This is a genomic window from Lentzea xinjiangensis, from assembly GCF_900110955.1.
In the GTDB taxonomy this organism is placed as follows: domain Bacteria; phylum Actinomycetota; class Actinomycetes; order Mycobacteriales; family Pseudonocardiaceae; genus Lentzea; species Lentzea xinjiangensis.
In genome coordinates, this window is the sequence record NZ_FOFR01000002.1 from 226184 (window position 1) to 452626 (window position 226443).

The window sequence follows — 226443 nt, forward strand, 5'->3', positions numbered from 1 at the left end:
CGACCACGACGCGGGCGGCGCACAGCTCCCGGCACCGCCGGGCGAGCAGCGCCGAGCGCTTGTCCAGCACCCGCAACGCCATTCCGCGCCCGACCGTGATGTCCGCGAACCGGCCGACCACGCCTCCGACGGTCGTCCAGCTCACGCGGTCGACCACCATCGTCCCGGCGCCGGTCGCCACGAGGTCCGTGTGCAGCTCGAGGAAGTCCCCGGCGGCCGACACCCCGGACAGGTCGGCGCGGGTGACCGCGAGCCGCACGCCGAACGGCCCGGTGAGAACGCTGCCCAGGCGCAGCAGCGGCCCCTGCACCGCCACCCCGAAGCCCGTGATCAGCGAGGTGTCCAGCAGGGCTCCGGCGACAACGGCGAGGGGCGCGTCGACCAGCGCCGACGTTCGCAACTCTGGCACAGGAGGTGACTACCAGGACGGCCAGCGGATCTCCAAACGGGCACCGCCGGCGGGCGACTCCGCTGCCAGCACCGACCCGCCCCGCCGCCGCACGAGGTGCGCCACGAGCGCGAGTCCGAGCCCGAACCCGCCCGAGCGCCGCCCGCGGTCCTCGTCGACGCGGTAGAACCGGTCGAACACCTTCGTCCGGTGCTCCACGGGAATCCCGTGCCCGTCGTCGTCCACGAGCAACCGCACGTCCCGCGCCACCGGCACCAGGGTGAGCGTGATCGTCGAGAACGCGTACCGGGCCGCGTTGCGCAGCAGGTTGTCGAGCACCAGCTCGACCTCGGACCGGGTGGCCGACACGAGGCAGGCCGACGGCGGGGCGTTCAGCCGCACCAGCAGCTCCGTGTCCAGCCGGGAGATCGCCGCCTCCGCCTCCAGCACGAGGTCGACCGCCTCCGCCCCGGGCGGCTTGCCCGTGTCGGCGCGGGCCAGGATGAGCAGCGAGTCCACCAGCGCGCTGAGCCTGATCGACTCCTCGACGACCGACTCCAGCACCTCGATCGAGAAGTCCGGGTCCGGGTGCGCGACGGCGACCTCGGCCTGCGCCCGCACCGACGCCACCGGCGACCGCAGCTCGTGCGCGGCGTCCCCGGTGAACCGCCGCAGCCGGTCCGACGCCTCGTCCCGCCTGGCCAGCAACGCGTTCAGCGCCTCCGCCAGTGCCTGGAGCTCGTCCCGCGACGGCGGCACCGGCAACCGCTCGCCGTGCGGCAGCTCCCCGGCGGCGACCCTCATCCGTTCGACGGGCCGCAACGACGAGCGCACCGACAGCCAGGTGGCGATGCCCACGAGCCCCGCCACCAGCACCGCCGCGACGGCCAGCCACCGCGTCCCCAGCGTGTTGGCCCTGTCGTACCCGAGCAGGTCCGCCGCGTGCACCTCCAGCCGCGGAGACCCGTCCGCGGTGAACACCACCCGCCCCCGGAACCGGTGGGCGGAGGCCCCCTCCCGCCTGAGCACCGGTTGCCCCGACTTCAACGTCCGGATGTCCTGCGCCGTCAGCGGCAGCGGCGGCTTGCCGTCCACCGGCACCCCGGACACGTCGAGCACCCTGGCCGGCGACTTCTCGATCTCCTGGTCCACCGCGGAGATCTGGACGAGCCCGATCAGCGCGGGCGCCAGCCCGGTGAAGGCCAGCAGGCACAGCAGCGCCACCCCCGTGGCCACCACGGTGATGCGGAACCGCAGCGTCCGCCGGAACCACCAGCGGCGAGGACTCACCTGTTGCCCAGGGCGCTGTCGAGGTCCGGAGTCGACGCGATGTACCCGTGCCCCCGGATCGTCCGCACGACCTCCCCCGCCCCCACCGCCTCCAGCTTGCGCCGCAGGTACCCCACGTACACCTCGACGGCGTTGCGGGTGGCGGCCTGCTCGTCGCCCCACACGGTCCGCAGCAGCTCGTCCTTGGTCACCACCGACCCGGCGCGGGAGGCCAGCACGTCGAGCACCGCGTACTCCCGCGGGCTCAGCGACACGTCCTGCCCCGCCCAGCTGACCTCGCGCAGCCCCCGGTCGATCACGAGGTTGCCCAGCGTGAGCTTGCGCCGCGCCCCGCCCCCGCGCCGCAGCAGAGCCCGGACCTGGGCGACCAGCACCACGAAGCTGAAGGGCTTGACCAGGTACCCGTCGGCGCCGAGGTCGAGCCCGTCCGCCTGGTCGACCTCCCCGTCCTTGGCGGACACCATCAGCACGGGGGTGCGCACCCCGTCGGCCCGCATCCGCTGCAACACCCGGTACCCGGACAGCCCCGGCAGCATGATGTCGAGCAGCACCACGTCGAAGGCCCCGGTCAGCGCCACCCGCAACGCCGTGGGCCCGTCAGCGGCCGTGACGACCTCCATGCCCTCGGCCGAGAGGCCACGCTCCAACGCCCGGCGCACACCGGCTTCGTCGTCCACGACCAGCACTCGAGGCTTCACACGCCACAGCATGCCGCGCCCGGCTCCCGGCCGCCCGCAAGATCTCAGCCGACTCTCAGCCGACGTCGGCCACACCGTGCTGCGGCGGGCCGAAACACCAGGTAGAACGGGTCTCAGCACCATCTCAGCAACCCGCCACCAAGCTGTGGGTACCAGCCCTTGGAGGAGGGGACCGAAAGATGAACAAGCGAAAGGTGACCCTGGCCGCGGCAGCGGCCGGTGTGCTCACCGGTGCGACAGGCCTGAGCCTGCTCGCCATGCCGGCAGGCGCAGGCCAGCCACCATCCCTGCCGCCCGTCGCCCCGGAGACACTGGTCGAGCAGGTCCTGACCAGCGAGCCGGGTGCGTTCGGCGGCACCATCGAGGTCGACAACAAGCTCGGCCTCCCCGCCATCGCGGAGATCCCGCAGCTCGCCGACGGCAAGCACAGCGGTCGCGTCTGGACCGACGGCAACGGCAAGATGCGGCTCGCCCTGCCCAACGGGCAGTCGGAGCAGACCATCGTCGACGACGGCACCACGACGTGGGTCTGGAACTCGGCGGACAACGAGGTCACGAAGTCCGAGCGCCGGGCCGACAAGCCGGACGCCGAGCCGGACGCCAAGGCGGCCGACCCGGCCACCGCGGCCAAGGAGATCGTCGGCCTGACCAAGGAGTTCAGCGACATCAGCGTCGACGGCACCGCGCGGGTCGCGAACCGTGCCGCCTACGAGCTCGTGCTGACCCCCAAGGCCAGCGAGAAGACCCTGGTCCGCGAGGTGCGGATCGCGGTCGACGCCGAGCTCAAGATGCCGCTGCGGGTCGCCGTCCTGACCAACGGCACGGCGGAACCGGCCGGCACGGTCGGCTTCACCGAGATCAACGTCGGTCCGCAGGACGCGAAGCTGTTCGAGTTCACCCCGCCGGCCAACGCCGAGGTGACCACGCCGGAGGCCAAGGAGCGCGAGGGCCGCGAGAAGAGGCCGGAGGCGGGCGTCGAGCAGGCTCTGCGGGGCGAGGACCCGCAGGTCTTCGGCACCGGCTGGGACACCGTGCTGGGCGCGCGGATCCCCACCGAGGCCATGACGCAGGTCCCCGCCGAGGCGCAGGGCCTCGTCGACCGGTTCACGAAGGAGGTGAGCGGTTCCTGGGGCAGCGGCAAGCTGTTCACGACCAAGGTCGCCACGGTGCTGATCGCCGATGACGGCCGGGTCGTCGCGGGCGCCGTGCCCGAGCAGGTGCTGTTCGACACGATCGGACAGGTGAAGTGACCACCTCGGCCAGCGCGCCGGCGGCAGCACCGAGCACCACCGCTGTCGCCGCGCGGACCAAGGGTCTGCGCAAGGAGTACGGGAGCACGGTCGCCGTGGACCGCGTCGACCTGGAGCTGCCGGAAGGTGCCGTGCTCGGCATGCTCGGCCCCAACGGGTCGGGCAAGACGACCACCATCCGGATGCTGCTCGGGTTGGTCCGCCCCACGCAGGGGGAGATCGAGCTGCTCGGCACACCGTTGCCGGACGGCGCCGAGCAGGCGCTGCCGCACGTGGGCGCGCTGGTCGAGGGTCCGGGGTTCCACCCGTTCCTGAGCGGGCGGGAGAACCTCGTCCGCTGTGCCGCGTTCGAGCCGCTGCTGCCGAAGAAGCAGATCAAGCAGGCGGTGGAGGACGCGCTGGAACGCGTCGGGCTCGCCCAGGCGGCCCACCGCAGGTTCCGGGGGTACTCGCTCGGCATGAAGCAACGCCTCGGCCTCGCCGCGGCGTTGCTCGTGCCGCGCAAGCTGGTGGTGCTGGACGAGCCGACCAACGGCCTCGACCCGGCCGGCACCAGGGAGATCCGCAAGATCATCGCGGAGCTGCACGAGCAGGGCAGCACCGTCCTCGTCTCCAGCCACCTGCTGAGCGAGGTCGAGGCGACCTGCACGCACGTCGCGGTCCTGCACCGCGGGACCGTGGTGGCGCAGGGCGAGCTGACCGAGCTGCTGCAGGCGGGCGGCTCGGCGCTGCACGTGATCACCCCGGACGTCGAGACGGCGCTGAGCGCGCTGCGGCAGGCGAAGATCTCCGCCCGGCCGCTGGGCGACGGCCTGCGGGTCGAGCTCGCCGGCACGAGCGCGCCGCAGGTGATCGAGACGCTCGTCAAGGCGGGCGCCGGGGTCTACGAGGCGACGCGGTGGAAGACCGGTCTGGAGGAGCTGTTCGCCCGGCTCACCGAGGCCGAGGAGGCCGAGCGCGGGATGTCCGCCGTGGACACGCTGGACGGGGGTGCCCGATGATCACGCGTCAGCTCGGTTCCGAGGTGCGCTGGATGCTGCGCAGGCCGCGCACCCTCATCGGGTTGTTCGGCCTGGTCCTCGTGCCGATCGTGATCAGCTTCGGCATCTGGACCGCGGACGGCGACGGCGGTGGCCCGGGGATCGCCGCGATCCTGCGGGGCAACGGCATGGTCGTGCCGATCTTCACGTTGTTCCTGTCGCTCAACCTGCTGCTACCGCTGGTGGCGTCGATCTGGGCGGCGGACGGGCTCGCGGGCGAGGCGCAGCACGGCACGTTGCGCGGCCTGCTGGTGGCGCCGGTGTCCCGCGTGCGGCTGCTGTTCGTGAAGCTGTTCGGGCTCACCGCGATGTCGCTCTTCGCCGTCACGCTGATGGCGGTGGTCGGCATCATCGCCGGCACCGCGTTCCTCGGCAACGACGGCATGATGACGCTCTCCGGCACCACCCTCACGACGGCGGAAGGCCTGCTGCGCATCGCTTTCTTCGTCGTGCTGGTGACGTTCCAGATGGTGGCGGTCGGCGCGGTCGCCCTCGCCGTCTCGGCGACCACCGAGCACCCGCTGGTGGTGCAGGCGGCGACGATGACGTCGATCATCGTGTTCCAGGTGCTGGGGCAGTTCTCGTCGCTCGACTGGCTGCACCCGTTCCTGATCACCACGGGCTTCCCCGGCCTGGTGGACGTGATGCGGGACCCGATCCCGTTCGACCAGATCTCAGACAGCACGCTGCTCGCCGGCTGCTACCTGCTGATCGGCACCGGTCTCGCGGCGATCCGCCTGGTGACCAAGGACAGCTAGCGCCGGAAGCCGCCCTCGCTGTCGATCACCTGACCGGTGATCCACTCGGCGTCGTCGGTGCAGAGCCAGGAGATCAGCCGGGCGGCGTCGTCCGGCTGACCCCAGCGCTTCAACGGCATCCGCTCGGTCACGAAGTCCGCGAGCTCCGGTCCGGCCCACCCCGTGTCGGTCGGACCGGGGTTCACGGCGTTGACGGTGATGCCCCGCTCCGCGAGCTGGTGCGACAACGTCGCCACGATCGCGGACAGAGCGCCCTTCGACGCCGCGTACGCCACCTCGCCGGGCATCGGCCCGAGGTTCTGCCCGGACGTCAGGAACACGATCCGGCCGCCGCGACTGCCCTCCCACCGCCGGGCAAACGCTTGCGCCAGCAGGATGGACGACCGCGCGTTCACCGCGTAGTGCGCGTCGAGCATCGCCGCGTCCAGCTCGCCGAGAGCGCCGTCGAACCCGCTGCGCGCGTGGTTGCAGACCAGGGCGTCGATCCGCCCGTACGTCTCGACGACCGCGTCGACCAGCGCGTCCGGCGCGCCGGGGTCGGCGAGGTCGGCCCCGGCGTGCTCGACCCGTGGCCCGAGGCCCGCGATCACCTCGTCGATCGAGTCGGCGCCCCAGTCCTGCGCGGCGTCGTGCGGAACGTGGTGCTGCACGAACAGCCCGGCTCCCAGCCCCGCCAGCCGCGACGCGATGGCGTATCCGATGCCCCGCCGCCTGCTCACACCCGTGACCAGTGCGACCCGTCCCGCCAGTGGTTCCACGGAGATCATTCTCCGCCGACGCGCGCCACCCCGTCCAGGTCGACCGCGAGGCGCACCCGGTCGCCGACGGACACCGGCCCGACGGCCTCGTACTCCTCGCCGTCGATGTCCACGAGCAGCCGCACGTGGTCGCGCCGGTGCACCCGCTCCAGCACGGTGCCCTCCAGCGGGCCGGCCGGGTCGACGCGCAACGCCGTGGCGCGCAGGCCGACCCGGCCCACGGGCAGCCCCACGAACGAGCCGGGCACGAACTTGTTGCACCCCAGGAACTTCGCCGTCTCCACGTCGACCGGCGACGACCACACCTCCGCCGGCGGCCCGACCTGCACGACCCGGCCGCGGGACATGATCGCGACCCGGTCGGCCAGCGTGAACGCCTCGTCGTGGTCGTGCGTCACGACCAGCGCGGTCGTCGACGCCTCCCGCAGCAACCGCGCGAGGTCCACCGCGAGCTGCTCGCGCAACGCCCGGTCCAGCGCCGACAGCGGCTCGTCCAGCAGCAGCAACCGCGGCGACGGCGCGAGTGCCCGTGCCAGCGCCACCCGCTGCTGCTCGCCACCGGAGAGCTGGGTCACCCGCCGCTGGGCGTAGCCCTCCAGCCCGACGAGCTCCAGCAGCGCCAGCACCCGCTTGTCCCGCTCCTCGCGGTCCACCCGGCGCATCCGCAGCCCGAACGCCACGTTCCCCGCGACCGACCGGTGCGGGAAGAGCTGGCCGTCCTGGAAGACCAGGCCGAACTCGCGCCGGTGCACCGGCACCCCGGCCAGGTCCGACGAGTCCCAGGCGACCGACCCCGACGACGGCTGCTCCAGTCCCGCGATCGTGCGCAGCAACGTCGACTTCCCGCACCCCGACGGCCCGAGCAGCGCCACGACCTCGCCGTCCGCCACCGTGAGCGACACGTCCGACACCGCGGCGGTCCGCCCGTACCGGACGGTGACCGAGTCCAGCTCCAGCGCCATCAGAACTCCCCGCTGCTCGGCACGCGCAACCGCTCGATCAGCAGCACGCACCCGACCGTGACGACCATGAGCAGCGCGCACGCCGCGTAGGCCATCTGGCTGTTCAACTCACCAGGCCGCGACATCAGCCGCGCGATCACCACCGGCAGCGTCGGCGCGTCCGGCCGCGCGAGGAAGCTCGTCGCCCCGAACTCCCCCAGCGCCACCACGTACCCGAACCCGGCCGCCGCCACCAGCGACCGCCCGGTCAGCGGCAGGTCGACCTCGCGCCACACGCGCCACGGCGAGGCGCCCAGCGTCGCCGCCGCCTGCCGCAGGCGTTCGTCGACCGCCCGCAGCACCGGCAGCACCATCCGCACGATCAACGGTGTCACCACCAGGGCCTGCGCCAGCGGCACGAGCAGCGGCGACGTGCGGAAGTCGCCGGGCAACGCGTCCATCGTGATCAGGTAGCCGAACCCCACGGTCACCGCGGAGACCCCGAGCGGCAGCATCAGCGCGGTGTCGAGCACCTCGGCGATCCGTGCGCCGGAGCGCCGCAACCCGACCAGCACCACCGCCGAGAACACCCCGACGACCAGCGCCACGAGGGTGGCGTCGAACGCCGTCCGCAGCGAGTTCACCGCGGCGTCGATCCCGGTCACCGCGAGCGTCCCGCGCTCTCCCCTGGTCGCCAGCGCCGCGTACCCGGCGAAGCTCCACCCGTCCCGGGTCGACAGCGACCGCGTGACCAGCCCGACGACCGGCGTCAGCAGCGCCACCACGACGAGGCCGGCCGCGGCGACGACGACCCGCTCACCGCCGGACGGCCGGCGCGCCAGCTCCTCCCTGCCGCGCAACGACAACGCGGTCTCCCGGCGGCGCCGGGCCAGTGCCCCCAGCACCAGGACCGCCAGCACGGCGAGGAACTGCAGCAGCGACAGCGCCGCCGCCCCGGACAGGTCGAACAGCTCGACCGTCCGCAGGTAGATCTCGGTCTCCAGGGTCCGGTACCGCGACCCGCCCAGCACCAGCACGACACCGAAGCTCGTGGCGCAGAACAGGAACACCACCGCCGCGGCCGACCCGACCGCCGGTGCCAGCGCGGGCAGCACCACCGACAGGAACGCCCGCGGCCGGGACGCGCCCAGGGCACGGGCCGCGTCCTCGGCCCGCCGGTCCGTGTGCGCCCACAGCCCGCCCACGGTCCGCGCGACCACGGCGACGTTGAAGAACGCGTTGGCGAGCACGATCGGCAGCACCCCGCCGTCCGGCCAGAACGTCCGGAACGCGAGGCCCACCACCACGGTCGGCAGCACGAACGGCACCATCACCGCGGCCCTGACCAGACCGAGCCCGCGGATCCGGCACCGGGCCAGCACGAACGCGACCGGCAGACCGGCGACGACCGCCACGACCGTCGACGCCGCCGCCTGCCCCAGCGTGAACCCGACCAGTTCCCAGGTGTCCCCGGCGACCAGCGCGCCGGCCACGCCGCCCTCGCGCAGCCCGAGCGACACGATCGCCAGGACGGGCCAGGCGAAGAACAACCCCAGGAAGGCCAGCGGCAGCAGTGCCGCAGCCGACCACCCGGTGCGGGACCTCAGCCCTGCACGAGCTTGCGCCACTGCTCAACCCAGGCTTCGCGGTTGTCCTTGACCTTGTCCGCGGGCAGGGTCTGGGGGTTCGGCGGCAGCGGCGCGTCCTTGGCCCACGACTCGGGCAGCGCGACGCCCTCCCGCGACGGGTAGACGTACATCTGCTCGGCCACCTGGGCCTGGAACTGCTCGCCCAGCAGGAAGTCCAGCACCTTCCTCGCGTCCTCGGGGTTCTTGGCCCCCGACAGCACACCCGCGTACTCGACCTGGCGGTAGCAGGTGTCGAGCACCGCCTTGGTCTTGCCGCCCTCGGCGGACGGCGACGACGCGTACGAGACGACGATCGGCCGGTCGCCCTTCGTGGCGGAGAACTCCTGGTTGTAGGCCTCTTCCCAGCCGCTCACGACCTTGACGCCGTTGGCCTTGAGCTTGGTCCAGTAGTCCTGCCAGCCGTTCTCGCCGAACTTCGCGATCGTGCCGAGCAGGAACGCGAGCCCCGGCGAGGAGGTGGCCGGGTTCTCGACGACCAGCTTGTCCTTGAACCTCGGGTCGGTGAGGTCCTCGTACGAGGCCGGCTCGACACCGCCGAGCTTGGCCGGGTCGATGTTGAGGCACACGTCACCGACGTCGACGGCGTGCAGCCGGCCCGTGGCGTCGACCTGGTACCGCTGGGCGCCCTTGGCGGCCTCCGGCGAGGCGTACTCGGCGAACACGCCCTCCGACAGCGCCCGGGAGGCGAACGTCGAGTCGACGCCGAACGCCACGTCGCCAATCGGGTTGGCCTTGGTCAGCACCAGCTTGTTCGTCAGCTCGCCCGCGTCACCGCTCGCGATCTGCTTGACGGTGATCCCGGAGGACTTCCGGAACTCCTCCAGCACCTCGGGCTTCACCGCGAACGAGTCGTGCGTCACCAGCGCGACCTCGCGCGACTGCGGCGCGGTCGAGGTGCCGGCCGAACACCCCGCCAGCACCAGAGCAGCGCAAACAGCGAAAATCCTTCTCACGTCAAACCTCTCCCTACGCCGGTATGACCCGGATCAGGTGGACGGTCGAGGGCTTGCGAGCCCTCCTCTCAGCCCGGCGCTTCACCGGACTCCCGTGGCGAACGCGCAGCCTACGTGACGTGGTGGGACCATCAGGACATGGCCGAGCTGTTGAGCGACGATCAGTTGGACCACGTGCTGCCGACCCTCCCCGGCTGGTGCCCCCAGGACGCGGCACTGGTGAAGACGGTGGAGCTGGCGAGCTTCTCGAAGGCGATCGCGGTGGTGAACCGGGTCGCGGAGATCGCGGAGAACGACAACCACCACCCGGACATCGACATCCGGTACAAGACACTGACGTTCCGCCTGAGCACGCACTACAAGGGAGGGATCACCGCGCTCGACGTGTCGCTCGCCGAGGAGATCGACGGGGTCCTGGACGCGATGCGCTGATCCGGCCTCAGCCGGCGACCCGGCTGGGCCTGCCGTCGGCGGCGCCCTCGTCGCCCACCGGTGGACCGCCCGCCGCGCGCCTGGTCGCGAGCCCGATCGCGACGAGCGTGAGCGCGCCCGCGGCCGGATAGCCCCAGCCGAGCACCACGAAGTACCAGGGGCGCGGGAAGTCCCAGATGTTCGGCTGGGCGAGCAGCAGGAACGAGATCAGGTAGCCGCCGGTCAGCACCACCCACAGCCCGGCGGTGATCTTGCACAGCAGGTGTCCGCCCTCGTGGACGAGCCACAGCAGGGCGGGCACCATCCACACCCAGTGGTGGCTCCACGAGATCGGCGAGACCAGCAGGCCGAGCATCTGCACGCTGATGATCAGCGCCAGCGCGTCCCTGGTCCTGCTGACCGCGAACCACGTCAGCGCGGCCGCGACGAGCACGGCGACGATGTAGATCGGCCCGGTCTTCACGTCGAAGCCGACCGTGCGGCTCAACGCCCCGCGCAGGGACTGGTTGATCGCACTGCCGACCGGCCCGACCCGGCTCGCGTCACCGAGCAGCTCGAACCAGAACTTGTCGGACTGCGACGGCGAGATCGCCCAGCCGATGCCGTACACGGCCACAAAGGCGACGAACGACCACACCGCGGCCATCCACCGCCGCTGGAGCAGGAAGTACAGCCCGGAGATCGCGGGCGTGAGCTTGATGCCCGCGGTGAAACCGACGCCGGCGCCACCGGCCCAGTCGCGCGCACTGGCGAGCGTGCCGATCAGGATCGCCGCCAGCACCAGGTTGATCTGGCCGTAGTTGAGCGTCGTGCGCACCGGCTCGATCCAGAGCACCAGCGCGGTCCACATCATCGCGCGGCGCGGGTCGGGCAGCTTGAGCAACTTCAGGCTGGTGCGCACGATGTAGTACAAACAGCCCAGGCAGATGAGCTGCCAGACCCAGCGCGACGCCTCCCACGGGATCCAGCTCATCGGCGTGAAGATCGCGGCGGCGAACGGCGGGTAGGTGAACGGCAGCGGGAACACGTCCGCGTACTGGTCGAGCCGCCACTCGTAGAGGTCGCCGGAGAACAGGTGCGGCGATCCGTTGCGGTAGACCAGCAGGTCGATCATGGTCATCTTCGTCTGGAAGGCGACCATGAACAGGTGCCCGACGACCGACAGAGCGAGCAGCCACGGCGCTACGGAGAGCACACGCGCTTCCACAGCACGGAGTTTCACCCCGAAAACGTTACCCGAGGCAACTTTTGGGGGTACCCGAGCGTCATCCACTCGGGAGATCGCGTCAAAGGAGAGCTTTTCCAGTCATGTCTGCTGATGTCATCGTTGCCGTTGTCGCTGCTCTGGCCATGCTGGGTGTCGCGTTCGGCGTGTTCGCCGCCGCCGCCCGCGCCAAGAACAGCTTGTGAGCGTTGAGGCGCAAGCAAAGGGGGGAGCCTCCACTGTGGAGGCTCCCCCCTTCGGCGTTGTCACCGAGGTGGCGCTGGATCAGAAGTAGTGCGCGCGCCCACCGACCGGCTTGCCCACGGCACCCAGGACGGCGAGGATCGCGCCGATCACCAGGAGCACCACGCCCAGCGTCGTCAGGATGCTGATACCAGCCAGCCAACCGACGACGAGCAGAATCAGACCGAGGACGATCATTCCAACCTCCAGGTGGGGAATCCTGGACTCTGGATACCCGACATACGTCGGTACAAACCTGATCCCTCAGGAATCTGATCGGCGACAAGCATTGGGGGCCAATGATTATCGCGTCTTCGGCACCTGTCGCGCGGAGTGCTTCCGCGAGCGCGGGGAGTGACCGGGCCCTCCCCGCCGCGCGGTGCTCAGACGTTGAAGCGGAACTCCACCACGTCGCCGTCGGCCATGACGTAGTCCTTGCCCTCCATGCGGACCTTGCCCGCGGCCTTCGCGTCGGCCTTCGAGCCCGCCGCGACCAGGTCGTCGAACGACACGACCTCGGCCTTGATGAAGCCCTTCTCGAAGTCCGTGTGGATCACGCCGGCGGCCTGCGGGGCGGTGGCGCCCTGCGGGATCGTCCAGGCTCGCGCTTCCTTCGGGCCCGCGGTCAGGTACGTCTGCAGGCCGAGGGTGTGGAAGCCCGCCCTGGCGAGCGAGTGCAGGCCGGGCTCGTGCTGGCCGATGGACTCGAGCAGCTCGCGGGCCGACTCCTCGTCGAGCTCGAGCAGCTCGGACTCGACCTTGGCGTCGAGGAACACGGCGTCGGCCGGGGCGACCAGCTCGCGCAGCTCCTTCATGCGGGCCTCGTCGCCCAGGACGCCCTCGTCGGCGTTGAAGACGTAGAGGAACGGCTTGGTCGTGAGCAGCGACAGCTCGCGCAGCAGCTCACCGTCCACTTCGGACTGAGCGGAGAACAGCGTGCGGCCGGAGTCGAGGACGTCCTTGGCCTTCTTGGCGTTCTCGAGCGCGGCGCGGCGGTCCTTCTGCATCCGCGCCTCCTTCTCGATCCTCGGGATGGCCTTCTCGAGGGTCTGCAGGTCGGCGAGGATCAGCTCGGTGTTGATCGTCTCGATGTCGCTCGACGGGTCGACGCGGCCGTCGACGTGCACGACGTCCGGGTCGTCGAAGACGCGGATGACCTGGCAGATCGCGTTGGCCTCGCGGATGTTCGCGAGGAACTTGTTGCCGAGCCCCTCACCTTCCGACGCGCCCTTCACGATGCCCGCGATGTCGACGAACGACACGACGGCGGGCACCTCGCGCTCGGACCCGAAGATCTCGGCGAGCTTGGTGAGGCGCGCGTCCGGCAACGGCACGACGCCCACGTTCGGCTCGATGGTCGCGAACGGGTAGTTCGCGGCGAGCACGTCGTTGCGGGTCAGTGCGTTGAACAGGGTGGACTTGCCGACGTTGGGCAGGCCGACGATACCGAGGGTCAAACTCACGAGCGACGAGTCTACGGCAGCCGACGGTGGTGTCCGATTTCCGCGAGCCATTGCCCGTTGCCGCTGGCAGGATCGTTGGCATGGTCATCGACGAAGAACACGCGTATCGGGTGTGCTCCGCACGTGACGCCCGTTTCGACGGGTGCTTCATCCACGCGGTCCGCACGACCGGGATCTACTGCCGGCCGTCGTGCCCCGCGGTGACCCCGAAGCGCCGCAACAGCCTGTTCTTCCTGACGGCCGCCGCCGCGCAGTCCGCCGGTTTCCGCGCCTGCCGCCGCTGCCTGCCGGACGCCGTGCCCGGCTCGCCGGAGTGGAACCTGCGGGCGGACCTGGCGGGCCGGGCGATGCGCCTGATCAGCGACGGAGTCGTGGAACGCGACGGCGTGAGCGGCCTGGCGAGCAAGCTCGGCTACTCCGAACGCCACCTCACGCGGGTGCTGACCGCCGAACTGGGCGCCGGGCCCCTCGCGCTCGCCAGGGCCCATCGCGCGCACGCGGCGCGGTTGCTGATCGAGACGACGGAGCTGCCGTTCGCGGACATCGCGTTCGCCGCCGGGTTCGCGTCGGTCCGGCAGTTCAACGACACCATCCGCATGGTGTTCGCCTCGACGCCGTCCGACATGCGCGGCCGCGGCAAGGCGCCGGTCGGCACGCCGGGCCGCATCGTGCTGCGGCTGCCGTACCGCGCGCCGTTCGACGCCACGGGATTGCTCGCGCACTTCCGCGCCACCGCCTTGCCCGGCGTCGAGGAGGTGACCGGCGACTCCTACGCGCGGACGCTGTCCCTGCCGCACGGCGAAGCGACGGTCCGGCTGACGTTCCCGGCGGACCACGTCCTGTGCTCGCTGCGCCTCACCGACGTGCGCGACCTGGGCGCGGCGGTCTCCCGCGTGCGCCGGCTGCTCGACCTCGACGCCGACCCGGTGGCCGTGGACTCGTTCCTCGGCGCGGACCCGGTGATCGGCCCGCTGGTGCGCGAGGTGCCCGGCATCCGCGTCGCGGGCAGCGTCGACGGCGCCGAGACCCTCCTGCGGCTGGTGGCGCCGTTCGCCGGCGTGCCGCTGCGGGTCCCGGACGGCGCCCTGACCCACCTCTACTCGGCGGGGGACCACCCTCTCGCCGAGGCGCTGGCGAACGGCAGACTCGTCGTGGACGTCGGCCGCTCGATCGAGGACCTGACCGAGGAGCTCACGCCCCTCGTCGGCGCGCGGGTCGCCGACGAGGTGGGCATGCGGGTGCTGGGCGCGCCGGACGTGCTGGTGCTGCCCGAGGGGTCACGACACCTGGCTTCCCACGCCGCCGACTGGCGGCCGTGGCGCTCCTACGCCGGAGCACACCTGACCAGAAAGGCAGCAACATCATGAGCGTCGCGCACACGTCCACCGTGGACACCCCTGCGGGGCCGTTCACCGCGATCGTCGCGTCGGACGGAGCGGTGCTGGCGAGCGGCTGGACCGGCGACATCGCCCTGCTGACGCCCCAGATCCACCCGTCCCTGATGCCGTCGGAGATCACGCACAGGAACGACCTCGGCGACGTCACCAAGGCAGTGGTCGCCTACCACGAGGGCGACCTGACCGCGATCGACCCGGTGGAGGTCCGCCAGAGGTCCGGCCCGTTCCTGCAGCACGCGTGGGACGTCCTGCGCACCGTCCGCGCCGGCGAGCCCGTCACCTACAGCCAGTACGCGACGATGTCCGGCCGCCCGGCCGCCATCCGCGCCGCGGCCTCGGCCTGCGCGCGCAACTCGGTGGCCCTGTTCGTGCCGTGCCACCGCGTGATCCGGATCGGCGGCAACCTCGGCGGCTTCCGCTGGGGCCTCGACGTCAAGCGCTGGCTGCTCGCCCACGAGCGCTGACCGGCCAGCGATCTCCGGTGCGGGCCCGGCCGCCGGTTCCGTCCCGCACCGCGGGCACGAGGTGGTGGCCGGGCCCGCGCCGGAGGTCAGGGCGCCCTCGACCCAGCCAGTCGTCGGCGCCGCGGTCGCGGCAGGTGCGGCAGCCGACGCGGTGGTTCACCCGTGCCCACGGCTTCGCGGTCAGCTCGGAAGCCTGGATCCCGGTTCCGCCACATCGGTGAACGGCGCCCAGCAACTGCACGATCCGGCCGACGCGCAGGCACACGAGGCAGTCGTGAGCGAGGTCGAGCCGGTTCGACCGCACGAAGTGGGCGGCCGGGGCGAGCACGACGCGCGCGGTGGTTTCCAGGTGGGACAGCACGCGCCGAGGTCAGGCCCGGATCAGGCCAGCGACATCTCCAGCGTGGAGCCGGTGCGGGCCTTGCGCACCCGCAGCCGCGTCGGGATCCGCTGGCGCAGCTCCTCGACGTGGGACACCAGCCCGACGACCCGGCCTCCGGCGCGCAGCTCGTCGAGCGTGTTCATGACGATGTCGAGCGTGTCCGAGTCGAGCGTGCCGAAGCCCTCGTCCACGAACAGCGTGTCGAGCAGCGCCCCGCCGGTCTCGTTGGCCACCACGTCGGCCAGCCCGAGGGCCAGCGACAACGACGCCAGGAACGACTCCCCGCCGGACAACGTCTTCGCGGGCCGCGACCGGCCCGAGTAGTCGTCGAGCACGTCGAGGCTCAGGCCGCCGCGGGTGCCGCGCGCCCCGGCCGAGTCGGAGTGCACGAAGCTGTAGCGCCCCTGGCTCATGCGGTGCAGCCGGGCCGAGGCCGCGACCGCGACCTCCTCCAGACGCGCGGCCAGCACGTACGACCGCAAGGTCATCTTCTTCGAGTTCTGCCCCCGGCCGTTGATGACGTCGGTCAGCGCGTCCAGCTCGGCGTAGCTCGCTTCGAGCGGCTCCAGCGACTTCCACTCGGCGCGCAGGCGGGCGGCCAGCTCGCTCACGCGGTCCAGGGCCGCGCGGGCACGGGCGAGGCGCGTGGCGGCCTGCGAGGCCGCGGCGCGGGCGGAGGAGGCCTGGGCGGTCACCTCGGCCAGGTCGACGCCGTCGGCGGGGTCGACACCGGCCAGCTCCTCCAGGGTGGCGAGGGCAGAGGCGCGGGCGCGTTCCCAGGCGGCGATGCGCTCGTCCAGCGCCTGGAGCTTGATCGCCGGACGGTGGGCGGCCAGCGCCGCGGCCACGTCGGGGAACCCCGCCTCGGCCGCCAGCGCCGCCACGGACGCCTCCTGCTCCCGGACGCGGGCGAGGGCGTTGTCGCGGGCGTTGCGGCGCTCGTCCAGCTCCACCAGGGCCTTCGCCAGGCGCAGCAGGTGGTCGCGGCGCGTGAGGACGTCCTCGTGCTCGCCGCGAGCCTTCTCGAGCCGGGCGCCGCGTTCCTCCACGACCGCCACCAGCGACGTGTGCTCGGTGCGCAGCCCGACCAGGTCCTGCTCGACCTTCGCCTTCTCCGTCGCGAGCTGCTTGGCCTTGGCCTCGAGACCCACGAACTCGTTCTGGCGCTGCGAGCGGGTGTGGGCCAGGTCGAGCGCCGCGCGGTACTCCGCCAGCACGGCGGCGGGCTCGTCGGAGCCGAGCGCCTCCCAGCACGCCTGGATGCGCAGCTCGGCGGTGTGGGCGGCGCGTTCGGCCTCGGTGCGGCGCTGGAGGGCGGACTGCTCGTCGCGGGCCGCCTCCTCCTCACCGGCCGCGTCGACCCCGCCGAGCATCGGCTGGGCCGGCGCGGGGTGGCTCGGGGAGCCGCAGACGGCGCACGGCTTGCCGCGCTTCAGGGCGGCGGCCAGCTCGATGGCCATGTTCTCCAGGCGCTGCTGGCGGACCTGCTGGAGGACGTCCTTGGCCTTCTGGTGGACGTCGATCGCCTGGTGCAGCTCGTTCTTGGTGCGGTCGACGGCCTCGGCCGCGGCCGGCAGCGCCTCGGCCGCGTCGGCACGGGCCTTCAGCGACTCCAGGCGGCCGGACGCCTCCACGGCGGCGTCGAGCTGGGCGCGGCACCGGGCCAGGAGGTCGGGGAGCACCTCCAGCTCGGCGCTCACCGCCAGCAGCCGGCGCTCGACCTGGTGGGAGGAGTTCTTCAGCACGGAGAGCTTGCGCACGTCGGCCTGCTGGCGTTCGGCCTCGGCGGCCAGTTCGCTCAGGCCACCCGCCTCCTCGCGGCAGCGCTCGGCGTCCTCGCGCAACGAGGAGCCCTCGTAGCCCAGGCTGGCCAGGGCTTCCGCGGCGCGGGCCTCGTCGCGCACCGCGAACTCGTAGGACTGCCGGAGCTTCTCGATCTCGGCGTGGGCCGGCACGACGGGGGCCGCGCGGCGGGCGGCGTCGCGTTCGGCGAACCACGCCGCCGAGTCCGCGGCCTGCACCCGCTCCAGCAGCTCCCGCGCCTCACGCACGCGGCGGATCTGCTCGGCCTGCACGCGGGCCTGGGCCAGCAGCGCGTCCGCGCCGTCGGCCACGCCGGCCGTCTCCTCGGCGGCCGCGGCGGCCTCCCGCACGGCCTGGGCGAGCCGCTCCAGCACCGCCTCCAGCCAGCCGGGCTCGAACGAGGGCTCCTCCCCCGCGGCCTCCGCCACGCGGTGCACCAGCTCGGAGGCGCCCTTGCGGCGTTCCTCCAGCACGCGGCCCGCGGCCACGCGCTTGTCGCGGAACCACTTCTCGACGTCGAGGAACCGCTCGGTGCCGAAGAGCTTCTCCAGCAGCACCTCGCGCTCGGCCGTGTCCGAGCGCAGGAACCGCGCGAATTCGCCCTGCGGCAGCAGCACGACCTGGAAGAACTGCTCGTAGGACATGCCCAGCAGGTCCTCGACCGCCCGCGCCACGTCGTCGATGCGGGTGATGCCCTCGCCGTCCCAGCCCTCGAGCCACGTGAGCGAGCACTTCGCCGGCTGCGTGGTGACACCGCCGCCGCGCTTCTTCGGGCGGTCGAACTCCGGCGAGCGCACGATCCGGAAGCGGCGGCTCTGCACCGTGAGCTCCAGCTTCACCTCCGTCGGCACCTCGGGGTCGGCGTACTCGCACCGCAGCTTCTTCACGTCACCCCGCGCGCCCGGCACCCGGCCGAACAGCGCGAACGCCACCGCGTCGAGCAACGTCGTCTTGCCTGCGCCCGTGTCGCCGTGCAGCAGGAACAACCCGTCCGCGCCCAGCTCGTCGAAGTCGACGGTCTCCGGCTTCGGGTAGGGGCCGAACGCGGTCAGCTCCAGGCGGTGCAGCCTCATTGCTCCTGCTCCCTCGCCACCGACGCGAACGCCTCGCGCAGCAACGCCATCTCCGCCTCGGACGGCTCGGAGCCGCGGGCGTCCGACACGAAGCAGCAGGCCACTTCCTCGTCGGTCCGGCCGCGCACCCGTTCCGCGTACGTCATGGCGTGCTGCTGGCCCTGCTCCGGCCGCCACTCGACGTGCACGGCGTGCTCGAACCGCTTCTGCAGCCGCCGCAACGCGTCCATCGGCCGCACCTGGTCGGTCAGCACCACGGACAGGAAGTGGTCCTCCAGCGGCTCGTGCGCCGGGTCCTCCAGCACGTCGGTGAGCGTGCCCGTCACCGTCGCGAGCCGCCGCGGCACCGGCAGGTCGCGCCGCTCCACCCCGACGAGGCCGCCCGCGTCCAGCTCGACCAGCCACACCGACTTGCGGTGCCGCGCCTCGGAGAACGAGTACGCGAGCGGGCTGCCCGAGTAGCGCAGGTTCTCCGCCAGGGTCTGCGGCCCGTGCAGGTGCCCCAGCGCCACGTAGTCGACGCCCGCGAACACCTGCATCGACACGTCCTGCACGCCGCCGACCGCGATGGTGCGCTCGGACTCCGACGGCGCGCCGCCCGTCACGAACGCGTGCGCCAGCACCACCGACCGCGCCTCGCGACCGGCCAGGTCGGCCCGGATCCGCCGCATCGCCTCCGCGAGCACCGGCGCGTGGCCCTTCTCCGCCACCCCGAGCGCGTGCCGCGCGGGCTCCGGCTCCAGGAACGGGATCCCGTACACGGCGACCGGCCCGTGCTCGTCCGCCAGCTCGACCGGCTTGTCCAGCACCGAGATCTGCGTGCGCAGGTGCAGCCCGCCGGCCGCGGCGAACTCGCCGAACACGCCGATCCGCGCCGCCGAGTCGTGGTTGCCCGGCGTGATCACGATCCGCGCCCCGGCCGCCCTGATCCTCATCAGCACCCGCGCGCACAGCGCCACCGCGTCCGCCGACGGCACCGCCCGGTCGTAGAGGTCGCCGGAGATCACCACGACGTCGACGGCCTCCGAGGACACCAGGTCGGCGAGGCCGCTCAGCACCGACTCCTGCTCCACGAGGAGGTCCCGGCCGTGGAAGGTGCGCCCCACGTGCCAGTCGGAGGTGTGCAGGATCCGCATGGCGCCAACCGTAGAGACGGGGTCCGACAAATCTCCGGGAGGGTTCCCGGCGTGTCACCCGATCGAGTTGGACGACGGTGGGGGAGCATCATCGGTGCCGTGACCGCAGTGATCATCACCGCCTCCATCGTCCTCGCGCTCGTGAGCGCCGGGGCGCTGGTCTTCGTCTGGCGCCTGTACCAGGACAGCGTCCGGCGGACCGACGAGGCGCTCAACGCCATCAGCGCCGAACGCGCCCGCTACGACGCGCAGCAACAAGCCTTGCAACGCTACGAAGTGGCGTTCTCCAGCGTGAGCGGCCGCGGCGAGCTCGGCGAGCAGGTGCTGGTCGAGACGGCGCGCGCACTCGGCTTGAGGGAAAACCTCCACTACACGCTGCAGACCGACGTCGCGGGCGGTGGAGCGGTGCGCCCGGACATGGTGCTCAACGTCGGCGGCGGCCGCCAGGTCCCGGTCGACTCGAAGATGTCCATGGCCTGCTGGGCGGAGGCGGTCGAGACCGACGACCCGCAGGAACGCCAGGACGCGCTGCGGGTGCACGTCCGCAACATCCGCTCCCGCGCCGCCGAACTGGCCGGCAAGGGCTACCAGCGCTGGGCCGACGCCATCTACGGCACGATCATGTTCGTGCCCAACGACGGCGCGGTCGTCGCCGCCCTGGACACCGATCCGGAGCTGCTGCGGTGGCTGCTGGACCGCCGCGTGTTCCTGTGCGGCCCGACCGGCTTCGCCGTGATCGCGTCGTCGGCGATGTTCGCCGTCACGGAACGGGCGCTGGCCGAGGACGTCGAGCAGGTGAGGCTCCAGGCGGGCCGCGCGAACCGGGCCGCCGACACCGCCATCGAGGCGGTCAACCTCTCCACGACCCACCTGCAGCGCTTCCTCTCCGCGCGCCGCCGCGAGCTCGACGCCCTGGAGGGCTTCCGGGCGAGCGTCGAGCCGCTGACGGAGGCCTCCGCCACCCCGACCCCCCTCCCGCTCGTCCGAAGGGCGGACGAGCAGTCCGCTTAGAACGCACGGAGAGTGTCCGCGGGTTGCATCTGGGTGAGAAACGAACGGACTGACGAACACCGAATGGCCGAACGGCTACCGTGTGCGGTGTGAGCGAGTTGCGCGAGCGTTCAGCAGCCTTCGATGACGACGTCGAAGACTACGACGCGGTTCCGTGGAACTACCGGGCCATCTTCGGCGAGTTCAAGGGCATCCCCTGGTGGGCAGCCATCCTGTGCGCCCTGGTCCCGGCCTTCATCGGCGCGTTCATCGACATCAACTCCAGCAAGACCGTCGGCTGGACGTTCAACGTGGTGTTCTTCGCCGGTGCCCTGGCCGCGATCCTGCTGGTGCAGCGCCGCAGCCTGTTCGCGCCGATGGTGCAGCCCCCGCTCGTCCTCGCCGCGACGGTGCCCACGCTCGTGCTGCTGACCGGCGGCGTGCAGAAGGGCGGCCTGTCGGCCATGGCCCTGGGCCTGGGCAAGCCGCTGATCGACAGCTTCCCGGTCATGGCCATCACCACCGCCGTCACGGTCGCGCTGGGCATCCTGCGGATCGCCACGCAGAAGGACCCGAACCGGCCGACCAGGGACGAGGTCCGCGAGGCCAAGGCGGAGATCAAGCAGCGCGGCAAGCCCGCCCGCAAGCCCCGCGAGGAGGCCCCCACCCCCGCCCCCGCCGCCGACGAGGACCGCCCGCGCCGCCCCCGCCAGGAACGCGCGGAAGGCGCCCCGGCGCGCAGGCCTCGGCCCGAGGGCGCGCCCGCGCGCCGCCCGCGCCCGGACGGTGCGCGCGGCGAACGTCCCGCGGGGGGACGCAAGCCCCGGCCGCGCGAGGACCGCTAGAGCCCGTCCCGCACGGCTCGTCCGCGACGGTCGCGGGCGAGGGCTTGGGAGACGGCATCGGCACCTGGGTGCGCCCGGTGAGGGCGTTGCGGCACACGCACACACCCGGCGTGAAGGCGTCGCGGCAGCACCCGGACACACCGGCCTGAAGGTCCCGCAGCAGCACGCGGACACCCGGCGTGAAGGCGTCGCGGCGGCACTCGGACACGCCCGGTGAGGGCGTTGCGGCGGCGGCCGGGCACGCCCGTCTGAAGGCCCCCGCGGCAGCACCGGACATCCGATCTGAAGGCCCCCGCGGCAGCACCGGACACCCGGCCTGAAGGCCCCGCAACAGCACGCGGACACCCCCAGCACGAAGGCCCCGCAGCGCCCCTCCTCCGCAACTCCCGACCGCGACTCCCGACCACAGGTCCCAACCGCGGCCCTCGTCGAACCGGACCCACCCCGCCGCGCGCTGATCGGTTGTCCGCGGTCGGCCCCGCGAACGTCGTACAACGGATCCCGGACAACAACCCCCTGACCAGCACGCACTCTGCCAGCATGAGTTCGATGCCTAGGGGAGAACGTCCACTGGACGAGGGCGACAGTCCGCTGCTGCTGTTCGCCGCAGACTTGAGACGACTGCGCGCCGACGCGGGGAGGCCGAGCTACCGGGAGCTGTCCCGGCGCGCGCACTTCTCGGCCAGCACGCTGTCCGACGCGGCGGGCGGCCGGAAGCTGCCGGGCCTGGACGTCACGCTCGCGTACGTCCGCGCGTGCCACGGCGACGAGGCCGCGTGGGAGAGGCGGTGGCACGACCTCGCCGTGGCGATGGCGCAGAGCCGCACGCACGACGGGCCGTCCCCGTACGCGGGGCTGAACCCGTTCACGATCGAGGACGCCGACCGCTTCTTCGGCCGTGAGGCGCTGACGCACACGTTGCTCGACCGGCTCGGCAGGCAGCCCTTCCTGGCGGTGTTCGGCGCGTCGGGTGAGGGCAAGTCGTCGTTGCTGAGGGCGGGTATCGCGGCGAAGTTCCCGAACGCGGTGGTGTGCACGCCCGGCGCCGACCCGGACGCCGCCCTCGCCGACGCGCTGGCACGCGATCCGGACCTGCTGGTCGTCGACCAGTTCGAGGAGCTCTTCACGCTCTGCGAGGACGAGGTGCGGCGCGCGGCCTTCCTCGACGGGCTGCTCGCCGCCCGCTGCCGCCGCGTGATCGCCGTCCGGTCCGACTTCTACCCGCGCTGCGCCGAGCACCCCGGGCTCGCGGAGGCGCTGACCGACGCCCAGGTGCTCCTCGGCACCATGACACCGGACGAGCTGCGGCGCGCGATCACCCAGCCCGCGGCCGCGGTCGGCTGCACGGTCGAGACGGCCCTGCTGACCACGCTCGTGGCCGAGGCGGCCGGCCGCAGCGGCGTGCTCCCCCTCGTCTCGCACGCCCTGCTCGAGACGTGGCACCGCCGGCGCGGCAACACGCTCACGCTCGCCGGCTACCAGGCCGCGGGCGGCATCCAGGGCGCGCTCGCGCAGAGCGCCGAGGCCGCGTTCGCCACCCTCGACGGCGACCAGCAACGCCTCGCCAAGCACCTCCTGCTCCGCCTCGGCGCCGACGGCGCCAAACGCCCGATCCCGCGCCAGGAGGTCGTCGGCGAGGAGGTCCTCGACGTCCTCGCCGGCACCCGGCTCATCACCGTCGGCGGGCACACCGTCGAGATCACCCACGAGGCGCTGTTCCAGGCGTGGCCCCGGCTGCGGGCCTGGCTCGACGAGGACCGCGAGGGCCTGCGGACGCACCGCAGGCTCACCGACGCCGCCCGCACGTGGCAGGAGCTGGGCCGCGACACCGGCTCGCTCTACCGCTCCACCAGGCTCGCCGAGACGACCGAGTGGGTCGCCCGCGCCGAGCCGGAGCTGACCGGTGCGGAACGCGAGTTCCTCGGCGCCTCCCGCACCCTCGAACGCCGCCGCTCCCGCCGCCAGCGCTGGGTCGCGGCCGGGCTGTCGGCCCTGCTGCTCGCCACCACGGCGACCGCGGTGGTGGCCGTGCAGCAACGGCGCGAGGTCGACCGGCTCGAACTCGTGCGCAGGTCCCAGCAGCTCGCCGAGACGTCCGAGGCGCTTTCGGTCAGCGATCCCGACCGTGCCGCGCAGACGGCCGTGGAGGCGTACCGGACGTATCCGACGGTCGAGGCACGCGGGCGGGTGCTCAGCGCGGCGGCCGGGGAGTCCCGCGGCCGCGAGATCAGCCCGGAGGCCGCCGGGATCAGCCGCACGCTGCGGCACAACGGCGCATGGAGCATGCGGTTCACGAACGGCACCATCGCGCTGATGGGGTCCCACAACCTGGACGTGTACGACGCCACGACCTTCGAGCAGGTCAAGTCGGTGCCGGTGGTGGACGAGTCCAGGTACGTCTTCGCCTGGTCCATGTCCGACGACGGCAAGCTGGCCGTGTCCGACAACCACGGGGCGGTCACCGTGCGGGCCTCGCTCGACGCCCGGCCCGCGCGGCTGGACAGGCAGGGCCCGGCCGCCGGCGTCTTCTTCACCGGGGACGGCCGCACCCTGCTGGTCGGCGGCGACTACGTCGACCTCACCACCCGCCGGGTTCGCGACCACCTGCCGGTCGGGCGGATCGACGGACCGTTCAGCGTCGAGGACGACCGGACCCTGGCCCTCGTCACCGGCAACTCGGTCACGACGTGGGACCTGGTCACGCGGCACCGGACCGGCGGGTTCTCGGTCGGCTCCGGCGTGATCCACCGGCTGTCCCTCCTGGCCGGCGGCGAGCACGCGGCGGTGAGCACCGACGAAGGCCTCGTCCAGGTGCGGGACACCGCGACCGGCGCGATCATCACGACGTTCCCGGCGCACACCGGCCCGGTCACGGCGCTCGCCGTCAGCCCCGACGAGTCCGTTCTCGTCACGGCGGGCCCGGACGGCAGGGTGCACCTGTGGGACCTGGCCCGCGGCGCGGAGCTCGCCACGCTCGCCGGCGGCGAACCGGTGCGCGCCTTGACGTTCGCCCCGGACGGCTCGCTCGGCGTCCTCACGGACACCACGCTCGGGTTCTGGCCCGCCGCCACCATGCCGAAGCCGTCCGGGAAGCCGGTGCGCGCGCTGGCGGTCGACGCCGACGGCTCGGTGCTGACCGTCGACGAGGCGGGCGTGATCGAACACCGCGACAGCGAACTGCGCACCGTGCGCCGGGTGGAGACCGGGTCGGCCCAGAACTGGATGTGCCGGTTCAGCCCGGACCGCGAGCTCGTCGCGACGGGGTCACCGCTCTCGGTGCGCGAGGTGGCGACGGGCAAACCCGTCGCGAACCTGTCCACGCTCGGGTTCTCCAGCGACGCGCACCAGCCGGTCGCGGTGGAGTTCAGCGGCACCTCGCTGCTCACCGTCGGCGGTGAGGTCCCGGACGGCGTGTGGCCCGTCGCCGACGGCGCGCGGCCGACGCTCATCGGCGGGCTGGCGTGGGGCACCCGCACCTCGGCCGTCTTCGGCAGGTCCGACCACGAGATCGTGATCGGGCGTGAGGACGGCGGTGTCAGCGTGCGCGACATCAGGACGTGGGTGGAGAAAGGGCTGCAAAGCCCGCATCGTCGGCCTGTGCGCGCGTTGGCGATCTCACCGGACCACAGGACGCTCGCGACAGGGGACGACAACGGTCTGATCGCGCTGTGGGACACCACGACGTGGGAGCAGACGGGCGAGCTGCGCGGGCACGCGCAGGCGGTGACGGCGCTGCAGTTCAGCCCGGACTCGTCCCGGCTCGCCAGTGGCGGCCGGGACCGGGACGTCGTCGTGTGGGACCCTGCCACCCGCTCGGCCTGGGCGACGCTGCGCGGGCACAGCCAGCCGGTCACCCACCTCGCGTGGCGGCCGGACGGCACCTCGCTGGTGTCCGCGGGCACCGACCGGGTGGCCGTGTGGGGCCTGGCCGTGGACCAGGCCCTCGACTCGATCGACTAGCGGACGAGGTCCTTGCGGAGCTCGCGCGGCAACGCGAAGGCGATCTTCTCGTTCGCCGTGGTGATCTCCTCGACCTCGCCGTAGCCGTGTCCCTCGAGGAACTTCAGCAGCTCCATCACCAGGATGTCCGGCACCGACGCGCCCGACGTGACGCCGATCGTCTCGACGCCCTCGAGCCACGCCAGGTCGACCTCCTTGGCGTAGTCGATCAGGTACGAGGCCTTGGCGCCGTGCTGCAGCGCGACCTCGACCAGCCGGACCGAGTTGGAGGAGTTCTTCGAGCCCACGACCAGCACCAGGTCGCACGAGGGCGCCATCGTCTTCACCGCGGTCTGGCGGTTAGAGGTGGCGTAGCAGATGTCGTCGGACGGCGGGTCCTGCAGCTCCGGGAAGCGGTCCTTGAGCTGCCGGACGCGCACCATGGTCTCGTCGACCGAGAGCGTCGTCTGCGACAGCCAGACCACCTTGGACGGGTCGCGCACCTCGACCTTCGCCGCGTCCTCCGCGGTGTCGACGAGCCGCACGTGGTCGGGGGCCTCACCGGCGGTGCCCTCGACCTCCTCGTGGCCCTCGTGGCCGATCAGCAGGATGTCGTAGTCCTCGCGGGCGAAGCGCACGGCTTCCTTGTGCACCTTCGTCACCAGGGGGCACGTCGCGTCGATGGTGCGCAACGAGCGTTGCTCCGCCTCCGCGTGGACAGCGGGCGACACGCCGTGCGCTGAGAACACCACGAGTGCGCCCTCAGGAACTTCGTCCGTCTCGTTGACGAAGATGGCACCGCGGTCGGACAGGGTCTCCACGACGTACTTGTTGTGGACGATCTCCTTGCGCACGTAGACGGGTGCGCCGTATTGCTCGAGAGCGCGCTCGACCGTCTCCACGGCACGATCAACGCCCGCGCAGTAACCACGCGGCTTCGCCAACAGGACTCGCTTGGGCATGCCTCCAGGGTACCCAGTGCTCATTCCTAGGCATTAGACGCGCGGGTGCGGCAGGCTAGACGGCATGAAGCCACTGCCATTGGGTGTCCGGGTCGCCGCCGGCCTCGCGGTGACCGCCCTCGAACAGGCGCGCAAGCTGCCCCGGCAGCTCGCCGGACTCCCCCTCACGGTGGTCAGCGAGGCGATGCAGCTGTCCATGCGCGTCCAGCAGCATGTGACCGAACTCGCCATCAAGGGCGACGACGTCCTCTCCGGACTGCGGCCCGCCGAGGAAGAGCCGGAATGGGCGACGTTCGACGAGGACGAGACCTCCGTCACCACGGCCCCGGTGACCGTGGAGGCGCCCGCTGACGACCCGTGGGAGGAAGAGGAGCGGGCGATCGCCGAGATGCCCGAGTTCCTGCCGTCCTACGACGAGCTGTCGATCGCCCAGTTGCGCGCCCGGCTGCGCAACCTCGGCGTGGCGCAGCTCGAGGAGCTGTTGCGCTACGAGCAGGCGCACGAGTCGAGGCCGGAGTTCGTCGGCATGCTGAACCGGCGGATCGCGACGGTCAAAGCCCAATCGTGACTGGGGAGAAATCCACTCCGGAGAACCCGTGGCCGGTGCGGACGGTCGCCCGCAAGCTCCTCGACTGGATCAACCGCCTCGGCGACGTCTGGGTGGAGGGCCAGGTCACGCAGCTCAACGCGCGCAGCTCCACGGCGTTCCTGACGCTGCGCGACCCGAGCGTCGACATGTCCATGTCGATCACCTGCAACGCCGGGATGATCCGCGAGCTGCAGCTCACCGAGGGCAGCAGGGTGATCGCGCACGGGAAGATCAGCTTCTACCCGAACCGCGGCACGCTGTCCCTGCGCGCCGACGAGATCCGCGCCGTGGGCATCGGCGAGCTGCTCGCGCGCATCGAGCGGTTGCGCAAGCTGCTGCACGCCGAGGGGCTGTTCGACCCGCGCCGCAAGCGCCGGCCGCCGTTCCTGCCGAACAAGATCGGGCTCATCACCGGCCGCGCGTCGGCGGCGGAGCGCGACGTGCTCACGAACGCGCGGAACCGTTGGCCCGGCGCGCACTTCCGCGTCATCAACGTCGCCGTGCAGGGCCCGACTGCGGTGCCGCAGGTGATGACCGCACTGTCCACTTTGGAACGCGACCCCGAGTGCGATGTGATCATCATCGCCCGCGGCGGCGGCAGCGTGGAGGACCTGCTGCCGTTCTCCGACGAGGCGCTGTGCCGCGCGGTCGCCACGTGCCGCACGCCGGTGCTGTCGGCGATCGGGCACGAACCGGACACCCCGCTGCTCGACCACGTCGCTGACGTGCGTTGTTCGACGCCCACCGACGCGGGCAAACGGGTGGTTCCCGATGTCGCCGAGGAGGGTGAACGCGTTCGGCAGATGCGCGACCGCGGCCGCCGGGCGCTGCACGGCTGGGTGGACCGGGAACGGAAACTGCTCGACGCCCTGCGCTCCCGACCAGTACTTTCCGATCCGCACGGCCCGCTGGAGCGCCGTGCCGAGGAAGTGAAGCGCTTTCGGGACCAGGGACGCCGAGCCGTCACGCAACGTCTCGATCGGGAGGACGTCCACCTCTCCGGGACCAAAGCCCGCTTGACGACCCTCGGACCAGCCGCCACGCTGGCCCGCGGATACGCCGTTGTGCAACTCGTCACACCCGACGGCCCCGACGGCGTGCTGCGGTCCGTCGCGGACGCGCCGAGCGGAACACAACTGCGGGTGCGCGTCGTTGACGGAGCAGTGCGGGCGGTGGTCACCAGCCCGGATTCGGACACGGAAGGGGGAGGTACCGATGATGCGTGATGCCGTGTTCCTGCCCCTCACCATGGAGGCGGCCGGCTCGTGCGGCTCGGGCCTGCGCACCAAGGCGGAGGCGGCGAACCGGGCCGCGGCGGAGTGCTGGACGGCGATGGTGGGCGACTGCGACACCACCGGCCGCCGCACGCTGATCCTCACGCTGCACGACCTGAGCGAGGCCACCGCGGGCACGGTGCAGTACCGGCGCGTCGCGGAGGCCGAGGCGCTCATCGACGAGGCGGTGCGAGAAGGTGACGGCGAGGAGTTCGCGGAGGCGCTGGTCGGGTACGACCTGGCCGTCGCGACCGTGCTGAGCCGCCTGAGGAGCCAATCCGCGTGAGTTCGGAGACACTGGGTTACGAAGCCGCCCGCGACGAGCTGGTCGAGGTGGTCCGCAAGCTGGAGGCCGGTGGCCTCTCGCTCGAGGACTCGCTCGCGCTGTGGGAACGCGGGGAGGCGCTCGCCAAGACGTGTGAGCAGCATCTCGCCGGTGCGCGGGAGCGAATCGATGCAGCTCTCGCCGTGGTCGAGGAGGACGTTTCGGACGCGTGATCCCGTGCGAGGATTCAGTTGCCGATCACAACTTCCGGCACGCTGAGTAGTCGCATGGAGGCGCGCAATGGTGAACACCCCCGCGGAACGACGTCGCGAAGCCCCTGACCGGAACCTGGCACTGGAGCTCGTGCGCGTCACCGAGGCAGCGGCGATGGCCGCCGGCCGGTGGGTGGGACGCGGCGACAAGAACGGCGGTGACGGCGCCGCGGTCGACGCGATGCGCAAGCTGATCCACACCGTCTCGATGCGCGGTGTCGTCGTGATCGGCGAGGGCGAGAAGGACGAGGCGCCCATGCTGTTCAACGGCGAGGAGGTCGGCAACGGCGAGGGCCCCGAGTGCGACGTCGCGGTCGACCCGATCGACGGCACCACGCTGATGTCCAAGGGCATGCCGAACGCGCTGGCCGTGCTGGCCGTGGCCGAGCGCGGCGCGATGTTCGACCCCTCCGCCGTGTTCTACATGGAGAAGCTCGCCGTGGGCCCGGAGGCGGCCGACGTCATCGACATCACCGCGCCGCTCGCGGAGAACATCCGCCGCGTCGCGAAGGCCAAGCACAGCGACGTCTCCGACGTGAACGTGTGCATCCTCGACCGGCCGCGCCACGAGCGGATCGTGCGCGAGGTGCGCGAGGCGGGTGCCCGCATCCACTTCATCTCCGACGGCGACGTCGCGGGCGCCATCTCGGCCGCGCGCCCCACGTCGGGTGTCGACATGCTCGTGGGCATCGGCGGCACGCCGGAGGGCATCATCGCGGCGGCGGCGCTCAAGTGCGTCGGCGGCGCGATCCAGGGCCGGTTGTGGCCCAAGGACGACGAGGAGCGCGAGAAGGCGATGGGCGCGGGCCACGACCTGTCCCGCGTGCTCACCACGAACGACCTCGTCGGCGGGGACAACGTCTTCTTCTGCGCCACCGGCGTCACCGACGGCGACCTGCTGCGCGGTGTGCACTACCGGGCGGGCGGCTGCACGACCCAGTCGATCGTGATGCGGTCCAAGTCCGGCACCGTGCGCATGATCGACGGCTTCCACAGCCTGCACAAGCTGCGCGAATACGCCTCGGTCGACTTCGACCTGCCGGAGAACGTGCAGCAGCCGCTGCCGTGAGCCCGCGGGAAGCTGTGAACCGTTAACGGGCGGTCATCCTCCGAGTGACCCTGGTGACGGGTCGCTTTCGTCCCTAGTTTCCTGTCCTGACCCCGGCAACCCTGCGCCGGGTTCGGGAAAGGAACTCAACGATGAGGGCACGTTCGTTGTTCTCCGCGGTCGTCGTGGCCGCCGGCGCCCTGCTCGCCTCGGCCGCCGCGGCCACCGCGGCTCCGGCTCCCACCGCGGACGGCGAGGTCTCGCCGATGATCGTCGGCGGCACCAACGCCACGCAGGTCTACTCCTGGATGGTGTCCCTGCAGAGCACCTCCGGCAGCCACTTCTGCGGCGGCACGCTGATCAAGGCGAACTGGGTCGTCACGGCGAAGCACTGCGTCCAGGGCTCGTCCGCCGCGTCGATCCGCACCCGGATCGGCACGACCAACCGCACCAGCGGTGGCACGACGACCGGCGCGTCCCGGATCGTCACGCACCCGTCCGCGGACCTCGCGCTGGTGCAGCTCAACACCTCGGTCAGCCAGGCCCCCGCCGCCGTGTCGGCCACGTCCGGCCCGGTCGGCACCGCCACCCGCATCATCGGCTGGGGCCAGACCTGCCCGACCCGCGGCTGCGGCTCCGCTCCGATCACCCTGCAGGAGCTCAACACCTCGATCGTGACGGACAGCCGGTGCGCCGGCATCAGCGCCGCCTCGGAGATCTGCACCAACAACACCGGTGGCAACAAGGGCGCCTGCTACGGCGACTCGGGTGGCCCGCAGGTGAAGTCGGTGAACGGCCGCTGGGAGCTGATCGGCGCGACCAGCCGTTCCGGTGGCGGCGCGACCTGCGCGACCGCTCCGTCGATCTACGTGGACGTCCCGTACTTCCGCTCGTGGATCAGCCAGTACGCCGGGACCGTGTGACCGGTCCGATCAAGAGTTGAACGCAGCAGGAAGGCCCGTCTCCCAACCGTTATGGGGGCGGGCCTTCCGCGTTGCAACCCCGCTGGTGCTCCTGCCGTCTACTTCGGCAAAGGATGAACCACCAAGGGGGGTGCGAGATGCGGATGCTGCTCGCGGCAGTCGCGTTGACGTTCGTGGCGGGATGCGCGCAAGGAGCCGTGCGGGCCGAGACTCCGGCCGCGCCACCACCTCCGCCGTCGTCCTCGGCGGCACCGGCGTCCTCCGCACCGCCTCCCCCGCCACCGCCGCCGGTCGTGAAGCCGACGCCGTGCGCCATCAGCGACGGCGCCTGCATCCAGCTCTCCACGAACCAGACCTGGGTCGTGCGCGGTGACAAGATCGTCTACGGACCGGTGCCGATCACGCACGGGCGCAAGGGCTTCGAGACGCCCCTCGGTGACTTCCCGGTGCTGCGCAAGGTGAAGGACGAGTGGAGCAGGCCCTACAACGGGCCGATGCCGTGGTCGACGTACTTCACCGAGAGCGGCATCGCGTTCCACGAGGGCTCGCTCACCGAGCCGTCGCACGGCTGCATCCACCTCGACCCGGCGTCGGCGCGGTACTACTTCCAGAACCTCTCGATCGGCGAGACCGTCCAGGTCGTCGCCTGAGTCCGTCCACAGCGCGATCGGACACTTCCATAAAACGATGATTTAGCTCACCCCGCAGTGGTTACTCCACTACCGAGGGGTGATGAGAGATGCGAGTTCTGATCGCGACGGTGCTCCTGATCCTCGGTTTCGCGGTACCCGCGCAGGCTCAGGCGGGATGCACCGTCCACAACGGAGCGTGCCTGGAGAAGCACTCCAACCGGGCGTGGCTGGTCCACAACGGCAAGACGAGCTACGGCCCGGTGCCGATCAGCCACGGCAAGCCGGGGTACGAGACCCCGGTGGGCACGTTCTCGGTGCTGCGCAAGGTGAAGAACGACTGGAGCGTCCCCTACAACGGCCCGATGCCGAACGCGGTGTACTTCACCACGACCGGCATCGCGTTCCACCAGGGTGACACGAACGTCCAGTCGCACGGCTGCATCCGGCTGTCCGCGGAGGCCTCGCAGGTCTTCTACGACAACCTCATGATCGGCGAGCAGGTCCAGGTGCTGCCATAAGTTGTCCCACCGATGGCTGCCCACCGGCTCCCGTCGTAGCGTCCCCTCGTGGAGACGCGCCGACGAGGCCGGTGGGCAGCCAGCCGGTGCGCCGTCCCGCCCGCGGTCGTGCCGCCACGGCCGGGCACGCTCAGCTGCCGTCGCTCGAGTGCCCGGGGAAGAGGTGCGCGGCCGGGTTGAGCAGGACCGCGATGTTGTTGACGGCGGTGGCCGCCTCGCCGAACCCGGTGGCGATGAGCTTGACCTTGCCGGGGTACTGCGCGACGTCACCCGCCGCGTAGACGCGGTCCAGCTTGGTCTTCATCGTGGTGTCGACGACGACCGCGCGGTGGTCGAGCTCGAGTCCCCACGACTCGATCGGCCCGAGGTCGGCCGTGAACCCGAGCGCCGCGACGACCGTCTGCGCGGGCAGCGTCTTCGGGTCCTGACCCTTGACCTGGACGTCCACTTCGGACAGCGGTTCGCCGCGCAGCGCCAGGACCTGGGCGTCGGTGATGATCTCGACGCCGAGTTCCCGCACCTGGCGGACGGTGGCGGCGTGCGCCCGGAAGTTGGCGCGGCGGTGCACGATCGTGACGCTGGCGGCGATCGGGTGCAACGCCAGCGCCCAGTCGAACGCCGAGTCGCCACCGCCCACGATCACGACGTGCTGCCCGGCGTGCTCGGCCAGCACCGGCACGAAGTGCACCATGCCGCGCCCCAGCCAGCCGTCGCCCGCCGGCAGCGGACGCGGGTTGAACTCCCCCATGCCCGCCGTGATCAGCACCGCCTTCGTGTTGATCACCGAGCCGTCCGCGAGCCCGATCCGCAGACCGTCCTCAATGGACTCCAGCGTGCGCGCCTGGCGGCCGAGCAGGTACGTCGGCTTGAACTGCCCCGCCTGCTCCACCAGACCGCTGACGAGGTCGCGCCCGCGGACCGCGGGGAACCCGGCCACGTCGAAAATCATCTTCTCCGGATACATCGCCGTGACCTGGCCGCCCGGTTCCGGGAGGGCGTCGACCACGGCGACGTTCATTTCCCGGAAGCCCGCGTAGTACGCGGCGAACAGCCCCGTGGGACCAGCGCCCACGATGAGGAGGTCGACGTCATGCTCCATGAGTGGCGCCCTTCTGCCAGTGGTGGGTGGCAGTGCTGTGATCGACGATAGAGACTCGGGGTATGTCTGAACAGGAGTACCGCGTCGAGCACGACACGATGGGTGAAGTCCGCGTGCCGGTCGACGCATTGTGGCGCGCCCAAACACAACGCGCGGTCGAGAACTTCCCGATTTCCGGTCGAGGCCTGGAACGGGCCCAGATCAGGGCCCTGGGCCTGCTCAAGGGCGCCGCGGCCAGGGTGAACGCCCAGCTCGGCGTCCTGCCCGACGACGTGGCGGCGGCCATCGCCTCCGCCGCCGACGAGGTCGCCGCCGGCCGGTGGGACGCGCACTTCCCGGTCGACGTCTTCCAGACGGGTTCGGGCACCTCCTCGAACATGAACGCCAACGAGGTCATCGCCACCCTGGCGACCCGTTCGCTGGGCCGCGACGTCCACCCGAACGACCACGTGAACGCCTCGCAGTCGTCCAACGACACGTTCCCGACGACCCTGCGGGTCGCCGCCACCGAAGCCGTGGTGACCGACGTGATCCCGGCGCTGGAGCACCTGCTGGGCGTGCTGGAGGCCCGCGCCGCGGAGTGGGCCGACCTGGTCAAGTCCGGCAGGACCCACCTCATGGACGCCGTGCCGGTGACGCTGGGCCAGGAAGCCGGCGCCTGGGCCTCCCAGGTCCGCTACTCCGCGGAACGGCTCTCGTCGTCCGTCCCGCGCCTGGCGGAGCTCCCGATCGGCGGCACGGCGGTCGGCTCCGGCCTGAACGCACCCGACGGCTTCGGCGCCCGCGTCGCCGCGGAGCTCGCCTCGGCGACCGGCCTGCCGCTGGTCGAGGCCCGCGACCACTTCGAGGCGCAGGCGACGCAGGACGGCGTGGTGGAGATCTCCGGCCAGCTCCGAGCGTGCGCCGTCGCGTTGTTCAAGATCGCCAACGACCTCCGCTGGCTGGGCTCCGGCCCCCGCACGGGCCTCGGCGAGCTGGCCCTGCCCGACCTGCAGCCGGGTTCGTCGATCATGCCGGGCAAGGTCAACCCGGTGATCTCCGAAGCCACGATGATGGTCGTGGCCCAGGTCATCGGCAACGACGCGACCGTCGCGTTCGCCGGTTCGCAGGGCAACTTCCAGCTCAACGTGATGCTCCCGGTCATCGCCCGCAACGTCCTGGAGTCGTCCCGCCTGCTGGCCGCGGTGGCCCGCCTGCTGGCCGACAAGGTCCTCGCCGGCGCCGAGCCCGCCGTCGACCGGATGCGCGAGTACGCCGAGTCGTCACCGTCGATCGTCACCCCGCTCAACCGCTACATCGGCTACGAGGAGGCGGCGTCGATCGCCAAGCAGTCGCTGAAGGAGCGCAAGACGATCCGCGAGGTGGTGCTGGAACGCGGCCACGTGCCGTCGAAGCTCACCGAGGAGCAGCTCGACGCCGCCCTGGACGTGCTGCACATGGCGCGCGGGGGTCGTTGAGGTTTCCCGCGGCCGGTCGCCGGGGTCAGGCCTCGGCGACCGGTTCCTCCGCACCCCGGGACGGATCTCTCCGGCCGCTCACCACCGTCACCTCGTCATCGGTGGCGCCGTCCACGAGCTGGTGGAGCGTCACCCGGAACTCGTCGAAGCCGTCCGCGGTCGCCACGCCCCACGGCCGCGCGGTGGACACCGTGACCGACTCACCGTCGACCCGCACGACCTCGCAGGCGACCTCGACGTCGACCGGGAGCACGACCTCGGGTGTCAGCGACGGGTCGATGAAGACCGGGGCCTTGTCCACCAGGCTCCACACGGTCCCGTGCGCGTCGGTGAGCCGAACCTCGAGCGTGCCGGGGAACTCGTCGTCCAACCACCGGACGGCCTGGCACACAACGCGGAGCATGGCGGCCAACGCCGGGTCAGGAGTACATCGCGAGCCAGATGGCGATGTAGTGGCAGAGAGCCGCCACCACGGTCGCGGCGTGGAAGAACTCGTGGTAGCCGAAGACCTGCGGCCACGGATTGGGCCACCGGGTCGCGTAGAAGACCGCCCCGACGGTGTAGAGAGCCCCGCCCACCAGCAGCAGCACCAGGGCCGCGACCCCGGCGTGGTGCAGCAGCTCGGGCAGCACGAACACCGCGACCCACCCCAGCGCGATGTAGATCGGCACCCCGAGCCACCGGGGCGCGTGCGGCCACGCCAGCTTCAGCGTCACGCCCAGCACGGCGCCGACCCACACCACGGTGAGCACGACGCGTCCGGTTCCCGGGTTCATCGCCAGCAGCGCGAACGGGGTGTAGGTGCCGGCGATGAACACGAAGATCATCGAGTGGTCGAGGCGCTTCATCCACGTGCGGACGCGCTCGGACGTCCACGTCACGCGGTGGTACAGCGCCGAGACGCCGAAGAGGCCGAGGACCGTCAGGCCGTAGACCGAGGTGGCCAGGGCGGCGCGTGCGGACACCGTGGACGCCGCGAGGGCGATCAGCGTCGCGCCGGTCGCCACCGAGGCGACGAAGGACCAGAGGTGCAGCCACCCACGCAAGCGCGGCCGCAGTCCGGGCTGGGGAGGAAGGCTCGTCGTCACAGGACACCAGGTTACGCGACCGTAGGTTTCCGACCACGGCTCAGTGATGAAGCTTGCACGGCGTACGCTGTTCGGACGTGGCACTCCGCACTCGTGTGAAAGACGTCGCTATCCACTTCTACGAGTGGATTCTCCGGCGCGAGCTGAGCGGGACGTCCCAGGTGCCCAAGCACGTGGGCGTGGTCCTCGACGGCAACCGCAGGTGGGCCAGGGAGGCCGGCTTCACGGACGTCGCCGACGGCCACCGGGCCGGCGCGCGGAAGATCCTCGAACTCCTCGACTGGTGCGGTGACGCCCAGGTCGAGGTCGTCACGCTCTGGATGCTGAGCACCGACAACCTCAACAGGGACGCCGACGAGCTCGCGCCGTTGCTCGACATCATCGCGGACATCACCGACGAGCTGGCCGGGGACGGCAAGCCGTGGCGCGTCCGGCACGTCGGCGCCATCGACATGCTGCCCGCCGAGCACGCCGAACGGCTCACGAGCGCCGCGGCGCGCACCAAGGACCGCAGCGGCATCCAGGTCAACGTCGCCGTGGCGTACGGCGGGCGGCAGGAGATCGCCGACGCCGTCCGCAAGCTCCTGCAGTCGCACGCCGAGCGCGGTGGCACCATCGAGGAGCTGGCCGAGGTCCTCGACGTCGACCACATCGCGGAGCACCTCTACACGTCCGGGCAGCCGGATCCCGACCTGATCATCCGCACGTCCGGCGAGCAGCGGCTCTCCGGGTTCATGCTCTGGCAGTCGGCGCACTCGGAGTTCTGGTTCTGCGAGGCCTACTGGCCCGGCTTCCGGCGCACCGACTTCCTGCGGGCCCTGCGCGAGTACGCCAAGCGCCACCGCAGGTACGGCAGCTGAGACGACGAAGGGGCGCCCACCGCGAGGTGAGCGCCCCTTCGAGCGAAGGCGACCGGTGTCAGTCGTCGTGGCCCCAGTGGCCGAAGTCGTCGCCGTCCTCGATGTAGCTGGCGGCGCAGGTCTCGGTGATGGACGGGGAGTTGATCGGCACCGCCGCGCCCAGCACGCCGACGTTGTTGCCGCACACGCCGGCGGTCACGTTCACGTTGTTGGCGTTGCCGACGACGAGCAGCGGCTCGTTGTTCCAGTGGTAACCCGGGTCCGCCATCGCGGGCGAACCGACGGCAAGGAATGCGGCGGCCACGGCGAGAGCGGCACCAGCCTGCTTCAGCATGATTTTCTCCTCATGAAGGTGTAAATCGGCTTGAATGGACCTGGGGGCGCCATGAATGACGCCCCCAGACGCAGAACAAAAGAGGGGAATCAGCCCTCGTCGACGATGCCGCCCGCGGCGCAGGTCTCGGTGATCTGCGGCGAGTTGATCGGCACGGCGGCACCCAGGACACCGACGTTGTTGCCGCAGGCACCGACGGTGCCGTTGACGTTGTTGCCGTTCAGGAGAACCAGCAGCGAGCCGTTCGTCCAGTGGTGACCACCGTGACCGCCGTGCCCGTCGTGACCCTCGCCGGCCATGGCGGCCGGTGCGAACGCGAGCGACAGTGCGGCTGCGGCAGCGACCGCGGCACAAGCCTTCTTCACGTGATTCTCCTTCATGTCGAGTTATCCACGTCAATTCCGGAGTCTTCGGGGATCTCCGGAGGACGGGGTCTCCATGCGGGAACGCTATCTGCGTTGCTGTCAATCCGCTGCCCGTGTGACCCCATCGAGTGACAGCAAGATCAACAACAATCCCCGATCAGGTGATCACCCATTCGCTGATCGGTGGCGGGCAAGACGTAGTGGTAGACGCTCTACTCTCTTCGAACCATGGACGCCGACGAGCTGGTGCGCGGATACCTGGTGCTCGGGCTGCGGCTCGGGCGCCTGGTGCCGGGCTTCGTCGACTCGTTCACCGGCGATCCCGCGCTGCGCCGGGCCGTCGGCAACGAACCGCGCCTGCACCCCGGGGCACTCGGCGGGCACGCGCGGAGCTTGCGCGCGGAGGTTCCCGGCAGCGACCTCACCGACCAGCGCAAACAGTTCCTCGACGCGCACCTGCGGGCGTTGGAGTGCACCGCCCGCAAGCTCGCCGGCGAGCGCATCGCGTTCGTCGACGAGGTCCAGCGGTACTTCCAGGTGCGCATCCGGCCCGGCGACGAGGACGCCTACGCGCAGGCCCACCGCGATCTCGGCGTCGTCCTCGGCGGACAGGGCCCGCTGCGCGACCGCCTCCACGCGTTCCGCACGACCGACGAGGTGCCCGCGCGGCGGCTCCAGGGCGCCGTGCAGGCCCTCTCCAGCGCGCTGCGGGACCGCGTGCGGCAGAAGTACGCGCTGCCCGAGCAGGAGATCGTCGAGTACCAGGTCGTCACGAACAAGCCGTGGAGCGGCTTCAACTACTACCTCGGCGGCTACCGCAGCAGGGTCGCGATCAACGCCGACCTGGGCCACCGCATGTCGAACCTGCCGCACCTGGTCGCGCACGAGTCCTACCCCGGTCACCACACCGAGCACTGCCGCAAGGACGCGGGCCTGGTCGCGAAGCGCGGCCACGCCGAGCAGTCGATCTTCCTGATCAACACGCCGCAGTGCCTGATGGCCGAGGGCATGGCGGAACTGGGCCTGCACGCCGCGGTGGGGCCGGGCTGGGGCGTCTGGGCGGAGCGGGTCCTCGGCGACCTGGGGTTGCGAATGGACGGCGATCTGTCCGAAAAGGTCGAAACGGCGGCGTCCGGGCTGCTCACCGTGCGACAGGACGCCGCCCTGCTGCTCCACGACCGTGGCGCTGACCAGGATGACGTCGTTGCCTATCTGTGCAGGTGGTTGCTTGTCCCAGAACCTCGGGCCCGGCAGATGGTCCGCTTTCTGGCAGATCCGCTGTGGCGCGCGTACACCACGACGTACGTCGAAGGAGTGCGTCTCGTGCGGACCTGGCTGGACATCCGCACGCCCGGCGAGTCGCTCGACTCCCGCTACCTGAGACTCCTCGACGAGCCGCTCGTCCCGGAATCAGTGGAAAACCAGGTGCGGGACGAACTGTCGTGGCTCGCTCGCGACACCCACGAGAACAGCACCTGACCAGCGACAACACGGCTGCGGTCACGTTTCGGGTTGTTTTCCGGCAGATGACAACTCGGGATTCACCTGTGTGGCTTCGTGCCGTTGGGGCACTTCCACAGGTAACTTCGAAACCGGCGGGACGCGACCACTGCGGACCGCGCAGGGAGGCTCTGATCGTGGCAACGAACGTCGCGAGGGGGCCGGCACCCGGCCCTCGTGGTCGACCTGCCTGACGCCACACGGCGGAAGGCGAGACGACCGATCAGGGTGGTGCCTGGCCCAGCGAGGAGCGGACGCGGGTGCCGCGTTCGTGAGGGAGTTGCCGTGAACGCACGACGTCCCGCGAGCCGTTCCTCAGGCTCATCGCGCAGTTCTTCCTCCCGGCGCAAGTCCGCCGCTCCAGCCATCACGACCTATGTGCTGGACACGTCGGTACTGCTGTCCGACCCGCTCGCCGCCACCAGGTTCGCGGAGCACGAGGTCGTGCTCCCGCTCGTGGTGATCAGCGAGCTGGAGGGCAAGCGCCACCACCCCGAACTCGGCTGGTTCGCGAGGGAGGCCCTGCGCCTGCTCGACGACCTGCGCTTGCGGCATGGTCGCCTCGATTCGCCGATCCCCATCGGGGATCTGGGAGGCACCTTGCACGTCGAGCTCAACCACTCCGACCCGGAGGTGTTGCCATCAGGTTTCCGAACCGACTCCAACGACGCCCGGATCCTCGCGTGCTCCCTCAACCTCGCTGCTGAGGGGCGCAACGTCACCCTGGTGACCAAGGACATGCCGCTGCGGGTCAAGGCCGGATCGGTCGGCCTGCCGGCGGAGGAGTACCGGGCGCACGACGTCACCTTGTCCGGCTGGACGGGGATGTCCGATCTGGACGTTCCCCAGTCCCTGGTGGACAGCCTGTTCAAGGAGAACGTCGTCGACCCCACCCAGTACGAGGACCTGGGGCACATCGCCGAGCTGCCCTGCCACACCGGACTGCGGTTGCTGGCGGGCACGTCGAGCGCTCTGGGCCGGGTGACCGCGGACAAGCAGATCAGGCTGGTGCGCGGGGATCGGGAGGCGTTCGGACTGCACGGGAGGTCCGCCGAGCAGCGGATCGCCCTGGACCTGCTGCTCGACTCGGAGGTCGGCATCGTCTCGCTGGGCGGACGTGCGGGCACCGGCAAGTCGGCGCTGGCGCTGTGCGCCGGCCTCGAAGCGGTGATGGAACGAAGGCAGCACCGCAAGGTCGTGGTCTTCCGGCCGTTGTACGCGGTCGGTGGCCAGGAGCTCGGCTACCTGCCGGGCACCGAGAACGAGAAGATGGGGCCGTGGGCGCAGGCGGTGTTCGACACCCTCGGCGCGCTGGTGAGCCAGGCGGTCGTGGAAGAGGTGATGGACCGCGGGATGCTCGAGGTCCTGCCCCTCACCCACATCCGCGGCCGCTCGCTGCACGACTCCTTCGTGATCGTCGACGAGGCGCAGTCGTTGGAGCGCAACGTGTTGCTGACCGTGCTGTCCCGCCTGGGCAGCAACTCGCGGGTGGTGCTGACGCACGACGTGGCGCAGCGCGACAACCTGCGGGTGGGCCGGCACGACGGTGTGGCGGCGGTGATCGAGAAGCTGAAGGGCCACCCGCTCTTCGCCCACGTCACCCTGACCCGCTCGGAGCGCTCGCCGATCGCGGCTCTCGTCACGGAGATGCTGGAGGACTACGCCTCCTAGCGATGTCCTGAGTGGAACGGCCCCGCGCACCTCGCGGGGCCGTTCTCCCGCTCAGTCGAGCGCGCGCTTCATGAAGCCGCGCAGGCCGAGCCCGCCGAACCCGGCGATCGCCACGACGAGCACGGCCAGCACGACCGGCAACGGGATGTGCGGCACGGCGGGCACCAGCTCCGCCCGCATGCCCTCGCTCACGTACGTCAGCGGGTTGAGCGCGCAGACCACCTTGAACCACAGCAGGTCGTCGCTCAGCGACCGCCACGGGAACTGCGCGGACCCGGTGAACAGCAACGGCGTCAGGATCACCGCGAACATCACGTTGACCCGGCGCGCGGGCACCGACGTGCCGATGACCATGCCGACCGAGCCGCCGGCCAGGCAGCCGAGGACGATCACCAGCAACGCTCCGGGAATCCCCTCCCACGCCCAGGAGACGTCGAGCATCACGAACCCGACCGGCACCATCAGCACGGCCGCGACGAACCCCCGGATCGCGCCGAACACGATCTTCTCCACCGCGACGAGCGGGATGGAGATCGGCGCGAGCAGCCTGTCCTCGATCTCCCGCGTCCACGAGAAGTCGAGCACCAGCGGCAGCGTCGTGTTCTGCAACGCGCCCAGGAACCCGTTCATCGCGATGATGCCGGGCAGCAGCACCTGCGCGAAGTCGTCCTGGACGTAGCCGATGTCCCCCAGCACCTTCGCGAAGATGAAGAGGATGAAGAACGGCTGGATGATCACCTGCGCGAGGAAGCTCGGCAGCTCGCGGCCCGTGACGAAGACGTCGCGCCACAGGATCGCGTTGAACGTGCGGAGCTGGGTCACTCCAGGTCGGCTCACCGCAGCTCCCTGCCGGTCAGGTGGATGAAGACGTCTTCCAGGCTGGGCTTGCCGATCGCGACGTCGCTCACGACGACGTCCAGGTCCCGCAGCACGTTCAGCACCGCGGGCAGCGTGACCGCGGTGTCGGAGTCGGTGTAGACGCGGTACATCCCACCAACCTCCTCCACCCGCTGCGCGCCGTCCACTTCGGACAGGGCTTGGGTGGTCTTCGCCGGCTCGTGGCCGTTCGGGCTCACCGTGACGCTGACCGTGTTGCTGCCGGGCAGGTTCTTGGTGAGCTCGACCGGCGTGTCCAGCGTGAGCAGCTTGCCGTGGTCGACGATGCCGACGCGGTCGCACAGCTTGGCGGCCTCGTCCATGTCGTGCGTGGTGAGCACGACCGTGACGCCCTCCGCGTGCAGAGCGGCGACGCGTTCGTGGACGAAGAGCCTGGCCTGCGGGTCGAGACCCGTGCTCGGCTCGTCGAGGAACAGCACCTTCGGGCGGTGCATGAGCGCGCGGGCGATCATCAGCCGTTGTGCCTGACCGCCCGACAACGTGTCCACGAGCGCGTTCTGGTGGTCCTTCAACCCCATCCGCTCGATGATGTCGTCGGCGAGCTTCTTGCGCTCCACCGGCCCGATGCCGTGGTAGGCCGCGTGGAACAGCAGGTTCTGCCGCGCGTTGAGCGAGCGGTCGAGGTTGTTGCGCTGCGGCACGACGGCGAGGAGCTGCCGGGCGCGCCGGGAGTCCGCGACCACGTCGACGCCCTCCACGAACGCCTGCCCCGAGGTGGGGCGGACGCGCGTGGTCAGCACGCCGACCGTGGTCGTCTTGCCGGCGCCGTTCGGCCCGAGCAAACCGAAGACCTCACCGCGGCGGACGGTGAAGCTCAACCCGTCCACCGCCGGTTTCTGCCCCGTCTTGTAGACCTTGCGGAGCTCTCTGACCTCGACCGCCGCGTCCATCCTCACCATCCCCCCGGCAAGGGCCTGCCCTCCGCGAACCCAGCCGCCGACTGGATGCCGAGAACAGCCCTGGCGTGGAACTCCTCCAACGAGGTCGCGCCGGCGTACGTGCAGGCCGAGCGAACGCCGGAGGTTATCGCATCGAGCAGGTCCTCCACGCTCGGCCGGACGGGGTCGAGGCGCATCCTCGAGGTGGAGATGCCCTCTTCGAACAGCCCCTTCTTGGCCCGGTCGAACGCGTTGTCGCTGCGCGTGCGCGCCGTCACGGCCCGCTTCGAGGCCATGCCGAAGGATTCCTTGTAGAGGTTGCCGCGCTCGTCGTGCTGGAGGTCGCCGGGCGACTCGTAGGTGCCCGCGAACCAGCTCCCCACCATGACGCTGGCGGCCCCCGCCGCGAGGGCCAGCGCGACGTCGCGCGGGTGCCGCACGCCGCCGTCGGCCCACACGTGCTTGCCGAGCCTGCGCGCCTCGGCCGAGCACTCGGCGACGGCGGAGAACTGCGGGCGGCCGACGCCGGTCATCATCCGCGTGGTGCACATCGCGCCCGGCCCGACGCCGACCTTGATGATGTCCGCACCGGCCTCGACCAGGTCCCGCACGCCCTCGGCGGTGACGACGTTGCCCGCCGCGATCGGCACGTGCGGGTTCGCCTCCCTGACCGCCCTGAGCGCGGTGATCATCTTCTCCTGGTGCCCGTGCGCGGTGTCCACGACCAGCACGTCGACGCCCGCCTTGAGCAACGCCTCGGCCTTGGCCCTGACGTCCCCGTTGACCCCGACCGCGGCCGCGATCCGCAGCTTGCCCGCGTCGTCGGTGGCGGGCCGGTAGACCTCCGCCCGCAACGCCGTCAGCTCGGTCAGCACCCCGCTGAGCCGCTGCTGGGCGTCGACGCCCAGCGCGATCCGGTGGGTGCTGTGGTGCAGCCGGTCGAACACGTCCTGCGGCTTCGTGCCGAGGGGGAGCTGGAGGACGTCGGTGTTCATCACGTCGCCGAGGCGCGCGAACCGGTCGACGCCCGTGAGCGCGGCCTCGTCGACCACGCCCAGCGGCCGGCCGCCGCCGTCCACCACGACAACCGCGCCGTGCGCCCTCTTGTGCAGCAGGTTCCACGCGTCGGCCACCGCGTCGCCCGTGGTGAGCGTGAGCGGGGTGTCCCAGACGGGGTGCCGCTCCTTGACCCAGGAGATGATCTCCGCCACGGCCTCGGTCGGCACGTCCTGCGGGATCACGACGAGCCCGCCGCGCCGCGCGATGGTCTCCGCCATCCGCCGTCCGGCCACCGCCGTCATGTTGGCGACGACGATCGGGATCGTGGCCCCGGTGCCGTCCGAAGTGGAGAGGTCGACGCCGAACCGCGACTCCACGGCACTGCGGCCGGGGACGAGGAACACGTCGTCGTAGGTCAGGTCGTAAGAGGGCCGATGCCCTTCGATGAACCGCACGTGCTTCCACGATACCCGCAGCACGTCACCGGGGCCGCCACACGAACCCCGTGGTCGTGGTGACGGGCACGAACCCGAGGCGCTCCAGGATCGGCCGGCTGTCCTCGCTCGCGTCGACCTGCAGGTACTTCCGGCCACGGGCGAGCGCCACCCGCGCCCGGTGCGCGACGAGGGCCCGGTAGATGCCCCGGCCACGCCATTCCCGCAGCGTGGAGCCACCCCACAGCCCGCAGAAGTCCGTCTCCGGAACGATCTCCAGCCGCGCGGACGACACGATCCGCCCCTCGGCCTCGGCGACGACGATGACGGTGTCCGGATCGTCCTTCTTGGCGATCAGGTAGTCGATGAGGAAGCTCACGTCCTTGCCGAACGCCTCGGACGACGCGGCCACGAGCCGCTGGATGTCCGCCCAGTGCCGCGTCTCCCGCAGGACGATCCCGTCGAGGGGCACCGGCGCGACCATGTCCTCGGCCAGTCCGATGACGACGGTCTCGGTGTCCTCCGGGGTGAACCCGGCCGCGACGAGCCGGTCCGGCAGGTCCGCGGGCCGGTCGTGGCTCCACGTCTTCCACTCGGCGGACTGGCGGCGCGCGGTGAAGAAGTCGCGTTGCCGGGCGATGAGCTCGTCCAGCGCATCGCCCTCGACGCCGAGGTCGGGCGGCCCGGCCACGAAACCCCGCCGGTTCGGCCAGGACACCCGGAACAGCGGACCGTCCCGGTCGACCGTGGCGTCCCCCTCGGGGAACTCCCACTCGGCGGGACGGGCCTGGGCGTCGAACGCGCTGAGCAGCGCGGCAGCGTCGGTCACCGGGCGACGCTAGTGGCGGGCGCCGGGGCGTCGCACCCGATTTTCCCCGCTGGAGCGGGCGGTGGATCGTCGGCGCGGAACCACCTCCCGGGGGAGGCGGGGGCGGTGCCGGGTCGGCCGCCGGGCCTCGTTGCGCAGGTCCGCAAGCCGCGGTCACCGAGAACACCGCACCGGCGGCGTCAGGCCTCGCATGCGGTCGCACGGCAGCTCACCGACGCGGAACCACCTCCCGACACGACGCGGGACACTGCCGAACACAGGTCCTCAAGCCCCAGGCCACCGAGCACACCCCACCTGCGGCATCAAGCCTCGGGAGCCGGCCGTGCGGCGGGCAGCAACGCCCTCACCTCGTCGATCGTCGTCGCCTCCGACGGGTCCTTGTCCGGGCGGTAGCGCACGACTCGGGCGAACCGCAGCGCGACGCCGCCGGGGTAGCGCGGCGAGACCTGCACGCCGTCCAGCTCGATCTCGATCACCAGTTCGGGACGGACCTTCACCACCCAGTCGTCCTGCTCGGTGGCTATCGCCCGCAACGCCTCGGTCTGCCACTTGAGCAGCTCGTCGGTGAGGCCCTTGAAGGTCTTGCCCACCATTACCGGCGGGCCGCCGTCGGGGTCGCGGGCGCCCAGGTGCAGGTTGGACAGCCAGCCGCGGCGGCGGCCGCTGCCCCACTCGACGCCGATGACCACCAGGTCGAGCGTGTGGACCGGCTTCACCTTCTGCCACGCCCTGCCCCGCCTGCCCGCGGCGTAGGTGGACGCGAGCGACTTCACCACCACGCCCTCGTGCCCCGCGGCCAGCGATGCCGCGACGACCTCGGCTGCCTGCTCCCGCGTCGGGTCCTGCACGCCGGGGATGACGTGCCGTCCCGCCACCTGCCGCAGTGCGGCGAGGCGGTCGCGCAGCGGTTCGTCGAGCAGGTCCTTGCCGTCGAGGTGCAGGCAGTCGAAGAAGTACGGGTGCAGCAGCAGCTCGCGCTCGTCCTGCGCGCCGAAGCGGCTCATAGTCTCCTGGAACGGGCGGGGCCTGCCCTCGTCGGTCAGCGCCAGGGTCTCGCCGTCGAGCACCACGGACGTGCACGGCAGCCCGCGCACGAGCTCGACCAGCTCGGGGACGGTCTTGGTGATCTCGCGCAGGGTGCGGGTGTAGACGTGGACCTCGTCGCCCGAGCGGTGCACCTGGATGCGCGCGCCGTCGAGCTTGTGCTCCACCACGCAGCCGCCGAGCTCGTCCAGCGCCTCGTCGAGCGACTCCGCGGGCGAGGCGAGCATGGGCCGCAGCGGCCGCCCGACCTCGAGCCGGAACGCCTCCAGCTCCGCCGCGCCGCCCGCCAGCGCCGCCACCGCGGTCTCCGGCAGCCGGCCGGACAGCATGAACGCGCGCCGCACCGTCTCGCCCGGCACGTCCGCCGCCGAGGCGATCGCGTCGAGCATCACGCCCTCCAGCGCGCCCTGGCGCAGCTCGCCGGTCAGCAGCCTGCGCAGGAAGTCCTGCTCCTCCTCGGTGGCGCGGCCGAACAGGCCGAGCAGCAGGTCGACCCTCCGCTGCGCGGAGCCCTTGCCCGACGTGACCGCCACCTCGGCGAGCGCGACGTCGACCTCGGCGACGGCGAGGCCGGGCTCGGCGGCCGGCGGCACGGAGAGGTCGACCACCGTGCGCCAGCCAGCGCCGATGCGACCCTGCCGCGGCGTGCCGATGAGGAACGACACCACCGCGGCCACGACGTCGTCCGACGCCGAGCGCAGCAACGCCGCCAGCGCCTTGACCTTGGCCAGGCGCGACCGGGTCGCCGCCACGGAGGCCGACGTGCCGACTACTTCGGAGAAGAGCACGCACCCATGGTGCACCCGCGCACTGACATTTTCTCGAGACGCGACCGCGCCACCCGCTCCACCTGGGGTTTTGCCGCCCACGAGTGGGACGGCGTCCCGCTAGGCCACCGCGACGGCCGCGATCTCCTTGACGGCCTCGCGCAGGCGGTCGGGCGACAGCGACGCGTACCCCAGCGCCAAGCCGGGCCACATCGGCGCGCGCGTGTACTGCGCCAACGCCCACACGTGCACCCCGCGCTCCTCGAGCCTGCTCTTCAACGCGAGGTCGTCCGACCCGTCCGGCATCCGCAGCACGACGTGCAACCCGGCCGCCACACCGATGGGCTGCCATCTCGGCAGATGCTCCGCGACGGCCTCCAGCAACGCATCCCGCCTCTTCCGGTAGAGCGCGCGCGTACGCCGCAGATGCCGGTCGTAGCCACCCGTTCGCATCAGGTGCGCGAGCGCGGCTTGCGGGATCGTGCCGGTGCCCATGTCGTTGTACTTCTTGCGTTCCACGATGCCCTCGCGCAGACGTTCCGGCACCACGAGCCATCCGAGGCGCAACGCGGGCGAGAGCACTTTGCTCGTCGTTCCCTGGTACACCACGTGCTCGGGCGCGAGCGCCTGCAACGCCCCCAGGGCCGGTCTGTCGTACCGGTGCTCGGCGTCGTAGTCGTCCTCGATGATCAACGCGTCCCGCTCGCGCGCCCACTCCACGAGCGCGCGCCGCCGTTCCGGGTGCAGCACCACCCCGAGGGGGAACTGGTGCGCGGCGGTCACCAGCACGGCGCGGCAGTCCGTCGTGGACAGCAGGTCGACGCGGATGCCCTTGTCGTCCACCGGGATCGGCACGGTTTCCAGGCCGTTCGACCGCAGCATGTCCTCGGCGCCGACGTGGCTGGGTTGCTCGATCGCGATGCTGCCGCGCAGGACCCTGGCGGTGAGCTGCAACCCGTCCGCCGCACCGTTGGTGATCACCGCGTCCTTCGCGACGACCGCTCGCACGCGGGCCAGGTAGTCGACGATCTCCTTGCGCAGCCCCAGGAACCCCGCCGGGTCGGGGTAGGCGAGGTCGTCGTCGGGCAGCTCGGCGAGCGCCGCCCGGTGCGCGGCGACCCATTCGGCGCGCGGAAAAGCGCCCAGTGCGGGCAGGCCCGGCCGCAGGTTGTACCGCCACCGCCGCGGCGGCTCCGGCACCCCGGACGCGCCGGCCGGGCCGAGGCTCGCGACCGTCGTCCCCGACCCCCTCCTGGTGGTGAGGTAGCCCTCCGCCACGAGCTGCGTGTACGCCGACGTCACCGTTCCGCGCGCCACGCCGAGCTGGGCGGCGAGGTCGCGGCTCGACGGCAGCCGGGTGCCCGGCACGAGCCGCCCGTCCCGGATGGCCCTGCGCAGCTCCACCTCCACCCCGCGCCGCCGCTGGTGCCCCGGCAGCAGCAGCTCGCGGAAAGTGGTCCAGTTCGTGGTCATCGAAGTGGAGCTTAAACCTGGACCAGTCCGGCGCAAGGCTCTGGAGCATGAAACTCGGGGTGGCCGCGGGAGCGACAGCGGCAATGATCGTCGGCGCGTCGGTGCCGATCACGGGAATGCTGGAGGGCTACCCGGTCCTGACCGGCCAGGCCATGCGCTACGCACTGGGCGCGGCCGTGTTGCTGCTGGTGGCGCGACGTCTGCCGATGCCGTCGTGGCGTGACGTCCCGCCGCTGCTGGGGGTGGTCCTGTCGGGCATGCTCGGCTTCAACGCCCTGCTCATCGCCGCGCAGCAGTACGCGGAACCGGGCTTCGTGGCCGCCGTGATGGGCGGCGCCCCGATCGCTCTGGCGTTGCTCTCCCGCCAACGCACCGCCTCGGCCCTTGTGGGCGCCGTGGTGGTGGCGGCGGGCATCGTGCTGTTGTCCGGCGGCGGGTCATGGCACGGGCCCGGTCTCGTGCTCGCGCTGCTCACGATGGTCGGCGAAGTCTGCTTCACGCTGTTCGCCGTCGGAGTCGTGCGCCGGCTCGGCGTGCTGGGCGTGGCCACGTGGACCTGCCTCATCGCCACGGTGATCGGCGCGGTGGTCGGCACGTTCGTCGGCGGCTGGCAGGTGCCGGACGCACGGCAGACGTTCGCGCTGGTGCTGCTGGCGGTCGTGGTGACCGCTTTCGCGTTCGGGCTCTGGTACTTCGCCGTGAACCGGCTGGGTTCGGACCGCGCCGGGGTGCTCATCGGCCTGATGCCGGTGGCGGGCCTGGTGACGTCCGTGTTGCTCGGCGCACAGGACCTGACACTCGTGTCCGTCCTCGGTGTCACCACGGTCGCTCTCGGGTGCGTCATCGGGCTTCGCAAGCCTCAGCCGGCAGCGGAGCCGCCCGCCGGCGTTCTCGCCGATCGGACGGCCTCCAGCGTCACGTGAGGTCGGGCCCCTGCGAGCGCAGGTCGTCGACCTTCGACATCGCGTCCCGCAACTCGCCGAGCCACGTGTCCGCGTGCTCGCCGACCAGGCGCACGGCCCACGCCAGCGCATCCGCGCGAGACCGGGCCACACCGGCGGCCACCAGCGTGTCGAGCACCTGGCGTTCCGGCTGGCGCAGGCGCGTCATCACCGGGACGGCCAGGTGCGTGAACAGCTCGCGCGTGCCTCCCTGGACGGCACCCCAGGCCACCTTGCGGCCGTAGCGGTGCTCGGCCTGGCGCGCGATCTCCACGCGCTCGTCCCGCGTCTCCTCGCGCCAGCGGGCGATGCGGCCCGCCTCGGCCGCGGCGCGCGAGGCGTCGTCGAACTCGCCTTCGAGCGCGGGCAGCGTGCCGACGACCGTGATCTCCTCGCGGTCGACGACCACCTCCGGCGCGCCCGTGAACCAGCCGTCGGGCAGCCTGCCCGCGAACCACGCCGCCGCGTCGTCGGCGGAGGGCAGGTCACCCTGCTGCCACCCGCCTCGTCCTCGCCATCCTCGTCCCATGCCGACCACCTCTGATTACATGATTACGTCGTTACCGACGTTACGCGCGCAATCAGTCAGAGGGTGTTCGCCGTCAGCGAAGTGACCAGCGCATCCACCGATGCGACGGGCAGGTCGCAGACGTAACCGCGGCACACGTAGGCAGCGGGGGCCTCGTCCAGCAACGGACGGTCCTCCAGCAACGGCACGGACGAAGGCTCACCGGCCACGACGACACCGCCTCCCGGCACGTGCGCGACCGCTGCCGCCCACAGCGCCGCACGGCGCGGATCATCACCTGCCCCCACGACGGCCACCTGCAGCGGACCGGCGACCAAGGCCTCGGCGACGGTCAGCCAGTGGCCGGCGAACCGGGGTGCGCGCGCGGCCAGCAGTCCGGCGCGCGTCACCGCCGCCGTCGCGGCGTCCAGGTACCGCGCGGAGCGATCGGCACCCGACAGCAGTGACGCCGTCAGCAAGGCCGAGGCCAGCGACGACGCCCCGGAAGGCGACGCGTTGTCGGTCGAGTCGGCCGGGCGGCGCACCAACGTCTCGGCGTCGTCGGCGGTGTCGTAGTAGGCACCCGGCGAGTCCGGCACGGCGAACCGCGCCAGAGCGGTGTCCACCAGCCCGCACGCCAGGTCGAGCCACCGGATCGAGCCCGTGACCTGGTGCAACGCCAGCAGGCCGTCGGCGAGGCAGCCGTAGTCCTCCAGCACGCCGAACGACGGACCCGCGACGCCGTCCCGCGAGGTCCGCAGCAACCGCCCCTCGACGAGGTGCGTGGAGGCCAGCAGCGACGCCGCCTCCGAAGCCGCCACGACCCACGACGGCTCACCGAAGAAGGCGCCCGCCTCGGCCAGCGCGGCGATCGCCATGCCGTTCCAGGCCGCGATCACCTTGTCGTCGCGGCCCGGCTGCGGTCGCGCCGCGCGGATCGCGAGCAACGCGGCGCGCACCTCCTCCCCCGGTTCCGACACGAACCGCAGCGTCGACTTGCCGTCCTCGAAGTTCGGCTCCTCGGTCACGCCGAAAGCAGCGGCCGCCGGACCGAGCTCCTCGAACGACCACACGTACGTGAGCCCTTCGACGCCGTCGGTGTCCGCGTCCAGCGAGGCCGCGAAACCTCCCTCCGCCGTGCGCATGTCGCGCAGCAGGAAAGCAGCCGTGTCGCGAGCGACGCGCGAGTAGCGCTCCGAACCCGTCAGCCGCGCCAGGTGCGTGTAGAAGCGGAGGAGCAAGGCGTTGTCGTACAACATCTTCTCGAAGTGCGGCACCGTCCACGACGCGTCGACGCCGTACCGCGCGAACCCGCCGCCGAGCTGGTCGTACAGGCCGCCGTTCGCCATCGCGTCGGCCGTCGCGGTCGCCATCGAGATCGCCTCGACGGATCCGGTGCGCTCGTGGTGGCGCAGCAGGAACTCGACCACCATCGACGGCGGGAACTTCGGCGCGCCCCCGAACCCGCCGTTGCGGCGGTCGAACTCGCCCAGCAGCGACACCACCGCGCCCGCCAGCGCGTCCGAGTCCACTGTGGAGGGAGGTAGCGGCGCGGCCTGCCGGGAGATCTCGTCCACGACGGCGGAGGCCGACTCCAGGACCTCGTCGCGCCGCGTGGTCCAGGCCGCCGACACCGCCTCGACGAGCTGGGTGAACGACGGCATGCCCTGCCGCGGTGACGGCGGGTAGTAGGTGCCCGCGTGGAACGGGCGCGCGTCCGGCGTCAGGAACACCGTCATCGGCCATCCGCCGTGGCCGGTCATGGCCTGCGTGACCTCCATGTAGACGGCGTCGACGTCCGGGCGTTCCTCGCGGTCCACCTTGACCGGGACGAAGTGCGCGTTCACCAACGACGCGACCGCCTCGTCCTCGAACGACTCGTGCGCCATCACATGGCACCAGTGGCAGGCCGCGTAGCCGATGGACAGCAGCACCGGGACGTCACGCCGGCGCGCCTCCTCGAACGCCTCCGGGCACCACGGCCACCAGTCGACCGGGTTGCCGGCGTGCTGCAGCAGGTACGGGCTGGTCGCGTCCGCGAGGCGGTTCGTCATGCACCCACCCTAAATCGCCTGCGGAAACGGCGAATCTCGATCAGACTCCACCTCGTGCTGCTCACCATGACCACCACCCACCGGCCGGCGACCGACCTCGGTCACCTGCTGCACAAGCACCCGGACCGGGCTCAGTCCTTCACGACGAGCTCGGGGGTCGCGCACGTCTTCTACCCGAAGGCGACGGACGAGGAGTGCACGGTCGCCCTCCTGCTGGAGGTCGACCCCGTCGCCCTGGTGCGAGGTCCCGGCAGCACGCTCACCCAATACGTCAACGACCGCCCGTACGCGGCCGGGTCGTTGCTCACGGTCGCGCTCGGCAGCGTCTTCCGCACCGCGATGAACGGCCGCAGCGACCGCTACCCCGAGCTGGCCAGGACCGCGATCCCGCTGGTCGTCCGCGTGCCCGCGGTGCCGCACCGGCTCGCGCAGCGGCTGTTCGCGCCGCTCGGCTGGGACGTGGCGATCACCGGGCACGGCGAGTCCCGCTACGGCGACGTCACGCTGACCGGCACCCTCAAGGTCAGCGACGCGCTCCGGCACCTCTACGTGCTGCTGCCCGTGCTCGACGGCGGCAAGCACTACTGGGTCGCGGCCGACGAGGTCGACAAGCTGCTCAAGGCGGGCGACGGCTGGCTGGCGGCGCACCCGGACAAGGAGCTGATCACCACCCGGTACCTGGCGCGCAAGCGGCCGCTGGTCGTCTCGGCCCTGGAGCGCCTCGCCGACGTCGACGAGGTCGAGCCGGAGGAGCTGGACAACGCGCTGGCCGAGCCGAAGATCTCCCTTGCCGCGCAGCGCAAGGACGCTGTCATCGGGGTCCTGAAGGACGTGCGGGCCAAGCGCGTGCTCGACCTCGGCTGCGGTGGCGGCGCGCTGCTGCGCGCCCTCGTGCAGGAGCCGGAGTTCACCGAGATCTGCGGTGTCGACGTGTCCGCGAAGGCGTTGCAGGAGGCCGCGCGCAAGCTGCGGCTGGACCGCGTGCCCGACGGCGTGCGCGAGCGGATCACGTTGCGGCAGTCGGCGCTGACGTACGCCGACGCCGCTCTGGCCGGCTACGACGCGGCGGTGCTGATGGAGGTCGTCGAGCACGTCGACCCGTCGCGCCTGCCAGCGCTGGAGCACTCGGTCTTCGTGGTCGCCAAGCCGCGAACGGTGCTGGTGACCACGCCGAACGTCGAGTACAACCCGCTGTTCGACACGCTGCCGGAGGGCCAGCCGAGGCACTCCGACCACCGTTTCGAATGGACGCGGGCGGAGTTCGCGCAGTGGGCGGGCGGTGTCGCCGCGCGCCGTGGTTACGAAGTGCGCTACTTGCCCATCGGACCGGAGGACGCCGAACGCGGCGCACCGACCCAGATGGCCGTTTTCACCTCGAAGGACGTGAACTGATGGAGCTGAAGATCCCGGACCTGTGCCTGGTGGTGCTGGTCGGCGCCTCCGGTTCGGGCAAGTCCACGTTCGCGCGCAAGCACTTCCTGCCCACGCAGGTGCTGTCGAGCGACTACTTCCGCGGTCTCGTGGCCGACGACGAGAACGACCAGTCGGCGTCCGCGGCCGCGTTCGAGGTGCTGCACCACGTCGCGGCGAAGCGCCTGGAGGCGGGCCGCGTCACGGTCGTCGACGCGACCAACGTGCAGGCGGCCGACCGCGCCCAGCTCATCGAGGTCGCGAAGAGGGCGAACGTGCTGCCGGTCGCGATCGTGCTCGACACGCCCACCGAGGTGTGCTTGCGGCGCAACGCCTCCCGGCCCGACCGCGACTTCGGCGCGCACGTCGTGAAGCGGCACCGGACGGCGTTGCGGCGGTCGTTGAAGTCCCTCGGCAAGGAGGGGTTCAAGCGCGTCCACGTGCTGCGCTCGGAGTCCGAGGTGGACAGCTCGGTCATCGTCTACGAGAAGCTGCTCAACGACCTCAGGCACGAGACCGGCCCGTTCGACGTGATCGGCGACGTGCACGGCTGCCGCGCGGAGCTGGAGGAGCTGCTGACCGAGCTGGGCTACGCGATCCAGCGCGACGAGCAGGGCCGTGCGGTCGGAGCGCTGCCGCCGGGCAACCGCAAGGCCGTCTTCGTCGGCGACCTGGTGGACCGCGGGCCGGACACGCCCGGCGTGCTGCGGCTCGTGATGGGCATGGTCGCCGCCGGCCACGCCTTGAGCGTGCGCGGAAACCACGAGGAGAAGCTGGTCCGGGCGTTGCGCGGCCACAAGGTGACGGTCCGGCACGGGCTGGAGAAGTCGCTGGAGCAGCTCGCGCACGAGACCCCCGAGTTCCGCCGCGAGGCCGAGAGGTTCTGCGACGGGCTGATCGCGCACTACGTGCTCGACGGCGGCAACCTCGTCGTCGCGCACGCCGGCCTGCCCGAGCGCTACCACGGTCGCGCGTCGGCGAAGGTGCGCAGTTTCGCCCTGTACGGCGACACGACCGGCGAGACCGACGAGTACGGGTTGCCGGTGCGCCTGCCGTGGGCCAACGACTACCGCGGCGCGGCGATGGTGCTGTACGGGCACGTCCTGGTGCCCGAGGCGGAGTGGATCAACAACACCATGTGCCTGGAGACGGGTGTGGTGTTCGGCGGGAAGCTGACGGCGTTGCGCTACCCGTCGCGCGAGATCGTGTCCGTGAAGGCGCACCAGGTCTGGTACGAGTCGGACCGCCCGCTGTTCACGCCGCCGGCCGTGCGTGAGCCGGACGTGCTCGCGCTGACCGACGTCACCGGCCTGCGCCGGATCGAGACGTCGGTGATGGGGGCCGTGACGATCCGCGCGGAGCAGTCGGCGTCGGCGCTGGAGGTGATGAGCCGGTTCGCGATCGACCCGCACGACCTGCTGTACCTGCCGCCGACGATGGCGCCGACGGCGACCTCGTCGCGCGACGACGTGCTGGAGCACCCCGCCGAGGCCTTCGCCGAGTACCTCGCGGCCGGTGTCCGCGAGGTGATCTGCGAGGAGAAGCACATGGGCTCCCGCGCGGTGTTGCTGGTGCGCAAGGAAGGCGGCGCGATCTACACGCGCACCGGCCGTGCGTTCTTCGACGGCGCGCTGGGTGACGAGCTGCTGTCGCGCGTGCGTTCGGCGTGCGCCGGCCTGTTCGACGAGCTCGCCACCGACTGGCTGCTGATCGACGCCGAGCTGATGCCGTGGAACGCCAAGGCCTCCGGGCTGATCCGCGAGCAGTACGCGGCGGTCGGGGCGGCGGCGGGCGGGGCGTTGCCGGTGGCCGTCTCGGCTCTGCGGGAGGCGGCCGGCCGGGGCGTGGACGTCGCGGACCTGCTGGCCCGCACGACCGAGCGCGCCGCGAACGCCGCGGCCTACAGCGCGGCGTACGAGCGGTACTGCTGGCCGGTCGACGGGCTGGAGGGCGTGCGGATCGCGCCGTTCCAGCTGCTGGCGGCCGAAGGGCGGACGTTCCACGACCGCTCGCACCTGTGGCACCTGGAGACGCTGGGCCGGTTGGAGGGGCCGCTGTTCCAGCGGACGCGGCACCTCGTGGTCGACACCGCCGATCCCGCCGCCGGTGTGCGGTGGTGGGAGGAGCTGACCGAGGCGGGTGGCGAGGGCATGGTCGTGAAGCCGCTCGCGAACCTCGGCGGACGGGTGCAGCCGGGCCTGAAGGTGCGCGGGCGCGAGTACCTGCGGATCATCTACGGCCCGGACTACACGATGCCGGAGAACCTCTCGCGGCTGCGCAAGCGTTCCCTGGGCCGCAAGCGCGGGCTGGCCCTGCGCGAGTACGCCCTGGGCATCGAGGCCCTGGAACGCGTCGCGCGCGGCGAACCGCTGTGGCGCGTGCACGAGTGCGTTTTCGGTGTGCTGGCGTTGGAGTCGGAAGCGGTGGACCCCAGGCTGTGATCCTCGAAGCGGTGATCGGGTCGCACGCCTACGGGCTGGCGACGGAAGAGTCCGATGTGGACAGGCGAGGGGTGTTCGTCGCGCCCACCGAGGCGTTCTGGCGGTTCGAGAAGCCGCCGACGTCGGTCGAGGGCCCCTCGCCGGAGCAGCTCAGCTGGGAGGTCGAGCACTTCTGCCGGCTGGGCCTCAAGTCGAACCCGACGGTGCTCGAAACGCTGGTGAGCCCGTTGGTGGAGGTCATCACACCGCTGGGAGAGGAGCTGCGGGAGCTGCTGCCCGCGTTCCTCTCCCGGTACGCGGTGCGGGCGTTCTCGCGTGCGACCGAGATGCAACTGTCGCGCGCGGGCCGCAACCTCAAGCCGAAGCAGCTCATGCACGTCGTCCGGCTCCGGCTGGTGGGCCTGCACCTGCTGCGCACCGGCCGCTACGAGATCGCGGCGGACCGGTCGCTGCTGAAGATCCGCGACGGGTCGACGCCCTGGGACGACGCGGTCGCGTGGGCCCACCGGCTCGGCGACGAGATCGCCGCCGCGGAGGGCCCGCTGCCGGAGGAACCGGACCGGGCCCGCGTCGAGGACTGGCTGGTGTCGGTGCGCAGGAGGTCGTTGTGAGCTACGAGGTCCCGGACCTGACCGCGGTCGTGGCCGAGCAGTCCCACGACCTGCTGTTCGCCACCGTGTCGGGCGCGCACCTGTACGGCTTCCCGTCCCGCGACTCGGACGTGGACCTGCGCGGTGTGCACGTCCTGCCCCTCGCCGAGGTCCTCGGCCTCGACCACGGCCCGGAGACGGAGGAGCGGACGTGGGTGCGCGACGGGGTGGAGATCGACCTCGTCACCCACGACGTGCGCAAGTTCTGCAGGCTGCTCACCCGCCCCAACGGCTACGTGCTCGAACAACTGCTCTCACCCCTGGTCGTGCACACCACCGACGGCCACCGGAGGCTGGCCGCCCTGGCCGCCGGCTGCGTGACCTCCCGGCACGGGCACCACTACCGGGGCTTCGCGGCGACGCAGTGGCGGCTGTTCGAGCGGACCGGCGAGATCAAGCCGCTGCTCTACACGTTCCGCGCGCTGCTGACCGGGGTGCACCTGCTGCGCACCGGGGAGGTGGTCGCACACCTGCCGACGCTGCTGGAGGAGCTCGACGGCCCGGACTACCTGCCGGGCCTCGTGGAGGCCAAGGTCCTCGGCGAGCACCGGGCCCTCGCCGACGTCGGGGGACGGCCCGCTCCCGAACGGGTGGAGGCGGACCTCGCGCACTGGCGGGAGGAGCTGCGGGTCGCGCGGGAGACGAGCGACCTGCCCGAGCACCCGCCCGCGTTCGAGGAGGTGCACGAGTTCGTGGTCGCGACCCGGCTGGGTTAGTTCGTCGGCTGGGGACAGCGCGTCGGCTGAGGCAGCTCACAGGCCGGGGCAACTCACCGGCCGGGACAGCTCGTCGATCGGGCCAGCCCACCGGGCCGGGAGCAACTCATCGATGGGGCCAGCCCATCGGCCAGCCACCTCACGGACCGGACCAGCCACCGATCGGGGCAGCTCACGAGGCCGGAGGCAGTTCGCAATCGGGCCAGCTCACCGATCGAGCCAGCCCACCAGCCGGACCAGCCCACCAGCCGGACCAACCCACCTGCCGGGCTAGTCCTTCTTCTTCGGCCCCACGTCGGCGGCCTTCTCCTGCACCGGCTCGTCGAACGACGCCGGCAGCCGCTTCAGGTGCTTGTTCATCGACTTGACGAGGAAGAACACCGCGATGAAGAAGACGATCAGCAGGACGAGGCCGACCGGGGAGGACTTGCCGAAGTCCTCGCCCTGGCCGCCCTTGTCGTTGTTCGTGTTCGACGGCTGCACGGCGACGAAGGCCACCGTGCTGCCGAGGGAGAAGTCTGGGGAGAGCACCCCTAGACCTTAACTCCGGCGAACAGGTCGTTCTCCGGCAGCGTCGAGTCGACCAGGGAGCGCACGAGCTCGTACTCCTCGGTCGGCCAGATGTCTCGCTGCATGTCCATCGGGATCGCGAACCAGCGGCTCGTCGGGTCGATCTGGGTGGCGTGGGCCTTGAGGGCTTCGTCGCGGACGTCGAAGTAGTCGGCGCACTCCACCCTGGTGGTGACGCGGTCCATCACGTCCGGGCGCTGCGGGTCCCAGTTCGCGAGCCACTCGGTGTACGGCGACTCCAGGCCCCGTGCCTCCATCGCCTCGTGGAAGGCCAGCAGCTTCTTCCGCGAGAAGCCGTGCGAGTAGTAGACCTTCTGGGTCTCCCAGGGCTCGCCCAGCGACGGCTCGTAGGCCGGGTCGGCCGCGGCGTCCAGGGCCGCCATCGAGATCTCGTGCGTGCGGATGTGGTCCGGGTGCGGGTAGCCGCCGTTCTCGTCGTAGGTGACGACGACGTGCGGGCGGAACTCGCGGATGACCTCGACCAGCGAGGGCACCGACTCCTCCAGCGGCACCAGGGCGAAGCAGCCCTCGGGCAGCGGGGGCAGCGGGTCGCCCTCCGGCAGGCCGGAGTCCTTAAAACCGAGCCAGCGGTGCTGGATGCCGAGGATCTTGGCCGCGCGGGCCATCTCCTCCCGGCGGATCTCGATGATGTTCTCGAGCACGTCCGGCCTGTCCATCGCCGGGTTCAGAATGCTGCCCGCACCACCGTCGGTGCAGGTCACGACCATCACGTCGTGCCCTTCCGCGATGTAGCGGGCCATCGTGGCCGCGCCCTTGCTCGACTCGTCGTCGGGATGTGCGTGCACTGCCATAAGGCGCAGCTTGTCGGCCATGACCCCCGTGGTCCTCCTGTGTGAAAGGTCCTGCGACACTCATCAACTGAACGTCGGGCACCATTGTTCCCCAGCAAGTGAGGAGGCGCGGGAAAGTGTCACAACGCGCGCTCCCCGAGGGCCGGTACTCCAGCGCCGCGCGCAAGCCGCTCGGCAGGTGGGTGCGCTGGGTGTTACTCGCCGTAGCCGTGGCGGTAGGCGCCGTCATCGCCTTCGTCGGTTACCGAAATCTCGGCACAAAGCCGATCGAGGCGAAGCAGACCGCGTTCACCATCCTCGGCGACGACCGCGTAGAGGTCAGTTTCGAGGTTTCCCGAGATCAACCCGAACGAGCGGCGGTGTGCGTCATTCGCGCCCGGTCCAAGGACGGGGACGAAGCGGGCCGCCGTGAAGTTCTGGTGCCGCCGGGGAATTCCGTCGTCGTCGAGACAACCGTTCTCCGCACCTCGAAGCCGCCGGTCACCGGCGAGGTCTTCGGGTGCTCCTACCAGGTTCCCCCCTACTTGTCCACGAGCTAGCGGCCAAGCGGGTGATCTGCGGTTTAAGCGGCGAGATGGGGAACAAATCGCCGTCGCTGAACGTTGTCCACGTGTTACTATTGCAGCTCAAGCACGGCCCCGGCGCGGGCCGTGTTTTTCCGTTCCGGGCCCCCGGCCCGGGAACTATCTGGGGCACACGTGTGCGCCAGAGCAAGACGAGGAGTTGGTGACCGTGAGCGACACCCAGGTGACCTGGCTGACCCAGGAGGCCTACGACCGGCTCAAGGCTGAGCTGGACGAACTCATCGCGTACCGCCCGGTCATGGCTGCCGAGATCAACGCCCGTCGCGAGGAGGGCGACCTCCGCGAGAACGGCGGCTACCACGCGGCTCGCGAGGAGCAGGGCAAGCAGGAGGCGCGGATTCGCCAGCTGCACGAGCTGCTCCAGGCCGCCAAGGTCGGCGAGGCCCCCACCACCAAGGGTGTTGCGGCGCCGGGCACGGTGCTCACGATCCGTTACGAAGGTGACGACGAGACGGAGACCTTCCTGCTCGCGACCCGCGAAGAGGGCGCGCACGGCGAGATGGAGGTCTACTCCCCGTCCTCGCCGCTCGGCAAGGCTCTGAACGGCGCGAAGGACGGCGAGACCGTCGAGTACGAGCTGCCCAACGGCAAGCTCCAGAAGGTCACGCTGATCAAGGCCGTGCCCTACGCCGGGTAGTCACGCAGACGCTGCGGAGGGCCGGTCACCTCGGTGACCGGCCCTTCACGCGTTCCAGGAGCGGGCGCACCCGCGGCGGCACCGGCGTCGACAACGCGATCGAGGTCGAGAGCCTGCGCACGTGCGGCACGTCCACCACCTCGTCGACCACGCGCTGCAGGTCCGCGTTCGACCTGGCGACCATCCGCACGAAGAGATCGCCCTGACCGGTCGTCGCGTGCACCTCGCACACCTCGCTGATCGCGGCCAGGCCCTCGCACACCTCCGCCCGCCGCCCCTGCGCGATCTCCACGACCGCGAACGCCGTCAGGCCGTAGCCCATCGCGCCGAGGTCCAGCGCCGGCGGGAACCCCGTGAGCACACCCCGCTCGACCAGCCTGTCCAGCCTGGCCTGCACCGTTCCGCGGGCGACCCCCAGCCGCCGGGAGCATTCGAGGACACCGAGGCGCGGCTCGTCGGTCAAGAGCAGCAGCAGCCTGGCGTCCAGCTCGTCCACGGGCTGGTCAGAGTGCTCACCCTGTCGATCAGAAGGCATAGATCACTGTACAAAAAGTGCAGCAAAATCGCTGACTATTGCTCACCCTGTTGGGTCGAATCATGCTGTGGAGCATGACTCAGCAGCTTGACGACGTGAGCTACGACCAGCTCCGGCAGCTCGTGGGGTTGGTCGACTACGACGCGACCAAGGACCCCTTCCCCGTGCGCGCCATGGACGCCGTGGTGTTCGTCGCGGGCAACGCCACCCAGACCGCGTGGCTGTACCAGGTGGCGTTCGGCATGGAGCTCGTGGCCTACGCGGGCCCCGAGACCGGCCAGCGCACCCACAAGTCGTTCGTGCTGAAGTCGGGCTCGGCCCGCTTCGTGATCCACGGCGGTGTCTCGCCCAGCTCCGAGCTCCTCGACCACCACCGCCGCCACGGCGACGGCGTCGTGGACCTGGCGCTCGAGGTCGGCGACGTCGACCAGTGCATCGCGCACGCCCGCGAGCAGGGCGCGACCGTGCTGGAGGAGCCGCACGACGTGTCCGACGAGCACGGCACCGTGCGCCTCGCGGCGATCGCGACCTACGGCGAGACCCGCCACACGCTCGTCGACCGCTCCAAGTACACCGGTCCCTACCTGCCCGGCTACGTCGCGAAGACGTCGACGGTCAAGCGGCCGGAGGGCGCTCCGAAGCGCCTCTTCCAGGCCGTGGACCACTGCGTCGGCAACGTCGAGCTCGGCAAGATGGACTACTGGGTCGAGTGGTACAACCGCGTCATGGGCTTCGTGAACATGGCGGAGTTCATCGGCGACGACATCGCCACGGACTACTCCGCGCTGATGTCGAAGGTCGTCTCCAACGGCAACCACCGGGTCAAGTTCCCGCTGAACGAGCCGGCGATCGCGAAGAAGAAGTCGCAGATCGACGAGTACCTGGAGTTCTACGAGGGCGCGGGCGTCCAGCACATCGCGCTGGCGACCAACGACATCATCAAGACCGTCACGGCCATGCGCGACGCGGGCGTCGAGTTCCTCGAGACTCCGGACTCCTACTACGACGACCCGGAGCTGCGGGCCCGGATCGGCGAGGTCCGCGTGCCGATCGAGGTGCTCAAGGAGCACCGGATCCTGGTCGACCGCGACGAGGACGGCTACCTGCTGCAGATCTTCACCAAGCCGATCGGCGACCGCCCGACCGTCTTCTACGAGCTGATCGAGCGGCACGGCTCGCTGGGCTTCGGCAAGGGCAACTTCAAGGCGCTCTTCGAGGCGATCGAGCGCGAGCAGGAACGCCGCGGCAACCTCTGATGCCGTTCCCCCGGTAGGCTGCCTCACAGGGGACACACATCGTGGGGAGGTGGCATGGCACTCGCACGACGCGTGGCCGCGGTGGTTCCGCTGGTCGGAGCCGTGACCACGGCTGCGGCCCTGACCGGCGCGGCGTTCTTGACCGTGGCGCACGCGGGCTGTGACGAGGCCGGCCGCTTCGTCCGCACCGGCCAGTCGATCGAGTTCGTCGGAGGCTGCGTCAACGGCGCCGACCTCCCGGCGGCGCCGGCGGCCGAGGTCGAGGACGTCGACAGGTTCGGCGGCTCCAAGAAACCGTGACGTCCTGACAAAGCGAAACGCGGGGGCCCCGCGTTACCCATGAGGTAACGCAGGGCCCCCGCGTTCCCTGAAAAGCTCAGCCGAGGGCTTCGAGCAGGTCGGCTACCAGGTCGTCGCCGGACTCGATGCCCACCGACACGCGCACCAGGTCGGCCGGCACCTCCAGCATCGACCCGGCCGTGGAGGCGTGCGTCATCCTGCCGGGGTGCTCGATCAGCGACTCGACGCCGCCCAGCGACTCGGCCAGCGTGAAGAGCTTCGTGCGCGCGCAGACCTCCAGCGCCGCCTCCTCGCCACCTTCGACGAGGAACGACACCATGCCGCCGAACCGGCGCATCTGCTTGGCCGCGACGGCGTGGCCGGGGTGCGACTCCAGGCCGGGGTAGATGACCTTCTTGACGCGCGGGTGCCGCGTCAGGGCCTCCGCCACGAGCTCGGCGTTGTCGGAGTGCTTCTCCATCCGCAGCTCGAGGGTCTTGATGCCGCGCAGCGTCAGGTACGCGTCGAACGGGCCGGGCACCGCACCCGCGCCGTTCTGCAGGAACCCGAACGCCGCGTCCAGCTCCTCGTCGGAGGTGACCAGGGCACCGCCCACGACGTCGGAGTGGCCGCCGACGTACTTGGTGGTCGAGTGCAGCACCACGTCCGCACCCAGCTCCAGCGGCGTCTGCAGCGCGGGCGAGGCGAACGTGTTGTCGACGACCAGCTTCGCGCCGGCACCGTGCGCCACCTCGGCGATGGCCGCGATGTCGCCGATGTTCAGCAGCGGGTTGGTCGGGGTCTCGATCCACACCAGCTTGGTCTCCTGGCGCACCGCGGCGCGGATGGCGTCCACGTCCGAGACCGGGGCCGGCGAGTGGGTGACGCCCCACTGCGAGAAGACCTTGTCGATCAGCCGGAACGTGCCGCCGTACGCGTCGTTCGGGATGACGATGTGGTCGCCGGGCTTGAGGAACGCGCGCAGCGCCGCGTCGGTCGCACCCATGCCGGAGGAGAACGCCCGGCCGAAGCGGCCGCGTTCGAGCGACGCGAGGCACGTCTCCAGGGCGCGGCGGGTCGGGTTGCCGGTGCGCGAGTACTCGAAGCCCTCACGCAGCCCGCCGACGCCGTCCTGGGCGTACGTGGACGTCGCGTAGATGGGCACGTTCACCGCACCCGTGGTCGGGTCCGGGTCCTGACCGGCGTGGATCGCCCTGGTGGCGAAGCCGTATGGGGTGCTCATGTTCGAAGGGTACTCACCCATCTGGCCGTCGACGGCAGTAGTCCAAGCAGTGAACTCCCGGACGAGGGCACGAGCTGGACCAGCAGGAGCAGAACCGGCGGCGACACCCGGCGCGCGACCGGGCCCGGGAACGGGCCAGCCCCCGGCCACTGGGAAGTGACCGGGGGCTGGTGGTGCTGCTGGGGGTTTACCACCCCTGCTGCTGGCCGCCGTAACCCTGCTGCGGGGGCTGGCCGTAGCCGCCCGGCTGCTGCTGCGGGTAGCCGCCGGTGCCCGGCTGCTGCGGGTAGCCACCGGTGCCACCGCCGTAGGGCGAGGCGGTCTCCGGGGCGTTGACCACGATGGACTTCATGATCTTGTCGGCCCAGGTCTGCTTCTTCGGCTCCCACAGCGGGGCGAAGAAGCCCGCGTAGCACGGCAGGGCGTCGACGACGTGGCACAGCTGGCGCACGAACGTCGTACCACCGCCGAGCGGCTGGCCGGTCTCCTCGGAGATCAGCTTGATCTTCGCGACCTTCTTGCCGATCGACTGGCCGGTCTGGCCCTGCTTGATGACCGTGTTCCAGATGATGAAGGCGAAGTTGGCCACGTAGACCAGGATGCCCAGGAACATGATGCCCGGGGCGTCGGCGCCGACCGCGATCGCGACGATGATGTAGTACAGGATCACCGTGACGACGGTCGGGGCCGCGATGTCGATCAGGTAGCCGACGAAGCGCGAACCCCATTCCGCGTAGCCCGTGGGGGGCGGCGGCGCCATGCCGTAGGCGGGCTGGCCGTAGCCGGGCTGACCGTACGGCTGCTGCTGCGGCTGGCCGTACGGGCTCGACTGCGGCGCGCCGTACGGCTGCTGCGGCTGACCGTAGGGCTGCTGCTGCGGCTGGCCGTACGGGTTGGACTGCGGCGCACCGTAGGGCTGCTGCTGCGGCTGCCCGTACGGGTTCGACTGCGGAGCGCCGTACTGGGGCGGCTGGGCGGGGAACCCGCCGGAGCCGGGGCCCTGCGCCGGGAAGCCACCCGAACCGGGGGCGGCCGAGGGCGGCACCTGCCCGGGGCTGACGACCTGGGTGGCGTCCGCGTTCTGCTGCGGTGCGGCAGGAGCCTGACCAGGCGAGACGACCTGCGTCGCGTCCGGGTTCGGGTTCGCCGAGGACGGCTGCCCACCTCCCGGGACGATCTGCGTGGCGTCCGCGTTGGGCTGCTCCTGGTGCGGCTGACCGCCGAACTGGTTTCCTGGCGGCTGCGGAGCGTTCATCCGGTTTCCAACCCCCTTGGCTGGGCCGTGTACGAGTGAGACTGATGATCTGGGGCGTCACGCTATCGGACGCACGGGCTTCTACGCTCAGCGACCAGCCAAGAACCCCAGAATGTCCTGCCGGGTGACGACGCCGGCGGGCTTGCCGTCCTCCAGCACGAGGGCCGCGTCGGCGTTCGAGAGCGCGTTCATCGCGATGCCGACCGGCTCACCCGCGCCGAGCGTGGGCAGCGGCGGCGACATGTGCTTGTCCAGGCGGTCCGAGAGCTGGGCCTTGCCGGTGAACAGCGCGTCGAGCAGGTCGCGCTCGTTGACCGCGCCGGCGACCTCGGCGGCCATGACGGGCGGTTCGGCGTTGACGACCGGCATCTGCGAGACGCCGAACTCGCGCAGGATCGCGACCGCGTCACCGACGGTCTCGTTCGGGTGAGCGTGCACCAGGTCGGGCAGCATGCCGCCCTTGCGGCGCAGCACGTCGCCGACGGTCGCGCCGGTCGAGTCCGGCGGGAGGAAGCCGTAGGAGGCCATCCAGCGGTCGTTGAAGACCTTGGACAGGTAGCCGCGGCCACCGTCGGGGAGGATCACCACCACGACGGCGTCCTCCGGCAGGTCCTTCGCGACGCGCAGCGCCGCGGCGGCCGCCATGCCGCACGAGCCGCCGACGAGCAGGCCCTCCTCGCGGGCGAGGCGGCGGGTGATGTCGAACGAGTCGGCGTCGGAGACCTCGACGATCCGGTCGGCGATGGTCTTGTCGTAGGCCTCCGGCCAGAAGTCCTCGCCGACGCCCTCGACCAGGTAGGGGCGGCCGGTGCCGCCGGAGTAGACCGAGCCCTCGGGGTCCGCGCCGATGACCTGCACGGCGCCCTCCGAGACCTCCTTGAGGTAGCGGCCGGTGCCGGAGATCGTGCCGCCGGTGCCGACGCCCGCGACGAAGTGCGTGATCCGGCCCCCGGTCTGGCGCCAGATCTCGGGACCGGTCTGGTGGTAGTGGCTCGCCGGGTTCTCCGGGTTGGAGTACTGGTCGGGCTTCCACGCGCCGGGGATCTCGCGGACGAGCCGGTCCGAGACGTTGTAGTAGGAGTCCGGGTGCTCGGGCGCGACGGCGGTCGGGCACACCACGACCTCGGCGCCGTAGGCCTTCAGGACGTTGCGCTTGTCCTCGCTGACCTTGTCCGGGCAGACGAAGACGCACTTGTAGCCCTTGCGCTGGGCGACCAGCGCGAGTCCGACCCCGGTGTTGCCGGAGGTGGGTTCCACGATCGTGCCGCCGGGCCGCAGCTCACCGGAGCGCTCGGCGGCCTCGACCATCCGCAGCGCGATGCGGTCCTTCACGCTGCCGCCGGGGTTGAGGTACTCGACCTTGGCCAGCACCGTGGCCTTGATCCCCGTCGTCAGGGAGTTGAGCTTGACCAGCGGCGTGTTGCCGACCAGATCGACGACGTGCTCGACGTACTCCACCGGTATCTACTCCCTGCTCCCACTCTCCGAGATGGCGGGACGAAGCGTAGCTCTAGTGACCGCGGAGGCTGGTTCGAACGGCGAAGCCGACGATTCCGGGGGAGGGCGGTGGTGCGGATGACGGTGCTGCGGACGCTGCGGGCGGTGGCGATGACCGCCGCGACGCTCGGGGGGCTCTCGGGCGCGCTGGCCGGGCTGCTGAACGAGCAGGGCAGACGTGCCCGGACGGCCATCGGCGTGCTGGAACACCTCTGGCCCGCGCCCGACGGCGTGTACTTCGACGACGGTGGCGACCCGGTGCGGCTCGCCGTGCTCGGCGACTCGATGGCGGTGGGCGTCGGTGTGACACATCCCTCGCAGATGCCGGGCGTGTTGCTGGCCCAGGCGCTGGCCGAGGAGGCTGCCCGGCCGGTGCGGCTCTCGACGTACGCGATCAGCGGCTCGACCACGCGCGACCTGGTGCCGCAGGTCGACGCCGCCGTGCGGGACGCGCCGCAGGTGGCGCTGATCATCATCGGCGCGAACGACGTGACGTCGCGGATCGGCGTCCGCGAGTCCGCGTCGTTGCTGGGGCGGCAGGTGCGCAGGCTGCGGTCCGCCGGCTGCGGTGTCGTCGTGGGCACGTGTCCCGACCTCGGGATCGTGCGGCCGATCCCGCAGCCGCTGCGGTGGGTCGGCCGCCGCTGGAGCCTGCGGCTCGCGGCCGGCCAGACCGCGGCGGTGGAGCGCGCGGGCGGGGTGCCGGTGTCGCTGGCGAACCTGCTGGCGCCGGAGTTCACGGCCCGGCACGCCGACATGTTCAGCTCGGACCGCTTCCACCCGAGCGCCGTCGGCTACGAGGCCGCCGCCGGCGTGCTGCTGGCGCCGTTGTGCCAGGTGGCGGGGCTGTGGCCGGCGTGGGCCGCGCCCTCGTCGCCGCTGCGGTCGGCGGCGGCGCGCGCGATGCAGCGGTCCAGGACGCCCGCGTGGCTGAGAAGACGGCACGTCTGAGTTCCGGAATTCTCGTCACCAGCGCTGGCCGGGGTGAGCGGGCGTTAACTACGCTCGGCGGAGACCTTGACTCTCGACGAGGAGTTCCGTGATGCCTGAGGCCGTGATCGTCTCCGCTGCCCGCTCCCCCATCGGCCGCGCGCACAAGGGCTCGCTGAAGGACGCGCGACCCGACGACCTGGCGGCGCAGATGGTCCGAGCAGCGCTCGACAAGGTTCCGCAGCTCGACCCCGCGCAGATCGACGACCTGATGCTCGGCTGCGGCCTGCCCGGCGGTGAGCAGGGCTTCAACATGGCGCGCGTCGTCGCCGTGCTGCTCGGGCAGGACTCGCTGCCCGGCACGACCGTCACCCGGTACTGCGCTTCCTCCCTGCAGACCACGCGCATGGCCCTGCACGCCATCAAGGCGGGCGAGGGCGACGTGTTCATCTCCGCCGGCGTCGAGACCGTGTCGCGGTTCGCCAAGGGCAGCTCCGACTCGTGGCCCGACACCCACAACCCGCTGTTCGCCGACGCCGAGGAGCGCACGGTCTCGGTCGCCCAGTCGGGTGCCTCGGAGTGGGTGGACCCGCGGTCGCTCGACGTCCTGCCGGACATCTACGTCCCGATGGGCCAGACCGCCGAGAACCTGGCCCTGCTCAAGGGCGTCTCGCGGCAGGAGATGGACGAGTTCGGCGTCCGCTCGCAGAACCTCGCCGAGAAGGCCATCGCCGACGGCTTCTGGGCGCGCGAGATCACCCCCGTGACGCTGCCCGACGGCACCGTGGTCTCGTCCGACGACGGCCCGCGCGCCGGGGTCACCTACGAGGCCGTGTCCCAGCTCAAGCCGGTCTTCCGCCCGGACGGCCGCGTCAACGCCGGCAACTGCTGCCCGCTGAACGACGGCGCGGCGGCCCTGGTGGTCATGTCCGACACCAAGGCCCGCGAGCTCGGCATCACGCCGCTCGCCCGGATCGTCTCGACGGGCGTCTCCGGCCTGTCACCGGAGATCATGGGCCTCGGCCCGGTCGAGGCCTCGAAGCGCGCGCTCGCGCTGGCCGGCCTGTCCATCTCCGACATCGACCTCGTCGAGATCAACGAAGCCTTCGCCGCGCAGGTGATCCCGTCCTACCAGGACCTCGGAATCGACCTGGACCGGTTGAACGTGAACGGTGGCGCCATCGCCGTCGGCCACCCGTTCGGCATGACCGGCGCGCGCATCACCACCACTCTGATCAATTCCCTGCAGTTCCACGACAAGCAGTTCGGTCTCGAGACCATGTGCGTCGGTGGCGGTCAGGGCATGGCGATGGTGATCGAGCGCCTCAGCTGAGGTCCGCTTTCAAGATCTGCAATTTGCGGCTTGCAAGTAGCGCCGTTTCACCCGAACGGAGCTACTTGCCTGCCCCCTTTCTGCCGATGAGACAAAGCGTCGCTCAAACGCGTCATCAGGCGAGGGGAGTTCGTCCCTACCGATGAGCAAGGAGGGCCGGACATGCCGTACGTGTGGTGGCAAAGCGGATACGACCAGCAATGCCACGCTTTCTCCCGCGACCAGGCCGATGGTTCGCGGAGCTTTTACGAGGCGGTCTGCGAACACTCGGTGCCCGGCGACCGGGTGTCACGCGCCCAGGCGGGCGCTCTCTGCACCAACTGCCTGATCAAGGTGGGCACCGAGCTGCCCGACCTGCGCTGGCGGGCTTAGGGCCTGCACATCCCGATCGAGCCCGGTGCGTGATCTACGCGCACCACCCCTGCGAACGCGCGAAGGGCGCCCCGCCGAAGCGAAGCGCCCTCCTGAGCCACCCGGACGTCAGTCCGAGTTGAAGTACGACAGCAGGCGCAGGATCTCGGTGTACAGCCACACCAGGGTGACCGTGAGACCGAACGCGATCTGCCACGCGAACTTGGCCGGCACACCGGCGCGGATCGCCTGGTCGGCGGCGTCGAAGTCGATCAGGAAGCTGAACGCCGCGAGACCGATGCAGACGAGGCTGAAGATGATCGCGAGCGTGCCGCCCGAGCGGAGGCCGAGGCCGCCCTCGGTGAAGAAGCTCATGATCAGGTTGAACAGCATCAGCACGGCGACGCCGATGATGGCGCCGGTGATCCACTTGGTGAACTTCGGCGTGACGCGGATCGCGCCCGTCTTGTAGACCACGAGCATGCCGGCGAAGACGCCGATCGTGCCGATGATCGCCTGGCCGATGACCACGACGCCCTGACCGGGGTTGCCGGTCCACCGGTCGATCATGGCACCGATGATGCCGCTGAACGCGCCGAGGAAGATGCCTTCGACGGCGGCGTAGGCGATGACGAGCGGCGGGCTGGGCATGCGCTTGAACGTGATGACGAGCGCGAGCACCAAGCCGATGATCGCGGCCGGGAACAGCAGGAACCACGCCTGCATGAGGTACGTCACGACGGCCGTCGCGGCCACCACTGCCAGCGTGATGCCGGTCTTGGTGACGACGTCGTCGATCGTCATGGGCCGCTCGCTGGTCAGCGGCGGCGGAGCCTGCTGGTAGCCGGCCTGTTCGGGCTGGCCGAAACCTGCGTAGCCTCCGTACCCGCCGCCGGTCGGCAGGTTACGGAAAGCCGGGTTGCTGCTGGAGCGCACCTGGTCCTCCTGGGGCGTTGCTTTACGCCGTCACGGGGTACAACGAGCACGCTGGGTGCCATGTTCCCCGTCGGTAAAGGCGACTTTACCCCCGACGACGATCACGCGTGCGCAAATACCGCGCCAACTCCAAAGCGTGATCACACTGCGGCGTGTCGCCGCGTGTCCCGGGCAAACTCGGTAACCCGCGTCACATTTCGGTCACGTTCACACGTTTGGTAGCGGAAGACTTCCCCCTCGTGGCGGCTTGTCCCCGGTGTGGGGGACCGCCAAGCTCGCACGCGGGTTTGCCACAGGTCAGAGGGGATCAAGATCCAAAATGGGCTGGAAACGTCTTGCCGCCGTGGCGGCGGTCTCGGGGCTCGCGCTCCTGACCGCGCCCGCGACGGCGACAGCGGTAGGCGTCAAGGGCATCGGCCACAACGCGTCAGGGCTCCAGCCCAACGCCACGGCGGGTAGCGAGTGGCACGGGTCGTACGTCTGGCAGGAGAAGCACGTGTGGTGCGTGCAGTACGCACTGCCGGCGCCGGACAGCACGGTCGGCTACCAGGAGGGCGCCGAGCTGCTCACCAAGGCCGGCAAGTCCCTCACGCCGGACGTCGCGGCCAACATCTCCTACCTCCTGCTGCGCTACTCCACGACGAAGTCGCCGGACGAGGCCGCGGCACTGGCGCACCTGCTGCACAGCTGGACCTCCGTGCCGGACGGGGCGGTCCGCCTCGACACGACCGACCCCAAGTACCTCGCCTACGACGAGGCGTTCTACGCGGCACGGCTGCCGAAGCAGGTCATGGACACCGCCGCGCGCATGAAGGCCGACGCCGAGGCCAACCGCGGCCCGTGGAAGCTCAGCGCCACCGCCCCGAAGGAGCCGCTGATCATCGGCACCGAGTCCACCTGGACCGCGGCGCTGGTCAAGGCCAACGGCCAGGGCGTGCCGAAGGCGTCGATCAGCTTCACGCTGACCGACGCGAAGCTCGCCGACGGCAGCACCTCCGGCAAGGCCACCACCGGCGCCGACGGCGCCCCGGCGGCGGTCAAGGTCGTCCCGACCGGCCCGAAGCCCTCGATCGCGGTCACCGCGGACTCCCCCGCCGACCGGCCGGTCGTGCACCAGCCGATCCAGACCGAGAACATGCAGCGGATGGTCACCACCGGTGGCGAGAAGAAGCTCGACGCCGCCGCGAACGCCCAGGCCAGGACCGCGCCCGGCGCGGTGAGGATCACGAAGATCGACTCCGAGACGAAGAAGTCCATCGCGGGCGTCGCGCTGCGCGTCACGGCGAAGGACCAGACGAGCCCCGCGCTCAAGCAGGACGACTCCCTGCTCGTCGGCACGGACGGCAAGCCGCTGGTGCTGCAGACCGGCGCCGACGGCACGGTCGAGGTGCCTGGCCTGCGCACGCCGCAGGAGATCTGCCTCGTCGAGGCGGCCGCGCCGAAGGGGTACGAGGAGTTCTTCGACCCGAAGGCGCCGCCATCCGCGTGCGGCACGGTGGCCGCGGGCCAGACCCTCGCGCTCGAGCTGGTGAACAAACCGAACAAGCCCGTCGTGCCCAGCACGATCCCCGCCGGCACCGAGGGCAGGACACCGGTCGCGACCGCCTCGTTCGACACGCAGCTCCGTCCGGGCCTGATGCTCGCGGTGGGTGGACTGGTGCTGCTCGGTGCGGCGCTGGCAGGCTTCCTGGTGTGGCGCAGGCAGTGAGTTCCCGGGCTTTCCTGACCGGCGTGCTGGTGGTGGGCGTCGCCGCCACCAGCGTGCTGGTCACCTCCTCCGAGACCGAGGTCGTCGCGGGACGCGCGATCGCGGACGAGATCCCCGTGGTCGGGCCGGGACCGGTCGCCGACAGCCTCAGCACCGGCCGCGGCCCCGACCTCACCGGGCTGGCCGGCGGGGCGAACACGAACAACGCCAAGCCGCCGGCTCCCCCGGCACCGCAGCAGCAACAGCAACAGCAGCCCGCGCCGCCCAAGGCGGGCCCCGGCTCCGTGCGGCTGCCCTCCGGTGGCACGGCCACGCTGGTGCGCCGCGAGGTCGAGAACGGCGTGCTGCCCGTGCCCGACGGCATCGGCGAGGCGACCTGGTGGGGCACGGAGCTCGCCGGCACCGAGGGGGCGACGGTCCTCGCCGGGCACGTCGACTGGAAGGGTGCCAAGGGCCCGTTCGCGGAGCTGTGGCAGGCGCAGAACGGCCGCGAGGTCGTGATCGCCGACAGCGCGGGCAAGGAGTTCCGGTTCCGCATCAAGCAGATCGAGACCGTGCGCAAGGAGCAGCTACCGGCCCGCGCCGTCGAGTTCTTCGGCCCGCGCGGCCCGCGCCGGCTGGTGCTGGTGACGTGCGGCGGCACGTGGATCGGCGGGCAGCAGGGTTATGAGGCGAACAGAGTGGTGATCGCCGAACCCATCGGGTGACCAGTTGCGCGCTCCGCGCAACCCCTTCGGGTGACAAGTCGTCTCCTTTAGTGTGAAACGCTGGGGATGGCTGACCACGGGTGTGGCGCTCGCACTGGCCCTCGTGCTGGTGATGACTCTCGGTTCGCGCGGCGACCAGGAAGCCCAGACCGAAGCCGGTCCGCTGCCGATGGCGCCGCGCCTGCCCGCCCCCAAGGACACCGGCCCGACACCGACGGTGCCCGCCCCCACTCCCGAGCAGCTGCGCAAGCAGCCGTGGATGCACAAGCTCGCGCCGGGCGAGAAGGCGCCGCAGTTCGTGCTCTTCTCCTTCGACGGCGCGGTGTCGAAGCAGCACTGGGACAAGGTCCTGCCCATCGCGAGGGAGAAGGGCGCGCACGTCACCGGCCTGCTGTCGGGCGTGTACATGCTGGCCGACCAGGACAAGAACCAGTACCAGCCGCCCGCGGGGCACAAGCGCGGCGTGTCCGACATCTCGTTCGGCGGCACCCGGCAGGACATCGCGGCCAGGATCGACTACCTGAACCAGGTGATCGACGAGGGCCACGAGATCGGCACGCACTACAACGGCCACTTCTGCTCCGGCGGCACGCAGCCGTCGGTGGACAAGTGGGACAACGCGGCCTGGAACGCGGAGCTCGACCAGTTCAGGCAGATCGTGGACAGGTCGCGCGCCGCCGGGCTCAGGCTCCCCGCCGACGCCGTCCGGGGTGGGCGCACGCCGTGCCTGGAGGGCAACTGGGACCAGGCGTTCCCGGCGATGGCCGCGCACGGCCTGGTCTACGACACCAGCAAGGTGGCGCTCGGCGTGCAGTGGCCGTCCGTCCAAAACGGACTGTACGAGTTCCCGATGCCCGAGGTGAAGATCCCCGCGCTGGGCAAGCAGGTCGTGATGATGGACTTCAACCTCTGGTACTCGCTCAACGGCGCGAAGGACGAACCCCACCGCGCCGCCGAGTTCACCCAGATCGTCCTCGACACCTACAAGTCGGTGTACCGGGCCACCGCGAACAGCAACCGCGCCCCGATCGTGGTCGGCAACCACTTCAACGAGTGGAACGGATCGGCGTTCTCGGCGGCGATGGAGCAGTTCCTCGCGTACGTGTGCGACAAGCCGGAAACGGTGTGCGCCACCTACACCGAGGTGATCCAGTGGATGCAGCTGCAGGATCCGGCGGTGCTCGACCACCTCCGCCGGATGCCTGCCGCCCGCAACTAGTCTCAGCCGTCGGTGGAGATGATCCGGTCGTCCTCGGCGCCGGGCTGGCCGTTGGCGTCCTGGTTCGACGTGCCGAGCCACAACGTGCCGTCCGGCGCGGGAGCCACCGACCGCACGCGGCCGTAGCCCGTGAACACGGCCTGCGGGGTGCCGAGCGTGGTGCCGTTCACCGGGATCTTCCACACGCGCTTGCCGGTGACGGCGCCGACGTACAGCGCGCCCTTGTGGAAGCCGATGCCGGTCGGGCCCGCCTGGCTGTTGGGCCACGACACGGCCGGGTTGGTCATGCCCGGCGTGGTGCAGGCGCCCTCGCAGGTCGGCCACCCGTAGTTCCTGCCGGCCTCGATGCGGTTGACCTCGTCGGTCCTGTTGTTGCCGAACTCCGTGGCGTACGCGGTGTTGCCGACCCACGTGATGCCCTGGACGTTGCGGTGGCCGATCGAGTAGACGACGCTGCCGGCGCGCGGGTTGCCGGCGGCGGGCCTGCCCGCGGTGTCGAAGCGCAGGACCTTGCCCGCCAGCGAGCTCCAGTTCTGGGCGGTGCTGGTGTTCTGGGCGTCGCCGGTGGTGGCCCACAGGAAGCCGTCCGGTCCGAACTCCAGGCCGCCGCCGTTGTGGTAGCGGTTCTTGGGGATCCCGGTGACGATCGGCTGCGGCGTCCCGCCGAGCTGCAGCTTGGCGACGCGGTTGTCGGTCGCCGTCGAGTAGTAGATGAAGACCGAGTTGTCCGACGCGAACGACGGCGACACGGCGAGGCCCAGCAGGCCACCCTCACCGCCCGTCGACTGGGCCTCCTCGACCGTGTCCAGCTCGGTCACGGTGGTGCCCGCGAGCTTCTTGATCTTCTTCGTGTCCCGTTCGGTGAAGATGCCGCTGCCGTCGGGCAGGAACTCGATGTCCCACGGGATGTCGAGGTTCGTGGCGAGAGTCCGTTCGGCCTGCGCCGAGGGATCGTTCTGCGCCGAGGCTGGCGCGACGCAGAGGGAGGCGGCCACGGCAGTGCAGGCTGCCGCGACTGCGATTCGACGAGCACGCATGTGCTCTCCTTCGGTCCGCTCGTGATTGGTCTGCGGCGGCGGTGTTGCAGGGCGTGTTTACCCAATCACAGCTCGAATCAACCAGCAAAGGTCGTCCGATGTGTCGATTCGACGCGGCGTGATCGACGGGCCGGACGCCCGCCGATCGGACCGCTCATCCGATGATTTCAGGGAACTCCGTGTACGGTCTGGACCTCGACAGCCCGGAAGACATACCGTGTGGTTCGCCGCCGCACCCCACGGAAAGCGCTTGCGGGTCCTCCTCGGGCTCGCAGGCAGGAGACCGAGGAGTTGCGCCATGAACGTTGCCGTCCCCACCACCGAGCAGAAGCTGCCCGAGGTCAAGCGCGAGTGGGTCAAGCCCGACTTCCGCGACTTCGAGACGCCGATGGAGGTCACCGCCTACGCGGCCCGCAGCTGACGTCGGCTCCGCGCCGGGGTTCCCGCCTCCCGCCGGGAACCCCGGTCCCGCACGCGTCTTCCCCGGCAGACCGAGGAGTTCTCCCGCCCATGACCGCCGTTGCCCCCGCGGAGTTCGTCGCCGAGCTGCGCGCCCTCGAGCCCCGCTACTGGGACAGCCACCCGTTCCACCTGCGGATGCACGCGGGCCGGCTGAGCAAGCACGAGTTGCAGGCGTGGGCCGCGAACCGCTGGTACTACCAGCGTTGCATCGCGCAGAAGGACGCCGCGATCCTCTCCAACTGCCCGTCGCCGGAGATCCGCCGGCAGTGGCGCGAGCGCATCGTCTGGCACGACGGCACGCGGCCGGGCGAGGGCGGTGCCGAGAACTGGCTCCGCCTCGCCGAAGCCGTGGGCCTCACCAGGGAGGAGGTGCTCGACGAGCGCCACGTGCTGCCCGGCACCCGGTTCGCGGTCGACGCCTACGTGAACTTCGCGCGCACCAAGCCGTGGGTCGAGGCCATCGCCTCCGGTCTCACCGAGATGTTCTCCGGCGCGTTGATGCGCAGGCGGCTGGCGGCGTTGCGGGAGCAGTACCCGTGGATCGCCGAGGAGGGCTTCGCCTACTTCACCGACCGCATCAAGGCGGTCGCAGGTGAAGGCCAGTCCACTTTGGACATCGTGGTCGAGCACTGCCGGACGCGCGAGCAGCAGCTGGCCGCGATCAGCGCGCTCGCGTTCAAGTGCGACGTGCTGCGCGCGGTGCTGGACGCCGTGGACTACTACTCGGGCAAGGGCAAGCCGTGACGCCGGTGGTCGCATTGGACGCCGTGCCCCGCATCCGGCGCGGCGTGAAGTGCACCTACGACCAGATCCGCGCGGCGCACGTCGTCCTGTTCCCCGAAGGCGTGCTGGTGCTGAACGAGACCGCGGCCTCGGTGGTGTCGCTGTGCGACGGGACGCGGTCGGTCGGCGACATCGCGCTGGCCCTGGGGGACGAGTACGACGGGGTCGAACCCGAGGACATCGCCGGGCTGGTGGCCCGGCTCGTCGACCGGAGGGTGGTGGACGTCGATGGCTGAGGCCCCGTTCGGCCTGCTCGCCGAGCTCACGCACCGGTGCCCGTTGCAGTGCGGGTACTGCTCGAACCCGGTCGAGCTGGTGCGCCGCGACGCCGAGCTCTCGACCGAGGACTGGCTGCGGGTGTTCGACCAGGCGCGCGCACTGGGCGCGTTGCAGATCCACCTGTCCGGCGGCGAACCGTTGCTGCGCCCCGACCTGCCGGAGCTGGTGGCGCACGCGAACAGCCTCGGCTGCTACGTCAACCTGGTCACGTCGGGCGTCGGCCTGTCGCGCGACCGGTTGCGGGACCTGGCTTCCCGCGGCGTCGACCACGTGCAGCTCTCGTTGCAGGACGCGACCCGCGCGGGCAACGACCGGATCGCGGGCATCAAGGCGTTCGACCGCAAGGTCCAGGCGGCGTCCTTCGTCCGCGAGGAGGGCCTGCCGCTGACGGTCAACACCGTGCTGCACCGGCAGAACCTCGACAACATCGCCGGCCTCATCGCGATGGCCGAGGAGATGGGCGCCGAACGCCTGGAGCTCGCCAACACCCAGTACTACGGCTGGGCGCTGCGCAACCGGGCCGTCCTGCTCCCCACCCGCGCGCAGCTCGCCCACGCCGGCCCGGTCGTGGCCGCCGCCCAGGACCGCCTGCGCGGGCGGATGGAGATCGTCTACGTCATCGCGGACTACCACGAGGCCCACCCGAAGCCCTGCATGTACGGGTGGGGCGCGCGGCAGCTCACAGTGGCGCCGAACGGCGACGTCCTGCCCTGCCCGGCCGCCACGGTGATCTCGTCGCTGCGGATCGAGAACGTGCGCGAGGCGTCGTTGCACGACATCTGGTACTCGTCGCCGTCGTTCAACGCCTTCCGTGGCTTCGACTGGATGCAGGACCCCTGCCGCTCGTGCCCGCGCAAGGAGGTCGACTTCGGCGGGTGCCGCTGCCAGGCGTTCCAGCTGACCGGCGACGCCGCCGCCACCGACCCGGTGTGCTCGCTGTCCCCCGATCGGTCCACTGTGGACCTCATTCTGGCGACCGAGATGGCACCCGCCGAGGTGCCCGCGATGGCGATGAGGAAGATGCGGTGAAGGCGGTCCTGCTCGGCACGGCGGCCGGTGGCGGCTTCCCGCAGTGGAACTGCGCCTGCGCCCTGTGCGTGCTCGCCCGGTCCGGCGCGGTGCCGTCCCGGTCCCAGGACTGCCTCGCGATCAGCGGCACCGGCGACGACTGGTGGCTCGTCAACGCCTCCCCGGACATCCGCACCCAGATCACCTCCTGCGCCGCGCTGAACCCCGGTCCCGGCCCGCGCGACACCCCGTTGCGCGGCGCCTTGCTCACCGACGCCGAACTCGACCACGCGCTGGGCCTGCTGACGTTGCGCGGCGGCGCGGACCTGACGGTGTGGGCACCCGGCGCGGTGCTGCACGCGTTGCAGGACCAGTTCGACCTGCGCACGGTGATCGACGGCTACGCGCCCGTCGCGTGGCGCGCGGTGGACGAGCCGTTCGAGATCGGCGGCCTGCGCGTCGAGGCCGTCCCGATCAGCGACAAGCGCCCCAAGTACGCCCGTTCGTCCACCGTGGATGGTCCGTGGGTCGTCGCCTACCGGTTCACCGACGTGGTGACGGGTGGAGTGCTCGTCTACGCGCCCTGCCTGGCTTCCTGGCCCGCTGGTTTCGACGAGGTGGTGGCTTCGGCCGACTGCCTGCTGCTCGACGGCACCTTCCACGCGGCCGCCGAGATGGGCTCGGCGACCGGCAGCTCGTCCGGCCAGGCCTCCATGGGCCACCTGCCGATCACCGCGAGCCTGCCGGAGCTGCGGCGGTTCCCGTCGGTGCGGCGCCTCTACACGCACCTCAACAACACCAACCCGGTGCTCGACCCCGCTTCCCCGGAGGCGCTGGAGCTGCGCGAGGCGGGCGTCGAGGTGCCGCTCGACGGCACGGTGATCGAGCTCTAGACCGGCCAGGGGCCCACGACCGATGACAATGGCCCCGTGACTCCCGGAGATCTCCTCAAGCTGTCCACGCAGTCCTGTGTGGACGCCGCCAAGCTGCTGCATGGCCTGACCGTCGACGTCTCACCGAAGGGCACCTTCGACCAGGTGAGCAACGCCGACCTGGAGGTGGAGGCGTTCCTGCGCGCGGCGCTGACCGCGGGCGCTCCCGGCTCGGCCGTGGTCGGCGAGGAGCTGGGAGCCGCCACCGCGCCGATCACCTGGTACGTCGACCCGATCGACGGCACGCGCAACTTCGTGCGCGGCATCCCGTTGTCCTGCATCTCGGTGGCCGCGGCGGTGGACGGCGACCTCGTCGCGGGCTGCGTGCTCGACCCGTTCCGCGACGAGCTCTTCACGGCGGCCACCGACACACCGTTCGCGGTCCGCTCCACCGGCCTGACGATCACCCCTCAGCCCAGCCCGCGCCCGCTCGTGCTCACCGACATCCCACTGCCCGGCAGCCCGTACCGGGGCGAACTGGACCTCCTCGCCGAACTCCTGGTCAAAGCGGACGTGCGCCGCGTCTACTCGACGGCTCTCTCACTCGCCTGGGTCGCGGCGGGCAGGGCCGACGCGGCGGCGAACCTGGGCATCCACCCGTGGGACGTGGCAGCCGGCGCGGTGCTCGTCCGCGAGGCGGGCGGGGTGTTCACCGAGATCGGCCACAACGGGTTCGCGGCGGGCAGGGGTGAGATGGTCGGCTGGCTCACCGAACGACTGGAGGACATCGTCCAGTGATCGATCTCAGCGGCAAGGTCGTGCTGGTCACCGGCACCGACGGCACCATCGGCGCGGGCATCGCGGCACGTTTCGAGCGCGCGGGCGCCCTGGTAGTCCGCCACGGCGGCACAACGGACGGAGACCTGCGCACGCAAGCCCAGCGGGTGGTCGACGAAGCAGCGGCGAAGCATGGCCGGTTGGACGCGGTGGTGAACAACGCGGGCGTCCAGCCCGTAGAACCGTTGCCGGGCATGACAACCGAGCGGTGGCGGTCCGTCGTGGACACGAACCTCACCGGTCCGTTCGCCGTCACCCAGGCCGCCGTCCGGCACCTCCCGCAAGGCGGTTCGATCACGCACATCGCGTCGATCGAAGGACGCCACCCCGCCGAGGGCCACGCCCACTACGCCGCCTCGAAGGCCGCCCTGATCATGCACGCCCGAGCGGCCGCCCTGGAGTACGGGCCTCGCGGCATCCGCGTCAACACCGTCTCGCCGGGCCTGATCGCGAGGCCCGGCATCGAGGAGCAGTGGCCGGAGGGCGTCGCGAGGTGGCGCGACGCCGCTCCGCTCAGCCGCTTGGGCACGCCGGAGGACGTCGGCGACGCCTGCGTGTTCCTGGCGAGCGGGCTGGCTCGGTGGATCACGGGTCATGACCTCGTGGTGGATGGCGGTGTGACGGCCCGTCCGACCTGGTGACCGGAGGCGGAGCCGCTCCACCCGTGGCCCCGACCCCGCTGAGCCGATGAGACCAGGGTGGCGGCAGATCGAGTCCCTCGGTCCGCCTCCGCCTCACCCGGCCCGGCGACCACCCTGAGTGACCTATCTGCGGCGATTACTCTCCGCCATGATCTCACTACCGTCCCGCACTAGCGGCATGGGCGGTGTTTGTGCTGTTCAGAGCACCAGCAGATGGTGCCCCCGACGGGATTCGAACCCGTACTGTGATCCTTTTAAGGGACCTGCCTCTACCGATTGGGCTACGGGGGCGGTGGGAGCCTAGGCCTTGATCGTCAGCTTGTGTGACCGGATGGCCGTTTCTCGCCCGAGCGGCCCAGCGAATTGGACTTAACCGACCATTCCGCGCAGCGTCGAATGGACCCGAACATCAGCGTGGCCTTCCCGCGCCGAGCAGCTCCGCGAAGCGCTGCGCCACCCAGTCGTGCACGGCGGCGGAGACCGCGTTGTCGCCCGCGCGGTGCTCGAACCAGCGCCAGTCGCAGTTGACGTTGATCTCCAGGAACACGTGGTCGCCTCCTGTCACGAGCAGGTCGAACGCCGCCACCTGGACGCGCCAGTGCCGCGCCAGCGCCAGCAGCTTCTCCGCGAGGGACGTCGGTACCGACGTGGGCGTGACGCGGACCGCGTCGGGATCCACCCAGAGCTGGGCCGGGTCGAGCTTGTCCACCTGGTAGGCGATGCACCGCTCCCCCACCACGAACACGCGCAGCTCGGTGTCGGACGGCACGTACTCCTGCACGATCACCGGCGCGGGTTCCGGCGCGTCGGAGGCGCGGGAGGTCTCCAGTGGGCGCGGGAACAGGCCGTGCTGGACGCCCGGTCGGGGTTCCAGCAGGTGGCGGCCCGCGGTTTTGACGATGCAGCGGCCGCCGCCGGGGCGTGTTCGGCCGGGACGTGTCGTCACGGCCGTGCGCGGGGTGCGCAGGCCGAACGCGGAGGCGTCGGAGAGCTGGGTCAGGCGGTCCAGGTGCGCCGAGAAGCGCGAGGGGTTCACGTGAGCCCAGTCGGAGCGCGACGACAGCCAGTTGGACACTGAGGCCCACTGGTCCACGGCGTAGGCGCCGGCCAGCGTTCCCGGTTCGACGGGGATGGCCGACAGCTCGAAGTGGCGGCGCCACACCAGCAACGGGCGCAGCAGCCAGCGGTCCAGCTCGATCAGGGGCTGGTCGGTGTAGACGGAGAGCGGGAGGTCCACGCAGCGGTCGGCGTCGATGCGGGCCATGCGGATGCCGCGCTCGGCCAGTGCGATGGAGAGCTCGTTCATCTCCATGTCGGCGGCGCGGGCCAGGACGAGCACGCAGGGTTGCGGGTTACCGTCGCCCTCGTCGACCATGCCGAGGCGGTGCACCTGTTCCTGGAAGTCCAGGCACTTGGGCGGGGAGCGGAAGAGGTAGTCCTGCCCCTGGAGCAGCAGAGGTCTGGCAGCTTCGGACGGGGCACCGGGCCCCCGTCCGTCAGCCGACCTGCTCAATCGTCCTTCTTGCTGCGGAAACTCTGCCCCGCCTGCGCGTACTCTGCGGCGTACTGCGCCAAAGCGGGGTCCTCGATCTCACCACGACGAAGCTGTGCGGCCAGCTCCTCGAGAGACATCGGGATCACCTCTCTCCCCACACGGCGAATCACGCATTCAGGTGATGCACCAGCCGTAGTCTCTGGTTCACGTAACGCAATGTCAAGGCAGGTCCCCGAGCTTACTCCGATCGGGGGCTCAAGTTCCGCCTCTGGGCAAAAGCAGTGCCCCGAACGAGGAGATCGTCCGGGGCACGACGTCACTCACGGAGAGTGACTGAACGCTCAATCAGCTTTGCACAGCGCGGTCGAAGTCCGACTTCGGGTCGTTGATCTGGCCGAGCGCGACGACCTCGCGGCCGTAGAACAGCGCCTGCGTCCAGTCCATGAGCACGCGGAGCTTGCGGTTCACGGTCGGCATGAACGCCACGTGGTAGCTGCGGTGCATGAACCACGCGGGCAGGCCCTTGAAGCGCAGGCCGAACACGTCCGCGACGCCCTTGTAGAGGCCGAGGCCCGCGACCGAGCCGAGGTACTTGTGGAAGTAGTCCTTCGGCTGCTGGCCGCGCAGCGACGCGACGATGTTCTTGGCCAGCAGCTTCGACTGGCGGATGGCGTGCTGCGCGTTCGGCACGCACGTCGCCGTCGGGTCCTCCTCGGTGCGCGAGAGGTCCGGCACCGCGGAGCAGTCGCCGGCCGCCCACACGCCTTCGAGGCCCTGGACCTGCATGGCGGCGGTGCACCGGACGCGGCCGCGCTCGTCGAGCGGGAGGTCCGTGTTGCGCAGCACCGGGTTCGCCTTCATGCCGGCGGTCCAGATGATCGTGTCGGAGTCGAACTCGGTGCCGTCGTCGAGGACGACGTGGCCGCCCTCGAGCGACTTCACGCGGGTGTCGAGGTAGATCTTCATGCCGCGCTTCTCCAGCGCCTCGACGGTCCACGCGCCGAGCTTCGCGGACACCTCGGGCATGATCCGGCCCGCGGCCTCGACCAGGACCCAGTTCATCTCTTCGGGCTTGATGCCCTCGTAGTAGCGGAGCGCATACCGCGTCATGTCCTCGAGCTCGGCGAGCGTCTCGATGCCCGCGAAGCCGCCACCGATCACGACGAAGCTGAGCAGCTTCTTGCGCAGTTCCGCGTTGTTCGTGCTCGCGGCCTGGTCCAGGCGCGACAGCACGTGGTTGCGGACGTAGATCGCCTCGCCGATCGTCTTCATGCCGATGCCGACCTCGGCCAGGCCGGGGATCGGGAGCGTGCGGGAGATCGCACCCAGCGCGGAGACGAGCACGTCGTACTCGATCTCCTCGACGTGGCCGTCCGACAGCTCGGCGGTCACGATCTTGCGCGAGTGCTCGATCTTGGTGACGCGGCCGGTGACGACGTGGCAGCGCTTGAGCACCTTGCGCAGCGGAGCGACGACGTGGCGCGGCTCGATCGAGCCGGCCGCCGCCTCGGGCAGGAAGGGCTGGTAGGTCATGTGCGGCTGCGGGTCGATTACCGTCACGGACGCCTCGCCGGAGCGCAGTTTCTTCTGCAGTCCGAGCGCCGTGTACATGCCGACGTACCCACCGCCGACAATGACAATCCGAGTGGGGTGCGACTTCACAGCAGCCATACACACATGGTTGCACCAGGAACCGCTTTTTCGCGCGTCCGGAGGGGCTGTTGTGACTACCGTCGCCGGGTGATGCCGGACACCATCGCGGCTGACCTGCGACTCGACCGCGAGTCGAGGTGTTCTGCCTGAGAGTACCGATTCAGATCCTCAGCGCGACGGCCCCGGTGACGGCCGTCGGAGCCCCCGGTCCGAGGAGCTCCCAGAGGCCGGTTCGGGGTCCCGAGGGGGTGGACGCCGCGACGGCGAATGAGATCGCCTGGACAATGGCGAACCGGCGTGCTGACGCTTTCAGCGCAGCGGGCTGGATTTCGTTTTCACCGGAACGATCTCCGCCGGCGCGGCCGTCACGAGAATCAGGTGCAGCGCCGGAATCATCACCAGCAATCCGAGCCGCAACGGGTGCACGTCGCCGAACGCCAGCACGAGCGCCGTGTACCCGATCAGCAGGCCCCGGTCAGCAGCACTCCCGGCGCAGTAACCGCACGCCGAGGACGTCCTCGGCGTGCCGCACGGCCTCGTCGGTGAGCGGCGGTTGCACGCCGTAGGTGCCGCCGATCCAGAACTCCACGGCGCGCATCCTGGGCAGGGCCGGTGAAGCGGTCCTGCGATCCGATCACTTCGACCGCAGGTCGTCGAACTCCTGGAGGAGATCGGCGACCAACACCACCACCGACATCTTGATCTCGTCCGGATCGCTGAAGCCCGCCTCCGCATCTGCGGCCAGGCGTGGGAGCAGGTCCTCAGGCCCTGCCGCGAGCTCGCGAAGCGCCACGACGGCATCCGCCACCACCGGCCCCGCCAGCCCATCCGCCGCGATGTGCACCAAGCTCGACGCCAACGGCGTCATGTCGATGGCACGAAGCAGCCGGAGCACGTCCAGGCCGTCCTTGGGTTTCAGGCGGTGCGGCTGTTCGCGTCGTTCAGCGATCTTGACCACCTTCGACACCACGAGAGCCGCAGGTCCCGCCACCCTGATTTCGAACGTCCTGGCGTCGCGGGGGTCGAGCGCTCCGATCCGGCGGACCTCGTTGTCCACCACCGCCGGCTCCAGTCCCGGTGTCCTGCGAGCGGTGGCTTTGGCATCGTGCGGTGGCTGTAGGTGAGCGGATCTCCGACCACCTCGACCGCACAACGCCTCGGGTGCCATGAGGTCGACCGTGATGTCGCCCGGGCCCGTCCAGCTTCCCGGCTGCCTGCCGGGAGCGAAGCCGGCGGCGTGCATGGCGTCGAAGATCGAAGGTTCGTCCGCCAGCAGACCGGGCACCAGCGCGAGATCGGCATCTGTCGTGGTCGGCGCCGTCACGAAGTCGGCGTCGCCCGCATGCAGGTAAACCGCCTGCGCGCCAACGAGAACGAGTGCGTCTCGGTGCGGGCCCAGGCCGTCCAGGGCGTCGAGGAGGACTGCTCGTGCCTTGACGTACTCCTGCGGAATCATCGTTCCCAGCCCGACTCGTTCGACTCGAGCGCCGCAATCAGCTGCTCGGCTTCTTCCGTCGACCGCCCCGGACCGGTCAGCAGATCCGCAACGACCTGGGCTGGCGAGGCGTACTCGACGCCGTCGAGAAGTCTCGACTTCAGGTGGACGACATCGCTGTACGGCCGTAGGACCAGCACATTCGCCCCGCGATCAGCACGTCTCAGGCCGAGTTGTCCCATCAGCTCGGCCGGATCTTCGGCGTACAAGCTGAGTGAAACGAGGGGAGACACGGGCATCACGCCATCAGGCAGGTACGCGCGCACGGCCGCGGAACCGGTGACGGCGACCCTTGTTCCGAGAGACGGCAGAGTTTTCAGCGCGTGGCTCAGCCCTCTCGGGTCGAGCGTCCTTATGACCTCATTCGAGGTCGTCACCTTGTAGTCCTGTGTCCAGCGCTCCACCAGCAACCGCTTGCGAACGGCAGTCACAGCGCCGTCGTCGCTCCTCACGATCACTGCTTCCCGGTCCAGCAACTCGAGAACTCTCGCACTCGTCGCCGCCCCCACCTCGGCACGATCGGCGAGTTCTCGCACGCCCACGGGCAGCTCCGTGTCGGCGAGTTCAAGCACCACCTTGGCCGCCGCGGGTCCGCGAAGGGACTTGAGCAGCCGGTCGGCGGGGTCGCGCAGCCCGCTGCGCTCAGCACCCGTTCGATCGAGGAAGACCGCGGGCTCATCGAGCTGCAAGCGCATGTTCCCGGTCAGGTCGAACCAGCCCATCCCGGCCAGGTCCAACGCCGTGCGTGTCATCGGGGAGATGAATGGCGCGGCCAGCACGGCGCCTCCGACACGCACACCGCTGTCGAGCAGGACACCCACCTGAGCCTTGACCTGCTGGGCGATCATCGCGACATCCCGCGGGACAACCGTGTTCCTGCATTCGACCAGGACCACTGTGCGCGTCCCGTTCGAGGCGCTGATCTCGGCGAGGGCATCGACCCGCCGATCGCCGGTGACGAGTGGTTCGAGTTCAAGGCGAACAGACCAGGTGGACGGCAGCAACGAGCGAACTTGGTGTTCGAGCGAGCTGATCAGTTCGAACTGCCTTGTTCCACGTTTATCGCCGTTCCGCGTCACATGGAACAACCTACTATGTGGAACACCTCCAAGGCGGGCGTCGTCGTCACGCATCCGGCTGAACTGCCGCGGCCTGGCTCACTCCACCGCGATCGCCCGCCTCAGCACGTCCTGCAACATCTCCTGGGTCAGCCTCCCGGTGTAGGTGTTGTGCGGCGACACGTGGTAGCACCCGAACACCCGCAACCCACCGGCCTCGACCTCCACCCCGTGCCCGAACTTGGGCGGCCGTTCCACCCCCACCAGGGGCAGGAACGCCTTCCACCCGAACCCGCCGAGCACCACCACCGACCGCAGCCGGGGCAGCAACGAGATCTCCTCGCGCAGGAAGTGCGAGCACCGGTCCCGTTCCTCGGCCGTCGGCTTGTTCTCCGGTGGCGCGCACCGCACGGGCGAGGCCATCCGCACGCCGCGCAGTTCCATGCCGTCGTCGCGCGACCAGGCGTGCGGCTGGGAGGCCAGTCCCAACTCGTACAGCGCCCGGTAGAGGAAGTCCCCCGACGGGTCGCCGGTGAACATCCGCCCCGTCCGGTTGCCGCCGTGCGCCGCGGGCGCGAGGCCCACGATGAGCAGCGAGGCGTCCATGGGGCCGAAGCCGGGAACTGGTCTGCCCCAGTAGTCCCAATCCTGGAAGGCGGCGCGTTTCACCGACGCCGTGGACTCGCGCCACGCGACCAGGCGCGGGCACGCTCGGCAGGCCGTTATCCGCTCGTCGAGTTCCGTAGTGTTGCTCCCATGTCCGAGGAGAAGACCGAAGAAAAGCCCGAGTCTCCGTCCGATGATCTGGTCACCACCCAGCACAGCATCACCGTCAAGGGCCGCGAGTTGAACTACACCGCGACCACCGGGCGTGTCGTGCTCAGGGAAGAGGTGATCAAGGACGGCGTGTTCGAGGGCCACAAGCCCAAGGCCGAGGTGTTCCTGACCGCCTACACGCTCGACGGAGCGGACCCGTTGAAGCGGCCCGTGACGTTCGCGTTCAACGGTGGGCCGGGGTCGGCCAGCGTCTGGCTGCACATGGGGCTCCTCGGGCCCCGCCGCGTGCTCAGCGGCGACGTCGGCGACCTGACCCCGCCGCCGTACGGGATCGCGGACAACGAGGAGACGCTGCTCGCCGAGAGCGACCTCGTGTTCATCGACCCGGTGTCGACCGGGTTCTCCCGCGCCGCGCAGGGCGAGAAGCCCGGCAGCTTCCACGGCTACCAGCCCGACATCGACTCCATCGCCGAGATCATCCGGCTCTGGACCTCGCGCAACGGCCGGTGGATGTCGCCGAAGTTCCTCTGCGGCGAGTCGTACGGAACGCTGCGCGCGGCCGGTCTCGCCGAGCACCTGCAGAAGAAGCACGGCATGTACCTCAACGGGCTCATGCTGATCTCCTCGGTGCTGGACTTCGCGACGCTGGAGTTCAACGAGGGCCACGACCTCGCCTACACGCTCTTCCTGCCGACGTACGCGGCCATCGCGCACTACCACGGCCTGCACGGCGACCGCCCGCTCGAGGAGGTGCTCGCCGAGGCGGAGGAGTTCGCGGTCCGCGACTACCCCTACGCCCTCGCGCGCGGCAACCGGCTGTCCGACGTGGAGCGGGCCGCAACGATCGAGAAGCTGGCGCGGCTCACCGGCCTGTCCGAGGAGTACGTGGACGCGGTCGACCTGCGCATCGAGCACATCCGGTTCTTCACCGAGCTGCTGCGCCGCGACCGCAGGACGGTCGGCCGCATCGACGGCCGCTTCACCGGCTGGGACACGGACTACGGCCGCGAGGGCATCTCCGCGGACCCGTCGATCGACGCGATCCTCGGCCCGTACTCGGCCACGCTCAACCACTACCTGCACGCCGAGCTGGGCTACTCCAACGACCTGCCCTACGAGGTCCTCTCCCGGGTCATCGAGCAGTGGTCGTACAAGGAGTTCGAGGGCCGGCACGTCACGACCGCGGGCAAGCTGTCGGCGGCGATGCGGGCGAACCCGCACCTCAAGGTCCACGTCGCGTTCGGCTGGTACGACGGTGCCACGCCGTACTTCGCGGCCGAGCACCTGCTCGCGCACCTGCAGATCCCGAAGGAGCTGACGGCGAACATCGAGTCGGCCTACTACCCGGCCGGGCACATGATGTACGTCCACGAGCCCAGCAGGGTCAAGCAGTCCGAGGACCTCGCGAACTTCGTCCGGAGCTCGTCGAACACGTGATCCTCGACCTGTCCGACGACGCCGTCCTGCACGAGCTGTGGACGGTGCAGCGGCTCGCCTACGCCGTCGAGGCCGAGATCATCGGTTTCGACGGCATCCCGGCGCTGCACGAGACGCTCGACGAGCTCAGGGCCTCGGACGAGACCTTCCTCGGCAGCTACGACGAGGAAGGTCTCGTGGGCGCGGTGTCCTACCGGCTCGACGGGTCCACTGTGGACATCTGCCGGCTGGTGGTGCACCCGCGGGCGCACCGGCGCGGCATCGCGACGAGGCTGCTCGACGCGCTGCCCGACGGGCCGCAGGTCGTGAGCACCGGCGCGAAGAACGAGCCCGCGCTGCGGCTGTACCGCAAGCGGGGGTTCGTGGAGACCGGCACGCGCGAGGTCGGTCCGGGCGTGCCGCTCACGGACCTCGCCCGGCGATGATCATCTTTCTGAACGGGACGTCCAGCTCCGGCAAGTCGAGCATCGCGCGGGAGCTGCTCGAGGAGCTGGACACCCCGTACTTCCACATGAGCGTGGACGCGTTCGGCGCCATGCGCGCCGTCGGGCGGACGCTGGAGCTCGACGGCCCCGCGCAGCGCGAAGTCCTGCGCCGCACCAGGGCCGGGTTCCACCGCGCCGTCGCGGGCATGGCCCTGGCGGGCAACGACGTCGTGGTGGACCACGTGCTGAGCGAGCCGTGGCGGCTGCGGGACTGCCTCGACGTCCTGGAGGGCCTCGACGTCGTGCTCGTGGGCGTGCACTGCCCTCCGGAAGAGCTGGAGAGGCGCGAACGGGCGCGGGGTGACCGGACGCCGGGGCACGCGGCGGCGCAGCTGAGGAGCGTCCACGAGCACGGTCTCTACGACTTCGAGGTCGACACCGGCCGGAACAGCCCGCGGGAGTGCGCGCGGGCCATCAAGCGGTTCATCAGCCGGCCGGTGACGAGAAGGGCCTTCGACGAGCTGAGGGGCCGCGCCCGCGGGCACGACCCCTCGTAGAGCTGACGACCCGGTCAGACGACCGCGCGCTCCTCGGCGAAGTGGCACGCCGCGGGGTGGCCCCCGTTGCGCGGCACCAGCTCCGGCACCTCCGTCGCGCAGATGTCCTGCGCCTTCCAGCACCGCGTGCGGAACCGGCAGCCCGACGGCGGGTCGATCGGCGACGGCACGTCACCCGTCAGGCGGATGACGTCGCGCCGGCCGCGCTGGGTCGGGTCCGGCACCGGCACGGCGGACAGCAGCGCCTGCGTGTACGGGTGCATCGGGCGCTCGTAGATGTCGTCCTCGGTGCCGATCTCCACGATCTTGCCGAGGTACATCACCGCGACGCGGTCCGACAGGTGCCGCACGACGGACAGGTCGTGCGCGATGAACACGTACGACAGGCCCATCTCGGTCTGCAGGTCACCCAGCAGGTTCATGACCTGCGCCTGGATCGAGACGTCGAGCGCCGACACCGGCTCGTCGCACACGATCACCTTGGGCTTGAGCGCCAGCGCGCGGGCGATGCCGATGCGCTGGCGCTGACCGCCGGAGAACTGGTGCGGGTACCGGTTGATGTGCTCCGGGTTGAGACCGACGATCTCCAGCAGCTCCTGGACCTTGCGCCGCCGGTCGCCCTTCGGCGCCACCTCGGTGTGGATCTCGTAGGGCTCGCCGACGATGTCGCCGACCGTCATGCGCGGGTTCAGCGACGTGTACGGGTCCTGCAGCACGATCTGGATGTCGCGGCGCAGCTTGCGCAGCTCCGCGCCCTTCATCGCGAACATGTCGCGGCCCTCGAAGCGGGCCGTGCCCGACGTCGGCGGCTCCAGGCGCATCAGCACCTGGGCCAGGGTGGACTTGCCGCAGCCGGACTCGCCCACCACGCCCAGCGTCTCGCCCTTGTTCAGCGAGAACGAGACGCCGTCGACGGCCTTGACGTGGCCCACGGTGCGCTTGAACAGCACGCCGACGCGGACCGGGAAGTGCTTGACGAGGTTCTCGACCTCGAGGATCGGCTCAGCCACGAGCGACGACCTCCTCCGCGATGTGGCACCGGCTGGTGCGGCCCATGCCGAGGTTGTGCACGGCGGGAACCTCGGTGGGGCAACGGTCGAACGCCCGCGGGCAGCGCGGGTGGAACGGGCACCCCGACGGGATGTTGGTGAGCGACGGCGGCAGGCCCTTGATCGTCTTGAGCTCCTGGCCCTTCTGGTCGAGCCTGGGCAGGGACTCGAGCAGCGACTCGGTGTACGGGTGGCCCGGCGCGCGGAACAGCTCGTAGACGTCGGCGTGCTCGACGATGCGGCCCGCGTACATGACCGAGATCCGGTCCGCGACGTCAGCGACCACGCCGAGGTCGTGGGTGATCAGGATCATGCCCATGTCGCGTTCTTTCTGGATCTCCGCCAGCAGGTCCATGATCTGGGCCTGCACGGTGACGTCCAGCGCGGTCGTGGGCTCGTCCGCGATCAGCAGCTCCGGGTCGAGCGCCAGCGACATCGCGATCATCGCGCGCTGCCGCATACCGCCGGAGAACTGGTGCGGGTAGTCGCTGACCCGGCCCTTGGCGTTCGGGATCTTGACCTGGTCGAGCAGCTCGACCGCGCGCTTGCGGGCGTCCGCCTTGGACATCCCGCGGCGCACGCGGAGCTGCTCCTCGATCTGGAACCCGACCGTGAACACGGGGTTCAGCGCCGAGAGGGCGTCCTGGAAGATCATGGCGATGCCCTCGCCACGGACGTCGCGGCGCTCGTCGGCCGACTTGGTCAGCAGGTCCTCACCGCGGAACTTGATCGTGCCCTTGGTGATGAACGCCGGCGGCATGTCCAGGATGCCCATGATCGTCTGCGCGGTCACGGACTTGCCGGAGCCGGACTCACCCAGCACGGCAAGGGTTTCCCCGGCGGAGACATGGTAGGACACGCCGTTGAGCACCTTCGCGACACCGTCGCGGGTGCGGAATTCCACGTGGAGATCCTCGACCTCCAGCAATGGCTGAGTCACAAGATCTCCCCTATCGGGACTTGGGGTCGAGTGCGTCGCGCACGGCGTCGCCGAGCATGACGAAGGCCAGCACGGTGATCGTGACGAAGCCTGCGGGGAACAGCAGCATGTGCGGTGCCGACTGGAAGTAGTCGCGGGACTCCGAGATCATCACGCCCCACGACACGACCGGCGGGCGCAGGCCGATGCCGAGGAACGCGAGCGTCGCCTCGGCGCCGATGAAGGCGCCCAGGGCGATCGTGGCGTACACCAGCACGGGGGCCAGGGTGTTCGGCAGCAGGTGCCGGAACACGATCCGCAGCGGCGAGGCACCGAGACCGCGTGCGGCACGCACGTAGTCCTGCTGCTTCGCCACGAGCGTCGCGGACCGCATGATGCGCATCGCCACCGGCCACGACAGCACCGCGATGGAGAGCACCACCTGGGTGATGATCCGGACCACGCCGGGGTTCTCGGTCGGCGCGTTGAGCGTCGTGAGGATGACGATCGCGCCGAGCACGAACGGCACGCCGGCGAAGATGTCGCCGAACCGCGAGAGCAGGCTGTCGATCCACGTCTTCGCGTAGCCCGCGATGATGCCGATGATCGCGCCGATCAGCACGGTCAGCAGCGTCGAGAACAACCCGACCAGCAGCGACGCGCGGGCGCCGTGCATGGCGCGGGCGTAGACGTCGTAGCCCTGCAGGTCGTAGCCGAACCACGCGTCACCGGACGGCGGCGCGAGCGACTTGTCGAGGTTCGCGGCACGGGGGTCGACCGACGTGAACAGCGTCGGCCAGATCGCCATCAGCACGACGACCGCGATGATCACCAACGAGATGATGAACGTGGGCTTGCGCCGCAGCTCGCCCCACGCGTCGCTCCAGAGCGAGCGGGGCTTGCGCTGCTTCTGCGACGAGTCGTCGACGTGGCTGAGCTGGTCGACGCCGGCCGCCGCGGACGCCTCGAGTCCGGCTCCACCGGACACGGATCCTGGGTCACTCATAGCGAATCCTCGGGTCGAGAACGGCGTACAGGAGGTCGACGAGCAGGCTCATCAGCAGGTACACGAGCACCAGCAGGGTCACGATGCCCGTGACCATGACGCCTTCCTTCTCCTGGATGCCGCGGAAGATCAGGCCGCCGATGCCGTTGATGTTGAACACGCCCTCGGTGACGATCGCGCCGCCCAGGAGGCTGCCGAGGTCGGTGCCGAGGAACGTGATCACCGGGATCAGCGAGTTGCGCAGCAGGTGGACGCCGACGACGCGGGTCGTGGGCTGGCCCTTCGCGATCGCGGTGCGCACGTAGTCCGCGCGGCGGTTCTCCACGATGCTCGTGCGGGTCAGCCTGGCCACGTAGGCCATCGAGAGGCTGCCGAGCACGAAGCCGGGCAGGATCAGCTCGCCGATCGAGGGGTCCGAGCTGACCGAGGTGTCGATCCAGTCGAAGCCCTGCGGGCCGAGGTAGAGCCGCAGCACGAAACCGGTGACGAACACCGGCAGCGAGATCAGGAACAGGGTCGAGACCAGGACCAGGTTGTCCAGGAAGCCCTGCTTGCGCAGACCGGTCAGCACGCCGGCGGTGATGCCGATGAGCGCCTCGATGATCAGCGCGATGATGCCCATCTTCAGCGTGATGGGCCACGACGTGGCGATCTGCTCGCCGACGGAGACGCCGTTGAACGTGGTGCCGAAGTCACCGGTGAGCAGGTTGCCCAGGTACTTGAAGTACTGGATCAGCAGCGGGTCGTTGAGGTTGAGCTTCTCGCTCATCTCCGCGATGTAGGACGGATCGCACGGCCGCTGACCGCACTTGCCCGCGAAGGGGTCCTGCGGGATCGCCCACACCAGGGCGTAGATCAGAAAGGTGGTCCCCAGGAAGACCGGTATCAGCTGCAGCAGACGGCGCAGCACATAGCGACCCATGAGGTCGGCTCCTTGCGTGGTGGGGGGCGCCTGACCCCGAGTCCGAACACCCCTCCGGCCCCGCGTCCGCAACGCTTGGCGGGCGCGAGGCCGGAGAGTTCACTGCTCAGAGATCACTCGTGGATCAGACGTGCGCTTCGGCTGTCAGCTCTTCGCCGCGACGCGGAAGGCCGCGAGCTCGGCGTCACGGGTGAACGTGAGCTTGGCGGCGAGGAGGTTCTTCGACCGAGCGCCGATGCCCTTCTCGTTCCAGGTCGGGATGGACGGCATGTCCTTCGCGATCAGGTCCTCCGCCTGCTGGTACAGCTTGATGGCCTCGTCCTCGTTCGCGGTGCCGTCCGCCTTCTCCAGGAGGGCGTCGACCGCCGGGTTCGAGTAGTTCGAGTCGTTCGAGGAACCACCGGTGCGGTACAGCGGGTTGAGGAAGTTCTCGATCGACGGGTAGTCGGCCGACCAGTCCGAACGGCTCATGCCGGTCAGCTGCTTGCCGTCGACGATCTGGCGGAACGCACCGAAGTTGGTGGCGCCGACGAACTCGCACTCGACACCCAGCGCCTGCTTGATGCTGTTGCACGCCGCCTCGAGCGGCTCCTTGCGGCCACCGTCCTGGTTGGACTGGATGGTGAGCTTGCCGGTGAAGCCGGACTCCTGGAAGAGCTGCTTCGCCTTCTCCGGGTTGTACGTGCAGTACTCGCCGCAGATGCCCTTGCGGTAGCCCTTGATGCCGGGCGAGACCCAGCCGTCGGACGGCACGTAGGAGCCGGCCAGCACGGTCTTGGTGATCTGCTCGCGGTTGATGGCCATCGAGACGGCCTGGCGGAGCTTCACGTTGTCCTTGAACGCCGGGATGTAGTACGGCAGGGCGATGGCGCTCTGGCCCAGCAGGTTGGCGTTCAGGACCTGGTCACCGAGGTCGGCCTTGTACTTCTCGCCGACCTTGGCCGACGGCGGCAGGGCCTCCATGAAGTCCAGCTTGCCCGCGACCAGGTCCTGGTACGCGGTCTCCTGGCTGGAGTAGATCTTCACGTCGAGGGTCTTGAAGTGGACCTTGTCCTCGAGCTTGTAGTCGTCGAAGCGCTCGAGCTTGATGAGCGCGTTCGGCGTGCGGGAGACGAACTTCAGCGGCCCGTTGCCGATCGGCTTGGCCTCGAACGCCTTGGGGTCCGCGAAGAACGCGTCCGGCAGCGGCGAGAACGGCTGGTAGCCGAGCATGATCGGGAAGACCGAGTTCGGCGCGCTGAGCGTCACCTCGAGCTCGGTGTCGCTGACCACCTTGAGGCCGGACATCTTGTCCGTGGCCGGCTTCGCGTTCTCGTCAGCGGGGTGCACGTCCTTGAAGCCGGCGATCGGCGACATGAACGAACCGGCCTGCTGGGCGTTCGGCGCGTAAGCGGCGTAGTTCCACGCGTCGACGAAGTTCTTCGCCTTGACGTCGGTGCCGTCGTGGAACTTCTGGCCCGGCTTGAGCTTGATCTTGTAGACCTTGGCGTCGCTCGACTCGATCGACTCCGCGGCCAGGTTGTACGTGGCGCCGTCCTCGGCCTTGTAACCGACCAGACGCGTGAACAGGGCGTCGGTGATCTTGCCGCCGCCCGCCTCCGTCGTGTTGGCCGGGAACAGCGTGCTCTTCGGCTCGGTGCCGTAGATCGACACGGTGCCTTCCGGGTCTTCCTTGCCCGCCGCGGTGGAACCGCCCCCACCGCCGCCGCACGCGCCGAGCGTCATGGCCAGCACGGCTGGCAATGCCACCCACGCAACCCGTGATCGCGACATCAGTCTCTCCCGCCTTTCCCCGGCGCCGCCGCAGAAATTGCGGGCGCGCGCCTCCCCGGGAGGTCTCGTCCACCTCCCAAAACGTGAGAGGACGTTAACCGGGGCGTCCAGGAGTACGCGCACCGAAAGCGGTCACAAACTCGTCACGATCACCTCAAGTCGACCTTAATTCGACTCTAGACCAGCGAAAACGCGATGCCGTCGAGGATGTCGTGCTCACTGCACACGAGCGTGCGAATACCCGCGCGATTCTCCAGCTCCTCGGCAATCGCGCGCAGAACCACCGCTCCACCGCAGATCACGTCCACCCGGCCGGGGTGCATGGCCCCGAGCGAGGCACGCTCATCATGCGTCATGGAGAGGATACGGTCGGTGATTTCCCGAACATTGTCAAGTGTGATGCGGCTGAGGTGAATGGCCTCGCTGTTGTACACCTCCAGGCCCTGGACCAGCGCTGACAACGTCGTGACGGTGCCGGCGACGCCGATCCACGTCCTGGTCTTCTCGACCGGCACGATTTCGAACGCTTTCTCGATCGCCGCGCGCGCAAACGCTTCCGCGCGCTCGATCTCGTCCTGGAGCGGCGGGTCGGAGTGGAGGAACCGCTCGGTCAGCCGCACGCAACCGATGTCCACCGACCGCGCGGCCTCGACCTCCGTGCCGACGCCGAGGACGAACTCGGTGGAACCACCACCCAGATCGGTGACGAGGAACGGTCCCTCGTCCGCGTCGAGGTCGGCCACCGCGCCGAGGTAGGACAGCCTCGCCTCCTCGTCGCCGGTGATCACCTCCGCAGGCGCGCCGAGGACCGCCTCGGTCATCCCGAAGAACTCGTCGCGGTTGCTCGCGTCCCGCGTGGCACTCGTCGCGACCATCCGCGCGGTCTCGACGCCCTTGCGCTGCATCGTGCGCGCGTAGTCGAGGAGGGCCTCCCTGGTCCGCCGGATCGCGTCGGGGTGCAGCCGCCCGGTCGCGTCCACCCCCTGCCCGAGGCGCACGACCCTCATCTCCCGGTGGACGTCCCGCAGCCACGCGGTGCCGTCCTCGCGCCTGGTGACGTCGGCCACCAGCAGCCGGATCGAGTTGGTCCCGCAGTCGATGGCCGCAACCCGCGACATGATCACTCCTACCTGGTGGTCCGGTACTCCCGGGCAAGCATGGCGTAGACGTAGCTGTCGGCCCACTCGCCCTTGAAGATCTGGAACTCCCTCAGGTGCGCCTCCCGGCGCATGCCCAGGCGTTCCATCACTCGCCACGACGGCACGTTGCGTGCCTCACACTCGGCCCGGATGCGGTGCAGGCCGAAGTGGTCGAAACCGAGCGCGAGGATCGCCCGCGCGGCCTCGCTCGCGTAGCCCCGGCCGTGGAAGGCGGGGTTGAAGATGTAGCCGACCTCGCCCTGCCGGTGCTCCCGGCTCAGCCACTTGAGGTCGGCCTCGCCGATCACCTGGCCGTTCAGCGTGACCGCGAGCGCCAGCGACTGCCCCTCCTCGGTGAGCTGGTCCCGGGCCGTCCACTTCGCGAGGTTCTCCTCCGTCTGCTCGCGGGTGTAGGGCTCGCTGTAGAGGTAGCGGTTGACCTCGGGCAGCCGGCGGTAGGCGAAGACGTCGTCGAGGTCGGTGGTCTCGAAGGGGCGGAGCACCAGCCGCTCCGTCCTGATCGTCCGGTCAGGCCGCGCCACGGCGGTACTCCTCCTCCAGCAGGGCGTACACGAACAGGTCGCCCCACTCGCCCTTGAAGATCTCGAACTCCCTCAGGTGCGCCTCCCTGCGCATCCCGAGGCGTTCCATCAGCCGCCACGACGGCTCGTTGCGCGGGTCGCACTCGGCGACGATCCGGTGCAGGCCGAGGCCGTCGAACCCGAGCTCGAGCATCTTCCGCGCGGCCTCGGAGGCGTAGCCGTGCCCCTGGAAGTCGGGGTTGAGGCTGTACCCGATCTCGCCCTGGCGGTGGGCCTCGCTGCGCCACTTGAGGACGACGCCGCCGATCACCCTGCCCGCTTCCGGCAGGTGGATCGCCAGCGCGAGCCGCTGGCCCTCGCCGGTCAGCTCGTCGTCCGCGGCCAGCTTGTCCAGCAGTTCCACGCACTCCTCGCGGGTGGCGGCTTCGTCGTAGAGGTAGCGGTGGAACTCGGGGCGGGAGCGGTAGGCGTGGAAGTCGTCGAGGTCGTCCGGCCGGAAGGGGCGCAGGAGCAGGCGGTCGGTCTTCAACGGGTAGTCGAGTCGCACGCCTTCACGATGCCAAGGAACGCCGCCCAAGCCTCGCGATTTATGGCGAGGTGGGTGGCGGGGGCCTTGCTGTCGCGGATGCCGACGCCGTGACCGACCTCGACGCACTCGCTCCCCGATGCGCTGTAGCTGCTCTTGCGCCAGGCCATGCGGTACGCCTCCTCAGAACACGATGCCGGTGATCAGCTCCCTCGATTGTTCCGGGTCCAAGGCGTCGCGATCCAGCCCCTTCAACAGGTCGGTGTACATGTCGAGGGATGTCTTGTCCTCCAGGAACAGGCCGGTGTTGAGGTTCTCCAGGTAAACGACCGGTTCGAACTTCTCGTACGCCAGCAGGGTGAAGTTGCCCGCCAGTCCGGCGTGTGCGCCGATGGCGATCGGTACGACCCTGAAGGTGATGTACCTGCGCACCAACATCACCATGATGTGGTTGAGCTGCGTCCTCATCAGGACGGGACCGCCGACCGGCAATCGGAGCGCTTGCTCGTGCACGTAGAAGACGAACTCCCGGCCGGGTCGCAGGATCGCCTGCCGTTCGAGCTTCGCCCTGATCAGCGCGTCGACGTCCGCAGGTCCGAGATCCCTGGTCGACCTCTCGGCCACCTCGCGGATGTAGCCCGCGATCTGCAACAGACCGGGGATGAGGTTCATGGTCCAGACGAAGATCTTGCTGGCGAGCCTCTCCTGCTCGACGAGGCTGCGCAACTGCTCCGGCACCCCGTCCTCGGGGAACAGCAGCCAGCCCTTCTCGCGCGACTCCTTGAACAAGGCGAGCATGTGTTCGACGTCGGCGGCCGGGACGCGGCAGTAGGAGAGCAGCCGCACGAGGTCCACCTCGTCCACGCCGCCCTTGCCCTGCACCAGGTCGGAGACCTTGGCCTCCTGCCAGCCCAGCAGTTCGGCGAGCTTGCGCTGGGTCATGCCGCTCTGCTCGATGGCGTCGCGGACGCCGTTGCCGAACTCCCGGCCCACCACGCTTGAGTTGCGCTTCGGCATGAGACCGCACGCTAGGAGACCGGATCCCCTCCACTCCAACGTTTCGGCCCGAATCGCACCGAACGAAGTACGGCTTGGAGGCTCTCCAACGCGACACGCCGCATTAGTTCGGCGTGCTCGTCACCAAACTGGTCGTGGTGGGCTGCGCCGCGCTGCTGTCGTTGTTGACGCTCGTCGTGGTGGTGGTCGTGGGGGCGACGGGCGTCGACTGCGAGGTCCCGGACGACGGCTCGGACGCCGGCGGCGTCGACGGCTCGGTCTGCGGCGGGTTCGACGAGGACGACGGCGGCGGGGTCGACGGCTCGGAGGACGACGGCGGCGTCGACGAGGTCGGCGGGCACGACGTCGAAGGGGTCGACGACGGCGGGGTGGACGACGACGAGGTCGGCGGCGTCGAGGAGGTCGGCGTCGGGCAGTTGGGCGTCGAGGACGACGGCGGCGTGCTCGGCGTCGACGGCGAGGTCGACGGGGTGCCGGTGTTGCCGTTCCCGTTGCCGTTCCCGTTCCCGGGCGGGGTGGCCGGGTTGTTCGGCGTCGGGTTCTGCTGGTTGTTGCCGATGTCCGGGAGCAGGGGCAGCGCGTCGACGTTGTCGCTGTACTGCTTGGCCCACTTGAGGACCGTCTCGACGTACGTCGTGGAGTTGTTGTAGCGGAAGATGGCCCTGGCGCGGGCGTCCTGCTTGGACAGGTCGCCGCCGCCCGCGCAGAGGTAGCGGCCGGCGCCCAGGGCGGCGTCGTAGATGTTGTTCGGGTTGACGTTGCCGTCCTCGTTGCCGTCGGCGCCGAAGCTCGCCCACGTGGAGGGGATGAACTGCATCGGGCCGACCGCGCGGTCCCACGCCGTGTCGCCGTCCAGGCGGCCGTCGTCGGTGTCGGTGATGGCGGCCATGCCGGGGGCGCCGTTCAGGACCGGGCCGAGGATCTTGGGGGTGGCGTCGCCGACGGCGTTCAGGCGACCGTTGCTCGCGTGGTTCGACTCGACCTTGCCGATGCCGGCGAGCAGCGCCCAGTCGAGGTTGCAGCCGGGCACGAGCTCGCCCATCTTGTCCTCGGCGCGCAGGTAGGCCTCCAGCACGACGCCGGGGATGCCGTGGTCGCCGGGGAAGTCGTCGATCACGCCGCCGTCGTCGAGGTCCAGGTCGAGGTCGCCGTCCTCGAGGTCGGCGAGCAGGGCGGCGCTCAGCTCCTCCGAGAGCGGCAGCCGGCCGGACGCGCCGAGCTCGGCGGGGTCGACGCGCAGGGCGCCGAAGACGTCGGCGGGGCCGAGGGCGACGGCGATGTCCTGGTGCTTGGAGAGGTTGACCCAGTCGACGAGCTTGGTGCCGACGACCAGCGCGGGCGCGAGCATCGCCGCCAGCGCGGCCACGGCGAACCCCTTTTGCTTGGGGGACAGCGCCGCGGAACCACGCAGTTTGGCCTTTGCCACGAACACTCACCTCTCGTGCGTCATCGCGGCGCGCCGTCCCGCAGTTACGGCGGACGCCCCCATCTGACCCGTTCCACCCTGCCCCACTACAGAGCCTAGGTGTACCCAAGACGGAGTGAAGCGTCTGTTCGGTTCCGTTGACCGTTGACTGTGCGCCGGGTTACGCGCAGTCGCCGGCGGGCCAGAGCTCCTGCGCCTTCAGCAGTGCCAGGGCCTCGTCGCCCATGGGGTTGACCCCGGGGCCCTTGGCCAGGGCGTGTGCGACGTGCACGTGCAGGCACTTGACCCTGGTCGGCATGCCGCCCGCGGTGACCTGGGTGCCCAGCGGCTCGATGGCGTCCCTCTCCGCGAGGTACGACTCGTGCGCGCGCAGGTACGCGGCGGCGAGCTCCTCGTCGGTGGCGAGCCGCTCGGTCTGCTCCTTCATCAGCCCGCCGCCTTCCAGCGTGCTGACCAGGGAGTTCAGCTTCGGGCAGGTCAGGTAGTACAGCGTCGGGAACGGCGTCCCGTCCGGCAGCCGCGGTGCCGTCTGCACGACGTTCGGGTGCCCGCCAGGGCACCGCGAGGCGATCGCACGTGTCCCACGCGGCGTGCGGCCGAGCTGCTGAGCGACCGTTTCCAGGTCAGCAGCACTTACTTGTGCGTCACCGATTCCCACAGTTCCTCGTACCAAGACCTTTGTGCCGCGGGCTTGCCCGACGGCCTCTCCGATTCGGTGTTGCGACTCTCGTCGCCCGGCAGTTGCACGATGTACGGCGTCTCGCCCGGCCGCACCCAGCGCAGCCGCTTGCGCGCCTCGATCTCCACGTACGCCGGGTCGTTGAGCTGCGCCTTGCGCTGTTCCAGCGCGGCGACCTGCTCACGCAGCTTCTGCTGTTCGGCGCCCACGTCGCGCAGCTCGTCGCGCTGCGAGAGGTAGGTCCGCAACGGGACCGCGATGCTCAACGCCAGTGCGCACAGCACCATCGCGAACAACGCGGCCCGCCGCGTACCGGTCATGCCGAACGCGCCACCCGTGCCGTCGCCACGTCGTGACGGCGCCTTGGGACGCGGCGGCTTTCGAGCGCGCGCGGGCCGCGCCTCCCGCTCTCCGCGGGGGCGACGGGGACGACGCGCGCGCTCGGCCATGCCTCGAGTTTCTCAGCTCTCCGGCGTGTAACGCGGGAACGCGAGCTCACCGGCGTAGCGCGCCGCGTCGCCGAGGCTCTCCTCGATGCGCAGGAGCTGGTTGTACTTCGCGGTGCGCTCACCACGGGCCGGGGCACCGGTCTTGATCTGGCCGGCGCCGGTCGCGACGGCGAGGTCGGCGATCGTCGTGTCCTCGGTCTCGCCCGAGCGGTGCGACATCATCGACTTGTAGCCGTACGACGTGGCCAGCGAGACCGCGTCGAGGGTCTCGCTCAGGGTGCCGATCTGGTTGACCTTCACCAGCAGCGCGTTGGCGGCGCGGCGGGAGATGCCCTCCTCCAGGCGCTCCGGGTTCGTGACGAACAGGTCGTCGCCGACGATCTGGACCTTCTCGCCCAGCTCGGCGGTCATCTGCACCCAGCCGTCCCAGTCGTCCTCGGACAGCGGGTCCTCGATGGACACGAGCGGGTAGTCGCGCACCAGCTCGGAGTAGTAGCCGATCATCTGCTCGGCGCTGCGCTTCGACTTCTCGAACGTGTAGGCGCCGTCGCCGAAGAACTCGGTCGCGGCCACGTCGAGCGCGAGCGCGATGTCGCGGCCCGCCCGGTAGCCCGCCTTCTCGATCGCCTCGAGGATGAGGTCGAGGGCGTCGCGGTTGCTGCTCAGGCTGGGGGCGAACCCGCCCTCGTCGCCCAGGCCGGTCGCGAGGCCCTTGCTCTTCAGCACGGACTTGAGCGCGTGGTAGACCTCCGCGCCCCAGCGCAGGCCCTCGCGGAACGTCTCCGCGCCGATCGGCGCGATCATGAACTCCTGGATGTCCACGTCGGTGTCGGCGTGCGCGCCACCGTTGAGGATGTTCAGCATCGGCACCGGCAGCACGTGCGCGTTGGGGCCGCCGACGTACCGGAACAGCTCCAGGCCGGAGGAGGTGGCCGCCGCCTTCGCGACGGCGAGGCTGACGCCCAGGATGGCGTTCGCGCCGAGGCGCGACTTGTCCGGCGTGCCGTCCAGGTCGACGAGCTTCTGGTCGACGACGCGCTGCTCGACGGCCTCGATGCCCACCAGCTCGGGCCCGATCTCGTCGAGCACCGCGGTGACCGCCCGCTCGACGCCCTTGCCCAGGTACCGCTTGGCGTCGCCGTCCCGCAGCTCCACCGCCTCGTGCTCACCGGTCGACGCGCCCGACGGAACGGCCGCACGCTCCAGCGTGCCGTCGTCCAGCGCCACCTCGACCTCGACGGTGGGGTTGCCGCGCGAGTCCAGGATCTCGCGTGCTCCGACCTGCTCGATGACCGCCACTTGCGCTCCCTGTTTCTCCTGCGTCTCGTCTCGCGACGAGCCTACTTGGGCCAGGTGACCGGCCGGGGCTCGACACCTGCGGAACGCGGTGGGCCACCGGCGCCGGTCGTCTGAATCGTGCCAGAAGACAACGGCGCTGCACATACCCGACGCCGGGCCCGGCCGGACTGGAGGAGAGGGCGTACTCGGAGTCCTGGAAGCCGATCACGTGGTTGCTCCGGTCGTAGAGCAGCGCGGTCCTGCCGCGGCACGCCGGACACGTCGGCCGGGATCGGCAAGGCAGGCCGGCGGCGGAGTCACCGGACAGGTCCTCCGGCCGCGGGTCCCGGATCCGCGTGGCGCCGCGGTGGGACGAGAACACGTCCGGTGAGCGCAGAGCGGCACGGACGTCCTCGTGGCGGAAGACCGCCCAGAAGTCGTCGACGCGCACGACGTTCTTTTCGCGCAGCCGGGTGAGTGCGTCGTGCGGCACGCCACGGGTATACGTGTCCGGGTCGACGATCAGCTCGGCATCGGTCCGCATAGAACGGGATATTGACGTGCTCCATGTCGAACGTGGCGGGAACGGACCGTTGCTGGTGCTGCTGCACGGCCTGGGCGCGACCGGCGAGGTGTGGCGGGACGTCGTGCGGGACTGGCCCGGTAGCTGGCTCGTGCCGGACCTGCCCGGTCACGGCCGTTCCCCCCGGATCGAGCGCTACTCGTTCGGCTCGCTCGCGGCCGAGGTCGCGCGGGTGGTCCCGCGCGAGCCCGTGACCGTCGTCGGGCACTCGCTGGGCGGTGTGGTCGGGCTGGCACTCGCCAGCGGGTGGTTCGGGGTCGACGTGACCACGTGCGTCGGCGTCGGGATCAAGGTGCGGTGGACCGACGAGGAGCTGGAGAAGGCCGCCGCGCTCGCCGCGAGGCCCGCCAAGGTCTTCCCGACCAGGGAGGAGGCCGTCGAACGGGCGTCGAGGACGGCCGGCGTGCCGATCGAGCACGGCGTGTCCGAAGTGGACGGCGGGTGGACGACCGCCCTCGACGTGAGGGCCTTCGGGGTGGGACGGCCGGACCTGCCCGGCCTGATCATGGCGGCGAAGGCGCGGGTCGTGCTGGCGGCGGGCGAGAACGACCCGATGAGCCCCCGCGAGCACCTGGAGGAGCTGGTGCCCGCGCCGGTCGTCCTGCCCGGCGCGGGCCACAACGTGCACGTCGAGTCGCCCTCGTCACTGCGCCTGCTGCTGACCGAAAGGCCTTAGGCGACCACGAGACCGCCGTCGGCGTTGAGCACCGCGCCGGTGATGAAGCTCGACCTGGCGGAGGCCAGGAACAGCACGGCCTCCGCGATCTCCTCCGGTTCGCCGGCGCGGGTGAGCGGCACGCTGGCGGCGAAGGTCTCGAACACCTCGCGCGCCTGCTCCACGGCCGCGTCGGTGCGGATGGGGCCAGGCGCCACGGAGTTGACGCGGACGCCCGCCGCGCCGAACTCGACCGCCCACGACCTGGTCAGGCCGTCCATCGCGGCCTTGGAGGCGTGGTAGACGGAGCCGGTCGCGCTGCCGATCTGCCCCGCGACCGAGGAGACGTTGACGATCACGCCCCGGCCCTTGGCGACCATCGCCGGCACGAGGGCGGACGTGAGGAAGTAGGCGCCGCGGACGTTGACGTCGAAGATCTTGTCGTAGGTCTCGACCGGCTGGTCGGGGGTCGGCGAGAACGGGAAGATCGCCGCGTTGTTCACCAGGACGTCGACGTCGCCGACCTCCCGGGCGAGCCTGCGGACGTCGTCGAGGTCGCCGATGTCCGCGACGACGAGGTGGGCGGTGCCGCCGGCCTGCTCGACGAGCTCGACGGTCTCCTTGCCGAGCTCGGCGCGGCGGCCGGTGACGTAGACGGTGGCGCCCTCCTGCGCGAACCTCACCGCGATGGCGCGGCCGATGCCCGAGGTGGCTCCGGTGACGAGTGCCTTCTGGTTCTCAAGTGCCTTCGTTGACATGTCCGTGAACTTGCCGACGCCGCATCGCCACGCCATAAATTCCGGATGAATCAACTGGTCAGCACGGGCGCGCGGAGCTGGAACCACAGCTTCACGAACGCCGGGAGCCGGTAGCGGCCGAGCTCCAGCGGCTCGATCAGGTGCACGTCGGCGAGCGACTCCAGCAGGGGCTCGATCGCCCCGACCTCACCGCCGGACATCGCCGCGGCCTCGCACACGTTGATGACCTCGGTGTCCTGCCGGGCGAAGCAGCCGAGCAGGTGCCGCTCGTCGTCGGTGAGGTTCCGGTGGGCCCTGGCCAGCGGGGCGAGCACCGCCCGGCAGTCCGACGGGACGGCCTCGCCCAGCACGGTCTCCCGCTCCATCTGCCTCAGCAGCATCGCGACGGTCCAGTGCGGGCGACCGGCGAGCTTGCCGCCGAGGACGCGGATCGGGGCCGGCAGGTGCGACACGCGCGCGAGGACCTTCGCCACCAGCTCCGGCTCGGCGGCGAGCACGGCGGGTCCCGCCAGCCCGTGGAAGAACCCGCACGCCTCGGACGCGGGCAGGCCCGCGATCTTCAGCCAGGTCACGCCGGGCAGCTCGTTCCACCGGCGCACGCTCGTGAGGAGCACGGCCGAACCGGGCACGTGCAGGTCCTTGACCGAGGCGGCGTCCTGGAGGTCGTCGACGACGACCAGGAACCGCTTGCCGCGGGCCTTCTGCCGCCACAGCGCCGCCCCGTCCCCCGCGGGGTTCTCCACGCCGACCGCCCGCAGCAGCTCGTTCACGACGTCGTGTCCCCGCACGAAGATCTGCCCGTCCGGGAAGCGGTGCCGGACGAGGTGGCCGATGCGGACGGCGAGCGCGGTCTTGCCGCTGCCGTGCATGCCGGTGATGCCGACCGTGCGCGGGAGGACGTCCAGCGCCCGCGCGATCTCGGCGGCGCGGCCGGTGAAGTCGTCGACGTCCGGCGGCAGTTGCTCGGGCCTGGGCGGCAGCGCGAGGTCGCCGTTGAGGATCCGCGCGTGGATCGCGCGCAGCTCGGGGCCCGGTTCCAGCCCGAGCTGCCCGGTGAGCAGAGCGCGCGCCCGGTGGTAGTGCTCGAGCGCCTCCGCCTGCCTGCCCTCCTGGTAGAGCACCTGCATCAGCAGAGCGCGCATCCGTTCGCGGAACGGGTGGGCGGCGACGTGCTTCTGCAGCTCCACGACGTCGGGCTCGCGTTCGAGCCGGGCTTCGTGGCACCGCAGCCGCTGGTCGCCGAGCCGGACGCGCTGCGCCTCGAAGTAGGCGCTGGTCAGCCCTTCGAGCGGGTCCTCACGGCAGTCGTCGACCAGTTCGGCGCGCAGGGCGTAGCCGCCGTCCTTGGACCTGAGGTCGAGCTCCGGGAGCGCTTTGCGGATCTTGTACATGTACGTCCGCAGGGCCATCACCGCGCTCGGCTTCGGGTCGTCCCACACCATGCCGATCAACTGGTCGTTGCTCAGCCACACACCGTTGTTCAACAGCAACGCCGCCAGCACCGCGCGCTGCTGGCGCGGCCCCAGGTTGATCTCCTCGTCGTCGCGCCAGCCTCGAACCGGACCCATCAGTGAGAAGCGCAGGCTCATGCACGTGCCAACACCCGCCGGGATTTCCTGCTTCCCCGTCTCACGGACCGGTCGGCAACGGCCGCGGCTCGATGACCTGCTTCATGACGATCGTCGAGGTCAGCCCGCGCACGCCGGGCAGCTTCGCGAGCGTGTCCTCGTACAGGCGCTGGTACGACGAGAGGTCCGCGGTGACCACGCGCAACAGGTAGTCGGGGCTGCCGAACAGCCGCTGGGCCTCCACCACGTTCGGCACTCCGGCGAGCGCGCGGTCGAACTCGTCCATGGTCTCGATCCGCAGCTTGACGAACACCAGCGCCTCGAAGCCGAACCCGATCGCCGCGGCGTCCACCACTGCCCGGTAGCCGCGGATGACCCCCTCCCGCTCCAGCTCCCGCAGCCGCCGCTGGCAGCGCGAGATGCTCAGCCGCACGCGCCCGGCGAGGTCGGTGACGGTGATCCGGCCGTCGCGCTGGAGCTCGGCAAGGATTTTGCGGTCCACGGCGTCCATGAGCAAACAACGCAAACACCTTGCCGCCGGGTTCCCCTAGCTTTTGCCCCATGACCAGTGCGAACCCGTTACGTCAGCTGACCCTGGACCAACTGCGGCGGCGCACCAGCATGAAGTGGCGCCAGTACCCCGAGGACGTCCTGCCCGTCTGGGTGGCCGAGATGGACGTCCCGCTCGCCGAACCGGTCGCGCGGGCGATCACCGGCGCGGTGGCGATCGGCGACACCGGCTACCCCAGCGGGACCGCCTACGCCGAGGCGCTCGCCGAGTTCGCGAAGAGGCGCTGGGACTGGGAGCCGGCCGTCGAGCGCACGGCGATCGTGCCCGACGTGATGCTGGGCGTCGTCGAGATGCTCCGGCTCGTCTCCCACCGGGACGCGCCCGTCGTCGTCAACTGCCCGGTGTACCCGCCCTTCTACCAGTTCGTGACGTCGCTCGGACGGACCGTCGTCGAGGCGCCGCTGGACGCGTCGTTCCGGATCGACCTCGCCGCGCTCGAAGCCGCGTTCGCGCGGGCTGGCCGCGGCGCGGTGTACCTGCTGTGCAACCCGCACAACCCGACCGGCACCGTGCACACCGCCGCCGAGCTGGAGGGAGCCACCCGGCTGGCGCGCGCCCACGGTGTTCGCGTCGTGGCGGACGAGATCCACGCGCCGCTCACGACCGAGCGCTTCGTGCCGTACCTCAGCGTCGCGGACGACGGGCTGTCGCTGATGTCGGCCACCAAGGCGTGGAACCTCGCCGGGCTCAAGGCCGCGCTGGCCGTCGCCGGCCCCGCCGCGGCCGGGGACCTCGCGCGGCTGCCGGAGGAGGTGGGCCACGGGCCGAGCCACGTCGGGGTCCTCGCGCAGACCGCGGCGTTCCGGGAGGGCGGCGGCTGGCTGGACGCGGTGCTGGAGGGGCTCGCCGAGAACCGGCGGCTGCTCGCCGGCCTGCTGGCCGAGCACCTCCCCGCCGTCGGGTGGTCACCGGGGCAGGGCACCTACCTGGCCTGGCTGGACTGCCGCGGGCTCGGCCTCGGTGACGACCCGGCCAGGACGTTCCTCAAGCGCGGCAGGGTCGCGGTGAACTCCGGGATCCCGTTCGGCACCGGTGGCGCGGGCTTCGTGCGGATGAACCTCGCCACCTCGCCCGAGGTGCTCACCGAGGCGGTCCGGCGGATGGCCTCGGCCTGGCGAGCGGCCTCGTCCTGACACGTCCCGAGTGGACCGGGACAGGTGACCCGGCACCGGCGTCGTCCTCTGTGGCCGAGCCCGGGCAGGCCGGGCCACTCCTTCGAGTTCTGTCGCCCGGACGGCAGTCGAAGAACCCGTGAGCGGTGGGTAACGTTGATCGAATGACGGACGGCACCTTCGAGGCGTTCCGGAAGGCGGAGGCACTGCTCGCGCAGCGCCGGCCTCTCGACGCGCTGCGCGAGCTGAAGCCGGTGCTGGACGAGGCGGGCGAGGCGCCGTCGGTGCAGCTCCTCGCCGGCCGGGCGTACCTCGGGTCCGCTCAGCTCAACCGGGCGGAGGCGGCGTTCCGCAAGGTGCTCGACCTCGACCCGAGCGACCACTACGCCCGGTTCGCGCTCGGCAAGACGTTGCAGCGGCTGGCCCGCCTGCCGGAAGCGCTGGCACAGCTGAGGATGGCCGTGGCGATGAACCCGTCGCCGGAGTACCAGGAGGCTCTCGGCGAGGTGCGCGCCCGCATGGCCGTCGAACGCGACCGCGACTGACGGTCCACTGTGGACTTCCCGGCACGTTGCTCCGGATGGTCGTATGTCCGCCAGTGCGGGAACGGCTAAGTTTTCTGTCAGGCCACCGGGGGGACGCAGACAGCGTTTCGACGGCCGCACTGGATCTGGGGGGATCTGCCATCCGTGAGCGCGGTTCGCGCTGCCCTCGTTTCGGTGTGCCGTCACGGCCGCGACATGAGGGGTTCGCAGTGAAGATGATGAAACTTTCGGCACTGGCGGCGGTCACCGCCACCGCGGCGCTGCTGGCGTCGGCCACACCGTCGCTCGCGCAGGGCGCCACCGGCCCGGCCGCGATCTCGCCCGAGGTCAAGGCGCTGATGACCACCCAGGACAAGCTCCACAAGATCGCTGAGCGGGTGGACAGAGGCAACGGCTTCGGCGGCTTCTTCGTCGACGCCGGCAGCAAGACGCTGAACGTGTACTGGAAGGGCAAGGCCCCGGCGAAGGTCACGGCGGCCGCCGCCGTCGCGAAGGCGCAGGGCCTGCAGGTGAAGGTCCACTCCGCGAAGTACTCGCAGGCCGAGCTCAAGGCCGAGGCGGCGCGCCTGCTCAAGGCCGGCGGCTCGATCCAGAGCATCGCCGCGAAGTACGACGGCAGCGGCCTCGCGGTCAAGCAGGCGGCCGGTTTCTCGGCGCAGTCCGCCCCGCAGAGCTCGGTCGCGGTCGAGGTCGAGTCCGGCGAGGTCGAGCTCGCCGCGTCCCGTCTCGTGGACACCTCGCCCTACAAGGGCGGCGCGTACATCGAGAACTACGTCAACGGCGAGGTGCAGGGCGCGTGCAGCAGCGGCTTCGCGGTGGTCAGCAACGCCACGGGCGCCGACAAGCTCCTGACGGCCGCGCACTGCGGTGACTCCGGCAGCTTCTTCACCAACGGCGCTCTGGACTACATCGGCTCGGTCGAGAGCCGGTCGGTGTCGTCGGACAGCGAGATCGTCAACGCCACCGGCCAGGCCAGGGTGTGGATCGGCGACTCGATCCAGACCGAGTCGAACCAGTACGGCCTCGACGTCATCGGCTCCTCCGCGACGCTCGCGGGCGACTGGCTGTGCACCTCCGGCTCGTTCTCCGGCACCATCTGCGACATCCGCGCCGTGCAGACCGGTCTGACCATCTGCCTCACCGGCTTCGGCTGCGTGAACAACTCGGTCGAGGCCCTGCACCAGGGCGGCTACAGCGCCGGCGGCAACGGTGACAGCGGTGGCCCGCTGTTCTCGGTGCAGCAGCCCGGCGACCGCCTGGTGGCCCGCGGCACGCTGACCGCGATCTCGGTCGCCCCCGCCGACATCCGCCAGTGCAGCGGCGTGCCGGCGGAGAACGGCCGCAGGTGCTCGCAGCGGATCTTCTACCCCGACATCGTGGCCCAGATGGCCGACCACAACGTCCGGATCAAGACGATCTCCTGACGCGACCGGCACCGGCCGGCGGACCCGACCTTCATCGGTTGCGGTCCGCCGGTTGTTTTTTCACCGGGCAGCCGGAAGGCCCGTCACCAGCGCGAACGCGCTGACAATGATCATCACGAACGCAACCTGAAGGAATCTCGCGTCACGGGACCGGCTCGGTGGCGAACACCACTCGCGCGCCAGGACGAGCCCGGCCAGCCCGGCGTCCGGCGAAGGCTTCCCGCTGGTCCGGTGGCCGCGGCGCCGGTTCCCCCGCGCTTCTGGCGCTCGTCCGGCGGCAGGAGCACGTAGCCTGGGTCTCGTGGTCCCGCCGCCCCCGAAGGATTCCCAGACCCGCCGCCCCCGCCTCGGCAACGTCCTCGGCCGCATCGTCCTGGTGCTGCTGCTGATCGTCGTGGTGGCCGCCGGCGCCTGGGGTCTGGGCGCCCTGAACCGCAGGGACGCCGCTCCCCTGGGCCCGCCGCCGTTCCTGGTCCCCCTCCAGCAGGTGGAGCCGGGCGCGGCGGTTCCCGGCAGCGCCGCGGTGACCGGCGCCAACCCCATGGACGAGTGGGCCACGAGGGTCGCGGGGAAGACCGACATCCCCCTGCGAGCCCTCCGCGCCTACGCGGCGGCCGACCTCACCATGCAGCGGGAAGCCCCGGCCTGCCGGATCTCGTGGGCCACCCTCGCGGGCATCGGCCGGGTGGAGTCCCACCACGGCAACATCAACGGCGCCCGCCTCCAGGACAACGGCCTGCCGAGCCGCCCGATCGTCGGCATCCCGCTGGACGGCGGCCCCGGCGTCAAGGCGATCCACGACACCGACGGCGGCCGCCTGGACGGCGACACGACCTGGGACCGGGCCGTGGGCCCGATGCAGTTCATCCCGGGCACCTGGAACCGCTGGGCGAAGCGGGCGGCGGCGGACGGCCTCCCCGCCGACCCGCAGAACATCGACGACGCCGCCCTGACCGCCGCGAACTACCTCTGCGCGGCGGGCACCCGCGACCTGGGCACGGGCCAGGGCTGGTGGGCGGCGGTGCTGGACTACAACAACTCGGTGCAGTACGGCCAGAACGTGTTCAGCGGAGCCGACGCCTACGCGAGGGCCAGCATGACGCAGTGAGACCCCGCGCTCAGGCGGACGGCGGGACCTCCGCACCGGTGGGCTCGGCCCGATCACAGGGCGGCTCGGCGGGCTCGGCCACCGGCGGAACCGGCTCCTCCGCCCGCGGCGTGGAGGCGACGGGTGGCACCGCGGAAGGCGGCTCCGCCACCGGGGGCTCCGCGGGCGGCGGTGGCTCCACAGTGGACGACGGCGCCGAGGTGACCACCGGCGACTCCGAAGTGGACGGACCGGGCTGCCCCTCCGGTTCCTCGGCCACCGGCTCGTTCCGCCCGGTGGCCGCGGGCCGCGCCGGGGTGGCCGGCACGGTCACGGTGACGGTGGCCACGGACCCCGAGGTCCGGATGACGGAACGCGTGACCCGGACCTCCCGGGCGGACCCCTGCGCCACCACGGTCTCGGTGACGGTGGACAGAGCGGCACCGGTCTCGAACGGCTCCGTCCACCACTGCGAGCTGGGCCTGGCGGGCGGTGGCGCGGCCAGCGGCGACTCCTCGGGCGACCCGGTCAAGGCGATCAGCGCGAACATGCCGCTCAGCGCCAGGAACGGCACGACGACCACGGCCCCGAAGCACCCGCGACCACTGCGCGGCTCTTCTCGATGACTCATCCGGACACCCCCGAACGGTGACGACTGTTCCATGTAGTTGATCGTCCACATGGAACAGTCCGTCACAGTTCTCCGGTGACACGATGGGGTTGTCAGGCCAGCGGCGGCAACTCCGGAGCGTGAGCGGCCGGTGAGGCCGACAAGGTCTCCAGCGCCAGCGACACGGCCTTCTCCAACTGGGGATCACGGCCGGAAACGCGGTCGGCGGGCGTCATGACCACCTCAACGTCCGGGTCGACGCCGTAGTTCTCCACCGCCCAGCCGTGGCCCTTGAACCACGACGCGTACCTCGGCTGGGTGACCATGGTGCCGTCGACGAGCGTGTAGAGCATGTCGATGCCGATGACACCGCCCCAGGTGCGCACGCCGACGACGGGGCCGATTCCCAGCTCCTTGATGGCCACGTTGACGATGTCGCCGTCCGAACCGGCGTACTCGTCGGCCACCGCGACGACCGGGCCGCGCGGCGCGTCCTGCGGGTACGACTCGGACGCCGTGTACCCGCGGGCCACCGACCAGCCGATCACCTTGCGGCCGAGCTTCTCGATCACGAGCTGCGAGGTGTGGCCGCCGCCGTTCTCCCGGACGTCGAGCACCAACGCCTCGCGCGCCAGCTCCACCCGCAGGTCGCGGTGCAGCTGGGCCCAGCCGGCGCCCATCATGTCCGGCACGTGCAGGTAGCCCACCCGGCCGCCGGACCGCGCGTGGGTGAACGCACGCCGGTTCGCGACCCAGTCGTGGTAGCGCAGGGGCTCCTCGTCGGCCAGCGGCACCACGACCACCCGGCGCAGCTCGCCACCACCGGCGGGCCGCACGGTCAGCTCCACGGGCTTGCCCGCGGTGCCCACCAGCAGCGCGCCGGGACCGGCCAGGCCGACCGGACGGCCGTCGACGGCGACCAGGGCGTCACCCGCGCGCACGGCCACCCCTGGGGCGGCCAACGGCGATCGGGCGTGCGGGTCGGACGTCTCCCCGGGGATCACCCGCTGCACGACCCACGAGTCGCCCTCGCGGACCAGATCGGCTCCCAGCAGGCCCTGACGGCGCGACGCCGGCACGTGCGGTGCCGAGCCCCACACGTAGGCGTGCGAGGTGCCGAGCTCGCCCTGCACCTCCCAGAGCAGGTCGACGAGGTCGTCGTGGCTGCCCACCTCGGCCACCAGCGGCCGGTAGCGGTCGAGCTCGCCCTGCCAGTCGACGCCGCCCATGTCGGTGCGCCAGAAGTGGTCGCGCATGAGCCGCCCGTTCTCGGCGTACATCTGCGCCCACTCGGCGGCCGGGTCGACGACGACCCGCACGCGGGCCAGGTCGACCTCCACGTAGTCGGCCGAGTCCTCGTCCGCCTTGCTGTCGGTCGGCACGACCCTCAGGTCGCCGCGGTCCTCGACGACCATCCGCTTGCCGTCGCCGGACACCGCGAACGCCTCCGCGCTGTCGGCCAGGCACTCCGTCTTCTGCTTCGCGAAGTCGAACCGCTCCAGCACCGTGCGCGGCGGGCGGGCGTCCGGCGTGGGCAGGTTGTCGCCCAGCACCCCGAGCAACGGCCGCCGCAGCCACAGCAGCCCACCGCGGGCGGCCTTGAGCGAGACGTACTCGGCGGCCGCCACGGGCACGGGCACGACGCGGTCGGCGAGGCCCTCGATGTCGACCCTGGTGACCGGCACCTTCTCGTCGTCGTCCTCGGAGTCCTTGTCCTCGTCCCCGACCGGGCGCCCGCCGTGCATCGGGGCGAACGGCGACGGCGTGGTGGCGGCCAGCGGCACGAGGTGCGGGCGGCAGCCCGTGGGGAACGACAGGTCGAACACGTGCGCGTCGTAGACCGGGTCGAACGTCCGGATCGACAGGAACGCGAGGTGCTTGCCGTCCTCGGTGAACGTCGGCGCGAAGTCGGCGAACCGCAGCGGTGTCACGTCCACGACGGACAGGTCGGCCGCGTTGGCCATCTTGATGTGCCGCAGCGGGATCGGGCCGGGGTGCGACCACGCGAGCCACGCCGAGTCCGGCGAGAACGCGAGGTGCGTGATGTGCGCGTTCGCCCCGGAGACGACCTCGCGCACCTCGCCGGAGGCGATGTCCACCAGCAACAGCCGGCCGTCGTGCGTGGCGACGGCGACGCGCGAGCCGTCCGGCGCGGCGGCCAGGGACATCACCCGGCCCAGCCGGCCGGAGGCGACGCGGCGCGCGGTGCTGCCCGGCTCGGCGCCGCCGACCGGCGCGATCTCCAGGGCCTCCTCGCCCTCGGCGTCCGTCACCCACACCACGTGGCCGGACTCGCCCAGGACCTTCGGCAGCCGCGCCCGCACGTCCGAGCGGTCGGCCAGCACGCGCACGGGACCGTCGCGGTGCGTCACCCAGTGCACGGAACCGCGGACCTCGACGGCCGAGGCGCGGCCGGTGTGGTCGACGCTGAACGACTCGACGTTGCCGGAAGCCTTGACGTGGTGCGGTTGCCGCCCGGTGCGCGGACCGCCGAGCCTGATGTCGAGCTTGCGCAGCTCGGACAGGCCCTCCAGCAGCCACAGCTCGCCGGCCTGGTGGAAGATCACCCGCGAGCCGTCGCTGGAGGCGTTGCGCGCGTAGAACTCCCCCTCGGTGTGGCGGCGCAGGTCGGTGCCGTCCGGCAGCACGGAGTACACGCTGCCGACGCCCTCGTGGTCGGACAGGAACGCGATCCGCTCGCCGATCCACATCGGGTTCGACAACGTCGACTTGAGGTCGCCGAGGATCCGGGTGAAGTCACCGGAACCGTCGAGGTCGACCCACAGCTTGCCCGCCGTGCCGCCGCGGTAGCGCTTCCAGGACGCGGGTTCCTGCATGTAGCTCGACGACGTGACGACCTGGCCGTCCGGTCCGAACGAGACGTCGTTCACCCAGCCGTACGGCAGCAGCTCGGCCGGTCCGCCGTCCAGCGGAACGGCGTGCGCCTGCTTGCGGTTGCGCGACATCTGCCCGGTGGTCGACACGGCGAGCACTCGTCCGTCCGGCGTCCACCCGGACACCGCCGTGCGGCTCACGCCCCAATGCGTCAACCGGCGCGCCGGTCCACCGTCCACAGGCGCCACGCGCACCTCGGGGGCGCCGTCGACCGCGCTGGCCCACGCGAGGTGCGTGCCGTCGGGGGAGAACCGGGGCGAGCGGGCGGGCACCTGGTCGGCGGACGCCCGCCAGGCCCTTCCTCCTCCGACGGGCGCGAGCCACACGTCGTCCTCGGCCACGAACGTCACCAAGTCACCGCGCAGGTGCGGATACCGCAGGTAAGTCACGTGATCGACGTTAGCCCACGCTCAGCGGTTCAGGAGGGCCAAAAACGCCGCCAGTCCTCAGCCGCGAGCGAACCCAGGCCTTCGGCCCGCGCCTTCGCCTCGGCGAGGCGGACATTCGCGGCGAACCGGCGGCACACCTGGCGCAGCTCCGTCTCCGGGTCCTCGCCCGCCAGCTTGGCCAGCGCCGTCACGGCGAACAACGTCGTTCCCGGGTCGTCGCCCTCCGGCAGCAGGTCGACGGGGAAACCCGCCCGTGCGGTGCGCTGGACCAGCTTCGCGGCCAGCGCGACGGCCGGCTGGCCGAGCGCGACGCCGTCCACACTGGACTCGCGCCGCTTCTCGGCCTGCTTGAGCTCCTCCCACCGGTGCTCCTGCGAGGTCGCGTCGTGCACCGCCGGGTCGTGGCCCTCGAAGACGTGCGGGTGCCGGCCGACGAGCTTCGCGACCAGGCCGGTCGCCACCTCGTCGACGTCGAACGGGTCGTCCGCGTCCTCGGCCGCGACCCGAGCGTGGAACAGCACCTGGAGCAGGACGTCGCCCAGCTCCTCGCGCATCGCCGCGCGGTCGCCGTCCTCGATGGCCTCCAGCAGCTCGAAGGTCTCCTCGACCAGGTACTGCCGCAACGACTCGTGGTCCTGCTCCGCGTCCCACGGGCACCCGCCCGGCGACCGCAGCCGGTGCATCACGGCGGCGGCGTCGAGCAGCGCGGCGCCCATCGGCTCGGGCGTCGTGATCACCCGCGCGTCCGGGTAGGCGTCCGGCGCGGTCGTGATCACCACCGCGCCGTCCTCGACGACGGCGGGCGCTGGCCCGTCGACGCCGAACGCGGCCCAGGACTCCGCGGCGACGCCCTCACCCGCGTAGACGGCCTTGGCCGTGCGCAACGCGGGCAGGGCGGCGGCGGGCAGGACTCCGCCGAGCCGCTCGCTGGGGACGACGACGGTGATCAAGACTTGTTCTTGGTCGAGGCCACGCCGACGAACCCGGCCTTCTCGCCGTCGACGGCGACGACGGTCGCGTCGGTCGGGTCCCACACGCCGTAGCGGGGGTTGACCTCGATCGGCAGGTCGGCGGCCAGGTACTGCGCGATCCGCAGGCCGAACGCGGCGAGCAGGCGCGGGTCGATGCGCTCGGCCAGGTCGTCCTCACCCGGCGTCGGCGAGACGGTGTTGCGCTCCTTGACCAGCGCGACCATCCAGCTCGACTGCTGCTCGTCGGCGGGGAACGCGACGACGGTGCCGGGCTTCACGCCCCACAGCATCGTGTGCACCAGCGACGGGTTCTCGGTGACGCGGACCTTCTGGTTCGCCGCCGACGCCTGCTGGCCGCCGGTGGTGCGCGGGGCCTCCTGCACGAACCGCGCCATCTTCGCCGAGTCGGCCGCGACCTCCGCGGCCTTCTCCTTCGCCTCCTTCGGGTCCTTGACCTGGAAGAAGTCGATCACGACCTCGAGCGTGGAGAGGTTGCGGCGGGCGAGCTCACCCATGACCAGCACGTCGCGCTGACGGCGGTGGATCGTGGTGGCGTCCTGCTCGCTCTGCTTGGAGGCCTCCTCCGGCCCGCCCTTCTCCTGCACCGCGTCGTACACCTTGGTCTCGTCGACCGTGATGTTCTCGCGCTGCGCGGCGTGGTCGGCGATCCGGTGGGTGATCTCGTCGGCCAGCACCAGCCGCGAGACCTGGTCGAGCTTGCCCTGGCCCTGCATCTGCTGGGCCGCGGGCTCCTTCTTGAGCACCGTGACGGTGCGGTCCTGGACGGTCTCCAGGTCGATCGCCTGACCACCGACGATCGCGGCCGAACCGGCCTTGGCAGGCCCGGTGCCGCATCCGGTGACCAGGAGGGTCACGGCAACACCGACCAGCGAGAAACGCTTCAGAACAGTGCTCACGAGGATCTACCCTCTCACGCCGTGGTGACTCCGGTCACGGGAGTCCCCGCCACCGAGTCGAGGAACGCGGCGCACCAGTCCAGCAGCTCCTGGTCACGTAGCTGCGGTGCACCCATTCGGCCGCCCGCCGCTCCCTCGGTCGGCCTCGGCACCGTGATCGTGCCCACGGCCTGCTTGTAGACGGCCTTCGGGAACAGGCGCCTCAGCCTGACGAGCTGGGAGTCGCGCAGCTCCAGCTTCGCGAACCGCACGTTCTGGCCCATGGCGATCACCTCGGCGACCCCGTGGCGGCGGCAGGCGTGCCGCAGCCTGGCCACGCCGAGCAGGCGCTCGACCGGCTCCGGCGGCGTGCCGTAGCGGTCCTTGAGCTCCTCCCAGACGGAGGCGAGCGCGGCCTCGTCCGAGGCCGCGGCGATCTTGCGGTAGGCCTCCAGCCGGAGCCGCTCGCCCGGCACGTACTCGTGCGGGATGTGCGCGTCGACGGGGAGGTCGACGCGGACCTCGGCGAGCTCCTCCTCCTCGGCGCCCCCGTCGGCTCCCGCGTGCTTGCGGAACGCCTCGACGGCCTCGCCGACCAGGCGCACGTAGAGGTCGAAGCCGACGCCCGCGATGTGCCCGGACTGCTCGGCGCCGAGGATGTTGCCGGCGCCGCGGATCTCCAGGTCCTTCATCGCGACGGCCATGCCGGCGCCCAGCTCGGTGTTCTGCGCGATCGTCGCGAGCCGGTCGTGCGCGTGCTCGGTCAGCGGCGTCTCGGCCGGGTACAGGAAGTAGGCGTACCCGCGTTCGCGGCCGCGGCCGACCCGGCCGCGGAGCTGGTGGAGCTGGGCGAGGCCGAGCAGGTCGCCGCGCTCGACGATCAGCGTGTTGGCGTTGGAGATGTCGAGGCCGGTCTCGACGATCGTGGTGCAGACGAGCACGTCGTACTCGCGTTCCCAGAACCCCTGGATGAGGTGTTCGAGCTTGTCCTCGTTCATCTGGCCGTGGCCGGTCACGACGCGGGCCTCCGGCACCAGCTCGCGGATGCGCTTCGCGGCTTTCTCGATCGTCGAGACCCGGTTGTGCACGTAGAACACCTGGCCGTCGCGCAGCAGCTCGCGGCGGATCGCGGCGGCGACCTGCTTGTCGTCGTACGCGCCGACGTAGGTGAGGATCGGGTGCCGTTCCTCGGGCGGGGTCAGGATCGTCGACATCTCGCGGATGCCGGCGAGCGACATCTCCAGCGTGCGCGGGATCGGCGTCGCGGACATCGTCAGCACGTCGACGTGCGTGCGCAGCGCCTTGATGTGCTCCTTGTGCTCCACGCCGAACCGCTGCTCCTCGTCGACGATCACGAGGCCGAGGTCCTTGTACCGCACGGACTTCTGCAACAGCCGGTGCGTGCCGATGACGATGTCGACCTCGCCGTCCGCGAGCCCGGCGACCACCTGCTCGGACTCGGCGGGATCGGTGAACCTGCTGAGCCCCTTGACGTTCACCGGGAACTGCCGCATGCGCTCGGAGAACGTGTTGAGGTGCTGCTGGGCGAGCAGCGTCGTCGGCACCAGCACGGCGACCTGCTTGCCGTCCTGCACCGCCTTGAACGCGGCGCGGACCGCGATCTCCGTCTTGCCGTAGCCGACGTCACCGCAGATGACGCGGTCCATCGGCACGGACCGCTCCATGTCGGCCTTGACCTCGTCGATCGCGGCCATCTGGTCCTGCGTCTCGGTGAACGCGAACGCGTCCTCCAGCTCCCGCTGCCAGGGCGTGTCGCTCGCGAACGCGTGGCCGGGGGCGCTCTGCCGGGCCGCGTAGAGCTGCACCAGCTCGGCCGCGATCTGCTTGACCGCCTTGCGCGCCTTGGACTTCGTGTTCTTCCAGTCGCTGCCGCCGAGCTTGTTGAGCGTCGGCAGCTCGCCGCCGACGTACCGCGACACCTCGTCGAGCTGGTCGGTCGGGACGAACAGCCGGTCCCCCGGCTGGCCGCGCTTGGACGACGCGTACTCGAGGACGAGGTACTCGCGGGTGGCCCCGGCGACGGTGCGCTGGACCATCTCCACGTACTTGCCGATGCCGTGCTGCTCGTGCACCACGAAGTCGCCGGCCTTGAGCGCCAGCGGGTCGACCGCGTTGCGCCGCTTGGACGGCATCCGGCGCATGTCCTTGGTGGACGTTCCACCGCGGCCACCGGTCAGGTCGGTCTCGGTGAGCACGACCAGCGCGAGGTCCGGCAGCACGAAGCCGTCCTCGAGAGCACCGCGCACGACCGTGACGGTGCTCGCCTTCGGCGCCGCGTCGAGGGAGTCGACGCAGACCGCGGAGACGTCGGCTTCCTTCAACCGCTCCACGGCCCGCTGCGCGGTACCGGCGCCGGGCACGACCAGCACGGCCGCGCCGCCGGTCGCGGTGTGCGTCTTGAGGTCCGCGAACGCCCGCTCGACGTCGCCCTGGTAGGCCTCGACGGGCTTGACGTCGAGGTGCACCACGTCCGGCGCGTCGGTGGTGAGCTGGCTGAGCGTCCACCAGGGACGGTCGCTGCCCTTCGCGTGCCCGGCGATCTCGCCGAGGCCCTGGTAGGCGCTGCGCCCGAGGTCGATCGGCGCCTTGCCGCCCGACGCGGCGGCCATCCAGGACGCCTCGAGGAACTCCTGGCCCGTGCGCACCAGGTCGGCCGCGCGGGCCCGGATCTTCTCCGGGTCGTTGAGCAGGACGTGCGTGCCGCGCGGCACGACGTCGGTGAGGAGCTGGAGCTCGCCGGGGCACAGCGCCGGGATGAGCGCCTCCATGCCCTCGACCGCGATGCCGTTGGAGATCTTCTCCAGCATCTCCGCGAGGTGCGCGTCGGACGGGTGCTCCTGCGCGAGCTCGGCCGCGCGCCGCTTGACGTCCCCGGTCAGCAGCAGCTCGCGGCACGGCGGCGCGACGAAGCCCGTGACCTCCTCCGGCAGCGACCGCTGGTCCTGCACGGAGAACGGCCGGATCTCGCTGACCTCGTCGCCCCAGAACTCGACGCGGAACGGGTGCTCCGCCGTCGGCGGGAAGATGTCGAGGATGCCGCCGCGGGTGGCGTACTCGCCGCGCTTCTCGACCATGTCGACGCGGGTGTAGGCGTTCTCGGCCAGGCGCACGACCAGCTCGGCGAAGTCCTGCTCCTCGCCGACCACCAGGTGCACGGGCTTGAGCTCGCCCAGGTCGGGCGCCATCGGCTGGATGAGGCTGCGGACCGTCGTGACGAGGACCCTGATCGGCTCGCCCTCGGGGTGCTTGAGCCTGCGCAGCACCTGAAGGCGCGCGCCGACCGTGTCCGCGCGCGGCGACAGCCGTTCGTGCGGCAGCGTCTCCCAGCTCGGGAAGAACGCCACCTTGTCCGGCCCGACGAGGTCCTTCAGGACGTTGGTCAGCTCTTCGGCCTCGCGCCCGGTGGCCGTGACGGCGAGGACGGGCCTGACCGTGGACAGGGCCGCGGCGACGAGCGGGCGGGCGGCCAGCGGGCCGTCGAGCGCCAGCTCGGGAACACCGGCGGAGTCGATCAACGTGCGGAGGGCTTTGTCGGGCAGGACACCATCGAGCAGGCCGAGCAACGGCATGGGGGAAACCTCGTCGAGTGGGAAGTGCCAGACAGACCCCTGCCTGGGACGAGGGGTCTCACCACCCACCTTAACCCGTTCCGCCGCCCCTCATCGGGTGATCCGGCCGCCGGGGGGAACGCGAGCCGCAGCACCGCCCACGGCGAAAACGGGTGGATCCGGCGGAGGCAGGGCGGTCACCCTGTCCGCGTGGGGACAAGAGAGATCAGGGCTGACTACGACGATCAGTCCATCGTGGTCTACCAGGCGTACTCGCCGGCGATCGCCGATCCGGCCGTGGCGGCGCAACGGTTCGTGCCGCCGTTCAAGATGGAGCGGATGACGTGGATCAAGCCGTCGTTCCTCTGGATGATGTACCGCTGCGGTTACGCCCGGAAGGAAGGCCAGGAGCGCGTGCTGGCCGTGCGGATCACACGGACGGGGTTCGACTGGGCGGTCGAACACGCCGTCGAAAGCAACATCAGGGGCAAGCCGCCGGTGCGCGTGCAGTGGGATCCCGAACGGGGCCTGCACCACGAGGCGTTGCCGCATCGGTCCATCCAGATCGGGCTGACGCGTGAGGCCGTGGAGATGTACGTCAACGAGTGGACGATCGGCATCACCGACGTGACACCTCTCGCGCATGAAATTCAAGAGAAAGTGCGCGCACACGACCTCGAAGGGGCGCGTGCGCTGCTGCCCGTCGAACGGCCTTACGGAACCACCACGGCACAAAACGCATAGTTGGGACATGCGCGCACTTGTTGCTGCAGGGCTGGTGCTGGTGGTCACGGCTTGTTCCTCGCCGGAACCCGGCGGCACCGCGCCGTCGAAGGCCCCCGCGCCGCGGGGCTTGAAGGTCGAGGAGGTCGCGGGCGGCTTCCAGCACGCCTGGGACATCGGGTTCCGCCGGGACGGTTCGGTGCTCGTCACCGAACGCCCCGGGCGGATCAAGCTCGTCCGCGATGGCCGGGTCACGCCCGTGGACGTCGACCTGGGCGACGTGCAGGCCCGCGGCGAGGGCGGGCTGATGGGCCTGGTCATCCACCCGGACGACCAGCGGTTCACCGTCTGCTACAACACGGCGGACGACGTGCGGCTGGTGACGTTCCGCCTCGACGGCACCAAGGCGACGAAGGTCAAGGACCTCCTCACCGGGATGCCGTCCAACCAGAGCGGACGGCACTCGGGGTGCCGGCCCACGCTCGCGCCGGACGGGACGATGTACGTCGCCACCGGTGACATCGCGCAGGCCCGCAACCCGCAGGACCGCACCAGCCTCGGCGGCAAGGTGCTGCGGATCGACCCCGAGACCGGCGAGGGCGCGCAGGGCAACCCGTTCGCCTCGTCGGGCAACGCCAACGAGCGCCGGGTCTACAGCTACGGGCACCGCAACGTGCAGGGCGTGGTGTTCCGGCCGGACAGCGACCAGGTCTTCTCCGCCGAGCACGGGCCCGACGTCGACGACGAGGTCAACCTGCTGCGGGCCGGCGGCAACTACGGCTGGGACCCGTCCAAGGGCGGGACGCAGAACCGGTACGACGAGGACGTGCCGATGACCGACCGGCAGCGGTTCCCGGACGCGGTGCCGGCGGTGTGGTCGTCCGGGTCGCCGACCGAGGCGATCTGCCAGGCGGCGTTCTGGAACGGCAAGCTCGCGATCACCGCCCTCAAGGGCTCGAAGCTGCTGCTGTTCACCCTCGACGGCACCGGCCGGGTGCAGGACGTGAGCATCCCCGCGGAGCTCGACGACTCCTACGGGCGCCTGCGCGCCGCACGCACCGCACCGGACGGATCGCTGTACATCACCACGTCCAACGGCACGGACGACAAGCTCCTCAGGCTCACGGGAGGCGTCTGAGGCCGCGGGGCCGGCCGCCCGCGTGGTCCGTTGCCACACGAGCGCCACCTCCGCTGAGGGGGACCCGGCCGAGCCGGGAGAACCGCGTCGCCGGTTCGTTCGACCCCTCGACGGACGAACCGGAACTCGCGGGCTCCGAGCCGCTGTCCCGGCCCCCACCCTGGACATCGCTCCCGGGCACCCGCACCGTTTCACCGCACGGCTGATCTTGGGCGCGGCGCACAACCGCGGACGTAGTCATGTGTGCGTGGCGCACACGCGCTCACCGGGGCGCGCGGCTCAGGAACGGGTGCGCAGCTTGGGCTTGTGGTCCATCGCCGAGAGGCCCTTCCAGGCCAGGTTGACCAGGTGCGCCGCCACCTCGTCCTTCTTCGGCTTGCGCGCTTCGAGCCACCACTGCCCGGTCAGCGCGACCATCCCGACCAGCGCCTGCGCGTACAGCGCGGCGAGCTTGCGGTCGTAGCCCTGCCGGGCGAAGTGCACGCCGAGGATGTGCTCGACCTGCGACGCGATGTCGTTCAGCAGTGACGAGAACGTGCCGGAGGACGAAGCGACGGGCGAGTCCCGCACGAGGATGCGGAACCCGTCCGTCGAGCCCTCGATGTAGTCGAGCAGCGCGCAGGCGGCGTGTTCCAGCAGCTCCCGAGGGTGGCTGCCGCCGTCCAGCGCTGTCACGATCTGATCCATCAAGCGCTGCATCTCACGGTCGACAACGACGGCGTATATGCCTTCCTTGCCACCGAAGTGCTCGTACACGACGGGCTTCGACACGCTCGCGCGCAGCGCGATCTCCTCGATCGAGGTCGCTTCGAAGCCCTTCTCGGCGAACAGGGCGCGGGAGACGTCCAGGAGCTGTTCTCTGCGTTCCTTGCCCGTCATCCTGACCCTGGCCACCGAATCAGCCTACGCAGGTCACTTCCGGACGCTGATCCTGGCCAGGCGCTGCTCGCTCGGCCAGCGCACGTTCCACGCCCAGCCGAGCTTCTCGAACAGCCAGATCAGGCGGGCGGAGGTGTCGATCTGGCCGCGCTTCACGCCGTGCCGAGCGGAGGTCGGGTCGGCGTGGTGCAGGTTGTGCCACGACTCGCCGAACGACAGGATCGCGAGCGCCCAGACGTTGGCCGAACGGTCCCGCGCGGCGAACGGCCGGTCGCCGACCATGTGGCAGATCGAGTTGACCGACCACGTGACGTGGTGCAGGAACGCGACGCGGACGAGGCCCGCCCAGAAGAACGCGGTCAGGCCGCCCCAGAACGACCACGTGAGCAGACCGCCGAGGACGCCCGGCGCGGCCAGCGAGATCGTCGTCCACAGCACGAAGTGCTTGTCGACCCAGACGATGTCCTTGTCGGCCAGCAGGTCGGGGGCGAAGCGCTTGTGGTTGGTCTTGTCGCGGTCGAACAGCCAGCCCATGTGCGCGTGCCAGAAGCCCTTGGCGAGCGCCGCGGGACCGGTGCCGAACAGCCACGGCGAGTGCGGGTCGCCCTCGCGGTCCGAGAACGCGTGGTGGCGGCGGTGGTCGGCGACCCAGTCGATGACCGGGCCCTGCAACGCCATCGAGCCCGCGATGGCGAGACCGATCTTCAGCGCGCGGTTGGCCTTGAACGAGCCGTGCGTGAAGAACCGGTGGTAGCCGATCGTCACGCCGAGGCCCGAGAGGTAGTAGAAGGCGACGAAAAGGGCCACGTCGACCCAGCCCAGGCCCCATCCCCACGCGAAGGGCACGGCGGCGAGCAACGCGAGGAAGGGAACGATGACGAACACGTACACGCCGAGCTGCTCGGCGTTGCTGCGTCGTCCGTCGAACAACGGCTTGGGGCCCTGGTCGGTGGACCGGTCCATCGTCGTGGTCATGCAGGTACCTCTGAGGGGGTCGGAGGACGTCCGGAGGCGTGGAACCTACGGAACCGTAACTTACGGAAGCGTAAGTTAGCTCGGCCCGCTCCGCCACACGCGACGTGGAAATCACGGCCAGTTCTCAGGTTGCCCGCGCTGTGTCGCCCGGCGTCCCGGGCGCGGCGCGGCATCATCGGGAGATGGCCAGCCGCAAGATCACCCGGATCGCCCTGACCTCGCTGCTCACCGTGCTCGTGCTGGTCACGGCCGCCCTGGGCGGCGTCGGCTGGTACTACAGCGGCGAGCTGCTCGAACCGGCCCCGGCGCCGCGGGACCACCGGGAGACCGCGCTCGGCGCCGACGGCGGGAACGTGGTGCTCGCCGAGTCGGAGGCGACCACGCGGCGCGGCACGTTCGGCCTCGTCTGGCCCGGCGGCGCCGCCAAGGTCGGCGGCGTCGCCGCGCGCGGGAACGGGCGCGTCGAACGCCCGCTGCTCGAAGGCGCCGCGCCGCCGGAGGGCACCAGGGTGCGCGTCGAGAGCAACGTCCACGAGGGCGACCCGAAGACCGCCCTCGGGCTGGTCCACAGCGAGGTCGCCGTGCCGTCCGAGCTCGGCGACCTGCCCGCCTGGTTCGTGCCCGCGGAGCGGGACACGTGGGTCATCACGGTGCACGGGCGGGGCGCCTCGCGCGAAGAGGCGTTGCGGGTGGTTCCTCAGCTCCACGGTGCCGGGTTACCCGTTCTGCTGATCACCTACCGCAACGACGCGGGCGCGCCCGCCTCGCCCGACGGCCTCTACCACCTCGGCGACACCGAGTGGCGCGACGTCGAGGCCGCCATCGGGTACGCCCGGTCGAGGGGAGCGCGGGACGTCGTGCTCTACGGGTGGTCGATGGGCGGCGCGATCATCGGCCAGACGCTGGCCCGGTCCAGCTCCGCGGCGCTGGTCCGCGGGGTCGTGCTCGACTCCCCCGTCACCGACTGGACGCAGACGCTGGACCTCCAGGCGCGCAACCGGGGCGTGCCCACGTGGCTCACGCCCGTCGCCGAGCTCGTGTCCGGCTGGCGCGCCGGCATCGACTTCGACCGGTTCGACCTGGTGCGCAACCCGCCGGCGGTCAAGCCCCCGACGCTGCTCTTCCACGGCTCCGCGGACGGCACCGTGCCCGCCCAGTCCTCGCGCGACCTCGCGACCGCGGCGGGCGGCCTCGGCTGGCCGCTGCGGTACGTCGAGATCCCCGGCGCCGGGCACACCTCGGGGTGGAATGTGGCGACCGACACCTACCGCGCCGCGCTCGGCGACTTCCTGACCAGGTCGATCGGCGTGCGGGCGGGATCATGAGCTGAGCCGGACGAGTGGCGGTTGGACAAGGAGAGAGGGTGTCGTGACAACATGTGCGCAGGGCGGGCGCGAGTTCGCCTGTTCCGCCATGGTGTAAAGGCAGCACCTCGGATTTTGGTTCCGATGGTCCAGGTTCGAATCCTGGTGGCGGAGCAAGGGCCACGAGGGCACGGGTCGCGCTCTTTGGGAGGTGTGGAGCTGCCCGAGGAAACGGTCGACGAGCAGGGCAACGTGGGCCACCGCCACCACGAGATGTCCGACGCGTGGCTGGTGGGCCGCGCGAGCGAGCTCGTCGCCGTGGCCCAGAGCAGCCACCTCGCCGCGCAGCTCGACGCGGCGTCCGAGATCGACCGCATCCTCGCCGAGGCGCAGGGCCGCGGCGAGCCCCGCATCGTCGCGCAGCTCCTCAGGGCCGCGGCCGTCGTCCGCCTGGTGACGCCGGGCCTCGTCGACATGTCCGACCCGCAGCTCGACGAGATGCTCACCCACTGCCGCCGCCACGGCCTGATCGTGCTGGAGGCGGACGCGCGGGCGTTGCGCGGACGCCGGTTCCTGCTGGGCAACGCCGAGGACAAGGCGCTGACCGAGATCGCGGCCGCCCTCGCGATGATGCTCGACGAGCGGCCGGAGACCGACCCGGTCTTCGACAAGCGGACGTGGGACCAGCTCCTGGCCACGACGTTGCAGGACATCGCGTTGGTGCTGACGCAGCTCGGCGTCTACGAGATGGCCGACGACGTGCTCGCCCGCGGCCACAACCCGCTGTGGGAGAGCGGCCAGCCCCACCAGATCTACGTGCACCTGGTGAACCGGACCCGGCTGCGGATCGGCTGGGGGCTGCGCCTCGAACGGGTGAACCACCACGAGCAGGCGCACGAGCAGTTCGCGTTCGCGGCGGGCCTCGCGGAGGCGGCCGAGGTGCCGTTCCGGCAGTCGCTGCACCCCGGCAGGCGCGACCTCCCCGCCGCCGAGCAGGTGCCGATCCTCGGCGCCGCGCAGGCGCTCACGAACCCCAGCGAGGACCACCTCGACCGGCTCTGGTCGTTGCGCGGCCTGTCGATGTACGCGCGAGAGCTGATCATCGTCGCGATCGCGCTGGCCCGCTGCCTGGTCGAGGCGAACCGGCTGGACGACGCGCTGAAGGTCCTCGGCGACACGCGCACGCAGATGGAGCACGACACGTCGGAGCCGTCGCTGGTGCTGTCGCTGGAGCGGGAGTACGCGCACCTCTGCGGCCCGCACACGACGTCGGCGCTGCAGGCCTACAACGCGGCGCTGGAAGCCGAGCTGTGGGCGATGCGCGAGTCCCGCGTGGCCACGTTGACGACGCGCCGCGAGCACGAACGGCTGACGCGCGCACACGGCGCGATAGCGCAGCAGGCGTTGCAGGACCCGTTGACCGGGCTGCCGAACCGGCGCGCGCTCGACGACAAGATGAGCGAGCTCATCGCCGGTCAGGTCGACCCCTTCTCGATCGCGCTGGTGGACCTCGACGGCTTCAAGGGCGTGAACGACCGGCACTCCCACGCCGAGGGTGATGATGTTCTTCGGGTGATTGCCAGCACACTCCGGCAGGCGCTGCGGGGTGACGACATGGTCGCCCGCTACGGCGGCGACGAGTTCGTGGTGCTGCTGCCGGGCGCCCCCCTGCACGCCGCCGAGGCAGCGCTCGGACGGGCCGTGGATGCGGTGGCAGGCCTGCCAATGGACCTGTCGCGCGGCGTGACGCTGTCGGTCGGCGTCATCTCGCTGCGCCCGCGCGAATCCGCCAACCAGGCCCTGTCCCGCGCCGACTCGGCGATGTACGTGGCGAAGCGCCGGGGCGGCTGCCAGGTCGCGGCGGTGGCGGGGGAGTCGTCCGCGGAGGCTTAGGCTGGTCCGCGGACTTCGAACCACCCAGCCTGTTAGGGAGAGCATTGATGCTCGAGGGCCCTGTCAGCACGGTCGTGCTCGCCGCCGGGGAAGGCACCCGCATGCGGTCGTCCACGCCCAAGGTGCTGCACCGGATCGCCGGACGCTCACTGGTCGAACACGCGGTGCGCGCGGCGGCCGGCACAGATCCCGACCACCTGGCCGTCGTCGTCGGCCACGGCCGTGAAGCCGTCACCGAGCATCTGGAGACCCTCGCAGGGGCGCTCGGCCGCAAGGTCACCGTCGCGGTGCAGGCCGAGCAGAAGGGCACCGGGCACGCGGTCTCGTGCGGCCTGGCCGAGCTGCCGCACGACCTGGGCGGCACCGTGATCGTGAGCTACGGCGACGTGCCGCTGCTCGACACCCGCACGTTCGAGGCGCTGCTGGCCGAGCACTCCTCCGCCGGCAACGCGGTCACCGTGCTGACGGCCGTGGCGGACAACCCCACCGGCTACGGCCGGATCGTGCGCGACGCCGACGGCTCCGTCCAGCGGATCGTCGAGCAGAAGGACGCCTCCGACGCCGAGAAGCTGATCACCGAGATCAACTCCGGCGTCTACGCGTTCGACGCGGCCGTGCTGCGCGACGGCCTGTCGCGGCTGTCGACCGACAACGCGCAGGGCGAGCTCTACCTGACCGACGTGCTCGGCATCGCCCGCGGCGACGGCAAGCGCGTGGGCGCGCTGATCGCGTCCGACCGCTGGCTCGTCGAGGGCATCAACGACCGCGTGCAGCTCGCCGCCGTCGGTGCCGAGATGAACCGCCGCATCGTCGAGGGCCACCTGCGCGCCGGCGTGACGTTCGTCGACCCGTCCTCGGCGTGGGTCGACGCGGACGTGAAGATCGGCCAGGACGCGCTGATCGAGCCGAACGTGCAGCTCCGCGCGGGCACGGTGATCGGCTCGCGGGCCGTCGTCGGCCCGGACACGACCCTGTCGGGCGTGACGGTCGGCGAGGGCGCCTCGGTTGTGCGGACCCACGGCAGCGACTCGGAGATCGGCGCCGGCGCCTCCGTCGGCCCGTTCGCCTACCTGCGCCCCGGCACGTCGCTGGGCGTGAAGGGCAAGATCGGCACGTTCGTCGAGACCAAGAACGCGCAGATCGGGGAGGGCTCGAAGGTCCCCCACCTGTCCTACATCGGCGACGCCACGATCGGCGATCACAGCAACATCGGTGCAGCATCGGTGACTGTCAACTACGACGGGGTGAACAAGCACCGCACGATCGTCGGATCCCACTGCCGCACCGGTTCGGACAACATGTTCGTAGCGCCGGTCAGCGTGGGAGACGGCGCGTACACCGGCGCGGGGACCGTCCTGCGCCGGGACGTCCCGCCGGGCGCGCTCGCCGTGTCCGGCGGCCCGCAGCGCAACCTCGACGGCTGGGTCCTCAGCCGCCGTGCAGGAACGGCCGCGGCTCAGGCAGCGGCAGCCGCCCTCGCGAAGCAGAACGCGGACGAGACAGAGGAGGGTCGCTGACCGTGAACCCGCAGATGCCCGGCACACCGAAGAAGAACCTGATGCTCTTCGGCGGGCGTGCCTACCCGGAGCTGACGGAGGAGGTGGCGAAGCACCTCAACGTCACCGTGACCCCGCAGTCGGCCTACGACTTCGCCAACGGCGAGATCTTCGTCCGGTTCGAGGAGTCCGTGCGCGGGTGTGACGCCTTCGTCATCCAGTCGCACACCGCCCCCATCAACCAGTGGCTGATGGAACAGCTGATCATGGTCGACGCGCTGAAGCGCGCCTCGGCCAAGCGCATCACCGTGATCATGCCGTTCTACCCGTACAGCCGGCAGGACAAGAAGCACCGCGGCCGCGAGCCCATCTCGGCGCGCCTGGTGGCGGACCTGTTCAAGACCGCGGGCGCGGACCGGCTGGTGTCGGTCGACCTGCACACCGCCCAGATCCAGGGCTTCTTCGACGGCCCGGTCGACCACCTGTGGGCCATGCCCCTGCTCGCCGACCACATCCGCGGCAAGTACGCGGGCCACGACATCACCGTCGTCTCCCCCGACTCCGGCCGCACCAAGCTGGCCGAGAAGTGGGCCGACACGCTGGGCGGCACGCCGATCGCGTTCATCCACAAGACCCGCGACCCGCTGCGGCCGAACGAGGTCGTCTCGAACCGCGTGGTCGGCAAGGTCGAGGGCCGGCTCTGCATCGTGATCGACGACATGGTCGACACCGGCGGCACCATCGCCGGCGCGGTGAAGCAGCTGCTCAACGAGGGCGCGGCCGACGTGGTGATCGCCGCCACGCACGGCATCCTCTCGGGCCCGGCCAGCGAGCGCCTGCAGAACTCCGGCGCCCGCGAGGTCGTGTTCACCGACACGCTGCCCATCCCGGCGGAGAAGCGGTTCCCGAGCATGACCGTGCTCTCGATCGCGCCGCTGCTGGCCAGGGTGATCCAGGAAGTGTTCGAGGACGGCTCCGTCACGTCCCTGTTCGACGGCAACGCCTGACCCCCTCTTCAACGGCACGCGGGGGCCCCGCGTTTCCTTCTGGGGAACGCGGGGCCCCCGCGTGCCGTTGTGCGGCAAGGGTGGGTGGAGGCGCTACGGACCCCCGATTAGGATCGCGTCCACCCGCTCACCTACACTGGTCGGGTTGCCTCGGCGAGGGCGAGCTACCCAGCTCGGCGTGATCGACGCGGTGGCTTGATGCCGCGCGTGTGACGTATTCCCGCGCTGCTCGCCACCGCTGGCCACCACCCAACGCTGATACTTGTGCACCGCCCCGACGTACAAGGCCAGACTTGTAAGGAGTACCCCACCGTGTCCGAGGTCCGTCTCGCCGCTGAGCAGCGCACTGAATTCGGCAAGGGCGCCGCCCGCCGTACCCGTCGCGCCGGCAAGATCCCCGCGGTGCTCTACGGCCACGGTTCCGACCCGAAGCACCTGGCCCTGCCGGCGCTCGAGTTCGCCCGTGTCGTCCGTGAGCACGGTCAGAACGCCGTCCTCACCCTCGCCCTCGACGGCGGGAGTGAGCTGGCGCTGACCAAGACCGTCACCACGCACCCCATCAAGAACTACATCGAGCACGTGGACCTGCTCCTCGTCCAGCGGGGCGAGAAGGTCACCGTCGAGGTGCCGCTGGTCATCTCCGGCGAGCCCGCCTCGGGCACGCTGCTGACCCAGGACCTCACCACGATCCAGATCGAGGCCGAGGCGCTCAACATCCCGGAGCAGATCGAGCTGTCGATCGCCGGTGTCGCCGCCGGCACCCAGATCCACGCGAGCGACCTGACGCTGCCGTCGGGCGCCGTCCTCATCACCGACGCCGACGCTCTCGTCGTCGCCGTCAACGAGGCGCCGTCCGCGGCGCAGCTCGAGGGTGACGAGGCTGCCGCTCCGGGCGCCGAGGCGTCCGAGGAAAGCTGAGCCCATCACGTCGGGCCGCACAGACGGCGCGCCACCCCCTCACGAGGGGGGAGGCGCGCCGTTGCCGTACCTGAGCCCGGCCGAGATCCGGTCGAAGACCTTCCGCCGCAAGCGGCAGGGCTACGACCCCGGCCAGGTCAACGAGTTCTTGCTGATCATCGCCGACGCCCTGGCGGGCCGTCTCCGCCTCAACCCGGACCACGTGCGCACCGTCCGGTTCGCCACGGTCCAGAACGGCTACGACCCGCTGAGCGTCGACGGCGTCCTGCACCTGCTGGAGTTCCAGGTCCGCAACGGCATCGTGCCGCCGACGGGCCTGAACACCGGTGCGGACCTGTACGCGCGCAAGCTGCCGAAGACCGGCACCGGCTACGATCGCGCCGAAGTCGACGCCTTCATCGCCCGTGCCGCGGCCAACCTGGACGGCCGGGGTGCCATGACCTCGACCGAGGTCCGCAACACCCGGTTCAGCACCACGTCCGGCTTGCTGGGCAGGGGGTACCAGGTGCAGGCCGTCGACACGTTGCTGGACGACCTCGAGCAGGAGTTGCGGTTCCGTGGCCGATGACCGAGCCCCGAATGATCCGGTCCGAGACGAGCTGGCCCTGATCGTGGGCCTGGGCAACCCGGGCCCCCGGTACGAGGGCAACCGCCACAACATCGGCTTCCTGGTCCTCGACGAGCTGGCCGGCCGGGTGGGCGGCAAGTTCAAGGCCCACCGCTCCGGCGCCGAGATCGTCGAAGGCCGCCTCTCCGGGCACCGCGTGGTGCTCGCGAAGCCACGCAGCTTCATGAACCTCTCCGGCGGCCCCGTCGCGAGCGCCGTGAAGTTCTTCAAGCCCACCACCATCGTCGTCGTGCACGACGAGCTGGACCTGCCCTTCGCCACGATCCGCATGAAGCTCGGCGGCGGCGACAACGGCCACAACGGACTCCGCTCGATCACGAAGTCGCTGGGCACCAAGGACTACCACCGCGTCCGCTTCGGCGTGGACCGTCCTTCCGGCCGCCAGGACCCCGCGGACTACGTGCTGAAGGACTTCTCCACGGTCGAGCGCAAGCAGCTCGCGCTGGAGATCGACCGGGCGGCGGACGCGACCGAGGCCCTCGTCACCGAGGGCCTCGAAGCCGCGCAGAACGCCTTCCACTAGACCAGCGCGGCCGCCGCGGATCGCCGGAGCTTGCCGGACGGCGTCTTCGGCAACGTCCCCGGCGGCTGCACCACCACGGCGAACGGCCGCAACCCGACCGCGTCGACGACACGGGCTGTGACCTGCTTGACCAGGTCCTTCTCCGCGTCGCCGTCCCCGGCGAGCTTCGACTCCACGACGACGGCGAACCGCTCCCGCTGAGTCCCGGCGTCCAGCCGGACGGCCACGGCGTTGCCGGGCCGCACCCCCTCGACCGAGCAGGCGGCACGCTCCACATCGGTCGGGTAGATGTTCCGCCCGCCCATGATGATGACGTCCTTGCGGCGTCCGCACACGACGACCTGGCCGTCCTCCACCAGGTACCCGACGTCGCCGGTGGACAGCCAGCCCTCCGAGTCCTGAGTGGCCAGCGGCCCGTCCACGGTCAGGTATCCCGGAGTGACGGCCTCGCCCCGGATCTGCAGCTCGCCGACGTCCCGGACCCCGAGCACCTCGCCGGAGTCGGAGACCACCCGCAGCTCCAGCCCCGGTAGCGGCGGCCCGAGCAGCGGGAACGCCCGCCCTTCGGCGGCGGGCACGGCGCGGCGGTCCGCCTCCACCGCGTCGGCGTCCACGACGTCCACCGAGAGGCCGGTGAACAGCGGCGCGAAAGCCACGCCCAGGGTGGTCTCCGCCATCCCGTAGGCGGCCAGGATCGACTCGGGGCGCAGCCCGAACCGCGCCCCGGCGTCCACGAAGGCCCGCACGGCGGCCGGGTCGATCGGCTCGGCCCCGTTCAGCGCGAGCCGCAGCGAGGACAGGTCGAACGTGTCCGACGAGGAGGCGAGCCGGCGGGCCACGATCGCGTAGGCGAAGTTCGGCGCCGCGGTGATCGTGCCGCGGTACCGCGTGATCAGGTCGGCCCACAACGTCGGGCGCGACAGGAAGTCGACGGGGGTGACCTTCACCAGTTCCAGGCCGAACAGCATCGGCACGGTCAGGAAGCCGACCATCCCCATGTCGTGGAACAGCGGCAGCCACGACACCATCACGTCGGAGCCGGGGTCCAGTGCCGCCGCGACGCGCATCCCGGAGGCGTTGGCCATCAGGTTGCGGTGCGTGATCCGCACCGCTTTGGGATCCGCGGTCGACCCACTCGTCAACTGCAGCAGTGCCGTGGCATCCTCGGGAGTGGGAACAGGAGCGGCGATCGGTTCGCCGTCGAGCTCGGAGAGCTTGCGGTACGGGATCCCGTGCTGGTCGAGCACGGGGGCCAGCGCGTCGAAGGGGCTGCCGAGCAGGACCAGCCGCGAGTCGATCATGGCGAGCACCCGCAGCGTGTCCTCGGCCCACTCGGCCAGGTCGGTGCGTGGTGTGGGCTGGTGCAGCATCGTGACGCTGCCACCGCACAACCACGCGGCCTGCACGGCCGGCGCGATCACCGCGGGTTCGGCGGCGAGCACGGCGACCGCGGTGCCCGGCGCCACGTCGAGCGCACCGGCCATCCGCCGGGCGCGTTCGTGCACCTCGGCCCAGGTCCGGCGGACAGGCGCGGCGGGTTCCCCCGTCGTCATGCCCCTGTCCCCGCCGTTTGCCGCCGTCGCCAGCATCACATCCACGAACTGACTCATGTCCGGGATCGTAGTGGCGTCCTTTGGTCCATCAGGGCGAAACGTTATGCCACGTGAAACGCGATACTCCCCAGTACAGGTACGCAGGAGGAGGTCATTGGTGGATCGGGGCGGCCCCGGAGCGCAGCATCGTCTGCCCGCGCATCCGGCACCTCTGCTCTCCGCGCAGGACGTGGCCCTGGTCGCGTTCCACCGTCCCCCGAAGGGACAACGGGGCTACGACGCGGCTGAGGTGGACGCATTTCTCGACCGCGTCGAGGACACCATGCGCAGCAGGGACATCCTCACGCGCGAGGACGTGCTCAACGTCAAGTTCAGCACGGCGACCCGGGATCCGGGCTACGACGTGAACGAGGTCAACGTCTTCATGGAGCTCGTGGCGGACACGCTGCGGTCCACTCCGCAACGCCAGCAGGCCTCGGCGCCCGCCCAGGGCGCGCACGCCACGTCGCAGGCGCTCAGACCCGCGGTGCGGCTGTCCCCGGACGACGTTGCCGCTGTGCGCTTCCACAAGCCCAGACCCGGCACCCGCGGCTACCACGAGGGCCAGATCGACGCGTTCCTCGACCGCATCGAGGCGACGTTGCGCGGCCAGGACAACCTCACCGCGCAACAGGTGCAGGACGCCGTGTTCGGCGAGTCCGCGCCCGGCACGTTCGGCTACGACGAGGAGGACGTCGACACGTTCCTCGACCTCGTGGTCCTGATGTTCGAGACCGCGCCGCCGCCCAAGGCGCCGCAGCCGCAGCAGGCCCCCCAGCCCGCCCGCTCGGCCAGGACGCCCCAGCTGCCCCAGCAACAGCAGCGGCCCCAGCAGAGGCGCCCGCAGCCGGCGCAGCGCCCCCAGCAGCAGGCCCCGGCCCAGAAGCCCGCGGCTCCCAGGTCGGTCGACGCTCCGCGGCTCACCGCGGCGGACGTCCGCAACGTCGCGTTCCACCGCCCGCCCCGCGGCCGCCGCGGCTACCAGGAGTCCCAGGTGGACGCGTTCCTCGACCGCATCGAGGCGACGTTGCTCGGCCAGGACAACCTGACCGGCAAGAACGTCCGCGACATCAGGTTCTCCCGTCCGCTCATCGGACGACGCGGCTACGACGAGACCGAGGTGGACGCGTTCCTGAGCCGGGTCGAGCAGCAGCTCTCCGGACCGGTGCGCAGCATGCCCCAGATCAAGTCGTGGAAGGACCTGCGGCAGCTGCGGATCCCGCAGGCGGCGTCCGGCCAGCGCGGCTACCGCACCGCGCAGGTCGACCGGATGCTGGAGGAGATCGGCGTCGCGCTCGACGGCATGCTGGGGGCGACCTCGGAGGAGGTCATGAAGGCGCGCTTCAGCTACGCGCTGCTCTCCGGTCAGGGCTACGACACGTCGTTCATCGACGAGCTGCTGCCCCAGCTCGCCGCCGAGCTGCGCCGCCGCGGGCGCTAGCCGGCGCGTGTCCCGCGGGTCTCGTCCGCGGCAGCCGGACGACCTCACGGGACGCGCCAGGGGAGGTCAGCCCTCGACGACCTCGGCCGCGACCATCCACTGCGTCTCGACATCGGCCTGCTCCGCCAGCACCGCGCGGAGCTCGGCGTCGAGCTTCAGCAGCCGGTCGGGATCGGTCGCTGCCTCGGCCAGCGCGGCGTGCAGCTCGGCCTCCTTCTTGTGCAGCACCTCGAGGCGCCGTTCCAGCCGCGCCAGTTCCTTGCGGGCGAGGCGCTGGTCCGCGGCGTTCGACGGCGCCTTGGCCGCGGCGGGCGCGGCGGTCTCCCGGTCGCGCACCGAGTCCCGGCGCTTCAGGTACTCGTCGATGCCGCCGGGCAGGTCGGTCAGTCCGCCGTCGCCGAAGAGCGCCACGACCCGGTCGCACACGCGCTCGACGAGGTAGCGGTCGTGCGAGATGACGACGAGCGTGCCGGCCCACGAGTCGAGCAGGTCTTCGAGCTGCTGCAACGTGTCGATGTCCAGGTCGTTCGTCGGCTCGTCGAGCAGCAGCACGTTCGGCTCGGCCATCAGCAGCCGGCACAGCTGCAACCGCCGCCGCTCACCACCGGAGAGGTCCGAGACCGGGGTCCACTGCTTCTGCGAGGAGAACCCGAACCGCTCGCCGAGCTGCGAGGCCGACATCTCGTACTTGCCGAGCACGACGCGCCTCGCGACCTCCTCGATCGCCTCCAGCACGCGCATCGACCCGTCGAGGTCGAGCAGCTCCTGCGACAGGTGCGCGATCTTCACGGTCTGGCCCTGGATCCGCTTGCCCGTCTCGGGTTCGCGCTCACCGGCGAGCAGCCGCAGCAACGTCGTCTTGCCCGACCCGTTGACGCCGACCAGACCGATCCGCTCACCGGGGCCGATGCGCCACGTCAGGTCGCGGACCAGCACGCGGTCCGGAATGGACAGTGTCACGTCCTCGAGCTCGATCACCGTGCGGCCCAGGCGCTTCTTGGCGAACGCGATCAGCTCGACGTTGTCGCGCAGCGGCGGCACGTCCGCGATCAGCGCCTCGGCGGCCTCGATCCGGTAGCGCGGCTTGGAGGTGCGCGCGGGCGCGCCGCGGCGCAGCCACGCGAGCTCCTTGCGCGCCAGGTTCTGCCGCTTCTCCTCCGCCGCGTCCGCGAGCCGCTGACGCTCGGCGCGCGCGAAGATCCAGTCGGCGTAGCCGCCCTCGTACTGCTCGACCTTGCCCTGCACCACTTCCCACGTGCGGTTGCAGACCGTGTCGAGGAACCACCGGTCGTGGGTGACGACGACGAGCGCGCACTTGCGGGCGAGCAGGTGCTCCGCGAGCCACCGCACACCCTCGACGTCCAGGTGGTTGGTCGGCTCGTCGAGCACGATCAGCTCGAGGTCCTGGATCAGCGCGGCCGCGAGCGCGACCCGGCGCCGCTCGCCACCGGACATCGTGGAGACCACGGAGTCGAGGCCCAGCGCCATGATCCCGAGACCGTCCAGGATGGACCGCACGCGGGCGTCGGCCGCCCACTCGTGCTCCGCGTCGAACCCGAGCGGGTCGATCACCGCGTTGCGCACGGTCGAGCCCTCCGGCAGCTCGGTGCGCTGCGTCACGACGGCCATCCGCAGGTCGCGCGAGCGCGACACCCGGCCGTCGTCGGCGGGCTCCACCCCGGCCAGCACCTCGAGCAGCGTCGTCTTGCCGCCGCCGTTCAGGCCGACGACACCGATCCGGTCGCCCTCGCTGACGCCGAGCGACACGCCGTCGAGCAGCGGCCGGACGCCGAACGACTTCGACACGGTCTCCAGGTTGACCAGGTTGGCCATCAAAACCTCACGACTTCGGAAGAAATACCCCGTGCAGGCTACCTACCAGGGCCAAAGGCCCTGCTCACCAGCCTCGAACAGGACGAGGGCGCGCAGCGCGCCGGCGCCGGTGGCGTGGTGGCGGTAGCGGTGCCGCGACACCGTCGCCCACTCCGCGTCCCGCTCGTTCAGGTCCCAGACGTGCAGCGGCACGTTCCGGCGCACCGACCTGCTCAACGACCGGTCGAGCTGCTGCGACTCGGTGATGACGACGACCCGGTCGTGGCGGCGGAAACTCCTGCGGACGACCTTCAGCAGGGCGCGCTCGCGATCGGTGGGGAGGCCGTGACGCCGGAACCGCACGACGTCGGCCCTCTCACACCTGGTCAGCACCGTCTCGGCGGTGTCCTCGAACCCGTACCGCTCGACCGCCGTCAGGTCGGCCAGCAGCAGCGTGCGGCCGGGAACGCGGGGCAGCCGCGGCGGCGGTGGCGGGGGTGGGGGCCGGCACTCCTCGGCGTTGCGGTCGTAGCGGCGGTCGACGATCGACCGGAACAGCGCGGACTGGCGCTCGTCGACCGGCTTCGGGTGCACGCGGTTCAGCACGTCGCCGAACCGGAGGCTGATGAAGGTGTGGTCGTGCTCGCGCACCGACTCCTCGGTGTAGAGGCGGCGGACGGCGTCGCCGATGCCGCGCTTCAACGGCTTGGGCAGTGCCCGCCCGTGCTTGTAGCTCCAGTAGTTCAGCAGCCACGTGGGGTCGTTGGGTTCCGCGAGCACGGAGTCGACGACCTGGCGGGACATGCCGTGCAGGCCGGCGGCCAGGCGGGCCGCGAGGAACTCGGCGGCGCCCGCGTGCGCGGTGTAGGCGAGCCCGGCGCCGTGGCGGGTCCAGCGCAGCAGTGCGGCGGTCCACCCGGGATCCTCGACGGTGCTGCGGCGGACCAGGCCCGCGTAGTGGTCGAGGCGCTCGGGGTGCAGGTTCGGGTGGTTGCCGACCAGGTCCGACACGACCATCCGGAACAGGTCTCGGCGCAGCCGTCCGCCCACGTCGTCGTCTCCCCCCGCCGGCGAAGGAGCCGCACGCGCCCCGAGAACTCGGGATCGCCCCCGTTTGGAACGGGCGCAGCGCACCGGGGCGCGTGCGGCGCTACGGGATCTCAGGCGTGGACCTCGGGCGGGGTGGGCTTCGGTTCGTCGGTCGTGATCACACGTGCGCCGGGCACCGGCCCGTGCGCCACCCGGACCGTCCGGCACACGCCCGCACCGGCCAGCTCGGCGGCCACGCGGACCGCCGTGTCGCCGTCCTCGCACAGGAACGCCGTGGTGGGCCCGGAGCCGGACACGATGCCGGCCAGCGCGCCGGCGTCGACGCCCGCGCGGAGGGTGCGGCGCAGGTTCGGCCGCAACGACACGGCGGCGGCCTGGAGGTCGTTGCCCAGCAACAGGGCGAGCTGGCGCGGGTCACCGGAGGACAGGCCCTCCAGCACCGCCTCGACGGGACCGACGCGCGGCGGGTCGCCCTCCGCGCGCAGGCGGTCCAGCTCGTCGAAGACGTCCGGAGTGGACAGTCCGCGCCGGTCGAACGCCAGCACCCAGTGGAACTGGTGGCGGCCGAGCACCGGCACGATCCGCTCGCCGCGGCCCGTGCCCAGCGCGGTGGCCCCGTACAGGGCGAAGGGGACGTCCGCGCCGAGCTTTCCGGCGAGCTCGGCCAGCTCGTCGCGGCTGATCTCCAGCCGCCACAACGACGACAGGCCCACGAGCGCCGCCGCCGCGTCCGCGCTGCCGCCCGCCATGCCGCCCGCGACCGGGATGGCCTTGCGGATGACGACGCGGACCTTCGGGTCGTCGGGGTCCCTGCCCACGTGCGCCGCGAGCAGCCGGACCGCGCGCCAGGCCAGGTTCGAGGCCCCGGTGGGCACCTGGTCGGCGCCTTCGCCGTGCACCTCGACGCCGGGTTCGTCGGCCACCGCGACGGTGACCTCGTCGACCAGCGAGAGCGCCTGGAAGATCGTCACCAGGTCGTGGTAACCGTCCGGGCGCACGTCACCGACGGCCAGGTGCAGGTTGACCTTGGCCGGGACGCGAACCGTGACCGGGGGCGGAACGACTGCGAGCACCACGTCAGCCTACGGGCGTTCTGGTGTTCCGGACTCCTCCCCCGGTCGCCGACACCGTCACACCGGGATGACCGAGCCGTCGAACGTCTGCTTGATGTAGTCCTTGACCTGCTGCGATCCCAGCAGCTCCGCCAGGTCGCGGATGCGCTTGTCGTCCTTGAGCTCGGTCCGGGTGACCAGGCCGTTGGCGTTGGGGTTGCCCTCGGCCTTCTCCAGCGCGAGCGAGTCGGTGGCGGGCTTGAGGCCCGCGTCGATGGCGTAGTTGCCGTTGATCACCGACGCGTCGGTGTCCTCCAGCGACCGCGGTAGCTGAGCGGCCTCCAACGGCACGAACTGCAGGTTCTTGGGGTTCTCCGCCACGTCGCGCACGGTCGGCTGGTCGACGGCCTTGAGCTTGACCAGGCCGTTGGCCTCCAGCAGCTTCAGGCCGCGGGCCTCGTTGGTGGCGTCGTTGGCCAGCGCGACCTTGGCGCCGGAGGGCAGCTCGTCGAGCTTCTTGACCTTCTTCGAGTAGAGGCCCAGCGGCTCGACGTGGACGGGCTGGACCCAGTCGACCTTGGCGCCGCTCTCCTTCGTGAACGTCTCCAGGTAGGGGACGGTCTGGAAGTAGTTGGCGTCGAGCGAGCCGTCGACCAGCGCGGTGTTGGGCTGCACGTAGTCGGTGAACTCGACGACCTCGATCTTCAGACCCTTCTGCGACGCGAGGTTGTCGGCCACGTACTTGAGGATCTGGGCGTGCGGGACGGGCGAGACACCGACCTTGAGCGTGTCGGAGGCGGACCCCCCAGCCGACGAGCAAGCGGACAAAGCAGTCAAAGCGACCGCGATCAGGGCAGCCTTAATACGCATGATGTTCCTTTTGAGAATTGCTTCTGGTCAGACGGAGGCGTGCCGGCGCCGGTCGGAGGCACGGGCGGCACGGGTGAAACCGAGCTGGATCACGGTGGTGAGCACGGCGAGCCACGCCACGGTGCTCCACAGGATCCGGTCGTTGAAGCGCTGGTAGCCCTCGCGGATAGCGAGGTCGCCGAGGCCACCGCCACCGATCACGCCCGCCATCGCCGAGTACCCGATCAGAGCGATCACGGTGACGCCGATGGCGTTGATCAGCGCGGGCAGCGACTCGCGGATCAGCACGCTGCGCACGATCTTCAACGTCGAGGCGCCCGTGGTGATCGCGGCCTCGACCACGGTCACGTGCACCTCGGACAGGATGTTCTGCACAAGCCGCCCGACGAACGGGATGGCGCCCACGGCCAGCGGCACGATGACCGCCGTGCTGCCGATGGAGCCACCGACGATCAGGCGGGTGACCGACGTCAGCGCGACGAGCAGCACGATGAACGGCATCGAGCGGCCCAGGTCGGTGACGAAGCTGAGCACGCGGTGCACCGCGGCGTTCGGCCGCAGCCCGCCCTTGGCGGTGAGCTGCAGCCAGACCCCGACGGGAACTCCGAGAACAGTGGCGATGACGGTGGAGACGCCGACCATGTACAGCGTTTCCCCGGTGGCCTCGACGAGGTAGGTGACCACGTCGGACCAGGGTGTTGCAGACCTCACGCAGCTACTCCCTGCGGTCCCTTCAAGGACCTCTGCACCGCGCCACCGGCTTCGCTGATCCACTCGAGAGCGGAGTCGGAGCGCTCGCCGTTCAGACCGAGGCGGAACCGCGCGACCGGCGTCTCGCCCAGCCGCGTGAGGCCACCGCCGACGATGTTCAGCTCGACGCCGAAGCGGTTCGCGACCTCGGGCAGCAGCGCGCCGACCGCGGCGAACCCGACGAGCACGACGTCCGCGACGCGGTCGTAGCTGCTCTCGTTGACCGGGTTCAGGTCGACGGCGGGCAGCAGCGCGGAGCTCGTGCGGCTCCCGGCGTCGCCGACCAGGTCGAGGACCTTGCCGTGCTCGACGACGCGGCCCTGCTCCAGCACGGCGACGTCGTCGCAGATCTTGCGGACCACGCCCATGTCGTGCGTGACGACGAGAACCGTCACACCCAGCTCAGCGCGCGCACGGTCGAGCACCGTCAGCACGGAACCGGTGGTCTCGGGGTCGAGGGCGCTGGTGGGCTCGTCGGCGAGGAGGACGGACGGGTTGGCGGCGAGCGCCCGCGCCACGGCGATGCGCTGACGCTGCCCGCCGGAGAGCTGGTCGGGGTAGGCGCCGGCCTTGTCGGTCAGCCCGACGAGGTCCAGCAGCTCGCCCACCCTGCTGCGGCGCTGCGGCCCCGGCACCCCGGCGCTTTCGAGGGGCAGCGCGATGTTGCCGGCCGCGGTGCGCTGCCTGAGCAGCGAGTCCCCCTGCGGCACGACGCCGATCTGCCGGCGAGCGGCACGCAGGGCCGACCCGTCGAGGCTCGTGATGTCCGTGCCGTCAACGCGGATGGCACCCGAGTCGGGCCGCTCGAGCAGCGCCACGCAGCGGGCGAGCGTCGACTTGCCGGCCCCGCTCGGGCCGACGACACCGAGCACGGTGCCCGCCTGGACGTCGAGGGTCACGCCGTTCAGGGCGTTGACACCCTGGAAGGACTTGGTGAGGTTTTCGACAGTGATCACTTGTGCTCCACGGCTGCGCGCGACGACGCACTCCCCCTGGTTCAGGGGTGCGTGGTCGGAGTTCTGCTCAGGTGTGCGCCACTCGATGGCTGAGTGCGCGTCAAAGGACTGTGAGAAGGCGCCTTAGACGAGGTGGCGACGACATGCAGAAGCGGTGCGACGGCACTGGTCGACGACTCGACGGCGCGTCAGCATTCGCGTGGTACCCATGTGATCCTCCATCGGTCCTGGCGTTAGCACCTGCCCGCATCCAGCGGGTGGTTGCTGCGACGTCGTAGAGCCAGGTCTCTCAGTCGCTCCGGATGGCAGTTGCAGTCAACCGGACGGACGTTCGGTTGCGCAAGCCAGATTCCGATTCGTTCGACAGATCACACTGTTGGCCGAAGGATCCCCGGCTCAGGCCTCGGCTATCCGGATGAAGTCGATCACGCTGAGTTGCTCGCCCCGCAGCTGGGGATCGACGCCCGCCTCGCGGAGCAGTTCGTCGACGTCGCGCGACGCGCCGGCCCACCCCTTGAGAGCCGCCCGCAGGGTCTTGCGGCGCTGCGCGAAAGCGGCGTCGATGATCGAGAACAGCCTCTTCCGGTCCACATCGGACAACGGCTTTTCGTGGCGCCGGAAGGCAACCAGTCCCGAGTCGACGTTGGGCGCGGGCCAGAACACGTTCTTGCCGACCGCGCCGGCCTTCCTCGCCTCCGCGTACCAGGCGAGCTTCACGCTGGGGACACCGTAGATCTTGCCACCGGGCTTGGCCGCCATGCGGTCGGCGACCTCGGCCTGGACCATCACGAGCCCCTTCGCGAGGGTCGGGAGCTCGCTCAGCAGGTGCAGGACCACCGGCACCGCGACGTTGTACGGCAGGTTCGCGACGATCGCGGTGGGTTGCACCGGCAGGTCTTCTTGGGTGACTTTCATGGCGTCCTCGAGGACCACGTGGAGCTTCCCGGCGTTCTCCGGGTCCATCTCCGCCACGGTTTGCGGGAGGCGGTGCGCCAGCGGTGGGTCGATCTCCACCGCCACGACCTGCTCGGCGGCGGGGAGGAGGGCGAGGGTCAGCGAGCCCAGGCCGGGACCGACCTCCAGGACGACGTCCCGCGGCGTGAGGCCGGCGGCGGCGACGATCTTGCGGACGGTGTTGGGGTCGTGGACGAAGTTCTGGCCCAGCTTCTTGGTGGGGCGGATGCCCAGCTCTTCGGCTAGACGGCGGACTTCGGCAGGTCCCAACAGGCTCACCTGTGCATTCTCGCACCAGCGTGGTTGTGGGGGTTGGGGGCATGGGCGGGGTGGATGGCGGTGCAGGGGTGGCGTCGGGCGAGGCGGCACGGGTGACGGGTAGCGCGGACGGAGGCAGCCCGCTGCGGGACCGGTGGGGGCGGCGCCGGTTGGGCGGTGGACGGCTTGCGCGGACGGGTTCGGCTTGGTGGCGCGCGGGTCGGCTCGCTCCCCTGCGTCAGCCTGTCGTGGCGGGTCTTGCTCCTGCCGATCTTCGCCCACTCGCCGTCACGCGTTGCCCTGGAAACGACGAAGGCCGCCCCTGCCAACAGGAGCGGCCTTCGCCAGGTCGCGCGAGAGGTGGTGCGGGTTTACGGCAGGCCCAGCTTCGCGCGGCAGCCCGGCCACGCCGAGTAGGTGCCGCCGCGGCCGTCGCGCAGCTTGGTGGCGATGGCGATCTGCTGTTCGCGGGTGGCCTGGTGCGGGAAGGCCGCGTACACGCCGCCGCCGTAGGCGTCCCAGGTGCTCTTGTTGAACTGGAGGCCGCCGTAGTAGCCGTTGCCGGTGTTGATGGCCCAGTTGCCGCCTGCCTCGCACTTGGCGAGGCGGTCCCAGACCTCGCCGCCGGCCAGGGGCTTGGTGCCCACGACGACCTTCTTGGGCTTCGGCTCCTTGGTGACCTTGCCGCCGATCTTCTCGCGGCTGATCTCCTTGCCGTTCTTCACCGTCACGCGGTACTGGGAGACCTGCTCACCCGGCGTGCCGGGGTCGAGGACCTTCTGCTCGCCCGCGTTCATGTTCGGGTCGTTGGTCTTCTCGACCGGCGCGGCCACCGGCTCGGTCACGTTGATGACCGTGACGCCGGTGCGGGAGATGTAGACCTCGGCGCCCGAGGCCAGGCGGACGTCGGCACCGGAGGTGACGGCGTCCTCGGCACCGAGGGCGATGTTCTCGCTCTTGAGCAGCTCGTCGACGGTGAGGGCGGTGGTCTGGACCTCGCGGACCGGGTTCGCGCCGTCGAACAGCTTGATGTTCTTGCGGGTCTTGACCTCGACGTTCATCCCCTCGAGCGGGATGTCCTGGGTGCCGGGGGCGGAGAACCACGCGCCCTCGGTCGGCACGCCCATCTGGCGCGCGGCCTCCTCGACGGTGACCGAGCGGACCCAGTCCTCGCGGGCCTGGCCGTCGACGCTCATCTTGACGAGGCGGCCGCGGTCGAGGCTGATCTTGCCGCCGTCGGAGATCGGGGCGTTCAGCGAGGGCGACAGGGCGTCGTGCTCACCGACGACGATGCCTTCCTCCGCCAGGACCTCGCCGACCGTGCCCTCGTAGGAGTGGACGGTCTGCAGCGCGCCGTCGACCTCGACGGTCAGCGACTTGTCCATCGCCATCGCGGTGACGCCACCGCCGGAGATCGACACCAGGACCGCGGCGACCGCGCCCTTGAGGAAGCGGCGCTTCCAGCTCGTCGCGGCCGCGACGAGCACCTGGGGGTCGCTCTTCTCCTCTTCCTCCGACGGGAGGACGAGGGGCGGCATGATCGTCGTCTCGGCGTTGATGAGCCGGATCAGCTCGTCGACGTCGACGTTGGCCGTGGCGAGCAGGTCGTCGGCGTCCGGGCCGAGCACCTCGAGCACGTCCGCGGGCGTGATGGTCAGCGCACCGGCGGGAAAGCTCGGGTGGGGGTCGACGAGTCCAACGGCCGTGTCCACCTTGACCGGCGTGAACCAGTCGGTGTCGTCGTTGAAGTCGTACGGAGCGGCAGAACTGTCGCTTCCAGACACTGGGTCGATACCTCCATTGCGGAAGCTCGAGGCCACCGCACAGTTGGTGTTGACAAGAAATTTCGAGTTGGAGCTCGAAGGTTCCCGGCAACTCCTCCTACGTGGTCTCGCTTCTTCGCGCTTCTGGCTTCGGTCCCGCCCCGACTGCGGGCGTGCTCCGAACCGACAGGGTCGGTTCAGGTGGCACGGTCACGGGACAGTAACGGGGTCACCGACGTTGCGCAAACACCCGTGCCGATGTTGTGACATCGGTCACCGCGTGGTGGGAGCAACCCCTGTGCTCCGTTCGTCCCAAGCCTCATCTCAGTGGTCCAGCCCGAACACTCGTTGAGCAGTACGGGTGACCGCGGAGCACAGTTCAGAAAGATCTTCGGCGCGGAGCGCGGCCAGGTCTCGAACTGTGTAATTCACACAATAAGGTTCATTCGGCCGTCCCCGGAACGGGTGCGGCGTCAGGAACGGCGCGTCCGTCTCCACCAAGAGCTGGTCCCGCGGCACCAGCAGAGCCGCTTCCCGCAGTGCGCGGGCGTTCTTGAACGTCACCGGGCCCGCGAACGACAGGACGTGTCCCGCGTCGACGCACCGCCGCGCGAAGTCGGCGTCGCCGGAGAAGCAGTGGAAGACCACAGTGGACGGTGCGCCCTCGGCGTCGAGGATCTTCAGGACGTCCTCGTGCGCGTCCCGGTCGTGGATCATCAACGGCTTCCCGACCCGCTTGGACAGGTCGATGTGCCAGCGGAAAGCCTCCTGCTGGGCGGCCGGCGGCGAGTAGTCCCAGTAGTAGTCCAGACCGGTCTCGCCGATCGCGACCACGCGGTCGAACGCCGCGAGCCGCTCGAGCTCGGCCTTCTCGGCGTCGCCGAACGACGAGGTGCGCGTCGGGTGCACGGCCACCGCCGCGTAGACCCGCGAGTCCCAAGTGGACGCCTCGGCGGCCCACCGCGCGGCCTTCAGGTCGTCCGCCACGGTGATCACGTGCGAGACGCCCGCGGCGTTCGCGCGGTCCAGCAGCACCGCCACGTCGGCGGCGTCGACGGCCCCGCACGCGTCGAGGTGGGTGTGGGCGTCGATCACCGGTGCCGGAAGGGCCTCCGGCACCGGCGGTCGTTCACGCTTGTCCGTCACTTGACGATCGGAGCCCACTCCGGGCCGACTTCGCCGAGCTCCGGGTCGAGCTTCGCGAACAGCGGCGACGGCTTGCCCAGCGGCCTGCCGACCTCGATCGGCGTCGACTCCCAGCGGGCCTGCTCACCGGCGTAGTCACCGGTCAGCACCGGGTACGCGCGGTCGGGCACGTCGAGGTCGGTGACCTCGGTCATCTCCGGCTGCGCCGCCCACACGCCCGTGCCGCCCAGCGCCTCGTGCACCTTCTGCGCCGAGTGCGGCAGGAACGGCGTCATCAGGGTGTTCGCGTCCTGCACGACCTGCAGCGCCGTGTGCAGCACCGAGTCGCGGCGGTCCGGGTCGTCCTTGAGCTTCCACGGCTCCTGGTCGGACAGGTACTTGTTCGCCGCGGAGATCACGCGCATGGCCTCGCCGGAGGCCTGCTTGAACCGCGAGCGGCGCAGGTGCGCGCCGACCGTGTCGAACGCCGCGCGGGACTGCCGCAGCAGCTCGTGGTCGGCGTCGGTGAGGGCGGTGGCCTTCGGGATCGCGCCGACGTTCTTGTGCGCCATCGAGACCGAGCGGTTGACCAGGTTGCCCCACTCGTTCGCCAGCTCGAAGTTCGTCCGGCGGACGAACTCCTCCCAGGTGAAGTCGGTGTCCTGGTTCTCGGGACCCGCGACGGAGATGAAGTACCGCAGCGCGTCCGGCCCGAACTCCTTCAGGAAGTCACCGACGTAGATCACGGTGCCGCGCGAGGTGGAGAACTTCGAGCCGCTCATCGTCAGGTACTCCGACGACACGACCTCGGTCGGCAGGTTCAGCGTGCCGAACCGGCCCGGCTCGCCACCCTTGTCGCCGGCACCGTTCTGGCCGAGCAGCAGCGACGGCCAGATCAGCGAGTGGAAGACGATGTTGTCCTTGCCCATGAAGTAGTAGCCCTGGGCGTCACCGGTCCAGAACTCCTTCCAGGCGTCGTCGTCACCGCTGCGGCGCGCCCACTCCACGGACGCGCTCAGGTACCCGATCACGGCGTCGAACCACACGTAGAACCGCTTCATCGGCTGGTCGCTCCAGCCGTCGAGCGGGATCGGCACACCCCAGTCGAGGTCGCGGGTGATCGCGCGCGGCCGCAGGTCGGAGATCAGGTTCTGCGAGAACTTGAGCACGTTCGGGCGCCACTCGGTGCGCGTGGACATCCACGAGCCGAGCGAGTCGATGAACGCGGGCAGGTCGAGGAACAGGTGCTCGGTCTCGATGAACTTCGGCACCTCGCCGTTGATCCGCGAGCGCGGGTTCTTGAGGTCGGCGGGGTCGAGCTGGTTGCCGCAGTTGTCGCATTGGTCGCCGCGCGCGCCGTCGTAGCCGCAGATCGGGCAGGTGCCCTCGATGTAGCGGTCGGGCAGCGTGCGGCCGGTCGACGGGCTGATGGCGCCCATCTCCGTCTTGGGGACGACGTAGCCGTTCTTCCACAGCGCGGAGAACAGGTCCTGCACGACCCGGTAGTGGTTGCCGGTCGTCGTGCGGGTGAAGAGGTCGTAGGACAGGCCGAGGCCCTGGAGGTCGGAGGCGATGACGCGGTTGTACTTGTCGGCGAGCTCGCGGGCGGTGAGCCCTTCCTTCTCGGCCTGCACCTGGATGGGTGTGCCGTGCTCGTCCGTGCCGCTGACCATGAGCACCCGGTGTCCGGACATTCGCATGTAGCGGGAGAAGACGTCGGACGGGACACCGAAACCGGAGACGTGACCGATGTGCCTGGGGCCGTTGGCATATGGCCAGGCCACCGCGGTCAGTACGGAGGCACTCATGCGCATAGCCTACGGAGGCGGTGCCAGCCGCTTTCCACTGCATGGGAGGTCTGTTGTCCGCGACCAGGATGCTGGTGCTCGGCGTGGTGAAGCTCGTCGGCGAGGCGCACGGCTACGTGGTGCGCCGCGAGCTGAAGTCGTGGTCGGCGGACAACTGGGCCAACGTGCAGCCGGGCTCGATCTACCACGCGCTGAAGTCGCTGGCCAGGGACGGCCTGCTGGAGCCGGTTGGCACCGCGGAGCCGGAGGACGGCCCCGCCCGCACCACCTACCGGATCACCCCGGCCGGTGAGCACGAGCTGCGGGACCTGCTCGCCCGCGCGCTGGCCGACGCGACCGCCGGTGTCGACGAGGTCTCCGCGGGCGTGGCGATGCTCAACCTCGTCCCGCGCAAGCAGGCCGTCGCGATGCTGAGGAACCGGCTCGCGGGGCTCGAAGGGCAGCTCGCGCCCACGAGGCACGGCGTCGGCGCCATGCGGGAGATGGGCAAGCCCGCGCACGTCAGCGAGCTCTTTCGACTGTGGCTCGTCCAGCTCGAAGGCCAGGTGCGCTGGACTCAGGAGCTGATCGAGCGCCTGGAGGCGGGCGAGTACAACCTGGAGGGCTAGTCAAATTTGATTAGTCTCGCTAGCCTCTGGTCAAACTTGACTAGAGGGGGACGAGTCATGATCAAGGCACGCGGCCTCGCGCGCCGGTTCGCGACGAAGGCCGGTCCGGTGGACGCGGTCAGGGGCGTGGACATCGACGTCGCCGAGGGCGAGCTCGTCGGGTTCCTCGGCCCCAACGGCGCGGGCAAGTCCACGACGTTGCGCATGCTCACGACGCTGCTGCGACCGACCGCCGGTGAAGCGGTGATCGCCGGGCACGACCTGCTGTCCGACCCGGCCGGCGTGCGCCGCAACATCGGCTACGTGGGCCAGCGCACCGGCGCAGGCCAGGACCAGCGGGTCCGCGACGAGCTGGAGTTCCAGGCCCGCTTCTACGGCCTGGGCAAGCACGACGCCCGCAGGAGGGCCGCGGACCTGCTCGACCGGTTCGACCTGGCGGGCCTGGAGGAGCGCGGCGTCATCACGCTGTCGGGCGGTCAGCAGCGCAGGCTCGACATCGCGATGGGCATGCTGCACGACCCGCGGCTGCTGTTCCTCGACGAGCCGTCGACCGCGCTCGACCCGCAGAGCCGCCGCCACCTGTGGGAGCACATCAAGCAGCTCAGGGCCGGCGGCACCACGGTCTTCCTCACCACGCACTACCTCGACGAGGCCGACTTCCTCAGCGACCGGCTGCTGGTGATCGACCACGGCTCGATCGTCGGCGAGGGCTCGCCGGACGAGCTGAAGAACCGCGTCTCCGGCGATCTCGTCGTGCTCGGCACCCCGCAGGCGTCGCTGGTGTCGGAGAAGTTCGAGAACGCCGTGGTCGAGGGCGAGCAGGTCAGCTTCCGCGTCCCGAACGGCGACCGCACGCTGCCGGGGCTGCTGCGCGACCTCGGCGACCTCGGCGTCGAGCTGCACTCGGTGCAGGTGCACCGGCCGACGCTCGACGACGTGTTCCTGACCATGACCGGCCGCTCCCTGCGGGAGGAAGCCCGTGCTGCGTGACACCTGGCTCGTCTTCGTCCGGGTGATGCTCCCGGTGCTGCGCAATCCCGTGGCGGTGGTGTTCGGGCTCGCCCAGCCGCTGCTCTACCTCGGGTTGTTCGGGCCGCTGCTCGGCGACACCGGCTGGCAGTGGTTCGTGCCGGGCCTGCTGGTGCAGATGGCGCTGTTCGGCACCGCCTACGCGGGCTTCTCGCTGCTGCCGGAGGTGCGCACGGGCGTGATGGAACGGCTGCGCGTCACCCCGGTCAGCCGGGTCGCGCTGCTCGTCGGCAGGGTCGGCAAGGACGTGGTGCTGCTCGTCGTGCAGAGCCTGCTGATCGTGCTCGCCGCGATGCTGTTCGGGTTCCGCGCGTCGGCCGGCGAGGTCCTGCTCGGCCTGGGGCTGGTGGCGCTGCTCGGTGTCGCCATCGGGTCCGCGTCGTACGCGGTCGCGTTGAAGGTGAAGCTGGAGTACGTCTTCGCGTCGGTGCTGTCCGCGACCATCGTGCCGGTGATGCTGCTGTCCGGCGTGCTGCTGCCGATGTCGAACGGCCCGCAGTGGCTCTACTGGCTGTCGCGGCTCAACCCCCTCGCGCACGTCGTCGACGCCGAACGGTCGATCTTCAACTCCGGGTCCGCGGTGCTCGGCCTGGTCGCGGCGTCCGCGCTGGTGCTGGCCGGCGTCTGCTACGGCGTCCGCACCTTCCACCGCGAGTCCGCTTGAGGGGAACGCGGGGCCCCCGCGTTCCCCTCACGGGAACGCGGGGGCCCCGCGTTCCCGTGAAGTGAGGGGTTAGCTTGACCTGATCGCGGCGTCGTAGAGGGCCTTCTTGCTGACTCCGGCCGCCTCCGCGACCTCGGCGGCGGCCGACTTCATCCGCTCCCCGTCGGCGACCCGCTGCCTGACCTCGGCGACGAGCGCGTCGAGGTCCGGTGCGTCCTCGACGGGCGCGGGACCGAGCACCACGGTGATCTCGCCGCGTGCGCCCTCCACGGCCCACTCGGCGAGTTCGGCCAACGACCCGCGCACGACCTCTTCGTACTTCTTGGTCAGCTCGCGGCACACGGCGGCGCGGCGGTCCGGCCCGAGCACCTCGACGGCGTCCGCGAGGGTCGCGGCGAGCCGATGGGGTGCCTCGAAGAAGACGACGGTGCGTTGTTCCGTGGCGAGCGGTGCGAACCAACGCTTGCGCTCACCGGACTTGCGCGGCGGGAAGCCGTCGAAGGCGAACCTGTCGCTCGGCAGGCCGGACAGCGCGAGCGCGGTCGTCACGGCGGACGGGCCGGGCAGGCACGTGACCTTGATGTCCTGCTCGACGCACGCGTCGACGAGCCGGTAGCCGGGGTCGGACACGCTCGGCATGCCGGCGTCCGTCACCAGCAGCACCGTCTCGCCGTTGTGCAACGACTCGAGCAGTCCCGGCAGGCGGGCGGTCTCGACCTGGTCGTAGAAGCTGATCACCCGGCCGGACGGCTTGACCTGCAACGCGGCCGCGAGGCTGTGCAGCCGGCGGGTGTCCTCCGCGGCGATCACGTCGGCGGTCTCGAGGGCCTCGACCAGCCGCGCGGAAGCGTCGCGGATGTCGCCGAGCGGGGTGGCTGCCAGAACCAGACGGCCTGAACCGGATACAGGACTCACGGGCTTCACCCTACGATCGGCGGCGTGACAGTCCTCGTGCAGCCAGGAGAGGCGCCCGTCGTCGTCGAGGAACCGCGCTCGGATCGCGCGGCCGCCCTCGACCCGCCGCCGTCCGGAGACCGCTTGCGCGGATGGCTCGTCACGATCGTCGTGACGCTGATCGGCGCCTTCGTCCGGTTCTGGAACCTCGGGTACCCGACCGACAAGGGCACCCCGATCTTCGACGAGAAGCACTACGTGCCGCAGTCGGCCCAGGTGCTGCGCAACGGCGGCTACGAGGACAACCCCGGCTACGAGCTGATCGTCCACCCGCCGCTGGCCAAGCAGCTCATGGCGTTCGGCCAGGACCTCTTCGGCTACGACGGCATCGGCTGGCGGTTCGCCTCGGCGCTCGCGGGCACGATCACGATCCTGCTGATCGTGCGGATCGCGCGCCGCCTGACCCGCTCGGACCTGCTGGGCGCGCTGGCGGGCGTCCTGCTCATCGCCGACGGCGTCTCGCACGTCCAGTCGCGGATGGGCATGCTCGACATCTTCCTGGCGCTGTTCGTCGTCGGCGCGTTCGGCTGCCTGGTCGTCGACCGCGAACAGGTGCGGGAACGGCTCGCGGTGGCCGTGCGCGAGGGCTTCATCAACAACTCGGCCTTCGGGCCGTGGCTCGGTTTCCGCTGGTGGCGCTTCGGTGCGGGCGTGTGCCTGGGTCTGGCGTGCGGCATCAAGTGGTCCGGCATCTGGTACATCGCCGCGTTCGGCCTGCTGACGGTCATCTGGAGCGCGCTGGCGCGGCGGGCGGCCGGGGTCGAGGAGCCGTGGCTCGGCTCGCTCGCCAAGGACGTGCTGCCGTCGCTGGGCGGCCTCGTCGCGATCCCGGTGCTCGCCTACCTCGCCACCTGGCTGCCGTGGATGGCGAGCGAGACCGGCGTCGACCGGCACGTGGTCGGCGGCAAGGTCCAGGACATCGCCTACGTCCCGGACGTGCTGCAGGCGCTCTGGTACAACGCCAAGAACGTCTACAAGTTCCACGTCGAACTGGTCACCTCGGACACCAACCGGCACCCGTGGGAGTCCAAGCCGTGGACGTGGCCGATGGGCCTGCGTCCGATGCTCTACTACTACGACAACTCCGTCACGGGCTGCGGCGCGGCGTCGTGCCTCGGCGCGATCATGCTGATCGGCACGCCCGCGATGTGGTGGCTCGCGTTCCCGGTGCTCGGCTGGGCGATCTTCCGGGCCGTCGGCCGGATGGACTGGCGCTACGCGGGCGTGCTGGTCGGCTACGCGGCGGGCCTGCTGCCGTGGTTCCTCAACCTCGACCGGCAGATGTACTTCTTCTACGTCACGCCGATGGCGCCGTTCCTGGTGCTGCTGATCGTGCTGGCGCTGGGCGAGATCCTGGGCCGCAGGACCGCGGGACCGGAGCGGCGGGGCACCGGACTGCTGGTCGTGGCGCTGTACATCGGCATCGTGGTCGCGAACTTCGTGTGGCTGTGGCCGATCCTGAACGGCAACCCGATCACCCCGGAGCTGTGGCAGCAGCAGCTCTGGCTGCCGAGCTGGCGGTGACCACCGCCTCATCGCATTCAGCCGATCGGCGGGCGCGCTGAGTTACGATCCCCTTGTTCTGACAGGGGGATCCGGGCAGTCATGAGCACTACCGTCCATGCACGCGTCGCGCAGGCGAAACGGCTGTTGAGCGCGAGCCCGCGGACGCCCAGAGCCCCCGGTTTCCGCACCGACGTCCAGGCGCTGCGGGCGATCGCGGTGCTCGCCGTGGTGGTGAACCACTTCTGGCCGAACGCGATGACCGGCGGTTACATCGGCGTCGACGTCTTCTTCGTGATCTCCGGCTACCTGATCACCTCGCACCTCGCCCGCGAGATCGCCCGCACCGGCCGCGTGCGGTTCGGCACGTTCTACGCGCGCCGCGTCCGGCGGCTGCTGCCCGCGGCGCTGCTCGTGCTCGCCGTGACGGTGCTGCTGGCGGGCGCGCTGCTGCCGTACCCGCGGTGGTCGGCGACCGCGTGGGAGACCTTCGCCTCGGCGTTCTACTGGGAGAACTGGCTGCTGGCGGCGAAGTCGGTGAACTACTCCGCGGCGGGCGAGGCCGCGAGCGTGGTCCAGCACTACTGGTCGCTGTCGGTCGAGGAGCAGTTCTACCTGTTCTGGCCGGTGCTGCTGGTCGGCCTGGTCGCCCTCGGCGGCAACCGGCGCTGGCTCGTGCCCGGCGTCGCGGCGCTCGGCGTGGTGTCGCTCGTGTTCAGCGTCGTGTTCACCGCCCTGTCCCCGAACGAGGCCTACTTCAACACCCTCGCCAGGGTGTGGGAGTTCGCGCTGGGCGCCCTGGTGGCGCTGATGGCCGCGAAGCTGGTGCTGCCGCGCTTCGCCGCCGAGCTGGCGTCGCTGCTGGGCCTGGCGATGATCATCGTTCCGGCGTTCGCCTACGACGGCACCTCGCCGTTCCCCGGCTCCCTCGCGCTGACGCCCACGGTCGGCACCGCGCTGGTGATCACCGCCGGCCTGCGCCCCGGCAAGCAGTGGCACACCCCGGTGACGGCGTCGCGGCCCGTGCAGTTCGTGGGCAACATCAGCTATTCGCTGTACCTGTGGCACTGGCCGATCGTGATCCTCGCGCCGTTCGCGCTGGGCGACGCGCTCGACAAGGGCGAGCTCACGACGGCGTGGCTGCTGTGGCTGCTGGCCCTGTCGTTCGCGCTCGCGTGGCTGACGAAGGTGCTCGTCGAGGACCGCGCCCGCACCTTCGTCCCGCTGGTCCGCAACACCAGGCTGACGTTCGCCGCCATGATCGCCGGCCTGCTGGTCGTCGAGGTCCTGGCGGGCGGGTTGCAGGCGAACTACCACCGGCAGGTCGCCGCCGCCGAGCAGAACGTGCAGACGGGCAAGGGCGACGCCTGCCACGGCGCCGCCGCCATGATCGGCGCCAACGGCTGCCCCGACCCGTTCGGCCCGGCCCGCGTCCCGGAGATGGGCCCGGTGAACGAGTACTGGCGGCTCGCGCCGGAGTGCGAGGAAACCGACTTCTTCAAGATCGACGGCAAGGCCACGATCAAGGTCTGCGACTTCAGCGGCGACGGGGAGCCGACCAGGACGGTCTGGCTGCTCGGCGACTCGCACGCCGAGCAGTGGCAGACCCCGGTGTTCGAGGTGGCGCGCAAGGAGAAGTGGCTGCTCAAGATCGGCATCCTGGGCGGCTGCCCGTTCGCCGACGTGAAGTTCACCGGCTACCGCAGCCAGGCGGGCCCGCGCGACATCCTGCGCTGCCGGGACTGGACGGCGCAGCTGAGCCCGGTGATCACCGGCGACCGGCCGGCGATGGTGCTGATGTCGTTCTTCTCGCGCCAGGAGTTCGTGGACGACGGCAGCGGCCGCAGCCAGACCGAGCAGTACCGCGACGGCCTCGAACCGTGGTGGTCCCAGTGGACCGCGACGGGCACGCGGGTGTTCGTGTTCGCGGACCCGCCGTACAACCGGGACGTCCGCTCGACCAGTTGCGTGCTGCTGAACCGGTCGAACCCGCGGGCGTGCGCGATCCCCCGCGACCGCGCGCAGCCGCCGGACCCGCTGGGCGAGGTGGTCAAGACGACCAAGAACCCCCGTGTGTCGCTGATCGATCTGACGGAGTACTTCTGCGACGAGAAGCTCTGCTACGGCGTGATCGGGAACGTGGCGGTGTACTACGACGGCGACCACGTCAACAGCGAGTACAGCCGAACGCTGGCCCCGATGGTCGAGAAGGCGCTCAGCTCTCGCTGATCTCCAGCGCCCGTTGCCTGGTCAGGTCGCCCTCCAGCCTCATCGTGACCTGACCTCGCTGCCAGATCAGGGTCTGCCCGGCGCCGTGCGGTCGCTCCTGGTGCCACCGGCCTTCGCGGTCGATGTAGAAGATCTCGTGCGGGTGCGGGATCCAGACCTTGTCGCCGATCCGCTCGACGCCTTCGCCGTGGACGAGCTTGCCGAGCACCGGCTGGATCGTGCCGTCGAACTGGTCGAGCGTCACGTGCCGGTAATGCAGGGTCGCGAACCGTCCTTCGTGGACGGTGACCTTCTCCGGCCTGTCGAGCGCCGCCGGCAGGTGGATCTCGAACGGCAGCAGCCTCCCGGCGGCGTCGAGCGAGACCTCCTGGCTGGGCAACGGCGGTGCGGTGCTCGCCGGGGGTTGCGTGCGGAACTCGACGCCGGCGAACTCCAGGAGGTTCCTGACGCCCGCCCGCACCGCGGGCGACACGGCGAAGGCGACCGCGAAGGCGGTGACGGCCGCGATCACCGCGGTGAGCCGGCGGTGCCGCTTGCGCGGTGCGTTGATCCTCGTCAGGACCTGCGCGGTGATGTTCTCCTGCGCCGGCACGCGGATCTGCCGGCCGAGGTCGCGGAGGGCGGCCTCCAGCTCGTCATCGATCATGGGCCACCTCCTCGAGCATCGGCCGCAGCTTGGCGAGCGCCCTGGACAGCCGCGACTTCACGGTGCCCTTGGCGAGCCCCAGCGTCTGCGCGGTCTCGGCCTCGCTCAGGTCGAGCAGGTACCGGCAGGTGACGACCTGGCGGTCGTGGTCCGGCAGGCTCGCGAGCGCCCGCAGCAGCGTCGCGCGGGAGTCGTCGACGAGCGTGCCAGGATCGTCGTGGTCGACGGTCTCCGTGACCCCGGCGAGCTTGAGCTCCATCAGGTTGCGCCGCCGCCGGCTGCGGTGCAGGTTCTTGGTCTCGTTGGCGACGATCTTGAGCAGCCACGGCTTGAAGTCGGCGTCCGGCCGGAACGTGCCGAGCTTCCGGTACGCCTTCACGAACGCCTCCTGCACCACGTCGCCGGCGTCCGCACCCGCCCCGAGCAGGTAGGCCGTCCGATGCGCGAGCGCGGTGTGCCGGGCGACCAGCTCGCCGTAGGCCGCCTGGTCACCCGCTATCGCCCGTGCCACCGCTTCGTCCGTGATGCCTTTCCTACACCGGGAACCGCGCATCGGTTCCCGGTGTAACCGCTGCATGAGAATCCTCGCTCTGATGTGCGCCTTACTGCTGATCGGCGCACCTGCCGCCAATGCAGGCGGTTGGGCCGTCACGTACGTGGATCCCGTGCCGTCGATCCAGCCCTCCACCACACACACCGTCGGGTACTGGGTGCTGCAACACGGCACGCGTCCGTACGCCGGCGACGACCTCGGCAGGACCGGCCTGCGGTTCCGGTCCGGCGCCGACGAGCGGGTGTTCATCGGCGTGCCGCTGGGCCAGCCCGCGCACTACGCGGTGACGTTCGCCCTGCCCGCGGGCGTGTACGAGGTGTTCGGGGTGCAGGGCGTGTTCCCCGACCACGCGCTCGGGACGCTGACCGTGCCGGGGACGTTGCTGGTGAAACCCGTGGAGTCGCAGATGATCCAGGAGGAGGCCGCTTGGCCGTGGGAGGAGATCGCGCCGCCTTTGCGGAGATCCGCGGGGGCGGAACCTACCGCCGGCGTGGAACCTGCCGTCGGGGTGGAGCCCATCGCCGGGGTGGAGCCTGTCACCGAGCCGGTGCCCGTGTGGGTCGTCGGGCTCGTGGTCGTGGCTGCGGCCGGGGTGTTCCTGGCGCTGCGCAAGCGGTTCCGGCCGGGTGGGCGGAGGTGAGTGGTGAGGCGATCGGCGGAAACCGCCTCACCACCCTTCGCGGGGCATCCCTGCGATGCCTGAGCTTCCGGGTGAACCACGGCTTAGGTCGTTGAACGGTGAAACACCGTTACGCCGTGGCCGCACGTTCACCCGGATCGCCTACATCGGCATGTGCTTCGTCGGAGGCGGCGTCGGCTTGCTGATCATCCGCGTCACCGGCCCCTCCTTCGCCATTCCGGCCCGGTCGAGGAACTGCGCGAGCTGACCGCGCACCTGGGCGAGCGTCGGCCGGCGGCTCGGTTCGGGGTCCATCGCCGCGAGCAGCAGGCGGGCGTGCGCGCTGTTCTGCGGCAGCTTGGTGATCGGTTCGCCCTGGGCCGCGGCCATCAGCGAGGAGATCGGGTTCTCGCGGGAGCCGCGCGGCGGGTGGCCGGTGAGGGCGTAGGAGACGGTCGCGGCGAGCTGCCACGAGTCGGACGCGGGCGAGGCCGTCTCGCCGCGGGCCGTCTCCGGGGCGAGGAAGTCCGGGGTGCCGACCATCATGCCGGTGGCGGTGAGGGTGCTGTCGCCCTTGGAGCGGGCGATGCCGAAGTCGATCAGGTGCGCGGTGCCCTGGCCGTCGACGATCACGTTGGACGGCTTCACGTCGCGGTGCAGCACGCCGCGTTCGTGGGCGGCGGCCAGCGCGTCGGCCATGTTCAGCCAGAGGCGGGCGGCGAGCTTGTCGTCGATCAGGCCGTTCTTCAGGACCGTCTCGGACAGCGATGCGCCCTCGATGTACTCCATGACCAGGGCCAGGCCGTCCGGGTCCTGGACGATGTCGAACACCCGCACGCAGTTGGGGTGCCGGACCGCGGCCAGCGCGCGGGCCTCGCGGAGCATGCGCGCCTCGGTCTCGTTGTCCGGGGCGTGCGCGAGCTTCACCGCCACCGTGCGGTCGAGCTGTTCGTCGACGGCGAGCCAGACCGTGCCGAAGCCGCCGGAGCCGAGCTGGCGGACGCGGCGGAACCTGCCGTTGCCGGGGTTCCACACCTTGCCCGACTTCTGCACCGGCGCGGGTGCGTCGGCGTTCGCGGCGCCCGGCCCGAACGGCAGCGGGCCCGGCGTGTCGGCGAGCACCGCCGGCTGGGACGGCTGGACCGGTTGCGGGGGCTGCTGCACCTCGGCGACGCGGGTCGGCGGGTAGTGCTTCTGCGGGGGCGGCGGAGGCGGCTGGTTCACCGGGCGCATCGGCCGGTTCAACGGCGCCGGCTGGTACTTCGGCACCTGGGCCGGCTGGTACGGCGGCGGCTGCTGCTGCTGGGCCGCCGTGATCGGCTTGGTGGGCGACTTCTTCGGCGGGAGCTGGGGCTGCGGTGTGCGCGCCACCGGCTGCGGTGGCGGCGGGTTCTGCGCGTTCCGGTCCTGGGAACGGTCGCGGCCGGGGCGGTTCAGCATGGCGGTAGTCAACCCGAAAATCCGCACGACGATTGAACCGATCACCGCAATCGGCAGGAAGCCCAGCAGCACGTGGCCCACGAGCGTCACGGGGAGTGCCGACGTGGCCGCGAGCAGCACCAGGAACGGCGGCCAGAACACCCGGCGCGGCCAGTTCGGCCCGAGCCGGAACGCCGAACCCGCCTGCAGCATCACGAACAGCAGGCACAGCAGCGCGAGCACCACGGTGATGCCGGCCGCGACCAGGAACACGAGCTCCGCGCCGGGGTTCTTGGCCACGCCGAGGATCGACGGCGTGCCGTCGACGAGGTAGTTGCCCTGCGAGAACTGGCCGAAGCAGGTGAGGTCGTCCAGCGAACCGGACCCGGGAACGGTGCGTTGGCCGAGTCCCTGCACCGTGCCGCGCATGATCAGCCAGGGCAGCACCAGACAGCTGGCGACGCCCAGCACGGCGAAGATCGCACCCGTCACCGCGCCGTAGGTGTTGCCGACGACCCGGCGCACCACGATGGCCAGCAGCGCCCCGATCGTGGGGAACAACCCGAGCACCGCGCCGAGCGCTGTGGTGGTCCACACCCAGTCACCGGGGCAGACCCTCGCGCCCACGAAGCCGTGCAGCCACGTGAGCAAGGACTCCGCGAGCCCCACGACCCACACCACCCCTTCCGCGATCACCCCCAGCCTAGGCGCACCGCCAGCGTACGGTGCGTGATCGGTCTGCGGTCGACGCCACAGCAACCCTTTCCTTGATCACCGCGTTGTCCTCCGTCCCGGCGGGCGTCCGGCCTCTTGGCTCTGGAACGCCGCTGCCCACGGCCTCGTTGACCGGATTCTCGCCGGCTGCGCGATTCGTTATCGGCGGCGGCGGGGGGCGAGCGGGTGGCGAAAAACCGTACTTTCGGCCGAGGGGCGAACTCAGCCGTCGTAGACCTGGTGATCGGACCGCGTCCACGAGCGGCCTTCTCCCGCCGAGCCGCTGGACGGTCCGACGGCGGCCGGACCGGCGGGCTCGGGCAGCTCGCCGAGGCCGGCGACGAACTCGACGGTCCAGAGGTGCCGCGCGGCCGGGTTCCTCTCCGCGAAGGAGTCACCGCGGCTGTAGGAGGTGGCGTGCGCGTCATGGGCGCCGTGCATCTCGACGGTGACCTCGGAGCCGAGCCGGCTCTCGTCACCGGGTGCGCAGGCGAGTTCCAGGCGGGCGCGGGTCCACTGCGGCACGGCGGCCGGGTCGGCGTCGACCTCGGCGGAGACCGCGGTGCACGAGGTGCCGTGCGCGCGGGCGACGAGGGTGGCCTGGAAGACGACGAGCTCACCGGCCGTGCAGCCGGTGAGAACGCGCGCTTGTACTGCTGTCTCCGTGCCGGAGACGACGGGGCGGGCGGCCGCGCACCTCGCGGCGGGAGCCGCGGCCGAGGCCACCGCGCCGCCGGACGTGACGGCCACGAGTAATAAGGCGGCGACCGCTGTTCTCATGGGAGAACCCTAGGTGCGGCCACCGCGTTCTTGATCGGACTTCACCCCACCGGTGGGTGAGGGGTCAGTGGTCGTGGTGGTCGTGCTCGGGGGCGAACGGCTGGTAGATGTAGAACATCGTGACCGGCTCGTCCCCGGCGACGGTCTCGTGGTCGGCACCCGGCGGCACGAACGCGTAGGAACCCGCACCGGCCTCGACGCCACCGATGCTCACCGTGCCGTCGACGACCCACGTGTGCTGCGTCGCCGACGGGTGGTTGTGCCCGACGTCGCGCGCGCCCGGCGCCATCCGGATCAGACCGACGATCGTGTCACCGTTGGGGGACTTCCACAGCAGCTTGTTCTGCAGCCGTTCGTCGCCGTGCAGCGGGAAGGACTTCATCTGCGCCAGTGCTTCCGGCGGGATGACGGTGACTCTGGCGGGGTTCGATTCGGTCATGCGCGAAGGCTACCTTCGCGCCGTCCGCTTTCCGATCTCCTCGGCCACGCGATCGACGCTGTCCGAAATGGACGGTTTGCCGGGCCGGAGTGGACGCAGTGCACCAGACCCAGGAAAAAGCACAATGGTGAGCACTCTGCGAGAGCACTCGCCATTTGTTCTGTGGACCTGATGCCACAACAGGAGAACCCCGACCCACGGGGTTCGGGGGCTTGCCCCCGGCTGGGGTTTGGGGGCTTGGCCCCCAAAAGACACGCGGAACGCAAAACGGCGAGTGCTCTTCACGAGCACTCGCCGTCAATTGCGTGGAGCTGAGGGGAATCGAACCCCTGACCTTCTCGATGCGAACGAGACGCGCTACCAACTGTGCTACAGCCCCTTGCGGTGTTACGAGAGAACTATAGCAGTCCCCGGAGGGGGTTTTTCACCACCCCCTCCTAAGCCCCCACCGCACCCCGGAACCGCAGCGACTCGAGCCCGTCCAGCTCGACGAACACCGGGTCCTCGTCGTCGGAGTCGACCGGGATGGTCCCCGGCAGCACCTGGTGCTCGTAGCGCGGCAACGGCGGCAGCGCCGGACCCTCGTCGACGGCGACGACCTCGACCTGCGTGGTCTCGGCCTCCTCCGCGGCGACCTCCGGCTCCTCGGCCGGGGTGACCGGGGCGAGGGGCTGCGGAGCCGTCGCGCGGCGGCGGCGCACCTGCTGGAGGCGGGCGAGCCGGCGGGCGCGGATCTCCTCCTCGATCCGCACCTGGCGGCGCAGGTAGGTCAGGTAACCGACGATCATCAGGTCGAGCGCGCCGTGGCCGTACCAGGCCTGCGGGAGGAAGACCCCGGCGACGACGCCCGTCGCCACGGCGGCGACCAGCAGGAACGCCACCACCCTGCGGCGGAACGCGTACTTCGCCTGGGCCACCAGCGCGGCGGTCTCCGGGTCGTAGCCACCGCGGCCGCGCCGGAACGGGCGTTCGACGTACTCCTGCTCGTCGAAGAAGTCGTCGTCGATGTCGATGTCGTGGATGTCGTCGTACTCGGCGTCGGGCATGGCGTCGTACCCCTCCCCCACGCTGCGCGCACTCTCCTGGCGCTTGCGGGCCACCATGGGGACGAGGACCACCAGCCACGCCACGACCAGCGCAACGATGATCAGCGAACTCGGCATTCCCCGTTCACCTCCCCCGGCCCAACGCGTGGTGCTGTCACCACGCTAGTCACAACAGTCACACCTGTGTCGGAGGCACGCCGACCCCTGTGCGTACGAAAGTGTGGTGTATCACCCACTTTCGGGTGAAGTGATTAGGACAAACGGAAGCGGATGTCAGGGAAGACGGACCTCTCCGCGTGCGGCCAGACGGCGCACTAGGCCATCCGGGACATCTTCGACAGTGATCGCGAAGCAGAGGTGGTCGCGCCACTGCCCGGCAACGTCCAGATAACGTTTGAAGAGGCCTTCCTCGCGATAGCCGGACTTCGTGAGCACGCGGATCGAGGCGGCGTTCTCCGGCCGGACGGTCGCTTCGAGCCGGTGCAGACCGGCCTCGCGGAAGGCGTGGTCCGTGAGCAACGCCACGGCCGCCGTCCCGACGCCGCCGCCCGCCCGGTCGGCCGCCACCCAGTAGCCGATCCACGCCGAGCGCAGCGAGCCGCGGACGATGTTGCCGATGGTGATCTGGCCGGCGACCTCGCCGTTGACCATGATCATGAAGGGCAGGCCGGTGCCGCGTCTCGCCGTGGCGCGCAGCGAGGACCACTGGGCGGGCCAGGCGAGCACCGCGTTGCGCTCGTCCCAGCCCTCCTGCGCGGTGGGCTCCCACGGCTCGAGGTACGCGCGGTCGCGGATCCGCAGCCTCGACCAGGTGGAGCCGTCGAAGAGCCGTGGCCCGCGCAGGGTCACGGTGCCCGCGCGCACCTCCACCGGCCCCAGCCGGACCGGCCAGCCGGGGTGGCGTCCCAGGTCCGCGAAAACGCTCATCCCCGCTGCGCGAGGAAGCTGACCAGCACCTCTTCGCCCACCGAGATGTCGGTGACGTCCTCGTCGACCATGATCAGGCAGTTGGCCTCCGCCAGGGACGCGAGCAGGTGCGAGCCGGACGTGCCGAGCGGCTGGACCAGGTACTCGCCGTTGTCGGCGTCGCGCAGGAGCTGGCCGCGCAGGAAGCCGCGGCGGCCCTTCGTCGACGACACCGGCGACAGCAGCCGGGCGCTGACCGCGCGGCGGTACGGGTTCTTCTTGCCGAGCGCGGCCCTGATCAGCGGCCTGACCAGCACCTCGAACACGACCAGCGCGCTCATCGGGTTCGCGGGCAGCAGGAACGTCGGCACGGCGTCCGGGCCGAGCCGCCCGAAGCCCTGCGCGGAGCCGGGGTGCATGGCGACGCGGGACACGTCCATGTCGCCGAGCTCCGCGAGCGCCGCCCTGACCTCGTCGCCGACCGTGCCGCCGACGCCGCCCGCGATCACGACGATCTCGGAGAGCAGCAGCCTGCCCTCGACGACCTCGCGCAGCCGGCGCGGGTCGGCCGACATGATGCCGACCCTGCTGACCTCGGCGCCCGCGTCCCGCGCGGCGGCGGACAGCGCGTACGAGTTCACGTCGTAGACCTGGCCCTGCCCCGGCGTGCGGTCGACGTCGACGAGCTCCTCGCCCAGCGAGATCACGGACACCCGCGGGCGCGGGTGGACGAGCACCTTGTTGCGGCCGACAGCGGCCAGCAGGCCCACCTGGGCCGCGCCGATGGACGCGCCGCGGCGCACCGCGACGTCGCCCGTCTGGACGTCCTCGCCGGTGCGCCGGACGAACCCGGCGGATGGCACGCTCCGGTGCACCGTCACCTTGGCCTGGTGGCCGTCGGTGTAGCCCAGCGGCACGACCGCGTCGGCGAGCGTCGGCAGCGGCGCGCCGGTGACGATGCGGACCGCCTGGCCGGGCTGGAGCCGGCGCGGCTGGCGGGACCCCGCCGGGATCTCGCCCACGACCGGCAGTTGCACGGGGTTCGCGTTCGCGCCCGACACGTCGACGCTGCGCACCGCGTAGCCGTCGACCGCCGCCTGGTCGAAGCCGGGCAACGCGCGTTCCGCGATGACCTCCTCCGCGCAGAGGAGGCCCTGCGACTCCGAGATCGCCACCCGCACGGGCGCGGGCCGCACCGCGGCCGCGATCACCCTGGCGAGCTGCTCGTCCACTGACCTCATGTGATGGTCCTCGCGCTCAGGCGTTGTCGAGGCGTTCCCGCAACCACTCGCGCAGATCGGGTCCGTACTCCGGGGTGTTGAGTGCGAAGTCAACCGCAGCCCGCAGGAATCCGGCGGGATTGCCGAGGTCGTGTCGCCCACCGCGGTGCACGACGACGTGCACGGGGTGGCCCTCGTTGATCAGCAGCGCGATGGCGTCGGTGAGCTGCAGCTCGCCACCGGCGCCGGGCGTGATGCGCTTGAGCGCGTCGAAGATCGCCCGGTCGAGGAGGTACCGGCCGGCCGCGGCGAACGTCGACGGCGCGTCCTCCGGCTTCGGCTTCTCGACCATGCCGACGACCTGCTTGACGTCGTCGTTGCCGGTGTCGCGGACGTCGAACACGCCGTAGGCGGAGATCTGCTCACGCGGGATGTCGAACGCCAGCAGGACGCTGCCGCCCTTCTCCCGGCGGACCTCAGCCATCTTCTTGAGGGCGTCGGCCGGCAGGACGATGTCGTCGGGGAGCAGGACCGCGACGGCGTCGTCGGCACCGGTCAGGTTGCCCTCGGCGCAGCCGACCGCGTGGCCCAGGCCGAGCGCCTGCTCCTGGATCGCGGTCTCGGCCTTGATCAGCTTCGGGGCGCGCTGGACCTTCTCGACCAGGTCGGCCTTGCCGCGGTCGGCGAGGGTCCGCTCGAGCTCGGGGTTGGAGTCGAAGTAGCCCGCGACCGACGCCTTCTCCGGCGAGGTCACGATGACGAGCCTCGACGCTCCCGCCTCGGCCGCCTCCCTGGCCACGTACTCGATGGCCGGGGTGTCGACCAGCGGCAGCAACTCCTTCGGCACGGACTTGGTCGTGGGGAGGAAACGGGTGCCCAGACCGGCCGCGGGCACGATAGCGGTGTGGAAGGCGCTGCTCATGGGCTGCGATGCTAACGACATACCGGGGGATACCCACCATGACGTCCGATCTTCGTCACCGGAAGGTCGCACTGCGGTCACGCCTGCTGGCCGCGCGCCGGGCCGTCCCGCCCGAGGTCCGCGCCTCCGAGGCGGCCGCGCTGGCGGCGCACGTGGCGGCGCTGGACGTCCCACCTGATCAGACGGTGTGCGCGTTCCTGCCGGTCGGGTCGGAGCCGGGGGACGCCTCGTGGCTCGACGGCCTGCGGTGCCGGGTGCTGCTGCCGGTCGTGACCGGCGACTCACCGCTCGACTGGGCCGTCCACACCGGACCGGACGGGCTCGTGCCCGGCTCGTTCCGGCTGCTGGAGCCGTCCGGTCCCCGGCTCGGCGCCTCGGCGGTCGCTGGAGCGTCGCTGGTGCTGGTGCCCGCGCTGGCGGTGTCGGTCCACGGCGTGCGGCTCGGCAAGGGCAAGGGTCACTACGACCGGTCGTTGCCGCTGGTCAAGGCCCCTCTGGTGGCGGTGGTGCGCGACTGCGAGGTGCTGCCCGACGTGCCGGCGGAGCCCCACGACGTGCGGATGAACGGCGTTCTGACACCCTCTGCGGGCCTGCGTTGGCTGTGACGTTGGCCTGGTGTGTTTGCGCTCCGGGAAGGTCCTGGGCGAAAATCGTGTTGGCACTCACAACGGCCGAGTGCCAGATCTAGGAGCGAACCCAGTGCCTACGTACCAGTACGCCTGCACCGCGTGTGAGCACCGGTTCGAGGCGGTGCAGTCGTTCAGCGACGCTTCCCTCACCGAGTGCCCGGAGTGCTCGGGCAAGCTGCGCAAGCTCTTCGGCGCCGTCGGTGTCGTGTTCAAGGGCAGCGGTTTCTACCGCACCGACAGCCGCTCGGGCTCGTCCAAGGGCACGCCGTCGTCCACCCCGGCGGCATCGTCGTCCTCCACCACCTCGTCCTCTTCGTCGTCCTCCTCCTCGGACTCGAAGTCGTCGACGAGCGCTCCGGCGGCCGCGGCCTCCTGAAGATCGCGAGTTGTCCACAGCTCGCGAATCAGCCCGTCCGACATGCCCTCGACAGCTCTACGGTCGAGGGCATGTCGCTTTCCGCCACCGCCCTCGACCGAGTCCGCTCACTGGCGCGCCGCCGCTCCTCCGCCGCGTGGCGCCGCCTCCTGGCCGCCGGCTTGGCCCTGATAGCCGCGGTGACGGCCTTCTGGCCCGACGTGGGGCATCCCGCCGTGGTGGCCGCGCGCGACCTGCCGGCGGGCGTGCCGCTGTCCGGTTCCGACGTGCGGCTGGTGTCGTTCGCGGCGCCGGTGTCCGGCTCGTTCCCCGGCGTCGGCGACGTCGTGGGCCGCACGCTGAGCGAGGCCGCCAGGGCAGGCGTCCCGCTGACCGACTTCGACCTCGCCGCCGCGTCCCCCGACCTGGCCTCGGTGGCCGTGCGAGTGGCTGACCAGGGCCTGGCCGACGTCGTGCGGCTCGGCAGCCGCGTCGACGTGGTGTCGGCGTCCGGCGAGGTGCTGGCCGAGAACGCACCGGTGCGCGAGACGCGCGGCCAGGTCGTCGTGCTCACGTTGCCGAGACTTCACGCAACTCGTGTCGCCGCGGTGTCACTGGATCACGAGTTAGCCGTTACCCTCCGCTGATGCTGAAGGGATTCAAGGACTTCCTGATGCGCGGGAACGTCGTCGACCTGGCTGTCGCCGTGGTCATCGGCACCGCGTTCACCGCGATCGTCACCGCGTTCACCACGAGCCTCATCAAGCCGCTCATCGCGTCTCTGGGCAGCGCCGAGACCAAGGGCCTCGGCATTCAACTGCGAGAAGGCAAGGAGGACACCTACCTCGACTTCAGCAACGTCATCAACGCCGCGATCAACTTCCTGATCGTGGCCGCCGTCGTCTACTTCGTCCTGGTGCTGCCGGTCAAGAAGATCCAGGAGCGCCGCAAGAGGGGCGAGGAGGCAGGCCCGGCCGAGCCGACGAACGTCGAGGTGCTGATCGAGATCCGCGAGCTGCTGAAGGCGCAGCAGCAGAACGGGCAGCAGCAGCCCGTGGTGACCGAGGTGCGCGACGTGCGCGCTCCGAAGGTCTGAGCCACCTCCCGGCCGTCGCCCCGGTGCCGGGGGGCGGCCGGGTCCAGCTCGGTGGGCGCTGTGGATTCAGGACACCGCACGCCGTGGGAACCGTGGGCGACGGCCTGCTCGCTTCGCCGGCGGGTCCCGCCACCGCGTGCGCCCCGTCCGGCGACGGCTCGCCTGGCGGGCTCGCCTGGCGGCGCTCGTCAGGCGGCGCTCGTCAGGCGGCGCTCGTCAGGCGGCGCTCGTCAGGCGGCGCTCGTCAGGCGGCGCTCGTCAGGCGGCGCTCGTCAGGCGGCGCTCCTCAGGCGGCGCTCGTCAGGCGCCGTCGCGCCGAGACCCGCGCAGGTCCTCAGCCGCCGTGGTGCGGCGGCCTGTTCTCGCGGTACCAGGCCTCGCGGTCCCCGCCACCGTCGCCGGAACCGCCACGCTCGTCCGACGTCGTCTCCGGCAGCACGTCGCCGAACACCTCCGCCAACCGGCGACGACGCGCTACCGCGTCCTCGCCGGCCGGCTGCGGTGGATCACTCTTCGTCAAGACCGCTCAGCTGCTCGATCACGTAGGGCACCAGGGCCGACAACGTCGCCATGCCGTCGCGGACCGCGGAGCGCGAGCCCGCGAGGTTCACGACGAGCGTGCTGCCGGAGACTCCGACGAGGCCGCGGGAGATGCCCGCGTCCACCGCGCCCGCGGCGAGGCCGGAGGCGCGGAGCGCTTCGGCGATGCCGTGGATCGGGCGGTCGAGCACGCCCTGGGTGGCGTCCGGGGTGACGTCGCGCGGGGACACGCCTGTGCCGCCCACGGTGACCACGAGGTCGACGCCACCGATGACGGCCGTGTTGAGCGCGGCCCGGATGTCGACCACCTCTCCCTCGACCGCGACGGTGCCGTCGACGATGAAGCCCGCTTCTTCGAGCAGTTCGGTGACGAGAGGCCCGGAGTTGTCGTCCTGTTCACCGTGCGCCACCCGGTCGTCCACGATCACGACCAAAGCGCGGCCAAGGCGCTGCGCGCTGCGTTCCATACGATCACCGTAGCGGGAGTCGGACTTCGAAGCGGCAGCCAGGACCGTGGTTCTGGACTCCGATCCGGCCGTGGTGCGCGTCGACGAGGCCCCGCGCGATGGAAAGGCCGAGTCCGGCGCCGGTCGGATTGCGCGCGGCGCTGCCGCGGAAGCCCACGTCGAACACGTGGGGCAGCACGTCATCGGGTATGCCGCCGCACGCGTCGTCCACCCGCACCACCGCCTCGCCTCCGTCCACATCGACCTGGACGGCCACCGCGCCGCCCTCCGGCGTGTGCCGAATGGCGTTGGACACAAGGTTGCGCACGACACGCATCAGTTCCGGGTCCGAGCCGCGGACCACCGGCCACTCGCCCGCGTCCGCGCGCAGCCGCACGCCCTCGCGCTGGGCCACGGGACGCGACGCGGCGACGACGTCGCTCACGACGTCGGCCAGCCGCACGTCGTGCATCGTCAGCTTCAACGCGCCCGCGGTGATGCGCGAGAGCTGGAACAGGTCGTCGACCAGCTTCGAGAGGTGGTCGGCCTCCTGCGCGATCTGCTTGGCGTAGACGGCGACCTCGCCCGGCTCGGAGACGACCCCGTCCTCCAGCGCCTCGGTCATCGCCCGGATACCGGCCAGCGGTGTCCGCAGGTCGTGGCTGATCCACGCCACCAGTTGCCGCCGCGCCGACTCGGCCTCGCGCTCCCACACGCTGCGCCGCGCTATCGCCCGTCCCAGCATGATGGAGAACGGCACCGTCACCACGCCGACCACACCGCACACGGTCAGCGCTGCCGTCAGCATCGGCGTGAACATGAAGCCGCTGACCACGAGCACGCCGCCGATGGTCGCCACCACCGGCACGATGACCATGACGGTCATCGCGGTGGTCAGCGACACCCGGCTCAACCCGCCGGGGCTCATCCGGCCGGACACCGGTCGTACCGGTAGCCCACGCCCCACACGGTGCTCAGCCGCCGCGGTTTCGCCGGGTCCGCCTCGATCTTCTCCCGCAACCGTCGCACGTGGACGGTCACCGTCGACTGGTCGCCGAAGTGCCAGCCCCACACCCGTTCCAGCAGCTCGGTGCGCCCGAACGCCTTGCCCGCGTTGGCGATGAAGAACGCGAGCAGGTCGAACTCGCGGGTGGTGAGCTGCAACGGCCTGCCATCGAGCGTGGCGGTGTGCGCGGCGACGTCGAGCACCAGGCCGCCGTCCTGCACCGTCCGCGGCTCGTAGCCGCGGCTGGCCCGCCGCAGCACCGACGAGACGCGCAACGCCAGCTCGCGCGGGCTGAAGGGCTTCGTGACGTAGTCGTCCGCGCCGATCTGGAGCCCGGCGATGCGGTCCTCCTCCTCGCCCAGCGCCGTGAGCATGACCACCGGCGTGCCGCCGCGCTCCCGGATCCGCCTGCACACCTCCAGCCCGTCGATGCCCGGCAGCATCAGGTCGAGGACCACGATGTCCGGCTCGTGCGCCGCCACCGATCGCAGCGCCTGCTCCCCGTCGCCCGCGAGCTCGACCTCGTACCCGGCGTGTTCGAGGTAGCGGCGCACCACGTCCCGCACCGTCGTGTCGTCGTCGACGACCAGCACCCGCTCCACCACGCCACCACGCTAAGCCACGGAACGGGCCCCGTCCCCATCCGTCACCGGCACGTAAGAAGGGCCGGACCGCGCGCGGGGCAGGTGCGCGCGGTCCGGCCCCTCCGGGGCGGTCACGTCCGGTTCCGGGCGGGCGGCGGTTGCCGGGACCGGGCATCCCCCGACCTACCCCACCTCGACACCGTCGAGGGTGGCCTCCACCGTCCTGTCGTCGGACAGCGTGATCGTGACCTTGTCGCCGGGTGCCTTCGACCGGACGGCGGCGACCAGGGTGTCGGACTCGTCGATGCGGCGGTCACCGAACTTGGTGATCACGTCACCGGTCTTCAGCCCGGCCTTCTCGGCCGCGCCACCGGAGGTGGTTCCGGTGATCCGCGCGCCCTCCCCGGCCGACTCGACCGTCACGCCCAGCACCGTCTGCCTCGGCTTGCCGGTCTTCACGATCTCGTCGATCGTGCGGCGTGCCTGGTCCATCGGGATCGCGAAGCCGATGCCGACCGAGCCCGCCTGGCCGGCGGACGAGTTCGGGCTGTAGATCGCGGAGTTGATGCCGACGACCTGGCCCTGCATGTTGACGAGCGGGCCGCCCGAGTTGCCGGGGTTGATGGCGGCGTCGGTCTGGATGGCGTTCAGCACGGTCGCCTGCGAGTTGCGGGCGTCGCCGCCCGCCGAGACCGGGCGGTTCAGCGAGCTGACGATGCCCGAGGTGACGGTGCCGGAGAGCTCGAACGGCGAGCCGATCGCGACCACGCCCTGACCGATCTTCATGTCACCGGAGTTGCCGAGCTGGACGATCGGCAGGTTCGAGACGCCGGCGGCCTGGATGACGGCGATGTCGGAGCTCGGGTCGCGGCCGAGGATCTTGGCGCTGGCGGTCCTGCCGTCCTGGAAGACGACCTTGATGTCCCCGCCGTTGGCGGCGCTCTCGATGACGTGGTTGTTCGTCACGATCTGGCCGTTGCCGGAGATGACGAAGCCGGAGCCCTCGCCGGCGCCGGTGCGCGTCACGACCTGGATCTGCACGACCGAGGGCAGCAGCTTGTTCGCCACGTCCTCGACCGAGCCGGGCGCGACGTTGCCCGTCTGCGAGGCGGGGCGCGGGATGTCGAGCGAGCTGACCGCGGACGACTCGTTCGCGAAGTTGTAGCCCAGGTAGCCGCCGAGGCCGCCGGAGAAGCCGCCGACGATCAGCACGAGGGCCGCCGCACCCGCCACGACCTTGCCGCGGCCCTTGGGGCGCGGTGGGAGCGGCGGGGGCTGGTAACCGGGCGGGAGGTAGTACTGCCCCGTCGGCTGCGGGGCCGGCTCGGCGCCGAACCCGTCTCCCGGACCGAGCGGGTGGGGTTGGCCGGACCCTGGCGGAGGGAGCTGCCGGCCGGGTCCGGACCCGCCGAGCTGCGTCTGGCCCGCGTCAGGTGCGGGCACCTGCGGCTGGGCCTGCGAGAAGGAGGCGGGCACGTCACCCAGGCCCGCGGGGGCGCCGTAGGCCCCGGCCTGGCCGGATCCCCCCTGCAAAGGATCCGGCTGGCCGGGATCCGGCTGCCGCGGGCCCTGCTCCCGCGCGCCGGAGTCCGTCTGACCGGCGCCCGGCGGCACGGAGTGGGGCTGTTCCGGCTGCTGCGCTGGCTGGTTGCTCTCGGTCATGCCCATAGTCTCGGGTGTCGTCCTGAGAAGAGCCTTAAACCAGCCTGGGAGCTAGTTGTGCGTTCCCCGGAGGCGTTCGGCGATCTGCTCCGGCGTCACGTCGTTGATCCAGACGGCTTCACCGGACTCCGAGCCCGCGAGGTACTTCAGCTTGTCCTTGGTCCGCAGCACGGAGAAGACCTGGAGGTGCAGCCACATCTCCTGCCGCCCGGCGTTGACCGGCGCCTGGTGCCAGGCCGCGATGTAGGGCAGCGGCCGGTCGTACAGCCCGTCGAGCCGTCCGAGCACCACCAGGTAGAGCGCGGCGAAGTCGTCGCGTTCGGCCGGGGACAGCTCGGCGAGGTCCGCGACCTGGCGGCGGGGTGCCAGCACGACCTCGACGGGCCAGCGGGCGGCGGCGGGCACGAAGGCCACCCAGTGCTCGGACTCCCGCACCACGCGCGCCCCCGCGCGCAGCTCGGCCTCCAGCACGTCACCGAACAGCGGACGCCCGTGGGCGGCGTAGTACTCCTGGGCAGCGGTGAGCATCCGTTCGGTGCGCGGTGTCACGAACGGGTACGCGTAGATCTGCCCGTGGGGGTGCGAGAGCGTCACGCCGATCTCTTCACCGCGGTTCTCGAACGGGAAGACCTGCTCGACGCCTGGCAACGTTGACAGGAACGCCACCCGGTCCGCCCACGCGTCCACGACGGTGCGCACGCGCGACTGCGACAGCTCGCCGAACGACTTGTTGTGGTCGGACGTGAAGCACACGACCTCGCACCGGCCGCGGCCCGGCGCCCGCGCGAACAGCTCCTCGCCATCCACAGTGGACGGCACGTCCGGCACGTTCTGGGCGAGCGACGGGAAGCGGTTCTCGAAGACGACGACGTCGTAGTCGGCCTCGGGGATCTCCGTGGGCCGGCCCGGCGTCGACGGGCACAGCGGGCACAGGTCGGCCGGCGGCTTGTAGGTGCGCGTCTGCCGATGAGCCGCCATGGCGACCCACTCGCGGGTCAACGGATCCAGCCGCACCTCGGACATCGGCTGCGTCGCGGGGAGGTCCCGCGTGTCCACCGCGACCCGCGGTGGCGCCTCAGCGCTGTCGTCGAAGTAGATGATCTCCCGGCCGTCCGCCAGCTTTCCCGCGGTACGCCTCACGCCAACTCCTCGCCGCTTCCTGGTACATGTGCCAACACCAACTCGCCGACCTGTTCGGTGAGGATGGCCCGTGCGTCGTCCGGCAAACCCTCGTCGGTCACCAGGACGTGCGCTTCGTCGAGGTCGGCGATCGTGGAGATGCCGACGGTTCCCCACTTCGTGTGGTCGGCGACCACGACCACGCGCCCGGCGGCGTCGACGAGCGCGCGGTCGGTCTCACTCTCGTTGAGGTTCGGCGTGGTGAAGCCGGAGCGCTCGGCCATGCCGTGCACGCCCAGGAACACCACGTCGAGGTGCAGCGACCGCAGCGCCTGCACGGCGACAGGGCCGACCAACGCGTCGGACGGGGTGCGCACGCCGCCGGTCAGCACGACCGTGCGGTCGGTGCGCCCGTTCTGCTGCAGCACGTCCGCGACGCGGATCGAGTTCGTCACGACGGTCAGGTCCGGGATGTCGTCGAGGAAGCGCGCCAGCGTCCACGTCGTCGTGCCCGCCGACAGCCCGATGGCCGTCCCCGGACGCACGAGCCCCGCGGCCTGGGCCGCGATCGCTTCCTTCTCGGGTAGCTGCCGCACCGACTTGGCCTCGAAGCCGGGCTCGTCGGTCGAGCGGCCGGCGACGGAGGTCGCGCCGCCGTAGACCTTCTCCACCAGGCCGCGTGAGGCGAGCACGTCGAGGTCGCGGCGCACGGTCATGTCCGAGACGCCGAGGCGCACGACCAGGTCGCTCACCCGCACCGCTCCGGTCCGCCGGACCTCTTCGATGATCAACGCCTGCCGCTGCCGTGCGAGCACCTCACACCTCTTCCCTGAGCACGACGACGTCCCCGGCTCGCACGGTGAGGCGTCCGGAGACCTGCTCGCCGGACACCACGTCGACACCGGACGCCTCGATCTCCGCGTCGGTGTCGGTGTGGTTGACGGCGAAGAGCCACGATACGTCGCCCCTGCGCCGCACGAGCTCGATCCCGGGCCGCGACACCGCCACGCCCGCACCGGACAGCGCCTTTTCCACCGTTCGGCCGAGACCGCCTTCGTCGAGGTCGCACGCCACGTACCACGCGACGCCGTTGCCGAAGGCGTTGCGCGTCACCGCGGGCACGCCCGGCAGCGGTCCATCCGCGTACGAGGCAACGACCTCGGCGCCGCGCACGTGCAGGTGCTCCGTCCACAGCGAGGCGGTCGAGCCGTCGGTCAACGAGACCGCTTCCCCCTGCCGCAACGGGTGGAACTCCTCCGACCACACACCCAGCACGTCGCGGAACGCCCCGGGGTAGCCGCCCAGCCGCACGCGCGTGTGCTCGTCGGCGACGCCGGACAGGTACGTGATGACGACGTGGCCGCCACCCGCCACGTAGTCCGCGATCACGGCGGCGTGCGCGTCGGAGACCGCGTAGAACGCCGGTACGACCACCACCGAGTACGCCGAGAGGTTGGTGCCCGGAGCCACGAAGTCGACCGTCACGCCGGCCGACCACAGCGCCTTGTAGTAGCCGAGGACGTGCCGGTAGTAGTCGAAGTCCGCCGTGGGGTGCGCGTCCTGCCGCAGCGCCCAGTTCGACTGGAAGTCGTACAGGACGGCGACGGAGGCGTCCACAGTGGAGCCGACGACGTCGCGCAGCCGCGCGTACTCGGCGCCGACCTGGCAGACCTCGCGGTACACCTTCGTGTCCGTGCCGGCGTGCGGGACCATCGCGGAGTGGTAGCGCTCGCTGCCGCCGCGCGACTGCCGCCACTGGAAGAACAGCGTGCCGTCCGCGCCGCGGGCGATGTTCTGGTACGAGTGCCGCCGCATCTCCCCCGGCAGCTTGGCGATGTTGCGGTGCTGCCAGTTCACCGCGGACGTCGAGCTCTCCATCAGCAGCCACGGCTTGCCGCCCGCGAGACCGCGCACCAGGTCCGCGGACATCGCGAGCTCGACGTGCCGGTCGGGCGACTCGGCGGAGGTGTAGTGGTCGTTGGACACGAAGTCGACCTCGCGCGCCCACTTCCAGTAGTCCAGGTCGCCGAACGTCCAGTTGACCATGAAGTTCGTGGTGACCGGCACGTCGGGCGTGATCATCCGCAGCACGTCGCGCTCGGCCTTGTAGAGCTCGAGGATCGCCTCGTCGGAGAACCTGTCGTAGTCGAGCACGTGCGCCGGGTTCGAGAACGTCGGCGTGACGCGCGGTGGCAGGACCTGCGCGAAGTCGGTGTAGCCCTGGCTCCAGAACGCCGTGGACCACGCGTCGTTGAGCTGGTCGAGCGTGTAGCGGGAGGCGAGCCACTCGCGGAACGAGGCGGCGCACATGTCGCAGTAGCAGCGCTTCACGTGGCAGGCGTACTCGTTGCCGACGTGCCACGCGGCCAGCGCCGGGTGGTCGCGGTAGTGCGAGGCCATCTCGGCCGCGAGAGCCGTGGCGCGCTCGCGGTAGACCGGCGACGACGGGCAGTAGGCCTGCCGTGAGCCGTGCGAGAGCCGCACGCCGTCCGCGCGGACGGGCAGCATCTCGGGGTACTCGGCGGTGAGCCACGGCGGAGGTGCGGCGGTCGCGGTCGCGAGGTCGACGCGGATGCCGCCGGCGTGCAGCAGGTCCATCACGCGGTCGAGCCAGTCGAACCGGTACTCGCCCTTGCTCACCTCGATCTTCGCCCAGGAGAAGATCCCGAGGCTCACGATGTTCACCCCGGCCCGGCGCATCAGCCCGACGTCCTCGGTCCAGACGTGTTCGGGCCACTGCTCGGGGTTGTAGTCGGCCCCCCAGCCGAGGCCTGGCAGGTCGGTTGGCCAAGTCGTCACGGCGGCAAGCGTGGCCGACGACAACCCCCAACGTCAACACAAGCAAACACAACTTCACGTTGGGGTCTGTGCGCCGGTTGACCGGGAAAAGTTCCGGTACGAGCCACACACGTGGCTGCGCACGGGTTTAACAGGTCCGTAACGGGGCTTGACAGGCTGTATGACTCGGACCACATTGTGCGCAACTTTGTTTGAGTCCTGTTCGGTTCGCACGAGCGAGTGTCACCTGTAGGAGCGATGATGGTTCGGTACACGCCTGGTTCCACTCCGCAACTCGGCAGGCGCGCGATGTTGCGGATCATGCTGGCCGGCGCGGGCGTCGCCGCGACCGGTGGTCTCGTGGCGTGCGGCGGCGGCTCGGGCTCCGGCGGCGACTCCAAGGTCGTCACGTTCGGCAACAACCTGTCCGACCAGGTGCCGAAGGACGCGATCACGGCCGCGATCAAGGCCTTCGAGGGCAGCTCCGGCGGCCTGAGCGTCACGATCAACACCAAGCAGCACGAGCAGTACCAGGAGCAGATCAACAACTACCTGCAGGGCAAGCCGGACGACGTCCTCGCGTGGTTCGCGGGCTACCGCATGCGGTTCTTCGCCGACCAGGGCCTCACCGGCGACCTCACGGACCTGTGGGGCAAGATCGGCGGCAACTACTCCGACGCGCTCAAGCAGGCGTCCACGGGCTCGGACGGCAAGCAGTACTTCGTGCCGTTCACGCAGTACCCGTGGGGCATGTTCTACCGCAAGAGCCTCTGGGCGGAGCGCGGCTACACGGCGCCGAAGAACCTCGACGAGCTCGTCGCGCTCGCCACGAAGATGAAGGCTGACGGCCTGATCCCGATCGCCTTCGCGCAGAAGCAGGGCTGGCCGGGCATGGGCACGTTCGACCAGCTCAACTTCCGCATCAACGGCTACCAGTTCCACGTGGACCTGCTGGCGGGCAAGGAGGACTGGCAGGACAAGCGGGTCAAGGACGTGTTCGACACCTGGAAGCGGCTGCTGCCCTTCCACCAGGAGAACGCGCTCGGCCGCGAGTGGCAGGAAGCCGCGCAGTCGTTGCAGCAGAAGAAGTCCGGCATGTACCTGCTCGGCGCGTTCGTGGGCCAGCAGTTCCCGGACGCGGAGAAGGAGGACCTCGACTTCTTCCCGTTCCCGGAGATCAACCCGCAGCACGGCACCGACACCGTCGAGGCGCCGATCGACGGCTACATGATGGCGAAGAAGCCGTCCAACCCGGACGGCGCCGCGAAGCTGGTGGAGTACCTGGCGAGCCCCGAGCCCCAGGTCGCGTACCTCAAGGCCGACCCGACCGCGGTCGCCACCAACAAGAACGCGGACACCTCCGGCTACAACTCGCTGCAGAAGAAGGCGGCCGAGGTCATCAAGAACGCCAAGCACATCACCCAGTTCCTCGACCGCGACACCGACCCCGGCTTCGCGAGCGAGGCGGCGACGAACGGCCTCATCGAGTTCATCAAGGACCCGAACAACATCGACTCCGTGCTCAAGGGCATGGCCGACCAGGCGAAGAACATCTTCAAGTGACCGCGGTGCAGGAGAAGCCGAAGGCGGTGGTCCCCGCGGGACCGCCGCCTCGTCGGCGTGGAAAACGTGCCACGGCCCTCGCCGGCACGGACAAGCTGGTGCTGGCGCTCATGCTCGGCATCCCCACGGTCGTGCACCTGCTGTTCGTGTGGATCCCGACGCTGGGCTCGGTCGCGCTGTCGTTCAGCAGGTGGAACGGCATCGGCGGCTTGGAGGACATCGAGTGGATCGGCGTCGGCAACTACGTCGAGATCTTCACCGAGTACCCGCGCTTCTGGCCCGCGGTGCAGCACAACCTGATCTGGCTGCTGTTCCTCCTCATCGTGCCGACGTCGGCGGGCCTGCTGCTGGCCGTGCTGCTGGACCGCGAGATCAGGTTCAGCCGCATCTACCAGAGCGCGCTGTACCTGCCGATGGTGCTGTCGCTCGCGCTGGTGGGCTTCATCTGGCAGCTCATCTACACCCCGGACGGCGGCCTGCTGAACTCGGTGCTGGGCCTGGGCGACGACCCCGTCGACTGGATCGGCGACTCGGACATCAACCTCTACGCGGTGCTCGTCGCGGCCGCGTGGCGCCACACCGGCTACATCATGCTGCTGTACCTGGCGGGCCTGAAGTCGGTCGACCCGGCGCTGAAGGAAGCCGCGGCGCTGGACGGGGCCTCCTCCGCCCAGACGTTCTTCCGCGTCACGTTCCCGGTGATGAAGCCGGTCAACATCGTGGTGCTCGTGGTGACGGTGATCGAGGCGCTGCGCGCGTTCGACATCGTGTACGTCATCAACAAGGGGCGCAACGGTCTGGAGCTGCTGTCGGTGCTGGTGACCGACAACATCATCGGTGAGGCCTCGCGCATCGGCCGCGGCTCCGCGGTCGCCGTGGTGCTGCTGACGATCTCGCTCGGCTTCATCATCACGTACCTGTACCAGGTGTTCAGCAAGGAGAACCGGACGTGACGGCCACCTTGGAACGCGCCCCGGTCTCGAAGAAGCGGCCGGTGACGCCGGCTCGGGTCGCGCTGCACGTGTTCCTGGTAGTGACGTGCCTGATGACGCTGGCGCCGCTGCTGTGGGCGGTCTACGCGTCGCTGCGCACGTACGACGACACGTCGGTCAACGGCTACTTCTCCATCGCGAAGTCGCTGACGTTCGACAACTTCGCCAAGGCGTGGGAGATCGGCGACCTGCCGCACTTCTACTGGAACACGTTCCTGATCACCGTTCCCGCCCTGGTCGTCACGCTGCTGCTGAGCTCGATGGTGGCGTTCGGCGTCTCGCGGTTCAGCTTCAAGTTCAACATCGCGCTGCTGATGCTGTTCACCGCGGGCAACCTGCTGCCGCAGCAGGTGATCGTGACGCCGCTGTGGCGGCTGTACCGGCTGATCGAGCTGCCGGCGTGGATGTCGGAGAGCGAGTCGCTGATCGACTCACCGCTCGGCGTGATCCTGATCCACATCGCCTTCCAGATGGGCTTCTGCACGTTCGTGCTGTCCAACTACATGAAGACGATCCCGTACGAGCTGACCGAGGCCGCCCGCGTGGACGGCGCGTCGGTGTTCCGGCAGTACTGGCAGCTGACGCTGCCGCTGTGCCGGCCGGTGCTGGCCGCGCTGGCGACGCTGGAGTTCACCTGGATCTACAACGACTTCCTCTGGGCGTTGGTGCTGATCCAGGACGGCGACAAGATGCCGGTGACGTCGGCGCTGCAGAACCTCAGGGGCACGTTCTTCACCGACAACAACCTGATCGCGGCGGGGTCGCTGCTGGTGGCGCTGCCGACGCTGGTGGTGTTCTTCGTGTTGCAGCGGCAGTTCGTGGGCGGGCTGACGCTGGGGTCGACGAAGGGCTGAGAACGAGGGAAGGGGGCGGTGCCGAGGCAGGCACCGCCCCTTTTTCGCGTCGCGGGACTACCGCCCGATCGTCTCGCCGTCCCGGCCGTGGCGGAACACGCGCCTGGCGATCTCCGCGTCCAGCGGGCTCATCGCGCCGCTCACCGGTTCCGACGGCCGCCACCACCGGAACCCCAGGGCTTCGTCGTTCACGACGAGCCGGGGCACCACCTGGAGCTCACCCCGGTAGACGGCCAGCAGCTCCCGGCGCGGCGGCGCCACGAGGTCGAACTCGGCGACCCCGGCGAAGGTCAGGCCGGCTCCGCGGATGCCGGTCTCCTCACGCAGCTCCCGCACAGCCGTCTGGTGCGGACTCTCCCCGTGCTCACGCATTCCACCAGGCAGTTCCCACTGGCGGCGCCGGCTGTCGAACATCATCAGGACGGCGTGCGCGTGCACGACGACGACCAACGACGCGGGCACGTCCGCATGCTCCGCCTCACCCGGGAAGCGGACGTCGATCAGGACGTTCCCGACGCGATCACGAATCGGAAGCACGGCCATGCCGCCATCCAACCGCAACGCTCGCCGTCGCCGCGAAGGCACGAAAGCGCGCCCGAGCCGACGGCTCGGGCGCGCTTTCGCGTGGTCCGGGCCTACTTGCCGCCGGTCTGCGGGTTGTGGTCGGAGACCGTGCCCCACCGCCCGACGGGGATCACGATCACCTGCGCCTTGCCCACCACGTTGTCGATCGGGATCGCGCCATCGGCCGGCGTGGGGTCGCCGTGCTTGCGCGAGTCCGACGAGTTGTTGCGGTTGTCGCCCATCACCCACAGCTTGCCCGCGGGCACGGTGACCTTCTCGAACGAGTCCTGCTGGCGCGGGCCGCCGCCGAAGTTCAGGTACGGCTCGTCGAGCGGCTTGCCGTCGACCAGCACGCGGCCCTGGTCGTCGCAGCACTCGACGGTCTGGCCGCCGACGGCGATGACGCGCTTGATGAAGTCCGTGCCGCTCGGCTCGGACAGGTTCACCATCGAGCCCAGGTCCTGCAGGGTGCCGACGACGAAGTTCGGCGGCTCCTTGCCGCCCGTCCAGTTCGGCGGGCCGCGGAAGACGATGACGTCGCCCGGCTTGGGGTCGCCGAACAGGTAGGTGATCTTCTCGACCAGCACCTTGTCGTTCACGCAGCCGGTGCAGCCGTGCAGGGTCGTCTCCATCGAAGCCGACGGGATGACGAACACGCGCGCGATGAACGTCTGGATGACCACCGTCAGCAGCAGCGCCACGCTGAAGATGACCAGCAGCTCTTTCCAGAACGGCTGCTTCTTCTTCGCCTTCTTCTTGGAGAACCTCGGCGCTTCGTCGTCGTACGACGACGAGCTGTGCGACGAGGGCGGCCGCGCGGGACCGTCCTCGGCGGGAGGCGTCGTCTCCCAGGTCGACGAAGAATCGTCGTTCACGCGATGACTCACACGCCCCACCTTACGGTCGTCCGGGTAGGCGCAACGTGAACAGGGCCCCGCCCTCGGGCGCTCTGCCCGCCGTGGCCGTGCCGCCGTGCCGCTGCGCCACCTGCTTCACGATGGCGAGCCCGAGACCGGAACCGGGGAGGGTCCTCGCCTCGGACGAGCGGTAGAACCGCTCGAAAACGTGAGGTAGATCGGCGTCCGCGATGCCGGGGCCCGCGTCGGACACCTCCACGACGGCGCTGCCGTCGCCCACCTGGCGGAGGTTCAGCCGCACCGCCGAGCCCGCCGGGCTGAACTTCACGGCGTTGTCGAGGAGGTTCAGAACCGCGCGTTCGAGGGCACTGGAATCACCCAGAAGTGTCCACGGTTGGAGCTGCACGTCGAACGCGACGTTGGAGGCGCGCCGGCGCGCGCGGTCCAGCGCCCGTTCCACCACCTCGACGAGGTCGACCGGCTCCTGCACCACCTGCGGGGCGTCCTCGCGGGCCAGCTCGACCAGGTCGCCGATCAGCGTGGTCAGCTCGTCGAGCTGGGCGCGCACGTCGGACTGGATCTCCCGCTTGTCCTCGTCGGACAACGTGGGCGCGTCCGGGCGTTCCGACGCCAGCAGCAGCTCCAGGTTGGTGCGCATCGAGGTCAGCGGCGTGCGCAGCTCGTGGCCCGCGTCGGCGACCAGGCGGCGCTGCCGTTCCTGCGACTCGGCGACCGCGCCCAGCATCGCGTTGAAGCTGTGCGTGAGCCGCGCCAGCTCGTCGTCGCCCGACACCGGGATCGGCGTCAGGTCGCCGGTGTTCGCGACGCGTTCGGTGGCCTCCGTCAGGCGTTGCACGGGGCGCAGGCCGGTGCGCGCGACGGCCGTGCCCGCGATGGCCGCGAGCAGCACGCCGGCCCCGCCGATGAGCAGCAGGACCACGCTGAGCTTGGCGAGCGTCGTCCGCTGCGGCGTCATCGACTGGGCGATGATGATCGCCTGGTCGCGCTGGTAGGTGACGGCGATTACCCGCGACTCGGTCCGGTGGTCGGTCCAGATGTACTCGGCGCGTTCGCCCTGGGCGACGTCCCACGCCTCTTCCGCGGTCGGGGGCCGCTGGGCGCCCTGCGGGTAGAGCAACTGGCCGCTGTCGGCGAGCAGCACGCCCATCTTCACGTCGCCGGCCGCGAGGAACGCCGCGGGGTACTTGTCGACCAGGTCCGGCGTGTTGATCTTCTCGCCGGTCGCCACCGCCACGGCCCGCGTGCGCAGGCTCTCGTCCAACGCGTCGTACACGCTCTTGCGCACGATCATGTAAGCGCCGAACGACACCAGCGCGACGGCCCCGGCGACGCAGAACGCCGCGAGCCAGGTGACCCGAGCCCGCAGCGACGCCTTCTGCAACCGCCCCTGGGGTTCCAAGATCACGGAGGGGTCTCCCGCAGGACGTAGCCCACCCCGCGCACCGTGTGGATCAGCCGCGGCTCGCCCTCCGCCTCCGTCTTGCGGCGCAGGTACCCCACGTAGACCTCGAGGGCGTTGCCCGAGGTCGGGAAGTCGTATCCCCACACGTCCTCCAGGATGCGGCTGCGGGTGAGCACCTGGCGCGGGTGCGCCAGCAGGAGCTCGAGCAGGGCGAACTCGGTGCGGGTGAGGCTGATGGGCCGCTCACCGCGGCGGACGTCCCTGGTGGACGGGTCGAGCTCCAGGTCGGCGAACTTGAGCACGGCCGCGGACCGGGTGGCGGCGGCGTCGCTGTCGTGGGCGGCGCGGCGCAGCAGCGCGCGCAGCCTGGCCAGCAGCTCCTCCAGCGCGAACGGCTTGGGCAGGTAGTCGTCGGCCCCGGCGTCCAGCCCGGACACCCGGTCGCTCACGGCGTCCCGCGCGGTCAGCACGAGGATCGGCAGGTCGTCACCGGTGCTGCGCAGCCTGCGGCAGACCTCGAGCCCGTCCAGCCGCGGCATCATCACGTCGAGCACCATCGCATCCGGCCTGGCCGCGTTCACCGACTCCAGAGCCTGCATGCCGTCTCCGGCTGTCTCGACCTGGTAGCCGTTGAACTGGAGCGAGCGGCGGAGTGACTCCCTGACCGCCCGGTCGTCATCGACAACGAGGATGCGCATGGAGGCAGTCTTGCCCAGGGAACTGAGAGCCGCCTGAGAAGGGCCCTAACTGCGGGTGTGAGTACCGCGTTAGTTCCCGCTACCCCTCCAGGCCGCGCGCGACGGGCGCGTTCCACTTCCGCCAGAGAGCGGCCAGCCGGATGGTGATGATCACCGCCGCGCCGGTCAGCGACACCAGCCCCCTCGGCAGCCCGGCCCACTCGCCCACCGCGACGACGACCGCACCGGCGAGCGCCGCCACGGCGTAGATCTCTCTCCTCAGCACCAACGGGATCTCGCGGAGGAGGAGGTCGCGGAGCGCGCCACCACCGATTCCCGTCGTCATTCCGATGAGGCACGCCGCGTAGGGAGGCGCGCCGAGAGCGAGCGCGGTGGTCGTGCCCGACGTGACGAACAGACCGAGCCCCACGGCGTCCAGCAGCAGGACGGACCTGCGGAGCTTGGCGACCTGCGGGTGGAGCCAGAACACGATCAGCCCCGTGCCGCCCGCGACCAGCAGGTACTGCCAGTTCCGCAGGCTCGTCGGCGGGTGCACGCCCAGCAGCACGTCCCGGACGATGCCGCCGCCGAGCGCCGTGGTGAGCGCCAGGACGATCACGCCGAACACGTCCAGGCGGGCCCGCACGGCGGCCACCGCACCGGACGCGGCGAACACGGCGATCCCGATCAGTTCCAGGACGATGAGCAGCACGAACGGGAAGAATACGGACTCACCGCGGTGACGCCGCCCGGCGGTAACCGACCTCCAGGCGGCCTCCCGCCGACTCGAGGACCTGCTCCACGACCTCGATGAACCGCTCGGCGCCCTCGCCGCGCACCAGCGCGCGGTAGGCGTCCACCAGCTCGTCCTCCTTCGCGTCGCGGAGCCGGCGCAGCAGCCACTTCCCGTGCCCGAGCCACCGGTTCCGCACGACCAGCGCCAGCTCTCCCGCGCAGGTCAGCAGCCGGGCCGCGACGAACAGCCGCTCGTCGTCGTCCCGCGCGCCGATCAGGTCCTCGAGCAGGTCGGTGGTGCCGTACCGGCGGTCTTCCAGCTCCGTGACCGTCGCGAGGGGAGGGCCCGCGTCCAGCAGAGCGCGCGCCTCGGTCCGCATGCGCTGACCCGTGCCGTCGGCGTCGAGCATGAGGAAACCCTCGGCGCACATGTGCAGCAACGGCGGGCGGCGGTCCTTTGTGTCACGGGCGACGAAGTCCTGGAACGACTCGATGGTGTGGCAGAACAGCTCGACCGGCCAGCCGCGGTGCTCCAGCGTCTCGCGGAACGCGTGCGGCAGGTCGTCGACGATCACGACCATGTCGAGGTCGGAGTTCGCCGTGTAGGTGCCGGCGGCGACGCTGCCGCCGAGGAACGCCGCCGTCGCGAGCGGGAACCGCTCGTCCAGCAGGTCCCTGGCGGCCTGGACCGGGTCCCTGTCCCAGTCCAGGGGCTGCCCGGTGACGTAGTAGTCCTGCTCGGGGTCCAGCGGGCCGAGCACCTGCTCGACGTGCGGCCAGATCTCCCGGCCGACCTGGTGCAGGTCCACCAGCCACGGGTTGTCCTCGGCGTCGAAGAACGGCCTGATCCGGTCGAACTGCGCTCGCGAGATCTCGCGCACGCTGACCGGTGGCCCGTTGTGCCGTCTCGCGTAGCCCTTCAAACGCCAGCCGATGTTGTCGCCGTAGGCGTGCCTCACGTCCTCTTCCCCCGCCACGCCCTCATTGTTACTTGACGGGGCCGTCCGGGTGAACAGCCGAGCGTCGCGGCTTGTCAGAAGAACTCCGCGAGCCGCGGGACGCCGGACGCGCCGACGAGCTGGTCGAGCACCACCGCGTCCGCCGGGTCGCCTTCGAGCAAACCGGCGCGCCGCAACGCGTGCGTGTTCTGCGCGCCGGAGAACCACGGTCCGAGCGCACGCGCGTGCAGCCGCACCGCTCCGGTGCCACCGGGTTCGACCCGCACGGTCCCGTCCTCGGCGATGATGCGCCGCGGGCCCGCGTGCCACGGCGCGTGCGCGTCGACGACCTCCAGGTCCACCGCGGTGTTGGCGAGCGGGGGCCAGCCGCGAGCGGCGACGGCGGCGGGCAGGTCGACGACGCGCAGCATCCAGGCCGACGTCCGGACGGAGTGGCGCACCGGCGTCGCACCGAGCAGGTTCACCGTGGCCGGGTCGGTGATCCGCAGGTCGATCGCTTCCAGGGTGCCGGCCCAGGACGCGAGCGAGGCGAGGAGGGTGAGCTGCGCGTCGACGTCGACGCCGATCAGGTCGTGGACCTTGAGCCGCCCCATGTCGCCGCCGGCCTCGCGCTGGGCCGTCAGGTACCCGCGCAGCCCGTTCGGCCCCGGCAGCACGCTCACCAGGTCCATCTCCAGCACCTCGGCCAGCTCGATCCGCGGCGGCCGGCGGTCGGCCATGCCGTCGATCGTCCGGGCCACCTCGAGGTAGCAGGCGTGCAGCGCGGTGAGATCGCTCTCCTCCGCCGGGCGCGAGGGCACCGGTTCGGCGGGCCGCGGGATCGAGAGCACCCTGTCCATCGGCAGCTCGACCCACTCGAGGACGCCGGTGCGCTCCCAGCCCCGGCCCCGGTACAGCGACGGCACGGTCGCGTAGAGGACCGAGATCGGCTGGCCGTGCTCCCGCATGACGGGCAGCGAGGCGTCCAGCAGCGCGTTCGCCACGCCACGGCCGCGCATCGCGCCGTCCACGGCGACGCCGCCGATCCCGCCCATCGGCACGGCGGCACCGCCGTAGAACTGCCCGTAGGAGCCCACCGTCAGCACTCCGGCGACCCGGCCGTCCAGTTCGGCGACCAGCCCGTGCCTGCCGGGGCGCACGAGCCTGTCCGGCCGCTCGCCAGGGCCGAACGCGACCCGGCGGAGGCGGACCACGGCGTCGAGATCGTCGTCGGTGTACTCCCTGATGCGCACGGACGACTATCTACCACGGACGACCGGCTACCACGGAAGACCGGCTACCAGGAGAAGAAGCCCTGGCCCGTCTTCTTGCCCAGCTCGCCGCGGGCGACCTTGTCGCGCAACAGCGGCGGCGGGTCGAACCGCGGTCCCAGCTCGGCGGCGAGGTGCTCGGCGATCGCCAGCCGGACGTCGAGCCCGACCAGGTCGGTGAGCTCCAGCGGGCCCATCGGCCAGCGGTAGCCGAGCTTCATGCCGGTGTCGATGTCCGCGGCGGAGGCGACGCCCTCCTCCAGCATGCGGATCGCCTCCAGGCCGACGGCGACGCCCAGCCGTGAGGTGGCGAACCCCGGTGAGTCGCGGACCTCGATGACGGTCTTGCCCCACTCCTCGGCCCACGCGCGCGCTTTGGCGACGTTCGCGGGGTCGACGCCCTCGTGGTGCACCAGCTCGACGAGCTGCTGCACCGGGACGGGGTTGAAGAAGTGCATGCCCAGCACGCGTTCGCCGGGAAGGCCCGCCGCGATCTCGGCGATCGACAGCGACGACGTGTTGGACGCCAGGACCGCGTCCGGGCACCTCGCGGCCGCGCGGCCGAGCACCTCCCGCTTGAGCGGCACGTTCTCCGGCACGGCCTCGACGACCAGCTCGGCGTCCGCGGGCAGCTCACCGGTGCTCAGGTTCGCGAACACCGCCGCGGCGTCGGCGAGCTTGCCCCTCTCCTGGGCCCGGTCGAGCGAGCGCCTGACCGCCGCCCTGCCCTGCTCGGCGCGCTCGGCGTCGGCCTCCGACAGCGTGACCTCGTGGCCGTGCGCGAGCAGGACGTGCGCGATGCCGGCGCCCATCGTGCCGCCACCGATCACGACGGCCTTCACGGCTCGACCACCTCCGCGCTGAACATCGCGACCAGCTCCATGCCGCCGATCTCGGCGAGGTTGGCTCCGGAGGTGGCCCACTCCGGCGACTGCACGGCGGCCTTCATCGACTCCTCCGAGTCGAAGTACATCTCGGCGATCAGGTGCGGCTCGTTCTCGCCCAGGAAGCCGGCCAGGACCACGCGCTGCACCCTGGCGACCTCGGCGCGCACCAGACCGGGAACCGAGTTCACGATCGGCAGGTGCGACTCGAAGTACCTCCGGTCGAAGCCCTCCGGGTCGGCGGGCTTCTTGTACAGCGCGATGTACTTGATCATGTGACACCATCCTCCTCGACTCGCCGAGCACTGTAACGCCCGAGGCACCTCGCGGACTGGGGCACGATGGTGGTGTGCGGATCATCCTGCTGCGCCACGGGCAGAGCCTCGGCAACGTCGACGAGCTTGCCTACTGCCGCATCCCCGACCACGCCCTCCCGCTCACCGAGCTGGGCGAACAGCAGGCCGTGGCGGCCGGCGACACGATCAGGGAACTGGTCGGCGAGGGGCCGGTCGCGGCCTACGTCTCGCCCTACCGGCGGACGCGCCGGACGTTCGAGCTGCTCGGGATCCCCGCGGAGCGGATCGTCACCGAGCCGCGGGTGCGCGAGCAGGACTGGGGCAACCTCCAGGACCCGGTGCAGCAGGAGGTGCTCAAGCACCAGCGGCACGCGTTCGGGCACTTCTTCTTCCGGCTGCCCAACGGCGAGTCCGGCGCGGACGTGGACGACCGGGTGGCGGCGTTCCTCGACCGCCTGGAGGCCCGCATGCACCAGGACGAGACGCATCCCAGGACGGTGCTGGTCGTGTCCCACGGGCTCACGATCAGGCTGCTGTGCCGCAGGCTGTTCGACTGGAGCATCGAACTCTTCGAATCTTTGTCCAATGTGGACACATGCGAGAACCGCGTGCTCGACCACGACGGCACGCGGTGGAGGCTGGACCGCCCCTTCGCCCAGTGGCGCGACTCACCGGACGGAGCGGTCCAGCTCCCGTGACCTAGAGCAGCCCCCGCTTGTACGCGGCCACGAGGCGGCGCGGAACGAGGACCTCCTCGCCGCCCGACGTCCGGACGCGCACGAGGTCCGGCGCGGTGGCCTTCCACTGCGAGCGCCGGTGACGGGTGTTGGACCGGGAGGTCTTGCGCTTGGGGACGGCCATCAGCGCTCTCGCTTTCCGTAGCGGCGGTTGAACTTCTCGACCCGGCCCGCGGTGTCGACGAGCCGCTGGGTACCGGTCCAGAACGGGTGCGAGTCGGCGGTGATGTCGACGACCAGCAGCGGGTAGGAGTTGCCGTCCTCCCACTCGACCGTGCGCGACGACGTCGCCGTCGAGCGGGTCAGGAACGTCTTGCCGGTGGACGCGTCCTGGAAGACGACCGGGTGGTAGTCGGGGTGGATTCCGGGCTTCATATCTCCAGCTTTCGGATCGAGTCCACGAAGGACAGTTCGTCGTCGGTCAGCAGCGCCGCACCGAACGCCCTGGTGATGTCGTCGGGCTCGCCGAGGGTGATCGCCACGATCTGCGTGGTCCTGCCCTCGCGCGGCCCGCCGGCACCGACGTGCAGCCCGCCGCCCGCCGACTCGAGGTGCAGCGCGACGTCCGGCTCGTCGGCGACCCAGAGCCGGCCGCGCGTCCGCACCACCGTGCCGTCGAGCAACGAGTCGAGCGCGTCGTTCAGCCGGGCCGGGTGGAACGGCCGGTCGGCCGTGAAAACCGCCGTGGAGACACCGCACTCCGGCGTGAGCGGCAGCAGCCGCGGGCGCCGCCCGCGCTCGACCACCACCGCGTCCGGAGTGCAGCGGTGCGCTCCGGGAGCCAGCCGGTCGAGCACGGCCAGCGTCCGTTCGTCGGCGTCGCCCTGCAGCACCAGCACGTCCGCGGCCTCCGCCTGCGCGACCACGACCTGTGCCACCGTGCGCTGGTCGCTGACCATCGAGGCGTCGCCGAGCGCGTCGTCCAGCCAGGTCGCCGCGTCGAGCACGGTGATCACGCACTCGACCTCGACGCCGAGGTCGCGGCGCACCGCGTCCGGTTCCAGCAACGGGTCCAGGTGCAGCACGAGCGTGTGCCCGGCGAACTGCGCGATCAGCTCCCGCAGGTCCTCGCGCACGGTGCAGGACACGCACCCGTGCAGCAGCTCCACATCGGTCGCGATGCCGTCGACCCACCGCCGCACGCGCGTGTCCCGGGCCACGTGCCGCACGAGCACCGATCCGGGCCGGTCGCACCACACCCGCACGGCGACGTCGTGGTCCACCAGCCCCGCCACCATGACGACAACGGTTTCCATGTGGGGTACCGTAGATGAAAACGAATGTCGTTTCAATCTGGAGGTACCAGTGCGCTGCCAGCTGACCGGCCGTGAGCCGGGCTTCGGCAACCGCGTCTCGCACTCGCAACGCAAGACGCGGCGCCGGTGGAACCCGAACGTCCAGCGCAAGCGGTACTGGGTGCCCTCGCTGAACCGGAACGTGGTGCTGACGCTGTCCGCGAAGGGCATCAAGACCGTCGACAAGCTGGGCATCGAGGCCGTCGTGGCCCGGCTGCGCGCGCAGGGGGTGAAGGTCTGATGGCCAAGGGCAACGACGTGCGGCCGATCATCAAGATGCGGTCGACCGCCGGCACCGGCTACACCTACGTGACCCGCAAGAACCGCCGCAACGACCCGGACCGGCTGGTGCTGCGCAAGTACGACCCGGTGGCGCGCAGGCACGTCGACTTCAAAGAGGAGCGCTGACCGTGGCGAAGAAGTCGAAGATCGCCGCCGACCGGCGCCGCCGCGAGGTCGTCGCGCGCTACGCGCAACGGCGAGCGGAGCTCAAGGAGATGCTGCGGCACCCGGAGACGCGCGAGGAGGCGGTGCGCGGCCTGCAGAAGCTGCCGCGGGACGCGTCGCCGACCAGGCTGCGCAACCGGGACGTGGTCGACGGGCGGCCGCGCGCCTACCACCGGAAGTTCGGGCTCTCCCGCCTGCGGCTGCGCGAGATGGCCCACCGCGGCGAGCTGCCCGGCGTGTCGAAGGCGAGCTGGTGATGAAGGAGCGCAAGCCGCTGAAGCGCAGGCAGAACCTCCTCGCGAAGGAGGGCGTGACCGTCGTCGACTGGAAGGACGTCGCACTGCTGCGCAAGTTCATCTCGGACCGGGGCAAGATCCGGTCCCGCCGGGTGACCGGCCTGACGCCGCAGCAGCAGCGCCAGGTCGCCACGGCGATCAAGAACGCGCGGGAGATGGCCCTGCTGCCGTACCCGTCACAAGGGCGATGACGCGGATCGCCGTGCTGGCCGCGAACGCCAGCACGGCGAGCTGCACCAGCAACGCGAGCGGCCAGGTCGTGTGTTCGTCGACCGTGAGATCGCCGCGAACACCGACCAGGAAGGTCGCGTAGAGGCCCCAGCACTGCACGGCGGCGAGCCCGGCGCCGACGATCGTCGTGCGCAGGGAGACCACCACGACGACCGCCGCCAGCAGGACCAGGGCGAGCAGCGGCCAGGCCCCGGTGAACGCGGTCACCCCGACCCCCGCGCCGAACGCGAGCGCGGAACCCTGCCCGCCTCTCATCCTCCTCATCCGATCGGTGTAGTCCCCCGGTGAGATCAGCGCCACCTCTCCAGCGTGAAGTTGGTGCTTTCGAGTGAGGCACGATCGGTCGAATGAGCCTGTACGACGTTGTGCACCGCCGCCGTGACACCCGTGCCGAGTTCACGGGCGCCGAGATCCCGTCCGACGTGCTGCACCGGGTGCTGACCGCGGCGCACGCCGCCCCGAGCGTGGGACTCTCCCAGCCGTGGGACTTCGTGCTGGTCCGCGACGAGTCGACCCGGCGCGCGTTCCGCGACCACGTCCAGGCGGAGCGCAGCGTGTTCTCGGCCCAGCTCGACCAGGAACGCGCGGAGGTGTTCTCCCGCATCAAGGTCGAGGGGATCATGGAGTCGTCGCTCGGCATCGTGGTCACCTACGACCCGGACCGCGGCTCACCGGCGGTGCTCGGCAGGCACGCCATCGCGGACGCGGGTTTGTACTCCGTGTGCCTGGCAATCCAGAACCTCTGGCTGGCGGCGACGGAGGAGGGCCTCGGGGTGGGCTGGGTGAGCTTCTACCGCGAGGAGGTGCTACGCCGGCTGCTGGAGATCCCCGGCAGGATCCGCCCGGTGGCCTGGTTGTGCGTGGGGCCGGTGCGGTCGCTGCCCGACGCCCCCGACCTGGAACGGCACGGGTGGCGCAACCGGATGCCCCTCGAAGACGTTCTCCATTACGACACGTTCGGCCGACGAAACTGAAGCGGTAGATGCGAACCATCTCTGTCGCAAGCCCCGCCCATCCGCGTCACGTGCGCCTTTCTTTCCCACGCGCACAAGTACGTGCGCGCGCAATCACTTCTGTCCGGACAGGACCGGAAGTGGCGGATTCGGCACGACGACGAGTGCGGGACCGCGCCGGTTTTCCTGAGCCACGGGTCAAATCGGCCGCATCGGCCGGTCGCACGGGGAGTTCGTCCTGCTCAAGCACGAGAACGCCGGCCGGGCGTACCACGAGCCGGCGGAGGGACGCGGGGTTCCCGATGAATTCATCGAAGACGGATGAAGCCGCCCCTCCGGCCGGTTCTCGCCGCCCGCGGAGAGGTCCACTCATGGCAATGGGCGCATGGATCGCGCGTCACCGAAAGCACGCGGCGCAAAACGTTCCGGCGACCCTGTTGACAAGAAGCCGCACTACGGAATGATCATCGATCGAGCCAGGGCGCTGAGCAACGTGTTCGCGCAACCGACTACCCCTCGATGACGTCCTGCACCAGGATCGTTGCGGGGCGCGACCGCCCCGGTAGCCTGTGCAGGCCGCTCGGCGAGTCGGAACGGAGTCGATGAACGAGTGGAGCAGCGTGATCCGCTGGTAGCGGGCCAGATTCCGCGGCTGGACCGGGAGGTCCGCGCGTTGCTCAACGCTGGCCGCCTGCCGGAGGCGAACAGTCTTTTCGACGAGGTGGTCACCAAGGTGTCCCCCGGCGCCGACCGCTGGGTCCGATCGGCCGTGCTGGTCAACCGGGCCGTGATGGCGTGGCGGCTCGGCCGCATCCCCCTCGCCCTGGAACTGGCCGCCGAGGGGTGGACCGACCTCGACGCCGACCGGTCGGACAGCCCCGCCGTGGCCCAGACGATGGGCTCGCTCGGCTACCTGATGGAGGGCATCGGCAACCGGCGCGCGGCGCTCGACATGCTGCGGCTGTCGGTGCAGGTGGCCCGGCGGGCGGGCAACACCGACACGCTGGCCCACTGCCTGCAGCGCCTCGGCGGTTCGTTGAACTTCCGCGCCTGCTCGGGGCCGCCCGCCGCCGCGCCGGCGATCTTCGAGGAGGCGCTCGCCTACCTCGACGAGGGTCTCGGCATCGTCAAGGACGAGGTGCACCGGCGCGCGCTGCTCGGCGCGTTCGGCCGGTCGCTGGCCGGGGTCGGCCAGCTCGACCGGGCGGAGGAGGTCGGCGAGGAGACCCTGCGCCTGGCGGTGGACGCCCAGGACCTGTGGGGCATCTCGGTCGGCAACTGGGTCCTCGCCGTCGTGCGGCGCGAGCAAGGTGCTCTCGAACTCGCGCGCACTTATGCGGCCCGTGCGGTGAAGAACGCCGAACGGATCAACGACACGTCATTGCTGCTGCGGTTCTCCACGGAGCTGGCGGACATCTGTCACGCGCTGGACGACTCAGTCGGTGAGGCCGAGGCGTTGCGCCGGTCGGTCCAGGCCTCGCGCACGGCCACGGAGACGTTGCAGGAGGGCCTCGGCCAGGCGTTGGAGCAGCGCCGGGTGGCCGTGCAGGCACAACGGCTCGCGGTGGCGGCGCAGGAGGCCGCGGCGCGCGACCCGTTGACGGGCCTCGCGAACCGGCTCGGGCTGGAACGCGCCGCTCAGGGACTGCTGGAGTCGACAGCGGCGCGCGGGCGGGTGCCCTGGCTCGTGCTGGTCGACGTGGACTGGTTCAAGGGCGTGAACGACGACGCCGGGCACGCCGCTGGCGACGCGGCGCTGCGCGAGATCGCGGCGTTGCTGCGCCGCGAGTGCCGGGCGGACGACCTGGTGGCGCGCTGGGCCGGCGACGAGTTCGTGGTGCTGCTCGGCGACACCGGGCCGAACATGGACGTCGGCCCGAACGTGGCCGAGCGCATCCGCGCGGCCGTCGACGGCCACGACTGGGCGATGGTGCTCGGCGCGGTCCGCCGCCCGACGGTGAGCATCGGGGTCGCGGCTGGACCGGCCAAACTGGACCAGCTGTTCGCGGCCGCGGACATGGCGCTCTACCGCGCCAAGCGCCACGGCCGCAACAGGGTCGAGGTCGAGCCCTCGGTGGACGAGGTCGTCTCCGGGAACTGAGGGTTTCAGGCGGCCAGGGCTGCCGGTGGCCGGGGGTCCTAGGCGATCAGGCCGCCGCGGTAGGCCACCAGCGCGGCCTGCACGCGGTTGACCGCGCCGATCTTGCCGAGCACGGACGAGACGTAGCCCTTCACCGTCGCCTCCGACAGGTGCAGGGTGCCGCCGATCTCCGCGTTGGACATGCCCTGCCCGATCAGCACGAGCACCTCGCGCTCGCGTTCGGACAGGCTCTGGAGGAGCCTCCGCGCCGGCTCGGCCATCCGCTCACCGTCCGCGACGGCCGCGAGGACGCGCGCCGCGACACCGGGGTCGAGCACCGCGCCTCCGCGCGCGAGGTCGCGCACGGCCTTGACGAGCTGTTCCGGCTCGGTGTCCTTGAGCAGGAAGCCCGCCGCACCCAGCCGCAGCGCTTCCGAGACGTACTCGTCGACGTCGAACGTGGTCAGGATGCAGACCCTCGGCGGGTCGGGCAGGGTTCGCAGCCGCCGCAGCGCCACGAGCCCGTCCGAGGTGCGCATCCGGATGTCGAGCAGGACCACGTGAGGACGGTGCTGGCGCGCCAGGTCGGCTACCAGGTGCCCGTCATCGCATTCCGCGACGACCTCGATGTCCCCGACGCTGCTCAGGATCATGCGAAGGCCGGAGCGGACGAGGTCCTCGTCGTCGGCCAGCAGAACCTTGATCACGACGCCTCCCGCATTGGCGTTCCGCGCTCCCACATGTTCGTGATCTTCGCGTACAACCGCCGAAGGTCACGTTAATTCTCCGTTATCTCATCATGTGGTAACGGTTTTTCCAGATGGCCGCCGACGTTCACAGTTACCGGAATAGGACGCCGACGTCGCTGCGTAAGCGCACCTGAGACAGGTGGGGCGGCCTGACGGAACTCTCCGTGACCAAACGCGAAATCTCACTGGATGGAATGGCGTACCAGAAACACTCATACAGGCTCGGCAATCCGATTCAGTCGTTGATCATTTGGAGCTGCACGACCTCTCACCGTGTTGCGGAATCGATGCAGGACCCACGGGGACGAGATGAAAACGCGAAGCTCTTTCGTGATAGCTCTGCCTGAAAGTAACGTGCATCACAACTGCCTGCCCTGCACGGAGAGGAGCTTCGCGCGATGCGGAGAGCCAATCCGGTGACGACGCTGCTGGCGACCGCCGCCGTCACCGCCTCCCTCATGATCGTTCCGACCGCTCGGGCCGAGGAACCGCGGGCGGCGGCGTTCGCCGCCGACGACCACTGCCTCGGCCAGTGCGGCGACATCCTGCCGCCCGGCAACAACGGCAACGCGACCCTGGCCGAGATCCTCGCCCACAAGGCGCTCGGCACCAGGCCCGCCCACTCGGCCGACCAGCTCGGCAAGTACGACGGCCTGGTCGCGGGCCACGGCGGGCTGACCAACGCCCAGCTCGCGGACTTCTTCAACGACGCGTCGTTCGGCGTGCCGTCCGACCAGGTGGAGAGCACCGTCCGGCCGCGCTCGGACGTGACGATCGTGCGGGACAAGAAGATCGGGATGCCGCACATCACCGGCACCACGCGGTCCGGCACGATGTTCGGCGCTGGCTACGCGGCCGCGCAGGACCGGCTGTGGCTGATGGACCTGTTCCGCCACCTCGGCCGCGGCCAGCTCACCGGGTTCGCCGGTGGCGCTCCCGCGAACCGGGTGCTGGAGCAGAGCTTCTTCAACCAGATCCCGTACACCGAGGCGGACCTGCAGAAGCAGATCGACACCGCGGTCGCGAAGGGCGGCGAGCGCGGCCGGCAGGCGCTGGCCGACGTCAACGACTACATCTCCGGCATCAACGCCTACCTGACGCGGTCGGTCTCGGCGCGGAACTTCCCCGGCGAGTACGTGCTGACCGGGCACGCCGACGCGATCACGAACTGGAACGACATCCAGCCGTTCAAGGCGACCGACATGGTGGCGATCGCCTCCGTCGTGGGCGGCCTGTTCGGCGCCGGCGGTGGCGGCGAGGTGCAGTCCGCGCTGGTGAGGCTGGCGGCGCAGAACAGGTACGGCGCCGCCGTCGGCGAGCAGGTGTGGCAGGCGTTCCGGGCGCAGAACGACCCCGAGGCCGTCCTGACCCTCCACAACGGACAGTCCTTCCCCTACGCGGCCTCCCCCGCCTCCCCCCAGGGCGTGGCCCTTCCCGACGCCGGCAGCATCACGCCGGAACGGATGGTCTACGACGAGGTGGGCGGCACCGGCGCCGCGGTCGCCGTGCCGGCCGCCGAGGACGTCGCCAAGGCCCGCGGCATCTTCGAGGATGGCGTCCTGCCCGCCGACCTGCTGAACAAGAAGCACGGCATGTCCAACGCGCTGGCCGTGTCCGGCGCCCACACCGACAGCGGGAACCCGATCGCCGTGTGGGGTCCGCAGACCGGTTACTTCGCGCCGCAGTTGTTGCTGCTGCAGGAGCTCAACGGTCCCGGCATCCGCTCCCGCGGCGTCGCGTTCGCGGGCGTCTCGATGTACGTGCAGCTCGGCCGGGGCGTCGACTACTCGTGGAGCGCGACCTCGTCGGCCCACGACATCATCGACACCTACGCCGTGGAGCTGTGCAACCCGGACGGTTCCGCGCCCACGAAAGCTTCTTCGCACTACCTGTTCCACGGCGCGTGCCTGCCGATGGAACGCCTCGAACGCAAGAACGCGTGGAAGCCGACAGTCGCGGACGGCACACCCGCCGGTTCGTACACGTTGGTGATGTGGCGGACGAAGTACGGCCTGGTGTCGAGCCGTGCGACCGTGGGCGGCAAAGTCGTGGCGTACACGACGTTGCGCTCGACGTACATGCACGAGGTCGACTCGATCATCGGCTTCCAGGAGCTCAACGACCCGTCCGCGATCCGGTCGGCGACCGACTTCCAGCGCGCCGCCGACAAGATCGGCTACGCGTTCAACTGGTTCTACGTCGACTCCCGCGACACCGCGTACTTCAACTCGGGCCTCAACCCGGTGCGCCGTTCCACTGTGGACCCGAACCTGCCGGTGTGGGGCCGCGCGGAGTACGAGTGGGTCGGCTGGAACGGCGACGAGAACACCGCGTCGTACATGCCGTTCGCCGGGCACCCGAACTCCGTCAACCAGGACTACTACATCTCGTGGAACAACAAGCAGGCCCGTGACTTCACGTTCGGCGGGTTCGGCCACAGCGCCGTGCACCGCGGCGACCTGCTCGACGACCGCGTCCGCGCGTTGATCGCTTCAGGGCAGAAGGTGACGCGTGCGTCGTTGACCCGCGTGATGGCCGAGGCCGCTGTCGCCGACCTGCGCGCCGAGCAGGTGCTGCCCGAGCTGCTGCGGGTGGTGGAGTCCGCGCCGGTCGACGCCTCCCTGGCCCCGGCCGTGCAGAAGCTGCGGGACTGGCAGCGTTCCGGCTCGTTGCGCAAGGAGACCGCGAAGGGCAGCAAGACCTACGCCCACGCCGAAGCGATCCGGATTCTGGATGCCTGGTGGCCGCTCCTGGTGCGGGCCCAGTTCGCCCCGTCGCTGGGTGACGGCCTCTACAACGCCCTGGTCGGCGCGATCCAGGTCGACGAGGCCCCGTCCGACGCGCACGGCGCAGCGCCGCACAAGGGTTCCTCGTTCCAATACGGCTGGTGGGGCTACGTGGACAAGGACCTGCGCAGGGTCCTCGGCGACCCCGTCCAGGGCGCCTTCCCGCAGACCTACTGCGGCGGCGGCACCCTGTCCGGCTGCCGGACCGCGCTGTCCGACTCGTTGAGGGCGGCGGTGGCCAAGTCCCCCACCGAGGTCTACCCCGGTGACGCCGACTGCGCCGCGGGCGACCAGTGGTGCGCGGACACGATCATCCACCGCGCCATGGGCGGCATCACCCACGAGAAGGTCCACTGGCAGAACCGCCCCACCTACCAGCAGGTCGTGCAGTTCCCGTCCGGCCGTGGCCAGAACATCGCGAACCTGGCCGCGGGCCGCACGGCCTCGGCGTCGTCGCACGAAACGGGCTGGAACACCCTCCCGCCGTCACACGTGCTGGACGGCGACCCGTCGTCCCGCTGGGCGAGCGACTGGAGCGACCACCAGTGGATCCAGGTCGACCTCGGCTCCGTGCAACGGGTCGGTCGCGCTGTGTTGCGCTGGGAGTCGGCGTTCGCCGGCGGCTACCGCATCGAGGTTTCCGATGACGGCGCGAGCTGGCGCCACGTTTTCTCGACAAGTGCTGGCGATGGCGGCGACGATGTCGTAGCGTTCACGCAACAGGACGCGAGATACCTCCGGATGACGGGTACCCAGCGGGCCACCCGGTACGGATACTCCCTGTACGAGCTTGAGGTCTACAGCTTGTAGGCCTTCGAGATGAGGACGCCGATCCACCCCCAGGGGTCGGCGTCCTCCACTTCCTCACCGCGCCCGGAACAGGTAGTTCCGCGTCGTCTCACCGACACCGCCGGCCGGCACCCACTCGTTGCCCCGCCAGGTGCTCATCCCGTACCCGCGTTCGGTGAGGAAGTCGGCGACGTCCTGCGCCCGATAGCCGAACCGCTCGACGTGCCGTTCCTCGATCTCCAGCAGGAACGCGGGCTTGAAGCGCTCGATGGTCTTCACGGCGCCTTCGAGCACCCGCAGCTCGGCCCCCTCGACGTCGGCCTTGACGAAGTCGAGCCGCGTGATCCCGTTGTCCTCGACGAAGTGGTCCAGCGTGTCCGTCTTGACCAGCACGTCCAAGTGCTGGTCGAACTCCTCGTTCGACCCCAGCCCGTCAGCACCGGCCGTGAGGAACGACCGCCCGGTGACCGGACTGCCGTGCCGCACCGGCACGCTCATGACCTCACGCCCCTGCTCCTCGGCCCCCAGGGCGACCGAGTGCCGCCTGATGTTGCGCCCCTCCCGCGGCCGCAGCACGTACGACAGCGCAGGATGCGCGAACACCAGCGGCTCGACGCTGTGGACAGTCCCTTGTGGACCGACAAGCCGCGACAGGGTCACCGTGTACAACCCCAGCGCGGCCCCGACGTCGACACAGACGTCCCCGGGCTTGACGATCTTGCGGAGCCCGATCAGCTCCGCCTCGGCATAGGGCGTGAGCCGGGCGAGCGCCCGCAACCCGGCAACCACCGCGGCACTGCGAAGTTCGGTCAGCACCTGATCAAGACTAGACGTGTCCGTTCGCGCGGTGCCCGTTCGCGTGCGGTTCGCCCGCCGGCAACCCGATCTGGTCGGCGAACTCCGCCGCCACCCCGGACCCCCCGTACACGCTCAACGCCTTGGCCAGGTGCAACCGCAGGTCCCGCCGATGCGCGTCCTCCAGCTCGGGCAGCGCCTTCTCGACACTGCTGACCAGCGACTCGGCCCAGTGCTTGGTCGGCTCGAGCTGAGCGATCTTCACCAGCTCGGCGAGGTGCCCGGACAGCTTGACGGCCTCCTCGACCTGGTACCCGTTGCGCTGCAACCACCAGATCGTCGCCGTGCCGACGTCCGTCAGCACCTCGTCCCGCAGGTACCGGATCTCAGCCCGTTCGACGTCCCGCTCAGCCAGCTTGAACGTGGAGTTCCGCAGCAGCTCGACGTGCTTGCGAGCCATCTCCAGGTCGTCCTCGTTCACCGCGACCTTCACCTGCTCCGCCCGAGCCCACACGTGCGTCCCGGGCACCTGCCGTTCGGCGGCGAGCTCATCCCCCAGCTGCACCTGCAAGGCGGCGTGGTGCAGCAACATCACCTTGGAGCTGATCTCCTTGGCCCGCTGCAGAACGTGGTGGATGGCCGCGCTCTTCGGCGAGTTGTGCCGCAACCCGGTGGCCAGGTCGAGCCGCCAGACAACCGTGAGCCGGAGCTGGAAGTCCAACCCGTACACCGCACTGGGCAGCGGCGTCTCGAACTCCTGCTGATGAGTGCTGGCCGGCGGCACGAAGGTGAAGTCGTCGGCACTCCTGGGCACCCGCCGCCGCCACCAGGCCTTGACGGTGCCGAGCGGTCCAGGACGGAAGTCGGGCCACGGTCTGCTCACGCCCCTTGCGTACCTGACGTTTCTCCACAAAAGAAGGTGGCCTGCCTCACTTCCCCCCAACGGCCGCAGGTGTCTCCGCCGACCCCTCACCGTGCGTGAGCAGGTGGACCTTGTGCTCGCGGCTTCGTGCTGGTCCGAGGTTGGGAGGGGGCGCTGGTCAAGTCGGTGGCGGGGCCCCGGTAGACTGCTGTCGCCAGCCCTAGTAGCTCAGGGGATAGAGCATCGGTTTCCTAAACCGTGTGTCGCAGGTTCGAATCCTGCCTGGGGCACCACCTTTCGCCGGGTGAAACTAAGGCCTCTGACCTGCGTATACCGGTCAGAGGCCTTAGTCTTTGGTCGATCTCTTCGCCCATTCGTGGGCTAAAGATGGTGCGAGTTCTGCGCGAGGAGCCCACCCCTCGCGAGCGCCGCCACGCTGGCGATCACCACCTCCGAAAGTGGTGACGAGGTTCGTGATGGCCAGCCACCTCGGTGGCTGACCATCAACCAGTCCGGCTGCGTGAAACGCCCTACGCCCGTCCCTGCCGGACGAAGGCGATGTACGGCTCGTAGGCCGAGAGATCCCGGTGCGGCTCGTAGGTGCTGAGGTAGTAGTAGTCGGCCACGATGTTGGCCTGCTGTTCGGTGTTGAAGTCGGCGAACGTCTTGCCGCGCAGGCCTTCCGGGCCGCCGTAGTCGTAGAGGCTCTTGTTGAAGAACCCGGCCAGGGCGGTGGGGAGCAGGGCGAGCACGCTGCGGCCGTGCTGGTACTGGTAGGCGTGGGTCAGCTCGTGCACCAGCCAGCGCTCGTACCTCGCCTGGTTCTGCGGGCTGGTCAGGACGCCCTTGGGGAAGGTGACGAGCCTGGGCAACGTGCGGGCCACGCCGAAACTGCCCAGCAAGCCGCCTTCGGCCAGGCGGAGGGCGCTGATGTCCAGCGCGTCGCCGAACACCTCGCGGGCTATCTCGGCCTCGCGTGACTCCAGACCTCGGCGGAACACCACGACACGATGGTAGGCGCGTCCTACGCCGTGCGGCGGTAGCGGACTTCTTCTAGCTCTGTGGTGCCTGCGGTCTCGGTTCGTGCGGCGCCGTCGGTGCGGAAGCCGAGGCGCTCGTAGAAGCGCCGGGCGCGGGTGTTCGACTCCAGGGCCCAGACGATCACGTCCCGCTGGCCGGCCAGGGCCGCCTGCATCAGGCCGAAGCCCAGGCCCGTTCCCCACGCCGAGGACAGCACGTAGATCGCGTACAGCTCGAAGGCCGCGTCGTCGCGGGACGGGCCGGCGGAGGCGAAGCCCGTCACGGTGTCGTCGGCCAGGGCCACCCACACTCCGCCGGACGGGATGGCGCGTTCCCACATCGACGTGCGTGCTTCCACGGAGAGAGTGGACAGCACCGAGTCCGGGATCAGGCCGCGGTAGGCGGTCTGCCACGTTCGCACGTGCACGGAGGCAACTGCGGGTGCGTCGGAGACAACCGCGGGACGGATCGTCATGTCATCCCCCAATGGCATGATCGGGTGCATGCGCATCATCGTCGACGCGGATCCCGGCATCGATGACGCCCTTGCTTTGTACTACCTGCGAGCGCACGCCGACACCGAAATAGTCGCCATCGGCACGGTCCACGGCAACGTGCCGGTCGAGCAGGCCACGGCCAACGCGCTGAGGCTCGTGGAACGGCTGGGCCTCGGCGTTCCCGTCGCGATGGGGGCCGCCAGGCCGCTCGCGCAGCCGCTCATGACCGCCGAGGACGTGCACGGGCAGGACGGGCTCGGCGGGTGCGCGGGGGACGAGCCGGCCACCACCTGCACGGGGCGGAGTGCGGCCGAGCAGCTCGCGGCCAGGGCGCGGGAGGAACCGGGCGAGCTGAGCCTGCTCGCCATCGGGCCGCTCACCAACGTCGCGCTGGCGTTGCAGATCGAGCCGCGGCTGCCGCGGCTGCTGGACAAGGTCGTGGTGATGGGTGGCGCGCTCACCGTGCCGGGCAACATCACCTCGTACGCCGAGGCCAACTTCTGGCACGACCCGGAGGCGGCGGACCTCGTCCTGCAGGCGGGCTTCGAGGACCTCACGATCGTCGGGCTCGACGTCACGATGGCGAGCCACGTGCCCGGTGAGTGGCTGGAAGCGCTCCCCCTGGACAGCTACCCGCGGAAGTTCCTGCGGTTCTACGCGGACTTCTACGAGAGCTTCCTGGGCAAGCCGGGGTTCGTGCCGCACGACCCGCTGGCCGCGGCGATCATGCTCTACCCCGGTCTCGCCACGTACCGGGAGGACCGGTTCGCCATCGAGCTCACCGGGCGGTACACGCGGGGCGCGCTGGTGGCCGACCGGCGGTTCCTGGCGGAGGGGAGCCCGTTCGGGCGGGACATCGCGACCGAACGCACGAAGGCGAAGTACGCCGTCACCGCGCGGCACGACGTCTTCCTGGACCGACTGAGGCGCGCTGTGACACAACCATGACGATCCACCGACGTGATCCGGACAAAGAGCCGGGACCGTCGGGGGTATGAACGTCCACTTGAAACGATGGCTCGCGGTGTCGGGGGCGGCCGTGGTCATCACGGCGGGCGTCGTGGCCGGGGGTTCGTACTGGCGGCTGGAGAGCAACCTCACGACCGTCGACCTCTCCGAGGAGATCAGCCACCCCAGGCCTCCGTCGACGCCTGGCCGCCCCCTCAACGTCCTCCTGCTCGGCAAGGACGACGGGCGGTCGGACACCGCCATGGTCGTGCAGCTCAACGCCCGCGGCGACCAGGCCCGCGTGGTCAGCATCCCGCGCGACACGATGGTCCCCCGGCCGCGGTGCGGGGACGAGCCGGCCGCCGCCATCGCCATGTTCAACAGCGCCTTCTCCACGGGTGGTGCCGCGTGCGCGGTGGCGACGGTCGAGCAGATGAGCGGCATCCGGATCGACCACTTCGTGCAGATCGACTTCGCCGGGTTCCGCGACGTGGTCGACCGGCTCGGCGGCATCGCGATCACGCTGCCGGAGGCGATCGACGACGACCGCAGCGGGCTGCACGTGCCGGCGGGACCGACGACGCTCGACGGAACGCAGGCGCTCGCTTTCGTCCGCACGCGGTACAGCATCGGCGACGGCAGCGACCTGAACCGCATCAAGAACCAGCAGCTCTTCCTGCGGGCGTTGAGCGAGAAATTCGCGAACGAGAACTGGCTCGCCAGTCCGCAGAAAACGCTGGCACTCGCCGACGTGTTGACCAGGTCGATCGTGACGGACACCGGAATCGGGTCGATCGCGAAATTGGCGGACCTCGCGGGAAAGCTCACCGCGCTGACACCGGGCTCGATCACCTACGTGACGCTGCCGACCGAGGCCTACCCGCCCGATCCCAACCGGGTCCAGCCCAGGCAACCGGAGGCGGACGCCCTGTGGCGGGTGGGCTGACCTAGCAGGCGGCGCCCTGCCACTCGCTCGGCCCTGGCCACGGCTGAGGAGACCCCCAGCGCTCCTCAGCCGTGGAAGTGCTTCCCCCGTTGGTCGCTACCACTGCGCACGGTCTCCCGTCTTCGTGAAGGACTTGGGGTCGAGGCTGTCGGACCATCTCGTTAGGGTGGGGTTCGGACGACCTGTCCGGCGCGTGCGCCGCAGCTCAGACGGGTGGTCCACGTTTTCCGGTCCGGACGAGGTGGAGGCCGCTTGGGACCCCGTGGCGTCTTCGCGGAGCGCTTCGCGCTGCTCTACGCGGAGGCAGGTGACCCGCCCCTGAAGCGGGTCACGGAGTCGGTCACTCGTGCCCGCCGGACGGACGAGCAGGGCAGACCCGTGCGCGTGCCGGCGCAGCGGGTGAGCGACTGGCGCCGCGGCCGCAACGTGCCCGCGCGGTTCAGCGGGCTGAGCGCGGTGCTGGAGATCCTCGTCGGCGAAGCCAGGAAGAGGAAGCCCCAGGCCGCGGTCGACGGCCTTTACGACCTCCAGGCGTGGCGCGCCCTCTGGGAAGAGGCGCTCGCCAGTCCCGTCACCGATTCCGGGACACCGGTCCAGGACGACGGCACGGTTTGCCCGTACATGGGGCTGAGCGCTTTCGGGCCGCAGGACGCCAATTGGTTCTTCGGCCGGGAAAGGGCCACGAAAGCGCTTCTCGACCGGCTGCGGGAAAACGGGATCACCGTGCTCGTCGGCGCTTCGGGGGCCGGCAAGTCGAGTTTGGTGAAAGCGGGGGTGCTGCCCAGGCTGAGCAAGGAGGCCGTGGTCTTCTCGCCCGGCACCGATCCGTTGAAGGAGCTCTCGCTGCGGGTGCCGGAGCTGGCGCAGGCGCTGGAGGCGGCGGCCGGCTCGGAGGTGGTGGTCGACCTCGCCCACGAGGTGCGGGTCGCCGTCGGCGACCGGGTGGTGGTCGTCGACCAGTTCGAGGAGGCGTTCACGCTCGGCGGCGACGAGGACCGGCTGCGGGTCTTCGTGCAGGCCCTGCACGCCGCGGCGGGCACGACAGCGGTCGTGCTCGGCGTGCGGGCCGACTTCTACGCGCGCTGCCTCGACTTCCCCGAGCTCGCCGAGGCGCTGCAGAACCGGCAGATGGTGCTCGGCGCGATGTCGGCGGCCGAGGTGCGCGACGCCGTGGCGAACCCGGCCAGGGCGGCGGGCCTCCAGCTCGAACCGGGCCTCGTCGACCTCATGCTGCGCGATCTGGGCGCGCACAACCGCCGCGGCAAGGACGCCTACGACGCGGGCGCGTTGCCGCTGCTCAGCCACGCCCTGCTGGTCACGTGGCAACGCCGGCAGGCGGGCCGGCTCACGATCGCGGGCTACCGGGCGGCCGGCGGCATCCAGGGCGCCGTCGCCACGACCGCCGAACGGGCCTGGTCCGACCTGGACGAGCCCGCGAGGGCGGCCGCGAAGCAACTGCTCCTGCGCCTCGTCCGGGTCGGCGACGACACGCAGGACACCCGCCGCAGGTCGAGCCGCCACAGCCTGCTCGAGCTCAGCACGAACCTGCCCGCCACCGAACGCGCGCTCGAGGTGCTCACCAGCGCCCGGCTGATCACGGCGGACGCGGGCAGCGTCGAGATCACGCACGAGGCGTTGCTGCACGCCTGGCCCCGGCTGCGGAGCTGGATCGACGAGGACCGCGCGGGCAACCTGGCCCGGCAGCGGCTGGAGGAGGACGCGGCGACGTGGGCCGCGAGCGAGCGCGACTCGTCGTTGCTCTACCGCGGCGCACGGCTGGAGGGCGCGCGGCAGCAGCAGGTCACCTCGCTCGCGAAGGACTTCATCAACGCCTCGGAGCGCCAGCACCGCAAGAGCGTCTGGCTGCGCCGCAGCGCGGTCTCCCTGGTGGTGATCTTCGCGTTGATCGCCGCGACCGCCGCGGTGATCGCGGTGCGGCAGCGCGACGACGCGGTGTTCCGCCAGGTCGTGGCCGAGGCGGACCGGCTGGCCGACACCGACCCGTCGGTGGCCGCGCGGCTGCTGCTGGCCGCCCACCGCATGCGGGCCGACGACCTCGACGTGAAGTCCCGGCTGCTCGCCATTCAGCAGACGCCGTTGGCCGTACCGCTGAACGGGCACACCGGCGCGGTGTACCTGACGTCGTTCACCAAGGACGGCACAGTCCTCGCGACCGCGAGCTACGACCGCACAGCGCGCCTGTGGGACGTGCGCGACCGCTCGAACCCCCGGCCGCTCGCGGTGCTCACCGGCCACGCCGGCTGGCTCAGCTCGGCGGTGTTCTCGCCCGACGACAGGCTGCTCGCCACCACCGGCGAGGACAGGACGATCCGCCTGTGGGACGTCACCGACCGCGCGAACCCCCGGCACCTCAAGACCGTCGAGACCGGCAACGGCACGAGCTACCTGCTGGAGTTCAGCCCCGACGGCAGGACCCTCGCCGCGGCGAACGAGGACAAGACCGCACGGCTGTGGGACGTGAGCGATCCCGCGAACCCCGCGCCGGTCGGCGCACCACTGAGCGGCGCCGGCGCGGCGGTGCGCACGCTCGCCTTCGCGCCGGACGGCAAGACGCTCGCCACGGCGGGCGACGACCGGGTCATCCGGCTCTGGGACGTCGCCGCCAGGACCACGATCGGCAAGCCGATGACCGGCCACACCGACGGCCTGCACTCGGTGGCGTTCAGCCCGGACGGCAAGCTCCTCGCGTCCGGGAGCGACGACACCACCGTGCGGTTGTGGAACCCCGCGACGCAGGAACCGGTCGACGACGCGCTCATCGGCCACACCGGCGGGGTGTGGTCGGTGAAGTTCAGCCCCGACGGCCGGATGCTCGCCTCCGGCGCGGGCGACGGGACGGCGCGGTTGTGGAACCTCAGCGATCCGGCCGCCGTGAGCCAGATCGGCAAGCCGCTCGCGGCGCCCAGCGGCGGCGTGTTCGCCGTCGGCTTCACCCCGGACGGCCGCGCGCTGGCGACCGGCGCGGGCGAGAACTCGGTGCGGCTGTGGTCCTTGCCGCAGAACATGGTGCCGATCAGCCCGACGAACGTGGGCGCGCCGGCGGTCAGCGCGGACGGCAAGCTGCTCGTGACGGGGTACGGCGACCGGACCGCGCGGATCTGGGACTTCGCGGGCATCGGGGCGCTCCAGCCCCTCGGCACGGTGGTGATCGGTCCCGAGCAGACCTACTCGAGGCCCAGGCTCCGGCCCGACGGCGCGGTCCTCGCCACCATCACCGCGGACAAGACGTTGCGGTTGTGGGACACCAGCGACCCCGCCCGCGTCACGCCGCTGGGGCAGCCGATCGTGCTCGGCACGCGGTTCGCCTCCCCGGTCGGGTTCTCCCCCGACGGCAGGACGCTGGTCACCGGGGACGACGACAAGTCGGTGCGGTTGTGGGACGTCACCGACCCCGCGCGGCCCGTCCCGCTCGGCGCTCCGCTGACCGGCCACGACGGCTACGTCAACGACGTGGCGTTCAGCCCGGACGGCAGGACACTGGTCACCGTGAGCAGCGACCGCACGTTCCGGCTGTGGGACCTGGCCGACCGCGCCAAGCCGCGGTTGCTCGGCACGCCGATGACGGACCACCGGGAGCCCGTGCAGCGCGCCGTCTTCACACCGGACGGGAAGACGCTGATCACCGGCGGCACCGACAAGGCCATCCGCCTCTTCGACGTGCGCGACCGGGAGCGGCCGGTGCCGCTGAGCGTGCTCACCGGACACACCCAGCAGGTCTACTCCCTGTCGGTGGCGCCGGACGGCAGAACGCTCGCGAGCGGCAGCGCCGACAAGACGTTCCGCCTGTGGGACATCGGCGATCCCGCCGAGGCCGCCCCGCTGAGCCAGCAGATGACCCTAGCCTCCGGCGCCGAGCCGAGCGTCCACTTCGGATCGGACAGCCGGGTGCTCCTGACCGCGGCGGCCGACGGCGTGCTGCGCCTGTGGGACCTCGACGTCGCGCACGAAGCCGAGCGCATCTGCGCCACCACGAGAGGAGCGCTCACCGAGGAGCTGTGGCGCACCCGCCTGCCCCAGGTCGAGTTCGAGGACCCTTGCTGACGGGTGCGGGCAATCAGGCCTCGAAGCTCGCGCACCATCGGTTACTGTCCGCGCCATGCGTCTTCTTGCTCGGGTCGGCAGCTTGCGCGCGGTCGTCGCGGTGACCGTCGGGTTCATCGCTCTCAACATGCTCATCGTGGTGTTCGGCAACATCACCGATTACGGCACGAACGAGGCGTTCGTGCGGCACGTCCTCGCCATGGACACCACGTTCGGCGAAGGTCTGAAGTGGCGGGCGATCACCAGTCCCGCGGTCGTCACGCTCGTCTACGTCCTGATCATCGCGTGGGAGGCGGTCTCCGCGGTTCTGCTGACCGCGGGCACCATCGCCTACCTGCGCGGCCGGGAGGACAGCGCGCGCAGCCTCGCGTCCGCCGGTCTGCTGATGGTCGTGGCGCTGTTCCTCGGCGGGTTCATGACGATCGGCGGCGAGTGGTTCGCGATGTGGCAGTCGCAGGACTGGAACGGCATCCCGGCCGCGCTGCGCATGGTGACCGTCGCGGGCTTCGCGCTGGTCCTCGTGCACCTCACCCCGCGCCGGGCCACCGCGTAGCCGGCCGCTCGCAGAACACCGGCCCGACGCCCGCGTCGGCGCCCAGCTCCTTCCACCAGTCACGTTGCTCAGCGTCCTCGATCGCGTCGACCACCACGAGCCCACCGGCCTCGTGCACGAACCCGATGAGGTCGCTGAGCACGTGCGAGACCAGCTCGTCCGGCTCGCGGGACCGCCCCTGCACCCGCACGGCCCGCACGCCGAGCGACCGCACCAGCTCGATCTCCGCCGTCGAGCCGCTGAAGTCGCGGGCGCCGATGTGGATGCCCATCTCGGAGATGAGCTGGAGGTTGTCGGCGGCCTCGCCGTCCTCGGACGCGAGCACGTGCATCGGGAAGCCCAGCAGCAACCGCTCCGCCCTCAGCCCGGTGTCCGCGAGCACCCTCCGCACGTCGCGCACGAGGTCCGGGCTGTTCGCGAGGCTCGCGGTCAGGCACACCGCGAGCAGCTCGTCGTGGCCGGTGGCGGCCTCCGCGGCCCGGTGCAGCATCCACTCGCCGAGCGGCAGCATCAGCCCGGTGTTCTCGGCCATCGACACGCACTTCCCGTGCGGGATCAGCCCGGCGTCCCGGTGCCGCCAGCTCAGCTCGGCCTCGACGCACACGCGCGCCGACCCGTCCAGCCTCATGACCGGGGCGAACACGACCTCGATGTCGCCGCTCTCCCACGCGCCGGGCATGACGGCGGCGAGCGCCAGGTCCTCCCGCTCCCGCTTGTCCTGCGTGGCGTCGTGCAGCCCCCACTGCCGGCGGCCGGTCCGCTTGGCCCGCCGCAACGTCATGTCCGACGTCCTGAGCACCTCGGCCGGGTGGTCGCCGGGGTGCAACCTCGGCAGCACGCCGATCGTCGCCGACACGGCCACGCCGTGGTCGCCGAAGTAGACCGGCTCGGCCAGTTCGTGCTCGATCGCCCTGATCGTCGTGCCGACGTCCGGGGTGTCCGGCCCGTTCTCGACCAGCACGGCGAACTCGTCGCCCTCCAGCCGCGCGACCATCGCCTTCTCGCGGGAGAACACCGACGAGAGCCGTTCCGCGACCAGCCGGAGGACTCCGTCGCCGACCTCCCGCCCGAGGCCGTCGGTGATCACCGCGAACGCGTCCAGGTCGAGGTGGTAGAGGGTCACGCCGTGCTCGACATCGCTGTGCAGCAACGACTCCAGCCGCGTGGTGAGGTACTGCCGGTTCGGCAGCCCGGTTAACGCGTCGTGCAGCGACTGGTACTGCAACCGCCCGCCGAGCAGGGTGAGCTGGCTGTCGTCCTCGATCAGCACGACGTGTCGCAGGGGTTTGTCGTCGGCGTCCTTCTGCACGGTGGCGGCGAGCAGGACGCGGAAGTGCTCGCCGTCGCGGTCGATCAGCCTGGGCCGTTCCTCGACCCTGCGCAGCCGCCCGTGGCACAGGCTCGCCAGCGCGTCCTCGATGAGCGGTAAGTCGGCCGGCGCGATCAGGTCGCCGAGCGTCATGCCCGCCACGTCGTCTCTGCGCAGGATCGTGCACAACGCCTCGTTGGCCCGCTCCAGCTCACCGTCGAGGCTCACCATCGCGATCCCGGTCGACGAGTGCGCGAAGACGTCCTCGAACCGCTCCTCGCTGGCCTGGAGGTCGAGCTGCACGGCCCGGTTCGCGAGGAACAGCGCCTGGCTGACGCTCTGCTGCTGCTCCAGCACGAACGCCTGGATGGCCCCGGTGTACGCCGCCGACAGCGCCCCGATGACCAGGGCGGCCCGCTCCGCGTCGGCCCCTTCCGCGGCGACGAAGCGCGCCAGCACGGCAACGGACCTGATCAGGCTCTCCGCGCCGACGCAGTGCATCTCCACCAGCCGCCGGCCGGCCTTGCCCGCCGTGGCCGGGTCCCCGGCCACCGCCTCGGCCACGACGTTCAGCAGCTCGCGCAGCTCCTCGGTCAGCTTCGCGGCCGAGAACGGGATGCACGCGGTGCCGCTGACCTGGACCGCCCAGTCGTGCGCCAGTTCGTCACGTCTCCGAGAACGCGACGATCCCGCGTCGTCCTGGCTCGGCACTCGATCCACCTGACCTGCTCGGCGAGCAACGGTCCGGAAGCCTACCGGCGGCAACCCGGACCGTCCCGATGCGCGACGACGTTCGCCCCATCGGGGGTATCCGGTTCTCGCAGCGTCACCGGCCCTGCTCGCTCGATCGGAGCAATTTCCTCGTGGAAGAACGCAGGGCGGGGTCACTCTTCTGGAGCACAGCACCGCTCCGCCGCCCGGAGTGGGCGAGCCGGCCGCTCAGGAGGCCGATCCGGTCCCCAGGATGTGCCGCAGCTGAGCCAGCAGGTCCGAGCGGGAGGTGGATCCCAGCCGCTGCCGCATCCGGGCCATGTGGTGCTCGACGGTCTTGGCGGAGATGAACAGCCGGTCCCCCACCTGCTTGTAGGTCATCCCCTCCACGACGAGCTGAGCGACCTCCCGCTCGCGGTCGCTGAGCTTCCCGGCGTCCTCGACCACGACGGCCGCGGCGTCCTCGGGAGCCCGCCGGGCGGAGACCGGCCGGCCCTGCAACAAGCGGGCGCAGTCGAGCAACCGGACCATCGCCTGCCGGTCGGACGTCCGGATGGCCGCCTGCCCGGCCAGCCTCGAGGCGTCCCACCACAGCCCGACGGCGTGCAGGCTGCGGGCGGCCTCCTCGACCCGGTCCGGGTCGACCTTCCCGGCGACGACGTCCAGCCAGCACTCGGCGGCACCGGACATGACGGCGCAGTAGCGGGAGTGCTCCCGGTTCACCGCCAGCGCGGCGGCGTGCTCCTCGGCGGCGGCGGCGTTCTCGTCGATGATCGCCGCGTGCAGCAGGCTCCAGTGCAGCTGCGTGGTCCACAACGGCGGATTTCCCAGCGATTGCAGCAAGGCACGGGCCTGCGCCAGGTGCGGCGCCAGCCGTCCCTGGTCGCGCAACCGGGCGGCCGCCGCCGCGAACTCCCCCAGCGGCAACAGGCTGAACAGGTCCACCGGGTGCCGCAGCACCGCCTCGCAGGCCTGCTCCCAGGTGCGCCGCAACGTCGCCAGGTCGCTGTTGCGCCGCGCCACGCCCACCTCGAGCGCCACCGCGAAGATCCAGTCACGCGGCTCGAAAGCACCGCGAACGGACATCAACGTCTCGCGGGCGACCGTGAGGTTTCCGCGCAGCATGTGCAGCCAGGCCTGCAACAGCCGATGCCGCACCGACATCAGCACGCCACCGGTGCCGGCCTCCACCGCCCGGTCCAGCACCGACTCGGCGACGTTCGGCTCACCGCAGTGCACCGCCACCAGAGCGGCCAGCGCGGCCGGGCTGTCCGGCAGCAACACCGCGCCACGGGCCGGTTCCAGCATCGACGACGCCCTGACCAAAGTGGACAGTGCGGCGGTCTCGGCCCCGGCGACCGACTGCCGGACGCCCTGCAGCATCAACGAGGCGGCGCCTCCGAGCATGGTCGGCGGCTGCGGCGGCGCCTCCTCGAACAGGTGCCCGGTGCCGATCAGGCCGATCCCGGCGAAGGCGGCCGCGTACGGGGTGGCCGCCCAGCGGAACAGCTCGGTGCTGCGGGCCAGCTGACCGCGGTGCGCGAGGGCGACGGCCGCGACCTCGGCCGCGGTGCGGCGGTGCGGGGTGTCGGAGGTGCTGATCACCTTGTCGGCGAGCCGCAGGGCGCCGTCGAGGTCGCCGGCCATCGCCGAGGCCGTCGCCCACTGCGCGGCGGTCTCGGCGGAGGGCGCCCCGCCACCGGTCGAGGCGGCGAACAACCGGGCGGCCAGTCCGGGGTCGGCGGCGAGCGCCTCACGGGCGGCGGCCGCGAAGACCGGCCCGCCGATCCCGGTGTCCAGCAGGGGTCGCACGAGCTCCAGGACGGGACCGCCGCGGTCGAGCTGGAGCTGGGCCAGCTTCTGGCGGACCGCGATCCGGCGCTCGGCGCGGGTCAGCGCGGCCACCGCCCGGTGCGCGAGGGGCAGCAGGGTGCCGTCCTCGGCGAGCATCCCGGTGGCGCGCGCGGCCTCGATGATGTCGCTGACCTCGTCGAAGTCCTTGTCCAGCAACGCCGAGAGCAGGTCCAGGCGCTGGGCGGCGCCGGCTTCGGCAGCCAGCAGGAACTTCTGCAGGTCCGGGTCCAGCCAGTCGAGCTCCGAGCGGAACGCGCCCAGCGCGTCGGCGGAGACCTCGGCCACGGGACCGAGGCGTTCCACCAGGCCGGGCACACCGCCGGTCTGCGCGAACACGAAGTCCACCACGGGCTTCGGCGCGTGCAGGACCTCGCGCACCTGCTCGCGCGACAACGGCGCCAGCGGCACGACCACCGCGCCGCGGGTCAGCTCGGCCAGCACCGCGCGGCGCGGCCACGGGCGGTAGGCCAGCACCAGCAACGGCTCGGACGTGAGCGCGCGCAGGGCGTCGTCGTCCAGCAGGTGCGCGTCGTCGACCACGCGCACGGCCGGGTTGGAGATCTCCGAAAGCAGCGCTGTCTTGCCGTAACCGCCAGGCGCCGCGACAACAACGCGCAGGCTCGTGCCCGCCTCCGCGTCGTTGATCCGGTCGAGGACACCTCGCACGGAGGAGTCCAGCACCAACCTGGCTCGCGTGGTCACGCTCAACGGCCGTCCTCATCATCGTCTCGGGAGTCGGAGCGGGAGCCGGACCGGCGTCCGGCCGGTTTCAGCGCGCTCGCCATGCGCTTCACGCGGCGCGGCGGCAGCTCCAGCGGGGACACGTCCACCGGCGGGCGGGGCGGTGGCGCGGTGAACTCGTCGTCGTCGGGCCTCGGGGCCTCACCGACGGGGAAGCGCAGCGACGCCTCCCGGGTGTGCACCAGAACGGAGGTGTCGATGGGGTCCGGCTCGCTGTCGGGGCCCAGCACGACGAGGCGCGCGGCCACGGCGGCGCCCTTGGCCACCGAGTGCTCGGGGGCGGCCTCGGCCAGCACCCGGCAGTCGACGGACGCCGACAGCGCGTCGCCGATCACGGGCATCCGGCAGCCGCCGCCGACGAGCAGCACGGCGTCGGGCTGCACCGCCCCCACCGCGCGCAGGAACGTGGCGACCAGGTGGTCGACCGACGGCCGGACCTCCTCGACGAACTCGGCGACGCCGATCTCGACGCCGCTGATCACCACGGCCGGGCCGAACGCCCGCTTCGCCGCCTCGCACTCGGCGGCCGACACGCGTCCGTCCTTGCCGAGCCTGCCGCGCACCAGTGCCGCGAGCAGGTCGTCGAAGTCGGCGCCGGTGTGGTGGTCGACGCCCTCGATGTGGTTGACCAGTTCGAACGTCCGGTTCTGCGCGCGCTTGACGACCGACGCGGAGAACGCGTGGCTGCCCAGCGAGAACACCGCCAACGCCGAACCGGGCACCACACGAGCACGCACGGCGTGGTTCTCGGCGGCCGCGAACGGCTCCGGCACGAGGGTCACGTCGTGCACCCCGACCGCCCGCAGCGCCCCGTGGAGCTGGCCGCGGCGATAGGGACCCCACCCGGCCGGGTGACTCACGGCCACGTGACGGGGCTGTTCACCCTCCCGGGCGACCACCTCGCCGATCATCCACATGATCAGCAACGCGGTCAGCTCCTCGGCCGGGCAGGTCTCCGGGCCCAGCGAGAACGGCACCGCGTCACCCACTCGGCGGGCGAACCCGGTGGCTGGCCAGCCCTCGCCGCCGAACTCGCCGACGGTGAACGTCCCGGCCTCCGTGAGCTGCAGGTACGACGGCACGACCAGGGCGATCTCGGCGTCCCTGGTGCCGTCGAGGCGGCACACGGCAGCAGTCGTGCGGGTGGTCCCGACATCGACTCCGAGTACGTACGCCACGTCTTTACCTCACCTGTTCGCAGCAGCGACCAGTACCTACACGGGTGAACGAGGGACGCTCAAGCACTGCCCCTAACCCCCTAGGGGGTCAACGAGCGTCACCCCATCGGGGAACGGGGATTCACTGGGAGTGATCCCCGATGTTCTGGGGAACCCCGCTCTCTTAGCTTTCAGCGAGACACCAACAGCCAGTGCCTCAACAGGAGTTCCCTCAGATGATGCAGTCGCCCAGCACGCTCCACGACTTCGTGCTCAACCTGCTCAGCGACCCGTCCCTCAAGGCCGCGTTCGCCGCCGACGCTCAGGGCACCCTGGAGCAGGCCGGGCTGGCGGACATCACGGCTGTCGACGTTCAGGAAGTCATCCCGCTGGTCATCGACCTGCTCCCGGAGACCCCCGCGGGCCTGCCCGCCCTGGAGGGCGTCTACTTCGACGGAGTCGCGGAGGACGTCCTGGCGGAGGGACCGCTCGGCGCCATCAGCCAGCTGCAGGCCGTCGCGTCTCAGCTGACCTCGTCGGGTCTGTCCCTCGACAACATCGCCACCTCGTCCGCGGGCCTCATCGCCGCCGACGAGAACGGCCTCACCGTGTGGGCGGGCACCAACACCGCCGACACCTACGGCGCCGGCGCCGTCAAGCTCGACGGTGACTTCTCCGTCGTCGGCGACGTGACCTCGGTCCTCGACCAGACCTCGTCCCCGGTCACCGGCACCGTGCTCGACGTGACCGACACCGCGACCGCGACGGTCGACTCCACCCTCGGTGGCGTCACCTCCGCCGTTCCCGGCGCCGACGGCATCCTCGGCCACCTGGACGGCGTGACCGGCCTGACCCACGACGCGCTGGGCGTGCTCGGCGGCAACGACGCGGGCCTCGGTGTCCTCGACGTGACCGGCCTCAACAGCATCTCCCAGGGCAACATCGGCGTGAAGACCGACGACACCCTCGGCCAGGTCCACCACACCGTCTCGGGCGTGGTCGACACCGCCACCGGCGTGACCGGCTCGGCGACCGGCCTGGTCGGCGACGCCGCGGGCGTCGGCAACGTGGTGGGCACCGTCACCGACGTGACCGGCAACGTGCCGGTCGTGGGCGACCTCGACCTGGGCGGCCTGCTCGGCTGAGCCACCTGACGCACTCGCGAACCGGCCCCGTCGCACCGACGGGGCCGGTTCGGCGTCTCTGTGACAAAACGCCCGTCCAGACGTGCATGGTGAGATACGTCACCCTCTCCCCGAACAGCCCGGTCCTGGCCTAAAGGACCAGTTCTCACGTTCGAGACTTTCACCCAGGGGGGTGAACACGGCACTATGAGTCAGGTGATGGCACCGCCCTGGCTCGACGTGCTCGACGAGACGATCGGGGCCTGCGTCACGCACCGGAGGCCCGACCTGGAGGCCCGGCTGCGCGAAAAGCGGGCACAGCAACTCGACCCCAAGTTGCGCGTCCTCGTCGTCGGTGAGTCCAAACAAGGCAAGAGCCAGCTCGTCAACGCGTTGCTCAACGCGCCCGTCTGCGCGGTGGGCGACGACATCACGACGACTGTGCCGACGTTCGTGCAGCACGCCGACACGCCGTCGGCGGCGCTGGTCCGCAACACCTCCGCGCAGGGCTCGATCTACCACGCGCCGACGGAGCGCATCGCGGTCCCGATCGAGCAGGTGACGAAACAGGCCACCGCCCACTCGCAGCACCTGGTGCGCGCGGAGATCGGCATCCCCCGCGCGCTGCTCGACAGCGGCCTGGTCCTGATCGACACGCCGGGTGTCGGCGACACCCGGTCCGCGCACACCGCCAGCACGTTCGCGACGCTGATGCAGGCCGACGCCGTGCTGCTGGTCTCCGACGCCACCGGCGAGCTGACCTCGGCGGAGATGGCCCTGCTCAAGAAGGTCATGCAGGCCTGCCCGAACGTCACGGTGGTCGTGACGAAGATCGACCTCGTGCCGGGCTGGCGCACCGTCGTGGAACGCAACCGGGCGCTGCTCGCCCGCGCCGGCGTCGCGGCGAAGCTCATCCCGGTGTCGTCGGCGCTGCGCCTGCGCGCCGCGAAGACCGGCGACCAGCGGCTCAACGCCGAGTCCGGTTTCCCCGAGCTGCTGGCCTGCGTGCAACGCGACATCGTCGCCTCCGCCGACCTGCTGGCCCGCCGCGCCGTCGCCGTCGTCGCGTCGAGCGCCCTTACCCAGCTCGTCACGCCGTTGCGCGAGGAGCTGACGGCCCACGACTCGTCGCACACCGCGGCCACGATCTCGACGCTGCAGGAGGCGCAACGGCGCGTCGACGAGCTTCGCCGCCGGTCCGCGCGCTGGCAGAACGTGCTCAACGACGAGATGGCCGACCTGATCTCCGACGTCGAGTACGACCTGCGCGACCGGACCCGCAAGATCCTGCGCGAGGTCGACAAGACCTACGACGAGGCCGACCCGGCGATCGGCTGGGACAGGTTCGAGCAGTGGCTCGAGGACAACCTCAACGAGGCCGCCACGACGAACTTCGCCTGGCTGATGGAACGCGCGGAGTGGGTGGCCGCGAAGGTCGCGAAGAACTTCCCGGTCTACCGCGAGGACCTGATCCCCGGCTCGGTGCTGCCCGACGACCTGCTGGAGCCCGTGAGCAGGCTGGAGAAGCCGAAGATCGAGCCGTTCTCGGTGTCGCAGAAGCTCTTCACCGGTCTGCGCGGCTCCTACGGCGGCGTGCTGATGTTCGGCCTGGTGACCTCGCTGGCCGGCATGCCGCTGATCAACGTGATCTCGCTCGGCGCCGGCGCGCTGTTCGGCGGCAAGTCGATCCTGGACGAGAGCGACCAGCGGCTCAAGCGCCGCCAGGCCGCCGCGAAGGCCGCCGCGCAACGGCACGTCGACGACTTCTTCATCAAGTTCTCCAAGGACGTCCGCGACTCGGGGCGGCACATCCAGCGCTCGCTGCGCAACCACTTCAGCACGCTGGCCGAGGAGCTGCAGGAGACGTTGCTCGAGTCGGCCCGCAGCGCCAAGCGCGCGGTGCAGGACGACCAGACCGAGCGCGAGCGCCGGATGCGGGAGGGCCGCAAGGAGCTGGATCGGCTCCTCACGCTCTACAAGCGGGTGCAGGCGCTCGCCGGTCCCACGATGGAGCTCTCCGCGTGACCCTGGACCGCGTCGTCTGGTCGATGCTGCAGGAGGCGCTGGCGGTCTACCGGGACAGCCCGCGCGCCACGGCCTGGTTGCGCGCGCACGCCGAGCGCTACACCGAGCCCGTGCGGATCGCGGTGGCGGGCCGCGGCCGGATCGGCAAGTCCACCGTGGTCAACGCCCTGATCGGCGACGAGTTCACGCCGCAGGGCTCGTTCGTCTGGTACCGCGGCGGGACCGAGCCGCGCGCCCACGTGTTCACCGGCCCCGGCCGCCCGCACGAGGTGCCGATCGGCAGGCGCGGCAGCCGCAACCACGTCGAGACCGGTCAGATCGACCGCGCCGACCGGGTCGTGGTCGAGTGGCCCGCGCGGACGCTGCGCGACGTCGTGCTGATCGACACACCGTCCGAGGCCTCGCCGGAGCAGGTGCTGGGCGACGCGGACGCGTTGCTGTACCTGATGCGGCACGTGCAGGACGACGACCTGAAGTTCCTGCAGGCCGCCAACGACCACCCGATCGCGCGCACCGCCGCGGTGCACACGGTCGCGGTGCTGGCCCGCGCCGACGAGATCGGCGCCGGGCGGATCGACGCGTTGTCGTCGGCCAAGCAGATCGCCCGCCGCTACCGGCGCGACGTCGCGGTGCAACCGCTGTGCCAGAACGTGGTCTCGGTCGCCGGGCTGCTGGCCATGGCCGCGCGGACGTTGCGCGCGGACGAGTTCCAGGCGTTGCGGGTCCTCGCCTCCCTCGGCCGCGAGGAGCTGGAGGACCACCTGCTGTCCGCGGACCGGTTCGTCGGCGAGCAGTTCCCGCTGGCGATGGAACCGGCCGTGCGGCAGGCGTTGCTGGAGCGGTTCGGGATCTTCGGCGTCCGCCTGGTCACCGCGTTGATCCGGCAGGGCTTCGACTCGCAGGTGAAGCTCACCGGCCAGCTCGTGCAGCGCAGCGGCCTGGGCGAGCTGCGGGACTCGATCGCGGTGCACTTCACCGAGCGCCGCGAGGTCCTCAAGGCGCGCTCGGCGTTGCTGGCGCTGGACGTGGTGCTGCGGATGGAGCCGCGGCCGGGCGCCCGCAAGCTGGTGACCGACCTGGAACGGGTCGTCGCCTCCGCCCACGACTTCCGCGAGCTGCGGCTCGTCGCCGCCCTGCAGGCGGGCCGCACCAAGCTGCCGGCCGAGCTGCAGGCCGAGGCGCTGCGGCTCGTCGGCGCCGAGGGCACGTCCCCGCCGGCACGGCTCGGTTTCGAGTACGAGCCCGACGCGGGCGAGCTGCGCGAGGCGTTGCTGGACGCGCTGGTGCGGTGGCAGGCGCAGGCCGCGGACGTGCACGCGCCGAACGACCACCGCCGGGCGGCGCAGGTCGTGGTCCGGACGTGCGAAGGGCTGCTCCCCCACTTCTCCTGAGGCACGATTGGGCCATGCAACTCGTGCACTGGCAGGACGAGCACTTCGAGCACCTGCTGCGCTGGTCGGCGGACCCTCGGGTGACCGAGTACGTCGGTGACGGCAGGACGTGGTCGCCGGAGTACGCGAAGCAGCGGCACGAGACGGCGTTGCGGCTGCACGAGGAGTTCGGCTACGGCTGGTTCGCCGCCGTCGAGGACGGCGAGGTCGTCGGCCTGGGCTCGATGGCGCACCGCGGCGAGGACGGCATCGAGATCGGCTGGTGGGTCGACCCGGCGCACTGGGGCCGGGGGCTCGCCACCCGGATCGCCGCCGGGCTGCGGGACCGGGCGCTCGCCCGCGGTGCCAGGGTCGTCGCCGGCCACCACGACGGCAACGGCGCGTCCGGCCGCGTGATGGAGAAGATCGGCATGGCGTTCGTGGAGAGCTTCCACGCGGCCGGAAGACTTCAGCACAAGTGGGCGTTGGAACGCGACATGACCACCGAGGTGCTGCGCTACAGCGCGTTCACGACGGATCCGGCCGGCGGCAACCCGGCCGGTGTCGTGCTCGACGCGACGGACCTGACCGACGACGCGATGCTCGCCATCGCCGCCGAGGTCGGTTACTCGGAGACGGCGTTCGTGCGGCCACGGCCGGGAACGCGTGAGTTCGACGTCCGGTACTTCAGCCCCAAGGCCGAGGTGCCGTTCTGCGGGCACGCCACCATCGCCACGTCCGTCGCGCTGGCCGAGCGGATCGGCGACGGCCCGCTGACGTTCCACACGCCGGCCGGGGAGATCACCATCGAGACCGCCGCCGGCACGGCGTCGCTGACCAGCGTGCCGACCAGCACCGCGGAGGCGGACCCGGAGCTGGTCGGGGCCGCGCTGAAAGCCTTGCGGTACGCGGAGATCGGTGACGGCCCGGTGCACGTCGGCTTCGGCGGCGCGCGCCACCTGCTCATCCCGGTGAAGGACCGCGAGCAGCTCCGCGAGCTCGACTACGACTTCGACGCGCTGCGCGACCTGATGCTGGCGCACGACCTCACGACCGTGCACCTGTACTGGCGCGAGTCGGCGGACCTCGTGCACGCCCGCGACCCGTTCCCCGTCGGCGGCGTGGTGGAGGACGCGGCGACGGGCGCTGCCGCCGCCGCGTTCGGTGGTTTCCTGCGCGACCTGGAAGGACCGCAGCGGTTCGTCATCAGCCAGGGCGAGGACATGGGCAGGCCGTCACGGCTGGAGGTCGACGCCACGCGGGAGGACCGGCGCGTCACCGTGACCGGTGCCGCGGTCGTCATCCCTTGACGCGCTCCAGCACCACGACGGGGATCTCGCGGTCGGTCTTGCTCTGGTACTCGTCGTAGTCGGGCCAGACCTCGGTCATCAGCTTCCACAGCCGGTCCCGCTCGACGGGGCCGGCCGTGCGGGCGTGCGCCTGGAACTTGTCCGCGGCGACCTGCACGTGGACGACGGGGTCCTCGGTGAGGTTGAGGTACCACGACGGGTGCGCCGGCTTGCCGCCCTGCGACGCCACGACCACGTAGCCGTCGCCGTCGGGCTGGTAGATGAGCGCGGTGCGCCGCAGCTCGCCGCTCTTGCGGCCCTTGGTGGTCAGCAGCAACGTGTGGACACCGGGCCGCCACTCGTGGCCCTCGGCGCCGTCGGTCTCGACGTACTTCCGGATGTGCTCGTTGACCCAGCTCGTGGGAGAGTCGATCACCGCCATGGGTTCGACGCTACTGCCGTGGAGCGCAGGGTGCACGACAGCAGCGCCGAACCGAAGGGTGCGCACCCTCCCGCACCGGACCCTGGCGCTGCCGCGGGTGCCGGGCCGGATGATCGACGGGACCCACTATGCCCCGATCGAAGGGTGGTGGCGCATTCAGAAGGGGGATACAAGGTTTTTATGCCCGAGTTGGAACTCCGCCACCTCCGCGCGGTGCGCGCGATCGCCGAGGACGGCAGCGTGACCAGGGCCGCGACGCGGCTCGGACTGACCCAACCGGCGCTCTCCGCCCAGCTTCGCACGGTCGAGAGGCTGGTCGGCGGACAGCTCTTCGACCGGACGCACAACGGTTGCGTCCCCACGGACCTGGGCCGCCGCGTGCTGGGCACGGCGCGGCTCGTGCTCGACGAGATGGCGCAGCTGATGAGCACCACCAAGGAGACGGACCGGGGCGGGCCGTTGTTCTTCGGCTGCATCCCGATCCTGTACTTCGCGGCGCTCGTGGAGAACCTGCGCGAGCTCAACGCCGACGTGCGCGCGGAGGTGCGGCCGTCGTCGGCCGAGGTGGTGGAGATGCTCGAGTCGGGGCAGGTCCACGTGGCGCTGTTCGAGTTCTTCGACGGCATGCCCGCGCGCGACCTGGCTGGCATCGAGCTGCGCAAGCTCGTGACCGAACCGGCGTTCGTCGCGCTGCCGGAGACCGACCCGCTGGCGGAGCAGGACGAGGTAGACCTGGCCCAGCTCGCGGACCGCGACTGGGTGACGCCGCCGAAGCAGAACATCGGCAGCCGCACGCAGATGTTCCAGGCCTGCGCGGACGCCGGGTTCGTGCCGCGGCTCAAGCACCACACCGGCGAGGCGAGCATGGCGCGCGGGCTGGTGGCGGGCGGCTGCGTGTCGTTCGCCGCGGCGCCGTCGCGCACCGGCGAGGGCATCGTGATCAGGCGGCTGCGCGGGATGCCGCTGATGACGGACATCTTCGTGGCGACCCGGCGGGACTCGCCGGTGGCGGGGCGGGCGCACGAGGTGTTCGCGTGCGCCGCCGACGCCTACCGGTCGGTGCTGGACCGCAACCCGGAGTACCGCAAGTGGTGGGACGCGCACCCGGAGGCGCATCCCGAGTTCACCTAGCCGCTCACCCGACGACGATCGGGCGCGACGGGCGGCCGATCAGCTTCTCCAGGTCCGGGCGAACCTCGGCGAAGACGCCCTCGCGGATCGCCTTGAAGAAGTCGACGAAGATGGCGGGCACGCCGGCCGCGAGCAGGTCGTCGTCGCTGACGTCGCGGAACCTGTCGCCGGCGAGCTCCGGGAACGACCAGGTGGTCGAGCCGGTGAGCTCGTAGACCTGGTTCTCGTGGCCCTCGGTGGTCAGCGCGACCGCGGCGGCGAGGGCGAAGTCGTCACGGGCGGCGCTCGCCACGCGGCCGTCCTTGGTGGAGACCGCCACGGTCTCGCCGGACAGCACGCCCAGGTAGTTCTCGTGGTACATGCCGTTGCGCAGGAACGTGAACGGGATGCCGGTGGCGCGGATGGCCTCCTCGGTGGCCTTGTGCACCACCGCCACGCCGACCGTCGAGGTGTCCGCGTCGGTGATGCTCGTGTAGAGGATGTGGCCCACGCCGTGTTCGACGGCCTTGGCGACGGCGTTGGTGTGCTGCTTGATACGGGTGTCCGCGTCGGGCGCCTCGGCGGACACGATCAGCAGCTTGTCGGCGCCGCGGAAGTCCAGCGTGCCGGGCTGGTCGAAGTCGCCCTGCCGGACCTCGACACCGTCGAGGTCGAACTTCTCCGGGTCGCGCACGGAGACGATGACCTGCTCGTCCGTGCGGTCGAGGACGTAGCGGACCACTGCGCCGCCGAGCTGGCCGGTTGCTCCGGTGATGAGGATCGTCATGGCGGCGACGCTACGGTTAGCGCTAACCTGTGGAAAGTACCCACTTCAGAGTGGGGTACTTACTCGGAGGTGAGCGTGCAGGTCACAATGTGCCCGGAGCGGGCGATCATGGAGCACATCACCAGCAAGTGGGGCGTGCTGGTGCTCCAGGTGCTGTCCGACGGCGGGTCGTGGCGGTTCAGCGCACTGCGGCGCGAGCTGGAAGACGTCGTCAGCGAGAAGATGCTCACCCAGACGTTGCGCACCCTGGAGCGCGACGGCTTCGTGCACCGCGAGGTCCACCCGGTCATCCCGCCGCACGTCGAGTACGCGCTGACGCCCCTCGGCAAGGGCGCCGCGAGCCACCTCGTGGCGCTCGCGCACTGGATCGAGGCGAACCAGCCCGAGGTCAGCCAGGCGCAGCGACGCTATGACAACTCCTGAAGCTGACCGGAGTGTCGTCGGCAAGACATCGGGCTGATCACTCGAATGCGCAGTGAAGGTTCTCACTGTTTCCCCAGAATCCCAGGTAAGACATCGGATGGGTCACGATTGAGGGGCGCCATCCGGCCCCTCTCCCTGGCACAATGGACCAATGGCCCAACCGTTCACCGACGAAAGCCATCCGGCGGAGCCCTATCCGGGTACTCGTCCAGACCACTGTTTCGTCCACGTCGACGAAACGGGCTGGCCAGTGCGACCGGATCTCACGATGGAGTCGGGATGGCGAGTCGAGCCGGAGAACGTCGATCTGGACCAATGGCTCGCAAACCACGGTGAACCCCCGCTGGCAGCCCGGATGCCGGTGCTCGGCTACGGCTCCAACGCCAACCCCAGCAAGCTCACCTGGCTCCGCGAGGAGCTCGGTCTCGAAGGCCCCGCCGTCGTGCTGCGCGCACGGTGCGAGGGCCTTTCCGCTGTCTGGGCCGCCGGCTTGCGCATGCGCGACGGCCAACGCCCGGCGACGCTGGCGGCAGCGCCCGGCATCGTCGAGGAGCACTCCATCTGGTTCGCCACGCCGGAGCAGCTGCGCGTGCTGGACCGGTGTGAAGGCCGCGGGCTGCGTTATCGGCTCGTACGCCTGCACACGGGCCGCGTAGTGCTCTACAACGGCGGCGTCATCGACAGCGTGCTCGCCTACACGGCGGGCTCCAAGAAGCGGATGCCAGTGCTCTTCAACGGCCGCATGGTCCGTTGCGCGGACGTCTCGCAGCGAGGCGCCCGCGTGCTGGGCGAGCGGCCCGCGCCGACCGACGGGCTGGACGTGACCGAGGTCCACGGTGTGCCGTCCGCCGACGCCTGGCCCGAGCTGCTGTTCGTCTACGGCACCCTCCAGCCCGGCGCGAGCGCCTGGCACCTGATGGAGCCGCACGTCGTCTCCTCGGAGGAGACCCACCTGCCCGGCACGTTGTTCGACACCGGCCAGGGCTACCCCGCGCTGCGGCCCGGCCCCGGCCTCGGCGTGCCCGGTGTCGTGCTGCGCCTGCGCTCCCCCGAGGACGCGCTGCCGCTGCTCGACGAGTACGAGGGCGAGGACTACCGCCGCGTGCGCGTCGTCCTGCCGGACGGCCGGATCGCCTGGACCTACCTCTGGACCGCGGCGGTCCACGGCATGACGGAGCTTCCCGACGGCTGGAACATCCACCAGATCCGGTGAATTTCCGTCAGGCCGTGTTGGCTACTTGGGGAATCGGGCACCTCTTCCGGTAACAGGAGGTGCACCCATGACTCGACGGTTGATCGCTTGCGGACTGCTGGTGCTCGCTTCCGTAACGGCGTGTGGCACGGGAACCCCGGACATGGCGGCACAGACGCTGCCGACGTCGGAACCCACGCCGTCTTCGAGCGCCGCGTCCGCTTCCCCGCAGGCCGAACCCGGTGCGGCCGCGGCTGCGGCGAAGCGCTGCGACTCGTCCTCGCTGAAGGGGGAGATCGCTCCCACGGACGCCGGCGCGGGCAACAGGTACGGCAAGTTCGTCGTCACGAACTCCGGCACGACGCCGTGCACGTTGAACGGCTACAGCGGCTTCCAGTTGCAGAACGCGTCCGGCGCGGTGCCGACCAAGCTCGAGCGCAAGGCCGAGCCGGGGCCCACCACCCTGACGCTCGCGCCGGGCGGGAAGGCGTCGGCGAACCTGCACTGGGGCGTCGTGCCCGCGGACAACGAGCCGGTGGAGGGCCCGTGCCAGCCGGAGCCGTCGAAGGCCGAGGCCATCCCACCCAACGAGACGGTGCCGCTGACGGTGCCGTGGAAGCTCGGACCGGTGTGTTCCGGTGGCCGGATCGAGATCAGTGCGTTCTACGCTTCCTGAATGGACGTACCGGGATGGCTCGCCGTGCTGCCGCACGGCGAGCACATCGCCTCTTCCCTGCGCACCGCCGCTGTGCCGGTCGTGGTGAGCGAGGACATCGAGGCCGCGGTCGGCGCGGCGGAGCTGCCGGTCGTCCTGATCGGACACCGCACCGGCGCGCCCGCGGCGGTCCGCTACGCCCAGACGCGTTCCGGGCTGGCCGCGCTGGTCCTGGTGTCACCGGTGCTCGGCATGTGGGACGGCGCGTCCGACGAGCTGGCCGACCTGATGGACGAGGTCAGCTTCGGGCCGGCGCTGGGCGACCTGCCGACGTTGTGGCTGCACGGCTCGGACGACGAGATCGTGCCGATCTCGGACACGCGGGCGGGCACCGACCGGATTCGCGGGTCCGCGTTCGAGGAGCACGTCGCCGACGGGTTGCTGACCGACGCGGAAGCTGTCACTCGGGTGCTGGAGTTCGTCCGGCGGGTCGTCTGACACCATTTCGCCTGTCATGGATGAAGACGACCTCGTGCTGCTCATCACCGTGGTGGTGGAGGCGGCCGACGAGCACCAGGCGCGCGGCTCGTGCGACGCGCTCATCAGCCGCACGGGCGCCCGGATCGTGGACGCCCGCGACTGCTCCGACGAGGAGCCCGGCTGCTGGGCCGTCGTGCTGACCCGCCCGAGCGCCGAGAAGGCCACCCACAACGTCTCGGCGGCGCTGGCGCGGGCCGTCCGCACCTTCGTGCGCGGCCTGGCCGACGGCTTCCCGACCCCCAGGGTGGCGTGCGAGCCGCCGACGGCCTGGACGGTGCTGGACGAGCCCGAGCTCATCACCGGGCTCGTGCCGGGAGCCGAACGCGTGCTGGTCGAGGCGTGGGCAGGAGATGACCCTTTCGGGGCAGGCACTCCGCGTGACAACGCCCCTGGGAGGCCGTCCTGATTCACCCGGCCGGTCGGCACCGCGGCACAACGGGCTGTAGGGGTGCTCGTGACCATTACCGCACGCGAGGTCAAGGGGCCAGCACCTCGCCTAACTGATCATTAAAGCAAGGCCCGTTCGAGTGGATTCAGGCATCCACCCGGTTAGCCGATCTTCGTTCTGAACTGCGAAAATCTGGGCACAATCTCTACTGAGGGTGGTCGTGAGACGCCCTGTTCCGGGAGGGTTCGGGAGCCGACATGGCGAGCATCGAAGAAGTCCGTGCCGCAATTGCCCAGGCGATCGACAAGGCCAGTCAGAGCCAGTCGGCCCTCCAACAGGCGGCTGAGCTCGCCGAGGACGCGCAGCAACTGCTGACATCGGTCACCCAGGGTTCCGTGCAGGCGGACGTCGAGACGACGAACGCACAGTTCGCCCAGGTCGTGTCGGGCGTGAGCGAGCTGCAGAACTACCTCGGCGCGGGCATTTCCGGGGCCGAGGGCATCAACAGCAGGCTTTGATGGCATCCATCGCCGAGGTTCGTGCCGCGCTCGAGCAGGCGAGCGAGATCCTGCGCGAGTCGTACCGCAGCGTGCGTTCCGCGCAGGAAGGCCTCGACGAGGCGGTCGCGATCCTCGCCGAGTCGAGCGAGAACCACCACGAGTCGCTTCTTCCACCGGAGTTCGTGCGCGCCAAGGAAAGATTCCCGGATCAGCTGGAACTGATGGTGGGAACCCTCGAGCGGATCCAACGACTCACCGTGGAGCTGTGATGAGCAGGCGGGACGATCGGCGGCGGAGGATCGAGGAAGCCTTCGCGGAGTTCCAGCGCGCCGTCTCGGCCGCGCTGGGCTCCGTGGCGCGCGAGCACCGGGCGCTCGCGGTCGAGCACGCGAAGGACATGTTCGAGTTCACCGTGCGCGGCATGGGCGTCGACAAGGCGTTGCAGGACGTCGCGCTCGCCGGGGTGACGCGGTTCCTGACGGTCGACGAGAAGCGCACGCGCAACCCCCGGCAGGCGCCGCTCTCGATGCCCGAGTTCGCCGAGCGGCTCGCCCAGATCAGGCACGACTGGCAGCAGTCGTACCACGAGTGGACGACGTCGGGGCCGGACCAGGTGACCGCTCTGGTCAACTCGGTCGCCGCCGGCCCGGCCTCGTGGCCGCACGAGTCGTGGCTCGGCCAGCCCGGGACGCACGACGGCAGCGAGGGCGTGCCGGAGCTGTGGCGGATCGGCACCGGCGTGGTGACGTCCGCGCCGGAGCACCAGCCGTTCCCCGTCGCGGTGCCGCTGCTCGACCAGGCGCACCTGCACATCGCGTCCACCCCGGACAGCCGCCAGATCGCGGACACGCTGGTGGAGAGCCTGTTGCTGCGGGTGCTGTCGCACTTCCAGCCGGGTCTCGTGCACGTGCACGTGTGGGACATCGGCCAGCTCACCGGGTCGTTGCCGGGCCTGTACCCGCTGACCCGCGCGAACCTGCTGACGGTGCACGACCCGGCCCGCCTGCACGAGCTGCTGGACGAGCTGTCCGAGCACATCCGCCAGATCCACACCAAGGTTCTGGTCGACGGCCACCTGACCGTGCGCTCGGTCAGCGGTGAGGGCAGGCGCACCGAGCCGTGGCGGATCGCCGTGCTGTTCGGCAACCGCAAGGCGTTGAAGGAAGAACACCAGCAGCAGCTGCAACGCGTGGCCCGCAACGGTTTGGCGTGCGGCGTGCAGCTGTTCATCGTGGACATCCCCATCACGGTCAACTCGCCGGTCGAGACCGTCTCGTTGCGCGGTGACGGCACCGCGATGTGCACGATGACCGGCAAGGACGTGCGGGTCACGCTCGACCCGCCTCTGCCGCGCACGCTCGTGCCACGCGCTTGTGCCGCCATCGCGGAGAAGCGCGAGGAACGGCGGACGCGGATGGCCAAGTTCGGGGACCTGCTGCCCGAACGGCTGTGGACGGAGAACTCGGCGGCCGGGGTCATCGCGCCGGTGGGGTTCGACGACGGCGAGCAGGTCTGCGTGCAGCTCGGCGACACCTCGCCGCACGCGTTGATCGGCGGCCCCTCCGGTTCCGGCAAGACGAACTTCCTCTACGCGATGCTCGGCTCGCTGTGCGCGCGGTACTCGCCGGACGAGCTGGAGCTGTACCTGCTCGACTTCAAGGAAGGCGTGTCGTTCGCGCAGTTCGCGCCGGGCCGCAAGGACCCGTCGTGGCTGCCGCACGCGCGCCTGGTCGGCGTGAACGTCAACACCGACCGCGAGTTCGGCGTGGCGCTGCTGCGGTTCCTGGCCGACGAGATGCGCCGGCGCGCGGACGCGGCCAAGCAGCACGAGGTCACCAAGCTCGAACACCTGCGGGCGGAGGACCCCGGCGGCCGCTGGCCGCGGATCGTCGCCGTGATCGACGAGTTCCAGTACCTGTTCGGCGAACGCGACCAGGTGACCGCCGCCGCGACGCAGCTCCTGGAGGACGTGGCGCGCCGCGGTCGTTCGCAGGGCATCCACCTGGTGCTGTCGTCGCAGGACGTCTCGGGCATCGAGGGCTTCTGGGGCAAGTCGGCGATCTTCGAGCAGTTCACCGTGCGGATCGCGCTGCCCAAGGCCCGCCGCGTGCTGGCCGAGCCGCAGAACGACGCCGCCGTGGAGCTGCCGCGCTGGCACGCGGTGATCAACCACGAGTCGGGGGTCAAGCCGGGCAACGAGATCTGCCGCATCCCGGACTCGACGTCCAAGGGCACCATGGACTTCCTGCAGGCCCAGTTGTGGCAGCGCGAACGCGGCCGGGCGCCCGGCCTGTTCGACGGCAGCAAGATCCCGCTGCTCGACGCCCTGCCGGACTTCTCCGACCTCCAGCCGGGCGACTCGTCGCCCACCGTGCTCCTCGGCCAGGTCATCGACGTCGCGGGCAGCGCGGCCCGCGTGCGGTTCGCCCGCACCCCCGGCCGCAACATCGCGGTGGTCGGCTCCGTGGTCCAGGACGCGGCGGCGGTGCTCGCCGGAGCGGCCGCGTCACTGGGCAGGCAGCACGAGCCGCACGAGGCGTCGTTCACGCTCGCCTCCCTGGTCGACGAGGCCATGCCGTCGGCGCTGCACCTGGCGAAACGCCTGCGGGCGGACGGCCACGACGCCGAGGTGATCGGCATCAACCGCATCCGCGAGGTGCTGGACCGCACGGCGGCCCAGCTCCAGCAGATCGGCACCGGCCAGGCCGACGCGCCGCTGGCACCGCACTACCTGGTGCTCTACGGCGTGGACGCCGCGCAGACGTTGCTGGAGCAGAAGGACCCGGCGACGCGGGCGTCCGGTGTGGACAGCCTGCGGACCGTGCTCAAGCACGGCCCGGAGAACCGCACGCACGTGCTGGGCTGGTGGCGCGGCGTGCAGAGGCTGAAGGCGAGCCTCCCGCCCGGCGTCTACGACGACATCGGCGCCTGGGTGGCGTTCGACGTGCAGGGCAAGGAACTGCTCTCGCTCGGGCCGGAGCAGGTGATGGCGTGGTCGCCGAGGCCGCGCCGCGGCCTGTTCTTCGACAGGTTCGAGCACTCGCGACCGCAAGTGATCATCCCGTTCGACACAGGAGAAGCGTGATGAACCCGATGATGACGACCACGTTCGAACCGGTCCCGGCGCAGCGCACGAGCGAGGAGGTGATCGGGGTGCCCGCCTTGTCCGCCGTGGAGCGCTACAAGGAGATCATCGCCATCGCCACGGACGCGGCAGCCCGTCAGCGCAAGCTGGACGAGGTCCGGTGCGCGGAGCTGGCCGAGCGGATCGCGGCGACCCAGCAGCAGATCGCCGAGGTGAGCGACCGCGAGCGGGTGGTGCGGATGGGCGCCGCCCTGCACTGGGAGGCCGCCGTCGAACAGCTCTGGAACGAGCGCTGGCTGCAGATGGTCACCTTCCCGCTGCCGGACGAGTCGGTCCCGCCCCGTCCCCAGGGCGAGTACAACCAGGCGATGGACCGCGCCTACCAGGCGCTGGAGGACTCGCTCGCGAAGCGGACCCTGTTGCGCCGCAAGCAGAAGGACTGAGTGCGCCGCTTACGCACCACGGCCGCCGTGCTGGAGGCCAGTGACGACTCCCTCGTCCGCTGGGCAGCCCAGGCATTGTCGTCCGGCGGTGCCGCATGGGAGCACAACGGCGCCGTGGCCGTGCACGCCCCGCACCTGGCCAGGCGCCGCCGCCTGGTCCTGGCCGGCCCGGCGGAGGGCGTGGCCTCGCTGCTGGCCGCGCACGGCCGAGGCGTGGAGCTGCGGCCGCTGATGGAACGCCCGCTGGCACTGGAGGTCGCCGAGGTGATGCCCTCGCCGTGGGTGGAGGACACGCCGTTCGGCTGGATGGACCGCTCGGGCACCCTGGACCGCCCCGCCGAGGCCTGCTGGCTGGCGTCTCCGGACGACGTGGAAACCCTGCTGCGCGTCGCGAACCCGGCCTCGTGGGCCTGGCCGGGCGAAGAGGGCGTCCGCCGCTGGGCCGGCGTCCACGTGGACAGCACCCTGGTGGCCACCGCCGCCGAAGCCTGGTCCTCCGCGGACGTCGGATTCATCATGGGCGTGGCCGTCCACCCCTCGCACACGGGCAAGGGCCTGGGCCGGCGCGTGTGCCAGTTCGTCGCCTCGAACCTGCTCTCCCGCTACGGCACCTGCGCCCTGTTCGTGGACGAGGACAACGCTCCGGCCATCGCCCTGTACCGCGGGCTCGGCTTCACGTACCGCGACGTCACCACCCTTCTCCCTGCGGGTTAGCTCACACTGCGGAACAGTCGTCTCCGGCAGGCGGTTGAAACGGATAGCTAATCCGCAAGATCCCGAATGGAGATGGTCCGACCATGACCGACACCGCACTCGAGGTCCGGCTCGCGTCCCGCCCGCAGGGCTGGCCGACCGACGACAACTTCGAGATCGCCGAGGTGGGCGTACCGGCCCCGGCCGAGGGCCAGGTCCTGGTGCGCAACGTGCTCATGAGCGTGGACCCGTACATGCGCAACCGCATGAACGACGTGAAGTCCTACATCGCCCCGTTCCAGGTGGGCGCCCCGCTGGACGGCGGCGCGGTCGGCGAGGTCGTCTCCGTCGGCGAGGGTGTCGAAGGCTTCGCGCCGGGCGACCACGTCCTGCACGGCCTGGGCTGGCGCGAGTACGCCGTGGTGCCCGCCGAGCGCGCGGTGCGGGTCGACCCCTCGGCGGCGCCCCTCTCCGCCTACCTGGGCGTCCTCGGCATGACGGGCCTGACCGCCTACGCGGGCCTGCTGGCCACCGCGGAGTTCAAGGAGGGCGACGCCGTCTTCGTCTCGGGCGCGGCCGGAGCCGTGGGCCAGGTCGTGGGCCAGATCGCCCGCCTGAAGGGCGCCTCCCGGGTGATCGGCTCGGCCGGGTCCGCGGACAAGGTGAAGTACCTCACCGAGGAACTGGGCTTCGACGCCGCCTTCAACTACAAGGACGGCCCCGTCGCCGAGCAGCTCGCCAAGGCCGCCCCCGACGGCATCGACGTCTACTTCGACAACGTCGGCGGCGAACACCTGGAAGCCGCGATCTCCTCGCTGAACACGCACGGCCGGGTCACGATCTGCGGCGCCATCGCCCAGTACAACGAGACCGAGCCGCCCACGGCCCCGCGCAACCTGGCGCAGCTCATCGGCAAGCGCCTGACCCTGCGCGGCATGCTCGTGCAGGACCACAGGGCACTGCGACCCCGGTTCATCGAGGAGGTCGCGGCCTGGATCGCCTCGGGAGAGCTGAAGTACTCGGAGACCATCGTCGAGGGCGGCATCCGCCAGGCCCCCGGTGCCTTCCTGGGAGTGCTGAAGGGCGACAACAAGGGCAAGATGCTCGTCAAGCTCTGACGCGAGCGCGAAGGCGAGCCCTGACGGGGCACAGCTCCGTCAGGGCTCGGAACGCGGCTCCGGCGGCGGACCGACCACCCGATCGGGAACGCCGGCCTCAGACCAGCTTGCCGGGGTTCAGGATCCCGGTCGGGTCGAGCCGGGCCTTCACCGCGCGCAGCACGTCCACCCCGATCGTCCCGATCTCCCCCTCCAGCCACGGCAGGTGATCGCGCCCCACGGCGTGGTGGTGCGTGATCGTGCCGAGCCGGGAGATCGCGCCGGAGGCGGCGACCTTGGCCCGCTCCCACTGCCCGACCGGGTCCGCGAGGTCCCGGGGCACCAGCACCGTGAAGTACAACGAAGCCCCGGTCTCGTAGGCGTGCGAGATGTGGCACATCACGACCGGGGATCCCAGCTCCGCCACCAGCGCCGCCCGGACGGCATCGCGCATCTGAGACACCCCGGACCACCGGGTGGCGGTCTCCAGCGTCTCCACGCACACCCCGGCGTCCAGCAGGGCATCCCGTTGCCGCGGCCCGTTGAACCGCCCGTGCAGCCAGGAAGCCCCCATCGCCCGCCCGAGCCGGACGACCTTCTTGCCGCTCAACGAGCTCATGGTGGCGGACCGCGACCGGCACTCCCACCCGAGGATCACCAGGCAGGGCTGCCGGACACCCCGCAACCGCAGGTACTTCCGCACCACGTCGGCCCGTGGCCCCGCCAACGCCAGGGCGACCTCGGTCTCGTCCACATCGGACAGCCGGGTCACGTCGGCCAGCGCCCCGTCCTGGGCGAGGGTCCGCACGAGCTCGACCCCGGCCTCCCACCCGTCGACGACGAAACCCTCGTACCGCGACCCGTACGGCTTGGGCCGGACCCGCACGGACACCTCGGTGATGACCCCGAACAGCCCTTCGCTGCCGAGCACGAGCTGCTTCAGGTCGGGCCCGGCGGCGGACGCGGGCGCGGCCCCCACCACCCACTCCCCCACCGGGGTGGCGACGCGGACCGACTCGACCAGGTCCTCGAACCGGCCGTACCCGGATGAGGCCTGACCGGCGGAACGCGTGGCGGCGAACCCGCCGATGGTGGCCCGCTCGAACGACTGCGGCACGTGCCCGAGCGTGAACCCGTGCTCCCCCAGCAACCGCTCGGCCTCGGGCCCGGTCAGCCCGGCCTGCAGCACCGCGACCCGCGACACGGGGTCGAGCGACACCAGGGCCTCCAGGCCCGCCAGGTCCAGGGCCACCACCGCGGACTTCGACCCGCGAAGGGCCTCGACACCGCCCACGACGGACGTGCCGCCGCCGAACGGCACCACGGCGATGTCGTGCTCGACGCACACCTGGAGGACCTCGACGACCTCGGCCGGAGACGCGGGCAGCACGACGGCGTCGGGCACGGCGAGCGAGCCGTGCCCGCGGTGCCGCAGCAAGTCCAGGTAGGACAGTCCACCGGCCCGGCCCAGCCGGTCGGAGGGTTCCACCGACACCGCGCACACCGCCTCCAGGGCGGTGAACGCGTCAGCGGACAACGCCGGGGCGGGCGCCTCGACGGGCACCTCGGGGAGCGGCTCCCCCAGCCCGACCCGCCGGCTGAGCCACGCCAGCGCGTGCGGCGGCAGCGGTGTGGTTTCGGTGGTCCATCTCGCCCTGGTCACTGCTACAGTGTTACACATGACGTCTCAACGTCACACCCAGGAAGCGCTGCTCGACGCGACCCGTGAGTGTGTTCTCGAGGTCGGGGTGCGCCGCACGACGCTCACCGACGTGGCGAAACGCGCCGGGGTGAGCCGCATGACGCTCTACCGGCGCTACCCCGACGTCGACCACCTCGTGCGGGCGCTGATGACGCGCGAGTTCGCCGCGCTGCTCGAGCAGGTCGAGCGGGCCTACGGGCAGGGCAACGCCCGCGAGCAACTGGTCAAGCGAGCCGTCGACGCCATCCGGCTGCTGTCGGCCAACCCGCTCATGCAACGGGTCCTGCAGCTCGACGCCGACCTGA

At 70.8% G+C, this 226443-nt stretch carries 222 protein-coding genes, 4 tRNA genes and 1 riboswitch (2 of these 227 only partly in view); of the genes, 105 read left to right on the top strand and 121 right to left on the bottom strand.

Annotated features, from left to right (window positions below; genetic code table 11):
* The 3 genes from BMW88_RS06430 to BMW88_RS06440 all read right to left on the bottom strand — a co-directional run.
* A protein-coding gene (locus tag BMW88_RS06430) for a (deoxy)nucleoside triphosphate pyrophosphohydrolase (protein WP_245777664.1) crosses the window boundary here: on the bottom strand, positions 1 to 25 show its 5' portion. 365 nt of this gene lie to the left of the window's left edge; only the first 25 of its 390 coding nucleotides appear in the window; it begins with the start codon at positions 23 to 25; the stop codon falls past the left edge of the window.
* A 393-nt stretch (positions 26 to 418) separates the two neighbouring features.
* Positions 419 to 1678 (bottom strand): sensor histidine kinase, encoded by a 1260-nt coding sequence (locus BMW88_RS06435; protein ID WP_089949684.1) that lies wholly within the window; start codon positions 1676 to 1678, stop codon positions 419 to 421.
* Positions 1675 to 2388 (bottom strand): response regulator transcription factor, encoded by a 714-nt coding sequence (locus tag BMW88_RS06440; protein ID WP_177220975.1) that lies wholly within the window; start codon positions 2386 to 2388, stop codon positions 1675 to 1677. Before BMW88_RS06440 ends, BMW88_RS06435 begins: the two co-directional genes overlap by 4 nt.
* 167 nt (positions 2389 to 2555) lie before the next feature.
* Between BMW88_RS06440 and BMW88_RS06445 the strand changes: the two genes are divergently transcribed.
* Genes BMW88_RS06445 through BMW88_RS06455 form a run of 3 tightly spaced genes read left to right on the top strand, consistent with a single transcriptional unit; the run spans position 2556 to position 5424 of the window.
* Entirely contained in the window at positions 2556 to 3626 is a 1071-nt protein-coding gene (locus BMW88_RS06445; RefSeq protein WP_089949685.1) for a LolA family protein, read from the top strand.
* Positions 3623 to 4627 carry an ABC transporter ATP-binding protein gene (locus BMW88_RS06450; protein WP_089949686.1) on the top strand — a complete coding sequence of 335 codons (1005 nt, stop codon included), beginning with the start codon at positions 3623 to 3625 and terminating at the stop codon, positions 4625 to 4627. Before BMW88_RS06445 ends, BMW88_RS06450 begins: the two co-directional genes overlap by 4 nt.
* Positions 4624 to 5424: an ABC transporter permease subunit gene (locus BMW88_RS06455; protein WP_089949687.1), complete on the top strand. Its 801-nt coding sequence runs from the start codon at positions 4624 to 4626 to the stop codon at positions 5422 to 5424. Before BMW88_RS06450 ends, BMW88_RS06455 begins: the two co-directional genes overlap by 4 nt.
* Here BMW88_RS06455 and BMW88_RS06460 read toward each other — a convergent pair.
* The 4 genes from BMW88_RS06460 to BMW88_RS06475 are packed head-to-tail and all read right to left on the bottom strand — an operon-like array spanning position 5421 to position 9725.
* Complete coding sequence (locus BMW88_RS06460; RefSeq protein ID WP_089949688.1) at positions 5421 to 6191, bottom strand: SDR family oxidoreductase; 771 nt, start codon at positions 6189 to 6191, stop codon at positions 5421 to 5423. The two genes, BMW88_RS06455 and BMW88_RS06460, sit on opposite strands and share 4 nt — an antisense overlap.
* On the bottom strand, positions 6188 to 7144 hold the full coding sequence (locus BMW88_RS06465; protein WP_089949689.1) for an ABC transporter ATP-binding protein: 957 nt from the start codon (positions 7142 to 7144) through the stop codon (positions 6188 to 6190). Before BMW88_RS06465 ends, BMW88_RS06460 begins: the two co-directional genes overlap by 4 nt.
* Complete coding sequence (locus BMW88_RS06470) at positions 7144 to 8751, bottom strand: ABC transporter permease (protein WP_245777602.1); 1608 nt, start codon at positions 8749 to 8751, stop codon at positions 7144 to 7146. Before BMW88_RS06470 ends, BMW88_RS06465 begins: the two co-directional genes overlap by 1 nt.
* Positions 8727 to 9725 (bottom strand): thiamine ABC transporter substrate-binding protein, encoded by a 999-nt coding sequence (locus BMW88_RS06475; RefSeq protein ID WP_089949690.1) that lies wholly within the window; start codon positions 9723 to 9725, stop codon positions 8727 to 8729. Before BMW88_RS06475 ends, BMW88_RS06470 begins: the two co-directional genes overlap by 25 nt.
* A gap of 138 nt (positions 9726 to 9863) precedes the next feature.
* Between BMW88_RS06475 and BMW88_RS06480 the strand changes: the two genes are divergently transcribed.
* Complete coding sequence (locus BMW88_RS06480; protein WP_089949691.1) at positions 9864 to 10157, top strand: 4a-hydroxytetrahydrobiopterin dehydratase; 294 nt, start codon at positions 9864 to 9866, stop codon at positions 10155 to 10157.
* Between the two features lie 7 nt (positions 10158 to 10164).
* On the opposite strand, the gene BMW88_RS06485 is transcribed toward BMW88_RS06480, so the two are convergent.
* The 3 genes from BMW88_RS06485 to ychF form a co-directional block, all read right to left on the bottom strand.
* Positions 10165 to 11379 carry a mannosyltransferase gene (locus BMW88_RS06485; protein ID WP_089949692.1) on the bottom strand — a complete coding sequence of 405 codons (1215 nt, stop codon included), beginning with the start codon at positions 11377 to 11379 and terminating at the stop codon, positions 10165 to 10167.
* Between the two features lie 267 nt (positions 11380 to 11646).
* Complete coding sequence (locus BMW88_RS41685; protein ID WP_089949693.1) at positions 11647 to 11802, bottom strand: DUF6131 family protein; 156 nt, start codon at positions 11800 to 11802, stop codon at positions 11647 to 11649.
* 185 nt (positions 11803 to 11987) lie between these two features.
* Positions 11988 to 13067: a redox-regulated ATPase YchF gene (gene ychF / locus BMW88_RS06495; protein ID WP_089949694.1), complete on the bottom strand. Its 1080-nt coding sequence runs from the start codon at positions 13065 to 13067 to the stop codon at positions 11988 to 11990.
* An 80-nt stretch (positions 13068 to 13147) separates the two neighbouring features.
* Here ychF and BMW88_RS06500 point away from each other — a divergent pair, with 80 nt between their 5' ends.
* Both BMW88_RS06500 and BMW88_RS06505 read left to right on the top strand, forming a co-directional pair.
* Positions 13148 to 14434, top strand: a complete 1287-nt coding sequence (locus BMW88_RS06500; RefSeq protein WP_089949695.1) for a bifunctional transcriptional activator/DNA repair enzyme AdaA — start codon at positions 13148 to 13150, stop codon at positions 14432 to 14434.
* Positions 14431 to 14928: a methylated-DNA--[protein]-cysteine S-methyltransferase gene (locus BMW88_RS06505; protein ID WP_089949696.1), complete on the top strand. Its 498-nt coding sequence runs from the start codon at positions 14431 to 14433 to the stop codon at positions 14926 to 14928. The genes BMW88_RS06500 and BMW88_RS06505 overlap by 4 nt, the downstream gene beginning before the upstream one ends.
* On the opposite strand, the gene BMW88_RS06510 is transcribed toward BMW88_RS06505, so the two are convergent.
* The 3 genes from BMW88_RS06510 to BMW88_RS06520 are packed head-to-tail and all read right to left on the bottom strand — an operon-like array spanning position 14897 to position 19322.
* Positions 14897 to 15289 (bottom strand): hypothetical protein, encoded by a 393-nt coding sequence (locus tag BMW88_RS06510; RefSeq protein WP_089949697.1) that lies wholly within the window; start codon positions 15287 to 15289, stop codon positions 14897 to 14899. The genes BMW88_RS06505 and BMW88_RS06510 overlap by 32 nt on opposite strands.
* Positions 15290 to 15309: 20 nt before the next feature.
* Entirely contained in the window at positions 15310 to 18186 is a 2877-nt protein-coding gene (locus BMW88_RS06515; protein ID WP_089949698.1) for an AAA family ATPase, read from the bottom strand.
* Complete coding sequence (locus tag BMW88_RS06520; RefSeq protein ID WP_089949699.1) at positions 18183 to 19322, bottom strand: exonuclease SbcCD subunit D; 1140 nt, start codon at positions 19320 to 19322, stop codon at positions 18183 to 18185. Before BMW88_RS06520 ends, BMW88_RS06515 begins: the two co-directional genes overlap by 4 nt.
* 99 nt (positions 19323 to 19421) lie before the next feature.
* Between BMW88_RS06520 and BMW88_RS06525 the strand changes: the two genes are divergently transcribed.
* The 3 genes from BMW88_RS06525 to BMW88_RS06535 all read left to right on the top strand — a co-directional run bounded on the left by BMW88_RS06525 (position 19422) and on the right by BMW88_RS06535 (position 25117).
* Positions 19422 to 20333 (top strand): DNA recombination protein RmuC, encoded by a 912-nt coding sequence (locus tag BMW88_RS06525; RefSeq protein ID WP_089949700.1) that lies wholly within the window; start codon positions 19422 to 19424, stop codon positions 20331 to 20333.
* Positions 20334 to 20422: 89 nt separating this feature from the next.
* Positions 20423 to 21157, top strand: coding sequence for a DUF6542 domain-containing protein (locus tag BMW88_RS06530; protein WP_245777603.1), 735 nt, complete (start codon positions 20423 to 20425; stop codon positions 21155 to 21157).
* 540 nt (positions 21158 to 21697) lie between these two features.
* Positions 21698 to 25117, top strand: coding sequence for an nSTAND1 domain-containing NTPase (locus BMW88_RS06535; RefSeq protein WP_143115990.1), 3420 nt, complete (start codon positions 21698 to 21700; stop codon positions 25115 to 25117).
* On the opposite strand, the gene BMW88_RS06540 is transcribed toward BMW88_RS06535, so the two are convergent.
* Entirely contained in the window at positions 25114 to 26058 is a 945-nt protein-coding gene (locus BMW88_RS06540) for a 4-hydroxy-3-methylbut-2-enyl diphosphate reductase (protein WP_177220976.1), read from the bottom strand. The two genes, BMW88_RS06535 and BMW88_RS06540, sit on opposite strands and share 4 nt — an antisense overlap.
* A 64-nt stretch (positions 26059 to 26122) precedes the next feature.
* Between BMW88_RS06540 and BMW88_RS06545 the strand changes: the two genes are divergently transcribed.
* The 8 genes from BMW88_RS06545 to BMW88_RS06580 all read left to right on the top strand — a co-directional run bounded on the left by BMW88_RS06545 (position 26123) and on the right by BMW88_RS06580 (position 31579).
* The gene (locus BMW88_RS06545) at positions 26123 to 26626 is read left to right on the top strand and encodes a lipid droplet-associated protein (protein ID WP_089949703.1); all 504 of its coding nucleotides are present in this window, start codon (positions 26123 to 26125) and stop codon (positions 26624 to 26626) included.
* A complete protein-coding gene (xseA, locus tag BMW88_RS06550) occupies positions 26623 to 27873 on the top strand; it encodes an exodeoxyribonuclease VII large subunit (RefSeq protein WP_089949704.1) in 1251 nt (416 codons plus the stop codon). Before BMW88_RS06545 ends, xseA begins: the two co-directional genes overlap by 4 nt.
* Positions 27863 to 28207: a hypothetical protein gene (locus BMW88_RS06555; RefSeq protein ID WP_089949705.1), complete on the top strand. Its 345-nt coding sequence runs from the start codon at positions 27863 to 27865 to the stop codon at positions 28205 to 28207. Before xseA ends, BMW88_RS06555 begins: the two co-directional genes overlap by 11 nt.
* Entirely contained in the window at positions 28204 to 28419 is a 216-nt protein-coding gene (locus BMW88_RS06560; RefSeq protein ID WP_090099824.1) for an exodeoxyribonuclease VII small subunit, read from the top strand. The genes BMW88_RS06555 and BMW88_RS06560 overlap by 4 nt, the downstream gene beginning before the upstream one ends.
* Positions 28420 to 28486: 67 nt before the next feature.
* The gene (gene glpX / locus BMW88_RS06565) at positions 28487 to 29527 is read left to right on the top strand and encodes a class II fructose-bisphosphatase (protein ID WP_089949706.1); all 1041 of its coding nucleotides are present in this window, start codon (positions 28487 to 28489) and stop codon (positions 29525 to 29527) included.
* 131 nt (positions 29528 to 29658) lie between these two features.
* Positions 29659 to 30429 carry a S1 family peptidase gene (locus BMW88_RS06570; protein WP_089949707.1) on the top strand — a complete coding sequence of 257 codons (771 nt, stop codon included), beginning with the start codon at positions 29659 to 29661 and terminating at the stop codon, positions 30427 to 30429.
* Positions 30430 to 30572: 143 nt separating this feature from the next.
* Positions 30573 to 31079 (top strand): L,D-transpeptidase, encoded by a 507-nt coding sequence (locus tag BMW88_RS06575; protein WP_089950218.1) that lies wholly within the window; start codon positions 30573 to 30575, stop codon positions 31077 to 31079.
* Positions 31080 to 31168: 89 nt separating this feature from the next.
* A complete protein-coding gene (locus tag BMW88_RS06580; protein ID WP_089949708.1) occupies positions 31169 to 31579 on the top strand; it encodes a L,D-transpeptidase in 411 nt (136 codons plus the stop codon).
* A 130-nt stretch (positions 31580 to 31709) separates the two neighbouring features.
* Here the strand turns inward: BMW88_RS06580 and BMW88_RS06585 are convergent, their stop codons facing one another.
* A complete protein-coding gene (locus tag BMW88_RS06585; protein WP_089949709.1) occupies positions 31710 to 32678 on the bottom strand; it encodes an NAD(P)/FAD-dependent oxidoreductase in 969 nt (322 codons plus the stop codon).
* A 62-nt stretch (positions 32679 to 32740) separates the two neighbouring features.
* On the opposite strand from BMW88_RS06585, the gene BMW88_RS06590 reads away from it, so the two are divergent.
* Positions 32741 to 34135, top strand: a complete 1395-nt coding sequence (locus BMW88_RS06590; RefSeq protein ID WP_089949710.1) for a class II fumarate hydratase — start codon at positions 32741 to 32743, stop codon at positions 34133 to 34135.
* A 25-nt stretch (positions 34136 to 34160) separates the two neighbouring features.
* Here the strand turns inward: BMW88_RS06590 and BMW88_RS06595 are convergent, their stop codons facing one another.
* Entirely contained in the window at positions 34161 to 34538 is a 378-nt protein-coding gene (locus BMW88_RS06595; RefSeq protein ID WP_089949711.1) for a hypothetical protein, read from the bottom strand.
* Positions 34539 to 34554: 16 nt separating this feature from the next.
* On the bottom strand, positions 34555 to 35223 hold the full coding sequence (trhA, locus tag BMW88_RS06600) for a PAQR family membrane homeostasis protein TrhA (RefSeq protein WP_089949712.1): 669 nt from the start codon (positions 35221 to 35223) through the stop codon (positions 34555 to 34557).
* 77 nt (positions 35224 to 35300) lie between these two features.
* On the opposite strand from trhA, the gene BMW88_RS06605 reads away from it, so the two are divergent.
* On the top strand, positions 35301 to 36083 hold the full coding sequence (locus tag BMW88_RS06605; RefSeq protein ID WP_089949713.1) for an isoprenyl transferase: 783 nt from the start codon (positions 35301 to 35303) through the stop codon (positions 36081 to 36083).
* Between the two features lie 58 nt (positions 36084 to 36141).
* On the opposite strand, the gene BMW88_RS06610 is transcribed toward BMW88_RS06605, so the two are convergent.
* The gene (locus tag BMW88_RS06610) at positions 36142 to 36417 is read right to left on the bottom strand and encodes a hypothetical protein (RefSeq protein WP_089949714.1); all 276 of its coding nucleotides are present in this window, start codon (positions 36415 to 36417) and stop codon (positions 36142 to 36144) included.
* A gap of 89 nt (positions 36418 to 36506) precedes the next feature.
* Positions 36507 to 36782: a hypothetical protein gene (locus tag BMW88_RS06615; protein WP_245777604.1), complete on the bottom strand. Its 276-nt coding sequence runs from the start codon at positions 36780 to 36782 to the stop codon at positions 36507 to 36509.
* Positions 36783 to 37010: 228 nt separating this feature from the next.
* Between BMW88_RS06615 and BMW88_RS06620 the strand changes: the two genes are divergently transcribed.
* Both BMW88_RS06620 and phoH2 read left to right on the top strand, forming a co-directional pair.
* Positions 37011 to 38261, top strand: a complete 1251-nt coding sequence (locus BMW88_RS06620) for a DUF885 family protein (RefSeq protein WP_089949716.1) — start codon at positions 37011 to 37013, stop codon at positions 38259 to 38261.
* Positions 38262 to 38648: 387 nt separating this feature from the next.
* A complete protein-coding gene (gene phoH2, locus BMW88_RS06625; protein ID WP_425434634.1) occupies positions 38649 to 39953 on the top strand; it encodes an RNA 5'-3' helicase PhoH2 in 1305 nt (434 codons plus the stop codon).
* Positions 39954 to 40004: 51 nt separating this feature from the next.
* Here phoH2 and BMW88_RS06630 read toward each other — a convergent pair whose 3' ends face one another.
* From BMW88_RS06630 to pdxR, 6 genes are all read right to left on the bottom strand, one after another.
* Positions 40005 to 40790 (bottom strand): ABC transporter permease, encoded by a 786-nt coding sequence (locus BMW88_RS06630; RefSeq protein ID WP_245777605.1) that lies wholly within the window; start codon positions 40788 to 40790, stop codon positions 40005 to 40007.
* Complete coding sequence (locus BMW88_RS06635) at positions 40787 to 41740, bottom strand: ABC transporter ATP-binding protein (RefSeq protein ID WP_089949719.1); 954 nt, start codon at positions 41738 to 41740, stop codon at positions 40787 to 40789. The genes BMW88_RS06630 and BMW88_RS06635 overlap by 4 nt, the downstream gene beginning before the upstream one ends.
* A gap of 2 nt (positions 41741 to 41742) precedes the next feature.
* Positions 41743 to 43182: a GuaB1 family IMP dehydrogenase-related protein gene (locus BMW88_RS06640; protein WP_089950219.1), complete on the bottom strand. Its 1440-nt coding sequence runs from the start codon at positions 43180 to 43182 to the stop codon at positions 41743 to 41745.
* A gap of 25 nt (positions 43183 to 43207) precedes the next feature.
* Positions 43208 to 43990, bottom strand: a complete 783-nt coding sequence (locus tag BMW88_RS06645) for a GNAT family N-acetyltransferase (RefSeq protein ID WP_089949720.1) — start codon at positions 43988 to 43990, stop codon at positions 43208 to 43210.
* A gap of 302 nt (positions 43991 to 44292) precedes the next feature.
* Positions 44293 to 45822, bottom strand: a complete 1530-nt coding sequence (locus BMW88_RS06650; RefSeq protein ID WP_089949721.1) for an ATP-dependent DNA ligase — start codon at positions 45820 to 45822, stop codon at positions 44293 to 44295.
* A gap of 99 nt (positions 45823 to 45921) precedes the next feature.
* On the bottom strand, positions 45922 to 47274 hold the full coding sequence (pdxR, locus tag BMW88_RS06655) for a MocR-like pyridoxine biosynthesis transcription factor PdxR (RefSeq protein WP_089949722.1): 1353 nt from the start codon (positions 47272 to 47274) through the stop codon (positions 45922 to 45924).
* A 47-nt stretch (positions 47275 to 47321) separates the two neighbouring features.
* Between pdxR and BMW88_RS06660 the strand changes: the two genes are divergently transcribed.
* Positions 47322 to 48197, top strand: coding sequence for a DMT family transporter (locus BMW88_RS06660; protein WP_089949723.1), 876 nt, complete (start codon positions 47322 to 47324; stop codon positions 48195 to 48197).
* On the opposite strand, the gene BMW88_RS06665 is transcribed toward BMW88_RS06660, so the two are convergent.
* Complete coding sequence (locus BMW88_RS06665; protein WP_089950220.1) at positions 48190 to 48744, bottom strand: hypothetical protein; 555 nt, start codon at positions 48742 to 48744, stop codon at positions 48190 to 48192. The genes BMW88_RS06660 and BMW88_RS06665 overlap by 8 nt on opposite strands.
* Positions 48745 to 48800: 56 nt before the next feature.
* Entirely contained in the window at positions 48801 to 50777 is a 1977-nt protein-coding gene (locus BMW88_RS06670; protein ID WP_089949724.1) for a thioredoxin domain-containing protein, read from the bottom strand.
* A 54-nt stretch (positions 50778 to 50831) separates the two neighbouring features.
* On the opposite strand from BMW88_RS06670, the gene BMW88_RS06675 reads away from it, so the two are divergent.
* From BMW88_RS06675 to BMW88_RS06690, 4 genes are read left to right on the top strand one after another with little or no spacing between them, the layout of a single operon-like run.
* Positions 50832 to 52169, top strand: a complete 1338-nt coding sequence (locus tag BMW88_RS06675; protein WP_089949725.1) for a 3' terminal RNA ribose 2'-O-methyltransferase Hen1 — start codon at positions 50832 to 50834, stop codon at positions 52167 to 52169.
* On the top strand, positions 52169 to 54628 hold the full coding sequence (locus tag BMW88_RS06680; RefSeq protein ID WP_089949726.1) for a polynucleotide kinase-phosphatase: 2460 nt from the start codon (positions 52169 to 52171) through the stop codon (positions 54626 to 54628). The genes BMW88_RS06675 and BMW88_RS06680 overlap by 1 nt, the downstream gene beginning before the upstream one ends.
* On the top strand, positions 54625 to 55239 hold the full coding sequence (locus BMW88_RS06685) for a nucleotidyltransferase domain-containing protein (RefSeq protein WP_089949727.1): 615 nt from the start codon (positions 54625 to 54627) through the stop codon (positions 55237 to 55239). Before BMW88_RS06680 ends, BMW88_RS06685 begins: the two co-directional genes overlap by 4 nt.
* On the top strand, positions 55236 to 55994 hold the full coding sequence (locus BMW88_RS06690) for a nucleotidyltransferase domain-containing protein (RefSeq protein WP_218147999.1): 759 nt from the start codon (positions 55236 to 55238) through the stop codon (positions 55992 to 55994). The genes BMW88_RS06685 and BMW88_RS06690 overlap by 4 nt, the downstream gene beginning before the upstream one ends.
* A 270-nt stretch (positions 55995 to 56264) precedes the next feature.
* Here the strand turns inward: BMW88_RS06690 and BMW88_RS06695 are convergent, their stop codons facing one another.
* Positions 56265 to 56492, bottom strand: a complete 228-nt coding sequence (locus tag BMW88_RS06695; RefSeq protein ID WP_089950222.1) for a hypothetical protein — start codon at positions 56490 to 56492, stop codon at positions 56265 to 56267.
* Between the two features lie 35 nt (positions 56493 to 56527).
* Entirely contained in the window at positions 56528 to 57397 is an 870-nt protein-coding gene (gene mca / locus BMW88_RS06700) for a mycothiol conjugate amidase Mca (RefSeq protein ID WP_089949728.1), read from the bottom strand.
* A gap of 95 nt (positions 57398 to 57492) precedes the next feature.
* On the opposite strand from mca, the gene BMW88_RS06705 reads away from it, so the two are divergent.
* Together BMW88_RS06705 and greA are read left to right on the top strand one after the other, a co-directional pair.
* Complete coding sequence (locus tag BMW88_RS06705) at positions 57493 to 57915, top strand: DUF4307 domain-containing protein (RefSeq protein ID WP_245777606.1); 423 nt, start codon at positions 57493 to 57495, stop codon at positions 57913 to 57915.
* A 184-nt stretch (positions 57916 to 58099) separates the two neighbouring features.
* Entirely contained in the window at positions 58100 to 58597 is a 498-nt protein-coding gene (greA, locus tag BMW88_RS06710) for a transcription elongation factor GreA (RefSeq protein WP_089949729.1), read from the top strand.
* A gap of 25 nt (positions 58598 to 58622) precedes the next feature.
* Here greA and BMW88_RS06715 read toward each other — a convergent pair whose 3' ends face one another.
* Positions 58623 to 59132, bottom strand: coding sequence for an Lrp/AsnC family transcriptional regulator (locus tag BMW88_RS06715; protein ID WP_089949730.1), 510 nt, complete (start codon positions 59130 to 59132; stop codon positions 58623 to 58625).
* Positions 59133 to 59206: 74 nt separating this feature from the next.
* Here BMW88_RS06715 and hppD point away from each other — a divergent pair, with 74 nt between their 5' ends.
* Positions 59207 to 60388 carry a 4-hydroxyphenylpyruvate dioxygenase gene (gene hppD, locus BMW88_RS06720; RefSeq protein WP_177220978.1) on the top strand — a complete coding sequence of 394 codons (1182 nt, stop codon included), beginning with the start codon at positions 59207 to 59209 and terminating at the stop codon, positions 60386 to 60388.
* A gap of 54 nt (positions 60389 to 60442) precedes the next feature.
* A complete protein-coding gene (locus BMW88_RS06725; RefSeq protein ID WP_089949732.1) occupies positions 60443 to 60688 on the top strand; it encodes a hypothetical protein in 246 nt (81 codons plus the stop codon).
* 76 nt (positions 60689 to 60764) lie between these two features.
* Here the strand turns inward: BMW88_RS06725 and BMW88_RS06730 are convergent, their stop codons facing one another.
* The 3 genes from BMW88_RS06730 to BMW88_RS06740 all read right to left on the bottom strand — a co-directional run bounded on the left by BMW88_RS06730 (position 60765) and on the right by BMW88_RS06740 (position 64623).
* Positions 60765 to 61910, bottom strand: a complete 1146-nt coding sequence (locus BMW88_RS06730) for a cystathionine gamma-synthase (RefSeq protein WP_218148000.1) — start codon at positions 61908 to 61910, stop codon at positions 60765 to 60767.
* A gap of 187 nt (positions 61911 to 62097) precedes the next feature.
* A complete protein-coding gene (locus BMW88_RS06735) occupies positions 62098 to 63165 on the bottom strand; it encodes an RDD family protein (protein ID WP_089949734.1) in 1068 nt (355 codons plus the stop codon).
* A gap of 87 nt (positions 63166 to 63252) precedes the next feature.
* The gene (locus BMW88_RS06740; protein WP_089949735.1) at positions 63253 to 64623 is read right to left on the bottom strand and encodes a cystathionine beta-synthase; all 1371 of its coding nucleotides are present in this window, start codon (positions 64621 to 64623) and stop codon (positions 63253 to 63255) included.
* 117 nt (positions 64624 to 64740) lie between these two features.
* On the opposite strand from BMW88_RS06740, the gene BMW88_RS06745 reads away from it, so the two are divergent.
* The 3 genes from BMW88_RS06745 (at position 64741) to BMW88_RS06755 (ending at position 67297) form a co-directional block, all read left to right on the top strand.
* Positions 64741 to 65613: an SGNH/GDSL hydrolase family protein gene (locus BMW88_RS06745; RefSeq protein WP_089950224.1), complete on the top strand. Its 873-nt coding sequence runs from the start codon at positions 64741 to 64743 to the stop codon at positions 65611 to 65613.
* A gap of 91 nt (positions 65614 to 65704) precedes the next feature.
* The gene (locus BMW88_RS06750) at positions 65705 to 66925 is read left to right on the top strand and encodes an acetyl-CoA C-acetyltransferase (protein ID WP_089949736.1); all 1221 of its coding nucleotides are present in this window, start codon (positions 65705 to 65707) and stop codon (positions 66923 to 66925) included.
* A 162-nt stretch (positions 66926 to 67087) separates the two neighbouring features.
* Entirely contained in the window at positions 67088 to 67297 is a 210-nt protein-coding gene (locus BMW88_RS06755) for a hypothetical protein (protein WP_089949737.1), read from the top strand.
* A gap of 108 nt (positions 67298 to 67405) precedes the next feature.
* Here the strand turns inward: BMW88_RS06755 and BMW88_RS06760 are convergent, their stop codons facing one another.
* Positions 67406 to 68212, bottom strand: coding sequence for a Bax inhibitor-1/YccA family protein (locus tag BMW88_RS06760; RefSeq protein WP_089949738.1), 807 nt, complete (start codon positions 68210 to 68212; stop codon positions 67406 to 67408).
* Positions 68213 to 68531: 319 nt separating this feature from the next.
* On the opposite strand from BMW88_RS06760, the gene BMW88_RS06765 reads away from it, so the two are divergent.
* Genes BMW88_RS06765 through BMW88_RS06775 form a run of 3 tightly spaced genes read left to right on the top strand, consistent with a single transcriptional unit; the run spans position 68532 to position 71846 of the window.
* Positions 68532 to 69920 (top strand): MSCRAMM family protein, encoded by a 1389-nt coding sequence (locus BMW88_RS06765; protein WP_089949739.1) that lies wholly within the window; start codon positions 68532 to 68534, stop codon positions 69918 to 69920.
* On the top strand, positions 69917 to 70627 hold the full coding sequence (locus BMW88_RS06770; RefSeq protein WP_177220979.1) for a class F sortase: 711 nt from the start codon (positions 69917 to 69919) through the stop codon (positions 70625 to 70627). Before BMW88_RS06765 ends, BMW88_RS06770 begins: the two co-directional genes overlap by 4 nt.
* Positions 70628 to 70679: 52 nt before the next feature.
* Entirely contained in the window at positions 70680 to 71846 is a 1167-nt protein-coding gene (locus BMW88_RS06775; RefSeq protein WP_089949740.1) for a polysaccharide deacetylase family protein, read from the top strand.
* Between the two features lie 2 nt (positions 71847 to 71848).
* Here BMW88_RS06775 and BMW88_RS06780 read toward each other — a convergent pair whose 3' ends face one another.
* Positions 71849 to 72841: a PQQ-dependent sugar dehydrogenase gene (locus BMW88_RS06780; protein WP_245777607.1), complete on the bottom strand. Its 993-nt coding sequence runs from the start codon at positions 72839 to 72841 to the stop codon at positions 71849 to 71851.
* A 340-nt stretch (positions 72842 to 73181) separates the two neighbouring features.
* On the opposite strand from BMW88_RS06780, the gene pqqA reads away from it, so the two are divergent.
* The 7 genes from pqqA to BMW88_RS06815 all read left to right on the top strand — a co-directional run bounded on the left by pqqA (position 73182) and on the right by BMW88_RS06815 (position 77765).
* Positions 73182 to 73304, top strand: a complete 123-nt coding sequence (gene pqqA, locus BMW88_RS06785; RefSeq protein WP_089949742.1) for a pyrroloquinoline quinone precursor peptide PqqA — start codon at positions 73182 to 73184, stop codon at positions 73302 to 73304.
* A gap of 89 nt (positions 73305 to 73393) precedes the next feature.
* Positions 73394 to 74089: a pyrroloquinoline-quinone synthase PqqC gene (gene pqqC / locus BMW88_RS06790; protein WP_089949743.1), complete on the top strand. Its 696-nt coding sequence runs from the start codon at positions 73394 to 73396 to the stop codon at positions 74087 to 74089.
* Complete coding sequence (gene pqqD / locus BMW88_RS06795; RefSeq protein WP_245777608.1) at positions 74086 to 74364, top strand: pyrroloquinoline quinone biosynthesis peptide chaperone PqqD; 279 nt, start codon at positions 74086 to 74088, stop codon at positions 74362 to 74364. The genes pqqC and pqqD overlap by 4 nt, the downstream gene beginning before the upstream one ends.
* Positions 74357 to 75436 carry a pyrroloquinoline quinone biosynthesis protein PqqE gene (gene pqqE / locus BMW88_RS06800; RefSeq protein WP_089949744.1) on the top strand — a complete coding sequence of 360 codons (1080 nt, stop codon included), beginning with the start codon at positions 74357 to 74359 and terminating at the stop codon, positions 75434 to 75436. Before pqqD ends, pqqE begins: the two co-directional genes overlap by 8 nt.
* A complete protein-coding gene (gene pqqB / locus BMW88_RS06805) occupies positions 75433 to 76308 on the top strand; it encodes a pyrroloquinoline quinone biosynthesis protein PqqB (RefSeq protein ID WP_089949745.1) in 876 nt (291 codons plus the stop codon). The genes pqqE and pqqB overlap by 4 nt, the downstream gene beginning before the upstream one ends.
* Before the next feature lie 36 nt (positions 76309 to 76344).
* Positions 76345 to 77085: an inositol monophosphatase family protein gene (locus tag BMW88_RS06810; protein ID WP_089949746.1), complete on the top strand. Its 741-nt coding sequence runs from the start codon at positions 76345 to 76347 to the stop codon at positions 77083 to 77085.
* Positions 77082 to 77765, top strand: coding sequence for an SDR family NAD(P)-dependent oxidoreductase (locus BMW88_RS06815; protein WP_177220980.1), 684 nt, complete (start codon positions 77082 to 77084; stop codon positions 77763 to 77765). Before BMW88_RS06810 ends, BMW88_RS06815 begins: the two co-directional genes overlap by 4 nt.
* Before the next feature lie 214 nt (positions 77766 to 77979).
* On the opposite strand, the gene BMW88_RS06820 is transcribed toward BMW88_RS06815, so the two are convergent.
* The 8 genes from BMW88_RS06820 to BMW88_RS06845 all read right to left on the bottom strand — a co-directional run bounded on the left by BMW88_RS06820 (position 77980) and on the right by BMW88_RS06845 (position 84192).
* A tRNA-Leu gene (locus tag BMW88_RS06820) sits at positions 77980 to 78056 on the bottom strand.
* Between the two features lie 118 nt (positions 78057 to 78174).
* Positions 78175 to 79278 (bottom strand): ATP-grasp domain-containing protein, encoded by a 1104-nt coding sequence (locus BMW88_RS06825; RefSeq protein ID WP_245777609.1) that lies wholly within the window; start codon positions 79276 to 79278, stop codon positions 78175 to 78177.
* Positions 79275 to 79397 carry a hypothetical protein gene (locus BMW88_RS43945; protein WP_269083663.1) on the bottom strand — a complete coding sequence of 41 codons (123 nt, stop codon included), beginning with the start codon at positions 79395 to 79397 and terminating at the stop codon, positions 79275 to 79277. The genes BMW88_RS06825 and BMW88_RS43945 overlap by 4 nt, the downstream gene beginning before the upstream one ends.
* A 208-nt stretch (positions 79398 to 79605) precedes the next feature.
* Complete coding sequence (locus BMW88_RS06830; protein ID WP_089949747.1) at positions 79606 to 80931, bottom strand: NAD(P)/FAD-dependent oxidoreductase; 1326 nt, start codon at positions 80929 to 80931, stop codon at positions 79606 to 79608.
* Positions 80932 to 81222: 291 nt separating this feature from the next.
* On the bottom strand, positions 81223 to 81357 hold the full coding sequence (locus BMW88_RS43950; protein ID WP_281249370.1) for a hypothetical protein: 135 nt from the start codon (positions 81355 to 81357) through the stop codon (positions 81223 to 81225).
* A 190-nt stretch (positions 81358 to 81547) separates the two neighbouring features.
* On the bottom strand, positions 81548 to 82369 hold the full coding sequence (locus BMW88_RS06835) for a hypothetical protein (RefSeq protein WP_089949748.1): 822 nt from the start codon (positions 82367 to 82369) through the stop codon (positions 81548 to 81550).
* Positions 82366 to 83487 carry a type IV toxin-antitoxin system AbiEi family antitoxin gene (locus BMW88_RS06840; RefSeq protein ID WP_177220981.1) on the bottom strand — a complete coding sequence of 374 codons (1122 nt, stop codon included), beginning with the start codon at positions 83485 to 83487 and terminating at the stop codon, positions 82366 to 82368. Before BMW88_RS06840 ends, BMW88_RS06835 begins: the two co-directional genes overlap by 4 nt.
* A 78-nt stretch (positions 83488 to 83565) precedes the next feature.
* Positions 83566 to 84192, bottom strand: a complete 627-nt coding sequence (locus BMW88_RS06845) for a uracil-DNA glycosylase (RefSeq protein WP_245777665.1) — start codon at positions 84190 to 84192, stop codon at positions 83566 to 83568.
* Positions 84193 to 84222: 30 nt separating this feature from the next.
* On the opposite strand from BMW88_RS06845, the gene BMW88_RS06850 reads away from it, so the two are divergent.
* From BMW88_RS06850 to BMW88_RS06860, 3 genes are read left to right on the top strand one after another with little or no spacing between them, the layout of a single operon-like run.
* A complete protein-coding gene (locus BMW88_RS06850) occupies positions 84223 to 85680 on the top strand; it encodes a S10 family peptidase (protein ID WP_089949750.1) in 1458 nt (485 codons plus the stop codon).
* Positions 85677 to 86105 (top strand): GNAT family N-acetyltransferase, encoded by a 429-nt coding sequence (locus BMW88_RS06855; protein ID WP_089949751.1) that lies wholly within the window; start codon positions 85677 to 85679, stop codon positions 86103 to 86105. Before BMW88_RS06850 ends, BMW88_RS06855 begins: the two co-directional genes overlap by 4 nt.
* The gene (locus BMW88_RS06860; RefSeq protein WP_089949752.1) at positions 86102 to 86662 is read left to right on the top strand and encodes a chloramphenicol phosphotransferase CPT family protein; all 561 of its coding nucleotides are present in this window, start codon (positions 86102 to 86104) and stop codon (positions 86660 to 86662) included. Before BMW88_RS06855 ends, BMW88_RS06860 begins: the two co-directional genes overlap by 4 nt.
* A gap of 14 nt (positions 86663 to 86676) precedes the next feature.
* Here the strand turns inward: BMW88_RS06860 and BMW88_RS06865 are convergent, their stop codons facing one another.
* The 14 genes from BMW88_RS06865 to eno form a co-directional block, all read right to left on the bottom strand.
* Positions 86677 to 87672 (bottom strand): ABC transporter ATP-binding protein, encoded by a 996-nt coding sequence (locus BMW88_RS06865; RefSeq protein ID WP_089949753.1) that lies wholly within the window; start codon positions 87670 to 87672, stop codon positions 86677 to 86679.
* Positions 87665 to 88651, bottom strand: a complete 987-nt coding sequence (locus BMW88_RS06870; protein WP_089949754.1) for an ABC transporter ATP-binding protein — start codon at positions 88649 to 88651, stop codon at positions 87665 to 87667. Before BMW88_RS06870 ends, BMW88_RS06865 begins: the two co-directional genes overlap by 8 nt.
* 10 nt (positions 88652 to 88661) lie before the next feature.
* Positions 88662 to 89636 carry an ABC transporter permease gene (locus BMW88_RS06875; RefSeq protein ID WP_089949755.1) on the bottom strand — a complete coding sequence of 325 codons (975 nt, stop codon included), beginning with the start codon at positions 89634 to 89636 and terminating at the stop codon, positions 88662 to 88664.
* Positions 89629 to 90558 (bottom strand): ABC transporter permease, encoded by a 930-nt coding sequence (locus BMW88_RS06880; RefSeq protein WP_089949756.1) that lies wholly within the window; start codon positions 90556 to 90558, stop codon positions 89629 to 89631. The genes BMW88_RS06875 and BMW88_RS06880 overlap by 8 nt, the downstream gene beginning before the upstream one ends.
* Positions 90559 to 90702: 144 nt before the next feature.
* A complete protein-coding gene (locus BMW88_RS06885) occupies positions 90703 to 92331 on the bottom strand; it encodes a peptide ABC transporter substrate-binding protein (protein ID WP_089949757.1) in 1629 nt (542 codons plus the stop codon).
* A gap of 176 nt (positions 92332 to 92507) precedes the next feature.
* Positions 92508 to 93449, bottom strand: coding sequence for a Ppx/GppA phosphatase family protein (locus BMW88_RS06890; RefSeq protein ID WP_089950230.1), 942 nt, complete (start codon positions 93447 to 93449; stop codon positions 92508 to 92510).
* A gap of 8 nt (positions 93450 to 93457) precedes the next feature.
* A complete protein-coding gene (locus tag BMW88_RS06895; RefSeq protein WP_089949758.1) occupies positions 93458 to 94012 on the bottom strand; it encodes a GNAT family N-acetyltransferase in 555 nt (184 codons plus the stop codon).
* On the bottom strand, positions 93999 to 94559 hold the full coding sequence (locus BMW88_RS06900; RefSeq protein WP_089949759.1) for a GNAT family N-acetyltransferase: 561 nt from the start codon (positions 94557 to 94559) through the stop codon (positions 93999 to 94001). The genes BMW88_RS06895 and BMW88_RS06900 overlap by 14 nt, the downstream gene beginning before the upstream one ends.
* On the bottom strand, positions 94538 to 94708 hold the full coding sequence (locus BMW88_RS06905; RefSeq protein WP_089949760.1) for a DUF397 domain-containing protein: 171 nt from the start codon (positions 94706 to 94708) through the stop codon (positions 94538 to 94540). The genes BMW88_RS06900 and BMW88_RS06905 overlap by 22 nt, the downstream gene beginning before the upstream one ends.
* A 13-nt stretch (positions 94709 to 94721) precedes the next feature.
* Positions 94722 to 95555 (bottom strand): helix-turn-helix domain-containing protein, encoded by an 834-nt coding sequence (locus BMW88_RS06910; protein WP_089949761.1) that lies wholly within the window; start codon positions 95553 to 95555, stop codon positions 94722 to 94724.
* A 103-nt stretch (positions 95556 to 95658) separates the two neighbouring features.
* The gene (locus BMW88_RS06915) at positions 95659 to 96981 is read right to left on the bottom strand and encodes a lytic transglycosylase domain-containing protein (RefSeq protein WP_143115992.1); all 1323 of its coding nucleotides are present in this window, start codon (positions 96979 to 96981) and stop codon (positions 95659 to 95661) included.
* Between the two features lie 160 nt (positions 96982 to 97141).
* Positions 97142 to 97633 carry a DUF501 domain-containing protein gene (locus BMW88_RS06920; RefSeq protein WP_177221018.1) on the bottom strand — a complete coding sequence of 164 codons (492 nt, stop codon included), beginning with the start codon at positions 97631 to 97633 and terminating at the stop codon, positions 97142 to 97144.
* The gene (locus BMW88_RS06925) at positions 97615 to 98109 is read right to left on the bottom strand and encodes an FtsB family cell division protein (protein WP_177220983.1); all 495 of its coding nucleotides are present in this window, start codon (positions 98107 to 98109) and stop codon (positions 97615 to 97617) included. Before BMW88_RS06925 ends, BMW88_RS06920 begins: the two co-directional genes overlap by 19 nt.
* A gap of 12 nt (positions 98110 to 98121) precedes the next feature.
* Positions 98122 to 99408: a phosphopyruvate hydratase gene (gene eno, locus BMW88_RS06930; protein ID WP_089949765.1), complete on the bottom strand. Its 1287-nt coding sequence runs from the start codon at positions 99406 to 99408 to the stop codon at positions 98122 to 98124.
* 539 nt (positions 99409 to 99947) lie between these two features.
* Here eno and BMW88_RS06935 point away from each other — a divergent pair.
* Positions 99948 to 100646 (top strand): alpha/beta fold hydrolase, encoded by a 699-nt coding sequence (locus BMW88_RS06935; RefSeq protein ID WP_089949766.1) that lies wholly within the window; start codon positions 99948 to 99950, stop codon positions 100644 to 100646.
* On the opposite strand, the gene BMW88_RS06940 is transcribed toward BMW88_RS06935, so the two are convergent.
* The 3 genes from BMW88_RS06940 to BMW88_RS06950 all read right to left on the bottom strand — a co-directional run bounded on the left by BMW88_RS06940 (position 100643) and on the right by BMW88_RS06950 (position 103462).
* Positions 100643 to 101383: an SDR family NAD(P)-dependent oxidoreductase gene (locus tag BMW88_RS06940; protein WP_089950231.1), complete on the bottom strand. Its 741-nt coding sequence runs from the start codon at positions 101381 to 101383 to the stop codon at positions 100643 to 100645. The genes BMW88_RS06935 and BMW88_RS06940 overlap by 4 nt on opposite strands.
* A gap of 50 nt (positions 101384 to 101433) precedes the next feature.
* Positions 101434 to 102951 carry an AfsR/SARP family transcriptional regulator gene (locus tag BMW88_RS06945; RefSeq protein ID WP_177220984.1) on the bottom strand — a complete coding sequence of 506 codons (1518 nt, stop codon included), beginning with the start codon at positions 102949 to 102951 and terminating at the stop codon, positions 101434 to 101436.
* A 61-nt stretch (positions 102952 to 103012) separates the two neighbouring features.
* A complete protein-coding gene (locus BMW88_RS06950; protein ID WP_089949768.1) occupies positions 103013 to 103462 on the bottom strand; it encodes an Lrp/AsnC family transcriptional regulator in 450 nt (149 codons plus the stop codon).
* A 50-nt stretch (positions 103463 to 103512) separates the two neighbouring features.
* Between BMW88_RS06950 and BMW88_RS06955 the strand changes: the two genes are divergently transcribed.
* The 4 genes from BMW88_RS06955 to BMW88_RS06970 all read left to right on the top strand — a co-directional run bounded on the left by BMW88_RS06955 (position 103513) and on the right by BMW88_RS06970 (position 107711).
* On the top strand, positions 103513 to 104655 hold the full coding sequence (locus tag BMW88_RS06955; RefSeq protein ID WP_089949769.1) for a MalY/PatB family protein: 1143 nt from the start codon (positions 103513 to 103515) through the stop codon (positions 104653 to 104655).
* Between the two features lie 143 nt (positions 104656 to 104798).
* Complete coding sequence (locus tag BMW88_RS06960) at positions 104799 to 105179, top strand: tetratricopeptide repeat protein (protein WP_089949770.1); 381 nt, start codon at positions 104799 to 104801, stop codon at positions 105177 to 105179.
* Positions 105180 to 105394: 215 nt separating this feature from the next.
* The gene (locus BMW88_RS06965; protein ID WP_143115993.1) at positions 105395 to 106603 is read left to right on the top strand and encodes a chymotrypsin family serine protease; all 1209 of its coding nucleotides are present in this window, start codon (positions 105395 to 105397) and stop codon (positions 106601 to 106603) included.
* A gap of 301 nt (positions 106604 to 106904) precedes the next feature.
* Positions 106905 to 107711, top strand: coding sequence for a lysozyme family protein (locus BMW88_RS06970; RefSeq protein ID WP_089949772.1), 807 nt, complete (start codon positions 106905 to 106907; stop codon positions 107709 to 107711).
* Between the two features lie 10 nt (positions 107712 to 107721).
* Here the strand turns inward: BMW88_RS06970 and BMW88_RS06975 are convergent, their stop codons facing one another.
* The 5 genes from BMW88_RS06975 to mfd all read right to left on the bottom strand — a co-directional run bounded on the left by BMW88_RS06975 (position 107722) and on the right by mfd (position 117041).
* The gene (locus BMW88_RS06975; RefSeq protein WP_143115994.1) at positions 107722 to 108321 is read right to left on the bottom strand and encodes a hypothetical protein; all 600 of its coding nucleotides are present in this window, start codon (positions 108319 to 108321) and stop codon (positions 107722 to 107724) included.
* A 92-nt stretch (positions 108322 to 108413) separates the two neighbouring features.
* Entirely contained in the window at positions 108414 to 111584 is a 3171-nt protein-coding gene (locus BMW88_RS06980; protein ID WP_089949774.1) for a S41 family peptidase, read from the bottom strand.
* Positions 111585 to 111613: 29 nt separating this feature from the next.
* Positions 111614 to 112534, bottom strand: a complete 921-nt coding sequence (locus tag BMW88_RS06985) for a nucleoside triphosphate pyrophosphohydrolase (RefSeq protein ID WP_089949775.1) — start codon at positions 112532 to 112534, stop codon at positions 111614 to 111616.
* Entirely contained in the window at positions 112531 to 113472 is a 942-nt protein-coding gene (locus tag BMW88_RS06990; protein WP_089949776.1) for an adenine nucleotide alpha hydrolase family protein, read from the bottom strand. Before BMW88_RS06990 ends, BMW88_RS06985 begins: the two co-directional genes overlap by 4 nt.
* Positions 113473 to 113486: 14 nt before the next feature.
* Positions 113487 to 117041: a transcription-repair coupling factor gene (mfd, locus tag BMW88_RS06995; protein ID WP_177220985.1), complete on the bottom strand. Its 3555-nt coding sequence runs from the start codon at positions 117039 to 117041 to the stop codon at positions 113487 to 113489.
* A 189-nt stretch (positions 117042 to 117230) separates the two neighbouring features.
* Here mfd and BMW88_RS07000 point away from each other — a divergent pair, with 189 nt between their 5' ends.
* Together BMW88_RS07000 and BMW88_RS07005 are read left to right on the top strand one after the other, a co-directional pair.
* The gene (locus BMW88_RS07000) at positions 117231 to 117764 is read left to right on the top strand and encodes a DUF4291 domain-containing protein (RefSeq protein WP_089949777.1); all 534 of its coding nucleotides are present in this window, start codon (positions 117231 to 117233) and stop codon (positions 117762 to 117764) included.
* A gap of 7 nt (positions 117765 to 117771) precedes the next feature.
* Entirely contained in the window at positions 117772 to 118881 is a 1110-nt protein-coding gene (locus BMW88_RS07005) for a PQQ-dependent sugar dehydrogenase (protein WP_089949778.1), read from the top strand.
* 279 nt (positions 118882 to 119160) lie between these two features.
* Here BMW88_RS07005 and BMW88_RS07010 read toward each other — a convergent pair whose 3' ends face one another.
* Positions 119161 to 119760 carry a TetR/AcrR family transcriptional regulator gene (locus tag BMW88_RS07010; RefSeq protein WP_089949779.1) on the bottom strand — a complete coding sequence of 200 codons (600 nt, stop codon included), beginning with the start codon at positions 119758 to 119760 and terminating at the stop codon, positions 119161 to 119163.
* 33 nt (positions 119761 to 119793) lie between these two features.
* Positions 119794 to 120735, bottom strand: coding sequence for an acyl-CoA desaturase (locus tag BMW88_RS07015; RefSeq protein ID WP_089949780.1), 942 nt, complete (start codon positions 120733 to 120735; stop codon positions 119794 to 119796).
* A 182-nt stretch (positions 120736 to 120917) separates the two neighbouring features.
* Between BMW88_RS07015 and BMW88_RS07020 the strand changes: the two genes are divergently transcribed.
* From BMW88_RS07020 to pth, 8 genes are all read left to right on the top strand, one after another.
* Entirely contained in the window at positions 120918 to 122060 is a 1143-nt protein-coding gene (locus BMW88_RS07020; RefSeq protein WP_089949781.1) for an alpha/beta hydrolase family protein, read from the top strand.
* Between the two features lie 82 nt (positions 122061 to 122142).
* Positions 122143 to 122213 (top strand) — tRNA-Gln (locus BMW88_RS07025).
* Positions 122214 to 122252: 39 nt separating this feature from the next.
* Positions 122253 to 123932 carry a GGDEF domain-containing protein gene (locus tag BMW88_RS07030; protein WP_245777610.1) on the top strand — a complete coding sequence of 560 codons (1680 nt, stop codon included), beginning with the start codon at positions 122253 to 122255 and terminating at the stop codon, positions 123930 to 123932.
* 47 nt (positions 123933 to 123979) lie between these two features.
* A complete protein-coding gene (glmU, locus tag BMW88_RS07035) occupies positions 123980 to 125449 on the top strand; it encodes a bifunctional UDP-N-acetylglucosamine diphosphorylase/glucosamine-1-phosphate N-acetyltransferase GlmU (RefSeq protein WP_089949782.1) in 1470 nt (489 codons plus the stop codon).
* 14 nt (positions 125450 to 125463) lie between these two features.
* Complete coding sequence (locus BMW88_RS07040) at positions 125464 to 126435, top strand: ribose-phosphate diphosphokinase (RefSeq protein WP_177221020.1); 972 nt, start codon at positions 125464 to 125466, stop codon at positions 126433 to 126435.
* Between the two features lie 312 nt (positions 126436 to 126747).
* The gene (locus BMW88_RS07045) at positions 126748 to 127353 is read left to right on the top strand and encodes a 50S ribosomal protein L25/general stress protein Ctc (protein WP_089949784.1); all 606 of its coding nucleotides are present in this window, start codon (positions 126748 to 126750) and stop codon (positions 127351 to 127353) included.
* A 61-nt stretch (positions 127354 to 127414) separates the two neighbouring features.
* Positions 127415 to 127921 (top strand): DivIVA domain-containing protein, encoded by a 507-nt coding sequence (locus BMW88_RS07050; protein WP_245777611.1) that lies wholly within the window; start codon positions 127415 to 127417, stop codon positions 127919 to 127921.
* Positions 127911 to 128504, top strand: coding sequence for an aminoacyl-tRNA hydrolase (pth, locus tag BMW88_RS07055; protein ID WP_177220986.1), 594 nt, complete (start codon positions 127911 to 127913; stop codon positions 128502 to 128504). Before BMW88_RS07050 ends, pth begins: the two co-directional genes overlap by 11 nt.
* On the opposite strand, the gene BMW88_RS07060 is transcribed toward pth, so the two are convergent.
* Entirely contained in the window at positions 128501 to 130114 is a 1614-nt protein-coding gene (locus BMW88_RS07060; RefSeq protein WP_089949785.1) for a fatty acyl-AMP ligase, read from the bottom strand. The genes pth and BMW88_RS07060 overlap by 4 nt on opposite strands.
* 100 nt (positions 130115 to 130214) lie before the next feature.
* Between BMW88_RS07060 and BMW88_RS43955 the strand changes: the two genes are divergently transcribed.
* Positions 130215 to 131537: a DivIVA domain-containing protein gene (locus BMW88_RS43955; RefSeq protein WP_281249371.1), complete on the top strand. Its 1323-nt coding sequence runs from the start codon at positions 130215 to 130217 to the stop codon at positions 131535 to 131537.
* Between the two features lie 66 nt (positions 131538 to 131603).
* Here BMW88_RS43955 and BMW88_RS07080 read toward each other — a convergent pair whose 3' ends face one another.
* The 10 genes from BMW88_RS07080 to metG all read right to left on the bottom strand — a co-directional run bounded on the left by BMW88_RS07080 (position 131604) and on the right by metG (position 143935).
* Entirely contained in the window at positions 131604 to 133370 is a 1767-nt protein-coding gene (locus BMW88_RS07080; RefSeq protein WP_089949786.1) for an ABC-F family ATP-binding cassette domain-containing protein, read from the bottom strand.
* Positions 133371 to 133412: 42 nt separating this feature from the next.
* A complete protein-coding gene (locus tag BMW88_RS07085; RefSeq protein WP_089949787.1) occupies positions 133413 to 134399 on the bottom strand; it encodes a hypothetical protein in 987 nt (328 codons plus the stop codon).
* Positions 134400 to 134509: 110 nt separating this feature from the next.
* On the bottom strand, positions 134510 to 135472 hold the full coding sequence (locus BMW88_RS07090) for a 4-(cytidine 5'-diphospho)-2-C-methyl-D-erythritol kinase (RefSeq protein ID WP_089950237.1): 963 nt from the start codon (positions 135470 to 135472) through the stop codon (positions 134510 to 134512).
* 57 nt (positions 135473 to 135529) lie between these two features.
* Positions 135530 to 136321 (bottom strand): MetQ/NlpA family ABC transporter substrate-binding protein, encoded by a 792-nt coding sequence (locus BMW88_RS07095; RefSeq protein WP_089949788.1) that lies wholly within the window; start codon positions 136319 to 136321, stop codon positions 135530 to 135532.
* A gap of 27 nt (positions 136322 to 136348) precedes the next feature.
* A complete protein-coding gene (locus BMW88_RS07100; RefSeq protein ID WP_089949789.1) occupies positions 136349 to 137032 on the bottom strand; it encodes a methionine ABC transporter permease in 684 nt (227 codons plus the stop codon).
* Positions 137029 to 138027, bottom strand: a complete 999-nt coding sequence (locus BMW88_RS07105; RefSeq protein WP_089949790.1) for a methionine ABC transporter ATP-binding protein — start codon at positions 138025 to 138027, stop codon at positions 137029 to 137031. Before BMW88_RS07105 ends, BMW88_RS07100 begins: the two co-directional genes overlap by 4 nt.
* A 215-nt stretch (positions 138028 to 138242) precedes the next feature.
* Positions 138243 to 138336: riboswitch (SAM riboswitch) on the bottom strand.
* A gap of 87 nt (positions 138337 to 138423) precedes the next feature.
* Positions 138424 to 139254, bottom strand: a complete 831-nt coding sequence (gene rsmA / locus BMW88_RS07110) for a 16S rRNA (adenine(1518)-N(6)/adenine(1519)-N(6))-dimethyltransferase RsmA (RefSeq protein WP_218148017.1) — start codon at positions 139252 to 139254, stop codon at positions 138424 to 138426.
* Positions 139255 to 139610: 356 nt separating this feature from the next.
* Positions 139611 to 141023, bottom strand: coding sequence for a resuscitation-promoting factor (locus BMW88_RS07115; protein WP_089949792.1), 1413 nt, complete (start codon positions 141021 to 141023; stop codon positions 139611 to 139613).
* A gap of 303 nt (positions 141024 to 141326) precedes the next feature.
* Positions 141327 to 142148: a TatD family hydrolase gene (locus tag BMW88_RS07120; protein WP_089949793.1), complete on the bottom strand. Its 822-nt coding sequence runs from the start codon at positions 142146 to 142148 to the stop codon at positions 141327 to 141329.
* A complete protein-coding gene (gene metG, locus BMW88_RS07125) occupies positions 142145 to 143935 on the bottom strand; it encodes a methionine--tRNA ligase (RefSeq protein WP_089950238.1) in 1791 nt (596 codons plus the stop codon). Before metG ends, BMW88_RS07120 begins: the two co-directional genes overlap by 4 nt.
* A 41-nt stretch (positions 143936 to 143976) precedes the next feature.
* Here metG and BMW88_RS07130 point away from each other — a divergent pair, with 41 nt between their 5' ends.
* The 3 genes from BMW88_RS07130 to BMW88_RS07140 are packed head-to-tail and all read left to right on the top strand — an operon-like array spanning position 143977 to position 146236.
* Complete coding sequence (locus BMW88_RS07130) at positions 143977 to 144543, top strand: PadR family transcriptional regulator (protein WP_342714968.1); 567 nt, start codon at positions 143977 to 143979, stop codon at positions 144541 to 144543.
* A gap of 57 nt (positions 144544 to 144600) precedes the next feature.
* Complete coding sequence (locus tag BMW88_RS07135; protein ID WP_089949794.1) at positions 144601 to 145533, top strand: ATP-binding cassette domain-containing protein; 933 nt, start codon at positions 144601 to 144603, stop codon at positions 145531 to 145533.
* On the top strand, positions 145523 to 146236 hold the full coding sequence (locus BMW88_RS07140; protein WP_218148001.1) for an ABC transporter permease: 714 nt from the start codon (positions 145523 to 145525) through the stop codon (positions 146234 to 146236). Before BMW88_RS07135 ends, BMW88_RS07140 begins: the two co-directional genes overlap by 11 nt.
* Before the next feature lie 69 nt (positions 146237 to 146305).
* On the opposite strand, the gene rsmI is transcribed toward BMW88_RS07140, so the two are convergent.
* Positions 146306 to 147151, bottom strand: a complete 846-nt coding sequence (gene rsmI / locus BMW88_RS07145) for a 16S rRNA (cytidine(1402)-2'-O)-methyltransferase (RefSeq protein WP_089950241.1) — start codon at positions 147149 to 147151, stop codon at positions 146306 to 146308.
* Between the two features lie 24 nt (positions 147152 to 147175).
* On the opposite strand from rsmI, the gene BMW88_RS07150 reads away from it, so the two are divergent.
* The gene (locus tag BMW88_RS07150) at positions 147176 to 148714 is read left to right on the top strand and encodes a dolichyl-phosphate-mannose--protein mannosyltransferase (RefSeq protein ID WP_245777612.1); all 1539 of its coding nucleotides are present in this window, start codon (positions 147176 to 147178) and stop codon (positions 148712 to 148714) included.
* A gap of 81 nt (positions 148715 to 148795) precedes the next feature.
* Positions 148796 to 150922 (top strand): acyltransferase family protein, encoded by a 2127-nt coding sequence (locus BMW88_RS07155; protein WP_089949796.1) that lies wholly within the window; start codon positions 148796 to 148798, stop codon positions 150920 to 150922.
* Here BMW88_RS07155 and BMW88_RS07160 read toward each other — a convergent pair.
* Positions 150909 to 151568, bottom strand: coding sequence for a hypothetical protein (locus BMW88_RS07160; protein ID WP_089949797.1), 660 nt, complete (start codon positions 151566 to 151568; stop codon positions 150909 to 150911). The genes BMW88_RS07155 and BMW88_RS07160 overlap by 14 nt on opposite strands.
* Positions 151558 to 152079, bottom strand: a complete 522-nt coding sequence (locus BMW88_RS07165) for an RNA polymerase sigma factor (protein ID WP_218148002.1) — start codon at positions 152077 to 152079, stop codon at positions 151558 to 151560. Before BMW88_RS07165 ends, BMW88_RS07160 begins: the two co-directional genes overlap by 11 nt.
* A 64-nt stretch (positions 152080 to 152143) precedes the next feature.
* Between BMW88_RS07165 and BMW88_RS07170 the strand changes: the two genes are divergently transcribed.
* Positions 152144 to 152761, top strand: coding sequence for a hypothetical protein (locus BMW88_RS07170; RefSeq protein ID WP_143115995.1), 618 nt, complete (start codon positions 152144 to 152146; stop codon positions 152759 to 152761).
* Between the two features lie 141 nt (positions 152762 to 152902).
* On the opposite strand, the gene BMW88_RS07175 is transcribed toward BMW88_RS07170, so the two are convergent.
* The 8 genes from BMW88_RS07175 to BMW88_RS07210 form a co-directional block, all read right to left on the bottom strand.
* Entirely contained in the window at positions 152903 to 154855 is a 1953-nt protein-coding gene (locus BMW88_RS07175) for a serine/threonine-protein kinase (protein ID WP_245777613.1), read from the bottom strand.
* A gap of 240 nt (positions 154856 to 155095) precedes the next feature.
* Positions 155096 to 155653: a hypothetical protein gene (locus tag BMW88_RS07180; RefSeq protein WP_143115996.1), complete on the bottom strand. Its 558-nt coding sequence runs from the start codon at positions 155651 to 155653 to the stop codon at positions 155096 to 155098.
* A 64-nt stretch (positions 155654 to 155717) separates the two neighbouring features.
* The gene (locus BMW88_RS07185) at positions 155718 to 156092 is read right to left on the bottom strand and encodes a cupin domain-containing protein (protein ID WP_089949802.1); all 375 of its coding nucleotides are present in this window, start codon (positions 156090 to 156092) and stop codon (positions 155718 to 155720) included.
* Positions 156093 to 156398: 306 nt separating this feature from the next.
* Positions 156399 to 156471, bottom strand: a tRNA-Ala gene (locus BMW88_RS07190).
* 58 nt (positions 156472 to 156529) lie between these two features.
* Positions 156530 to 157255 (bottom strand): divisome protein SepX/GlpR, encoded by a 726-nt coding sequence (gene sepX / locus BMW88_RS07195; protein ID WP_089949803.1) that lies wholly within the window; start codon positions 157253 to 157255, stop codon positions 156530 to 156532.
* A 156-nt stretch (positions 157256 to 157411) separates the two neighbouring features.
* Complete coding sequence (locus BMW88_RS07200) at positions 157412 to 158065, bottom strand: GNAT family N-acetyltransferase (protein WP_089949804.1); 654 nt, start codon at positions 158063 to 158065, stop codon at positions 157412 to 157414.
* Positions 158062 to 159285 carry a molybdotransferase-like divisome protein Glp gene (glp, locus tag BMW88_RS07205; protein WP_089949805.1) on the bottom strand — a complete coding sequence of 408 codons (1224 nt, stop codon included), beginning with the start codon at positions 159283 to 159285 and terminating at the stop codon, positions 158062 to 158064. The genes BMW88_RS07200 and glp overlap by 4 nt, the downstream gene beginning before the upstream one ends.
* 16 nt (positions 159286 to 159301) lie before the next feature.
* Entirely contained in the window at positions 159302 to 160186 is an 885-nt protein-coding gene (locus tag BMW88_RS07210; RefSeq protein WP_089949806.1) for a UTP--glucose-1-phosphate uridylyltransferase, read from the bottom strand.
* 38 nt (positions 160187 to 160224) lie between these two features.
* Here BMW88_RS07210 and BMW88_RS07215 point away from each other — a divergent pair, with 38 nt between their 5' ends.
* The 4 genes from BMW88_RS07215 (at position 160225) to mscL (ending at position 162266) form a co-directional block, all read left to right on the top strand.
* Positions 160225 to 160791 (top strand): 5-formyltetrahydrofolate cyclo-ligase, encoded by a 567-nt coding sequence (locus tag BMW88_RS07215; RefSeq protein ID WP_089949807.1) that lies wholly within the window; start codon positions 160225 to 160227, stop codon positions 160789 to 160791.
* Between the two features lie 94 nt (positions 160792 to 160885).
* Positions 160886 to 161191, top strand: coding sequence for an FmdB family zinc ribbon protein (locus BMW88_RS07220; protein WP_089949808.1), 306 nt, complete (start codon positions 160886 to 160888; stop codon positions 161189 to 161191).
* Between the two features lie 71 nt (positions 161192 to 161262).
* Entirely contained in the window at positions 161263 to 161817 is a 555-nt protein-coding gene (locus BMW88_RS07225; protein WP_089949809.1) for an SAF domain-containing protein, read from the top strand.
* A complete protein-coding gene (mscL, locus tag BMW88_RS07230; protein WP_089949810.1) occupies positions 161817 to 162266 on the top strand; it encodes a large-conductance mechanosensitive channel protein MscL in 450 nt (149 codons plus the stop codon). Before BMW88_RS07225 ends, mscL begins: the two co-directional genes overlap by 1 nt.
* Positions 162267 to 162600: 334 nt before the next feature.
* Here mscL and BMW88_RS07235 read toward each other — a convergent pair whose 3' ends face one another.
* From BMW88_RS07235 to BMW88_RS07270, 8 genes are all read right to left on the bottom strand, one after another.
* On the bottom strand, positions 162601 to 162786 hold the full coding sequence (locus tag BMW88_RS07235) for a hypothetical protein (RefSeq protein ID WP_089949811.1): 186 nt from the start codon (positions 162784 to 162786) through the stop codon (positions 162601 to 162603).
* Positions 162773 to 163273 carry a MogA/MoaB family molybdenum cofactor biosynthesis protein gene (locus BMW88_RS07240; protein ID WP_045311897.1) on the bottom strand — a complete coding sequence of 167 codons (501 nt, stop codon included), beginning with the start codon at positions 163271 to 163273 and terminating at the stop codon, positions 162773 to 162775. Before BMW88_RS07240 ends, BMW88_RS07235 begins: the two co-directional genes overlap by 14 nt.
* Before the next feature lie 4 nt (positions 163274 to 163277).
* Positions 163278 to 164219, bottom strand: coding sequence for a sensor histidine kinase (locus tag BMW88_RS07245; RefSeq protein WP_425434621.1), 942 nt, complete (start codon positions 164217 to 164219; stop codon positions 163278 to 163280).
* Positions 164177 to 164863, bottom strand: coding sequence for a response regulator transcription factor (locus tag BMW88_RS07250; RefSeq protein ID WP_218148003.1), 687 nt, complete (start codon positions 164861 to 164863; stop codon positions 164177 to 164179). The genes BMW88_RS07245 and BMW88_RS07250 overlap by 43 nt, the downstream gene beginning before the upstream one ends.
* Positions 164864 to 165025: 162 nt before the next feature.
* The gene (locus BMW88_RS07255) at positions 165026 to 166504 is read right to left on the bottom strand and encodes a S1C family serine protease (protein ID WP_089950244.1); all 1479 of its coding nucleotides are present in this window, start codon (positions 166502 to 166504) and stop codon (positions 165026 to 165028) included.
* 51 nt (positions 166505 to 166555) lie between these two features.
* Positions 166556 to 167644 (bottom strand): galactose-1-phosphate uridylyltransferase, encoded by a 1089-nt coding sequence (gene galT, locus BMW88_RS07260; RefSeq protein ID WP_089949812.1) that lies wholly within the window; start codon positions 167642 to 167644, stop codon positions 166556 to 166558.
* A complete protein-coding gene (locus BMW88_RS07265; protein WP_089949813.1) occupies positions 167641 to 168438 on the bottom strand; it encodes a DeoR/GlpR family DNA-binding transcription regulator in 798 nt (265 codons plus the stop codon). Before BMW88_RS07265 ends, galT begins: the two co-directional genes overlap by 4 nt.
* 1 nt (position 168439) lies before the next feature.
* Positions 168440 to 170422 carry a beta-galactosidase gene (locus BMW88_RS07270; protein WP_089949814.1) on the bottom strand — a complete coding sequence of 661 codons (1983 nt, stop codon included), beginning with the start codon at positions 170420 to 170422 and terminating at the stop codon, positions 168440 to 168442.
* A gap of 240 nt (positions 170423 to 170662) precedes the next feature.
* Here BMW88_RS07270 and BMW88_RS07275 point away from each other — a divergent pair, with 240 nt between their 5' ends.
* Genes BMW88_RS07275 through BMW88_RS07285 form a run of 3 tightly spaced genes read left to right on the top strand, consistent with a single transcriptional unit; the run spans position 170663 to position 173810 of the window.
* On the top strand, positions 170663 to 171964 hold the full coding sequence (locus BMW88_RS07275) for an ABC transporter substrate-binding protein (RefSeq protein ID WP_089950245.1): 1302 nt from the start codon (positions 170663 to 170665) through the stop codon (positions 171962 to 171964).
* Positions 171961 to 172917: a carbohydrate ABC transporter permease gene (locus tag BMW88_RS07280; RefSeq protein ID WP_245777615.1), complete on the top strand. Its 957-nt coding sequence runs from the start codon at positions 171961 to 171963 to the stop codon at positions 172915 to 172917. The genes BMW88_RS07275 and BMW88_RS07280 overlap by 4 nt, the downstream gene beginning before the upstream one ends.
* Entirely contained in the window at positions 172914 to 173810 is an 897-nt protein-coding gene (locus tag BMW88_RS07285; protein ID WP_245777616.1) for a carbohydrate ABC transporter permease, read from the top strand. The genes BMW88_RS07280 and BMW88_RS07285 overlap by 4 nt, the downstream gene beginning before the upstream one ends.
* Positions 173811 to 173867: 57 nt before the next feature.
* Here BMW88_RS07285 and BMW88_RS07290 read toward each other — a convergent pair whose 3' ends face one another.
* The 9 genes from BMW88_RS07290 to BMW88_RS07330 all read right to left on the bottom strand — a co-directional run bounded on the left by BMW88_RS07290 (position 173868) and on the right by BMW88_RS07330 (position 181434).
* Complete coding sequence (locus BMW88_RS07290) at positions 173868 to 174353, bottom strand: NUDIX hydrolase (RefSeq protein ID WP_089949815.1); 486 nt, start codon at positions 174351 to 174353, stop codon at positions 173868 to 173870.
* Positions 174354 to 174445: 92 nt separating this feature from the next.
* Positions 174446 to 175261 carry a signal peptidase I gene (lepB, locus tag BMW88_RS07295; protein ID WP_245777617.1) on the bottom strand — a complete coding sequence of 272 codons (816 nt, stop codon included), beginning with the start codon at positions 175259 to 175261 and terminating at the stop codon, positions 174446 to 174448.
* Between the two features lie 10 nt (positions 175262 to 175271).
* Positions 175272 to 176657 (bottom strand): sensor histidine kinase, encoded by a 1386-nt coding sequence (locus tag BMW88_RS07300; RefSeq protein ID WP_425434622.1) that lies wholly within the window; start codon positions 176655 to 176657, stop codon positions 175272 to 175274.
* Entirely contained in the window at positions 176654 to 177352 is a 699-nt protein-coding gene (locus tag BMW88_RS07305) for a response regulator transcription factor (RefSeq protein WP_089949817.1), read from the bottom strand. Before BMW88_RS07305 ends, BMW88_RS07300 begins: the two co-directional genes overlap by 4 nt.
* Before the next feature lie 79 nt (positions 177353 to 177431).
* A complete protein-coding gene (locus tag BMW88_RS07310) occupies positions 177432 to 178043 on the bottom strand; it encodes a trimeric intracellular cation channel family protein (protein WP_089949818.1) in 612 nt (203 codons plus the stop codon).
* Positions 178044 to 178062: 19 nt separating this feature from the next.
* The gene (locus tag BMW88_RS07315; RefSeq protein ID WP_245777618.1) at positions 178063 to 179043 is read right to left on the bottom strand and encodes a nucleotidyltransferase domain-containing protein; all 981 of its coding nucleotides are present in this window, start codon (positions 179041 to 179043) and stop codon (positions 178063 to 178065) included.
* A gap of 56 nt (positions 179044 to 179099) precedes the next feature.
* Positions 179100 to 180257 (bottom strand): GNAT family N-acetyltransferase, encoded by a 1158-nt coding sequence (locus BMW88_RS07320; RefSeq protein WP_089949819.1) that lies wholly within the window; start codon positions 180255 to 180257, stop codon positions 179100 to 179102.
* A gap of 44 nt (positions 180258 to 180301) precedes the next feature.
* Entirely contained in the window at positions 180302 to 181117 is an 816-nt protein-coding gene (locus BMW88_RS07325) for a 3-hydroxyacyl-CoA dehydrogenase family protein (protein WP_089949820.1), read from the bottom strand.
* Positions 181114 to 181434 carry an EthD family reductase gene (locus tag BMW88_RS07330; protein ID WP_089949821.1) on the bottom strand — a complete coding sequence of 107 codons (321 nt, stop codon included), beginning with the start codon at positions 181432 to 181434 and terminating at the stop codon, positions 181114 to 181116. The genes BMW88_RS07325 and BMW88_RS07330 overlap by 4 nt, the downstream gene beginning before the upstream one ends.
* A 74-nt stretch (positions 181435 to 181508) precedes the next feature.
* Between BMW88_RS07330 and BMW88_RS07335 the strand changes: the two genes are divergently transcribed.
* Positions 181509 to 182153, top strand: coding sequence for a histidine phosphatase family protein (locus tag BMW88_RS07335; protein WP_089949822.1), 645 nt, complete (start codon positions 181509 to 181511; stop codon positions 182151 to 182153).
* A 1-nt stretch (position 182154) separates the two neighbouring features.
* On the opposite strand, the gene rpmF is transcribed toward BMW88_RS07335, so the two are convergent.
* Genes rpmF through BMW88_RS07350 form a run of 3 tightly spaced genes read right to left on the bottom strand, consistent with a single transcriptional unit; the run spans position 182155 to position 183448 of the window.
* Entirely contained in the window at positions 182155 to 182316 is a 162-nt protein-coding gene (gene rpmF / locus BMW88_RS07340) for a 50S ribosomal protein L32 (protein WP_089949823.1), read from the bottom strand.
* Positions 182316 to 182567: a type B 50S ribosomal protein L31 gene (locus BMW88_RS07345; protein WP_089949824.1), complete on the bottom strand. Its 252-nt coding sequence runs from the start codon at positions 182565 to 182567 to the stop codon at positions 182316 to 182318. Before BMW88_RS07345 ends, rpmF begins: the two co-directional genes overlap by 1 nt.
* A complete protein-coding gene (locus tag BMW88_RS07350; RefSeq protein ID WP_089949825.1) occupies positions 182564 to 183448 on the bottom strand; it encodes a GTP-binding protein in 885 nt (294 codons plus the stop codon). The genes BMW88_RS07345 and BMW88_RS07350 overlap by 4 nt, the downstream gene beginning before the upstream one ends.
* Here BMW88_RS07350 and rpmB point away from each other — a divergent pair.
* The 4 genes from rpmB to rpsR are packed head-to-tail and all read left to right on the top strand — an operon-like array spanning position 183447 to position 184421.
* Positions 183447 to 183728, top strand: a complete 282-nt coding sequence (gene rpmB / locus BMW88_RS07355) for a 50S ribosomal protein L28 (protein WP_089949826.1) — start codon at positions 183447 to 183449, stop codon at positions 183726 to 183728. The two genes, BMW88_RS07350 and rpmB, sit on opposite strands and share 2 nt — an antisense overlap.
* Positions 183728 to 183895, top strand: a complete 168-nt coding sequence (gene rpmG, locus BMW88_RS07360) for a 50S ribosomal protein L33 (protein WP_089949827.1) — start codon at positions 183728 to 183730, stop codon at positions 183893 to 183895. The genes rpmB and rpmG overlap by 1 nt, the downstream gene beginning before the upstream one ends.
* A 2-nt stretch (positions 183896 to 183897) precedes the next feature.
* Positions 183898 to 184191 (top strand): 30S ribosomal protein S14, encoded by a 294-nt coding sequence (rpsN, locus tag BMW88_RS07365; protein WP_089949828.1) that lies wholly within the window; start codon positions 183898 to 183900, stop codon positions 184189 to 184191.
* Positions 184191 to 184421, top strand: coding sequence for a 30S ribosomal protein S18 (gene rpsR, locus BMW88_RS07370; protein WP_089949829.1), 231 nt, complete (start codon positions 184191 to 184193; stop codon positions 184419 to 184421). Before rpsN ends, rpsR begins: the two co-directional genes overlap by 1 nt.
* Here rpsR and BMW88_RS07375 read toward each other — a convergent pair.
* Positions 184369 to 184725, bottom strand: coding sequence for a hypothetical protein (locus BMW88_RS07375; protein ID WP_143115997.1), 357 nt, complete (start codon positions 184723 to 184725; stop codon positions 184369 to 184371). The two genes, rpsR and BMW88_RS07375, sit on opposite strands and share 53 nt — an antisense overlap.
* 83 nt (positions 184726 to 184808) lie before the next feature.
* Between BMW88_RS07375 and bluB the strand changes: the two genes are divergently transcribed.
* Both bluB and BMW88_RS07385 read left to right on the top strand, forming a co-directional pair.
* Positions 184809 to 185435: a 5,6-dimethylbenzimidazole synthase gene (bluB, locus tag BMW88_RS07380; RefSeq protein WP_089949831.1), complete on the top strand. Its 627-nt coding sequence runs from the start codon at positions 184809 to 184811 to the stop codon at positions 185433 to 185435.
* A gap of 589 nt (positions 185436 to 186024) precedes the next feature.
* Complete coding sequence (locus tag BMW88_RS07385) at positions 186025 to 187515, top strand: tetratricopeptide repeat-containing diguanylate cyclase (protein ID WP_089949832.1); 1491 nt, start codon at positions 186025 to 186027, stop codon at positions 187513 to 187515.
* A 38-nt stretch (positions 187516 to 187553) separates the two neighbouring features.
* Here the strand turns inward: BMW88_RS07385 and BMW88_RS07390 are convergent, their stop codons facing one another.
* On the bottom strand, positions 187554 to 188201 hold the full coding sequence (locus tag BMW88_RS07390; RefSeq protein ID WP_030467690.1) for a response regulator: 648 nt from the start codon (positions 188199 to 188201) through the stop codon (positions 187554 to 187556).
* A gap of 440 nt (positions 188202 to 188641) precedes the next feature.
* Between BMW88_RS07390 and BMW88_RS07395 the strand changes: the two genes are divergently transcribed.
* Positions 188642 to 191839, top strand: coding sequence for a penicillin acylase family protein (locus tag BMW88_RS07395; RefSeq protein WP_089949833.1), 3198 nt, complete (start codon positions 188642 to 188644; stop codon positions 191837 to 191839).
* A gap of 54 nt (positions 191840 to 191893) precedes the next feature.
* Here BMW88_RS07395 and BMW88_RS07400 read toward each other — a convergent pair whose 3' ends face one another.
* Together BMW88_RS07400 and BMW88_RS07405 are read right to left on the bottom strand one after the other, a co-directional pair.
* Entirely contained in the window at positions 191894 to 192634 is a 741-nt protein-coding gene (locus BMW88_RS07400) for an FkbM family methyltransferase (protein ID WP_089949834.1), read from the bottom strand.
* A gap of 10 nt (positions 192635 to 192644) precedes the next feature.
* Positions 192645 to 193496 (bottom strand): hypothetical protein, encoded by an 852-nt coding sequence (locus BMW88_RS07405; protein WP_245777619.1) that lies wholly within the window; start codon positions 193494 to 193496, stop codon positions 192645 to 192647.
* Between the two features lie 196 nt (positions 193497 to 193692).
* Between BMW88_RS07405 and BMW88_RS07410 the strand changes: the two genes are divergently transcribed.
* Positions 193693 to 193768 (top strand) — tRNA-Arg (locus BMW88_RS07410).
* Positions 193769 to 194005: 237 nt separating this feature from the next.
* Here BMW88_RS07410 and BMW88_RS07415 read toward each other — a convergent pair.
* Together BMW88_RS07415 and BMW88_RS07420 are read right to left on the bottom strand one after the other, a co-directional pair.
* The gene (locus tag BMW88_RS07415) at positions 194006 to 194479 is read right to left on the bottom strand and encodes a hypothetical protein (RefSeq protein ID WP_089949836.1); all 474 of its coding nucleotides are present in this window, start codon (positions 194477 to 194479) and stop codon (positions 194006 to 194008) included.
* Between the two features lie 20 nt (positions 194480 to 194499).
* Entirely contained in the window at positions 194500 to 195030 is a 531-nt protein-coding gene (locus tag BMW88_RS07420; protein WP_342714973.1) for a GNAT family N-acetyltransferase, read from the bottom strand.
* Here BMW88_RS07420 and BMW88_RS07425 point away from each other — a divergent pair.
* The 4 genes from BMW88_RS07425 to BMW88_RS07440 all read left to right on the top strand — a co-directional run bounded on the left by BMW88_RS07425 (position 194999) and on the right by BMW88_RS07440 (position 201501).
* Entirely contained in the window at positions 194999 to 195940 is a 942-nt protein-coding gene (locus BMW88_RS07425; RefSeq protein ID WP_089949837.1) for a nucleoside hydrolase, read from the top strand. The two genes, BMW88_RS07420 and BMW88_RS07425, sit on opposite strands and share 32 nt — an antisense overlap.
* Positions 195941 to 195986: 46 nt before the next feature.
* On the top strand, positions 195987 to 196886 hold the full coding sequence (locus tag BMW88_RS07430; RefSeq protein ID WP_089949838.1) for an LCP family protein: 900 nt from the start codon (positions 195987 to 195989) through the stop codon (positions 196884 to 196886).
* A 252-nt stretch (positions 196887 to 197138) separates the two neighbouring features.
* The gene (locus tag BMW88_RS07435; protein WP_089949839.1) at positions 197139 to 200948 is read left to right on the top strand and encodes an nSTAND1 domain-containing NTPase; all 3810 of its coding nucleotides are present in this window, start codon (positions 197139 to 197141) and stop codon (positions 200946 to 200948) included.
* Between the two features lie 55 nt (positions 200949 to 201003).
* Positions 201004 to 201501, top strand: a complete 498-nt coding sequence (locus BMW88_RS07440) for a DUF2165 domain-containing protein (RefSeq protein ID WP_089949840.1) — start codon at positions 201004 to 201006, stop codon at positions 201499 to 201501.
* Here BMW88_RS07440 and BMW88_RS07445 read toward each other — a convergent pair.
* From BMW88_RS07445 to BMW88_RS07455, 3 genes are all read right to left on the bottom strand, one after another.
* A complete protein-coding gene (locus BMW88_RS07445; protein WP_143115998.1) occupies positions 201476 to 203530 on the bottom strand; it encodes a bifunctional diguanylate cyclase/phosphodiesterase in 2055 nt (684 codons plus the stop codon). The two genes, BMW88_RS07440 and BMW88_RS07445, sit on opposite strands and share 26 nt — an antisense overlap.
* Before the next feature lie 219 nt (positions 203531 to 203749).
* Positions 203750 to 206077, bottom strand: coding sequence for a helix-turn-helix transcriptional regulator (locus BMW88_RS07450; protein ID WP_089949842.1), 2328 nt, complete (start codon positions 206075 to 206077; stop codon positions 203750 to 203752).
* 2 nt (positions 206078 to 206079) lie between these two features.
* A complete protein-coding gene (locus tag BMW88_RS07455) occupies positions 206080 to 207294 on the bottom strand; it encodes an Hsp70 family protein (RefSeq protein ID WP_143115999.1) in 1215 nt (404 codons plus the stop codon).
* Positions 207295 to 207509: 215 nt separating this feature from the next.
* Between BMW88_RS07455 and BMW88_RS07460 the strand changes: the two genes are divergently transcribed.
* The 4 genes from BMW88_RS07460 (at position 207510) to BMW88_RS44280 (ending at position 213102) form a co-directional block, all read left to right on the top strand.
* The gene (locus tag BMW88_RS07460; RefSeq protein WP_089949844.1) at positions 207510 to 208418 is read left to right on the top strand and encodes an IniB N-terminal domain-containing protein; all 909 of its coding nucleotides are present in this window, start codon (positions 207510 to 207512) and stop codon (positions 208416 to 208418) included.
* A gap of 198 nt (positions 208419 to 208616) precedes the next feature.
* Positions 208617 to 210422, top strand: a complete 1806-nt coding sequence (locus BMW88_RS07465; protein WP_089949845.1) for a dynamin family protein — start codon at positions 208617 to 208619, stop codon at positions 210420 to 210422.
* Positions 210419 to 211813, top strand: coding sequence for a P-loop NTPase family protein (locus tag BMW88_RS07470; protein WP_089949846.1), 1395 nt, complete (start codon positions 210419 to 210421; stop codon positions 211811 to 211813). Before BMW88_RS07465 ends, BMW88_RS07470 begins: the two co-directional genes overlap by 4 nt.
* 14 nt (positions 211814 to 211827) lie before the next feature.
* Positions 211828 to 213102 carry a PhzF family phenazine biosynthesis isomerase gene (locus BMW88_RS44280; protein ID WP_089949847.1) on the top strand — a complete coding sequence of 425 codons (1275 nt, stop codon included), beginning with the start codon at positions 211828 to 211830 and terminating at the stop codon, positions 213100 to 213102.
* Here BMW88_RS44280 and BMW88_RS07480 read toward each other — a convergent pair.
* A complete protein-coding gene (locus BMW88_RS07480) occupies positions 213092 to 213523 on the bottom strand; it encodes a nitroreductase family deazaflavin-dependent oxidoreductase (RefSeq protein ID WP_089949848.1) in 432 nt (143 codons plus the stop codon). The genes BMW88_RS44280 and BMW88_RS07480 overlap by 11 nt on opposite strands.
* A gap of 180 nt (positions 213524 to 213703) precedes the next feature.
* On the opposite strand from BMW88_RS07480, the gene BMW88_RS07485 reads away from it, so the two are divergent.
* The gene (locus tag BMW88_RS07485; RefSeq protein WP_089949849.1) at positions 213704 to 214654 is read left to right on the top strand and encodes a LysR family transcriptional regulator; all 951 of its coding nucleotides are present in this window, start codon (positions 213704 to 213706) and stop codon (positions 214652 to 214654) included.
* 4 nt (positions 214655 to 214658) lie between these two features.
* On the opposite strand, the gene BMW88_RS07490 is transcribed toward BMW88_RS07485, so the two are convergent.
* Positions 214659 to 215420, bottom strand: coding sequence for an NmrA family NAD(P)-binding protein (locus tag BMW88_RS07490; protein WP_089949850.1), 762 nt, complete (start codon positions 215418 to 215420; stop codon positions 214659 to 214661).
* A 75-nt stretch (positions 215421 to 215495) separates the two neighbouring features.
* Here BMW88_RS07490 and BMW88_RS07495 point away from each other — a divergent pair, with 75 nt between their 5' ends.
* The 11 genes from BMW88_RS07495 (at position 215496) to BMW88_RS07545 (ending at position 224457) form a co-directional block, all read left to right on the top strand.
* Positions 215496 to 215843 (top strand): winged helix-turn-helix transcriptional regulator, encoded by a 348-nt coding sequence (locus BMW88_RS07495; RefSeq protein ID WP_281249372.1) that lies wholly within the window; start codon positions 215496 to 215498, stop codon positions 215841 to 215843.
* A 355-nt stretch (positions 215844 to 216198) separates the two neighbouring features.
* Complete coding sequence (locus tag BMW88_RS07500; protein WP_245777620.1) at positions 216199 to 217056, top strand: gamma-glutamylcyclotransferase; 858 nt, start codon at positions 216199 to 216201, stop codon at positions 217054 to 217056.
* Between the two features lie 67 nt (positions 217057 to 217123).
* Positions 217124 to 217711 (top strand): DUF4232 domain-containing protein, encoded by a 588-nt coding sequence (locus BMW88_RS07505; RefSeq protein ID WP_089949852.1) that lies wholly within the window; start codon positions 217124 to 217126, stop codon positions 217709 to 217711.
* Entirely contained in the window at positions 217712 to 218188 is a 477-nt protein-coding gene (locus tag BMW88_RS07510; RefSeq protein WP_089949853.1) for an alpha/beta hydrolase, read from the top strand.
* Between the two features lie 16 nt (positions 218189 to 218204).
* Positions 218205 to 218636: a hypothetical protein gene (locus tag BMW88_RS07515; RefSeq protein ID WP_143116000.1), complete on the top strand. Its 432-nt coding sequence runs from the start codon at positions 218205 to 218207 to the stop codon at positions 218634 to 218636.
* 239 nt (positions 218637 to 218875) lie between these two features.
* On the top strand, positions 218876 to 219136 hold the full coding sequence (locus BMW88_RS07520; RefSeq protein ID WP_030467713.1) for a hypothetical protein: 261 nt from the start codon (positions 218876 to 218878) through the stop codon (positions 219134 to 219136).
* Positions 219136 to 219387, top strand: a complete 252-nt coding sequence (locus BMW88_RS07525; protein ID WP_030467714.1) for a hypothetical protein — start codon at positions 219136 to 219138, stop codon at positions 219385 to 219387. Before BMW88_RS07520 ends, BMW88_RS07525 begins: the two co-directional genes overlap by 1 nt.
* The gene (locus BMW88_RS07530; RefSeq protein ID WP_089949855.1) at positions 219387 to 222203 is read left to right on the top strand and encodes an FtsK/SpoIIIE domain-containing protein; all 2817 of its coding nucleotides are present in this window, start codon (positions 219387 to 219389) and stop codon (positions 222201 to 222203) included. The genes BMW88_RS07525 and BMW88_RS07530 overlap by 1 nt, the downstream gene beginning before the upstream one ends.
* Positions 222203 to 222646 (top strand): hypothetical protein, encoded by a 444-nt coding sequence (locus tag BMW88_RS07535; protein ID WP_089949856.1) that lies wholly within the window; start codon positions 222203 to 222205, stop codon positions 222644 to 222646. The genes BMW88_RS07530 and BMW88_RS07535 overlap by 1 nt, the downstream gene beginning before the upstream one ends.
* Complete coding sequence (locus tag BMW88_RS07540; RefSeq protein ID WP_089949857.1) at positions 222647 to 223360, top strand: GNAT family N-acetyltransferase; 714 nt, start codon at positions 222647 to 222649, stop codon at positions 223358 to 223360.
* Between the two features lie 83 nt (positions 223361 to 223443).
* Positions 223444 to 224457: an NADP-dependent oxidoreductase gene (locus BMW88_RS07545; RefSeq protein ID WP_089949858.1), complete on the top strand. Its 1014-nt coding sequence runs from the start codon at positions 223444 to 223446 to the stop codon at positions 224455 to 224457.
* A 97-nt stretch (positions 224458 to 224554) separates the two neighbouring features.
* On the opposite strand, the gene BMW88_RS07550 is transcribed toward BMW88_RS07545, so the two are convergent.
* Complete coding sequence (locus BMW88_RS07550; protein ID WP_089949859.1) at positions 224555 to 226117, bottom strand: FAD-binding oxidoreductase; 1563 nt, start codon at positions 226115 to 226117, stop codon at positions 224555 to 224557.
* Here BMW88_RS07550 and BMW88_RS07555 point away from each other — a divergent pair.
* Positions 226116 to 226443, top strand: partial view of a TetR/AcrR family transcriptional regulator gene (locus tag BMW88_RS07555; protein ID WP_089949860.1) — the 5' portion only. 248 nt of this gene lie beyond the right edge of the window; 328 of the gene's 576 nt are visible here — the first part of the coding sequence; its start codon is at positions 226116 to 226118; its stop codon lies off the right edge, out of view. The genes BMW88_RS07550 and BMW88_RS07555 overlap by 2 nt on opposite strands.

Bases quoted from the DNA above. Each gene is read 5' to 3' on its own strand.
- BMW88_RS06440 (WP_177220975.1), bottom strand. From the start codon at position 2,388: ATGCTGTGGCGTGTGAAGCCTCGAGTGCTGGTCGTGGACGACGAAGCC.
- BMW88_RS06445 (WP_089949685.1), top strand. From the start codon at position 2,556: ATGAACAAGCGAAAGGTGACCCTGGCCGCGGCAGCGGCCGGTGTGCTC.
- BMW88_RS06455 (WP_089949687.1), top strand. From the start codon at position 4,624: ATGATCACGCGTCAGCTCGGTTCCGAGGTGCGCTGGATGCTGCGCAGG.
- BMW88_RS06460 (WP_089949688.1), bottom strand. From the start codon at position 6,191: ATGATCTCCGTGGAACCACTGGCGGGACGGGTCGCACTGGTCACGGGT.
- BMW88_RS06465 (WP_089949689.1), bottom strand. From the start codon at position 7,144: ATGGCGCTGGAGCTGGACTCGGTCACCGTCCGGTACGGGCGGACCGCC.
- BMW88_RS06480 (WP_089949691.1), top strand. From the start codon at position 9,864: ATGGCCGAGCTGTTGAGCGACGATCAGTTGGACCACGTGCTGCCGACC.
- BMW88_RS41685 (WP_089949693.1), bottom strand. From the start codon at position 11,802: ATGATCGTCCTCGGTCTGATTCTGCTCGTCGTCGGTTGGCTGGCTGGT.
- BMW88_RS06500 (WP_089949695.1), top strand. From the start codon at position 13,148: ATGGTCATCGACGAAGAACACGCGTATCGGGTGTGCTCCGCACGTGAC.
- BMW88_RS06505 (WP_089949696.1), top strand. From the start codon at position 14,431: ATGAGCGTCGCGCACACGTCCACCGTGGACACCCCTGCGGGGCCGTTC.
- BMW88_RS06515 (WP_089949698.1), bottom strand. From the start codon at position 18,186: ATGAGGCTGCACCGCCTGGAGCTGACCGCGTTCGGCCCCTACCCGAAG.
- BMW88_RS06520 (WP_089949699.1), bottom strand. From the start codon at position 19,322: ATGCGGATCCTGCACACCTCCGACTGGCACGTGGGGCGCACCTTCCAC.
- BMW88_RS06535 (WP_143115990.1), top strand. From the start codon at position 21,698: ATGAGTTCGATGCCTAGGGGAGAACGTCCACTGGACGAGGGCGACAGT.
- BMW88_RS06540 (WP_177220976.1), bottom strand. From the start codon at position 26,058: ATGCCCAAGCGAGTCCTGTTGGCGAAGCCGCGTGGTTACTGCGCGGGC.
- BMW88_RS06545 (WP_089949703.1), top strand. From the start codon at position 26,123: ATGAAGCCACTGCCATTGGGTGTCCGGGTCGCCGCCGGCCTCGCGGTG.
- BMW88_RS06555 (WP_089949705.1), top strand. From the start codon at position 27,863: ATGATGCGTGATGCCGTGTTCCTGCCCCTCACCATGGAGGCGGCCGGC.
- glpX (WP_089949706.1), top strand. From the start codon at position 28,487: ATGGTGAACACCCCCGCGGAACGACGTCGCGAAGCCCCTGACCGGAAC.
- BMW88_RS06570 (WP_089949707.1), top strand. From the start codon at position 29,659: ATGAGGGCACGTTCGTTGTTCTCCGCGGTCGTCGTGGCCGCCGGCGCC.
- BMW88_RS06575 (WP_089950218.1), top strand. From the start codon at position 30,573: ATGCTGCTCGCGGCAGTCGCGTTGACGTTCGTGGCGGGATGCGCGCAA.
- BMW88_RS06580 (WP_089949708.1), top strand. From the start codon at position 31,169: ATGCGAGTTCTGATCGCGACGGTGCTCCTGATCCTCGGTTTCGCGGTA.
- BMW88_RS06585 (WP_089949709.1), bottom strand. From the start codon at position 32,678: ATGGAGCATGACGTCGACCTCCTCATCGTGGGCGCTGGTCCCACGGGG.
- BMW88_RS06590 (WP_089949710.1), top strand. From the start codon at position 32,741: ATGTCTGAACAGGAGTACCGCGTCGAGCACGACACGATGGGTGAAGTC.
- BMW88_RS06595 (WP_089949711.1), bottom strand. From the start codon at position 34,538: ATGCTCCGCGTTGTGTGCCAGGCCGTCCGGTGGTTGGACGACGAGTTC.
- BMW88_RS06610 (WP_089949714.1), bottom strand. From the start codon at position 36,417: ATGCTGAAGCAGGCTGGTGCCGCTCTCGCCGTGGCCGCCGCATTCCTT.
- BMW88_RS06620 (WP_089949716.1), top strand. From the start codon at position 37,011: ATGGACGCCGACGAGCTGGTGCGCGGATACCTGGTGCTCGGGCTGCGG.
- BMW88_RS06635 (WP_089949719.1), bottom strand. From the start codon at position 41,740: ATGGACGCGGCGGTCGAGGTCAGAGAGCTCCGCAAGGTCTACAAGACG.
- pdxR (WP_089949722.1), bottom strand. From the start codon at position 47,274: ATGACCACGAACTGGACCACTTTCCGCGAGCTGCTGCTGCCGGGGCAC.
- BMW88_RS06660 (WP_089949723.1), top strand. From the start codon at position 47,322: ATGAAACTCGGGGTGGCCGCGGGAGCGACAGCGGCAATGATCGTCGGC.
- BMW88_RS06665 (WP_089950220.1), bottom strand. From the start codon at position 48,744: ATGGGACGAGGATGGCGAGGACGAGGCGGGTGGCAGCAGGGTGACCTG.
- BMW88_RS06670 (WP_089949724.1), bottom strand. From the start codon at position 50,777: ATGACGAACCGCCTCGCGGACGCGACCAGCCCGTACCTGCTGCAGCAC.
- BMW88_RS06680 (WP_089949726.1), top strand. From the start codon at position 52,169: ATGGAGCTGAAGATCCCGGACCTGTGCCTGGTGGTGCTGGTCGGCGCC.
- mca (WP_089949728.1), bottom strand. From the start codon at position 57,397: ATGGCCGACAAGCTGCGCCTTATGGCAGTGCACGCACATCCCGACGAC.
- BMW88_RS06715 (WP_089949730.1), bottom strand. From the start codon at position 59,132: ATGCCTTCTGATCGACAGGGTGAGCACTCTGACCAGCCCGTGGACGAG.
- hppD (WP_177220978.1), top strand. From the start codon at position 59,207: ATGACTCAGCAGCTTGACGACGTGAGCTACGACCAGCTCCGGCAGCTC.
- BMW88_RS06725 (WP_089949732.1), top strand. From the start codon at position 60,443: ATGGCACTCGCACGACGCGTGGCCGCGGTGGTTCCGCTGGTCGGAGCC.
- BMW88_RS06730 (WP_218148000.1), bottom strand. From the start codon at position 61,910: ATGAGCACCCCATACGGCTTCGCCACCAGGGCGATCCACGCCGGTCAG.
- BMW88_RS06735 (WP_089949734.1), bottom strand. From the start codon at position 63,165: ATGAACGCTCCGCAGCCGCCAGGAAACCAGTTCGGCGGTCAGCCGCAC.
- BMW88_RS06745 (WP_089950224.1), top strand. From the start codon at position 64,741: ATGACGGTGCTGCGGACGCTGCGGGCGGTGGCGATGACCGCCGCGACG.
- BMW88_RS06750 (WP_089949736.1), top strand. From the start codon at position 65,705: ATGCCTGAGGCCGTGATCGTCTCCGCTGCCCGCTCCCCCATCGGCCGC.
- BMW88_RS06755 (WP_089949737.1), top strand. From the start codon at position 67,088: ATGCCGTACGTGTGGTGGCAAAGCGGATACGACCAGCAATGCCACGCT.
- BMW88_RS06765 (WP_089949739.1), top strand. From the start codon at position 68,532: ATGGGCTGGAAACGTCTTGCCGCCGTGGCGGCGGTCTCGGGGCTCGCG.
- pqqA (WP_089949742.1), top strand. From the start codon at position 73,182: ATGAACGTTGCCGTCCCCACCACCGAGCAGAAGCTGCCCGAGGTCAAG.
- pqqC (WP_089949743.1), top strand. From the start codon at position 73,394: ATGACCGCCGTTGCCCCCGCGGAGTTCGTCGCCGAGCTGCGCGCCCTC.
- pqqE (WP_089949744.1), top strand. From the start codon at position 74,357: ATGGCTGAGGCCCCGTTCGGCCTGCTCGCCGAGCTCACGCACCGGTGC.
- BMW88_RS43945 (WP_269083663.1), bottom strand. From the start codon at position 79,397: ATGTCTCTCGAGGAGCTGGCCGCACAGCTTCGTCGTGGTGAGATCGAG.
- BMW88_RS06830 (WP_089949747.1), bottom strand. From the start codon at position 80,931: ATGGCTGCTGTGAAGTCGCACCCCACTCGGATTGTCATTGTCGGCGGT.
- BMW88_RS06835 (WP_089949748.1), bottom strand. From the start codon at position 82,369: ATGATTCCGCAGGAGTACGTCAAGGCACGAGCAGTCCTCCTCGACGCC.
- BMW88_RS06850 (WP_089949750.1), top strand. From the start codon at position 84,223: ATGTCCGAGGAGAAGACCGAAGAAAAGCCCGAGTCTCCGTCCGATGAT.
- BMW88_RS06860 (WP_089949752.1), top strand. From the start codon at position 86,102: ATGATCATCTTTCTGAACGGGACGTCCAGCTCCGGCAAGTCGAGCATC.
- BMW88_RS06875 (WP_089949755.1), bottom strand. From the start codon at position 89,636: ATGAGTGACCCAGGATCCGTGTCCGGTGGAGCCGGACTCGAGGCGTCC.
- BMW88_RS06880 (WP_089949756.1), bottom strand. From the start codon at position 90,558: ATGGGTCGCTATGTGCTGCGCCGTCTGCTGCAGCTGATACCGGTCTTC.
- BMW88_RS06885 (WP_089949757.1), bottom strand. From the start codon at position 92,331: ATGTCGCGATCACGGGTTGCGTGGGTGGCATTGCCAGCCGTGCTGGCC.
- BMW88_RS06890 (WP_089950230.1), bottom strand. From the start codon at position 93,449: ATGTCGCGGGTTGCGGCCATCGACTGCGGGACCAACTCGATCCGGCTG.
- BMW88_RS06905 (WP_089949760.1), bottom strand. From the start codon at position 94,708: ATGGCCTGGCGCAAGAGCAGCTACAGCGCATCGGGGAGCGAGTGCGTC.
- BMW88_RS06910 (WP_089949761.1), bottom strand. From the start codon at position 95,555: ATGCCGAAGCGCAACTCAAGCGTGGTGGGCCGGGAGTTCGGCAACGGC.
- BMW88_RS06925 (WP_177220983.1), bottom strand. From the start codon at position 98,109: ATGGCCGAGCGCGCGCGTCGTCCCCGTCGCCCCCGCGGAGAGCGGGAG.
- BMW88_RS06940 (WP_089950231.1), bottom strand. From the start codon at position 101,383: ATGTCAACGAAGGCACTTGAGAACCAGAAGGCACTCGTCACCGGAGCC.
- BMW88_RS06945 (WP_177220984.1), bottom strand. From the start codon at position 102,951: ATGGGTCCGGTTCGAGGCTGGCGCGACGACGAGGAGATCAACCTGGGG.
- BMW88_RS06950 (WP_089949768.1), bottom strand. From the start codon at position 103,462: ATGGACGCCGTGGACCGCAAAATCCTTGCCGAGCTCCAGCGCGACGGC.
- BMW88_RS06955 (WP_089949769.1), top strand. From the start codon at position 103,513: ATGACCAGTGCGAACCCGTTACGTCAGCTGACCCTGGACCAACTGCGG.
- BMW88_RS06960 (WP_089949770.1), top strand. From the start codon at position 104,799: ATGACGGACGGCACCTTCGAGGCGTTCCGGAAGGCGGAGGCACTGCTC.
- BMW88_RS06965 (WP_143115993.1), top strand. From the start codon at position 105,395: ATGATGAAACTTTCGGCACTGGCGGCGGTCACCGCCACCGCGGCGCTG.
- BMW88_RS06975 (WP_143115994.1), bottom strand. From the start codon at position 108,321: ATGAGTCATCGAGAAGAGCCGCGCAGTGGTCGCGGGTGCTTCGGGGCC.
- mfd (WP_177220985.1), bottom strand. From the start codon at position 117,041: ATGCCGTTGCTCGGCCTGCTCGATGGTGTCCTGCCCGACAAAGCCCTC.
- BMW88_RS07005 (WP_089949778.1), top strand. From the start codon at position 117,772: ATGCGCGCACTTGTTGCTGCAGGGCTGGTGCTGGTGGTCACGGCTTGT.
- BMW88_RS07010 (WP_089949779.1), bottom strand. From the start codon at position 119,760: ATGACGGGCAAGGAACGCAGAGAACAGCTCCTGGACGTCTCCCGCGCC.
- BMW88_RS07015 (WP_089949780.1), bottom strand. From the start codon at position 120,735: ATGACCACGACGATGGACCGGTCCACCGACCAGGGCCCCAAGCCGTTG.
- BMW88_RS07020 (WP_089949781.1), top strand. From the start codon at position 120,918: ATGGCCAGCCGCAAGATCACCCGGATCGCCCTGACCTCGCTGCTCACC.
- glmU (WP_089949782.1), top strand. From the start codon at position 123,980: ATGCTCGAGGGCCCTGTCAGCACGGTCGTGCTCGCCGCCGGGGAAGGC.
- BMW88_RS07040 (WP_177221020.1), top strand. From the start codon at position 125,464: ATGCCCGGCACACCGAAGAAGAACCTGATGCTCTTCGGCGGGCGTGCC.
- BMW88_RS07060 (WP_089949785.1), bottom strand. From the start codon at position 130,114: ATGAGTCAGTTCGTGGATGTGATGCTGGCGACGGCGGCAAACGGCGGG.
- BMW88_RS07080 (WP_089949786.1), bottom strand. From the start codon at position 133,370: ATGGCCAACCTGGTCAACCTGGAGACCGTGTCGAAGTCGTTCGGCGTC.
- BMW88_RS07095 (WP_089949788.1), bottom strand. From the start codon at position 136,321: ATGCGTATTAAGGCTGCCCTGATCGCGGTCGCTTTGACTGCTTTGTCC.
- metG (WP_089950238.1), bottom strand. From the start codon at position 143,935: ATGAGTGCCTCCGTACTGACCGCGGTGGCCTGGCCATATGCCAACGGC.
- BMW88_RS07130 (WP_342714968.1), top strand. From the start codon at position 143,977: ATGGGAGGTCTGTTGTCCGCGACCAGGATGCTGGTGCTCGGCGTGGTG.
- BMW88_RS07135 (WP_089949794.1), top strand. From the start codon at position 144,601: ATGATCAAGGCACGCGGCCTCGCGCGCCGGTTCGCGACGAAGGCCGGT.
- BMW88_RS07155 (WP_089949796.1), top strand. From the start codon at position 148,796: ATGAGCACTACCGTCCATGCACGCGTCGCGCAGGCGAAACGGCTGTTG.
- BMW88_RS07160 (WP_089949797.1), bottom strand. From the start codon at position 151,568: ATGATCGATGACGAGCTGGAGGCCGCCCTCCGCGACCTCGGCCGGCAG.
- BMW88_RS07170 (WP_143115995.1), top strand. From the start codon at position 152,144: ATGAGAATCCTCGCTCTGATGTGCGCCTTACTGCTGATCGGCGCACCT.
- BMW88_RS07180 (WP_143115996.1), bottom strand. From the start codon at position 155,653: ATGAGAACAGCGGTCGCCGCCTTATTACTCGTGGCCGTCACGTCCGGC.
- BMW88_RS07185 (WP_089949802.1), bottom strand. From the start codon at position 156,092: ATGACCGAATCGAACCCCGCCAGAGTCACCGTCATCCCGCCGGAAGCA.
- sepX (WP_089949803.1), bottom strand. From the start codon at position 157,255: ATGCCGAGTTCGCTGATCATCGTTGCGCTGGTCGTGGCGTGGCTGGTG.
- BMW88_RS07200 (WP_089949804.1), bottom strand. From the start codon at position 158,065: ATGAGCGTTTTCGCGGACCTGGGACGCCACCCCGGCTGGCCGGTCCGG.
- glp (WP_089949805.1), bottom strand. From the start codon at position 159,285: ATGAGGTCAGTGGACGAGCAGCTCGCCAGGGTGATCGCGGCCGCGGTG.
- BMW88_RS07210 (WP_089949806.1), bottom strand. From the start codon at position 160,186: ATGAGCAGCGCCTTCCACACCGCTATCGTGCCCGCGGCCGGTCTGGGC.
- BMW88_RS07215 (WP_089949807.1), top strand. From the start codon at position 160,225: ATGACGTCCGATCTTCGTCACCGGAAGGTCGCACTGCGGTCACGCCTG.
- BMW88_RS07225 (WP_089949809.1), top strand. From the start codon at position 161,263: ATGTCGCTTTCCGCCACCGCCCTCGACCGAGTCCGCTCACTGGCGCGC.
- mscL (WP_089949810.1), top strand. From the start codon at position 161,817: ATGCTGAAGGGATTCAAGGACTTCCTGATGCGCGGGAACGTCGTCGAC.
- BMW88_RS07240 (WP_045311897.1), bottom strand. From the start codon at position 163,273: ATGGAACGCAGCGCGCAGCGCCTTGGCCGCGCTTTGGTCGTGATCGTG.
- BMW88_RS07255 (WP_089950244.1), bottom strand. From the start codon at position 166,504: ATGACCGAGAGCAACCAGCCAGCGCAGCAGCCGGAACAGCCCCACTCC.
- BMW88_RS07275 (WP_089950245.1), top strand. From the start codon at position 170,663: ATGGTTCGGTACACGCCTGGTTCCACTCCGCAACTCGGCAGGCGCGCG.
- BMW88_RS07290 (WP_089949815.1), bottom strand. From the start codon at position 174,353: ATGGCCGTGCTTCCGATTCGTGATCGCGTCGGGAACGTCCTGATCGAC.
- BMW88_RS07305 (WP_089949817.1), bottom strand. From the start codon at position 177,352: ATGCGCATCCTCGTTGTCGATGACGACCGGGCGGTCAGGGAGTCACTC.
- BMW88_RS07330 (WP_089949821.1), bottom strand. From the start codon at position 181,434: ATGATCAAGTACATCGCGCTGTACAAGAAGCCCGCCGACCCGGAGGGC.
- rpmF (WP_089949823.1), bottom strand. From the start codon at position 182,316: ATGGCCGTCCCCAAGCGCAAGACCTCCCGGTCCAACACCCGTCACCGG.
- BMW88_RS07345 (WP_089949824.1), bottom strand. From the start codon at position 182,567: ATGAAGCCCGGAATCCACCCCGACTACCACCCGGTCGTCTTCCAGGAC.
- rpmB (WP_089949826.1), top strand. From the start codon at position 183,447: ATGTGGGGTACCGTAGATGAAAACGAATGTCGTTTCAATCTGGAGGTA.
- BMW88_RS07350 (WP_089949825.1), bottom strand. From the start codon at position 183,448: ATGGAAACCGTTGTCGTCATGGTGGCGGGGCTGGTGGACCACGACGTC.
- rpmG (WP_089949827.1), top strand. From the start codon at position 183,728: ATGGCCAAGGGCAACGACGTGCGGCCGATCATCAAGATGCGGTCGACC.
- rpsR (WP_089949829.1), top strand. From the start codon at position 184,191: ATGAAGGAGCGCAAGCCGCTGAAGCGCAGGCAGAACCTCCTCGCGAAG.
- BMW88_RS07375 (WP_143115997.1), bottom strand. From the start codon at position 184,725: ATGAGGAGGATGAGAGGCGGGCAGGGTTCCGCGCTCGCGTTCGGCGCG.
- bluB (WP_089949831.1), top strand. From the start codon at position 184,809: ATGAGCCTGTACGACGTTGTGCACCGCCGCCGTGACACCCGTGCCGAG.
- BMW88_RS07395 (WP_089949833.1), top strand. From the start codon at position 188,642: ATGCGGAGAGCCAATCCGGTGACGACGCTGCTGGCGACCGCCGCCGTC.
- BMW88_RS07425 (WP_089949837.1), top strand. From the start codon at position 194,999: ATGCGCATCATCGTCGACGCGGATCCCGGCATCGATGACGCCCTTGCT.
- BMW88_RS07420 (WP_342714973.1), bottom strand. From the start codon at position 195,030: ATGCCGGGATCCGCGTCGACGATGATGCGCATGCACCCGATCATGCCA.
- BMW88_RS07430 (WP_089949838.1), top strand. From the start codon at position 195,987: ATGAACGTCCACTTGAAACGATGGCTCGCGGTGTCGGGGGCGGCCGTG.
- BMW88_RS07440 (WP_089949840.1), top strand. From the start codon at position 201,004: ATGCGTCTTCTTGCTCGGGTCGGCAGCTTGCGCGCGGTCGTCGCGGTG.
- BMW88_RS07460 (WP_089949844.1), top strand. From the start codon at position 207,510: ATGATGCAGTCGCCCAGCACGCTCCACGACTTCGTGCTCAACCTGCTC.
- BMW88_RS07465 (WP_089949845.1), top strand. From the start codon at position 208,617: ATGGCACCGCCCTGGCTCGACGTGCTCGACGAGACGATCGGGGCCTGC.
- BMW88_RS44280 (WP_089949847.1), top strand. From the start codon at position 211,828: ATGCAACTCGTGCACTGGCAGGACGAGCACTTCGAGCACCTGCTGCGC.
- BMW88_RS07480 (WP_089949848.1), bottom strand. From the start codon at position 213,523: ATGGCGGTGATCGACTCTCCCACGAGCTGGGTCAACGAGCACATCCGG.
- BMW88_RS07485 (WP_089949849.1), top strand. From the start codon at position 213,704: ATGCCCGAGTTGGAACTCCGCCACCTCCGCGCGGTGCGCGCGATCGCC.
- BMW88_RS07490 (WP_089949850.1), bottom strand. From the start codon at position 215,420: ATGACGATCCTCATCACCGGAGCAACCGGCCAGCTCGGCGGCGCAGTG.
- BMW88_RS07500 (WP_245777620.1), top strand. From the start codon at position 216,199: ATGCCGGTGCTCGGCTACGGCTCCAACGCCAACCCCAGCAAGCTCACC.
- BMW88_RS07505 (WP_089949852.1), top strand. From the start codon at position 217,124: ATGACTCGACGGTTGATCGCTTGCGGACTGCTGGTGCTCGCTTCCGTA.
- BMW88_RS07510 (WP_089949853.1), top strand. From the start codon at position 217,712: ATGGACGTACCGGGATGGCTCGCCGTGCTGCCGCACGGCGAGCACATC.
- BMW88_RS07515 (WP_143116000.1), top strand. From the start codon at position 218,205: ATGGATGAAGACGACCTCGTGCTGCTCATCACCGTGGTGGTGGAGGCG.
- BMW88_RS07520 (WP_030467713.1), top strand. From the start codon at position 218,876: ATGGCGAGCATCGAAGAAGTCCGTGCCGCAATTGCCCAGGCGATCGAC.
- BMW88_RS07525 (WP_030467714.1), top strand. From the start codon at position 219,136: ATGGCATCCATCGCCGAGGTTCGTGCCGCGCTCGAGCAGGCGAGCGAG.
- BMW88_RS07530 (WP_089949855.1), top strand. From the start codon at position 219,387: ATGAGCAGGCGGGACGATCGGCGGCGGAGGATCGAGGAAGCCTTCGCG.
- BMW88_RS07535 (WP_089949856.1), top strand. From the start codon at position 222,203: ATGAACCCGATGATGACGACCACGTTCGAACCGGTCCCGGCGCAGCGC.
- BMW88_RS07545 (WP_089949858.1), top strand. From the start codon at position 223,444: ATGACCGACACCGCACTCGAGGTCCGGCTCGCGTCCCGCCCGCAGGGC.
- BMW88_RS07550 (WP_089949859.1), bottom strand. From the start codon at position 226,117: ATGTGTAACACTGTAGCAGTGACCAGGGCGAGATGGACCACCGAAACC.